We start from the raw sequence: 181,686 nt of genomic DNA on the forward strand, positions 1-181,686 counted from the left end.
TGACCACAGTTTGATTCACCTGTTGAATGGATTGCAAATATTTCAGTTCGATATTGGTTGCTGTTTGAAGCGCAAACAAATATTCTACATAAGAAATTTCTCCTGTTTTATAACCTAACTGAGCGGCTTTTACAATACTTTTTGCATTAGGAATCGCTTGATTCAGATAATACTCATACTGTTGAACATCTTGCTGATACTGGCTTAACGAATTTTTTAGTTGAGCATCCAGTTGCTGCTGTTGGAACTTTGCATTATTTTCCTCCATCTGCTTTTGATATTCCAAAGATTTTATTCTTGCTTTTGTAGCCCCGAAAGTCAACGGAATTGCTACGCCAATGCTTACAGAATTGAATCTATTTTCCGCCCCGTAATACTTTTCCTGTCCATTTAAGGTGTGAAAACCTATCAAAGACTGATTGGTATATCCAATGCTGAAATCTGGTAAGCCTTGCGCTTTTTCAACATTTTTATTCTTTTCCAGCACTTCCATATTTTGTTTAAAAATCTGGATCGACGGATGATTTTCTACCGTTTCGCTGTCTAGAAGATATTCTACTTTCAATGGTTCATATTTTTGAGAATCAGGAATGGAAATATCTTCATCTGTATTCAATAAAACCTTTAAATTTTTATAGGCATTATTTAAATAAACCTTATTCTGCTGAAACAAAAGATTGATCTCTCCTTTTTGGGTTTCGGCAGTATTAATTTCGATTTTCTTAATATCTCCTGCTTTAAATCTCACTGTTGCAATTCTAATAAAATCACCATACAAACTGTCGAGATATTGAAGTTTGGTTTGATTATATTGCAGATATTCAATTTGATAAAAATAAGATCTAACCTGTTTGATCAATTCATTTTCGGTGACTTGTTTTTCAATCTTTTTGGTTTTGATCTCTTCCTGAATCAATTCTTTTCTCGCTTTAAACAAAGTGGGAAAAGGAATCGTTTGTGAGATAGCAAAAGACTGATCAAATTTCGGACTGTTATATTGTCCGAGTTGTGCACTGAAATCCAGTTTCGGAAGTTCTTTTGCAGTTGGTTGTAAGGCTTCAGAAGATCGAATATTGAGATCTTTTGCTTTGATCGAAGTATTATTTTCCTGCAATAATTCTATCGCCTGATTCAACGAAATCTCTCTCGTATTCTGCGCTTTCAAATTTTGACCTAAAAATAAAGTTCCTATTAAAATGATTACTGTTAAAGGTTTTTTAAGAAGCTTACTTTTAATATTAATTTTAGAGTTAAAAATAATATACAACATCGGCAAGACGAATAAAGTAAGGAAAGTTGCAGAGAGTAATCCTCCAATAACAACTGTGGCTAATGGTTTCTGAACTTCTGCTCCCGCACTTGTGCTTATTGCCATCGGTAAAAATCCGAAAGAAGCTACCGTTGCCGTCATTAAGACGGGTCTTAATCTAGTTTTCGTTCCTTCAATTACTCTTTTAAACACATCCGAAACCCCATCTTTTTCTAATTGATTGAATGTTCCAATCAAAACAATTCCGTTAAGAACCGCCACTCCGAATAATGCGATAAAACCAATTCCTGCGCTGATACTGAAAGGCATTCCTCTTAACAAAAGCGCAAAAACACCTCCGATCGCACTCATCGGAATCGCCGTAAATATTAATGTTGCCTGTTTAAACGAGTGAAATGTAAAATACAGCAGCATAAAAATCAAAAGTAGCGACACCGGAACCGCAATCATCAATCGTTGACTGGCTTCTTTTAAATTTTCAAACTGTCCGCCATAGGTAAAATAATATCCAGATGGAAGTTTTACGTCTTTCTCTAATTTTTGCTGAATATCTTTCACAACACTTTCTACATCTCTTCCTTTTACATTAAAACCAACGACAATTCTTCGTTTTCCTGCTTCACGGCTAATTTGTGCAGGTCCAAGTTTATATTCAATATTAGCGACTTGCGACAACGGAACCTGAGTTCCGGTATTCGTTGGAACCATCAAATTACTGACATCCTCAATATCCGTTCGGTACAGACTGTCTAATCTTACTACCAAATCAAAACGTCTCTCATTTTCAAAAATTTGTCCAGCGGTTTTTCCTGCAAATGCGGTGCTTAAAACATTGTTGACATCTTCTACATTCAAACCATAATTCGCAATTCTCGTTCTGTCGTACGTCACATTGATCTGCGGAAGTCCTCCCACTCTTTCAACCTGCGGAGAAGTTGCGCCATCAACATTTTGAATAACTTTGCTTACTTTATCGGCATAAATAGAAAGCGTATCCATATTTTCACCGAAAATCTTTACCGCAACATCTTGTCGGATCCCTGTCATTAATTCATTAAAACGCATTTGGATCGGCTGATTGGCTTCAAAGAAAACACCGGGAATTACTTCCAGCTTTTCTGTAATCTCATCCGATAATTCAGTGTATGATTTTTTGGATTTCCATTCTTTTTGAGGCTTTAAAACAATGATTAAATCGGTTGCTTCAGGTGGCATCGGATCTGTAGGAACTTCGGCTGAACCCGTTTTTCCGACTACCATTTTCACCTCATCAAATTGTTTAATAACTCTTGAAGCCTGCATCGAAGTTTCGATACTCTGGCTTAATGAGCTTCCCTGAGGTAAAATACAGTGAAAAGCAAAATCTCCTTCCTGCAACTGTGGAATAAACTCCCCACCCATTCTGCTAAAAATCAATGCTGAGATTGAAAATAGAACAATGGTAAGTCCAACAATCACATATTTAATTTTAATGGCTTTCTGTAATAAAGGTTGATAAATCTTTTGCAGCCAATTCATCATTTTATCCGAAAAATTTTCTTTGTGAGACGTTTTCTTCGAAAGAAAAAGCGCGCACATCATCGGAATATAGGTCAATGAAAGAATCAATGCTCCCAAAATTGCAAAACCAACTGTTTTAGCCATGGGTGAGAACATTTTACCTTCAATTCCTACCAACGTAAGAATCGGAATGTATACAATCAGAATGATAATTTCTCCAAAAGCGGCACTTCCACGGATTTTTGAAGCGGATAGAAAAACTTCCTCATCCATTTCGCTTTGTGTTAATTTTTGTACAGATTTTCTTAACCCTAAATGATGTAAAGTGGCTTCAACGATAATTACAGCACCGTCTACAATCAATCCAAAATCAATCGCTCCCAAACTCATTAAATTAGCACTTACTCCAAACACATTCATCATTCCTAATGCGAATAATAGTGATAAAGGAATTGCTGACGCAACAATCAATCCTGCTCTGAAATTGCCGAGAAATACAACTAAAACGAAGATAACGATCAACGCTCCTTCAATCAAATTCTTTTCAACTGTACTGATAGCGCGATCTACTAAATCTGTTCTGTCTAAAAATGGCTCAATTATAATATCCGCTGGCAATGATTTTTGAATGGTCGGGATTTTTTCTTTAATTCTGTTGACAACATCATTGCTGTTGGCTCCTTTTAACATCATGACCACTCCACCAACGGCATCGGTTTGTCCATTGTACGTCATCGCGCCGTAACGAGTTGCATGTCCGAAACGAACATCTGCGACATCTTTGACAAAAACAGGAATGTTGCCCGTATTTTTGACGGCAATATTTTTAACATCATCAATAGAAGTTGCCAAGCCAATTCCACGTATGAAATAGGCATTTGGTTTTTTGTCAATATACGCTCCGCCTGTATTTTGATTATTCTTTTCAAGAGCTGTAAAAATATCTGCAACGCTTACTCCCATTGCTTTTAGGTGATTAGGATTTACCGCAACTTCATATTGTTTCAATTCCCCTCCGAAACTATTGACCTCAGCAACGCCTTCTGTTCCGTATAATTGTCGGGAAACAATCCAATCCTGCATGGTACGAAGATCTTTTGCATTGTATTTTTTCTCACTTCCTTTTTTAGGATGTAAAATATATTGATACACTTCGCCCAATCCTGTACTGACAGGCGCTAATTCAAGAGTTCCTATTCCTTTGGGGATATTTTCTTCGGCTTGTTTTAATCTTTCATTGATTAATTGCCGGGCAAAGTAGATGTCTATTTTATCTTTAAATACAACGGTAATCACCGATAATCCGAATCTTGAAATACTTCGTGTTTCTTCTATATCCGGAACCGTCGCAATACTTTGTTCAATTGGAAAGGTGACTAATTGTTCTACTTCCTGTCCCGCCAAAGTGGGACAAACGGTAATAATCTGCACCTGATTATTGGTAATATCAGGAACGGCATCTATGGGCAATCTGGTTGCACTCCAAACTCCCCAAATGATCAAAAGCAAGGTCATTATGCCAATAACGATCTTGTTTTTGATGCTAAATTTTATGATTTTATCTAACACAAATTGAGATTTAATTTGTGATTGTCTGCTTTGTTTTTTTAACGCAAAGTGAGCAAAGATTTTTCTTTAACTACTAACCTTTTTTAAGATCGCAAGGGCGTTTCACTCATAAAAGTTATCAAAGAGACAATCTGTTAATTTTAATTGAGAATATTTTACATTTCATCAAAAAAGAGATGCAAAAATATCATGAATAACTCTGCAACGATATTGCAAAGTTTCATGGAATATTTAAAATCAATAAATTAAATCTTAGGAGGTTGCCAGATATGGTCGTACACCTGATAGGCAAAATTGTTTTTCTGAAATAGAATTTTCTTGGAAAAATAGGTTTGAATCTGCTTAGGAATATTCATTGAAACATCCATTTTAAAAGCTGTAACCGTAATCTGACAGCAATTGCAAACACATAATGGTGAACAGATATCTCCTTTGTCTTTTGAATGAGATTCGTCGAGACTGAACGATAATTCTGTTTTGTTTGCCCCAGATTGTTTATGTATGTCTTCACATGGTATTACCGATAACACCACGAAATACATCGCTAAAATCAATCTGAATAGGTTCATTATGACAAAGGTAGAGTTTTTTTGTAAAATAGATTTGGAATATTCTCAATTTAATTTTAAAATAAAAACCACTGCATTACGCAATGGTTCTTAAAAAAAATATAAAATCAAAACTATAAATTTGGATTGTTCTCTATTTCCTTCTGTGGAATTGAAAACAAATAATATCTGCTGTTGGGCGCAAAAGCCGACTGATCAGGAAAAGCGAAAATAGAATGCCCTCTTCCATTCACCATCTTTACCGTTCCATTGGGAGTGGTTACCTGCACCTGAATCGGTTGCCCGCTTGTATTGACATAAGCTTTTCTTTCTACTTTACCTTGTGTTCTGATGATGTCTGAGAGAGAGAAACCTTCTCCAAAGAGTTCTTTCCTTCTTTCAATTAAAACTTCTTTAATCACATCATTCTGTGAAAGAGATCCATTATAAACATTGGCATTTCTAGCTGTTTTTAATTGGTTTAAGACTGTAACAGCATTTGCAACATTTCCGTTTCTGGCTTCGGCTTCAGCTTCAATTAAATACATTTCAGATGCTCTCATGAAAACAATGTCGGCAATTAAATTGGCTTTAAACTTAAATTTAGCATATCTCAAAAGCCCTTCTCTTCCTGGCAATCCGTCCCATGAAAATAGAGAATAACGGATATCATTGGTGTCAAATAAATCTTTAAAATAAGGATCAGCCATAAAACTGTAATAGTAGCTTCCCGAAGATGAGACATCCAAAAAGTGGAATGCATAGCTTTCACCCGACTGTTCCTGAGTTTGTGCATGACCCCAGATCCATTCTCCGTTGGTGATGTCGTTGAAACCTTCTTTATATTTTTCAGCATTCATTAGAGGAAATCCTGTTCTCGAAATTTTTGCAGAAGCGATGGCATTCGTCCATTCGCCAGTGTTTAAATAAACTCTAGCCAATAATCCATTGACTACAAAACGGTCAATTTTATCTTTGTTATTTCTGGAATAATTTTGAAGCAACTGATCAGCATCCTTCAAATCACTTTTAATTAAAGTATAAATTTCTTCGAGGCTTGCTTTTTTCTTCCCGACAGAATTGGTGGTTGCCGGTTCGGTATAAATCGGAGCAGTCGGGGCATTTTTATCTTTCAAATAACTGAACTGATAAAAGCTGGCAAGATTTAAATAACAGAATGCACGCAAAGCTTTTGCCTGACCTTTCACCTGATTTTTCTTTTCTTGAGTTCCTTCTGCAATATCAATTTTGGCAATTACATTGTTCATGTTATTAATCACAGAATATAAAGACGTCCAGATATAAAGCGATCTACCTCCAGTATTATTCACCAAATCAGTAAATGCATAAGCCGATGAAAACCCATATTTGTTAGTCAAAACTGCAACATCACTTCCCATGGCATCGCTGGTTCTTAAAACGGTCGAATACCCGATGTTGGCGTATGTTGAACCGTCGTCATTAAACTTCGCCCAAGTTCCGTTGATTACTGTTTCGGCACTTTCTGCAGTTTTGAAAATTTCAGCTTCATCTGCCTGATTGGTTGGTGCGGTTTCAAGATCGCTTTCACAACTTATGAATGAAAATGCCGCAATTAAAGAAAAAGATATATATTTTAATTTTTTCATTTTTTTAAATTTTAAAAGGATTAAAGCGTAGCCTGCAGCCCAAAAGTTACCGTTCTCATCGCAGGATATCTATAATAGGTTGTTCCGTCTAGAGTCTGCTCAGGATCCATTCCTTTATGTTTATAGAATGTCAAAAGATTTTCTGCCTGTACGTAGACTCTCAGTTTTTTCAGTCCAATTCTTTCAAAATAATTTGACGGAAGTGTATATCCCAGACTCACGTTTTTAATTCTTGCATACGTTCCTGAATATAAAAATCTCGACGAAGCAGAAGTCCAGTTATTGGTTGTCGTGCTTAAAGCCGGAACGTCGGTATTGGTGTTTTCGGGAGTCCATCGGTTTAACATTTCTGAGCTCCATGCTCTTCCTGCAGCACTTCCATTGTGCATCAACATTGTATAATCGGTATCGAGAATTTTCCCTCCCAAACTAAAAGTCAGCAATCCTGAAAAATCAAAATCTTTATATCTGATACTTGTGGTAAGACCTCCCATCACTTTTGGCAAAGAAGATCCTTGCAAAATTTTTGTGGCTTTTGCATACTCAGAAGTTGTTCCTTCCACTGTATTTCCGTTGGCATCGGTGGTGATTGTTTTCCAAAGCGGATTTCCGTTGCTTGGGTCGACTCCAATCCATTCAGGAATGAAGAAATCGTAAATAGAACCTCCGACTTGCAAAAGTTTTGTTCCGCTGACAATAGAACCTTTCGGCAGTTTGGTTATTTTATTGTTTAAAGTACTCAGATTCATATCAACATCCCATTGAAAGTCATCAGTTTTAACGGGCGTTGTAAATAGAGAAAATTCAAAACCTGTATTTTTTAATTCTCCGATATTTGCCTGATATCCGCTGAAACCCACTGACGGAGCCAAAGGCATATCAAACAAAAGATCTTGACTCTGACGCTGGAAATATTCTACATTTCCTTTGATTCTGTTTTTCAGAATGGCAAACTCCAAACCTACATTCAGATTGAGATTGGTTTCCCATTTCAGATCCGGAGTTGGAAGTCTGCTTGCCACCGTACCGCCTTCACCTAAATTGTTATAAAAGGTGTACAGACTTTGATATGCATAATATGTGCTCAATTTATCATTTCCCTGTCCTCCATAACTTGCACGAAGGGTTAGCTGATCGAATATATTTAAATCTTTAATGAAATCTTCATTTGAAGCCCTCCAGGATCCACCGACTGACCAGAACGTTCCCCATCTGTTTTCAGGAGAAAATCTTGAAGAACCATCTGCCCTTACCGATCCGGAAACGAAATATTTATTTTTAAAATCATATTCCACTTTTCCCAAGAAACTTAACAAGCCTAATTTATCACTGTTTCCACTGAATCCACCTAACAAAGCTGCCGCATCCGGCTCGTAATAATACGGAAGTGAAAACTGGCTTCTATTTCCTGAGATGGTCTGAAATTCATAATGGTAAAATTCCTGACCCGCCAAAATATTAAAGTGATGTTGGTCAAGTTTTTTATCATAGGTCAGAATATTACTCGTCGTATAAGACAAAGTTCGAGAGTTTGTTTTAGTCACCGAACCACCAATTTCGCTTCCCTGCCCTATCAAAGGATTTGAATAAAAGTGACCGTTGTAATTCACCAAGTCCACAGAAAAACTAGATTTAAATTTCAGTTCTGGCAAGAAGGTAAAGTCTAAAAATCCTTTTCCTGAAAAGTTATCTTCTCTGTTTTCATTTTTATCTAAAGGCAACGTCGCTGCTGCATTTTGATTCTGTAAAGCACTTGTTGGACGGTATTTTCCAAAATCGTAAATGTAATTTCCATTGGCATCTAATCTGTGGCTTCCATCTGCGTTTCTTTCATAATAAGGATAGAACGAAGGGATGACTCTTGCCGCATTAATGATATTATCCGTTCTGGAATCTGATGAAGGCGGCGCTTCCTGAAGACTGTTGGTATAACTTAAATTAGCTCCTACGTTCAACCATTTTTTGACTTCGGAATTAATTTTAAGCCTTGTGCTGTATTTTGTAAACCCTGAACCAATGGCAATTCCTTTATCATCGAGATAACCTAAAGAGAAATAATAATTGCTTTTTTCACTGCCACCACTGAAATCCAGATCAACCTGACTTCTTGCGGCTACTCTTTGAAGAATATCCCTCCAGTCGTCATTCCATAAAGCATTTGCACCAGACAAAAGCTTCCCGTCTGTTCCGACCGGTTTTGCAAAATTTGAACCATAAGGATTGATCCCTAAAGCAGATACCAGATTATCACTTGCCATCTGTGCCGCCTGCTGTGAAGAAACCTGACTTGATTTGTACCCATTTCTCAAAGCTTCCCAATACAGCTGAAAATACTGATCGGTATTCACCTGCTCATAATCTTTAACCGCTCTGGTAGAAAATCCCTGACTAATATTAAAGTTGACCTTTGCCTCACCTTTTTTACCGGATTTTGTGGTGACAATAATCACTCCGTTGGCCGCTCTAGATCCGTATAGTGAACTTGCCGTAGCGTCTTTCAAAACACTGATGGATTCAATATCATTCGGACTTATAGAGTTGATATTTCCGTCAAAAGGAAGTCCGTCAACCACAAACAAAGGATTGCTGGAAGCACTTACCGAGCCAATCCCACGAATACGGATAGAAGCTGTGGCTCCTGGTTGTCCCGAAGAACTCACCGCCTGAAGCCCGGGAACTTGGCCCTCCAAAGCTTTGGTAATATTCGTTACCGGTCTGTTATTTATTTTTTCGCTGGAAATTGTTGCCACAGAACCTGTGTAACTTGTTTTTTTCGCTTTACCGTAAGCGACCACTACGACTTCATCTATTTCCTGTTCGCGTAGTGAATCTTTTTTTGTTTCCTGCCCATGTAGATTGATAATTCCTAAGAAAAATACAGCAACGGGAGGAATCCAAATTTTAGAATTAATTAAATTTTTGTTAATCATAATCCATTTTATTTATCAATTATTAAAAAATAGCTCTTTGCAGAAAAGACGGCAAAAGGCATCGATAAATACGATTAACCAATTGCTTATTTTTCCTTTAAAGGCTGAATTTAACACCTTGCGCAGAGCAGGTTGTTAAGACTTCACAGGGTCAGTTCCCTCCGTCTTTCTTTATAAGCCGATCGAAATATGAGTGCAAATCTAAAAACAATTAGTCTACAAAACAAGTAGACTTTATGATTTCAGATTATTATTTAATGAAAATTAACTTAATATATTCTTAAAAAACACTAAAATAGAGCGTTACAAAAAATATTAAATTATAAAATATGATAAATATCATTAAAAATAATGTAATTCGAAAAAAATGATTTAAAATGGAAAAGCTTTCTACTTATTGAAAAAACTTTTTAAATTTATCCTATGAAAGTTTTAATCATCAACGGCCCGAATCTGAATCTTCTAGGCACAAGAGAACCTGAAATCTATGGAAACATTTCCATGGAAGATTATTTAGAAAAACTAAAGTCTGAGTTCACTTCTCACGAACTGTATTATTATCAGTCGAACATTGAAGGCGAACTGATTGACAGACTTCAGGAAGATGATTTTGATGCGGTTGTTATAAATCCCGGAGCTTTCACGCACTATTCTTATGCGATTGCGGATTGTTTAAAAAATATTCAGAAACCGAAAGTGGAAGTTCACATCAGTAATATTTACAAAAGAGAAGAATTTAGGCAGAAATCTGTAACGGCAGCTTGTACGGATGCAGTTTTGTCTGGTTTTGGGATGGATGGATATCGATTGGCGATTTTGAGTTTGAAATAGTTCCTCACGGATTGCACAGATTTTCACAGATAAATGTGTGAATTTTGCTCTCGCAGATCAAACTGATTATACCGATTTTTCTTTAAAATAAAAAAGCCTCATCAATCGATGAGGCTCTTCACTATTTCTAAATGGTCTGTTCCTGCAATTGAGGACCAGAGGCAATCAGCTTCTTGGCTTCGTCATTACCGCAGTATTGCTCGAAGTTTTTGATATATTTGGCAGCAAGATCTTTTGCTTTTTCTTCCCATTCTGCAACGTCATTATACGTGTCTCTCGGATCTAAAATTCCTTCAGAAACATTTGGTAATGAAGTTGGAATTTCTAAATTCATCACTGGAATTGTAGTTTTCTCAGCATTTTCAATTGATCCGTCGATAATTGCATCAATAATTGCTCTTGTATCTTTTAGAGAAATTCTTTTTCCTGTTCCGTTCCAACCTGTGTTCACTAAATAAGCTTTTGCTCCGTGCTCTTTCATTTTACCAATCAATGTTTTAGAATACATAGTTGGGTGCAATGTTAAGAATGCCTCACCAAATGCAGGAGAGAAAGATGGTTCCGGTTCTGTAATTCCTCTCTCTGTTCCAGCTAATTTAGAAGTATATCCGCAAAGGAAATGATATTGAGCCTGGTTTTCATCTAAAATAGAAACCGGAGGCAAAACTCCGAAAGCATCAGCCGAAAGATAAACAATCTTGCTTGCGTGACCTGCTTTAGAAGGTAAAACGATTTTATTAATATGATAAATCGGATAAGAAACTCTCGTATTTTCTGTGATTGAGCCGTCTTTGTAATCAGCGACTCCATCATTAACCACAACATTTTCTAGAAGCGCATCTCTTTTAATCGCTCTGAAAATATCCGGTTCTTTTTCTGCTGACAAATCGATCACTTTGGCATAACATCCGCCTTCATAGTTGAAAACTCCGTTGTTATCCCAACCGTGCTCATCATCACCAATTAAATATCTTTTAGGATCTGCAGACAAAGTCGTTTTTCCTGTTCCCGAAAGTCCGAAGAATAACGCTACATCTCCTTCTTCACCAACATTTGCAGAACAGTGCATCGAAGCCATACCTTTCAATGGAAGGTAATAATTCATCATCGCAAACATTCCTTTTTTCATTTCTCCACCGTACCAAGTTCCTCCAATAATCTGAAGCTTCTCTGTAAGGTTGAACATCACGAAGTTCTCAGAGTTCAATTCCTGCTCTTCCCAATTTGGGTTGGTAGTTTTTGAACCATTAATTACTGTGAAATCTGGTTCTCCGTAGTTTTCTAAATCGTAATGAGATGGACGGATGAACATATTTGTAACGAAATGCGCCTGCCACGCAACTTCAACGATAAATCTTACTTTTAGTCTTGTATCTTCATTAGTCCCGCAAAATGTATCGACAACATAGATTTTTTTGGCACCGGAAAGCTGATTTAATACTAAATCTTTACAAGATTCGAAAATTTCGGGTGTTGTAGGAAGGTTAACTTTACCGTCCCAGAAAATAGTATCTTTCGTAACGTCATCCTGAACAATGTATCTGTCCTTCGGCGAGCGGCCAGTGAAAATTCCTGTTTGTACAGATACCGCACCAGATTCTGTAAGCTCAGCTTTTTCAAACCCCTGATTTTCAGGTGCTATTTCCGCTTGATATAACTCTTCGTACGAAGGATTATAAGTTAATTCATACTCTCCTTTAATCCCTAATTTTTGTAAATCCTGGATGATTTTAGCGTTTTTCATTTTACTTATATTTTCTTTTTGCTTTTTGTTCGTTTAACAATTCATATTAACTAATTGTTAAACTTCGATAAATATAAACATATAAGCGAAAATGACAAATAAAAAACAAACCTTTTAATTAACTGATTATTAAATAATTAAATCACCCCATTCAAAAACAGTACTAAAACCTTTTCCCCAAAAATAGTCTTCGTAGCCCTCAAATTTTGCACTCATCACAAAATCACCGCCCCAAGCACCTAAACTTTTGACAAATTTTGCACAATCTGCAAAAAAAAATGATTTAACTGTCGGTATTTCAATAAAATCAGAAATTCGTTGTTCATGCAATACCATTAAGTCAGAAAATTTATCTAATTCATCACACAATAAAATATTTCTTGTGAGATTAGAAAATTCATCGACTAAATTTTGCGACTTTATTTTAGACTTATAAAGATTAATTCCTTCCCGGCTATCCTGCTTTTGATTTAAGTGAATGAAAATCAGCTCATTCTTAAATTTAGGATTGAAATCGACCTTTTCAAAATGGATTTCAGGTTTGTTCTGATACAATACTGCAGACTTCGCTTTTGCCACCGCAATATCATATCCGCTTCCGCCTAAACTCATGGTGTTAAGATGAAAAGGATCAATCTCAGACCATTCTGAAAGATTGTTCATTAAGGTAGAACTGCTTCCAAGACCATAATCTGCAGGAAACTGAAGGTTTGTTTTTAAATAATATGAATCTGTGCTTTTTAATTTAATTTTTGAAAGAGTCTGAACATTTTTGAGAGTTTTAAGAATAAACTCTGCGCTTGAAGTAATATTGGTTTCAAGAATCTGCCAATTTTTATAATCGATGACCGCTTTTAACCATAATTTGTTTTGATGATAGGCTTCCCAGAAAATAAGATATTTTCCGTCATGCTTTTCTTCAAAAAAAAACTCTTGTCCTAGCTTGGTGGGTACCGCTAAGACAAGAGCTCCGTCTACAGCGAAATATTCTGAAGTCAGCATCAGCTTTCCCGGTGAATAAATTTCGCCCATTTTTATTTAATTTAAATTGCGGAAGCCGATGTAACTTCGCTGTCAATTTTTTTAATTAATCCTTGTAAAGTCTTTCCAGGTCCTACTTCAATAAAATTGGTAGCACCATCTTTAATCATATTTTGTACAGACTGCGTCCATTTTACAGGACCTGTCAACTGAGCAATAAGATTTGCTTTAATATGATCGGGATCAGTAACTGCAGTTGTTGTAATATTCTGATAAACAGGAATCGTCGCTTTTCTGAATTTCGTATTTTCAATTGCAGCCGCCAATCTCTCTTGTGCAGGTTGCATCAGTGGTGAATGGAAAGCTCCGTTTACTGGCAATAATAATGCTCTTTTTGCTCCCGCTTCTTTTAATTTAGCACAAGCTTCTTCTACTGCAACTGTTTCTCCGGAAATTACTAGCTGCCCAGGACAGTTATAATTTGCAGGAACAACTATTCCACTGATTGCTGCACAGATTTCTTCAACTTTAGCATCATCTAAACCTAAAATCGCAGCCATAGAACTTGGATTAGCATCACAAGCCGCTTGCATAGCTTTTGCTCTTTCAGAAACCAGTTTCAAACCATCATCAAAAGATAAAACTCCGTTGGCAACCAATGCTGAAAATTCTCCTAAAGAATGTCCTGCAACCATTTCAGCTCCAAGACCGTTTACCGCTTTTAACGCAGCAACCGAATGAATAAAGATTGAAGGTTGGGTAACCTCCGTTTTTTTCAGATCTTCATCTGCTCCACTAAACATAATGGACAAAATGTCGAATCCTAAAATTTCATTAGCAGATTCCATTAGGTCTTTAATGTCTTTACGGGAATCGTATAACTCTTTTCCCATCCCTACAAACTGTGAACCCTGCCCAGGAAATACAAGTGCTTTCATTTATTGATTTAAAAAATTTAATACAAATATATACTTTTAAAAGTAGATTTTTTTTGACTCTTAAGGAGTAAGTGTAATGACACGGAATCCGGTGTTGACGTAAGCACCGTTGGTTTTGGACTTTACAAATTCAAATTTTGTCGCAAGCTGCGTCTGAACTTTATTCATTTGCTTGAAAATCTCACCTTTTTTGTTTTCTCTTGTCAACATATCATTGACAACATCAAAACCAATCACTGCATATTTACCAGGAACTTTACAATATTTAGCTTTGTAAGCAGCCAATATTTCTTTTTCAAAACTGCCTTCTGCGTTGATTTTTCTGTCCATTAAATAAACTAAACTCGCTTGGCTCAATTCATCAACCTTTTTCTCAAAACTTGGAACAGAATATAAACTGAATGCTTTCATGCCCTGAACTTCTTTAGAAAGAGCAATCATTCGGCTGGAGAAAGCTTCACCCACTGAATCATTATCACTTGCCAAAATTGCAATCACAGGTGCAGACTGCCCCGTCATCATATTTTGATCTAACTGAATTTCTGATGCAAAATTAACGAGGGTAACATTTGCATTTCTTAATACCTTCTCAAGATTTGCTTTGATGTAATTGGCATTATCTTTCTTAGCATCTGCCACTACATAAATTTTCTGATCTGAGTATACCGTTTTCACTTCCTCAACAATCTTATCTGCATATGCCTGATCATTGGTTTCTACAATAATTAAATTGCTGTAGTTATACAATTCCGGAGAGTTGGCAAATGGTGCAACCACCGGGATTTTCTGAGTTTTTGTAAAATCTAAAAGATCAATCACATTCGATTTGAAGAACGGACCAATAATTAAATCAGTATTATTTGGATTAATCTGTGTAAGAGAACTTTTAAATGAAGCTTCGTTTCCAGAATCTACAATTTTGATATCCAGTTTCTGACCGTTCGCTGCGTTTCTCTCAATCGCCAATTTTGCTCCGGTAAGGAAGTCTAAGGCCATTGCGCGATACTGTGTTTCGTTGGTACTGTAACCAAATGGCAACATCAAAACCACGCTCAACGCATCACCGTTTTTCTTAATGTACGCTGCGTCAAGTTTCTTTATTTTAAGAACCATGCCGGCTTTTAAACCTTTTGACAAATCTGGATTTAAAGCAACCAATTCGTCAATCGTTACTCCGAATTTATTGACGATAGAGAAAACTGTATCTCCCTGCTCAACGGTATACGTTGCATACTCATCCTGATTAGAAGATGACTGCACAGAAGATGACTGCACAGAAGATGACTGCACAGAAGATGACCTTTCGTTTCCTGAATCTATTTTTGTTTTGCTATTGCTTGGTGATACTGTTTCTGCTGATGAAACAACAGGTTTCGCTGTTTCAACTACCGCTTCACTTCCACCGTACTTCTTGATGCTCTCAAGAGGCAGAGTAATCTCATCCCCAATTTTCGTGTGCGAATCTAAGTCAGGATTTAATTTTCTTAAATCTGTCTCGGAAATTCTGTATTGTTTTGTAATACCGTAAATTGTCTGTTTTGGCTGAAGAATAATTCTTCCGGTTTGTGCAGAACTAGAGGCCGTTGTGTTTTTTACAACTGTAGCATTTCCAGCCTTTACATTAAGAATATCACCAATTGAAAACTTTCCGTCTTTAATTTTTGGATTCAGTTTCTCTAATTCAGCAATGGTGATGCCGTATTTTTTTGAAACATTATAAGGATTATCACCTTTTATAACCGTGTGTGTTTTCTGTGCAGATACACTCAGAAACATACATAAAGCAGATAGTAAAAAAAACCTCTTAATCATTTTCAATATTATAATGTACAAAAATACTTCTTTAAAATTAAATGGCAACAATTATTAGTTTTGATTGTTCCACTTCCATTTCTTCAACAATCGTTTCGAGCCAAGTATAGCCATAATCTGCAAAAAACACAGAGAAATTAAAGATTCTCTCCTGCCAGGTTTTTGCCGGATGAACATCTAAAAATAAAGTTTCTAAACGTTCTAACATCTCATTTTGTTTTATTTTTTCGGCGTGAAGCAATCTTTTTTTCAATCTTTTAAAAGACTTTAACTGACGTACTTCTTCGGCTTTCACCATGTTTCCAAAAGATTTTTCAGTTGTTTCTGCTAACGATTTTAGTTGAGAAAAATTATTTATAATTAAATTTTCCTGTGATTCTAAAGATTCCAGAACAGAATTGTTATCCAGAATTTTAGCATTGGTAATCTTCGTGAAATTTTGAAAAAAATCATCAATTTTCAGATCCAGTTTTTCAATTTTACCTAAAGTTTTCTCTTTGATAAACAACATAGAATTCCTCGGAATCAAAATCGGAAAAGGAATATTGATCTTGGTAAAATAATCTTTCAACTCCAGCCAGTACATGATTTCGGCATTTCCACCGATGTATGCTAAATTGGGCAACACTTTCTCCTGATAAACCGGACGCATCAAAGCATTCGGGCTAAATTTTTCAGAAAAGTTTTCTAGTTCATCTAATATTTCTTCCTTCGTAAATTTTCTATCAGTATCAACAATAAAATAATTTTCACCGTCAAAATCTATTCTGTCTCTGGTCTCAGAAAGATAAAATAAATTAATTTCTCTCGGATTGACCTGAACTTTTCCGTATTTATCGGTAAGGAAATCTACTTTTTCTTTTGATGATTTATTTAAACTGAAATTTAGTAACTCATCTTTAAAAATTTCTTTAATCTGATTTTTCAATTGTTTAGAATCTCCATCAAGAATCAATAACCCAAAATCTGAAAATAATCTGTTGACTAAAATTCTGATTGCTTCCGTTAAGGTATTTCCGACTTTATAAGCTTCTTTCAGCATCAAAATCAATTCGGTTCCAAAAATAGAATCTTTGAACTCTTTTTCAAATTCAGAAATGAAAAACGTATCGTTTATTTTGATTTTTCCAACTGCACCGCCGGACTTTTCATTGATTTCGTAATAATTATTTTCTGTTTTAAAATGATTGATCTCGGCAAAATCATGATCTTCAGAAGCCATCCAATACACCGGCACAAAATTATAATCAGGAAATTTTTCTTTCAGATTTGTACACGTTTTAATCGTTTGAAAAATTTTATACACAAAAAATACAGGACCTGAAAAAAGATTCAGTTGATGTCCTGTTGTAATTGTAAACGTATTGATTGATTTTAAACTTTGAATATTATCTTTCTGTTTTGTAGAAAGCTGAAGATTTGAAAGCTGATCTGTGAAAGCTTTTGAAATAACATCTCTTTGAGCTAGTTCGAAAGAGTTTTGTTTCAAATGAATCTGCTGTGCAAAATTTTCAAATGAAAAAGTAGCGTTTTCGAAGCCTTCAATCTGATGATTCAGAAAATCTTTTATCAACTGAGGAATACTTTCGATATCGTTGAATGAAATTTTATTAACTGTTTTCAACTTGATTAAATTTAGTTGAACAAATACCATACAATCCCAATATTCAATCTAAAATCATAGACTGGATAATGTGGAAATGCGTAGGCTTTATTATGAGAGAGCATGGTTCCGATTTGCTGTCCTTCGAGAAAGAAGAACATTTTTTTAACCTTGAAATTTAAGTATAGATCGGCAATCGGTTCGCCTCCGATAGAGAAAGAATCTGCTCTTGGAAGAATATATTCGCTGAGAATCGGGAAATATTCTCTTGAAGCAAATTTTGAGAAATAATATACTTTGATACCCGCCTGAATTTCTGCCGCATTTTTAAATGCTCTTGTCTGAAAGAAGAAATTAGCTCTCCCAATAAATGAAGGCATTGGCAAAAGATCTTTATTCGTTAAAGCATTTTGAAACTGCACTCTCGTATTTAAATGAAATTTTCTGTAGCTGAACGTTGCATCACCTCCAATCTGCGAAATATTGAGTGAATTTTCGCTTTGACGTGAAATTGCATTAGAATCAAAATACGTGTAATTATCTATTCTGAAATAGTTGGCAAACAATTCAGATTTGAACCATTTTAAATTGATACTTCCTCCGATTTCTGTGATTGCCTGATTTTTTGCATCTTGTAAATAATAATTAAATTTTCTGTAAACAGAAGAATTCGCAAGATAATTGAAAGACGGATAAACGCTTTGGAAGTTCACTTTTGCACTGACAAAGTAATCTTTTATCGGCTCGAACTTTACATTGTTGGTTGTTTTCAGATAATTCCCAAACTGACTTCCTTTTGAAAATTCTAAGAATGAGTTTAACTGAAACTTGTCGAATAATTTCACCTGTAAATTTCCGACAGCGCCCAATCTGTTTTCTTTCAATTCGCCAGGAACACTTACCGTGGGCAGATGGATTTCATTTAAACCAAATTTCAGCATCTGATATCGTACTCCGGCATCCAGTTTGAATTTTTCGTTATCAAAAACCAAGCTTAACGTGTTGCTCAGATTATTTGAATACTTTTTGGTAGAAGGACTAAATCCAGATATAATCTCTGAAGCTGTGTTGCTGTACCAATAATTTTCTAAAGCATCCTGAAAGTAGTAATATTTATTCCCTTGATTAAATATCGTATGCCTGATTCTAAAAGGAAATTTCTCAGAGTTGAAAGGAGTAAACTGATGGCTTAAATAGTAACGTCTGTAAGAATACTGCGAACTTGATTCTTCTAAATTAACCTGAGCATTATATTTGTTACTTATATTACTTGACCCTGCCTGAAAAAGATCATCATCGACAATTCCGCCGCTCTCCTGATTGTTGACATTCTGATGAAGGTAGTGAGCAAATAGCTCGTAGTTTCCACTTTTGGAAGTGAAATGTCCCGAAAATAGGGTTTTATTATTTGCCGCCAAAGAGTTTCTGTACATTCCTTCAGAGCGCAAACCATCGTACTCTACAGAAAAATTAAATCTCTTTCCTATATTCTGAGTGTACATCGACTGTAATGCAGCCCCGTTTCGCATTGCGGTATGGTAAACAAAAGTTGCCGTGGGGGTTTTTACATCATAATATTTTACATCATCAATTCCCAAAATCACATACGATTTATTGGAAGGCAATAAGGAAAGGTTTTGTTCAGCATTCACTTCATACGACAATGGATTAAATCCAGCACCAATGTTTGCAAACTGTGCACGCCCAAAATTATCCTGATTGTTATATTGCGAAAAGATATGGGTTTTGTCAAAAGTCAACACCGTATCAAAAACTTTCTTCTCAGAATACTGTGTCTGATATCTATAATCCTGAATGGTCGGCTTAAATATTTTCAGAGAATCTTTTTTCCCCGAATCTACGATGAGGGTATCCTGAGCAGTTACTCTGGCAGAATCTATTTTTTTTACTCTTTGAGCTGAAGCCAAAAAGGGAGCTATCAGTAGCATGAAAAGAAGATATTTCATTAGATAAATTGTAAAGGCAAAAGTATGAAATTTGTCGCAATAAAAAATCCCCGCTTTTACAAGCAGGGATTTTTTTATAAAGTAAACTAATTTATTAGTTCAATGCTGGCCAGTTACCATTACTTTTAGTAAGAGTAGTAGTAGCCGTCTCACCATATGAAGTAGTCCATTTGAAGGTTAATTTATTTCCGCTTACAACCACATTAGAAATTACAAATGTATCTCCATATTGATTAGGTGTAGTGAAAGAAAGCTTGTTACATAAATCTTGAATTCTTACTCCAGTTGAAGTGGGAGCATACCCAGGAAATTTAGCAAAAGCACCAAAGCTAGAATCAGAAATTTGATAAACACCATCACTCACTTGTGTGAAGACTACACTACCCGTCAATGGACCTGGTACAGTAGTAGAACTTCCGTCAGGAGTAAATGCATTTACAGTTGAGTATTGATAAGTACCTGCTAAAGCTGATGGACATGTAAACTTAACTAAAACTTCTTGATTAAAAACTGCATTTTGAAGAGTAGAAGATTTTAAGGTAAAAACTGCCTGTTTTTTAGCCGCAGCCGCAGACGGTTTTACATTGATTACGAAGTCTCCCAACACAGAACCGCTCTTTAAAACATCTGTCGATTCTACAAAGGTAAAATCCGTGCCTAATAATGCTGTAGATTTAGAAGGATTAAAAACCAACTCAACATTATGATCACCAGAAACTGCTTTGGTAACTCCGTATGTAATGTTACCATTACCATTTGCAAGAGTTTGATCTTTCTTATCAAAATGCAATAATTCAGCTCCATCATATACTAAATTTTCATGTTCTTCACAAGAGTTGAAAATGAACATCGAAAATGCTAATAAGAAAATTCCAAAAAATATTTTTTTCATTTTATTCTAATTTAATATTAATAATTAATAACCAGGATTTTGCTGAATCACCTTATTTACATTAATTTCAATTTGTGGGATAGGTAATGCCCATTTGAAACTATTTAATGGTAAATTAGCAGGATTAGCACCAGGGTAGTTTGCACTAGAAGCATTATAATCTGCAGGATGTCTATCAATTCCTTGCCCCGCTAAAGTTCCTAACCTTTTTAGGTCTATGAAACGATAACCTTCGTAAGAGAACTCAATTCTTCTTTCATTCAAAATACCTGCCCATGCTTGTGCTGCTGAAGAATATACTGGTGCAGTTTGTGCTGCTCCAAAACGCGCATCTCTAATAGATTTAATATTAGCAGCTGCCATAGAAAGGTTAAGATTTGCAGCATCAGCGTATGCTTCAGCTCTTATCAAATACATTTCTGAAAGTCGCATAATTTTAAAATCATTATTATTTGTATTAGCTGCTGTGGTTGCCCAAGTAGTAGTACCAGATGCTGTACCACCATGCTTATTAATAACAATTTTGTCTGTATTTCTAATATCAGTTGAGGTTAAATATCCAGCATCAATTACTGAAGAAGGTGCAATATTCACATTAGCTCTTACATCAGGCAAAGTTGTAACATTTGGATCAGTAGGATGTGTAGCTGGCAAGTTAGCCGGGTTCAAAACATTATGTAGGGATCTACTCATTTCGTAGAATGGAGAGCCTGCAAGATTTGGCTGCAAAGAAACCCATCCATTGTGAAGGTTACTTGCCTGAGCATTTTGCACAGGAGTTCTTCTCAACTTGAAGATAACTTCTGCATTTACCGGTTGGTTATCCGAGAAGAATACCTGTCTGTATTGTGCAGGAGTAGCAAGCACTAAACCAGAGCTAATAACATCATTAGCATATATTAAAGCATTAGTATAATCTCCTTTATAAGCATACGCTCTCGCTTTAAGACCTTTTGCAAACACTTCATTAGCTATAACATTACTAAATGCAGTTGGATTGGCTGTATACAAAGAAATAGCAGCATTTAAATCGCTATGAATTAACGAGTAAAAAGCACCATTTGTCGCTCTCAGATTCTGGCTTTCTGTAGTAGCAAAAACCCTATCAGAGATTATAGCAGCAAGAGCATTATTGTCTTTCATATCTGTTGTGAAATAAGCCAATAATCTTAAATGACAATACGCTCTCATTGTTAAAGCCTGAGCTTTTATCCTTGCAATTACCTGTGCATCAGCAGCATTAGAAGGAACAATAATATCTGCATATTTGATTACTCTATTTATTCTCGCTAATGCAGCGTAAGAATTTGCCCAAATATTCTGTGGAAGACTTGAACCCGGATTCATAAGGAATACATAATCATCACTGATTCCCTGTCCACCGTTACCAAACCCTATACTTACTTCATCAGTAAATACGGAAACATCTACCGCTTCTGACCTTGATGATATATTTGCATAAGCAGAATTCATCAAGTTCCCAAGATCTGTACTTGTTTTGAGTGCTACTTCCTCTGTATTTTGTCCTGGGGTATACGGTTCTAAAAGATCGTTATCACAAGAGACAAAAAGCGTTCCTGCACTCAGTAATACTAATTTAATATACTTTTTCATATTTTTTCTAATTTATTAAAATTTAACATCAAAACCTACTGTAAACATCTTAGCACTTGGATATTGAAGTTGATCACTTACTCTTGGGCTTTCCGCATCAAAACCTCTCCACTTAGACCAAGTTACCAAATTCTCTGCTTGTAAAGATATAGTCATATCATTCACAAACGTTCCTTCCAAGAGTTTTTTAGGAAGTCTATAACCTATTTGAACATTTCTTAATCTCAAATAAGACGCATCCGTAAGAAAACGGTCGGAACTTTGAGTAAGCCCTCTGTTCGATGCAGTAAATGAAGGAATATTAGAACCTGTATTAGTCGGAGTCCAAGCATTAAGCAAATCGCTAGATAGATTAAAAACTCCAATATCATTTGGATCATAAGCACCTTCTAAATCCCAATCCATTCTCATAATTCCTGCAACATAAGTAAATAGTGTAGTAGCAAAGAATCCTTTATAATCTAAATCGAATCCAAAACCTCCTTGATATTTAGGCAAATGATTGTATTTTGCCAATTTTCGATCTGCATCTACTGGAGTTTCTGTTGCGTTACCATTTGCATCTTCAAACAACAAGTTACCATTAGTAGGATTAACCCCCAAGTAATGATATTGATAATACAAGAAAGGTAACTCACCATTTCTAATTCTAGTTTGAGTTGTGGTACCTGATGCAATCTCACCCCCTGCTCTGGTAATCCCTGATACTTCTTGATTATTAATTGAACCATTACCATTAATAGTTAATCTAAAATTATCTTTTTTAATTAAATCATAAGCTAAAAGCAATTCAAAACCTCGATTTTGAAGTGAAATATCCGTATTACGATTAATACTCAATGTACCAACAACCGGAGCTATTTGATCATCATAGTACATATCGATGGTCTTTTTATTATAAAAATCAAAAGCCCCACGTAGTTTTCTATTAAACAATTCAAAATCTACACCAACATTGTACGTTTTAGTGGTTTCCCATCGCAAATCAGCATCTCCGAAAGCAATTCCTAACCCTAAACCACCATTGTATGTATTGTTAACTGGCGTATAGATATCCAAAAATCCTGGTGGCAAAATACCTGTGAAAGGAGTTGCCCCATCTACAACTCTTTGATTACCTACCGTTCCATAAGAACCTCTTATTTTGAACATGTTTACAAATTCTAAGTCTTTCATGAAAGCCTCCTGGTCTACATTCCAACGCCCACCAACAGACCAAAATGTACCCCATGTACTATTGGTTCCAAATCTAGAAGAGCCATCTCTTCTTATAGACGCAACTACACCATATTTTCTATCAAAATCATAATCAAATGATCCAATATAAGAGATTAAATTATACTTTACTTTTGTTGTAGAAATTGTAGGTACATAAAAATCATTGGTTCCGGTATCTACTATATAACCTGTTCCTACTCCTGGAACAAAAGTATTAGGATTAAGACCTCTTTGAACTTGGTTATTTGCCTCAAATTGAGAGAAATTATATTCCATAGCTCCTGCGATACCGAATGAATGTTTACCAAAAGATTTTTTATAATCTGCCTGAATAAGTTCGTTAAGGGTGAAAGTTTGGTTGTTGATAAATTGTTCTCTTCCATTAAATGCGCCACCGTTAAGTGAAGAAACACCCACATTTGGAGAGAATAATAAAGCATTTAAACTGTTAGGACCTTCAAGTAAAAAGTTCTGTCTCTGTAACTGAGTTTGAGCATTCAATCTATTTCGTACAGTAAGACCTTCCAATAGCTTGTATGATAATTCCGAAGTAGCATCGATTCGAGTTTCATTGAATTTATTGTATGAATTTTTTAACTTATCAATCAAAAACAACGGACTAAGTCTTAAAGTTCCATCTGCAACATAATCTGCATACAATTGTCCCGAAGTAGTATATTGATTAGGACTGATATAAGGTGCGGATTGTAAAGCTCCTAAAATTGGATTTTGGTTTACACCTGCAGTTCCTGTACTTGGTTGATCAGAATTTTTAGACAAACCCAAAGCCACACCTACGTAATAGTTGAATTTACCATTATCACTTTTCCCCGTAATATTCGATCTAAACGTGAATCTCTTTAAGTAAGTGTCAGCAAGAATACCGTCTTGATCTACATAACCTGCAGAAAAATAACTAGAAAAATTTTGACCTGATTTCTCAACATTAACATTATGTGATGTCATTAAACCTGGCCTGAAAAAGTAACCCAACCAGTCAGTATTTACAACATTGGCATCAATCATTGCTGGAGTCATAGAAGCACCTGGACCAGAACCTTTTTTATTCTCTAACGTTAATAATTGCTTCGCATCTGAATATCTATAACGATTTTTTTGCATAAAAGACAAACCTGTCTGAGTATTATATCTCACACTAAGTCTAGATCCCCCCATCTTTCCTCTTTTGGTTGTTATTATAATAACACCATTAGATCCTCTGTTTCCATATTCCGAAATTGAAGCCGCATCTTTTAAAACCTCAAAAGTCTCTATATCATAAGGATTGAGAGATCTAAAGTTATCAGCATTAGAAGGGAAACCATCAATTACATACAAAGGATCAGTGTTACCTGTAAGAGTACCAACCCCTCTAATGATAACTGTAGGCTTTGCTCCAGGTTGCCCAGTTCCTGTGGAAATGTTTACCCCTGCAAGTTGTCCCTGTACAGCATTTAGTACATTGGTTTGCCCTCGAGTTTCAATCAAATCATTGTCAATTTTTTGAGTAGCAGTAACCGCAGTTCTTTTAGTAACCGTTCGAATACCTTGCTGCACTACAACCTCCTCTATTTGAGTAGTTTTTATTGTGTCTCTTTCCTGTGCCTCAATAATTTGTCCTAAAAAAAACAAAGCCCCTACGCTTAATACTTTTAATTTCACATTCATATTAACAAATTTTAATATTATTTGGTGCAAATATGTTAAAAAATATTAACACCACCAAATTTAAATTCTATTTTTTAAAAACTAAAATTGGATTCCATAGAAAACTAGCAATAAATATGATACAATATTACATATACAACTGCTAATTTAAAATATCACATGATTATTAATAAAAGCAACTCATATATAACTTTTAAAAACATTTAACATATAGTTATAACAAAGCAGTTCAGTATTACTACTGAACCGCTTCTATATTGATCTATAAAACTTAATAACCTTCTAGTTTCTAATCTTTATGTAATAGATGATGCCACACACACTATTAAATTTTAATAAATTTAAAGCTTTGATTTCTATTCTTTTTATCAGAATAAATAAGCATATAATTACCTTTAACCAATTCTTTTACAGAAATTTTACCATTTTTTACGACTTCTTTTTTCAATAATTTACCAGAAACGTCCAAAACCACTATAGTTGCTTCTTGTCCATCGTTGTTCGTAAAATTGACCCAATCGTTGGCAGGATTCGGATATATTTCAACTTTACTTTCTTTTTCCACAATATCGTTTGTACTTAAAGTACCAATATTACCACCACTAGCAATTAGTGAAAAATTCTGTGGACCATTAGTTAAAGAACCCTTATGTGTCACTGAAATTGTATAGGTATCTGCCGCACCAGGTATATCCACCCTCTCAAAATTATCTGTGTTATTAGTAGAATTATTTGTTGCTGGGCTGGTGGTAGCTGTCATACCTTGTAATTTCCAAGGATAATAAACAGTTCCAGAAGAAGAAGTCACCTTGATATCCAAATCATTTACTAAGTATTTTGTTGATGGATCTATCTCAGAAGTATTCTCAATATCATATTTAGGATCTGTCCATGAAATAGATACTCTTAATGGTTGGGTACCATTTGTAGTTATTGATTTTGTGAATATAGCACCATTGGCGAGGCTATTTTCTTCAATAATAGTCCTTCCAGAGCTTAAGTTTTTGTCCCTTATCACTTTAGCAGCACTTTCAGCATTTATCAACCCCCATCCAAATGCATAATCTGGTCCAAGAGTACTTCCAGCTTCATCTGCTGTATGCATTACTAATCCTTTCACAGTTGCAGCTTTCATATAATTTGAATATAGCTGGTTATAGTATTGCTGTAATAAAAGTATCACACCAGTTACCCCCGGCGCTGCCATTGATGTTCCAGACTTAAAACCTGTACTAGTATCTGATGTAGACGTCGTTGAAAAAACATTAACGCCTTTCATTGAAATTTCCGGTTTGATTCTACCATCATCTGCTGGACCATAACTACTAAAGCTAGACATGATAACACTACCACTTCCAGTATAAACAGGTACCTCTTGAACAGCCGCAACAGTCAAGACATTTTTTCCTATAGCATCTCCAGAAATAATATCATAGCCTGATTTATTTGATGCCTGTGTTGAATATGGAGGAGTTATAATATTCCTGCTATTCCCAGCTGCAAAGACAGGGAGATAAAATGGATTATTGAAACATAATTCATCCACCAGTTTTGCATCAAGTGAGTAGGCACCCAAATACCACAACTGGCTATCCGTACTTAAATCTGGACCATATGAGTGATTAGAAACTAACATTCCGTTAGAAGCTTCACTTTGCATTTCACTTAAATCATTCGTCCAGTTATACGAAGTAAGCGAAGCATTAAATGCTACACCCCGTACTAACGAATTAACTCCTGTAGCTGCAATTGTACCTGCGACATGTGTGCCATGATCTGAAGTTGCACCGCCATCTACAACATTAACCTTTGAAAACAATCCTTGTAAAAATTCTTGATGTGAAGCACGTACAACACCCCCATCCCAAATTCCTGCTGTCATATTTTGACCTTGAATATTCAATCCTAAACTACCTCCATTATAAAGTCTATTTGCTCTAGCTGTAATTGATGCTCCTTCGTTATAGGTAGATACATAATAAAGATCGCCATTTGCCGATACATCCTTTAATTCTTTAATACCTGAAGTACCAAATTTTATGATTCTTTGAGTTTTAGGATTTTGATTTAAATAGTTTGTAACTCTAGCTAATCTTTCAGTTTCATACTTTTTCAATTCATCAAGGAGATTTACATTAGCAATATGATCTGATTGCGCGGCTATTTTTCTTCTCTCTTCAGCAGTTTGTGAAAAATATAATGCTGGTAACAGCATCATTAAAAAATATGTTTTTTTCATTTTAAATTAAATATATTGTTTCTATTAAAAATTGATTTTACACATAAAACAAGAATATCGTATTTTATTTATAAAATTATTGCAAAATTGTTAAAAAAAAACCACTTACACAAATGTTTAGAGTAAACTATATGATAAATAACAAAAAAATCTGTCTCAACGTATAATTGTGAGACAGATTTTTGTTAAACCATTGTCTTTTATTTAGTTGTTATTTATAAAAACAACTAGTTTTTTCAAATCCTCCTCCTTATCAAATTTAATTTTATTTTCTTTGAAGAAAGTACTTAATACATCTTTTTTATCAGGAAACTGTGCAATGACTTCTTTTTGGTTTCTTGGTTTTTTAATAAAGCCACCATCAGTTTTAATATAAAAAACAGGATCTAACAATTTAAATAGTGCAGGTTCATCACTAGAATAACTATTTGAAGCAGGTTTTGCATCAATGAATATAGTTTTCAACTTCGTATAAAGAGCAACTTTACCATTTACAATTTCATAGAAATATCCGCTTAGCTCATCATTTGTTTCAAGATTAACTAAAATTTGCTTGGGAGATTCTATTTCAATTCTAGAGAATTTAGAATCTTTAGGTAGAATCATTACTGTCCCATCTTTCTGAAATTCTATTTGATCAGCATAGCTGTTATATCTTGCAGCTATTTTTTCATAATTTTCTGCAATTTTTGCCTTTGAAAAATTCACATTAGCATATGGTGAGCCAGCAACCTCGCTATAAGTTAAAGATTTCCCAGTTTTTGCTGAGTTTACCATAGCTGAAAAAGCAGTTCCTTGAGAAAAATCAGCTCTAGACAGAATCACATTTTGTGCAAAAGCATAATTTGCAGCGGTCAATAAAATACTAAGGATTATATTTTTCATTTATTAAATTTTAAATAACAAAAGTACAAATAAAATTCATTTACGATAGGAATATTTATGATGATAGATAAAATAACTTTAATGTTTTATAAAACATTAAAATAAAAAACTGCCCGTATCAATAATGATACGGGCAGTTTTAATATATATAACTGAATATTATTTCAATTTCTTCTTCACAGCAACTTCTTCGTATACTTCAAGAATGTCGTACTGCTCGATGTCGTTGTAACCTTTAAGGTTTAATCCGCATTCGTAGCCTTTTGTAACTTCTCTTACATCGTCTTTGAAACGTTTTAAACTTTCAAGTTCACCGTCGAATTTCACAATACCGTCTCTTAGTAATCTTACTTTCGACTGTCTTGTTACTTTTCCGGTAAGAACCATACAACCTGCAATAGTACCGATCTTAGAAATTTTGAATACTTCTCTAATTTCAACATTACCGATTACCTGCTCCTGAATCTCCGGAGAAAGCATTCCCTCCATCGCTTCTTTTACCTCATCGATTGCTTTATAGATAATAGAATATGTTCTGATCTCGATTTCTTCACGATCTGCCAATTCTTTTGCGTTGGCACCGGCTCTTACGTTGAATCCGATGATAATTGCATCTGAAGCTGCAGCTAGGTTGATATCAGATTCAGTGATCTGTCCTACACCTGAGTGAAGAATATTGACACTAATCTCCTCTGTTGATAATCTCTGTAACTGATCAGAAAGTGCCTCCACTGAACCATCCACGTCACCTTTCAGGATAATATTCAATTCTTTGAATTCTCCTAGAGCAATACGTCTACCTAATTCTTCAAGTGTCGTATGTTTCTTGGTTCTGATAGAAAGTTCTCTTTGTAACTGCTCTCTCTTGTTAGCGATAGTTTTACCTTCACTTTCGTCAGCATATACTCTGAATTTATCACCTGCTGTTGGCGCTCCGTCAAGACCTAAGATCGTTGCCGGAATAGATGGACCTGCTTCTTCAAGGTTTTTCCCTCTTTCGTCAAGCAAAGCTTTTACTTTACCGTGGTTTTTACCTGCTACTACATAATCTCCAACTTTTAAAGTTCCGGTCTGTACCAACATTGTTGCTACATATCCTCTACCTTTATCTAAAGAAGCTTCAATCACAACTCCTTGTGCGGCACGATTAGGATTAGCTTTCAACTCAAGCATTTCTGCCTGAAGCAATACTTTCTCTAAAAGGACATCCATATTGTTACCCATTTTAGCAGAAATTTCCTGTGCCTGAACATTTCCACCCCACTCTTCTACCAAGATGTTCATTCCTGAAAGCTGTTGACGGATGTTGTCTGGGTTTGCATTCGGCTTATCTACCTTGTTGATTGCAATAATCATTGGTACACCTGCAGCCTGTGCGTGAGAGATTGCTTCTTTCGTTTGAGGCATTACATCATCATCGGCAGCGATTACGATAATTGCAATATCTGTAACCTGTGCACCTCTCGCTCTCATCGCGGTAAAGGCTTCGTGACCCGGTGTATCTAAGAATGTAATTCTCTGACCGTTTTCCAGTTTCACATTGTATGCACCGATGTGCTGAGTAATTCCTCCAGATTCACCTGCGATAACGTTGGTTTTTCTTACGTAATCCAATAATGAGGTTTTACCGTGGTCAACGTGACCCATTACCGTTACAATTGGAGCTCTTGAAACTAGGCTTTCTTCTGTATCGATATCTTCTTCAGAATCTGCTTCTTCAAGATCAGCATCTGAGAATTCAATTTTAAATCCGAATTCGTCAGCTACCAATAGTAAAGTATCAGCTTCTAATCTTTGGTTCATGGTAACCATTACTCCAAGAGAGAAACAAGCAGAAATTACTTCAGTTGCACTTACATCCATCAAACTTGCCAATTCTCCGACCGTGATAAATTCTGTAACTTTTAGTGATGTATCTCTTGCATCGGCTTCCTGCTGACGCTCATTCTCCTCTCTACGGTAAGATCTTTTATCTTTTCTGTGTTTAGCAGATTTAGATTTACCACCTTTATTGGTTAGTTTCTCAAGAGTTTCCTTGATTTGGTTTTTAACTTGCTCGTCGGTTAATTCGACAGGCATTGTTCTCTGACCAGGTCTGTTGTTGTTTCCAAAACGGTTTCCGCCACCTTGTCCTGCAGGACGGTTTTGTCCACCTTGTCCCGGAGGTCTGTTTCCACCCGGACCACCTGGACGGTTTTGACCGCCTTGTCCCGGAGGTCTGTTCCCTTGAGGACCACCTTGTCCCGGAGGACGGTTTCCACCTGGGCCGTTCTGACCTTGAGGACGGTTTTGTCCACCCTGATTATTTCCACCTTGTTGGTTGTTCCCAGTATTCTGGTTCGAACCGCCCGGTTTTTCAATTCTTTTTCTTTTCTTCTTGGCTGCATTTGGCTTAGGCGCAAACTGCGTTAAGTCAATCTTCTCACCAACAATTTTTGGCCCATCCAATTTTTGATAAACCGTTTCAATCTTCTGAGATTCCTGAGGCTCTTCTACTGCAGGAGCTGGTTTTTTCTCTTCCACTTTCTCAATTGGTTTTTCAACCGGTTTAGGTGTTTCTTTTACAGGTTCAGCAGCTTTTGGCTGTGCTTTCACCTCTTCCACTTTAGGTTTATCTTTTTTGGCAGGTCTGTTTCTATTTCCCTCAATCTGAGACAAATCAATTTTGTCCAACACTTTAAACTCCTGCTTTTCAGGTGTTGGTTTAGTTTCAGAAACCGCTTTTGGTTCTTCCTTTACTGGCTCTTTCACTTCTTCCACAACCTCTTTCTTCTCCTCAACAGGAGCTGGTGCAGGTGCAGGAGTAGGAGTTACTTCCACAGCTTCAGGTTTTTTAGGCTCTAAATCAATTTTACCTAAAATTCTGGTTTCTGGTTTATTAGCTTTAGCTCTTATTACTTCAGGGGTTTTGTATTCTTCGATTTCCAGTTTTTCTTCCGGAACTTTAGAAATAACCACCTCATGGGAAGCTTTACGCTGCTCGCCGTCTTTGGCAAACTCAGCTTCCAATGCAGAATATGCCGCCTCATCTAATTGAGCGTTAGGATTGCTTTCAACTACGATATCTTTAGACTGTAAAAATTCTACCATTCTCGACATCGATATATTGAATTCCTTAACCGCTTTATTTAATCTTATTTTTGGCATCTATATTATTTACTGTTTTTTTTAATTCTTAAAATTAAAGTATTCTTTTACTGCTATTAAAATTAATTCAAATTTTAATCTTCAAATTCTGCTTTCAAGATATTTTTAACGTCATTGATTGTTTCCTCTTCCAAGTCAACCATCTTCAATAGACTTTCTGTATCTTTATCCAAAACCGATTTTGCAGTCGTAAGACCTACTTTCTTAAACTCATCCAAAATCCACTGCTCGATATCGTCATTGAATTCTCTCAAATCAACGTCATCATCTTCGCTAGCTTCTCTGTACACGTCAATTTCGTAACCTGTCAACCATGAAGCCAATCTGATGTTTTGACCTTGCTTACCGATAACTTTAGAAATCTCTTCAACAGGAGTATAAACCATTGCGTAGTTTGTCTCTTCGTTGATGTCAATTTTATTGATGGTAACATTACCCAAAGCTCTCTTCACCAATATTTCAGGGTTGTTTGACCACTGAATTACATCTATATTTTCGTTTCTTAATTCTCTTACCACCCCGTGGATTCTTGATCCTTTTACTCCGACACAAGCTCCTACAGGATCTATTCTGTCATCGTATGCATCAACAGCGATTTTCGCTTTCTCTCCCGGTATTCTTACTGCTTTTTTAAGGATAATAGTTCCGTCCTGAATTTCAGGAATTTCTAATTCCAATAATTTTTCCAAGAATTTCGGAGCTGTTCTTGAAATGATAATTTGAGGTTTAGATCCTTTAAAATCAACAGATTCTACAATAGCTCTGATATTTTCACCTTTCTTGAAAAAGTCTGATGAAATTTGATTTTCTTTTGGTAAAATAAATTCGTTTTCTTCATCATCCAACAAAATTACGTGTTTGTGACGAATGTGGTGAATTTCTCCCGTTACAATTTCCCCTATTTTATCTTTAAACTGCTCATAAAGCATTGCATTGTTATGCTCCTGCAATTTCGTAGCCAAGATTTGCTTTAAGGTAAGAACATTTCTTCTTCCCAATTGAGCCACCGGAATTTCCATTGTAAAATCTTCACCTACTTCAAAAGTCGGGTCGATTTTCTTCGCTTCAGTGATTTCGATTTCTAAATCATCATCTTCAGACATTTCGTCTTCAACGATTGTTTTGTTCAAGAAAATCTGAAAGTCACCTTTGTCAGGGTTTACAATGACATCAAAATGATCATCAGAATCAAATCTTTTTCTCAAAAGAGTTTTCAGAGAATCTTCAATAATTGCCATCAGATCGATCTTACTGATCCCCTTTTCGTCTTTAAAATCACCAAAGGATTCAATCAACGCTATATTATCCATTTATCTTTTTTTCTTTAAATTAAAATTTAACTACTACCAACGCTTTTTTGATCTCAGAGTACAAAATTTCTTTTTCCTCTTCCACATCTACTTTACCTTTACCGATATCTTTCGGTTTTCGGTAACGAAGAATCAGTGTGATTTTTTCGTCGTCTACTTTAGCCAGCTCACCTTCTATTGTTGTAGAATCTGCCAGCATTACTTCGATTTCTCTTCCTAAGTTTTTGTTAAACTGTCTCGGCGTTGCCAAAGGCTCGCTCAACCCTGCTGACATTACCTGAAGGCTGAAATCATGCTCATCACGATCTGCATTAAACTCTATGGCGCGGCTTGCATCAAGACAATCTTGTAAAGTCACCCCATTATCACCGTCTAAAATCACAGTGACATCATCTGCTGCAGAAATCTTTAAATCAATAAGAAATAAATCCTCTCTAGTCTCAAGGAAAGTATTTAATAATGTTTCAATATTTTTTCTAAACTCCATATCTATATAATCATGGTCTATCTGTACGAAAAAAGGCTTTCTTGCGAAGCCTTCCCATTTTTCCCGTAAATCTTATGCAAATATAATACATTTTTATAAAATAAACAAATACTGTTCATAATCAATTAAATAAGAATTTAAAATTCAAGCAATTAAAAAATTAAATTTGATATAAAAACAGGTGTATTATTTACGAATTTGTCAATCATCAGCGATAACTTATTACCTAAATTAAAAGACCATGAAAGTATTTTTAGTATTTTTGTCGAGAATTTTTAAAAACATATATTTTGAATATAACGATAGTAGGAACAGGCTATGTAGGATTGGTGACAGGAACCACCCTTGCAGAACTTGGAAATTCTGTATACTGTGTTGATATCGATGAAAAGAAAGTAACGGACATGAAAAACGGGATTGTGCCTATCTATGAGCCGAATCTTGAAGAAATGTTCCTCAGAAACATACAGGCGGAAAGACTTTTTTTTACAACCAATTTAAAAGAAGCTTTAGATAAAAGTGAAGTTATTTACCTTGCATTACCGACGCCTCCGGGCGAAGACGGTTCTGCGGATCTATCTTACGTATTGAAAGTTGCCAATGATATTGGCGAAATGATGACCGAATACAAGGTTGTAGTTAATAAAAGCACTGTACCTGTAGGAACAGCAGACCGAGTATCTGAAGTTATTGCTTCAAAAACTCAAATCCCTTTCGACGTAGTTTCAAATCCTGAATTTCTGCGTGAAGGCTTTGCTGTGGAAGATTCTATGAATCCTGCGAGAGTGGTTGTAGGATCTAGTTCAGAGAAAGCGAAAGACATTATGGCTCAAATCTACCAGCCATTTACCAATACCGGAATTCCTATTATATTTATGGATGAGAAATCATCTGAATTGACGAAATATGCTTCCAACTCATTTTTAGCGGTTAAAATTACTTTTATGAACGAAATTGCCAACTATTGCGAAAAAGTAGGCGCTGACGTTGATAAAGTAAGACTTGGGATGGGAAGCGATGACAGAATCGGGAACAGATTTTTATTTCCGGGAATCGGATATGGCGGAAGCTGTTTTCCGAAAGATGTGAAAGCATTAATCAGATCGGGAAAAGATGAAGATTTTAATTTCCAGATTTTAGAAGCAACTGAAAACGTCAATATTTCTCAAAAAGTAATCCTAGTTTCAGAAATTGAAAAATATTTTAACGGAAACCTTCAAGGAAAAACAATTGCAGTTTGGGGGCTTGCCTTCAAAGCAAACACAGATGACATCAGAGAAGCCTCTTCTTTAGATAATATTGATTTATTATTAAAGAAAGGAGCGAAAGTTGTAGCTTACGATACCATTGCTGAGAAAAATGTTCAGAAAATTCTTGGTGACAAAATACAGTATGCAAAAAGCATGTACGAAGCTTTGGAAAATGCAGATGCTTTATTTATTGCCACGGAATGGCCGGAATTTAAAAATCCAAACTTTAAACTGATGGCTGAGAAAATGAACAATAAGGTTATTTTTGACGGAAGAAATATGTACCCGCTAGAAACACCTGAGCAGAATGGGTTTTTCTATAAATCGATCGGGAGAAAAACGATTGGTAAGTAGTCTTAAGCAAAAATACAATTTCATCAAAGTCATTAAGTTGGCAAAATATACACAATGAAAAACATCATCATCACAGGCGGAGCAGGATTTATAGGCTCGCACGTTGTAAGAGAGTTCGTTAAAAATAATCCTAATTCAACAATCATCAATCTTGATGCTTTAACGTACGCCGGAAATCTTGAAAATTTAAAAGATATTGAAAACGAACCTAATTATGTTTTCGAAAAAGCAGATATTACAAAACCCGAAGAATTAAGAAAGGTTTTTGAAAAATACAATCCAGACGCCATAGTTCACTTAGCAGCAGAAAGCCATGTTGACAGAAGCATTACAGACCCTAATGCTTTCATCAACACGAATGTAAACGGAACTGCAAATCTTTTGAATCTCTGCATCGAATTCTGGACATTAAACCCGGATCACACCCATGGAAGATTTCCAAATGAGCCGAGACAAAACTTATTTTACCATGTTTCGACAGATGAAGTTTACGGAAGTTTAGGCGAAACAGGATTTTTCCTTGAAACAACTCCTTACGATCCGCAATCTCCGTATTCTGCAAGTAAAGCAGCTTCTGACCACTTGGTAAGAGCTTACGGAAATACGTATGGAATGCCGTTTATTTTATCAAATTGCTCCAACAATTACGGCCCGAATCACTTCCCTGAGAAATTGATCCCGCTTTGTATTTCTAACATTATCAATGAAAAACCATTGCCAATTTATGGTGACGGAAAATATACAAGAGATTGGTTATTTGTCATCGATCACGCAAAAGCGATTCACCAAATTTTCAACGAATCTAAAACCGGAGAAACCTATAATATTGGAGGCTTCAATGAGTGGCAGAATATTGATTTGGTGAAAGAATTAATCAAGCAGATGGATGAAAAGCTTGGTAATCCAGCAGGTCATTCAGAAAAATTAATCACTTATGTTAAAGACAGACCAGGTCATGATAAGCGTTACGCAATTGATGCTACAAAACTCAATAAAGATCTTGGCTGGAAACCTTCTGTAACTTTTGAACAAGGTTTAGGAAAAACAATTGATTGGTTTCTGGAGAATAAAGAATGGCTTGAGAATGTGACGAGTGGAGATTACCAGAAATATTACAACGAACAGTATAATTAATACTAATCACAAAACAAATGAAAGGAATAATATTAGCCGGAGGATCCGGAACAAGACTCTACCCTCTTACAATCGCAGTAAGCAAGCAGCTCATGCCAGTTTACGACAAACCGATGATCTACTATCCGCTGTCTACATTACTTTTAGCTGGAATTAAAGATATTTTGATCATCACCACACCACACGATCAGGCTGGTTTTATCAAGCTTTTGGGTGACGGTTCTCAAATTGGGTGCAACATCGAATATATAGTTCAACCGAGCCCGGATGGTCTTGCGCAAGCGTTCATTTTAGGTGACCAATTTATCGGAGATGATTCTGCAGCTTTAGTTTTAGGAGACAATATTTTCTATGGCTCTGAGATGGGCACTTTGTTAAAAAACAAAACCAATCCTGACGGAGGTGTTGTCTTCGCTTATCACGTTGCAGATCCTGAAAGATATGGTGTTGTAGAATTTGACAAAAACTTAAAGGCCGTTTCTATTGAAGAAAAACCTACTCATCCAAAATCAAATTACGCTGTTCCCGGACTGTATTTTTACGATAATGAAGTGGTAGAAATCGCTAAAAACATACAACCTTCCCCAAGAGGCGAACTGGAAATCACCGACATCAACAATGTCTATTTACAGAAAGGCAAATTGGAAGTTGGAGTTCTTGACAGAGGAACTGCTTGGTTAGACACAGGAACTTTTGATTCTCTAAACGACGCTTCAGAATTTGTAAGGGTCATTGAAAAAAGACAAGATTTCAAAATAGGATGCATCGAAGAGATTGCTTTCAGAAACGGATTCATCAATGAAGAAAAACTGCTTGAAACTGCTCTAAAATATGGAAAAAGCGGGTACGGTGAATATTTGAAAAAACTTGTTCTTTAAATTTAATTTATATATTTGCTAACTTGTAGTTTTGATTGATAATATTCATTGTAAAGAATTTTGTAATTGATTACCTTCAGAATTGCAGCTATTTAAATTCGCAGCATATCAGCTATAATAAAATTTCAATCAAGATTTTAGCATTTTTATTTAGCGTATTCTGTTTTGGATGTTAAATAAAAGTTAATGAACAAACCCACCTATTTCAATTTAGATAAAATCGGAAGCTCTTCTTTAGGATTCATCACTGTTGCCGAGAGCCTTAAGAATGTTCCTTTCGAAGTGAAGCGTGTATATTGGACGTATTACACACCACAAGATGTTATACGAGGAGGCCATGCACACAAAAATCTGGAACAATTGATCTTTGCTGTAGCAGGAACTATTCGTTTCAATACAGAAGATCAGGATGGAAATAAAGAAGAATTTATTTTAGATTCCCCATCGGTAGGTCTTTACCTTCCGAAATTAATCTGGAGAGATATCAAATTTTCTCACAATGCAGTACTCCTATGTCTTGCTTCTGAGCTTTACGATGAAAATGATTATTTCAGAGATTTTCAAGATTATAAAAATTTCAAACCATGATTCATCCCTTAGCTGATATTCAATCAAAAAACATTGGCGAAGGAACATCCATCTGGCAGTTTTGCGTTATTTTAAAAAATGCAAAAATTGGCAGAAACTGTAACATTAACTGCCATGTACTTATTGAAAACGAAGCCATTATAGGCGACAACGTTACCATTAAGCCAGGAGTTCAGATATGGGACGGTGTTACTCTTGAGAACAATGTTTTCATTGGCCCGAACGTTACGTTCACCAACGACTTATTTCCAAAATCTAAAAACATCCACTTTGTTTTAAAAAATACTCTGGTAAAAAAAGGAGCATCAATTGGCGCAAATGCTACTCTTCTAGCGGGTATAACTATTGGTGAGAACTCACTCATAGGCGCCGGAAGTGTGGTCACTAAAGATGTTCCGGATAATGAAATATGGGTAGGAAATCCTGCCAAATTTTTAAAGAAAAATAACCATGATTAAATTTCTAGATCTTCAAAAAATCAATTTGCAGTACCAGCAGGAAATTGAAGAGCAACTGCTTGATGTTTTCCGATCAGGTTGGTATCTATTAGGCGAAAAAGTAAAAACATTTGAAGAAAATCTGTCAAAATATATCGGTAGCACTCATGCCATAGGTGTTGCTAACGGCTTAGATGCGTTACGCCTTATCCTTCGTGCATATATTGAAATGGGAACCATGTCGCCTGGCGACGAAGTGATTGTTCCTTCAAACACCTACATTGCTTCCATTCTCGCTATTTCAGATAACGGATTAATTCCTGTAATGGTAGAGCCTGAATTTGAAACATATAATATTGACATTTCAAAAATTGAAGAAAAAATCACTGCTAAAACCAAGGCGGTGATGATTGTGCATTTGCAGGGAAGAATTATATTTTCAGAAAAGCTAACTGATCTTGCAAAAAAACACAGTTTAAAAATTGTTGAGGATAATGCACAAGCCATAGGTGCAGAATTTAAAGGCAGAAAGTCAGGAAACTTGGGAGACGCAGCTGGATTTAGTTTTTATCCCGGTAAAAATCTTGGTGCCCTGGGTGATGCCGGTGCTGTAACAACGAACGATGCTGAGCTTGCTCAAACGATAAGAACATTGGCCAACTACGGATCCGGACAAAAATATGTCAACATCTACAAAGGACTTAACTCAAGATTAGACGAAATTCAGGCCGCTGTTTTAGATGTAAAATTAAAATACATCGATCAAGAAAATACGAGAAGACGAGAAATCGCAAAGAAATACAATACAGAAATAAATAACCCTCTGATTATTCTGCCTGAACATCCTGAAAATGAACAGGAACACGTGTGGCACGTATATGTCATCCGAACATCAAAAAGAGATTCACTTCAACAGTATCTTAATGAAAACGGTATACAAACCATTATTCATTATCCTATTCCCCCACACCATCAAGAGGCTTATAAAGAGTTTTCAAATCTTTCTTTTCCTATTTCAGAAAAGATTCACAACGAGGTATTAAGCTTGCCCATAAGCCCTGTCATGGAAATAGAGGAAGTTGAAAAAATTATTCAATGTATCAATCAATTTCAGTAAGAAAGTCTAAATACATACTTCTCCAAGCAACACAGTCTGCTCTCTTTACATTTGATTAGCAGTCTGATGATAATCATTTAATTATTAAAACTAAATATGATCAAGTTTAATAAAGATTATTTCGAATCGCGGGTTCGCATCGCAGAAAGACTTTTTGAAGAGAATCTTTACGAAGATTGTATCAATTACATGGAAAAAACTGCATTTTTTGGATGGCATAATTTTTCAGGTTATTATAAAAGTGAGAAACTGGAAATTCTTCTCTCAAAAATTCAAGAAAAAGTATTACCAGAAATCAGTATTAAAAAAAGCGAAAAAAAAAGCAATACAATACTCCACATCGCATCCGAATTATACACAGAGGGTGGTCATTCTAAACTTCTCTACACCTGGATTAAAAATGATCAGTCAAAAAAGCACAGCATTCTCTGTACAAGACAATCTGTGAAAGAAATTGAAGATGTAACTGCATATTATCTCAAAAATTCATCAGACTTAGATCATCTCAGCGTACATGCATCGTCTAAAATAGAATCTGCAAAACTTTTGCAAAACGAGGTTCAAAAAGATTATGACATCATCATGCTCCATGTTCATCCGGATGAGACCATACCAAGTATTGTTTTTTCTCAGAAATCAATAGCGACACCCGTTTGCCTGGTCAATCATGCAGACCATACCTTTTGGCTGGGTACATCTATTGCAGATCTTGTATTGCAGATCAGGGAATCGAATATTGTACTAGACTCCCAAAGACGCGGAATACCGGTAGAACGACAAGTTTTTCTTCCAATTCCTATAGAAAATCTGCTGACCGAAAATAATGATGCTACAAAAAAGAACGACCAGATTTTGCAGCTTTTAAGCACCGGCACACCTTATAAATACAACCCCAATTCCTCCTATAACTTCCTGAAAGAAGCCTACAGAATTGTTGAAGAAAATCCGAACGTTATTTTTAATGTTGTAGGAATAGATCAAGAGTCAGATTATGGTAAAGAATACCGACATGAAAGACTTGTGTTGCACGGAATTATCCCTGCACAAGCATTAGCAGAAATAGAAAAAAATACAGCTATTTATGTAGAAGGCTTTCCTATGGCATCCTTCACAGCGCTTTTGCAAGCAGCTCTGCAGAACATTCCATTTGCACTCCATTACAATCCGCTGCCTTTGTTCAAACTGTTTAGTGACCGTATTGATGATGGAATTGTATATCCTGACAATTTAGAAGAATGGCATCAGAATGTGAAAAATCTGATTAGAGATCAACAATACAGAAATAATATCGGTAAAAGACAGCATCAGTATATTCTCAACAATTTTAGCATTAAAGTATGGAAGTCTCGAGTGAAAGAAATTTACCTTCTCACAGAAAAAGTCAACCATTCTTTTCACCCACCCTCAAAAGACACCTATTATGACGGGGATAATGAAAAACTACTTGCTGCTTTAGACAACCGTACATTGCCTCATTTCAGTTTTACACAAAAGCTTTCTTTAGGCGGAAAATATTTTGTTTACCAGATGTCAAAACATAAAAACCCTTATGCACTTTATCTGAACCCAACTAAAGTATTTAAATATTTTATTTTTAAAAAATAGATTCAGACAGTTATTTGTTAATAAAGTAACTATCCCATTCCAAAACATTATTTTCTGAAATCTCATAACCTATCAGCAAAGATTATTTAAAAAACCTACCTTCGAATCTGTAATTAAATTCAGATTGTTCATATTAAAATTATTGTGATGTCTCAAAACACTCGAAAAAAACTAGCCATTGTAATTCCTTACTACAAAATTGATTTCTTTGAAGAAACCATTAAGTCAGTAGCAGCACAGAGCAACAGAGATTTCGCCCTTTACATCGGGAATGATAAGAGCCAGAACGACCCGCTTCCTATTATCGGCAAATATCTTCAAGAAGAAGATTATCATTATTTCAACTATACCGATAATCTGGGTGGTGAAAATCCCGCATTACAGTGGGAAAGAATTCTGAATGAAATCAATGAAGAATGGTTTCAGGTATTGGGTGATGACGATATCATTGCAGATAATTTTGTTCAGGAATTTTACAACAGTCTTCCTTTTCTTGAAGAAAAACAGATAAACTCCATCAAATTTGTTCACGAGTGGATTGACGAAAACAATGAAACTTTAGAAGTATGTGATTACCATACCGACATTCTGGATTCTATAGATTTCGTAGTGAGAAAGTATCGCGGCGAAATAAAAAGCAGTCTCTCTGAAAATATATTTAAGACCAAAATGTATCGCCAATACGGTTTCGAGAAAATACCATTAGCTTGGGGGTGTGATGAGATTGCGATCCTTACTTTTGCAGATTACAAAAAAATATTTTATAACCGCAACACAAAAGTAGGAGTCAGAATATCGGCTCAAAGTATCTCCGGAAATGAAGAACTAGATGGCAAGAAAGAGTACGCCAAAAACATTTTCCGTGAAAAACTGCTTATCAGGCATTCTGCTCACTTCCCGAAGGTTTTTGTCAAGCATCTGATCAGAGAATACCTTGCATACTGTAAAGAATTCAAAACAAAGGCAAATAATCAGGTTGTTTTTTCAACATTTACAAAAATGGGAATCTTCCGCTCCATGAAATTTCTTTTCACCATCTTTTCTATCAATAAGGCCTGAAAGTAAAATTCAGGCAATCCATTTATATTCTCTAATCGATTAAAACCTATTAACAAAGTTCCTCTCTACTTTATTTTTTAATATATTTGCTGCATAAAACACAACAAAAGGCATGAGCACTACAATTGCCTTGCCATATGATTATCAATAATTTATTTTAAATTTGTAAAAAATTCCCTTGAAAACCGTAGTATACACATCTGATAAGAAAACCCATTTTTTCCAAGAGCTGAAAGCCATATATCATGACACCAAGTCATCTAATTTTTTGGCTTACCAAATGGCTAAACGAGATTTACAATCTCAATACCGACAATCATTTTTAGGATTTTTTTGGGCATTTATGCCAATCATCACCAATTCTTTGGTGTGGATATTTCTAAGCAGCTCAGGAACGGTAAACGTCAATGCTGATCAAAGTATTCCGTACATTGCCTTCGTAGTGATAGGAACAACACTTTGGAGTATTTTTAATGAAACGCTTTTCATCCCCATTACATCTGTAAACGGTGCGAGAAGTTTGCTTTCAAAAATCAATTTCCCCAAAGAAGCACTTATCATGTCTGGCATTTACAAAATGATCTTCAATCTTATCCTGAAGCTTATTTTGATAGCCGGAATCCTTGTGATTTATGGCATTAATCCCGGAATAGGAATTCTTTACTTTCCCATAATTTTAGTAGTAATTATTGTATTCTCATTAAGCTTAGGCTTACTGTTTACACCAATCGGACTTATTTATACGGACATTAATAAGATTGTCTCTGCTGCCGTTTCATTTATGATGTACATTACACCTGTCGTTTATGCAGTACCTAAGCAAGGGCTTTTTAAAAAACTTTTTGAACTTAACCCTCTCACTTTTCTTTTTAATGATGCAAGAAGCAGTCTAACCAATATGAATCTTGAAAATATTACTTTTTCAGTGGTATTGGCAGGCCTTAGTTTTATCGTGATGCTCGTGGGAATGGTTATTTTCAGAAAATCAATGCCCATAATAATTGAAAAAATCGGAGGATAAGATGAAGAACGAAGAAAAAGAAATTTTAGTGTCGGTACAGAATGTTTCCAAGAAGTTTTCAATGGACTTGAGATCGTCGTTAAAATATGGAGCACTAGATATCATTAAAAGTACTTTAGGTATAAAAATTAATAAAGATTTAAGACCAAAAGAGTTTTGGGCGGTAAAAGATATAAGTTTTAAGCTTCGAAGAGGCGAATGCATAGGATTAATTGGCCATAACGGCGCCGGTAAAAGTACTTTGCTTAAAATATTAAACGGTCTTTATGCTCCTGATAAGGGTCAGATCGTTATGAAAGGAAAGATAGGTGCTCTTATTGAATTGGGAGCAGGTTTCAACCCTATTCTTACAGGAAGAGAAAATATTTACAACAATGCTTCTATTTTAGGTTTTACTAGGAAAGAAATTGAGGACAAATTAGATTCTATTGTGGAGTTTTCAGAGATTGGGGAATTCATAGATATGCCCATACAAAATTACTCTTCCGGTATGAAAGTGAGGCTTGGTTTTGCGATTGCAGCACATCTTGAACCCGATATATTGATTATTGATGAGGTTCTTGCAGTTGGTGATTTGGGATTTGTACTGAAATGCTTTAACAAAATAGATGAGCTTTTACCTAATACTGCAGTTATATTTGTATCGCACAGTATGCCAATGGTTTCAAGAATTTGTAATGAAATCATTTTGATGGATCATGGAAAGGTAGAATATTACGGAAATGAAATTGGTAAGGGTGTTCAATTATACTATAACAAGTTTTCAAACAATACAGAAAACACTGTTTTTGATGATGGAACATTTGAGCTAGTTTCAAAGGAAAGTAATCTGATAAATAATACAGTGCATCGAAATAGTGATTTCCAGTTAACCTTTGTATTCAAAATAAAAAAGGAAATAAAAACCATACCTACTCTTTATTTAGAGATTAAAGACAAGGAGCAAAGACCTATAGCAGGAGTTTATGTAAAGGAAGAAAAGAAGTTCACTACAGAAAAAAGCCTCCTAACATACATTGTAACAATCAAGAATCCATTATTTACTTTAGGTAAATATATTGCAGACCTTAGTATCTATGATGTTTCACCACTCCTTCGAATCAACAACATTTTAGAATTTGTTGTAAAAGGTGAAGAAGAACAATGGATTCCAATTGAATTGGAGTCTGAAAGTACAACAATTTTAAACTAAATCGAATGATTCCTGTAACACAACCCTTTCTTCCTCCCAAAGAAGAATACGAAAAATACTTAGATGGTATTTGGACAAGGAAATGGCTTACCAACATGGGGCCATTAGCAAGTCAACTTGAGATGGAACTAAAAGACCATCTGAAAGTTTCCCATTTACTTTTTGTATCAAATGGAACTGTTGCTTTGCAAATGGCCATCAAAGCTCTCGATTTAAAAGGAGAAATTATCACCACTCCATTTTCTTTCGTGGCTACAACCAGCTGTATTGTCTGGGAAAATTGTAAACCCATATTTGTAGATATTGATAAAAATTCTTTAAATATTGATGCTGCAAAAATTGAAGCAGCGATTACCGAAAAAACCTCAGCAATTTTAGCCACACACGTATACGGAAATCCTTGTGATGTAGAAACAATTGAAAAAATTGCAAAAAAGCATAATCTTAAAGTAATTTATGATGCTGCCCATGCTTTTGGAGTAGAAGTTAAAGGAAAATCAATTTTTGAATATGGGGACATTTCTACTTGTTCATTACATGCAACCAAGCTCTACCATTCTACAGAAGGTGGCTTGCTTATTACTAAGAATCCTGAATTACTAAAAAAATTAGCATATATACGGAACTTCGGAATTTCAAGTTATGATACTTTTGCTGAGTTGGGATTGAATGGTAAGAATTCAGAATTTCATGCTGCAATGGGGCTGGCAAACTTAAAATACATTGATAAAATTCATAAAAAAAGAAAAGAGCTTTCTGAACTATATGATAAGAGGCTTTCAACTCTCCGTGCTCTCAATCCTGTTTGGAGCACCATTTCAAATAAAAACTATGCATACTACACAATTGTAGTTGAAACAGAGGAATTACTTTTAAAACTAAAAACAGAACTAGACAAGCATCAAATATTTACCAGAAGATATTTTTATCCTAGTTTGGCCTCTTCTCTACCATACCTTCCTACGCAAGAGATGCCAATAACCGAAGACATTTCCAAAAGAGTATTATGTTTGCCACTCTATTTTGATTTGACATTTGAAGAAGTAGAGTATATTTCGAGGATAATTCTTAGAATTCAAAATAATTAGTAATATGAAAATCGCAATAATGCAACCCTATATATTCCCCTATATTGGCTATTTTCAACTAATAAAAGAAGTAGATTTATTTGTGGTTTTTGATGATGTAAACTTTATAAAAAAAGGCTGGATAAACAGAAATAATTTCCTTTCAAACGGAAACTTGCAGAGGTTTACTATACCACTAAAAAACGTGAGCCAAAACAAACTTATTTGTGAGACCTATATTGATGAAGAAAGTGGATGGAAAGAAAGTCTTCTTAAGACAATACTACATAACTATAAAAATGCTCCTTTTTACGAATCGATTTTTTCCCTTTTGCAAAAGATTTTAATCGACACCACGTCCAATATTGCTACATTTAATTACCACTCTATTATTGAAATATCTAAATATTTAAAACTTGATACTGAATTTATTCTGTCATCTGAGATCGAAAAAGATTTATCAAAGAAAGGCAGTGACAAGATTTTAGACATTTGCAAAAGATTAGGTGCTAAAGAATATATTAACGCAATTGGTGGTGTTGAACTATATTCAAAAGATCTTTTCACTGAAGAGAATATTGATTTGAAATTTTTAAAACCTCATTCTGTTCAGTATAAACAGTTCGAAAATGATTTTGTACCTTGGTTATCTATTATCGATATTCTGATGTTTAACTCGATAGAAGATTCCGTCAAATTATTAAATGAATATACATTAATATGAAAAAAAACTATAAAGAAATTGTTGACCACTACGAACAATGTCTCATCGCACATGGTGACAATCATTTAGGAGTTGACTGGCCTAATGAAGATGATGCTCTGAAAAGATATAAGATAATGCTGGAAATTGTTAAGGATAAAAAAGTTTCTAGCACACTTTTAGATTTCGGATGTGGCACAGGACATTTATTACAATATATTATTGATAATCAAATCGAAAACTTAAATTACTCTGGTCTTGACATTTCTCCTCTCTTCGTAGAAACTGCCAGCTCAAAATTTCCCGAAGCGACTTTCTATCAAACAGACATCCTTGAAGACAATAGTGCCCTTCCATCTTTCGACTATATTATTCTTAACGGCGTTTTCACAGAAAAAAGAGAACTTTCTCAAGATGAAATGTGGGACTATTTTTGCCTAATGATCAGCAAAGTGTTCGATAAATGCAATACAGGAATTGCATTTAACGTAATGTCGAAAAATGTAGATTGGGAACGTGATGATTTATTCCATTTATCTTTAGATACATTAACAAAATTTCTATGTGAAAAATTATCCAGAAATTTTATAATTAGAAATGATTATGGACTATACGAGTATACTGTTTATCTATTAAAATAATGATATGGCGAAAATTATAATATTTGGAATACAAGATTTTGCAGAACTTGCACATTATTATTTAGAAAAAGATTCAGATCATGAAGTTGTAGCATTCTGTGTAAACAAAGAATACATTCCTTCTGAAAACAATTTTAGAGGATTGCCAGTTGTTTCATTTGAAGATGTTGAAAAAAACTTTCCTCCCGCTGATTATCAGTTTTTTGCACCTATGTCACCGCAGAAAATGAACCGACTACGAGAAAAAATTTATAATGATGTAAAAAGTAAAGGTTATAAATTGATCTCTTACATCAGTTCTAAAGCTACTTTATTTGATAATGAGATCGGTGACAACTGTTTTATCTTAGAAAATAATACAATACAGCCATTTACCAAGATTGGCAATAATGTTATTCTTTGGAGCGGTAATCATATCGGACATCACAGTACTATTGAAGATCATGTTATGTTTACTTCTCAGGTTGTTTTATCAGGTCATTGCACCGTTAAAAGCTATAGTACTTTAGGAGTAAATGCCACCATAAGAGATGGAATTATTATTGGTGAAGGAACATTTGTTGCCATGGCGGCAAGTGTTATCAAAAACACAGATGAATGGGGCTTCTATAAAGGAAACCCTGCGACTAAAGCCGAGAAATCATCTAAAGATTTATAATATGTGGATTAAAAAAGGGCTTCTATTTGAGGTTAAAAATCATATCACTGATCAAATTAAAAGTCACGGAGCAATTCCTTTTGCATTGCATCTTGAAGAAGATTATTTCAGAGTTTATTTCAGTTCAAGAAACGAATATGGAAAATCATTGCCATACTATATCGATTGTATTGTGAAAGACGGTATCATTGAATTAAAGGGAAGGGTCATCGGTCCGATATTAGAACTCGGCAGTTTAGGGACTTTTGATGATTCCGGGATAATGCCGTCATCACTTATAAGAAAAGATGATAAAATTTTCATGTATTATATTGGATGGAATCCACAAATAACCGTTTCATATAGACTGTCCATAGGCTTAGCTGTCAGCAATGACAACGGAGAGACATTTCAACGAATCTCAGATGGCCCCATATGTGACAGAAGCAAAGAAGAACCATATTTTAACACTGCTCCATACGTAATTATTGATAATAATGTTTGGAAAATGTGGTATATATCCTGCACTGGATGGGAGATTATAAACGATTACCCTGAGCCATCATATCATGTAAAGTATGCCGATTCTCAAGACGGAATTACTTGGGACAGAAGAGGAATAATCTGTTTGGATTATGATGATATCGCAAAAGCTATCGGAAGACCCTGTGTTTATAAGGTGGATGATAAGTTTGAAATGTTTTTTTCATATCGTGATACAAACGATTACAGACAGATAAAAGGTAAAGGATACAAAATAGGATTTGCAAATTCTGATGAAGGACTCGTATGGACCAAACAGTATGAACACACTGGTATTTGTCTATCTAATGATGGATGGGACAGTAATATGATGGAGTATTGCCATGTTTTTGAGCACAAGGGGATTCAATATATGATTTACAACGGAAATGATTTTGGAAAAGATGGATTTGGATATGCAATTAGAGGATGAGAGTCTTGTCGTAGCTGTCTATATGATTACTTATAATCAAGATAAGTATATTGAAAAGGCTATTGAGTCTGTAATTAATCAGAAAACAAATTTCAAATTTAAATTATTTGTTGGGGAAGATTGCTCTACAGACAATACGAGAGAAATCTGTCTTAAATTGGCTGAAAAATATCCTGAAAAAATTCATCTTGTTATAATGCAGCGCAATATTGGTGCTTCATTAAATGCCAAAAACATTTTTCACCTTTGTTTTAACTCATTTGCAAAATATATTGCGCTTATCGAAGGTGATGATTATTGGACAGATCCTCTGAAACTTCAAAGGCAAGTTGATTTTTTAGAACAAAATGAAGATTATAGCATTTGTTTTCATAATGTTGATGAGGTAGATGAACATGGAGAAAAATTAGATGAGAGACTTGTTATTTCTGATCATATTGAAAAGACTTACTCCATTGAAGATTTAGCGGAAGGAAATTTCATTCATACAGCATCCGTCCTTTTTAGAAGAAATTTTAATGAGTTGCCTTCTTGGTTTTTCACTTCTCCCGCAGGAGATTACCCTTTACATATTATGAATGCGTCGTATGGTCTTATAAAATATTTTCCAGAAAAAATGGCAGCATATAGAATTGGACAAGGGGTTTGGAGCTCTCAAACAAGACAGGTACAATTTGTCAATACCATTTTTGTTATCAAACTGATGATAGCAAACCTCAAGTTAAGTAATCAAGTAATAAAGAACTTCGACAACCAAATTTCTAGACTGCTTTTACATATAAAAGATATAGTATCTCCATTAGATATTCCATCAAAAAGTCCCGAAAACGCTGCTTATAACCTTTCATTTAAAAAGCTAATCATTATCTTGTTAAAAAAAATAAGATATTCTTTTTAATTAGATTACTAAAGACTATAAATTTGAAAATGAATGTGAAAAAAATACTTTTCGTATTACACGAGGCTACAAGATCTGGCGCACCTATTCTTCTTCTTGAAGTGTTAAAAGATATTCAGAGTAAGCAAAAGTATGAAGTAGATTTACTAATTCTATTGAATGGTACAATGGCTAAAGATTTTATTGATGTTGTGCCTACAACTGTAAATATTAAATATTTTCACCCCCGAAAAAATCTAATAGAAAAAATAACAAGCCGCTTTTTTGTACAAACCCAAACCCTTACTCAAGAAGACTTGTACAATACCGCCGTTGAAAAATTATCTGCGAAAAAATACGATTGTGTTTTTGGTATGACAGTCGCTACGTTGAATATTTTAGAAAAATTCAAAGCCAGAGGTTTAAAAACAATTTTGTACACCCATGAACTTCAGTTTGCATTAGAAAGTTTTTATGAAGCTTCTGAATTGTCTGACAAAATTTTATCTGTGGATAATATCTTAGCAGGCTCTCAATCGGTAAAGGATTTTCTAATTCAAAATTATAAAATCTCTACAAGTAAAATCAATGTAGCATACTCGTTTATATCTAAAGATAACGAAATAAAAACTAAAGCATCAGAATTAAGACAACAGTACAATATTCCTGACGAAACATTCATTTTAGGAACCTTAAGTACTCAAGAATTAAGAAAAGGCAGCGAAATAATACCCCTAATAGCAAAAAAAATAAAGCAAAAATCTGCACACATTAAATTTAAGATTTTTAACATTGGGGGGAACAATCAAAACCCTTTTGTCAGATTTGCAAAAATAGATGCTCAAAAATTAAAGGTGGACGAGGATATTATTTTTATTGAAAATACGAAAATCCCGAATGACTATATGAACATGTTCGACTGCTTCTTACTTCCTTCAAGAGAAGATCCTTTTCCCCTAGTAATGCATTTAGCTGCAGAGTTTAACAAACCAATTATTGGCTTTAAACGCTCTGGTGGTGCAGAAGAATTTTTGAATGGTACTAACTTGCTTGCAGATTATTTAGATATTGATCAATTTGCAGATATAATAATAAAAACCCACGAAGATAAAATATTCCGTGAAAAATCGTTATTAAAAATTAAAGAAAATGTTCATAAATTTTCAAAAGAAAATTCTATGGCAGTAATCTATAAAGTAATCGACAATATATAATGATTTCCATTATTGTCTCATCATATCAGCCCCACTATTATACTGCACTTGAACAAAACATTGCAGCCACCTGCGGCGTGGAATATGAGCTGATCAAAATAGATAATCTCGGTTTGATGGGGCTCTGCCAAGCTTACAATAAAGGAGCAGAGAAAGCAAAATATGAATATCTATTGTTTTTGCATGAAGATGTGAATCTACTTACAGTAAATTGGGGAAAATTAATTATCTCACAACTTTCTGAATCTGACACAGGCCTGATAGGTGTTGCCGGAGGAACTTACGTTCCTGCAGTACCATATGGCTGGTTTACTACTCTTAAAAATGCAAGAATCAACATTCTTCAACATAAAAAAGACGGAACCAAAACGTTAGAAAAAACTTTTGATGCATCAAAAGAAAAAGTAATTCCTGTAGATGGTGTTTTTTTAGGTATGAGGAAATCAATATTCAATAAATTTAAATTTGATGAAAATCTTAAAGGATACCATGGCTACGACACAGAAATAAGCCTTCGTGTCTCAACACAATATCAAAACTATGTGACATCAGAAATTCTTTTAGAACATTATTCTAAAGGAAACCCTGACCAAAAATGGCTAGAAAGCAACATTTACATTAGAAAGAAGCTTGGTAGTAGTTTTAATGTTAAAATAAATAGAGATTTAGAATATCAGATGTACGAAAGATTCGTTCGTGATTATTTCAAATCCTATCCTAAAAATTTTTTAACGGTCATTAAAGTTTTAAAGTTTTTTCCATTTTTTAAAATAGGCCGCAGAAAATATTTACCACTTCTTAAATTTACTATTTCACAATAATGAATCGTCTCGCCATTGTCATCCCCTACTACAAAATAGATTTCTTTGAAGAAACACTACAATCTGTTGCTGCACAAAGTAACACAGATTTTGTGCTGTATATTGGCAATGATGCAAGCCCCGACAATCCGTTACCTCTTATCGAAAAATATTTGAGTGATTTTTCTTATTTATATTTTGATTACAATGATAATTTAGGTGGGAAAAACCTTGCTTTGCAGTGGGAAAGAATCTTAGCTCATGTAAAGGAAGACTGGTTTCAGATTTTAGGTGATGATGATATTATTTCTGAAAACTTCGTAGCTGAATTTTACAAAAATCTACCCAAAGTACAATCTGAAAACATCTCTGCCATTAAGTTTTCACACGAAATTGTAGATGAAAATAAAACCATTTTACATACCATTACAACTGACGAAACTATAATTCCTGCACCAGAATTATTTAAAAGAAAATATAAAGGTTTAATGCCAAGCAGCTTGTCTGAAAACATTTTTGCACTTTCGGCTTATAAAAAACATCATTTTCTAAAAATACCTTTTGCATGGGGAGCGGATGATTATGCTATTTTAAATTTTTCAGGATTAGATAGAGTCTTTTACATATCAGATGCAAAAGTTACGGTAAGGATATCAACATCAAGCATATCGGGTGACTTATCTTTACAAAGTAAAAAAGATTTAGGTTACCATATTATGCGTGAAACAGTTCTGAATAAGTATTCACAATATTTTGACAAAAGCTTCCTGATCAGAATGCTGAATGACCACCTTAGGTTCTGTGAGAAAAATCTGGTAAAACCTCATCTCAGACTTTTCAGCATCCTTCTGAAAAGAGGTTATCCGAAAAGATTTTTGGATATGACCAAAGTTGTTTGGTCGATCAACAAAAAAATAAAACATTCCAAAGGATGATTACAAAACGTAGACTCATGCTGCATTTAGATACGCTTTATCTCAAATTTCTGATGAAGTTTGATGGTACAGTACGTCACCAGATGCAGGATCACAAAAGTATTCCGGTTATCATCATCAATTTTAATCAGCTCTTCTATCTAAGACAACTTATTGATTTTCTGATTAAAAGAGAATTTAAAAACATCATCATTATCGATAACGCATCTACCTATCAACCGCTGTTAGATTATTATACAGAAATTCAGGACGCTGTAACCGTTGAAAAACTGAATACTAACTTTGGGCATGATGTGTTTTTTAAAAACAAAGACCTCCAGCGTAAATACGGAAAAGGATTTTATTTTCTTACCGACTCAGATATTGTTCCCAATGAGAATTTGCCGAAAGATTTCGAGACTATTATGCTCAATTATCTGTTTAAATATTATAAGAAAATCAATAAGATAGGATTTGCGATCGATACTCAGGATATTCCTGGTTATTATCCGTTAAAGGAAAAAGTGCAGGCTTGGGAAAAACGTTTTTGGGAGGACGAACTTGAAAAAAACATTTATTTTGCATTCATAGATACTACTTTCGCACTGTATAAACCCAAATATCCTAAAACTATTTTTAATTTATTTAAATTTATGACGGCAATCAGGATAGCGGGAGATTTCACTTGTAATCATGGCGGCTGGTATCTCAATCCCAATGCACTTACAGAAGAAAATCTTTTTTATATAAAAACGGCCAATCAATCTTCTTCATGGAAAATTGATGAAAAAGGCAATCACACATCTGAAGAATATGATCACTTGCTAAAATAACAGTATGCTCTCAATCATTATCTCATCATATCAACCCCACTACTACAATCAGTTGGTAAAAAACATCACCGAGACTATTGGTGATGGCTTTTTGTATGAGATCATCAAGATATGGAATCCTAATCTGATGAGCATCACAAAAGCTTATAATGATGGAGCAGAAAAATCGCAGTATGACCACCTTTTATTTTTGCATGAAGATTTAATTTTTCATACTCAAAACTGGGGGAATGTTTTAGCACAACATCTTTCTGACGATAAAACAGGAATCATCGGTGTGGCAGGATCATCGTATGTACCTCATGCACCGAGCAGCTGGACAGTATCTGAAAAATATAATTTCTTCCATCTTTTGCAGGGCAACAAAAACAATAATGAATATATAAGTCAGTTTAAAACTCCACAAAAAAGAAATCCTGTCTTTGCAGTCGACGGAGTTTTTTTGGCCATTAAAAAAGAAAATTATATCCCATTTAAATTTAATCAAAATCTCATAGGTTTTCATGGGTATGATTTAGATTTCAGTTTGAGAGTCTCAGAGAAATTTCAAAATTTTGTCGTTGATGATATTCTTATTCAACACTTCTCAAAAGGAAATCAAGATAAAAATTGGCTCAATGCTACCATTAAAGTAAGAGAAAACCTGAATATCAAATTTAATCAGACAATAAATTCTGAAACAGAAAGGAATGTGTTTGATGGGTTTTTGTATCGATATTTTAAATTTTATCCGATTAATTTAAAGAATATTTTATTTTCACTTCAATTTTATCCTTTCAAACATCTTAAATTTGCACAACACTTATTTTTGATGAAAAAATATTATCAATTGATAAGGTATTCAAAAGACATTAATAAAAAACACAGATGATCATAGGAAACGGACTTATCGCCAAAGCCCTCAAAAGCATCGATTCGGAAGACATTTTGTTTTTCGCATCGGGTGTTTCTAATTCTTTGGAAATAAGAGATTTTGAATTTGAAAGAGAGCTTAATCTCTTAAAAAATACTATTGCAAACCATCCCGAGAAAACCTTTGTCTATTTCTCCACTTGCAGTATCTATGATTCTTCCAAAAACAACAGTCATTATGTTCTGCACAAGCTTAAAATGGAACAGATCATCGCAGATTCATGTGATCAATATTATATTTTAAGGGTTAGTAATGCCGTGGGAAAAGGTGGAAACCCAAACCTTCTTGTGAACTATCTTGTCCGGGCTATAGAAAGTGAAACAAAAATTACGGTTCACGCTAAAGCAACAAGAAATCTGATCGACGTGAGTGACGTGAGTACCATTACCAAAGAGATTGTAGAGAATTTCAGTCCCAATCAGATCATCAATTTGGCTTATCTTCAGAATTTCTCTATCATAGAGATAACAGAGACCATTTCTGATGTTTTACAGATTGAACCTATTGTACATTTACAGAATGAAGGCTCTGGCTACGAGATAGAAGTATCTAAAATTGAGAGTTATTTTAAAAGAAACAATCTCAACGATAAAGAGGAGTACCTGAGAAATTTAATTTCAAAATATTACCAAAAATAAGATATGCCGAAAGCCACTGTCATTATCGTCACTTACAATGCCATGAAATGGGCTGAAAGATGTTTCAACAGTTTGAGACAGTCTTCTGTTCCGCTTGATTGTATAGTGATTGACAATGGCTCTACAGACGGCAGTCAGGGATTTATTAAAAACAGGTTCCCCGAAGTTGAGTTTATACAATCACCTAAAAACTTAGGTTTCGGGAAAGCAAACAATATCGGGATTGAAAAAGCTTATAAAAACGGAGCCGATTTTTTTTACCTGATGAATCAGGATGCATGGTTGTACGAAAATAGTATTCAGAAACTTTTAGAGGTATTTGAAAGCCATTCAAAACAAGAAGAAATTGGCATTCTGAGCCCGATGCATATTGACGGAAGCGAAAAACTGCTTGATATTTTTCTCGACAAATATATCGCCACTAATTTTGAGAAGACCCGGTTGATCTCTGATCTTTATTTTCAAAATATGAAGCCATTTTATGAACTCAGCTTCATTAATGCAGCACATTGGCTTTTGCCAAGAAATACCGTAGAAACCATTGGCGGATTCAACCCTTACTTTTTCCACTACGGTGAAGATGTAGAGTATGCCAACCGAGTACATTTCCATAAGAAAAAAATATTGCTGGTGCCTGAAAGTAAGGTCGTACATGATGGTAAACAAATATTAAGCAAAGTAGATTATGTAAAATATCCAGATCTTGGTGTAGAAACCAAAATGATGAACCCCAACCTTCCAAATGCCATACTTCTTGAGAAAAAATCTCTGCGACAAAGCATGCTTAAAAATATGTTTACGGGAAACCGGGGCAGATACAGAATACTTCAGGAAAAATACCGTAAGATTGTGAAAGATGAAAAAACACTGACCGAATTGCGAAATCAAGTAAAAGAAGTTGGATTAACCTTTCTGAATGTGTAAATTTGAAACTTCAGGACTAAAGAAAAACACAAATAAACATGTGCGGAATAGCAGGAATCATTACACCTAACGCCAAAAATTATAATCGTGAAATACAGAATATGACCGATGCTATTGCGCATCGTGGTCCCGATTCTGCTCATCATGAATATTATGAAAATGCCGCATTAGGCCATCGCCGCCTTTCCATCATCGATCTTTCAGAAAATGGAAAACAGCCGATGTTTTCGAATACCAAAAACGAATGCATTGTTCTGAATGGTGAAATCTATGGTTTCCAATCAATCAAAAAACAACATGCCGAATATCATTACCGCGGAGGTTCGGATACGGAAGTCATTCTGGCAATGTACCAACGCAAAAAGGAAAACCTGATTCACGATCTTCCCGGAATGTTTGCATTTGCCATCTGGGATGAAAATAAGCAACAGCTTTTTTGTGCCAGAGACCGTTTTGGTGAAAAACCATTTTACTACACCACCGGAAAAAACGGTGAATTTATTTTTGCTTCAGAAATCAAAGCCATATTAGCAAGCGGACTCGCCAATACAGAAATCAATCACGATGCACTTTCTCATTATCTGCAATATGGTTATGTGAGCACTTATCAGAGTATTTATAAAAACATTCATTCTCTCCCTCCCGCTCATCAGCTGATCTGGAAAGATGGTAAAATTGAAGTGTCAAGATATTATAGTCTTCCAAAAAAAGACCGCCAAATCAGTCTTTCTGATGCAAAAGAAGAATTTGTTTATCTCTTGAAAAACGCTGTTGAAAAACAGCTGATTGCCGATGTGGAAGTCGGAAGCTTTTTAAGTGGTGGCTTAGACTCCTCATCAATTGTTGCGATGGTCCACGAGTTTTTACCTCATCAGACTACCATCAGTTTTGGATATGATCATGAAGACAGTGAACTGAAATATGCCAGAGAAATAGCCGAAAAATACAAAACAAAACATATAGAAATCCATGAAAAAAAGGAAGATCTTGTTTCAGGAATTCTGAAAATCACCCCTTTTTTGGATGAGCCTTTTGCCGACACTTCTACTCTTCCTCAGTTTGAAATCTGTAAAGCAGCAAGAAAAAATTTAACCGTTGTGCTGTCAGGCGATGTGGGCGACGAGCTTTTTGGAGGTTACAATTTTTATAAAGTTGAAAATGAGCTTAAAAAACATTTCAGCTATCAGAATATAATCGCTCAGTTTGGGTTAAAACTTTATCAGAATCTAAAGCAGACTTCTTATATCTCACAGAAAAATGTTCAGTACAGTTCAATCTTAGATTTTCATCAAAATGACGTACGAAATTTCTTTAATGAAAATGAAAGAAGGCAATTAGGTATTAATGAAAACTATTCTCAACCTTATAGTTTTACTGCAGATGAAAATTCATTGAACGATATTATGCGTACAGATCTGGAGAAATATGTCCCGGGAAATATGCTTGTAAAATCTGATAGAATGGCAATGGCAAATTCTTTGGAAGTGCGAACGCCGTTTTTAGATATAGATTTTGCAGAATTCTGCATTCAACTTCCGGATCAGCTTAAGATCAATTCTGCGCAAGATAAAGTTATTCTCCGAGAATCGATGAATTCTTACTGGACAGAAACAATCAGGAACCGTCGTAAACAAGGCTTCGGATTAGGAATTGAAAATTGGTTTGAAGAAAAAAACCTAATGAATTTTTCTGACGATCACCTTAAAAATAAAGACCAAAGGATTTTTAAATATATTGATTTTAATGAAACCCAAAAGTTTTTAAATAAAGATCGAAAACATTGGAATCTTCTGCAACTTGCGTTGTGGGCTGAAAAAAATCATTCGTAAAACATGGAAAATATTAGTTTTCTAAACCAATCGATGATAAAGAAAATCTTTGCTTTTTTTGCATTGGTCTTAATTGGTTTTTATTTTTATTTCGGATTTCAGGAGTTTAATCTGATGAAAATCTGGAATTCATTTTACCAATCCGATTTTTACATCAATTACGAAGGAGGTTTTGTAAGAAGAGGGTTAGACGGACAAATTATCTACGAGTTCAGTAAAATCACTTCAGTGAATGCGGTGTGGATTCAGAAAACTTATAACCTTTTATTTTTCCTGATTTTTGCCGCATTGGTAGGTAATTTTATGTTGAGATACAGACCACCATTCTTCGTCGTATTTTCTACCAGCGTACTTTTGCTCTTTGTATTTTATCTGGGTCGTGGAATCAGAAAAGATCATATTTTGTTGGTTTTCTTCTTCTTATCGTGTTTTGAAATTGTAAAAAGAAAGAATAAAACAGTAGCCTTTATCACCGTCAACCTTTTATCTATCATCGCATCTCTTACTCACGAACTCTATTTTATTGTTTCGTTTTTTCCGATTGTACTGCTTCTAAAGAATTTTATATTTGAAAAGGATCAACTGTCGGAATATTTTAAGTCAGTTTTATTTCTACTTCCATCCATTTTGATTTTCCTGATTATTTTCTTCTTTGGATTAGGAAACAGTGATCAGCAAATAGCCATTCTTGCATCCTGGAAACAAATTGGTGTTGAAAATATTTTATTTAACTCAGGTATTTTTGACCGTAGTCTTTACATTTGGGAGCTTGGTTTTACCCGAAATCAATATATTTCTTTTCTAATAGCCATTATGCTTCATTTAGTTTTTATGATGATTATGATCAGTAATGATTTAAAAAACAGAAAATTAAAAATCAATTTCTACATACTTATCGGGTTGCAATATAGCGTTTTGCTTTTATTAAGCATTGTAGCCAAAGATTTTTCACGGTGGATTTTCTTGTGCAATTTTACCACTCTGATTCCTATTTACATTCTGAAAAAGAAAAGTACGTATCAGAGTTCAGAATCAGAAAGTTCATTTTTATTTTTCAAAAAAATGTATTGGATTTCCTATATTTTATTTTTCATCAATACAATGCCGCATAGCGGATGGAGTTTTAATGATTATGTGGTATATAATCCTGTGAATCTTGTGTACAAAATAATAACTGAAAAACCTATCTTTTAGTATGGCTTCAAATTCTTTACAATGGGTTCATATTTTACGGGCATTCGCTACATTTGCAGTTATCGTTTTGCACTGTACAATTGCTTCGGGTAATACATTTGATATTGAAAGTCGTTCATGGCTTACTGGAAGTTTCATCAACAGCAATGTAAGATTTTGTGTTCCGGTATTTTTGATGCTGAGTGGGGTTTTGCTGCTTGGGAAAAACTATACTTTAAAAGAATTTCTTCAGAAAAGAATGTCGAGAATTATACTGCCTTTCTTGTTTTGGAGTACTATCTATTTTTTCATGATTTTTCCGATACGCGGTACATTCACTCAAATTGGTTTCGACTATTTCAAGGCTATGAAAGGCGGAACCTGTTATCATCTTTGGTATGTCTACATGATTATTGGTGTCTATTTATTTTTGCCCATTATTAACAAATGGATTCAGAGAGCAAGTAAAAATGAAATTCTTTTTTACCTTATTATTTGGTTCGCAGTATTAATGATTGACCTCCCTGGAATTAACCGCCTTTTTACGAGAATCGACTGGCGTTATTTTTCAGGATTTTTGGGCTACCTTGTTTTAGGATATTATCTACATAAAAATATTACAGTGACAAAAAACAGATGGGTCTATGCTCTTATTTTTGTTATCGGGAATCTTTTGACTTTTGTTTTAACTTATATTACAAGCAAAGAGAGTGGTGAACTCAACAAAACATTTGTCAGCTATCTTACTCCCAATGTAATCTTGTCAAGTCTTGGTATATTTTTATTTTTTAAAGACCTTGTCTTTAAAGAGAATATCTTTATTAAAATCATCAATATCATCAGTCAGTACAGCTACGGAATTTATTTGTCTCATGTTTTTGCAATGATGATTCTCCCCAAAATAGGGATTGCTATAACTACAAATTTTACTTTTATTAATATTTTTGCTACCGCTCTACTATCTTTAGCTTTGGCATTAATAATAACATTTGTATTAAATAAATTACCTTTAGGAAAACATATTTCCGGTTAGAAAATTATGAGCATCAAGAAAAAAATTTCTTCACAATTTTATTATCTGCAATGGCTTTGGCAGACCAGAGAAGCACGCTTGGGTTTTCCTAAATATAAAATTTTGAGTCTTGATAAAACAATTGAGAAAATAATACAGGAAAAAATTTCTGTGAGTAGGTTCGGCGATGGAGAATTCAGGCTATGTCTTCCTCATTATACTCTAGAATTTCAAGAGCAAAGCGAGGAAATACGTAAGAGGCTTCATCAGACTTTAAATTCTGATCTCAAAAATCATTTGGTATGTCTTCCGGAACCTTTAGCTCAAACAAAGAATTTTGACATGCCTACGAAATATTGGTGGAAAAAGTTCATCAATAATTACGGGAAAAGAATTGAACCATTCATAAACAGTGATAAAACCTACGGAAACTCATTTATTACCCGTTTTTATCTTGGATATTCAGACAAATCTGAAAACAGAATTACTGAAATTGTTTCTCATCTGAAAAAAATCTGGGAACAGCAGGAAATTCTTATCATCGAAGGAAAATATTCCCGTCTGGGTGTCGGAAATGATCTTTTTGAAAATGCAAAATCGTTGCAAAGAATTGTTTGTCCTCCAAAAAATGCCTTTGATAACTATAATGAGATTTTAGAAGCAGCAAAAAATCATGGTAAAGACAAGCTCATTCTTCTTGCACTAGGCCCTACAGCCACCATTATGTCATATGATCTTGCGAAGGAAGGATTCTGGGCTTTGGATGTAGGCCATATCGATATAGAATACATGTGGTTCCTAATGAATGCGAAAGATAAAATGCCTGTGAAAGGACGTCACGTGAACGAGGCAAACGAGCAGGAATCACTAGAAATTCCTGAAGAGTTCAGAGAAAAATATTTAAAAGGTATTATTGTAGAAATTAGCAATTCATGAAAATCTCCGTAATTATTCCCGTTTACAATGCGGAGGCTTTTCTGAAAAAAGCTGTAGAATCTGCTTTACAATTTGAGGAAGTTACCGAAGTTGTTTTGGCTGAAGACGCTTCTACTGACGCTTCTTTAGTGCTTTGCAAACAACTTGCGCAGGAAAACAAGCGTGTGATATTATTTCAACATCAAGATAAAGGAAATCATGGAGCGGCAGAAACCCGAAATTTGGGAATTAAGAAATCAAATTCAGATTTCATTGCCTTTCTGGATGCAGATGATTATTACCTTCCCAATCGTTTTGATGCAGAAAAGACTCTATTTAATAATGAAAAGATTGAAGGCATTTTCGGAGCTTTACAAACAGAATTCATTACCGAAAAAGGGAAAGCTGAGTTTCAAGAAAAATTTAAAAACAATGAGTTAACGACGGTACAATATCAGGCTGAAGGAAACGATATTTTTGAAGGTCTTCTTGGGCTTTCAACGAAAACGTTCGGTTCTTTTTTTCATTTGAATACACTGACTGTAAGACGGTCTTCGCTTATCAAATACAATTTATTTTTCAATAAAGATCTTCGGGTGCATCAGGATTCTGATTTTATTATAAAACTCTCTTACCAGTGTCATCTGAAAACCGGAATTATTGATAAAGCCATTGCTATACGTGGCGTGCATGATGATAACAGAATTACGAAAATCAAACAATATTCTCCGAAATTTTATTCTAATCAATATCAGCTTCAAAACTCACTATATCAATGGGCAGCTACAACTCATTTGGAGAAAAAATATCTACACAAAATAAAACTGGATTATCTCAGCTTTAAAACTGCCAATAAAAAAGGGATGGAAAAATACTTTTTTTACATAATTTATGCAATCCAAAACCCTGAGTTATTGAAAACCAGATACAGATTTCATGCATTAAATCCGCAAATACAATGATCCTGAAGAAAACAAAACAACTAAAAACTTTATTTTCAGATTTCATAGCCTACCGAAATCACAAGAAGTATGTTCCGGAAAAAGTAGAAAAAGCGGTGCTGGTCAAGTTTCAGAACCCGCAATTATATCACCGTTTTTTTTATCTTCTTTTAAAATTCTACCATCTTGCAGGCTACACAGTTTATTATCCGATGAACTTGTCGCTGTTTAGAAATCTCAGGAATAAAGACCGTTACATGGCTTTGCTCCTGCAGGAAAAATACCTCTTGAGTATCACTACCCGAAATCTACCGAAAGAAATCGTCACCATAACAGATTCTATGTTTAGTGCAGATTATTTTAATGCTTATTTTGAAAATGAAAACAACACAAACGGAAGTTTTCATATTCCAATGAGTTTCCATCCTTATATGTATCATTACCAACTCTGGAACGAAGAAATAAAATTGTCAAATAATCGATATAACGCTTTATTCTGCTACGGAAATTTTAATAGAAATGCTTACTTAGATATTAAAAGAACGGATTTTAAAGTAACATCAAGAACAGAACTTTTAAATTTTCTGGAAATCGATCCTAATTTTATATCCATTAAATCATCAGAAGAATTAGAAAATAAAGGAGAAACTCTTAATCAAAAATTAGTTTTTGCTATGCGCGAAAATTATCAGATTGAGATGAAAGACATCAGATCTCATCTGGCACTTTTCAATTTTTATCTTTGCTGTCCGGGTGTTGTAATGCCTCTTTGTCATAACGTGGTCGAAGCCATGTCTGTAGGCACCATTCCTATTATTGAAAAAGAATACGCCGATGTGATGTACCCTAATCTTGAACATCTGAAAAACGCAATTATTTTTAATGATTTGAATGATTTAAAGATGCTGCTTAAAGAAAGATTATTCGTTCTTTTAAATGATGAGATTTTAGCAATAAGAAAGAATGTTTTTGATTATTACGAAGAATTTCTGAGTCCGACAGGAATGATTAAAAACCTAAATAAGAATATCGCCGACGGAAAAAAAATATATCTGCAGGCTGAGCACAGAAGTGTGAAATTTAAAAACTAACAAATGAATACTTTAGAAAAATTTAAAAACATTTTATTTCAAGAAGGAGCTTACAACTATTTAAAAAGAAAACTGAATGTTTCTTACTTAGACAGTAAAACAACATATAATATAAAATATCGTAATAATATTACAAAAATAGTCTTGAATAGGGCATTTGGGTACGTGGATATGAAAATTTTCACGGATGGAATTTATGAAAAAGAAATAGTTGATGATATCATCAATGAACTATCAGAAAGTAAAGTAATGTTGGATATAGGTTCAAATATTGGACAGCATAGCTTGTTATCCAGTCCTTATTGTAAAAAGATATATGCTTTTGAGCCAATGCCTCCGGTCTTTAATCAGTTTAATGAAAGCATAAGAAAAAATAAGATAAAAAATATCGAAACATTTAACATTGGAATTGGAGATAAAAAAGAAAACAAAGAATTTTACTTTGTTAAAGATCATGCGGGAGCTAGTTCTTTCATTGACAGAAAAAATTCCAATACAGAAAAGATTGTATTAAAAATAGATACATTAGAAAGTGTTTTAGGTGATACAAAATTTGATGTTGTCAAAATTGATGTTGAAGGATTCGAAGCAGTTGTGATTTTAGGAAATAAAGATATCTTTTTAAAAAATAGACCTGTGATTTTCATGGAATTTGACAGACCATCAATCGAAAATAGTTTGAGCTATAGTGCTAATGAATTATTTGATTTTTTTATTGAAAATAAATTTATAATCTACAGCCGCACATTATCTAAAGAAATTAACTCCATTGATTTTCAAGATATAAACCAAGATAACTGGATCATAAAACCTATCTAATGAAAATCTCCGTTATCACTCCCGTTTACAATGCCGAAAAATACATCAGGCAAGCTGTAGAATCTGCTCTTCAGTTTGAAGAAGTGCATGAAATAATCTTGGTTGAAGATCAATCCCCTGATAAAGCTCTCGAAGTCTGCAAAAAACTGGCAGAGCAATATGAAAGAGTAAAATTGTATCAGCATCCCGACAAAAAAAACCACGGCGCCGGAGCAAGCCGAAATTTGGGTATTAAAAAATCTACGGGAGATTTCATCGCTTTTCTGGATGCCGATGACTACTATCTTCCGAACCGTTTTGATGCTGAAAGAGAGTTGTTTAAAAATGATGAAGTTGATGCTGTTTACGGTGCTTTGGGTGTGCATTATTATTCAGAAAAGGCAAAGGAGCAATATTATTCTTTGTTTGGCGACAGATTGACGACCGTCTATAAAAAATATGCTCCCAAAGACGTTTTCCCGGGTCAGCTTAATATGCTCGGAAGTTTTGGACTTTTTAGCATTGACGCTCTAACATTTAGAAAAAAACCGTTACTTGAAAAGGTACAGCCATTGTTTAAAACACATTTAAGGTTGCATCAGGATACTGAGCTCCTATTTCGAAGTTCATTTTACCTCAACTTTTATCCCGGAATCTTGGACAATGCCGTTGCCATGAGAGGTGTGCATGAGAGCAACAGAATTACACAAGTTGATGCAAAAAAAGTAAAACCTTCAAACACCAGAGTACTATTGTGGAGAGCAGTAAATGAGTGGGCTCAAAGCGAGAAAACGATGTCTGAAGACATAAAACTTCACATCAAAAGAACCCATAGAAGCTGGGAAATTGCCCAAGCTCCTCTTTTGAAAAAGTGGGGAATGATTGCGAAGTATTTAATTACAGATTTCCAGAGTATAAAATCGGGATTATATAATATAAATTTCAGGAATGAGTTATTTTAACTTTTTCCCCATTAAGTATTTTTTTTCGAGAATATTATTGATTTCTCTTATAATTTTAAAATTCTTACTCGCGTAGAATTGCAGTGCAGAATTATTTTGCTCAACTTCAAGTTCGTAATAATCTTTTGTTTTCTTAAGTTCCTGCTCAAATCCTTCCAGTAGTTTTTTTCCGATTCCTAATCCTTTGCGTTTTTGATCAACTGCGATATAAACCAATTGTGTTTTTGAGTCTCCCTGCTGAAATCCTTTGGCAAAAAAACTCTGAAAAATATACAAGAGATATTTAGGATGCTTAATTAAAGCTAAAAGTGTCTGTTTAATAAAATATGTTTTGTTTTGAGATGTAAAGCTTCCGAACATATCTTCAACATCTAATGTTCCGAACACAAAACCATACAATTCCCCATCTTCTTTATAACCTACTAAAACCGTATCATCTTCTTTACGTAAATGATGTAAGTAAAATTTCTCTATAAAATCGTTGGTATAAAAATTTATAAGGCTTGGCAAATTATTCTTGTGAATATTGACCACCTCTGTTAAATCTTCTTTGGTAAGATTAAAAATCATTTTAATACTTTATAAATCAGTTTAGGACCCAGAAAATTAGCTATAGGCAAAGGTAGTTTCTTCCACATATTGATGAGAAACTTAACAAGCTTGCCATCTTCATCATTGGTATGAGAAGCTTTGTTGAAATAGTAGTAATACAGCTGCACAGGCTCGGCGCCCCAAGATAGCTTATACTTTACCGTACTTTGTCCGTTTCTGCTTCTGCCCATATCAAATGCTAAAATTTTTCGATCGACAGCAAATTTAATGATATTCCAATAGAGAATATTATTTACAGAAAGTTTATTAAACTCTTTTAAAGTCGCTGCATAAGGATGACAAATATAATCATCACTGAATATCATGCAGGCTGCAGAAATTGGTTTCTCATCAATATAAATTACCATAAACTGACCATGGAATTTTGAATCAGCACTAAAATATTTTACGATGTTACCATAAAAACTCTTTGAATGTGTAGGTGTTCCCAGATCACGCCATGCTTTGGTGATAACTTCGTAGAAATCATCTAATAATTCCTCTCCTCCTGTCTTTATCTGAAAATCATTTTTTTCTGCTTTACGAACCTGATTTCTTGTCTTAGATTTGATGTGTTTATTCCAAACCACATCGATTCCATCTGACAGATCAAGTACGAATGTTTTATAATCAGTGACTAAAATGAATTGTAATGAATCATGAAGGTTTAGCTCTTCTTTCGATTTTATCAGAATCGGCTTGTCTGTAATTTTAAGAAAATCTTTACTAACTTCTTTATTTTTAAAAAAATGCCCTCCGTAAGATAAATATGGAGCATTAGAATAATAACTCCCATTACCAAAAAGGTTGAATTTATTTTCCTGAAATTCTACAATCTTTGCTTCTAAAGGATATGTATCAAGAACAATACTTTTCCATTCATCTGATTCAGAAAAATTAGTCCACGAACTCATAATCTTTAAATTTTTTATTAAAACACAAATCAAATTCCTGCTTTCTGAAATCTGACCTTAAAAATTCTATAAAACGTGCATCCAGGTTGGGTGCCTCAACATCTAAATCTCTCAGAGAAGGGTGCAACATGACTTCTACAGTTTTTTCATTCACCGATTCCAAATACGTAAAAAGATTTTGAGAATTAATTTCGCAGGTATTTAAAATACTGTAAAATTCCACGCTTTTTTTATTACTGTTAAACGAACTCAAAAACTTAAGCACTGTAAGTTTCAAAACGTTTGCTATACTTGCAGTTCTTGAATTATATTTAAAAGAAGTAGAAAAATCTTCATTAATCTCTCTTATTCTTTCAATATTATATTTTTTTGCAAGCTTTTGTACAATTTTATTTATAGATGGAATAATGTGTATATGCTCATGCCCATCAATGTGGGAAATCTGAATATTATGGTCTAAAAGTTTTTGTAATTGAAGCTCAATTTCGGTTTCTATAGCTTTCAAATTGGTTTTTGACTTTTTCAGAAAAAGAATTTTCACAAAATTATTAGCCAAAAATCCATTCTTATCAGTGATACCGCTCTCACCAGAAAGTGCCTTACAGCATGTTAAATTGATATGCAAACCTACTTTCAGTTTTGACGCATTGGGAATCACGTTTGCGATGGCATCATCAAAATAGTCTGTATTTGCCATAAGGCTTGCGTGCGTAAGATAGCCTTCATTATGCGCTCGAAGTATTGCCTGATTTACACCTTTGGATAAACCTAAATCGTCTGCATTGATGATTAATATGTTGCTCATTTTATTTATGCGAAAGTGATTTCAAATCAAAATATTTTATAATATTTTTCTCTTCAGCCGTATTTTTATATGGATTTTTATCAATGTATTCCTTTCCGTTTTCAAAAAGAACTCGTCTGTTAAATTTAGAATAATTATTTTTAAAATAATTGAGTTGTTCATTTATTACAACCTCGTTATTGACCCTCCTTTTTTCTGAGATTTCGTTGGAAAGATTTGTGTATATCTTATCTGCTCCAAAGCAAATTAAGCTACTTACCATAAAGAATACCACAAGCCAAATAGCAGCAACACCTTTTATGAATGATGAGTTAAATTTAAAAACTTTAACAAATCGATTAGCTACAAAGGCAGTCACAATAATTATCAGCATTGTTGAAAAAAACATCAATCTCGTCCCTGTAAGTGGAGAATAAGAGATAATCAAAATAGCCAAAATAGCCATAGAAAGACAGCTTAACAAAAGATAAGACTCCCTTCGATTTAGTAATTTTCTTTTAGCAAGATAAACAAGTCCTAAAAAAGAGATCACAGCTATAAAAATCAATTCAAAATTAAAGTAATAATAAAACTTCAGTATTTTAGTAAATGTAGCAAAGTAATCCTCAAAACTAAAACCATACTGAGTCTTACCAACAGTTTTATATTTCACCGCATTCGCAGGTGCAAAAAACAGTGCCAAATAACCAGCTGCTACTGAGATATTAATCGCTATAATGTTAAAATCAGGAAGTTTTTTGTTTTTAAACATAAATATAACACCACAAACCCCTGAAAAAAGCAAAAGAATCGGTGGTACGTGTTCATTTCCCATTCCTGTTACAAATGCTACAAGACATAGTAAAATAATCTTTAAACCAGATTTTGGCAATATATTACTTTGAAAAATAAAGTATTCTGTCATCACAAACAAATACAGCAAATACAGTACATGTGTAAAAGTATAGTTGGTCGCAAACGGGCTGTAATAAAACAATTCCCCAAAATAATTAATTAAAAAAATAAAAGCTGCAGTTAGAATCAGAAATTTCCATGCATCTTCTTTTTGAGAAATTTTTGGAAATCGTCTGAAAACATTGGCAAATAAAGCCCATAAAAATCCGTTGAAAAGTAGAAATCCAAATACAACTTTCAATATTTTGCTCCGAGCGACAATATTTAAAAAAAACTGTCCGCTTCTAGGGTTTACATAATTGTAGCTGGTCCAATATTCAGAAAAAACATAAGGCAATTGAGACTTATCAAGATAATAAAACTCATCACGGGTAACAGGAAACCAATACAGACTTAGTAGAAATCCGATGTTGATGAAAATAATTAAAAATAAAGGTAAATATTTAGTCTTCATTTTTAATAATTTCGTTAAAATATAGTGGTCTGTTTTTTACTTCTATATGAATTCTTCCAATATACTCTCCTAAAATCCCTAAAAAAAGCATGATCAAAGAGCAGAAAAAAATCATCACTGAGAGCAATGTAAGAAAGCCCGTCTTCGGTTCATGATTAACATGGCTTATGTAAATAGAATATGCCAAAAATAGAACTGAACTGAAACACCCTAAAAAGCCAAGCAAAGTCGCAAGCCTCAAAGGTTTTACAGAAAACTGAATTACACTGTCAATAGCCAGTTTATACAATTTTAAAAAATTATATTTTGAAGTCCCGGCAAATCTTTTAGGAGCTGTAAATTCTAAGATTAAAGCATCCTGAAGCCCAACCAAAGAAAGCATCCCTCTGAACATTCTGTCTGTCTCATTCAGCTGATTGATCCAGATAACATACTTTTTGTCTAAAAGCCTGAAATCTGGCATATTGCGTGGAATTTTCACATCCGAAAGAAAATTGAGAATTTTATAATAGGTATTTCCGAGAATCCTGTATTTTAACCCTTTATCTTCATTATCCGTTCGCTGTGTAAGCACCAATTTATAACCTTCGAGCCATTTCTGAATCATTTCTGCGGCCATTGCAGGCGGATGTTGTAAATCTGCATCCATGAAGAGAACCGCAAATTCCTTCTCTTTATTGTGCTGAGCCACGTAGTTTAATCCTGCGGTCATCGCCATTTCGTGCCCAAAATTTTTAGACTGGTTGATTATAGTTATATGAGAATCTTTTTTTTGAAGATCTCTTAAAACCTGAAGGGTCTGATCTCTTGAGCCATCATTTACAAAAACAAGCTCATAATCTTCAAAAGAAATTTTGTTTAATTCTTCATGAAGACCTGCATGCAGTACTGCAAGACTCTCTTCTTCGTTGTAAGCAGATATAATCAGGTAAACTTTCTTCATATTAAACAATTCTTTTTTTAAGGTACTTTAAAACATTGGCAACCAGAAAATTTACTTCACAAAAACTCCCACAAATTTCCCTTCAAACTCCACCACGGTAGGAGTAATTTTTTCCTGCTCACAAAAATCTTGGAAAGCCGAGTTGTCATTAATATCATCAGAAATGAAGACTCCGCCTTTTCTTAATCGTGGATAAAGCGTTTCGTAAGCCCATCTCATTCCCTCGTAAGATTTGTCAGAATCATAATGTACAACATCGATTTCACCGCTTTCTTTTAAAATTTTAGGTAAAGATTCGCGGTCGGCATGACGGAAGAGTTTCCAGTTTATTTTTAAATTTTCCGGAACCACACAACCAACATATTGGTCACCATTTTGCCCTAAATACGGCATATCTGAACTGTATAAAGTTCCGTTTCTTTTTTGCAAAGATGTGAGTGTGGCAAACGAGCTCCAACCATAAGCAACACCGGTTTCTATCACGGTTTTTGCCTGAGTGAATTCGCAAGCACTGTATAAAAGTTCTAAAGCTCCTGCACCACCCATTTTTATCGGGCAGGCATTTTGTATATCTAAAGCTTTTTTAAATTCCTGAGGATATTTTTCCGAAAAAGACTGAAATTCAATGTTAAACAATTTCTTTATAGCATCTTTTTGGCTGACAGCAATTTGTGAAGCCCAAAGGTTCGTTTTTTCTTTCCCTTTGAAAGCACTGTTTCTATTAAAAGTATTTTTGATGATTTTTCTACCTAATTCAGGATAAAGATCCGGACGTTTCAGATAGCCTATAAAAGTTTTGAGAACTCTAGTTATTTCGCTCACAGTGTTTGTTTTAATGTTGCAAAAATAAAGATTTTTATCTTATTAATAATTTTTAAGAATAATTATCTTTGTGAAAATTTATTAATACAAAACCCTCTCCCACTGATGAAGTTCTCGATACTCATTGCCAACTACAATAATGGAAAATTTTTCAGGCGCTGCTACGATTCTATTATTGCTCAAAGTTATGACAATTGGGAAGCTGTAATCCTTGATGATGATTCTACAGACGACTCTTTAGAGGTGATTAAGTCAATTATAGGTGACGACAACCGTTTTAAAATTTTCAAAAACGAAAGTAACAGCGGCGTAGGCATTACCAAAAGCAAACTGATTGAATTGGCGACAGGAGAAATCTGTGGTTTCGTAGATCCGGATGATGCCATCACACCCAATGCCTTGAATTCGAGTATCGAAATTTTTAAAAATCAGAAAAAAGTTGTACTTACCTATTCCAAATATGTAAAATGCGATGAAAATCTAGAACAGATAGACATTCCCAAGAATCCGATGGCGGTTCCCAATAATGATCCGTATTTTTTTAACTGCCCGGTTCATATTGTCCATTTTGTGTGTTTCAGAAAAGACATCTATGAAACAACAGAAAAGATGAATACGGAAATGAAAATTGCAGAAGATCAGGATTTATACTTAAAAATGTATGAAAAAGGAAGAGTGAAATTCATTGACGAAGCCAATTATTTGTACAGAACACATTCAGGAGGCATTTCACAAAACGACAACAGACCTAAGTCACGGGAATATTTTTCTAAAGTCATTTTTAATGCCATGCAAAGGAGAAATTTAAAAATGATTAACGGAAAAGCCGTTCCTACTCAATTTAGTAATTCAAAACAGATTTACGATTTGCTTGAATATCAAAATTCTATCCCGTACAGAATTCAAAAGAAATTGAGAATATTGGTTCAACAATTATTTAGTTAATGATGAAAAAAGATAAAATAAAAGTTCTTTTCAGACACCGTTCTATGGAAATGGGTGGTGTTGAAAAAGTAATTCTAAGCATGCTCAATCATCTTGATAAAGAAAAATTTGAGATGACGGTTTGTTTAAATATCAATCAGGGTGAGCTTAGAGATGAATTCCCGAAACACGTCAGAAAAGTTTTTATCGCAAACGGAAAAGAAGATTTTTCTAAAAACTCTGTTATTCAAAAATTACAGTTGGCTAAAAGAAAACTGAAACTGCAAAAAGCTCAGAAGAACCCCAAAATAGCCGGAAAATTACTCAATGAAAATTTTGATGTGGAGATTGCACCTACTTATGCGGCATTTTCATCGGTTTTAAATTCTACCAATAAAAATTCAAAAAAAATAGGCTGGTTTCATTCAGACATTACGCTTCCCAAATTGCAACCGTTGGTTCCTGCCATTTTAAAGCAGATTCCACAGTTTGATTATTTCATTTTTGGATCTCAGCAGACTAAAGATATTTTAATTGAAACATATCCCAATTTAAACATCCCTGAAAATCAGGTTATTTTAAATGCAATTCCGATTGAAGAATTAAAAACCAAAGCCGAAGCTTTTAAACCCGAATTCCCAAACAAACCTATATTCGTTTCTGTAGCAAGACTTCACAGCAGAAAAGGCTTCCATAAACTGATCGACGCACACTCCCAATTATTGAAAGATGGTTTTGATCATCACGTTATCGTCATCGGCGACGGTGATGAAAGAGAAAATTTAAAAAAACAGGCAGAAAGTTTAGGTGTAACTCAAAGTTTTGAGTTTTTAGGATCATTGCTGAATCCCTACCCTTATGTGAAAAATGCAGATTTTTTCATTCTCCCTTCTGAATCTGAAAGCTGGCCACTGATCATTGCTGATTCTTTGATTCTTCAGAAACCGATTATCTCAACTAATGTAGGCGGAATTCCGGAAATGATCAGTCATGAAAAAACAGGTTACCTCATCAATTACGAAACCAGCGAAATGTACGATGCGATGAAGAAATTTCTTACTGAGCCAGAATTTGTTTTGAAAATTAAAGAAAATCTCACGGATATTGAAAAACAGTTTGATAATCAGAAAATTTTTGACGCCGTTGAAAATATCATCACTAAATTAGTTGAAAAATAATTCCTGTTTCAATTTAAAACATTAATTGATGAATTTATTTTACAGAATCATACTAAAAATCCATGCCACCTGGCAAAATATACATGACACCGCTTACATAGAAATATGTAAAGCAAGAGGCATGAAAGTGGGCAAAGATGTCATTTTTATAGAAGCTCCGGCCTTCGGTTCAGAACCCTACCTCATCGAAATCGGTGACCGCACCAAAATTACTGCAGGCTGTACTTTCATCAACCATGACGGCGCAATGTACGTCATCCGAACGATGGAAAAATATGAAGATGCAAGAAATTTTGGGAGAATAAAACTCGGAAGCAATTGTTTCGTGGGCAACAACTGTACATTTTTACCAGGCTCTCAAATGGGAAACAATTGTATTTTGGGGGCAGGTTCTGTCTTAAATTCTTCCATGCCCGACAACTCTGTCTATGCAGGAGTCCCGGCAAAATTCATTTGTACCATCGAAGAATACGGCGATAAGGCTTTAGCAAACAATGTAATGTATCCGAGAGAACTCGAACCGTTCCGACCTAAATTAGATGCTTACATCAAAGAGCATCTTCCCTACACCTATAAACACATAAAAAAATAAATGACTGAAAAGAAAAAAATCCTCATTCGTATTGGCTCTCTGCGACATGGCGGAGCTGAAAAAGTACTGGTGACCTTCCTCAAAAATCTTCCGGAAGACAAGTACGAAATTGATTTATTACTAAATTTATATTCTGGTAAATACCTACCCGAAGTTCCGAAATGGATTAACGTCATCTACCTAAACAAAGGCGAAATGATTACCACCAACCGTCTTCAGGATATTCCTGAAAAAGCGGCGAGGGTTATCTTCCAAAGGGTTCTGAAAGAATTTCCTGATCTTTTATACACGCTTATTTTAAAAGATAAAAAATACGATATAGAATTTGCGGCAATTCATGGAATGCGTGATGAAATTCTTCACTCAAGCCATCATTCTTCAAAAAAAATCATTTGGATCCATAATGATCTTTCGCAGGTGAAAGAATACACCAATGAGGAAATCAGAAAGTTTTTCGGGTTTGATTCGATTATGGTGATTTCAAAAAAAATCGAGCAATTATTCCATGATTTAGCCAAAAACGAAGCAGAAAAACAGAAAATTGTCAAGATTTATAATCCTTTAGATACCAAAGAGATTTTAACTAAAGCTGAACAACCTGTTATCAATTATCAATTTGACGAAACAATCCCGACATTTATTTCTGTGGGAACCGTTTTCCCTCAAAAAGGGTTCGACAGGCTTCTGAAGGTTCACAAAAAACTATTAGATGAAGGCTTAAAACATAAAGTTTTAATTGTCGGCGACGGCTATGATTTTGAAAACATCAGAAACTTAAAAACTGAACTAGGAGTCGATGAAACCGCTACAATGCTGGGGTTCACAGATAATCCCTATCCTTACTTTAAACATTCTGATTTTTATATTTTAAGTTCGCGATATGAAGGATTTCCGACAGTTTTGTTTGAAGCAATCACTTTAAATAAGAAAATTATCGCAACAGAAGTTTCGGGAGTAAACGAAATGCTGAACAACGGTGAATTGGGCTTAATTGTAGAAAACTCAGAAGAGGGAATTTATCAGGGAATGAAAAAAGCATTGACCGAGCCTGAATCTTTCTCAGAATTTACCGAGAAACTTCAGAATTATACGATGCCTTTCAATCTTGACCATTCTGTCGCGAGAATCGTTTCGGTTTTAGATGAACTTTAATTTAGTTGTTGGCATTTTACTATTGGTTTTCATATTGTCATTATTTATAAATCCGTATTGAAAAGAAATAAGTATATATACTAATCAAGGAAGTTAATTTTACATAAAATTGAAATCGGCTTTAAATAAAAACAAAAGAGAATCCTTAAATTTGCTGCATGCCTAAGAATTATTCAATCATCCAAAAAGATTTTTACCGAGAAAGCGGAGAGTGGCTTTCGTCTATCCAGATTTTGCTGAAATGCATCAATCCGAATCTTCATTTCATCTATCTTCTGAGAAAGGCGCAAAAATTTGACAAAACGCCTATTTTAGGACTGTATTGGAAGATTGTTTTGAGACATTTTCAAATTAAATATGGTTTCCAAATCTATCCGGAGACGCAGATTGGGGAAGGTTTGTATCTTGGACATTGGGGAAGCTTGGTGGTCAACCCAAAAGCGGTAATTGGTAAAAACTGTAATATTGCCCAAGGCGTAACCATCGGACAACAAAACAGAGGTAAAAATGAAGGCTTTCCTGTTATCGGAAATGATGTCTGGATTGGACCAAACGCTGTAATTGTAGGAAGCATCACCATTGGAAACAATGTTTTGATTGCACCCAATTCTTATGTTAACACTGATGTACCTGATAATTCTATTGTTGCGGGGAATAAGGCAAAAATATATCCTAAAAGTGATGCAACTGAAGGATACATTAATAATAGGGTAGAATAATTCATTTTATTGTAATTTAATCTATATTAAATTGTGTTAAAATTGATTGTAAATTCAGTAAAAATTATATTTTTGTACAATTATTGATTTAGTCTATTGAATTTGGAAATAATTTAAACGAAATAAATAACCATCATTTAAATCTTATTTATGTCACAATCGTACAAAGTTATTTTTGAAAACAACAGAAAATGGGTAGAGTCTAAAATCTCAAAAAACCCAACGTTCTTTGAAGACTTAGCCAAAACTCAGAATCCTGATTATCTATACATCGGATGTTCAGACAGCAGGGTAACTGCAGAAGAATTAATGGGCACAGAGCCGGGTGAAGTTTTTGTAACGAGAAACATTGCCAATGTTGTCAATACTTTGGATATGAGCTCCACTGCTGTTATTCAGTATGCGGTAGAACATTTGAAGGTAAAACACATTATTGTGTGCGGACATTACAATTGCGGTGGAGTAAAAGCTGCGATGACGCCTCAGGATTTAGGATTATTAAATCCTTGGTTGAGAAATATTCGTGATGTGTACAGATTGCATCAAGCTGAGCTGGATTCTATCGATGATGAAGGAAAACGCTATGACAGATTGGTAGAACTAAACGTTCAAGAGCAATGCATCAACGTTATCAAAATGGCTTGTGTGCAGGAAAGATATATCATTGATGAGTTTCCTGTGGTGCATGGCTGGGTATTTGACCTTAGAACGGGAAAAATTATTGACTTGGAGATTGACTTTGAGAAAATCTTAAAAGACATTCAAAAAATATATAATCTTACCAGTTCTGACTGGGTGATGAGCCGAAAGAAATAATCTTTCAAAAAAAATAAAAAGAGTAAATGAAATTCTGGAGTATTATTACATTAATGATCGTCCTCAACTTCACAGCATTGCCCAGCATTGCTGCGGTTGCTGATTGGGATATCATGACAACCAATGTAATAGTGAACGAAGAAGAAACCCATTCTCATTACTCATCTCTGTTTTCTGTTTACGAAAAGACACTTCCAAAAACTTTAGATGTTTACGATTATCTTAAGTTTTTTGAGCCTGATATTGAGGGCAGATCTTTCACATTAATAGATGACGATTTTCATCTATCTCCTTTATTGAGCATATTTTCTCCTCCTCCGGAAGCTTAGTTATTCTCCATTTTACTATTCAAATCACTTTTGATCTTGAATACTTCTACATTACATTAATCTCAATCGTTATTGATTGGCTTTAATCGATTAATTATTTTACATCAACGTATTTTTCAATTGTCATGAAAAAATCAAAATCTTTCTTTGGAGAAATCAAAGAGAACTTCCCTTCGGGTCTAGTAGTATTCTTAGTAGCTCTTCCTCTGTGTTTAGGAATTGCTTTAGCATCAGGAGCACCACCCTTATCCGGAATCATTTCCGGTATTGTAGGCGGCTTGGTCATCGGAGCCATTAGCAATTCAAATATATCTGTTTCCGGTCCTGCTGCAGGACTTACAGCTATAGTTTTAACAGCAATTACCGACCTTGGCGCATTTGAACTTTTCCTTTGTGCAGGTATTATTGCAGGACTTATTCAGTTGGTTTTAGGATTTATAAGAGCTGGTAGTATTTCCAATTATTTCCCTAATAATGTTATCGAGGGAATGCTTGCTGCGATCGGTATTATTATTATTTTAAAACAAATTCCGCACGCTCTGGGATTTGATAAAGACTACGAAGGGCATGAATCTATTTTTGATAAAGGATTGAATTTTGGTTATTTCGATGAATTATTCGGGGCAATTCATCCGGGTGCTATCATTGTGACGTTAGTATCCATCGGGCTTCTTTTAGCTTGGGACAAAATTCCTTTTTTAAAAAGGATGAAAATGCTTCCGGGTGCATTAGTTGCTGTGGTAGTTGGTATTTTGCTAAATGAGGTGTTCAAATTGACAGGAAGTTCTTTAGCAATTACTACCAATCACTTAGTTTCGCTTCCGGTTCCTCAAAGTCTTGCTGATTTTAAAAACCTTATCATAATGCCAGACTTCAACGGATTTACAAATTTAAAGGTATGGATTGCCGGTGCAACGATTGCCATTGTAGCTTCTATTGAAACGCTGCTTTGTATAGAAGCATCAGACCGACTAGATGTCCAGAGAAGAACAACAGATACTAATCTCGAACTGAAAGCTCAGGGAATAGGAAATTTAGTAAGTTCATTAATTGGAGGACTTCCCATGACATCAGTTGTTGTAAGAAGTTCTGCAAATGCTAATGCGGGTGCAACTTCTAAAGCTTCAGCAATGATTCATGGCTTTCTACTATTAGTCTGCGTACTTACAATTCCGTTTTTATTAAATTTAATTCCGTTGGCGACACTGGCTGCGGTATTACTTTTAGTAGGATATAAATTGGCAAAACCTGCGACATTTAAGCATTTTTGGGATCTTGGAAAATTCCAGTTTATTCCCTTTGTAGCAACTGTGGTTGCGATTGTTGCGACTGATCTTTTAAAAGGTGTAGGAATTGGTTTGGCAATATCAGTTTTCTATATCCTTCAGGGAAATATGAAGCGTGCCTATTATCTGAGCAGAGAAAAACTAAATGACGCAGACGGAATCACGATCAAATTGGCAGAGGAAGTTTCTTTCTTAAACAAGGCTGCGATTAAAAAAACGTTGAAAAATATTAAACCAAACTCCACCGTAATCATTGATGCAACAACGACTTCGTACATTGCAACCGATGTTTTGGAAATGATTCAGGATTTTGCCAATATCAGAGCAAAAGAAGAAGATATTACTGTAGAACTTATGGGTTTCAAAACTTCATACAGAGATTATGAGACTGATGAAGATTCTCACATTGTCATTACTCATAAGAGAGCAATGTAAAAAACAAATAGACAAATCAATTTTAAATTTAAATATAATTCAAAAAAATATATAGTTATATGAAAGCACATACATCTGAAACACAATCGACTATTACCCCTGAAAAAGCATTAGAATTTTTAAAGGAAGGTAATCAGAGATTTGTGGGGAACCTTAAAGCAAACAGAGATCTTTTAGAACAAGTAAACGCTACACGTGAAGGTCAGTGGCCGTTTGCGGTAGTTTTAAGCTGTATCGACAGCCGTACTTCTGCGGAACTAATTTTTGACCAAGGGCTTGGCGATGTTTTCAGCATCAGAATTGCAGGTAATTTTGTGAATCAGGATATTTTAGGCTCAATGGAATTTGGCTGTAATGTAGCCGGTTCTAAACTAGTAGTAGTTTTAGGACACACTAAATGTGGAGCACTGAAAGGAGGATTAGACGCTGCTAAAATCGAAGGCATGGGAATGGATAACCTCAACCACCTGATTGATCACTTTGACCCAATCATCAAAACGATTATCAACGATGGTGAAGAACGTTCTTCAGCAAACGCTGATCTTTTGGAAAGATTAAATCAACATAACGTTAAAAATGCGATTGACGACATCCGTAAACAAAGCTCGACATTGAAGAGACTTGAAGAAGAGGGAAAAATCAAAATCGTAGGAGCGAATTATGATGTAGAAACCGGTGTTGTAAGCTGGTTGTAATCTTCACAACGTAAATAATATGAACGCCGGGAGCTTTGCTCCCGGCGTTTTTTTTCGAATTATTTTATTTAAATAAAATTATTTCCCGTTAAATGCCGACATTGTATTTCCAATTCCTGCAAAAACGAATGACAGACAGGCTTTTGCGAACTTTTCAATTCTTTCTCCCAGTTTTGCAGATTCTTCTTCATTCCAGGTTCCAAGGACGTAATCTACCTGTCTTCCTTCAGAAAACTCGGCAGAAATTCCGAAACGAAGTCTTGCATAATTTTGTGTCTGTAAACTTTCATGAATACTTTTCAGCCCATTATGTCCGGCATCAGAACCTTTCATTTTCATTCTTAAAGTTCCGAATGGTAAAGCCAAATCATCAGTAACAATCATCACATTCTCTAGCGGAATATTTTCTTTCTGCATCCAGAATTTCACCGCATTTCCCGATAGATTCATGTAGGTATCAGGCTTTAATACAAAAACTTTTCTGCCTTTATATTTTCCTTCAGCCATCCATCCAAAATTTGTTGTATTAAAAGAGACATCAAGGGTTTCAGCAATTTTCTCAGCTACCTTAAAACCGATATTGTGACGTGTATTTTCATATTCCGAGCCTTTGTTGCCCAAACCGACAATTAAATATTTCATGAGAAATTTTTTGCAAAATTAAGAGATATTAAATAAAAAACTCAATCCAGTGAAGAATTGAGTTTAAATATTTTAAAAAAGATTTTCTTTATAAAGGCTTGTACATATAATTTACACTGAATCCTTGTGTCATATATGTTTGAGCATCATATCTGTAAGCTGTTGAGAAAATTACAGGAGTCGGAATTGGCATCATCAAATCTGTGATAGAAATTCTTTTCGGACTGTTCGGAGAAAGTATAAATGCTTCAACATCACCTGCTTCTTCTGAAATAATTCTAGATACTTTATAAGCAAAAGGAAGTAATGTGAAAGGACTGATTTGAGTATCGTAGTTTAAAAACTCATATCCGTACTTTTCAATAACCGGACCTTCTACTCCCGCATTAATTGCACCAATGCTCACTTCTGCTTTTGAAACATTATCTCCAAAATAAGTATAAGCTGTTTTACTGTATTTCTGATCTACGTAAGGAACTCCCGTCACATCTTCACCGCTCTTCATTGTAATTCCGGCAAATTTTCCAGTAGTAGAACTATACGTTAAATTATAAATTGATTTTATTCTTTTATCAACTAAATAAGGACCAGGCGTAGTTGACGGCGGAACAGGAGGTGTTCTTTTATAAAAGACTCTGTTTTCTGAGATAATAGTCAATCTTCCTAAATTTCCATATGTAAACAACTGAGTGTAGACAATACTGTCATCATCAATCGTCCCATCATTATCTAAATCTAAATGTCCGTTGAAAGTTATTTGGCTGATTTTATCACCACTCCACATCACATTGGTTATAGAGTTTTTTTCTGTAATCACATTAGATAAAAGGAGACCATTGTAACGGTATTCTGCCAATGTATCTGAGTCTGTAACTTCTCTGAACAAAGCTCTAGGGCCGTTAAAACCACTATTCTGATTCAAGTCAATTAAAGGGTTACCTTCTTCATCAGTCAGGTCTTTACAAGAATGAACAGACGAGATGCCAGCTACAAGTAAAATAAAATAGAAAAGTTGTTTCATTTCCGAAGGGATTATTTATTTTTCCACAAATATAATTTTTTTTTGAATAAAAATTGCGTTTTACTTTATATTATCGCAAAATAATAGTGAAAACTTAAAAAAATTGGTATTCAAATATTGATTCCGATATAATCCTGAAAAACACTCTATCATTTTTTTCAATGTACTATAGTAGAATATTGTTTTCTAATCCTTTATTACTAAAATTTATCTAGTTTAAACACCAATATTAGAAAATATCATGATGGTGATGTCCTCCACCACTACTTTTTCCGTCGCTTTCTTGAGCAGGATAAATGATTTCATTTAGACTTTGTGGAGAAACCTTTACACTGTTTTTGGGTAAATCAATTGATATTTGATTATTAGAACTTATATCATTTAAATGTATTTTTTTGTCTGTCTTCACAAGAACCTTATTCACTTTATCAAAAACTTTATCTAAAGTATTTTTTTCGCCAGAAGATTTTGGTGAGAAATATTCTACCTGAAGTGCCAAAGTTTTGATTGATTTCGGCTGATTATGCTCAATAATTTCTAAAATCTCAGGACGAATTTTTATCGCATCACTGTACCATACATTACAAGATTTATCGTCTGGAACTAAAAAAGTCTGGCATTTCACGGCAGAATAATTTTTGAGAGGCGAACTCGTAATTGTAGAAACTACATTTTTTCCGGAACTGTCAAAGTATTGAAATATAATCCCAAACGGGGGTTGCGCCGCAAGATTTGTACTCCCAATCTTTTTAGGATCAACAATTGGTTTTTCCAATTCCTGAACCCATTTCTGGAAATCTTTTTTTGCAATCGAAGCATGCCAGGATTTTTGATCTTTTGTATAGAAATATTCCACAGAATCTTGTCCTTTTCGGTAAATCATTCCGTAAGAAATATTTTTAAAAAGTTTTTCTGTCACTTCTCTTTTCACATCATTTCCGTTGAACGTTAAGACGATATCAGAATGCGTTCCAAGCACATCTTTCTCTTCCAGCTTAATGATTCCTTTGAAATATCCTTCAGAATCATTGAAGGGTTCTTTTAGATCTCCAACTGGACTCTGTTCTGTCTTTTTACAAGAAATCATCATTGCTGATACAAATACCAACAATGATAATTTTAAAAATTTAAATTGAATTATTTTTTGAATCAAAAGCTTATTTTTATTTAAAATTCATACAAAAGCATCATTCAAAACTAACTTATAAGGCTTTGTAAATATACTTTTGAGCCTGAGTCTGATCCGAAACCGGATAGTTCATAGAATCATAAAGATACGTGTAACCACCAGGAATAACAGGAGCCGGAGAAGGATATACAATACTGAAACTTGACACATTATTAGCTGATAATGTAGAAAAATTATAAGGATGTACTAAACTCCACATGACAAAAAATGTTTTTGGCAAAGTAGTGTAAGGATTTATCTTATTATCGTAGGCTGTGTAGTTATACGTTAAAGTCATTGCACTAGACATGTCCGGAACACCAGTGGCACTGGTAACTCCCGATTCAGATACCATCTTTGTGATATTATCTCCTGTGTTTGTAAAATTATAATTAGTAAAGTGAGTATAAGTAGTTCCAGATTTTTTCTTTTCAACGATTTTGGTCATTTTCCCGGAACCATCGTATGTATAGGTATACTCGCTGTCGAAAGTAGGCATAGTTCCTAAGCTTGTATTACAAGTCGTATAATTTATTTTCCCGCTCGAATCGTAAGTGATATTAAATTCATAGTTTAAAGTATTTGCAGGAGCGCCATTGACTTCCTGTCCGAATTTCACTTTTGTAATTTTTCCTGAAGTATAGGTAACATTTCCTACAAGAAATGAAGTAGGACCACTTGCTTCTTTGAAAATCGCTTTTTCTAAAACATTTCCGGTGGTAACAAACTCCTGGTTAGTCTCGTTATTGACAATAATTTTATGCAAAATTCTAGGCCCCGTGATTGTAGGAGCAGTGGTTCCACTTCCGCTACCACCTGCATTGTTGTTATTTTGATTAATAGGATCTGCGGTTGTATTGTCGCATGAGAACATAAAGAAAAGAAGTAGAGCTGCTACGACTTTAAAAAAGTTGTTTTTGATCATAAAGTTTAGTTTTTTTTAGTTCACAAATATAATTATTTTTCAACACGACTTGATTTAATTTAAATTTTTAACAAAAAAAATCTAAAAACTTTCGCTTTTAGATTTATATTTTGATTAAAATTTCAGAAAACCACAAATACGTTGATGATTTTAAACATTTAAAATAGATTTCAATAAAACGTTCACCTCATCTACATTTTGCACCCCATCTTTTCTCATCATTAATTGATTGCCTTCTTTCCCAATCTTCTCTTTCAACTGAGCCTGTGACGGATTTTGCGTTAGATAACTGATAATATGCCTGAATTTATCGGTCTGATAAAATTTATCTTGTGGATTATTCGGGAAATATCCTAAAAAAACCTCGTTTTTCATGACAATCTTTTCAAAACCAATATCTGCAGCAAGCCATTTCAAGGCAACAGTTTTTAATAAGTTAACAGCTTCAGAAGGTAATGTTCCGAAACGGTCTGTCAATTCCGATTCAAATTTCTGAAGGTCAATTTCATTATCAATTTCAGCTAATTTTTGGTAAAGCAACAATCTTTCTTCCGTGCTTGAGATGTAAAAATCTGGTAACATTAATTCCAAATCTGTATCAATATTAACTTCTTTTACAGACTTGAATAATTTCTGACGGTCTTCTTCGTTTTCAAACAGATTTTCAAAATCCTTATCGTCTTTTAATTCTTCAAGAGCTTCCTGCATCATCTTTTGATACGTTTCAAAGCCCATTTCGTTGATAAATCCGCTTTGCTCACCGCCTAACAAATCTCCCGCACCACGAATTTCCAAATCTTTCATCGCAATCTGAAAACCACTTCCCAAATCTGAAAACTGCTCAATTGCTTCGAGCCTTTTTCTAGCATCAGAAGTCACCATATCCAAAGGCGGCGTAATGAGGTAACAGAAAGCTTTTCGGTTGCTTCGCCCAACACGACCTCTCATTTGGTGAAGATCTGCCATCCCGAAACGTTGCGCATCATTAATAAACATGGTATTCGCATTCGGAACGTCTACTCCACTTTCTACAATGGTGGTTGCAACCAAAACGTCATATTTCCCTTCCATAAAGTCAAGAACGTTTCTTTCAAGCTGTTTGCCTTCCATTTGTCCGTGACCGGTAATTACTCTTGCGTCAGGAACCAATCTTTGAATCAATCCTGCAATATCTTTAAGATTTTCAACTCTGTTGTTAATAAAATAAACCTGTCCGTCACGCTGCAACTCATAAGAAACTGCATCACGAATAATTTCTTCACTAAAACCAACCATGTGCGTTTCCACAGGCTGTCTGTTGGGCGGTGGCGTTTTAATCACCGATAAATCTCTTGCAGCCATCAACGAAAACTGTAAAGTTCTCGGAATCGGCGTTGCAGTCAATGTCAGCGTATCAATATTTGATTTTAAAGTTTTTAATTTATCCTTTACAGAAACTCCGAATTTATGCTCTTCATCGATAATTAAAAGACCTAAATCTTTAAATTTAACTTTTTCAGAAGCTAACTGGTGCGTTCCAATGACGATGTCTATCTTTCCGTCTTTTAAACCCGCTATGGTTTCAGATTTTTGTTTTGCCGTTCTGAATCTGTTTAAATAAGAAACATTTACAGGAAAATCTTTCAATCTCTCTGTAAAACTTCTGTAATGCTGAAACGCTAAAATCGTAGTCGGAACTAAGATCGCAACTTGTTTTCCGTCCGTCGCTGCTTTGAATGCGGCACGAATCGCAACTTCCGTTTTCCCGAAACCTACGTCGCCACAAACCAAACGATCCATCACGGTGTCAGCTTCCATATCGTTTTTCACATCTATCGTTGCTTTTTCCTGATCGGGTGTATCTTCGTAGATGAAACTCGCTTCCAACTCATTCTGAAGATAAGAATCCGGTGTGTAGGCAAAACCTTTAGCTGTTTTTCTTTCTGCGTATAATTTAATTAAATCAAAAGCAATCTGCTTGACTCTGGCTTTTGTTTTCTGTTTTAATGATTTCCAGGCGGGCGAACCTAATTTACTCAAAACAACTTCTCTCCCATCGGGACCGTTGTATTTTGAGATTTTATGCAATGAATGAATACTTACATATAATAAGTCTCCATTTTTATAAGTTAATTTAAAACATTCCTGAATTTTCCCGTCGTTATTTACTTTTACCAATCCCATGAATTTTCCGATTCCATGGTCGATGTGAGCAATATAATCTCCAACTTTTAACGACATCAAATCTTTCAGAGTCAACTGTTCAGATTTGGCAAACGTGTTTTTCGCTTTATATCTTTGGTAACGATCAAAAATCTGATGATCCGTGTAGACCAAAAGTTTGTGATCGCTATCTACAAATCCTTCGTGAAGTTCAGATTTAAAACTTTTAAATGAGATTTTCGAAGCTCCTGAATCACCGAAATTGATATCCTCAAAAATAGATTCTAATCTTTCCTTTTGTTTATCCGTAGAAAAAGAAATCCAAGTCTCAAAACCCTGCTGCTGTTTTTCTTCCAAATCTTCAATTAATAATTCGAAATTTTTATGAAAAGAAGGTTGTTGTGTTTGTTTTATTTCGACCTGCTCTATATTGGGTATTTCAATTGATTGTGGACTGAAATCTATAGTTTTAAATTTCTTATAATCAAACAAAAATTCTTCGTCAGAAATAAACAATTCCTGCGGAGTTCTGTGCGAAATATCTTTGCTTAACGTTTCATATTTTTCCAGAGATTTTTCGTAAAAACTTCTGACTTTCTGTAAACCGATTACGGCATTTTTAGAAATCACAAAACTGTCTTTTGGCAAAAGTTCCAACAAAGAAACACGACTTCCAGACACTGAATAATTCATGTTCGAAACCAACTGAAAATCTTTTACTTTATCGACAGAAAGCTGAGTTTCTATGTCAAAAGTTTTAATGTTTTCCACTTCATTTCCAAAAAACGTGATTCTATAAGGTTTTTCGTTTGAATAAGAAAAAACGTCTACAATTCCTCCTCGCACAGAAAACTCTCCCGGCTCGGAAACAAAATCCGTCTGCTGAAACTGATAATGCGAAAGCAATTCATCCACAAAATCAAAATCAAGCTGGTCTCCTACTTTGATATGATGAGAAATAGCTTTAAAATCTTCTTTCTTCAAAACTTTTTCAGACAGAGCGCCCATATAGGCAACAATGATCTTTGGAGATTTTTCTGAATTTATTTTATTTAAAACATCAGTTCTTAGAACCAAATTGGCATTCTGAGTTTTCTCGACCTGATAAGGCTCCAAATGCGTTGCCGGAAAATATAAAACCTTTTCTTTACCCAGCAAATCTTCCATTTCGGTGTTTACATACAAGGCTTCTTCTTTATCATCAACGAGATAAAGAATTGTTTTTTTATGAGTAAGAAAAAGTTCGGCAGTGAAAATCGAAACCGAAGAGCCGGCACTTCCTCTCACAGAAAGATGCTGATGACTCTCTAGCTGAATAAAAATTTCTTTTCCAAATTCTTTTTTAAGTAAATCTGGCAAAAAGCTTTCTTTTATGGTTTTTAAATGCATAAAAATTATAATAGGTAAAACGACAAAAGCGATTTCGGGAGAATTCCGAAACCGTTTTAGCATTACAAAGATAATGCTATTTTCCTTAAACGTTCAGCGGATTGTCTTTATATAGAAATATCAATAATAAATGAATATAAATCACAATTTTTCATTAAAAATTTAAAAATACGTTAAAAATATTCACATAATTGATTACGGCACAGTGTTTGAAAAGTCTACTTCCGTAAACCAAAAAAATAATTTTATGAAAAATGCAATCAAAATTTTAGGAGTTTTTATGCTGGTGATGTTCACTGCAATTTCATTCACATCGTGTAGTAGCGATGACGATCCGGCAGACAATGATTTCTTTGCAGGAACTTACAAAGGGAAAATCTCCTATAACGACGGATCAACAACGAATACCACAGATAATGGTGAAGTTTTTGTAACTAAAATCGCAAGTGCTACAAAGTATAACTTCAGATTTTCAAACGGAATCCCTGATCTTAACGGTCTGGAATTTGAAAAACAAGGAGATAACACATTGGTAATGGTGGGTTCTAACGCTTTAGTGTATGTTAGAATTGACAATAACGAACTGAAAATGTATTATACCGCAGACGGTAAAACATGGACAGCTAATGCTACCAGATAACAACTATTCATACATATCTGGAACCTGCTTCTCTTTTGGGAAGCGGGTTTTTTTGTGTCTAAAATCTGTTTAATCTTTTTTTAATCTGTAATAAACTTTAGTTAAGTCTCTTAAAATTGATTTTCATATTGAGATTTTACATAAATTTACTTAAACAAAAACAATAAATTTCTACGCATGAAAAAATTTCTTACCGCAATGTCAATCGTATTAGGATTGGGATTTGCAACAGCTCAACAAGCTGTTCCTGCTACAAAAAGCACCGTACAAAAAACAACTAAAACAGTAAAAGCTGCTAAACCTGAAGCCGCAAAACCTGCAGTCAAACTAAAAAAGGACGGAACGCCTGACAAAAGATATAAAGAAAATCAAAAGTTAAAAAAAGACGGAACGCCAGATAAAAGGTACAAAACAAACAAATAATCAACATTAAAAAATGTTGTTTTTCATAATCAAATTTTTAAGAACCGAGGGATTTTTATTCGTCGGTTTTTTTGTGTTTAAATTTTAAAATATTTGACAGAATTCTCTACTTATTTATAAATTTGAACCATGTTAAACTTCTTCAAGAAAAATGTGGCACTGGTTTGGGCAAAAAAACATATTCAAAAGACAAATGATTTTAAGCAAAATGCAGAAAAAAATCAGGAGAAACTGCTTTTGTCATTGGTGAAAACTGCCGAGAAAACACTTTTCGGAAGAGAACATCAGTTTGAAAACATCAAATCAATTGCAGATTTTCAGAAAAATGTGCAGATTGCAGACTACGAAGACCTTAAACCTTATATCGAAAAAGTAAAAAAAGGGCAACGCAACATTCTCTGGACAGAAACTCCTGAATATTTTGCGAAAACGTCAGGAACAACCTCGGGTTCGAAATATATTCCGATTTCAAAAGAAGGAATGCCATATCAGGTTGCAGGAGCTCAAAGTGCGTTATTTCATTATATTTCAAAAAAAGGAAATGCCGATTTCGTCAACGGAAAAATGATTTTTTTGCAGGGAAGTCCGGAATTGGAAGAAGTTTTCGGGATTAAAACCGGCAGACTTTCCGGAATTGTTGCACATCACATTCCAAATTACCTTCAAAAAAACCGTCTTCCAAGTTGGGAAACCAATCTGATAGAAGATTGGGAAGCCAAAGTCGACAAAATCGTAGAAGAAACGGAAAAAGAAAACATGACTTTGATTTCCGGAATTCCACCGTGGTTGATCATGTATTTTGAAAAACTGATTGAGAAAAACGGCAAAAAAATAAAACAGCTTTTCCCAAATCTACAATTGATTGTTACGGGCGGCGTCAATTATGAACCATATCGTGAGAAAATGGAAGAACTTTTAGGTGGAAGAGTTGACATCGTTCAGACATTTCCTGCTTCGGAAGGCTTTTTCGCTTTTCAGGACGATTATACTAAAGAAGGACTTTTACTTTTAACAAATCATGGAATTTTCTACGAGTTTATTTCTTTGGAACAATATGGAAAACCGAATGCTCAACGATTGACTTTAAAAGAAATCGAACTTAATAAAGACTACGCTTTAATTTTAACGACAAACTCAGGATTATGGGCATATTCTATTGGTGATGTCGTAAGATTTATTGATAAAAAACCGCACCGAATACTGGTGAGTGGGAGAACCAAACACTTTACGTCAGCTTTTGGTGAGCATGTGATTGCTTTTGAAGTGGAAGAAGCGATGAAAGCTACAGTCGAAAAATTTCCTGCTCAAATTACAGAATTCCATCTCGCTCCGGAAGTGAACCCAGAAGAAGGGTTACCTTATCATGAGTGGTTTATTGAATTTGAAAAAGAGCCGGAAAATTTAGGTCTATTTAAAAATGAATTGGATGATCAGCTGAGAAAACGCAATACCTATTATGATGATTTGATTTCGGGAAATATTCTTCAGAAATTAAAAATCAGTAAGCTTTCTAAAAATGCATTTCAGGAATATGCAAAATCTGAAGGTAAACTTGGCGGTCAAAATAAAATCCCAAGATTGGCAAATGACAGAAAAATTGCGGATTTATTGAAAATTTATAAAATTTAATCACATTTTCTTGATTATGAAAACATATATTCAAAAAAAATGATAAATTTGGAAAACTAAAATTTAATAATGAAAGCATCTGTACTTTTAAAATCATCTTTACTAACGGGTTTATTTGTCATCTCATCTTGTGCTACCACAAAGTACAGCGAAAACGTTTCAACAAATAACTACTCTAATCTTGAAGCAGGAAAAATGTATGTTGTAACGCCAAGAGACGGTTCTAAAAAGCAGACCATTCTTTTCAGAAATATCAGTGGAGACAACATTATCGGAACTGCAGGTAAAAAAGACAGTACAGAAGTGGTAATTCCTAAATCTAATGTAGCATCTGTAAAAGACAGATCTCAAGGAAGAGTGGTAGCTGGTGCTGCCGTAATCGGAGCTGCAGGAGTTGCTGCAATTGTCATCAGTTCTTTGAGAGCCGACTAAAATAGACGTTATCTTTCAGAAGAAATAACCAAATTCTTTCGAAAACCCCATATACCAATAGCCCTGAATGAATTTTTAGGGCTATTTTTACGGAATGATTTCTCTTTCCCCGCTTAAAACCTTAGAAAATATAGAATTCAGAAATCTTCTTACCGGGAGATTTTTTATTGTTTTAGCATTCAGGATGCTTGCCACACTTTTGGGATGGTGGGTATATCAATTAACAAAAGACCCTTTTTCTATTGGGTTAATCGGACTTTCGGAAGTGATTCCGGCAGTGAGTTGTGCTTTGTACGCCGGCCACGTTATTGATATGAATGAAAAGAAGAAATTGCTATTAATCTGCACTTATCTTTATGTTTTTCTGATTGGATTATTATTAATTCCGGCGTTTTATAATGTTGAACTTCATTTTAGAGGACATGAAATCACCTATTATATTTACGGAGTAATATTTTTCACCGGCATTGTAAGAGCATTTATAGGCCCGATTGTGCCTTCTATGATTCCGAAAATTGTGCAGAAAGTAAATTTACCCAGTGCCATTACATTAAACCAAGGAACTTTTTTAATTTCTTCAGTTTGCGGACACGCTGCCGGAGGATTTTTGATTGGTTTAGTTGGTGTAAAGTGGACTTTAATTGTGATAATTTCTTTAATATTAATTGCCTCTATTTTTTTCTGGCAATTAAATAAACAGTTTTCTGAACATGAAAAGGATAAAATAAAAGTAATGGAAAGTATGCGTGAAGGTATTTCTTATATTTTTAAAACTAAAGAAATACTTGGAGCACTTTGTCTGGATATGTTTGCTGTACTTTTTGGTGGTGCCGTTGCGATGATTCCTGTTTTTGCGACAGATATTTTAAAATCGGGCGCCGAAGGTTTTGGATTATTAAATGCGGCTTCAGATATTGGTTCAATGATTATCATTACCACACTTTCTATAATTCCTTTGCGTAAAAATCAAGGCAAAGTATTGCTTGGTGTCGTTGCCGGGTTTGGACTTTGCATCATTGGTTTCGGGCTTTCACATTATTATTGGCTTTCATTCATGTTTCTGGTTTTGAGCGGAATGCTTGATGGAATTTCTGTTGTCATCCGTGGAACCATTGTGCAGTTGAAAACTCCGGATCATATCCGTGGACGTGTTTTGAGTGTAAACTCCATCTTCATTATGTCAAGTAACGAAATGGGACAATTTGAGAGCGGTTTGGCCGCAAAACTTTTAGGGGTTGTACGTTCCGTTGTGTTTGGAGGAAGCATGACTTTGCTGATTGCATTGATCGTTGCCGGCACGAATCCCAAATTAAGAAAAATGCAATATTAAGTGTGATTTATTATAATAATTCGTTTAGAAGAATCACTTTTTTAACAACTTTTAAAAAGTCTTCAAAAAAAACATTGCGCATTATCAACTATTTATATAAATTTGTTTTAGTTTTTATATCAATTTTTATGAAAAAAATTTACTTGATTTTATTACTTATCTTTATATCGAGCGGCGCTAACAGCCAAACATTTACAGATAAAGATCTACAAAAGAATGTATTAAAGATTAATACAGCTATCTCTTCTTCAGATTATGATGCCTTGTTTAAAAAATTTTCAACGGCAAATACTTCAGAAAAATGGCAGGCATACTATTATTCAGCAGTATCACTATACATGAAAGCTGAAACTGCAAAATCAGCATCTCTTGCAGAGTCGAACGGACTTGCATTAAAATATGCAATGAGCATCGTAAACTCTCAACCTGACAATATTGAAACATCAATACTTATAGGTCTTGCCAAACTTCAGAGAATCAGGATTAATGCATCTCCAGATGCTAAAAAAGATGCAGAAACAATTTTACAATTTATTTCTAAAGCAGAATCTGTTTCTCCCAACAACCCTAGACTTACTTTATTAAAAGCCGGGATGGCAAAACAGTTTCCTGATAAAAAATTTGATCAGATGAACGCCTCTCAATTGCAGCAAAAAGCCGTAAAAGATTTTGACACAAGCAATTCTACTGATGTCACCTGGGGCAAACAATTGCTTTCACTGAATAAATAATCCTAAGATTAACAAAACCCAAAGTTGATTAAAATGAAAAAATATTTACTCGCTTTTGCTTTAACGATAGTACAAATAATCTCCGCACAACAGGATTGTGCTACAGCAATACCTATATGTAGTGATTCTGACATCTCTTTGACCCCAGGTGGTTTTGGGAATGTTCACGAAGGTGAAGTAGGTTGTCTAACACCTACTCCAGGATCAACTATTCAAGGAGAAACGAATTCAATCTGGCTGACCTTTAGCATAGAAACTGCTGGTACATTAACATTCTTAATAACACCCACAGGACCAGGTGCAAACAATATCGATTATGACTGGGCACTTTACGGACCTAATCATAATTGCTCAAATTTAACTGCAGTTCCTTTAAGATGTTCTTATGCAGGTTTAGGATCTGTATTCGCACCTCTTACAGGGCTTAACATGACTGCCCCAGACACAACAGAAGATGGTACCGGAGACGGTTTCGTAAAATATATTGACGTTGTACCGGGACAAATTTATCATTTACTTTTAAACAACTTCTCACCTACAATTGCACCTTTTACACTATCATTCGGAGGAACGGCAACATTGCTGACACCTTTTGATAATAATTCCGGGCAAGTTTACCAGCCAAATCCATTTTTAGAACCGGGAATTAATCATGATGGAGAAATCATTATCTGTAGTAACCCCGCTTCTTTTGATTTTTCAACATTATCAGCTGAAATATTAAATTCAAACCCGAATTTTGTAGTTAAATATTACAAAAGTGCGGGAGATGCAGCGGATGGCATAGGTGAAATCACGCTTCCAATCATAGTAAATACAGCAAATACTTATCATTATACTGTTTCTTATGTAGATCCCACTAGACCTACGAGTTTCTTAAACCAATGTAGGCAATTTGGAACTATTACATTTGTTGATAAATCTTTTCAGCTGACTCCAGTGACATTAACTTCTTGTAGCAATAATAATACAGGAACAGCTTTGTATGATCTGACATCTGCAGCGATTGGCGCAACACCCAATTTAACGCTTCAATATTATCCGTCGATGACATCTCTTAATACAGGGACAAACGAAATCACAACACCATACGCATACACAGCTCCTGTAGGATCTGCTTTTGTAAAAGCAACCAATGAATTTGGATGTGTAACCATTGTTGAAATAAAATTAGCCTTCCACCCTATTGTTACTGTAATAGAGGCAACTCTAAGAGCATGTTTTATTGAGAGTAATCCTTCAACTGGCGAGTTTAATTTACCAAACGCACCAGTAACCTTAGATGCTGGAACTACCAAAAAGTTCTACCCATCAGAAACTGATGCTATTAATCAAACCAATGAGATTTTAAATGCTGCAAATTATATTGCTCCAAATGGTGTAGTTTATGTAAGAGTAATGAACGCCACTGGATGTTATACTGTTGCTAAGATTAACCTAGTAGTTATTCCGCCAGTATACTCGACGGTTCTGGTTGATAAAGTTATATGTATTGAAGATAAAACAACTTTAGATGCAGGTTCAGGATTTTCTGCATACGAATGGAGCACAGGTGCAACCACACAAATCTTATCTAACGTAGGCGTAGGAACTTATTGGGTAAAACTTACAACAGGAGATTGTACTGCAATTCAAAAAGTGAAAGTTTATGCAACAGAACAGCCTGTTATTTCAAATGTTGAAATTACCAACAATTCAATTGCTGTTAATGTTACAGGAGGAACTCCGGCATACAAATATTCTTTAGATAATGTAAATTGGCAGGATTCTAATGTATTCTCGGGTCTTACCAGAGGCGATTACACAGTATATGTGAAAGACTCTTATGATTGTGTACCTATGGAAATTGTAATTATAATTCCGAATATCATCAATGTGATTACTCCAAATGGTGATGGTGTGAATGATGTGATTAATTATTCTGCTCTTTCAGGAAAAGGCAATTTGATTTTAAACATCTTTGACAGATATGGTACAAAAATCCACCAGGCAGACAAGTCAAACAACTATACTTGGGACGGAAAAATTGGCGGCAAAAATGTACCAACAGGAAATTACTGGTATTCTGTAACCTGGAACGAAAACAATAAAAACAAAACCCCTATCAAATTCACAGGATGGGTAATGGTTAAAAACAGAGAATAATCATTTTTATAAAATCTGTAAATAAATCGCTTCTTGAGAGCGATTTATTTACTTTAAACATATTTGTATTATTTTGTTTAAATTTGCTTTAAATTCATTTCACATGAAAAAATTACTACTTTTTTTTATCTTAATAACATCACAGTTATTTCATTCACAATCTGATTGTAATTCAGCTATCCCTGTTTGTGGAAATTCAGGTTTTTCATACACACCAACAGGCTCCGGAACCATTGATGAGGAACTCGGAGGTTGTTTGTCTAGTGATGAAAATTTCTCAGTATGGTATACGTTCACTATTGCAACATCTGGAACACTTACATTTACTATTGATCCCGCAGTATTTGCAGATGATTATGATTTTGCAGTATATGGTCCCAACGTAACTTGTGGAGCTTTGGGAGCACCAATCAGGTGTAACTTTTCAGGAGCAGATGGTCCTACTGGCCTTAATTTAACATCAACCGATCCTGACGGAGGTACATTTGGACAGTGGAGTAGCCATATGAATGTCGTTGCTGGTGAAACTTATTACTTAATTGTTGATAATTATCTAAGCACCGCAAATGGTTTTTCATTAAATTGGGGAGGAACAGCTACTTTGACTTCTGCATTTAATGATCCTACACTTACTCCAAATCCTTTTATTACTCCAGGACTTCCGGGACCAACACCGACATCTCCTAACGAAATTTTAAAATGTGCATTACCGATGCAGTTTGATTTCACGACGCTTTCTACAGGTATCATAAACGGAAATACTAATTTTACAGTTACCTATCATGATACTGAAAACAATGCTATTACAGGAACTTCTCCACTTACAACCACAACGATAAACGGAACAACAATCTACTATTATAGATTAAAGTATACAGATCCTGCAAATCCTACAAATCCCATTAATGGATGTTTTCAGCTAGGTACTTTTAAATTCAAACAAGGAAATATTGTTGCAAATAATGCAACACTTACAGAATGTAACAACAATGGGGCTGGAACAGGAACTTTCAATCTTACATCAGCTGCTGTTTTCGGAGATCCTACTGCAACCAAAAAGTACTATCTTACATTAGCTGATCTTAATGCTGACACCAATGCCATTACAAACCCTACAGCATATGTCTCTGCACCAAAAACAATTTATGTAAAAGTTACTTCTGTAGAAGGCTGTACAGATGATTCAACAATCACGTTAAACTTCCATCCTGTAGTCGTTTTGACACCTGCCACTTTAGAGTCTTGTTTTATTGAAAACGCAATTACAACTGCAACTTTTGATTTGACAACCGCGACCGTTACTTCTCAGACTGGGATTACAAAAAGATTCTTTAAAACTCAGGCAACTGCTTTATCGGGTACTAATGAAATTCTAAACCCAACAACTTATATTGCAGAAAACAGTGAAGTATATGTGAGAGTCACCAATACAAATGGATGTTATGCAATAACAAAAATCACATTAAAAGTTCTTCCTCCAGTAAAATCTACAGTATTAAAAGACAAAACAATCTGTCTGGAAGATAGAACAACCTTAGATGCTGGTCCAGGGTTCACAGGTTACGAATGGAGTACGGGAGCTACCACCCAAAGTATTCAGGATGTAGGAATTGGAACTTATTGGGTAAAACTGAAAACAGGTAAATGCTTCACACTACAACAAGTCAAAGTATTACCTGCGTCGCAACCAGTAATCGCTAGTTTAGATATCAACAATAATACAATCACAGTAAATGCTACAGGAGGAACTGCCCCTTACCAATATTCTATTGACGGTACAAATTGGCAGAACTCTAATATATTTAATAATCTTCCAAGAGGTGAAAATAAAATCTATTTAAAAGATTCTTTTGATTGTACTCCGATTATAGTTCAGGTAACTGTTCCTAACTTAGTGAACGCAATCACTCCAAACGGAGATAATGTAAACGACGAATTAGATTATTCTGCATTAGCTTATAAGAAAAATCTTGTTTTCACAATCTACAACAGATACGGAAATAAAATCTACGAATCTGATAAACTAAGAAATTACAAGTGGGACGGCACATCAGGCGGTAAGAAAATCATAACAGGAACTTACTGGTACACCATCACTTGGGACGAAACCGACATCAACAATACCCATACAGTTTACAATGGATGGATATTGGTAAAAAATAGAGAATAAGTAAAATCTCATATCATTAGAATCACCTCAGCAATGGGGTGATTTTTTTATTAACATCATTCAATGCCTTTGGATATTGATATTTTAGAAGTTATCAACAATAAATATGAATTACTCAATTCAAATTATTTTCTAAATAAACTATCTTTGCAATATGGCGCAGAAAGAAACTTTATCTTCTCTTACTCAAGGAAACTTTGCTAGAGAATTATCGATTGCAGATGGAAAAATGCCTCCCAATGCTGTAGATTTTGAACGTTTGGTTGTTGGTACTTTTTTAATTGATAAAAAAGGACTCGATCATTCTATTGATCTTTTGACTCCCGAAGTTTTTTACGACCCAAGACATTCGGTGATTTTTGAAGTGATTCTAAAACTATACGAAGGAAACCAACCCGTCGATTTGATGACCGTTATTCAGGAGTTAAAAAAAACGGACAGACTAGCTTCAGCGGGTGGAGATCATTATATTATTGAATTAACGATGGGTGTAAGTTCATCTGCCCATATAGAATATCATGTACGTGTAATTCTTGAAAAATATATTCTGAGAAGTTTAATTAATGTTTCTGCCAATGTTATTGATACTTCTTACAAAGAATCAACAGATGTTTTTGAGCTGTTAGATAAAGCCGAACAGTCATTTTTTGAAATTACCAACGGAACAATCAAAAAAGGTTTCGATACCGCAAATACATTAGTAAAACAAGCAATTGATACCATCAAATCTCTTAAAGATAAAGAAGGAATTTCAGGAGTTCCTTCCGGATTTACAGGAGTTGACAAAGAAACCGGTGGCTGGCAAAATTCAGATTTAATTATTATAGCGGCACGTCCGGCGATGGGGAAAACGGCATTTCTTCTTTCTATGGCAAGAAACATTGCTGTGGGGCACAAAATTCCAATGGCACTTTTCTCTCTCGAGATGGCATCTGTACAGTTGATCACCAGAATGATTGCTTCTGAAACAAAAATTTCATCAGAAAAATTAAGAAAAGGACAAATGAGCGATGAAGAATGGCAAAGACTATTCTCCAACGTATCAGAACTTGAAAATGCTCCTTTATATATTGATGAGACTCCTTCCCTATCCATTTTCGACTTCCGTGCAAAATGTCGAAGATTGGTAATGCAGCATGGCGTGAGAATCATCATGGTCGATTATCTTCAGCTGATGACTGCAAGCAGCGGAGGAAAAGGAGGCGGAAACCGTGAACAGGAAATTGCAATGATCTCTCGTTCATTAAAAGCAATTGCTAAAGAATTAAATGTTCCCGTAATTGCACTTTCTCAGCTGTCAAGAACCGTAGAAACCCGTCCGGGAAAAAGACCTCAGCTTTCAGATTTGAGGGAATCGGGAGCGATTGAGCAAGATGCTGATATTGTATCATTTATCTTCAGACCAGAATATTATAAAATTGCCGTTTGGGATAATGATGAAGAAGGACAAGAATCTTCAACAGAAAACCAAGCTGAGCTAATTATTGCAAAACACAGAAACGGTGCAACTGCCGATGTAAGACTTTCTTTTATGAAGCATTTTGCGAAGTTTGGTGATATTGGTGAAACAGATAGCAGTTATCCATCAGGAGGTTCACAATCTCATGAACCTAGTGGTTTTGAAAAGATAAAAACAACCATTCAGCCAGGTGCTGCATTTGATTTACCTGATAATTCTAAAGTTTCAGGCTCTTCAATGAATGACCTGGATGATGAAGATGATTTTCCTTTTTAATTTTTAAAATTAAGGTTGAAGCTTATTTAACCTTGAAATAATTTAATTTTTATTGAACTAAACCTCAAACTTAATCTCAACCTAAAAATTTTGAGAATAGAAATCTATACAGACGGCGCATGCAGTGGAAATCCCGGAAAAGGCGGATTCGGGATTGTCATGAAAGTTCCGGAAAAAAATTATCAAAAAACATTTTCAAAAGGGTTTCGCAAAACCACCAACAACAGAATGGAATTGCTGGCGGTAATTACCGCTTTAGAAAAACTAAAATCTACAGAAAACGACATTCACGTTTTTACAGACAGCAAATATGTGTCTGACGCAATTAATCAAAACTGGCTTGCAGGCTGGATTAAAAGAGGCTGGAAAAACGTAAAAAACCCCGATTTGTGGAAACGTTTTGCTGTGCTTTTCAACGAACATCATCCAAAGATGCATTGGGTAAAAGGCCATGCCGGTCATTTTGAAAATGAGCTGTGTGATAAGCTCGCCGTGGCTGCAGCAAGCTCAGCAAATCTTGAGATAGATACTTATTTTGAAAATTTAGAAAGTAATTCTTTATTTTAGTACAAATAAATTTTGAATCATTCTAATCTCAGATTAATTATTTCCATTATTTCCTTACAAATCATAAGATATTTTACCATATAGTCATACTTTTTTACAAAATTAACATTAAATACATATTTATTACTTGGGATTTAATATCTTTACACGTCTAATTATAAAATCCTAATAGATGAATAAAAATTTACTGTTTTATTTTACCATATTTCTACTTTGCATTTCCGGAAAATACCATTCCCAAACTTACCAGCTCGCAGGAACTCCTTTCACTACTGCTGGCTGGACGATGGTTGCTCCCACAGTGGCAAGCACAGATTTTATTCAGCTTACTCCAGACACAAACAACCAATCGGGATCCGTAAGACTGAATGATCCTATCAACTTGAAATTTTGTGATAAATGGAGAGTGGAATTTGATTTCAGAATGGATTCTAACCAAACTGCCAATGGTGATGGTCTTGCATTTTGGTATCTGGCAAACCCGCCGGTAGCAAGTGTATTGGGATCAGGGCTTGGGGTTTCGCAAAATGCTGTAGGTCTTATTGCCGGTTTTGACACCTACAACAATACAACTACAGCAGTAATGAGTAAAGTGCATGTTGCATACGGCCAAGTAGTCAACACAACCGACACCAACAACGTAGAATTTTTTAATGTAGCCGGAAGTTCTTTTCATTCTCCGGATATGAATACCACTTTACCTTTTCAGGGAGCTACATATAAACATGTTGAAGTAACAGCTCAAGTAGATCCTGCAATACCAACCAATTGGATCATACAGATAAAAATTGACGGCACTGTGATATGTAATCAATCTTTTGCTCCTTCAGGGGCTGCAGCTGCGATGACCGTTGGGTATTTTGGATTCTCGGCTTCTACGGGAGGAAACAGATCAAGACATTCTATTAAAAACGTAAAAATATACACAGATAAAGTAAGCATCTTACAGCCATCTGTCACACAATCTTATTGCCCTAATCCCTCAACAGGATTCGCAACAGTAAACCTTACATCATTTAACTCTCAGTTTGTTGCAACCCCTGCAAATTATACATTTTCGTATTCTGTAGGAGGAACACCAATTACCAATCCTACAGCTTATCAGTTTAATGCAAATACAACTGTGAGTGTTTTTGTAAAAGACAACTCGGGAGTATTGTGCGACAACCCAGATGGTCAAATTAATCTCACCCTGTCACCATTTACTGCCAATAACAGGACAATTTCAGAATGTAACAATAACAATGATACCACAGCTACATTTAATCTTACCACAGCAAACGTAAGTGGTGTACCCGGAATCGTTAAAAAATACTACAGAACACTAGCTGATCTGAACGCAGGAACAAATGAAATTACAAATCCTACTGCATTTATTTCGGGACCTACTATTATTTATGTAAAAGTAACAACACCACAAGGATGTACAGGTACAGCTCAAATCACGTTAAACTTTCTTCCGTTACCAATAGTGACAGACGCAGCGTTACAATCTTGTTCTATTCCAACAAATATTACAACAGGACTTTTTGATTTAACTTCAGCAAACGTTACAGCGGAAACAGGTATAACGAAAACATTTTACACATCTTTAGCGAATGCTTTAGCAGGAACAAATTCAATCGTAAATCCTATAGCCTATGTTTCTTCCAATTCAGAAGTATTTGTAAAAGTAACATCTACTGTCAGCAATTGTTTTATCATTAAAAAAATTACACTGAAAGTAATTCCACCTGTAAAGTCAACGGTTTTAAAAGACAAGATAATTTGTATTGACGACAGAACAAATCTAGATGCAGGACCCGGTTTTGACGAATACCTATGGAATACAGGCGCAACGACATCATCAATTCAAGGTGTACCTGTAGGAACATATTGGGTAAGATTGAAAACCGGAAGCTGCTACACTACTCAGATTGTAGATGTAAAAGCAGCATCAAACCCTGTTATTGCAAGTATAGATATCAGCAACAACACAATTACAGTAAATGCTACCGGAGGAACAGCTCCTTATCAATATTCTTTAAACGGAACAACTTGGCAAGATTCTAATGTTCTCAAAGGGCTGCCAAGAGGTGAAAATAAAATTTTCTTAAAAGACTCTTACAATTGTGAGCCAGTGCAAATACAAATTACAGTTCCGAATTTGCTCAATGCAATCACACCAAACGGAGATAACGTAAACGATGTTATTGATTATACAGCTTTAGCGTACAAGAAAAACTTAGTATTTATCGTGTATGACAGATACGGAAACAAAAAATACGAAGCAGACAAGCTGAGAAATTTCAAATGGGACGGAACTTCCGGCGGAAAGAAAATCCCTACAGGAACTTATTGGTACACCATCTCTTGGAACGAAAATGACGCAAATAACACACGCACTCAATACAACGGCTGGGTACTTGTAAAAAATAGAGAATAAACTTCTCAAATAAAAATCACTCCTAATGGGAGTGATTTTTCGTAATAGTAAAATTGAATAAAAAAAATGAGCTAAATTGTGTTTTTTGATGAAATTTATACAAAAACAAATCAATAACTCAAAATAACATAAACTTTTATTCTATTTTTAAATTTATTCACACATATAAATAAATTTTCATAATTATTTTATAAAAATAATTTATAATACATTACATAACCATAATCAATTTAATAAAATGAAGAAAACACTACTATTTTATCTTTCAATAATTCTTTTATTCTTCTTTCAAAACACATTTGCCCAAACTTATCAGCTCACAGGAAACCCTGTCGTTACAACAGGATGGGATATTGTTCCATCAGCAACTGCCCCTAATGATTTTGTACAGCTTACTGCAGATCAAACGGGTCAGTTTGGAGCCATCAAACTTTCAAACGCAATCAACTTAAAGTATTGCGATAAATGGAAAGTTGAATTCGACTTCAGAATCGACGGAAACGGAACAACAGCTTATGGAAGAGGTGATGGTTTGACATTTTGGTATCTTTCTAACCCACCAACAACATTTACAACCGGTGGAGGATTAGGAATTCCAGCAAACGCAAACGGATTGATGGTTGCTTTTGACATCTTCAACAATTCTACGGAAGGGCAAATGAGCAAAGTGCATCTTCTATATGGAACCAACAATACCCCAGCAGGAAATCCAAATATCGAGTACAATGTGGCCGCAGGAAGTACATTTCACTCTCCAGATTTGCAGGCCACACAGCCTTTTGTAGGGGCAAATTACAAACACGTTGAAGTAAACGGTCAGGTTGATCCGGCCAATATCAACAATTGGATTATTCAAATCAAAATAGATGGCATTGTAATTACAAACCAATCTTTTGCTCCTTCCGGAGGAGCCATCGGGATGACAACCGGGTACTTCGGATTTTCAGCAGGAACGGGAGCGGCGAGCGCAAGACATTCTATTAAAAATGCCAAAATTTTCATCGACAAAGTTCCTATTTTACAGAGTACAGTCACCCCTTTCGTCTGTACTAATCCTTCAACAGGAAATGGTTTCGTTGACTTAACTTCTTATGCATCACAGTTTGTCAATGTTCCCAGCAACTATATTATTACCTATTATGTTTTAGGAAGTTCTACACCTATTGCTACTCCTAATAACTTTCAATACACAGGAAACACCACAATATCTGTAGTCATCAAAGATCCGTCTTCCACACTATGCGATAATGGTGATGCAAGAATTATTTTAAATCCAAGTCCGTTCGAAGCCGTTGATGCATCTATGACAGAATGTAATAATAATGGCTCTGGCGTTGGTATATTTAATTTAAATAATGCAGCGGTAACCACACTAGCCGGGGTTACTAAACAATTTTATCCAACTTTAGCAGATTTGATTGCCGGAACAAATCAAATTATGAACTTTTCAGCATTTCCAGCAGCTCAGGGAACTACAATTCATGTAAAAGCAACTACTGCTCAAGGCTGTGTAGACAATGCAATAATAACACTAAACACTTCTCCATTAGTCGTTGTAAACGATGCTACACTGAGAAGTTGCTTTGACCCAAATAATCCTTCACTCGGAGTATTTAATTTACCAAATGCTCCTGTAACTACAGAACCAGGAACCACAAAAAAATATTACCCATCTTTAACGGATGCAGTAAATGGAACTAATGAAATTACCACACCCGCAACTTACACTGCTCCAAACGGAGTTGTATATGTAAAAGTAAGCAATGGAACCGGATGTTATTCAGTGGCAAAAGTAACCTTGGTTGTAATTCCACCAGTATATTCTACCGTTTTGGTTGATAAAGTAATCTGTATTGAAGATAAAACTACTTTAGACGCCGGATCAGGATTTAGCGGATACGAGTGGAGCACTGGCGCAACTACACAAATAATCTCAAATGTCGGTGTAGGAACTTACTGGGTAAAACTGAAAAGCGGTGATTGTATTGCTACACAAACGGTAAAAGTTTACGCTTCAGAGCAACCCGTCGTAACTTCTATTGACATTTCAAACACCACAATTACCGTAAACGTTGATGGCGGAACTCCTGCTTATCAATATTCTTTAGATAATGTGAACTGGCAAGATTACAACGTGTTTACAGGGATTTCCAGAGGTATGCATAAAATTTACGTAAGAGATGTTTATGACTGTGAGCCAATTGAAGTTAATATCACTGTACCAAATTTAATCAATGTAATCACTCCAAACGGTGACGGACAAAATGATTATATCGATTACTCAGCTTTAGCAGGAAAAATAGATTTGACATTCAATGTTTTCGACAGATATGGCTCTAAACTTCACCAGGGAGACAAAACCAACAGATACATTTGGGACGGAACTGCGAATGGCAGAAAAGTTCCTACAGGAAGCTATTGGTATTCTGTAACATGGAATGAGAACAACAAAAACAAAACCCCAATCAAATTCTCAGGTTGGATCATGGTAAAAAACAGAGACTAATTTTTTTTCATATTTTAATTATATTGCGATCACTCCCCTCAAAAGGAGTGATTTTTTATTTAGAAAATTTAAAAATAGAATTTTGGCACAAAACCGTCTTTATTCATATTCAATTCTTAAATTTGTCTTTATGAATTATTTGGAAGCTTTAAGCAGAAGATATTCTGTGAAAAAATTTAATCCCGAAATGATCATTCCGCAGGAAACACTTCTCAATATTCTTGAGGCAGGAAAACTGGCGGCAAGCTCTCAAGGTCTTCAGCCTTATAAAATATTCGTAGTTGAAAGTACAGAAATGAAGGAGAAACTGATACCTTCGTTTTATAATCCTTCACAAATTTCTACCTGTTCACACCTCATCGTTTTAGTTTCCAAAAAAGATATGGAAGAAACGTATCTTGACGGATATTTCAATCACATCTCTGAAGTGCGTGAACATCCTGTTGAAAATTTAAACCTGTTTAGAAAAAGCATCACAAGTCATTTCAGCAGACAAGAGCATGATGACATTCTGAACTGGGCAGAAAAACAAGCTTATATAGTGTTAGCTAACTTAATGTATGCTGCAGCGATAGAAAATATCGACACATGCCCGATGGAAGGTTTCAGACAAGAATTGATCGAAGAAATTTTAGATATCAATCCTGAAAAAGAAAAAGTGACTGTAACATTGGCACTTGGCTACCGATCGGAAGAAGATCAGTTTCAGCACATGAAAAAAGTAAGGAAACCAAACGAAAAATTGTTTAAATTTATTTAATTATTTAGACGATTGTCTTAAAGCAAGAATATGATAAAAGCGGATGTATTAGTGATTGGTTCCGGAATTTCGGGGCTTTCTTATGCCATAAAAGTTTCAGAACAGATTCCCGATGCCAAAATAATCATTGTAACAAAATCTGACGAAGACGAAAGCAATACAAAATACGCCCAAGGCGGTTTGGCTGTGGTTACAGATTCTAAAAACGATAATTTTGAAAAACATATCGAAGACACCATGCGTGCCGGAGACGGCGAAAATAAACGTAAAGTGGTAGAAATGGTCGTAAGAGAAGCACCTGCAAGATTTAACGAAATCGTTGAATGGGGAGCCAATTTTGACATGAAAAATGGAGAATTTGCTTTAGGAAGAGAAGGCGGCCACACTGAAAATAGAATCGTACACCATAAAGATATCACTGGTTTTGAGATCGAAAGAGCTTTATTGCAAACCGCGAAAAGCAGTCCGAATATTGAAATTCTTGATCACCACTACGTCATTGACATCATCACTCAGCACCACGTTCCGGGAAAAGAATTAAATGAAGGTGAAATTAATTGTTACGGTGCCTATATTTTAGATGAAAAATCTAAATCAATCAAAAAAATCACGTCAAAAATTACTTTAGTTGCCACTGGCGGCGCAGGTCACGTTTATAAAAACACCACAAACCCAGTAATTGCAACTGGAGACGGAATTGCTTTCGTTGCCCGCGCAAAAGGTAAAGTGACCAATATGCAATATTATCAGTTTCATCCAACCGCTTTGTACAGCAAACTTGACGGAATGTTATTTTTAATTTCCGAAGCAGTGCGTGGCGATGGCGCAAAGCTGAGAACCAAAAAAGGTCAAAAATTCATGCACAAATATGATGAGCGTGAAGAATTAGCATCCAGAGACATCGTTGCAAGAGCCATTGATGCAGAAATGAAAGTTACTGGAGACGAATTTGTTGGTCTTGACTGCAGAGATATGAACCAAGAGAAATTTCTGGAGCATTTCCCTAATATTTATAAAAAATGCAAGGACGAAGGAATTGATCCTTTTACACAATTAATTCCTGTAGTTCCGGCTTGTCATTATCTGATGGGCGGAATTGAAGTTGATAAAGACGGACAGTCTTCTCTTAATAATTTATTCGCCGTCGGAGAATGTACCAACTCAGGATTACACGGCGCTAACAGACTAGCATCCAATTCTTTATTGGAAGGTTTAGTATTCGGACATAATGCCGCAATGAAGACGATGGAATTATTGAATCAAAATAATTTTAATTTTGATGATTTAAAAGCAGTTCCGGAATGGAACGAAGAAGGCATGAAAATCATTGATGAAATGGTCATTGTCTCTTACCTCAGAAAGCAGCTTCAGGAAATGATGAGCGACCTGGTAGGAATTGTGCGAAGCAACAGACGTCTAAAAATGGCTCTCCAAAAACATCAGGAAATCGCAGCCGCTGTTGACGAAATTTACCACTACTCTATTTTATCACCTCAACTTTCAGAATTAAGAAATCTCACAACCGTTGCACATCTTATAATAACCCAGTCGATGGAAATGACACAAAATAAAGGTGCATTTTACAATAAAGATTTGGCGCAAGCATAATTGATTATTAAAGAAAAGAATGAAAAGACCAAACTACGCAACCGATAAAGTTTTAAAGCAATTCATCAAAAACGCTTTGGAAGAAGACATTCAGGATGGAGACCACTCTACTCTATCTACAATTCCTAAAGATTTAGAGCAGAGTGCAAAACTTTTAGTGAAAGAAAACTGTATTCTAGCCGGAGTCGAATTAGCTGAAATTATTTTTAAGCAATTTGATAAAAACTTAAAAATAGAAAAATTCATCAAAGATGGTGAAACTGCAAAAATTGGTGACGTAGCTTTTATCGTAACCGGAAGTGCAAGATCTATTTTATCAACAGAAAGATTAGTTTTAAACTGCATGCAGCGAATGAGCGGTATCGCAACACTTACTCAGGATTGGGATTCGAGATTAATAGGTTCAAAAACCAAGCTTTTAGACACCAGAAAGACTACTCCAAACTTCAGAGTTTGTGAAAAATGGGCAGTTGCTATCGGTGGCGGAACCAATCACAGATATGGTTTATATGATATGATCATGCTAAAAGACAATCATATTGATTATAATGGAAGCATCACCAACGCAGTAAAAATGGCGAAAGATTATGTAAAAAAGTCAAAGAAAAAACTTAAAATAGAAGTTGAAACTCGTAATCTTGAAGAAGTACAAGAAGCTGTCAATGCCAAAGTCGACAGAATCATGCTCGACAATATGGATGTTGCAACTATGAAAAAGGCAGTAAAATTAATCAACGGATCTTGTGAAAGTGAAGCATCAGGCGGAATCTCAAGAGATCAATTAAAAGAAATTGCTACTACAGGAGTAACCTTTATTTCTGCCGGAGCCCTTACGCATTCAGCTAAAAATATCGATTTAAGCCTAAAAGCTGCCATGTAAAACATTGCATTTTTAATAAAAACACAGCCACTTTGTTAAAAATTAAATAATATGATTTTTTCACGTTAAAATTCGGTTTTTATTTAAAATACTGTAAATCAAACTCTTAGCCATTATTAAGACTGATTAAAAATTAACATTAAGTTAATAATAGTTAAAATTATTTTACCGAATTTTGCATAAAATTTAATTCTAACTATTACTTACGATTATGAAATTAATCAACAAATCGATGCTAACTGTGATGATCTCACTTTCTACAGCTAGCGTTTATTATGCACAACAGACCCAAGACACTGTAAACACAAGGTCAAAGGACATTGAGCAAGTTGTACTGACGGGTGTTGCCGATCTTGCAAAAGACAGAAAAACTCCTGTTGCTGTTTCTACAATAAAAGAAGCACAAATTGTTGAAAGATTAGGAAATCAAGAATTTCCTGAAATTTTGAAATCCACACCATCAATCTATTCAGCTAAAGGCGGTGGAGGGTTTGGTGATGGTCGTATGAACATCCGTGGTTTTGACACAAATAATACTGCTGTAATGATTAATGGGGTTCCCGTTAACGGTATGGAAGACGGAGCTGTTTATTGGAGTAACTGGTTAGGTCTCTCAGACGTAACTTCAGCAATGCAGGTTCAGAGAGGTTTAGGTTCTTCAAAATTAGCAATTGCTTCTGTAGGAGGAACAGTAAATATCGTAACAAGAGCTGCTGACAAAAAAAGAGAAGGTAACGTAATGCTTGGTGTAGGTAACGACGGTTACTTAAAAACTTTATTCTCATACAATACCGGTAAATCAGCTAAAGGATGGTCTACATCATTCTTAATGGCTAGAACTGCCGGATCAACTTATATCGACGGTTCAGAATTCGAAGCGTACAACTACTATTTTGCTTTAGGTTATCAACCGAACGAAAAGCATGACTTCCAATTTACTTTTACAGGATCTCCTCAGAAACATATGCAGAACTTCCAAAGTTCAATTGCAAACTTCATTAAATATGGAAATGGGGTAGATGAGCCAAACAGAAGATATAACTCTAACTGGGGTTATCTGAATGACGAAGTAATGTCTCAGTCTATCAACTTCTACAGCAAGCCTGTAGCATCAGTTAACTGGGACTGGAAAATCTCTGAAAGATCAAAATTATCTTCAGTTCTTTACGGATCTTGGGGTAGAGGTGGTGGCACCGGAGTTATCGGAAGTATTGTTGGAAATCGTACTAGTGGAACAGGTTCAGCTACCAACTCAAAAGGAATAAATGATGCGCTTTTCAAAGATCAAAATGGTTTGATCCGTTTTGACGATCTTGTAGCATTTAACCAAGGTACAAAAACATTTAATTGGACAGCTAATGGTTCTAATTATACTGCTGTTAATGCAACTCCAGGAACTGCAACTAGAAATAATGGTTTAGTAAGAAGAGCAAGTATCAATTCGCATGACTGGTACGGATTGCTATCTAATTTCCAACATAAAATCAACGACAATTGGAATTTTTCAGCGGGAGTTGATTTAAGATATTATTATGGTTATCATCCAGGTGTATTGACTGACCTTTGGGGAAATAAAAAATATATCGAGACAGATAATATGAATATCCCGGGAGGGTATGATGTAACTTTAGTTCAAAATGCAGCTCCATCAGCAAATCCATTTGTAAAATCTGTAAAAGATAAAAATCAAATTGTTTACAGAAACTATGATGGTGAAGTACTTTGGGGTGGGCTTTTCGGACAACTTGAATATTCAAATGATAAAATCTCTGCGTTTATTCAAGGTTCAGTTTCAGAACAAGGTTATAAAAGAATTGACAACTGGCTTATTGACGGAGTTACCGTACAGCAAGGTCAAAAGGTAAATATAAAAACTGATACAAAATTCCTTTTAGGATTCAATGCAAAAGCTGGTATCAACTATAATATCAACGAGCAGCACAACGTATTTGCAAACGTAGGTTATTATGAGAAACAGCCTTTATTTAATTCTGTTTATAATTCTCCTTTAGCAGATGGCAGAGCAAATGGTAACCAGCAGATTGTAAATCCATTATTAACCAATGAGAAAATTGCTTCAGCAGAATTAGGATATGGTTTCAGAAGCGGAATTTTCAATGCCAATGTAAATGCATATTACACTTCTTGGAAAGACAGATATCAAAGGTTCACAGGACTTGTAGTTCCTATTAACCCAAGTTTACCTGCAACAGGAGCAAACTTATACAACAGACCTTACGCAAACTTAACAGGTATTCACGAAATCCACATGGGAATTGAATTTGAAGGTACAATAAAAGCTACAGATTATTTATCTTTCAACGCAATGTTTTCTATCGGAGATTGGAAATACAAAGGTAATGCTACAGGAACCCTTTATGATGAAAACGGAACGCCTATCTCATTGAATGGTAAAAATGAAGTAGAATTCGCATTAGATAATGTTAAAATTTCAGATGCTGCTCAAACTACTGCTGCTTTAGGATTTACCCTAAAACCAGTAAAAGATTTAAGCATATTTGCTAGTTGGAATTATTATGATAACTATTACGGATTAATCAACTTCAGTGATATCTACGTTCAGACTAACGGATCTACTAATAATAATGGTAAAAAAGGAGCTTTAGAATATCCTAGCTACAATTTGTTTGATTTAGGTCTATCTTACTCATTCAAAGTAGGTAACGGACAAAGATTAGTATTGACAGGTAATGTGTATAACTTATTTGACACTACATATATCTCTGACGGTAAAACATCTAACCACGTAAAAGATGTTGCGGATTTCAAAACATCTAGTAATACAGATGCGCAAGCACAAGCATTGTACAACACTTATATCAACAACCCTCAGAATTTCTACAAAGGACTTGATACAACCAACTCCGTTTACTTCGGTTTCGGTAGAACTTGGGCAGCGTCTGTTGCATTCAAATTCTAATAAATTAAAACTTATTAAATACCAAATCCCGGCTTTATAGCTGGGATTTTTTTATATTTGTACACTTAATAAATAGAAAAAATAGAAGTATGGATCTTTACAAAATTTTACTGAGCGCCCACAAAGGTTTTGCCTATCTGGAGCTAGCTTTAACTGCTTTATTTATCATCGCACTCTTAACAGTAATGTTCGGATATAGCGGTAAAGTAAATAAATTCCTAAAAAAAATAACGCTCTTTACCATGATTTTCTTCCATGTACAGTTCTTGATCGGTATCATCATGCTGATCATGAATTTCACAAAAGGTTTAGACATGGGATCAGTAATGAAAAATGCTGATTTAAGATTTCAATATGTAGAGCACCCATTTTCTATGTTGATCGCTGCGGTTTTGATGACCATCATCAACAAAAAAGTAAAATCTAATGATACCATTTCTTTAGGAATTGTAATTATGGGATTAATCGCAGTAGGTTTATTTGCATTTGCATTTCCATGGACAAGAGTCTTTGGAGCTTAATTATATATTAACTTAATAATTTTATTTATTCAATGAAAGTAGCTGTAGTAGGTTCAACAGGAATGGTTGGACAAGTGATGCTTAAAGTTCTCGAAGAGAGAAACTTCCCTGTAACAGAATTAATTCCGGTAGCTTCGGAAAGATCTATTGGTAAACAGGTGAAGTATAAACAGGTAGATTACACTATCGTAAGCATCGATGACGCTATAGCTGCCAAACCTGACATCGCAATTTTTTCTGCAGGTGGTTCAACTTCTTTAGAATACGCACCAAAATTTGCAGAAGCAGGAATTACAGTAATCGATAATTCTTCAGCATGGAGAATGGATCCCACTAAAAAATTAGTTGTTCCGGAAATCAATGCAGATGTTTTGACAAAAGAAGACAAGATTATTGCGAATCCGAACTGTTCTACCATTCAGTTGGTTATGGTTTTAGGTCCGTTGAATAAAAAATATGATTTAAAAAGAGTCATTGTTTCTACGTATCAGTCTGTAACAGGAACCGGTAAAGCAGCCGTTGATCAGTTGAATGCTGAAATCGCTGGTGATGATTCTGTTGCTAAAGTATATCCTTATCAGATCTTCAAAAATGCACTGCCACACTGCGATGTATTTTCAGATGATGATTACACAAAAGAAGAAATTAAATTAATGAAAGAGCCTAAAAAGATTTTAGGCGACGACACATTCAATTTAACCGCAACAGCAGTAAGAGTTCCAGTACAAGGAGGTCATTCTGAAAGCGTCAACATCGAATTTGAAAACGAATTTGAATTAGAAGAAGTAAGAAAAATCTTATCAGAAACTCCTGGAGTAATCGTAATGGATAACGTAAAAAACAACGAATATCCAATGCCACTCTACTCAGAAGGAAAAGACGAAGTTTTCGTAGGAAGAATCCGAAGAGATCTCTCACAGCCGAAAACACTCAACCTCTGGATTGTAGCAGACAATCTGCGAAAAGGCGCTGCAACCAACGCAGTACAGATTGCAGAATACTTAGTAGCAAACAACTTAGTATAACCTAACAAAAAAGAAAAGAGTCTCCAAAAGAGATTCTTTTTTTTATCGAAGAAAGAAGCTTTTAGGAATTGGCTTATTGCTTATAATTATAGTATACCGAAATTTTGTTTACCCCAACCCCTAAAGGGAGCAAAATTTCTTTGAAAAACTCTTCAAAATTACACCCTTTAGGGTCGGGGGCAATTAATTTTGAAGAGTTTTGAATAATATCCATAAGATAAAAAAAATGACAACAAAAAACACCAATCAAGATAAAATAGGTTTCCAAAGGTTAATAGCCGTTTTTGGGATCATTTTATTCGTCGGAAAAATCATCGCATGGAAACTTACAAATTCCGATGCCGTATTTTCTGATGCCATGGAAAGTATCGTCAATGTCATCAGCGCTTTTATGGGATTGTACTCCTTACATTTAGCCTCGAAACCCAAAGACGAAGACCATCCTTACGGTCATGGTAAAGTAGAATTTGTCACCGCCGGAATAGAAGGCGCATTGATCGCTATTGCCGGAATCATGATCATCTACGAAGGTATCAACAGCTTGGTGACTGGAAGAGTTTTAAAAGGGCTCGATTGGGGAATTGCCATCATTGCCGTTACCGCAATTATTAATTATTTATTAGGCTACATATCTATTAAAAAAGGTGAAAAACAAAATTCTCTTGTTCTTATCGCTTCCGGAAAACATTTACAATCCGACACATTTACCACTTTAGGCGTTGTGGTCAGTTTGATCATTGTTTACTTCACCAAAATATATTGGATTGATTCTATCGTTGCCTTGATTTTTGGTTTCTACATTATATTTGTAGGCTACAAAATCGTCCGCAAATCATTAAGCGGAATTATGGATGAGCAAAATCCAGAACTTCTCAACAGCATTATCGATCTATTAGAAAAAAACAGACATACAGAATGGATCGACATTCACAACATGAAAATCCAGCAATTTGGCGCCTCTCTCCACATCGATGCCCACATCACATTACCTTGGTATTACAGCCTTCGTGATGCTCATAACGAAATGGAAAAAGTCATTCTCCTTTTAGCCAAAAACACAAAAAGAACGGTTGAATTTAATTTCCACATGGATGACTGCAGACCGATTTCCTGCCCTGTTTGTCAGATTATGGACTGCCCTGTTCGCGAGCAGCCTTTTACCAAAAAAGTAAAATGGACTGCAGATAACGTGACCAGAGTAGAAAAGCACACTATTAACTAGTCACCTCAATACAAGTTACAGCATTTTTTAGGAGCCATTTCCGGCTCTCCGCTCATACTCCTCACACAGCCGCTTATCTATAGCTACTCCAATTTTGCCAAAGCTTGTGTGGGGTAACCGCTACGATCCGGGCTATCAGAACGTTTCCTCAATATAATTAGAGGACGGTTTACAATTTGAAAATCTTCGATGCAACGTTATTTAAACATCCTATAATTTAAACTTAGGAATTTAGTTTTTATAAACTTTGGTTGCTCCTTAGTAAAATCTGTTTTCTGTAGTAAAACAGCGGAACTATCAAAAGCAAGATCAAAGGTTGAATCACAAACCTTCTCATATAGAAAGAAAAAAGATACCCTACATCAAATCGGTCATAAATGCAGTACAGATATATCGGGAAAGTAATCGCAAAAACAATAGACATTAATAACGCTCCTTGTATCGTCCATTCTTTATTTTTAAACAAAAAATGAATGATTATACACGAGAAAAAAAGATTTAAAACAAATCTCAATACATGGCTGAGAATTAACTTCCCCCATTCAAATTCAGAGAAATTAATATTCTTATTTGCTGCGTGGAAATAATCCAGAAAAGGATCATAGAAAATCTGATCTTCCAGCATTCTCACACCAAAAAGCCCGCAAACTCCTAAGAAAACTAAAAACCAATTAAGAATTTTCATTTTTTAAAGCAAAAAATTTAATCCATATCAGCCAAAGAATCACTACACTTCCATAAATTATAGCTGGAAAAACATAATCATGAGCGATTTTATTATATTGTGAATAGTCACGGGTTACAATATTTAACCCTGCAATTCTTAAAATATTCATGATGTATAACGCCACGAGACCGGCAACAATAAAAACGAAAGTTTTAGTTCCTTTATAAAAAGCAAATACAAAAGCTACAAAAAGAATAATCACAGAAACCGCATTACATCCCTCTACCATTCTTGTTACCGTCTTATCTTTAACATAAAAATACATCTGCTCGTTAGGAACATCATCATACAGTCGAGAAGGGTAATTTAATGCATTCTGCACAAGTACAACATGATCAGCAATCAATCGGGAAAAAGGATCAAGACCTTGCGCTTTGAAGCTGTTCAGATAAAACTGATACCCAAAAAGCAACACCAAATAAATGATGATGAAGCGCAACAGAATCCCCAAAACAGGCTTAAAGTCCTTTAGCATAATGCAAAGATAAAAATTCGACTGTAAATTAGTATATTTGTTTCCATATTATGACTTCTGAAAACGCAAAAAGATTTTTTGAGAACCATTTTGGCGAAAAATCAACTGAATTTGTCACATTAGCTCAAAGCGGATCTGCAAGAGTCAATTTTCTGGCTCAAAATCAAACCGGAAAGTATATCATTACATACAACGAAAATATTCCCGAAAATGAAAGTTTTCTTTACTTTTCAGAAATATTTTCAGATTTAAATCTTAACACTCCGAAAATATTTACGGCATCTGATGACAAAAAAATGTACATCCAAGAATTCTTGGGAAGTCAAACTTTTTCAGACATCATTGCGAAAGAAGGTTTGTCAGAAAATGTAAAATCTTTGGTAAAGCAGGCTTTAGAAAAACTTTTTAATCTGCAAATTCTCACACAGAATACAATAGATTTCACCCAGACTTTTGAATACGAAAGTTATGATGAATTACCTGTGATGCACGATTTATACTATTTCAAAAATTTCATTGCTGATGTTATGGAGTTGGAATATCATAAGTCAACTTTATTAAAAGAATTTAAAAAACTCGTTAACCTCATCGAAAATCTTGAACCGAAAGGTTTAATGATTAGAGATTTTCAGGCAAGGAATATTATGGTGAATGACAAGAATGAAGTTTCATTTATCGATTATCAATCAGCGATGAAAGGTCCTTTAATGTACGATGTGATTTCATTTCTGTTTCAGGCGAAAGCCAATTTTCCTGAAGATTTAAAAAACGAAATGCTTGAATTTTACATCCAACAATTTGAAAATAAGAAAATTCAAATTCAACTAAGAAATTCGGTTAAACCTATTCAGTTGATGAGATTCTTACAAGTTTTGGGAGCTTACGGCTTCCGTGGTTTGATTCAAAAAAAGCAACATTTCATCGCCAGTATCGACAAAGGAATAGAAAATGTTACAGCATTTTCAAACAATTGGGAAGAAATAAAAAATTATCCTGAGTTAAAAAAAGTAATCGAACAGTTGAGTTTGGATAAAACTAAATTTAAAATTAAAGAAATATTGAACCATTAAGAGAATGAAAGTCTTAAGAATTATTAAGTAAAATCTAAAGATTTTTTAAGCAAGAACTTTTAAATTTGTTTAAAACAAATTTTACAAATGACGAAAAAACAGATCACTCAATTATCATATGAAATTACAGGATTAGCCATTAAAGTGCATAGAACATTAGGAGCCGGACTTTTAGAAAGCATCTACGAAAAGTGTTTAGTACATGAACTTATTAAAAATGGATATGAAGTAATACAACAAGTAAAAATTCCTATAAACTATGACGAAATTACAATCGATGCTGACTTGAAAATCGACTTGCTTGTAAATGATTGTATTATTGTAGAATTAAAAGCCATAGAACAATTACTTCCTATACATGAAGCTCAGTTACTGACGTACATGAAAATTTTAAAGAAACCACAAGGTTTATTGATTAATTTTTTCACTGATAACATCACAAAATCTTTAAAACCATTTGTTAATGAATATTTTAGATCATTACCAGACTAATCAGCATATCGCTTAATTTAGATTTATCTAATCCTTAAAATATCTTATAAACTAAAACATCTTAATGGTTCAAAAAATTTAAAGAAATTAAATGATTTAAATCAATCATCATTTATCAACCATCAATTATAAAAATTTAAATATGCTACACATAGACATCCACAGTTTTTCATACAAAAAAGGAGGCATTCCCAAAGACGATTCAGGTAACGGAGGTGGTTTTACTTTCGACTGTCGCGGGATTTTAAACCCCGGAAGAGTGGAAGAATATAAAATACAGACCGGAAACGACATCGGCGTTCAGGAATATCTTGAAACAAAAACAGACATGCCTAAATTTTTAGAGTTGATAAAAAGTATGGTTTCCATCAATATCGACAACTATTTGGGCAGAGGTTTTGAAAACTTACAAATCAACTTCGGATGCACTGGCGGACAACACAGATCGGTTTATTCTGCCATCAAAATTGCTCATTTTATTGAAGAAAAATATGGTCATCAGGTAGAAGTAAGTCTGCACCACGATGAACAGCACCAGCTAAATAATAAATGATGATTGATAATTTATAAATGATTATTTAAAAACTATTTATTTCTATCAATTATTATTCATCTATTATCAATAACAAAAATGAAGGCATTAATTTTTGCAGCAGGAAAAGGAACTCGACTGAAACCCTTTACAGATCATCATCCGAAAGCTTTGGCTAAAGTAAACGGCATTCCGCTTTTGGAAAGAAATATTACCTACCTAAAAGGTTTTGGCATTAATGATTTTGTGATTAATGTGCATCATTTTGGTGAGCAGATTGTAGATTTCCTGAAGAAAAATAATAATTTTAATTGTAAAATTGAAGTTTCAGATGAGTCTGAAGAACTTTTGGAAACTGGTGGTGGTTTGGTTTTTGCTAAAAAATTTCTTGATCATGGCGAAGATTTTATCATCATGAACGCTGATATTCTTACAGACATCAACATAAATAATTTAGTAGAATACCACAAGAAGATTAAAGATTTTGCTACTTTAGCAGTATCGGACAGAGAAAGTTCGCGTAAGTTATTATTCAACGACGATTTGGTTTTAAGGGGTTGGCTTAATGTGCAAACAGGCGAACAACGATTGGCAGAGTTTAACAAGGGATTTAAGCCTTACGCATTCAGTGGTGTGCACTGCATTAACCCTGTTATTTTTGATAAAATAAAACGAACAGGGAAATTTTCTGTGATGGAAGAATATCTGGATCTGATGCAGACCGAAAAAATTCATGGTTTTCTGCACGACAGTATTCTGATCGATGTAGGAAGACCGGCATCTGTGATAGAAGCCGAAAAATATTTTAAATAAAAGACAATGGGAATTGAAGGAAGCAGGGATGAAAGTTTACAAAATCCTGAATTAGATATCAACGAATCAATATTACACAATAGTTTCAGACAAAAAACATGGGACGAAATCGTAACCAAAGACAGCTGGATGGTTTTCAAAATCATGGCAGAATTTGTGGATGGTTATGAAAGAATGGCAAAAATTGGACCCTGTGTTTCAATTTTCGGATCAGCAAGATTGAAGCCTGACACGAAATATTACGAAATGGCGGTAGAAATTGCCGAGAAAATCACCAAAATAGGTTTTGGAATCATCACCGGTGGCGGTCCCGGGATAATGGAAGCCGGTAACAAAGGCGCTTTCAACGCACAGGGAAAATCTATAGGACTCAATATTGATTTACCCTTTGAACAGCATTTCAATCCTTACATCAACAAAATGTACTCGCTTAATTTCGATTATTTCTTCGTAAGAAAAGTGATGTTTGTAAAATATTCTCAGGGATTCATTGTGATGCCGGGAGGTTTTGGAACTTTGGATGAACTGACGGAGGCGATTACTTTAATCCAAACCAATAAAATCGGAAAGTTCCCTATCGTTTTGGTAGGATCAGAGTTTTGGGGAGGCTTGCTTGATTGGTTTAAAGATACTTTGCTAAAAGAAGGAATGATTTCGGCGGATGACCTTGAGCTATATCGTGTGGTAGATACAGCAGACGAAGCTGTGGAGCACATCAAATCTTTTTATGAAAAGTATGCGGTGAATGTTAACTTTTAATTGGCATTATATTTGAGCAAATTTTATTTACTAAGATGATTAACAATCAATAAATTAAGATGAAAAAATTTTTATACATATCAGGTATTCTATCACTATTTGCACTCATGAGTTTCATGGCGGCAGATTTCTTCTCATCAATGACGAAAGTCGATTATATTGATGGAAGCAAAACGCTGAAGTTTACAACAAAGATGAATACCAGTCATATTTCGGATGCTATCAAAATCAACCGCAGCACGGCAGGTTTTGAAGCCGAAGTGAAGAAATATGTAAACAACAATTTTGATGTTTATGTAAATGGATCTCCCAAAACCCTAACTTTCACAGGAAGTCAGGTAAGCGGAGAAACTGTATGGGTCTATTTTGAAACGAGCGGTGTTTCGGAGGTGAGCAATTTAAAGATTAAAAACACGATTCTTTTAAGTGCTTTCCCAAAACAAATTAACCTTGTGAATATTGCCTATAAAGGAGCTCAAAAAACCATGAATTTCCAACGAGGAAAAGAGGTGAATGAGGTTTCTTTTTAATAAGAATTTTTAGTTTAAACTATATGACCACTGCTTTTGCGGTGGTTTTTTTGTTTTTCAGACCTCATCATTCTGATTTAATTAAATTATTTTAAAATCAATTTACTTACTTCAATTATCTGAATTATATTTAAATCTGATTGTTCATCATCATTCAGTTTTCTTTATCTTAAAAACCACCCATTAGTTTTCATCATCAGAATTAGATATGATTGAAGTAATTAAAAACTCGAAACTTTAAAACAAAAAAAGGCGAACTAATTAATAGTCCGCCTTTAATTATCATATTAAGCTAATTATTGAGCTTTGATTTTAAAATCATCTATCTCCCACGTTGCCGCAGCAGAAGTTGTAGAGGTATACTTGAATGCTATTCTTACGTTTTTGCCTAAGAATGCACTTAAGTTTACATTTCCAGAACTTACCCAGTCTCCAAATGCTGCAGTATTGGTATCTAAAGTTGCAGGTAACTGTACCCAAGTAGTAGTTGATGGGTTTCCTGTATAATTTTCAGTGGCATAAACCTGTAAAGCATTACCTGCGTAACGAACATCTGTTGTAAAGTTGACTGTAGCAGCAGTTTTACCAACCAAACTAACAGCCTTTGAAATCAACCAATCTTCGTTTGCAGGATTTCCTAATGGAGCACTCATCACTGCATAGTAATTAGTTCCATTACCTTGGTTAGAAGTATTCCAAACTTGAGCTCCGGTTACGCTCACGGTTGTCCAGTCTGAGCTGAAACCACCTGCTGCAAATCCATCATTGTAGATAGTTGGCATTGGAGTATAAATACTTCCGTCACATCTTGGATTATCTAAATCTACATTTGAAAGTTTAGTAATCCAAAGCTGATAAGTTCCGTTAAAATAACTAGCAATAGCATAAACATCACCTTTACCTCCTTCTACTTCTATAATACCCGGTTTTAAAGGCGTAGTATTTGTTCCGAAATCTGCTTGTCCGCTTGTTCTCAATGTAATTTTGTTACCAGAACAGTCTTCTAAAGTTCTGTTTGATGTCGATGTACCGTCGGAATAAGTCTTCCCTAAATCTGCATTGATAAACTGCAAATCTTTAATTTTAATCCATCTTCCTACATCGGCAGTTGTAAGCTGAGAGATGGTTCTTTCGGTAGGAACTACGGCTCTTGAAGGAGTATTGGTATCAAAGAAATATTTATAAATATTTACTTCTTCAATTTGTCCAAACTGGGTATTGTTACTGAACAATGCACCCAATTGAATTTCTCCGCTTACATTTCTTACATAGAGGTCTTTAAGCTTAATGTAAACATCTTTACCTAATCTGAAACGATTATCTAAGAATAAATCTAATTTGTTTAAATTAACCCTTAATCCTCCTGAAGCATCTTCTACGTAAATGTATTTATATAAATTTCCTGTCTCATCATTAGCAACGACTTGCGCTTTAACATAAAAGTCACCAGTGATTTGAGTCCAGTTTCCTCCTGTATACATTTGTTTGACTTCTGCAATAGTTTTTAGAGTCAACCCATTTGCGCTAAATTCACATGGATTTGAAGTGATTCCATCTAAACGAGGGAATTTAGTCATCTTAAGGTCAGTAACCTTATTGATATACATTTGGTAAGTAGAATTAAATTTACTGTAAATACCTACAAACTCTCCGTTTCCTGACGGTAAAATCTGGTTTGCAAATGATGCATAACCACTGTTTCTTACTACTCTGGTAGTGGTTGTACTCGCATCTCTAATCACTCGATCAATCGTAACTCCGTTTGGAGCATAATTTGTACACAATACTCTACTGTCAAATTCTGCATTTTCCATTTTGATCAGACATCCGATATACTTGTCATTTGTAGCAATCATCTGTGCAGAAGTCATTATTTTAGGAATAATGTTCTCTCTGATAGAGCATGATCTGAAAATTTTTGAAGGAACCAATTTTTCAGGAATTCTTAAAACAGATGTTGTGCTTGCCGGATCTTTAACTCCCAATTGCACCACTCCACCATAAGTTCCTAAAGCAAGACCAGCAAGTTTGATATATACTTTAGAACCCTGAGGATATTGTGTATATGTACTTACCATGTCTACACTGATTACGAAACCTTGCGTAGGATTTTCAGCTTTATCCTGAATGTAAATTGTCTTATAAATATTCCCTGTTTCATCTGTTGAAGAAACATAACCTTCTACGATATCATTAGAATCATCAGGAAAAGCATATACCGTATTTACATACTTTGCTCTTAGATCAGTCAATGTCATTGTCTTGGTAAGATCAGCACACTGAAAGTTAGCAAGATCTGGCTCGTCATATTTATCATCGTGTACACATCCTGTAATAAACAGCGTAGCACAGACAATGAAAATATATTTTAAAATTGAATTATATTTTTTCATAGTAGTAAAGTTTAGAATCTTAGATAAACATTTGTGAAGAAAGTAGTACCTCTGTCATACCAAAGTTTTGGCCCAAAGTATGGTGTTGCTCTCTGAGCGTCTAGAAGCGCTTCATTGAAATTCACATTTCTACCCTGCTCAAATCCGCCAGTAACGTAGTTTCTGTTATTCAGGATATTATTTACCGAAACACTGATTCCCATTCTGTATTTGCCTAAAAGGAAAGATTTACCAGCATTGGCATTCAACATGAACTGATCATCAAATTTTTTCTGTGCAGTAATCTGCTGAATAAGTTCCGGCGTAACTCCCGGGTAAGGATCATTAGTCAATGGATCCGTGTACATGTAAGGTGTTTTATTTAAAGCTGAAAGATCAAGATATTGATCCATTAAATAATTCGCAGAAGCACCTACCCACCAATATTTAGGTGAATTGTATTTTAAACCGAAAGAAAATGCTTTTTGCGGAGTTCCTGCAACTTTATAATCTTTGATATTTGCTTTGCCCCAAGTATCTTTTGAACCTCTAAACCCGTTAAGATCATCAAAGGTTGATACTTCAGGATTGTTTGTGTATTTATATTCTCCTACACTTGCTACACCAACCGCATTTAAAGTAGGCGTTATTTTTACATCAAAACCTAATTCTGCACCAATGTATCTTTTGTTTACACCACTCATCGCTTCATTCACTAATGTACTGAATGAATTTCCTAAACTTCCGTCATTTACATCTGCATAATATCTTGAAATCTCAGTTGCATTACTGATTGTAGTGTAATATCCTGACAATCTTAATTTCAGAATCTGCCCTCTCATGATATAACTTAAATCATTTGAGTTGATGATCTGATTTTTAACTCCCGGCGTTAAATAATCAACGGCTCTAGGATTGATGTAAATTTCATTAAGAGTCGGCGCTAAGCTGAAAAAAGCTCCGTTGTAAACGATAAAGTTTTTACCATTGATCTTATAGGTAACCTTTCCTTTTATACCGGCATCTACAGCATCATAGATACTGCTTTTCCCTTTAGAATTATCTTTAAATCTCAAAAGACCGCTTCTGTAATCTCCGTCTCTTTGTGATTCTGAATATGAACTAAAAATGGACGCAACGATGTTAAATTTATTAAAATCAACTTCAGATGAGATATTTAATGAGTACTGATCTCTTAATAATTCATAAGAATATTGAGTTCTGTCTCCTACTTTTACCTCAGAACTAGCATCATCTGTATTATATTTCACATCATTATTAAATGCATTGAGATTATATGCAAAATTAGCTCCTAATAAATCTTTAACTCTTCTAAAGTTATCTGATCTTAAATTCTGATAATTAAAATTAATATTCAATTTCCAATTATCTGTCATTCTGGTATCAAAGTGAGAAGCAAAATTGAAAGTTTTATCTCTGTTTACATCTTCCACAACTGTATAAACCGCTCCTCTTGGAGAACCATCCATATTGGTAAGGTTTAGGCGGTTGGCATTATACAAAGCATTCCAATTGATTTGCGATTGAGCTCTGAACTCGTCGGCATTTAAAATTCCGAAACCAGGTAATTTTCTGTAGTAGGTAGGATTGGGATCTGAAGCATGGAACCAGTCTAATCTGCTTCGTGCATCGCTACCAATTTGGTAAGAAACCGTATTAACCCAGTTTGAGCTTTTTCCTATTTTTAAATAATCGGTAAGCATAAACATAGGTTCAAAAACCTTTCTTATTCTTGAATTTCTCTCTTCACCATCCTGCATTCCCCAATATGAGTTATAATTTTTACCCATAATGTCATAAACTTCCTGTGTATTTGGAGAGTTCGATGCTCTGTATGTTGGTGATCCGAAACCTGTAAAGTTGATTGAATGTCTTTCACTAAATTTCTTCTCTACCGCCGCAAAATAAGCATAAGCATCCTGATAAACTCCGTCAATCACTGCATTGTCTCCCCATCTTCGGCTTCCTGATACTGTAAACGCCCAACCACTTTTGCTTAACCCTGTAGAATAAGTCGCCATCGCTCTGTGAAGGTAACTTCTATTGGTAAATGAATATGCTAAAGAAGTCTGTTTTCTGTAATTAGAAGCTCTTGTATTGTAATACACAACTCCTCCTAAATTACCAAAGGCATATTCTGAGGGTGTAATATTATCTACATTTTCCTGAGGATATCTCGTAACATCGTTTAGACCTCCCCAGTTACTGAAATCTATTCTTCCGTCATCATTTTTAGACATCGAAACACCATTAAACATAACGTCTTCAAATCTATTATCTACCCCTCTTGGTCTGAACCAATATGCACCCAATTCAAAAGCAGATACATTCTGAAAGGCATCTCTTCCTGAGCTCAAAAGCCCTACTGTAGGCTGCATTGCAGAACCTCCATCTTCGGTATCATTAGCCGAATCGTCAATTACAACAACACCTGCATCTGTTGCCTGGCTGTTGTTAAGAACAATTACACCTAAGTCTTTTCTCTTCTCATCAGCAGAAATATCAAATTCCAAAATTTTTGACTCAAAATTTGGTTTTGTGATAGTGATAAGATAATGTCCTGGCTTTAAATCTACAAACTGGAAGTAACCTATTTTGTCTGCAGTTACATCATCAACAGAATTGTCAAGATCTACTTCGGCTCTCTCTACAGGCTTACCATCCTGACCCTTAACGTATGCATATGCAGTAGTTTGCGCATAGTAATACGATGCCGGAAGTAATGTAAACAAAGAGATTAGGGATAGTTTTTTAATCATAATAAACTTTTTTTTAACACCTACTTTATTTAAGGGGCAACAAATTTAGGATTATTTTCATAAACACAAGCACAATTAAATCCGTATACTATTAATTTTCCTTAACAAGCCTTAATTATCATAAAAAAACCGTGTGTTTATCATTAATACTGAAAATTTACCTTATTAAAATAATTTAATGTTGAATATTATATAAAATTAGTAATTTTACCCCCTTAATTTTTTGAATATAACAATAAGATGAAGAAATATTTAATCCTTTTCACAGTACTTTGTTTTAGCTTTTCTTTCTCACAGCAAAAGCAGGTAAAGAGAGCAGCAGTAGCATTTTTAAATGTAGAAAACCTTTGGGATACTATTCCATCTGCAGATTATATCGATGGAACATTACCTTTTTCAAATCCTAAATTCCACCGAAGCGTACCCTTAGACTCTTTGAAATTCTTGGAAACTACCGAAGATTATAAAGGAGAATGGAATAATGAACTTTTAGTAGGAAAAAAGGTTATCAGAAGACAAATATTAGCAGAAGATTTTACAGCAAACAGCCCTAAAAGATGGGGTACAAAATACTACAATCAGAAATTAGCAAACGAAGCTAAAGTAATTTCTGAATTGGGAAGACAATATACAAATGACAACCCGGCAATTTGCGGTCTTATAGAAGTTGAAAACAGACAAGTAATTGAAGACCTTATAAAACAGCCAGTTTTGGCAAAAAGCAACTACGGAATTGTACATTACAACTCGTATGATGCAAGAGGAATTGATATTGCTATCATCTATCAGAAAAACAGGTTTGTGGTACAAGATTCTTACACCAAAGAAATTAAAATCTACAATGAAGACGGAAAAAGACAGTATACAAGAGATGTTTTAGTTGTAATAGGACTATTAGATGGTGAAAAAATGGCCGTATTTATGAATCACTGGCCTTCGCGAAGTGGTGGTGAAGCCGTTTCTCAACCAAAAAGAAATGCCGCCGCAGCCGTTCTAAAAAATGAAATGGATAAATTATCGTCAGAACATCCAGGCATTAAATTAATATCAATGGGAGATTACAATGATGATCCTGTAAGTCCGAGTTTAAAAAAACACTTAGGATCGGTTGGCGACCCAAGCGAATTATCAGATAAATCGCCTTATTACAATCTTATGTACAAATTATATAGAGCTGGTGTAGCATCTTTAGCCTACAGAGACGCTCCGAATTTATTTGATCAGATTATTATTTCAAAAAATTTATATTCATCAGAAAAATTAACTCCTACCTACAGCTTGTTTAAGGCGGAAATATATGCTCCTTCTTATTTAGTTAACAAAGATGGACAATGGAAAGGCTATCCTTTCCGTTCTTGGGATGGTGACAGATTCACAGGCGGATATAGTGATCACTTTCCGGCAGTATCAGTGATTCAAAAAGAATACATCAAAAAATAAAATCTAAAAGCACTCTTAATTGAGTGCTTTTTTTGTGTAACTTTATGATTATGAAAAATTTAATCTTAATTATAATCTTCACAATTATTCCGTTGAATTTTACTGCACAATCTTCACCAAAAAATGACAAAGAAGAATCCGCAATGAAACCTGAGAAAAATGATGATGGCGAATGGGAACTTACCGTAATTGATACTCAGTTTGATTATTTTCTGAATGCGGTTGCAAAACCAATAAGTCAATATTCTGAAAGTTTTTTGAAAAGCAGAAATTCTTCACTGGTTAATATATGGAATTCTTATTACCGCACTGGAAAGTATCGTAATATAATTGAATCCCTGATTGATTACGATCCCAAAAAAAACTACGGAACTAAATTCGAATATAAATTATATCAGGTTTTTGTTTTTATTCATTGGAAGTATAATTTGAGACTGAATGGAATTGAATCAAGTGATATATAAGATAACAAAAAAGGTTCAGAAATTCTGAACCTTTTTTGTTAATTAAAGATGATGATTATTTGTTAAATAACTCTTCAACTTTATCCCAATTTACTACATCAAAGAATGCAGCTACATAATCAGGTCTTCTGTTTTGGTAATTTAAATAATAAGCATGCTCCCAAACGTCTAATCCTAAAACTGGAGTTCCTTTAGCATCAGCAGTTGGCATTAGTGGGTTATCTTGATTTGGAGTAGAAGTTACAGATACAGATCCGTCTTCGTTTTTCACTAACCAAGCCCATCCAGAACCGAATCTTGTTTTTGCAGCATCAGAAAAATCAGTTTTGAATTTCTCAAGACCACCATAATTTTCAATAGCAGCTTTTACGCTTCCTACCGGCTCTTTGCTTCCGCCAGGAGTTAAAATTTCCCAGAACAATGAGTGATTGAAGTGACCTCCACCGTTATTTCTAACAGCCGGCTTTTCAACACCATTTCTACAGATATCTTCAATAGACAATTCTGCAAGATCAGTACCTTCAATCGCTTTATTTAAATTATCGATGTAAGCCTGGTGGTGCTTTGTATGGTGAATCTCCATAGTTTTTGCATCAATTGTAGGCTCAAGAGCATCGTACGAATATCCTAATTTTGGTAATTCAAATGACATAAGTTTAATTTTTAATGTTAATATGTAAATTTAGCCAATATTTAAGCCAATATCAACAATTGCAGATTATTTTAATAAATCTTTAACATTGATACTTTAATTTACAATTTTGAACTGTATTCAAATAAAAAAGCACAGACCTCAATCTGTGCTTCGTATAAACAATATTAACTTATGTCTATCTATTCATAGACATTAAAAATTCTTCGTTGTTCAGAGTTCCTCTGATGTTTTTGTTGACAAATTCCATTGCTTCGATAGGATTCATTTCTGAAAGATACTTTCTGAAAATCCACATTCTCTGTGAAGTTACCTCATCCAGCAATAAATCATCTCTTCTTGTGCTTGAAGAAACCAAATCAATAGCAGGATAAATTCTTCTGTTGGCAATTTTTCTGTCCAATTGAAGTTCCATGTTTCCGGTACCTTTGAATTCTTCAAAGATCACTTCATCCATTTTAGAACCCGTATCAATCAATGCAGTTGCAATGATTGTCAAAGATCCACCGTTTTCAATTTTTCTTGCAGCTCCGAAGAATCTTTTCGGCTTATGTAAAGCATTTGCATCTACACCACCCGAAAGTACTTTTCCAGAAGCCGGAGTTACTGTATTGTAAGCTCTTGCTAATCTTGTAATTGAATCTAATAAAATAACCACATCATGACCACATTCTACCATTCTCTGAGCTTTCGCAAGAACAAGATTAGCCACTTTAACGTGTTTATCTGCAGCTTCGTCAAATGTAGAAGCAATAACTTCTGCATTTACACTTCTTTCCATGTCGGTAACTTCTTCAGGACGTTCGTCGATCAAAAGAACCATCATATACACTTCAGGGTGATTGGCTGCGATAGAATTAGCAATATCTTTCAGCAACATCGTTTTACCGGTTTTTGGCTGAGCAACAATCATCGCTCTTTGTCCTTTTCCGATGGGTGCAAATAAATCAACGATTCTTGTAGACATCGTAGAATTATCTCCTGAAAGGTTAAATTTCTCTTCCGGGAAAAGTGGCGTTAAATATTCAAAAGCAACACGATCCTTGATAAATGCCAAATCACGCCCGTTAACTTCTATTGGTTTTAATAATGAAAAATATTTTTCACCTTCTTTTGGTAAACGTACAATACCTCTTACGGTATCTCCTGTTTTTAAACCAAAATTTCTGATTTGTGCAGTTGAAACATACACGTCATCCGGTGAAGAGATATAACTGAAATCCGAAGAACGCAAAAATCCGTAGTTATCTGGTAGAATTTCTAAAACACCTTCAATACTAACCATTCCGTCGAAATTGAATTCTTTTCTGGATTCAGTTTCTTCTCTTTCAGAATTTCTGTTCTGATTTTGATTAGGATTCTGGTTTTGATTAGGGTTGTTTGGGTTAGAATTCTGATTTTGGTTATTGTTCTGATTTCTGTTTTGTTGTGGATTTCCACCGTTTTGTTGTGGATGGTTTGAACCTTTTTGATTCGGATTCTGACCTTGTTGTTGCTGTTGTTGCGGTCTTTTAGGTCTTTCTTCTCTCGCTTGTACTTGTGCAGGAGTTGCTACAGCTACTTGAGGATCTGTATTTATCGGAGTTTCCTCTTTTTCCTGAGTTTGTTCTTCAGAAGTATTGGTAGGAGCTACTCTTTTTCTTTTCTGTTTTGAAGCATTGTTTGCAGGTCTTTCTTCTACAGCACCTTTTGCGGGTTCTTTTACGATTGCCTCTGCAATAACTTCTTTCTCTTCTGTTACTTCCTCGGTTTTGGCAAGTTCAGCTTCTGTGGGAGTTTCTGTGGCAACTTTTGGTCTTGCCGGTTTTTTGGGTGCTGCTTTTTTAGGAGCAGCTTTCACCACTTTTTCTGCTGCAGCAGGTTTTTCTTCAGTTTCAGTGCTGCTTTCTGTAGTATTGAAGTAATCTTTTGTAACTTTAGGGTTGGAAGCCTGAAAATCAAGAACTGCGAAGATTTTATCATTATCTGTGCTGTTTCTTGCAACCTTAACGCCCAAATCTTTTAGGATTTTAGTCAATTCCGTTACGGATTTTGACCTTAACGTTTCTATGTTAAACATATATAAAGTAAAAATGTAATTAGTTGTGAGTAAGAAAAGTAAGTCCGGTGACTTTTGTTTTCAAGTACATTGTATAATGCAAATCTACACTTATTTTTGAATTGTGCAAAATTTATGTTATTTTTGCTCCTGAATTTAAAATTCTATGTTACAAAGAATACAAACTATTTGGATTTTGCTATCCGTTTTAGCGGCGGCATTCCTATATATTACAGGACAAGATGTAGAAGTTTTCGGAAATGTTCCGATTATCAGCATTTCATCGATTGTTTTGGTTTTGATAGGTGCATTCAGTTTGTTTAGTTTTAAAAACAGAAAAAGACAAATCATGCTGAATAACATCAGCATCATTATAAACGCTTTGTTGATTGGTATATTGGTGTACTGGGTACAAAACTTATCCGGAGGAATTGATTTTCCTGAGAAGGGTATTGAGCCGGTTTTCCCATTGATTGCGGTAATTTGTTTGTTTATAGCAAATATTTTTATCAAAAAAGATGAGAGGCTCGTAAAATCTGTAGACAGACTCCGATAACCTTACAATGATTTTTTTTGAGTAAGAACAGCTTCTTTTTAGGAGCTGTTTTTTTTATTTCTTATTTAAAGTGAAGACTCATAAATTCTCTGAGATGTATCAGTTTTATTTTAAATTTGTTAGATATTTACTTTTAAACATAAATTACATTAAGCTTAATGCAACATTTTACACAAAATTGCGACAGATTCAATTAAAATAAATATTCAATATGAAAAAACTAACCTACCTCGTTCTATCTTTATTCTCTGCAACAGCTTTTGCACAGGAAGTATCTACAGAAAGAATTAAAACGGTGATCTCTACTTTAGCTTCAGATGAAATGAAAGGCCGTGAAATAGGAACACCTGAAAATGACAATGCAGCGAATTATATTGCAACACTTTTTAAAGAAAACAATTTAGAATACTGCACCGGAAATTCTTATCTCGTACCGTTTGATTACAAAGGAAAAACAGCGTACAATGTTTGCGGAATCAAAAAAGGAAAATCTGAGAAAACGTTAGGCTTTTCAGGACACTTTGATCATATCGGAGTGAGCAAAAAAGGAGGTGAGGACACTATCTATAATGGCGCAGATGACGATGCGAGTGGAATTACAACTTTGGTAGGAATTGCAGATTATTTTAAAAATAAAAAACCTGAATTCTCAATGGTTTTCATGGCATTTAATGGTGAAGAAAAAGGAATGCTCGGTTCAACGGCAATTGCTGAAGATAAAGGTTTAGATAAAATTTATAAAAATCTTGATGCGCTTTTTAATTTTGAAATGGTTGCCACAGAATCTGAATTTGGAAAAAATGCTGTTTTCATCACAGGCGACGAATTTTCTGACCTTGATGAATTGTTTAATCAAAATGCTGTAAATGGTTTAAAAATACATCCTGACCCTTATGCGTCAGAGCAATTATTCTACAGATCAGACAATGTAAGTTTTGTGAAGAAAAAAATTATTGCCCATTCTATTTCTACGGCAGACATGAGTAAAATCAAACATTATCATCAACTGAATGACGAAATCAATGTTGTTGATTTTGATAATCTTACCCAATTAATCAACAATTTCGGGAAGACTTTGGAAAAATTAAACACAAAAAACTTCAATCCGAAGTATAATGATAAAGTAAAATTCAATTAAAAACGTCTTATCATTATATTTTAATTAATTTTGCTATCCAATTTTATTGAATGAACGAATATAAAAAAATACTAAAATTCGCAAGACCTCATCAGAAATATATTTACGGGAGTTTAGCCTTCAACTTGCTGTATTCTTTTTTTCAGATAGCTTCATTAGGAGCCATCCTACCAGTATTAGGAATGCTTTTCGGTACTATCAAGCCTGAAAAATATGAGTCGGCTCCGGTTTATTCAGGCGAAATTGTAGATGCATTATCTTATTTGAAAGAGTATTTAAATTATACGGTACAAAATTTAGTTACAGAATACGGCACGCTCAATGTATTAGCTTGGCTTTGTATTATCACGGCATTCATGTTTTTATTAAGAAACATATTTAGATACCTCGGATCTTATCTTTTGATCAATTATCGTGTTGGTGTTACCAAAGATCTTCGTGGAGCGATGTACAGAAAAATTCTTTCATTGCCTGTTTCTTTCTTTACAGAAAGTCGAAAAGGAGATATGATGTCTCGTATGTCAAACGACGTAGGTGAAGTAGAAGGCAATATCTTGGGAAGCTTAGTAGATTTGATCAACTCTCCATTTATGTTGATCAGTACTTTGGTGACTTTGTTTTTCTTAAGCCCCGAAATGACACTTTTCTCGTTATTGGTACTACCAGTAATGGGAACATTAATCGCATTAATAGGAAAAAGCCTTAAAAAAGATTCTCACGAAGCTCAGAACGAAATGGGAACTATTTTTTCAATCGTAGACGAAACATTAAAATCATCAAAAGTAATTAAGATTTTTAATGCTGAAAAAATAATGAACAGCCGTTTTATGGGTTCGATGCAAAAGTGGATCAACAGCTCTATAAGATTAGGAAGAAAAAAAGAACTGGCATCACCAATGAGCGAATTCTTGGGATCTATAACATTTTTAATAATTGCATGGTACGGTGGAAAACAAATTATTGTAGAAAAAAGCATTTCACCAGAAGATTTTCTTGTGTTTTTGGGAATGTTTTTTCAAATTTTACCGCCAATGAAAAGTTTGTCAACATCTATTTCAAATATCCAGAAAGGGGAAGCTTCTCTTACCAGAGTTTTGGAAATTCTTGAAGCCGATGTGAAAATTGAGGAAGTTGCCGAGCCAGTTTCTATATCAAATCTTGATGCTCACATAGAATTTAAAGACATTGGTTTTTATTATGATAAATCTAATTTAATCCTAAAAAATTTCAATTTAAAAATACCTAAAGGAAAAACAGTTGCTTTGGTAGGACAAAGTGGAAGCGGAAAGACAACTATCGCAAATCTTTTAGCGAGGTTCTATGATGTTTCCGAAGGTCAGATTTTAATTGACGAAACTGACATTAAACATTTAAAACTCGAAGAATACAGAAAGCTATTGGGTATGGTAACTCAGGAATCTGTTCTTTTCAACGATACGGTTTACAATAACATTTTAATGGGTAAACCTGAAGCTTCCAGAGATGAAGTGATTGCTGCAGCTAAAATTGCCAATGCAGATCTATTTATCACTCAACTTCCGAATGGTTACGACACCAATATCGGAGACGACGGAGGAAAACTTTCAGGCGGACAGAAACAAAGAGTTTCTATCGCAAGAGCAGTTCTGAAAAACCCACCAATTATGATTTTGGATGAAGCAACTTCCGCTTTGGATACAGAATCTGAAAAATTTGTACAGGATGCCCTTGAAAAAATGATGGAAAACAGAACATCTTTAGTCATTGCCCACCGACTTTCAACCATCCAAAAAGCAGATTGGATTGTCGTAATGGAAAAAGGCGATATTATGGAACAAGGAACCCATCAGGAACTTATGGCAAAACGAGGAACCTATCACAAACTCGTAGAGCTACAAAATTTTGATTAAATCTTTTTAAATTTATTTAAAATGAACCCTATACAAGAGTACTTCTTCAGAATCAATGAACCTGAGCGAAGTACTCTTTTGTTTTTAAGAAAGAAGATTTTAGAATCGGATCCTGAAAACATTACTGAAACTTTAAGCTTCGGACTTCCGTTTTTTAAGTTTAAAAAGAAAATGCTGTGTTATCTGTATTACAGCAAAAAGCATCAGAAACATTACATCAGCTTTTATCATGGCGACCGATTAGATTACCCCGAATTGATTTCAGAAGGCAGAAAGAAGTTTAAAATCCTTTTGATTGACATGGATGAGGATTTGCCTCTGGAATTAATATTGACGCTAATCAATGAGGTAAAAAAGCATATAAAATAACAATTACAATATCAATCCTGATAAAACTAAAAGACCGCCTCTTTCGAAACGGTCTTTATTTATTTTTTGTAATTGCTAAATACTAATCTTTCATTCTTGCGATCACATCAATTCCTCCTTTGGTTTTATCACCAATTTTGCAGATAATCTCAGTGTCTAACGGTAAGAATATATCCATTCTTGAACCGAATTTAATGAAACCAAATTCATGTCCGGCTTTTGCTGCATCGCCTTCATTACAATAGAAAACAATTCTTCTCGCTACATATCCTGCAATCTGTCTGAAAACCACTTTATGATTGGTCATACTTTCTACAGCAACTGTTGTTCTTTCGTTTTCTGTAGAAGATTTTTCGTGCCACGCTACCAGATATTTCCCTGGATGATATTTTTTATAAATAACGTTTCCTGAAACCGGATATCTACAAATGTGAACATTGAGCGGAGACATGAAAATCGAAACCTGAATGGCTTTTTCCTTTAAAAATTCAGTTTCTTCAACTTCCTTAATCATTACAACCTTACCATCAACAGGCGCAATGACATTCTCCGTATGATCCAAAATATCACGATTCGGAACCCTGAAAAACCAAAACACCAAAGCATAAATAACTAATATGGGTATGATGATTAAAAGCGACCACATTTCCAGGAAATAGATAGCTACCGACGCAATTATTGCAAACAATACACTGGCAACTACGATGGTGCCTTTTGATTCTTTATGTAACTTCATGAGTTTATATAAATTTTTCTAAAATAAAGTACAAATATACGACAGGAACACAGATTAAAAAACTATCCAGCCTATCTAATACTCCGCCATGCCCAGGGATAATGTTTCCGCTGTCTTTTACCCCGAAAGTTCTTTTCAGCTGGCTTTCTACCAAATCTCCCAAGGGCGCAAAAGCTGCAATCAGAAAACCAACAACCATCCAATTCCCACGAAGCTGTGGCTGATACATTTCAACAAAATAAGAAAGAACTAATGTAAGTACTACTCCACCAGCATAACCTTCCCAGGTTTTTTTAGGCGAAATCTTAGGCGCCATTTTATGTTTTCCAAAAAACTTTCCAACCAAATAAGCAAACGTATCACTGCTCCAAATTAAAATAAAAAGGAAAATAACTTCTAACGAAAAATTGCTGTCGTAAGAAGAGTATTTAGGTAAACCCAATGCAAATGAGAATGGTAAAGCGACGTATATTACTGTGAAAATTAGTTTCCCGCTATCAAAGTATAGCTCACTTGTAAATTTAAATAAAGTAACTACCGCAATCACAACAAGTGCCAATGCAAGGATTTCCGTTAACCTGAAATTAAAATAAAAATCGTGATAAAAATACCGTTTAGAGAACATATAGAAAATAAGCAGTACGATGGGTAAAACCACCCATTTTTCGTATCCATTGCCAAATTTCATGATTTTTATGCACTCCCACGTTCCTACCAGCAAAAGAAAAGTGATTAACCCGTAATACAAATATTGCTGCTTTACAAGACCCGGCGAAATTTGATACAGAAGCTGAGCTCCCAATGGCGTAGTACAGAGAATAATGACTGCAATGTAAACAACCCCCGAAATGGTTCTCTGAATAAGATTTTTGTCCAAAATTTAAAATTTAGATTGTTTCTAGTCTTCTAACAACAGCAGAAACAGCTTGGTATTATTGTTTGTTGCGGTATCTAGTTTAGAATGATTTCCGCTTATTGAGGTAAGATTTTTTATATTCCCGCTGCGCTTTATTTTCCCCATTGCATCGTTCAGATTATTAACAATCTGAGAAACGTTTGCCATCACAACAATTTTTGATGGTAGCCTTGAAGAATGGTAGTGCAGAATATTATTGTGGGAAAGCATTATTCTACCGTCATATGCAATTAGATATTCGCAAGTGATAAATGCAGCATCGTTGACTGTTTCAAGTTGTGGCGTATGAGAAATCTTTACAACATTCAAAAAATTTTGTAAATCTTTGTCACAACAAAACACAGAATTTACACCCTCAATCTTTAAGATCTGGTTTAATGTCTGCAAAGCTTCAGCTTCATCAGCACAATAATTAAAAAAACCTCCGGAATGGGTAAACAATTGGGCGAACTTATAATCAAGATCAGCGTTTTTCAGCGAATCCCCTAGCTTCTCCAGACTTTGTTTGTCATCTTCCTCAGGCTGATTAGTTAGTTTGCTTACAATTCTCTTAAATAAACTCAACTTAATGTATTTTTAGTCAACTTACTACAAAAATAGAAAATTAATTAGAATTGCTTCTAATAATATTGCTTTAAAATGAAAAAACCCGGCAATTTTACAATCACCGGGCTGTATTCAATTGAATATAAATATTTTAAAGCTGAGCAGGACTTTCTGGAGCCTGAATCTCACTTTCTTCTACTTTTTCATGGATTGGAATGGTATTCGTCACCGGTCTCTCTGTCAATTCAGGATCCCAAGCTCTTTTACCGAATATATCCTCAAGATCTTCACGGAAAATAACTTCTTTTTCTAAAAGTTTATTTGCCAAAGCATCTAATTTATCTTTATTCTCAGTAAGAATTCTTACCGCTCTTTCGTATTGATTTTCAATAATCATTTTGATTTCTGCATCAATCTTAGAAGCAGTTGCCTCAGAATAAGGTTTCCCAAAACTATATTCTGATTGACCTGAACTGTCATAATAAGAAATATTACCAATATTAGGACTCAATCCGTAAATCGTAACCATTGCCTGAGCTCTCTTAGTCACTGTTTCCAAATCTGAAAGTGCACCTGTAGAAATATTATTAAATATAACTTGCTCAGCCGCTCTACCTCCTAATGTAGCACACATTTCGTCTAACATTTGTTCAGTAGTTGTCAACTGTCTTTCTTCAGGAAGATACCAAGCCGCCCCTAATGAACGTCCTCTTGGAACAATTGTCACTTTCAATAATGGAGAAGCGTGTTCTACCAACCAAGAAATTGTTGCGTGACCAGCCTCATGGAATGCCACTCTTTTTTTCTCAGATGGCTTAATCGCCATATTTTTCTTCTCAAGACCACCGATGATCCTATCTACAGCATCTAAGAAATCTTGCTTATTGACAGATTCATGACTGTTTCTTGCTGCAATTAAAGCTGCCTCGTTACAAACATTCGCAATATCTGCCCCACTGAAACCTGGAGTTTGCTTTGCCAAGAACTCTCTGTCTATAGTCTCGTCTAGTTTGATTTTCTGTAAATGAACATCAAAAATCTCTCTTCTTTCGTGTAATTCAGGAAGGTCAACATAAACCGAACGGTCAAAACGACCAGCTCTCATTAATGCTTTATCCAGAATATCAGCTCTGTTGGTTGCTGCCATTACAATTACGTTCACGTCGGTTCCGAAACCGTCCATTTCAGTAAGCAATTGGTTCAATGTATTTTCTCTTTCGTCGTTTCCGCCAGAGAAATTATTTTTTCCTCTTGCACGTCCGATCGCATCAATCTCATCAATAAAGATAATCGCAGGAGATTTTGCCTTTGCCTGAGCAAACAAATCTCTTACTCTTGAAGCTCCTACCCCAACAAACATTTCAACAAAATCTGAACCTGAAAGTGAGAAGAAAGGAACTTTAGCTTCACCTGCAACAGCTTTCGCCAATAAGGTTTTACCTGTTCCCGGAGGGCCTACCAAAAGTACTCCTTTAGGAATTTTACCTCCCAATTTTGTGTATTTTTCAGAGTTTTTCAAGAAGTCTACAACTTCCTGCACCTCTTCTTTAGCTCCTTCTAATCCTGCAACATCCTTAAATGTTGTCTGAATCTTTTCTTTTTCGTCAAATAATTTGGCTTTAGATTTACCGATAGAGAAGATCTGTCCTCCGGGACCTCCGCCACTTCCCATTTTTCTGAAAAGGATAAAGTAGAACAATCCTAAAATCGTAATCCAGATAAGAGCTTGAACAAGAGCACCCATCAATGCACTCTCTCCTTCTGCATAATCTTTAGACGTTTTGATTGCCGGATTCTGGCTCTTTATAGATTCAAATTTCTCTAAGAAAAGCTGTAAATCTCCGTACTTAAGGCTATAATCAGCCTTTGCAGAAGACATACCTAAATTTGAAAAAGGATTTGCCTTGTCATCTTTCGTCACGGTAGCTGTTTTCGCAGCTTTTGTTAAAAATACTTCAGCTTTCTGAGCTTGTTTATCAATCAACACATTCTGAACTTTCCCCGACTGCATTTCTCTAAAGAAAGCATCTTCGTCAATAGATTTTGAATTGTTGCCACCCAAAAAGTTCGAGGCAAAAAATAACAAAAGGGCTATTATAGCGATTGGGAAAAACCAGTTAAATCCTTTATTATTCATTTAATACTTTTAAAATTTATACTTCACTTTCTATTTTGGTGATTTTTGCATCACCCCAAAGTTCTTCAATATCGTAATACTGACGAGTCTCTTTCTGGAAGATATGCACCACCACGGTTACATAATCTACCAAGACCCACATTGAGTTTTCTGTACCCTCTACATGCCAAGGTCTGTCCTGAAGATCGTTTCTTACCTTTTTTTCTACACTTCCGGCTAATGCCGAAACTTGTGTATTTGAGTTACCACTACAAATTATAAATGTTTCTGCTACCGAGTTTTCAATTTTTGAAAGGTCGAAAATCATAATATCTTCCCCCTTTACATCCTGGATAGCTTCTACAATTTTATCTATTAGCGCTTGCTTTTCTACTGTTTTGTTCATTAAAATATACTATAATCTGCAAATTTATTGTTTTTCTTTTACTTTAACCTTACTTTTAGGGCTTTAATGTCTTAAAGTTTTCATAAATGACCGATCTGTTTTACCAAAAAGAGTGTTCTTCTACTAATGACGAAATATCTCAGGTTTTACTTTATCCACATTCAAATTTTGTTGGTCTCTATACTTTTAATCAAACAAAAGGAAGAGGGCAGTACGGAAATATTTGGGCTTCCCACCCTGAGCAGAATCTTGCATACACCATTGCTGTAAAAACTCAGGACATCAAACTCAGTGATTTCTTGTTCAATTATTATACCGCAACAGCAATACGCGAGTTTCTTGCCAAACTGACCGAAAAAACAGTGACGATAAAATGGCCAAATGATATTATTTTAGCCAACAAAAAACTAGTCGGAATTCTGATCGAAAAGAAAAAATTCAATGGAGAAAATTATTTTATTATTGGAGCAGGAATTAATGTTCTTCAGGAAAAGTTTGACGAAATTTCTAATGCAGGCTCAATCTTAACCCAAACCGGAAAAAAAATAGAATTACAAAGTTTCACTAAAGATTTACATGAATTTTTAGTTGAAAAATTTAAAAATATAGATTCTGAAGAAAATGTTTTAGAAGAATTTAATTTAAATCTATTCAGAAAAGATGAAATTTCAGTTTTCGAAATTGACGGAAAGCGACAAAATGGCATCATCAGAAAAGCTGACGAAAAAGGTAAAATCTGGATTGAATTTGAAGATGAAACAAAATCGTTTTACCACAAAGAAATAAAACTTCTTTACTGATTCGCTCTTCTGATATACAAGATTAAAGTCAGTGGAAAAAAGATAATATTCGGCATCCACATTGCCAATGACGGAGTCAGAATTTTATTCTCTGAAACCACTTTTAAGGCCTCAAAAGAGAACACAAACACGAAAGCCAAGGAAATCCCGATTGCCAGGTTGATTCCTAAACCTCCTCTTTTCTTTTGAGAAGAAAGTGAAAGTGCTAAAAATGTCAGTAAGATGATTGATACAGGCATTGAGGTTCTTTGATGAAACTCATTCAAGTGTGCATTCAGGTTGCTGTTTCCTTTTTCTCTTTCTCGATCGATGAATTTTATAAGCTCAGGAGTCGTTTTATTTTGACCCAAAAGTTCGTTTGGAAACAACTCTTCTGGTGCCTGTCCATAACTTTTCCTCAACTCAAAACCCTGACCTAATTTTTCTGAATCATCTTTATTAATGGTCTTTTCGAGAAAACTATTCAGTACAAATTGCTTTTTCGCAGGATCCCAATACGCATCATTTGCTTTCAGTTCGTAAGTCAGTTTACGGTTTTTATCAAATTTTTGGTAGACAAAACCGTAGCCACGATATTCTTTTTTATTCCACGAATTGATAAAGATATATTCCGTTTTGCTCAATTGCGCCGAAACCGGAGCTGTACCCAGAATTTTATCTTTATTCGTTTGATTATAAGTATACGCTTCGAGCGCATTTTTCTTAATATTCGCCCATGGCAACACAAAATGATTGACAACCAGAGAAAGTAAAGCAATGAAAAGTGAAGTCAGCAAATAAGGTTTTGCAAATCTGTGAAAACTCGCACCACTACTGATAATCGCAACAATCTCAGTATTATTTGCCATTCTGGAGGTAAAATAAATCACAGAAATAAACACCAAAATTGCCAAAAATGTAACGACAAGATTGATAATCCAGAACGGATAAAAATGGATAAGGAAATAGGTTAAATTTAATTTTGGATCAAGAGCGGTGGCATTTTCAATTCTAGGAATTTTCTGCTGAACATCGATCACCAAAACAACCGTAGACAGCAATATCAACATGAAACCAAAGGTTCCAAGGTATTTTCTTACGATATATCTGTCTACAATTTTAAACATGAAATAATTTTAAAGTCTTTGTCTTAAAACAGGAACTACAGAATTTTTCCATTCATAGAAATCCCCTGCCAATATATGCTCTCTAGCAACTTTTACCAAATCTAAGTAAAAAGCCAGATTATGAATCGAGGCAATCTGCTTTCCTAAATATTCTTTCGAAACGAATAAATGACGCACATACGCTTTAGAATACTCTCTATCAACAAAACTTGTCCCAAACTCATCCAGCGGCGAAAAATCTTTCTTCCATCTTTCATTTTTAAGATTCATGACACCTTGCCAAGTGAAAAGCATTCCGTTTCTGGCATTTCTTGTCGGCATCACACAATCCATCATGTCAATTCCCAAACCAATAGATTCCAAAATATTCCAAGGGGTTCCTACTCCCATCAAGTATCTTGGTTTGTCTTTAGGTAAAATATCAGTTACCTCATCGGTGATTCTGTATAATTCATCTTCCGGCTCGCCAACAGAAAGTCCGCCGATGGCATTTCCTTCCGCACCAGCTTCTGCAATAACTTCTGCCGAAATTTTTCTTAGATCTGAATAGGTAGAACCTTGAACGATTGGGAAAAATCTTTGTTTGTATCCGTATAATTCAGGATTTTTTTCATTCCAATCCATGCATCTTTTTAACCAACGATGGGTCATATCCATAGATTTTTTCACCTGATTGTAGTGTGCCGGATAGGCAACACATTCGTCAAAAGCCATGAAAATATCAGCTCCAATCTGTCTCTGGATTTCCATAGATTTTTCCGGAGTAAACAAATGAACACTTCCGTCAATATGAGATTTGAATTTCACCCCTTCTTCAGACATTTTTCTCGTACCCGAAAGTGAAAAAACCTGAAAACCACCAGAATCGGTAAGAATAGGAAGATCCCAATTCATAAATTTATGCAAACCACCAGCTTCCTCCATCACTTCCATACCCGGACGAAGGTATAAATGATAAGTATTCCCCAAAATAATCTGGGCTTTGATATCATCTCTTAGTTCTCTCTGATGTACGGTTTTCACACTTGCAACAGTTCCTACAGGCATAAAAATCGGAGTCTGTACGACACCGTGGTCGGTAACCAATTCTCCTGCTCTTGCCTTTCCCTGCGAAGTTTTTTCTATCTTAAAAAATTGCTGCATATTTTATCTTACTAATTTGGGAAGATTTGTGTCGGGTTTAGATTTTTTCTCCACAAAACCTTTTGCTTTCGGGTCCTTCTCTAAAAGAATGACTTGTGCATTATCCACAATTTTATTCATTTTTCCTGTTGCGACATAATATTTATAGCTTTCAACAAAATCGTCAGCCTTTACATTATGCGTTTTAAGGATATATCTCGTTCCGCTTTCTAAATTTTTGCCTTGAAATGTATTGGTCACCTGATCATTGATTGCCAAATCTGCCATAATCTCAGACATTGTACTTTTATCAAGAAGATTTTTAGGCTTGTCAACATATTCACTGCAAGAAATCAAAAACAGAAAAATAAAAAGCGTGCTTAGTCTTTTCATAATTTATTGATTATTGATTTCCATTTTAAATTTAAAACACCAAATACCGCTTCATGAATGATCCCACCGTTCATTTTACTTTCGCCCAATTCTCTGTTGGTAAAAATAATTGGGACTTCTACGATTTTAAAACCTTTCTTGAAAGTTCTGAATTTCATTTCAATCTGAAAACCGTATCCTTTTAATTTCACATTATCTAAGCCTATTTCTTCTAAAACTTTTCTAGAAAAGCAAACAAAACCAGCTGTAGTGTCATGAATGGAAAGTCCGAGAATAAACCTCACATACTTTGAAGCAAAATAGGATAACAAAACTCTTCCCATCGGCCAATTGACCACATTTACACCTTTCGAGTAACGAGAACCCACTGCCATATCGGCATTTAAGCAAGCATCAAAAAGTTTAGGTAAATCATTGGGATTGTGAGAAAAATCGGCATCCATCTCAAAAATGTAGTCGTAATTGTTTTGCAATGCCCATTTAAAACCATGAATGTAGGCTTTTCCTAATCCATCTTTAATATGTCTTATAGACAAATGAAGGGTGTGCGGGAATTTTTTCTGTAATTCTTTAACGATGTCTGCCGTTTTGTCGGGTGAAGAATCGTCTACAACCAAAACATGAAACCCTTGTTCCAATGCAAAAACAGCAGAAATTATCTTTTCGATATTCTCCTTTTCGTTGTATGTTGGAATGATGACGAGTTTTTTCATTTCAATTGGCAAAGATAAGTTATTTAAGCTTTTTATTTTATACAAAATAATCTATAATTTTGCAAAAAATTATCCGTTGCCACAATCTCAAGATTTTACCAACCAAATAAGAATACCCGAAAATAACGATTGGGTAGTTTTTATACTCATAGGATGCCTTTTCCTGTATATTTTTATGATGAATGTCATAGAACGGGAAGCGAATCTAAAAGATTTTCTTCTTCAGAAATATTTTGACTCGAGCAATAACCTGCCAAGCTGGATTATCACTTCGTGTGTAATTACATTAGGTTTAGCCGTTTTAATATCTCAATATGTTCCGGTAGTCCCGGAATATGCAGCAAAACTGAAAGTTTTTGGATATCAAATGAATAAATTTGGATATTGTCTGGCTGCAGTTTCATTATTTTATTTTCTTCGAACGGCACTTGGGTTTTTATTTTACCAAAGCATAGGTGACGGAAAAAAATGGACTATTTTTTATTTTACCTCCACTAAATTTCACTTCATTCTTTCAATTTTGGTAATAATCTTGTGTATAACCCACTATTATTTCCCAATTGATAGAAATGAAGCGTTTTTATACTATTTTTTCTTTTTTATGTTTGTCTTTGTGTTTAAGGTATTTTTCTATTTATTTCACAGGAACAACATCTTACCTCAAAAATGGTATTATAAATTTTTGTATATTTGCACGCTCCAAATAACACCTTTATTGTTGCTTTGGAAGTTATTATTTATTTAATAGATACATGATGAGAATAAAGTCTATATTGGTTTCTCAACCATCACCTAGTGAGTCTTCTCCATATTTGGAAATTGCAAAGAAGGAAAAAATAAAGATTGATTTCCGTCCTTTCATCCATGTTGCAGGGGTTGACAACAAAGAACTTAGAACACAGAAAATAGATTTAACGCAGTATACCGGTATTATTTTTACCAGTAAAAATGCGATTGATCATTATTTTAGGCTAGCAGAAGAATTGAGATTTTCTGTTCCTGATACCATGAGATATATCTGTCAATCTGAGGCGATTGCCAATTATCTTCAGAAACACATCGTTTACAGAAAGAGAAAAATCAGCTTTGGCGAGAAAAATTTCACAGATCTTTTGCCTTTGTTTAAAAAGTTTCCATCCGAAAAATATTTATTACCATCATCTGATGTTTTGAGTGCGGATATTCCTAAAACTTTGGATTCAGCAAATATTCAATGGACAAGAGCGATTATGTACAGAACGGTTTGCAGCGATTTGACAGACATCAACATTAATGACTACGATATGTTGATTTTCTTCAGTCCGCAAGGAATTAAATCTTTACAACAAAACTTCCCGGATTTCAAGCAGGAAGACACCAAAATCGGAGTTTTCGGGCCTACCACCTCAGCAGCAGCAGAAGAAGCAGGCTTAAAAATAGATTTGATGGCTCCTACAAAGGAAACACCGTCGATGACCATGGCACTTGAAAAATACATCAAAAGCTTACATAAATAGTTTTTAAAACTTTATATCATACAGCCGTCTTTTCGATTAAAGGAAAGATGGCTTTTTTTTAATTAAATTTGAACAAAAATTAATATTGAACAAAATTTCGTTTTTAAAGCACATTTTACCCTAAAAATTTAACGAAAACAGATTCAATTAAAATAGGAAATATTCGAATGAAAGCTCCACAAGCAAAAAAAATAGAAAATATACTCGAAATTCACGGAGATAAAAGAATTGACAATTATTTCTGGATGAACGACCGAGAAAACCCCGAAGTCATTAAATATCTCGAAGAAGAAAATGCTTACGAAGAGGTGATGATGAAAGAAACGGAAGCTTTTCAAGAAGACCTTTACGAGGAAATGAAAGCCCGTTACAAAAAAGATGATGAGTCTTTACCCTACTTCTTCAATGAATACTGGTACATCGTGCGTTACGAAGAAGGAAAAGAATATCCTATTTTCTGCAGAAGATTCCAGACCATGGAAAGTCCTGAAGAAATCATTCTGGATGTCAACATTTTAGCAGAAGGTCAGGAGTTTTTTGAAGTTGCCAATGTTGCGGTAAGTCCGAATAACGAATTGGTTTCTTTCTCAGAAGATAATGTAGGAAGAAGAATCTACAGTTTAAATTTTAAAAATTTAAAGACCGGTGAAATCCTTTCAGACAAAATAGAAAACACAACAGGAAAAGCGGTTTGGGCAAATGACAACAAGCACATTTTTTACATAAGAAAAGACGAAAGCCTTCGTGCTTATAAAGTGTACCGACATGAGCTAGGAACAAATCCTTCCGAAGACGGTTTAATTTTCCATGAAGAAGACGAAACTTTTGACGTGAATGTTTTTAAAACGAAATCTTTAGAATATATTTTTCTGGCGAGTTCGAGTACAATTTCTGATGAGCATCATTTCATTCCTTCAGACAACGTCTTTGCAGAATGGAAAGTGATTCAGCCGAGGATTGATGATCTGGAATATTCTGTAGAACATTACGAAGATGAATTTTACATCATCACCAATGCAGACGAAGCAACCAATTTCAAAATCGTAAAAACCAAAATCGACAATTGTGGAATGGAAAACTGGGTAGATGTAATCCCGCATCGTCCCGAAGTTTTGCTTGAAGGTTTTGAGATTTTCAAAGATTATCTGGTTTTGGAAGAAAGAGAAGAAGGGCTTTTACAGATAAAAATTATCAATGAGAAAAATGGAGAGACGTATGACTTACCTTTTTCAGACCCAACTTATACCGCTTATATTGGTTTAAATTTAGAATTTAATACCGAAATCCTGCGTTATGGCTACACATCGCTTACGGTTCCAAGTTCTACTTTCGAATATAATATGAAAGATAAAACCACTAAACTTCTGAAACAACAGGAAGTTTTGGGCGGAAAATTTATCGCGAAAAATTATATTTCTGAAAGAATCTGGGCTGAATCGAGAGATGGCGAAGTGAAAATCCCTATTTCTTTGGTCTATCATAAAGATACCAAAAAGACTGCAGACACTCCGGTTCTTTTATACGGATACGGAAGTTATGGACACACGGTTGATGCAAGTTTTTCCAATGTAAGGCTTTCAATTCTTGACAGAGGTTTTATTTATGCAATTGCACATATTCGTGGCGGAGAATATTTGGGAAGAGAATGGTACGAAGATGGAAAAATGCTCTTTAAAAAGAATACTTTTTTCGATTTCATCGATGCCGGAAAATATTTAATTAAAGAAAATTATACCTCATCAAAACATTTGTATGCAATGGGAGGAAGCGCCGGAGGTTTATTGGTGGGAGCTGTCGTTAATTACGAACCTCAATTATTCAACGGGATTGTTGCGCAGGTACCTTTTGTAGATGTTGTAACCACGATGTTGGATGAAACCATTCCTTTGACAACGGGAGAATATGATGAATGGGGAAATCCGAATGATGAAGAATATTATCATTATATGAAAGATTATTCGCCATACGATAATGTGGAAGCAAAAGACTATCCACACATGTTGATTACTACGGGTTTTCACGATTCTCAAGTACAATATTGGGAACCTGCAAAATGGGTTGCCAAATTACGTGAATTGAAAACTGACGACAATCTTTTATTGTTTAAAACCGATATGAGTTCTGGTCACGGCGGCGCAAGCGGAAGATTTGAATCATTAAAAGAAGACGCTTTGGAATATGCGTTTTTGATGAAACTTGAAAATAAAATTTAATTAAAAATCAGGTTTAAGTTTTACTTGATTTAAATAGATAAAACAAATTCTTAAAATATGACAGAAGCAGAATTATGGGCTAAGGTTGAAGAATTTTTTCAAATAAATTTCGACACAGAAAAACATCCGCAGATTGACACCATTTTATTTTTAATCGGTGTACAAGAATTGGGAAGCGGACAACAAAAATACACGAAAGACGACAAGCTAAATATCCTGCACATTGCAGTTTGCAGATTGCTGGAACCTTTCGGTTATTTCAAATTCACCCATTACGATAAAGACGGATATCCTCATTTTGAAGAAGTGGAAAAACTTCCTGAACTGAAACCAAATGAGCAACAGCTTTTGATGAAAAAAGCGATTATTCATTACTTTCAGGAAGAGGAATTAATTTGAAAATGACACAATTTGAAAATTTTCAATTACATAACAAGAAAAATGGAACGTAAATTTATGTTCCATTTTTCTTGTTATAAACGTTTTTTAACCGAGTTTAAGATTTAAAATTTAAAATTTTCAAATTATTAAGAATTTCTTCTAACTGATTCAAACCCATTTTAAAACCTTCTTCAAAACCCATTTCCAATTGCTTTTTCATGTCTTCTTCAGTTTGAAAATGCATGTTAACAGATAGTTTGGTCCCTTCTTCAACTCCGGTAAAACCTAGAAGCCATTTGGTTTGCGGGAAATTCTCATCAATTTTTCCGTTTTCATCACAGAATGCGTCGATTCCGTCAAAACTCCTTCCATTATTAATCTCACCGTACTTCACTTGTGAATAAATTTTCTCACCCTCCGGGCCATTCATGGAGTAGAACCAGACACCACCCTCTTCAAAGTTGAGATTTTCAGTTTCGCATTTCCATGGTTTCGGAGCCCACCATTGGTCAAGTAGTTCAGCCTGAGTAAAATAATCCCAAACTTTAGAGACTTCAGCATCATACACTTTCATGACATAGATACTTTTCGAATCAAAATCTTTATTAAAAACAATTTCAGTATTCATTTGTAATATTTTTATTTAAAATTAAAAATTTAAACTTACTAAGCACTAAATATTTCCCAATAAAAAAGGATGTATTCGTAAAAAAATGTTAAAAAACACGATTTTAAGAAATTGGACACAATTTTTTGGCGCATTTTTTGTTTATCTCGTGATAAAATATTTAATTTTAACATTTGTAACTACAAATTATTATATTCAATGAATAATAAGTTCATCCCGATAATCTCAGTCTTCATGACAATTTCTTTAATTGTCTTTGTGACACTGCAGTTTTATTGGCTTAAAGGATATTATGGAGCGCTGGAACAAGAGTTTTCCAACAAAGTCTATACCGCTCTGGAAAATACCACAAAAACGGTTTCTGAATTGGAAGCAGAAAAATTATTTAATGAAAATTATGAAAACTTCAGAGACAATATTAAGGCAAACAGTAAACAACCTTCGTTGACGACAATCCAGCAAACGATTGATTCTGGAACTCAAAGATCAATAATCTATTCTAAAAATCTTATTGAACAAAAGCAACTTCCTCTAAACAAAAGTGGAGATTCACTACGTTTAACTACATTGTACACAGATGGTGCTGCTTACACGATTAAAAAAGACACAACCAAAAGAGAAATATTAACTAGTGAAATTAATCAGGATATTGGAAATGGGGATTACACTTTAAAGGAATTTCTAGATGTAAGAGGTAATAATCTACCAATCACAAAACGTGTTGACAAAAAGGTTTTAGACTCAATCATTACCAAAGAATTGAGCATGAAAGGAATCTCTGCTAACTTCGGATATGGAGTTATGGATAAAAACAACAAATTGACCAATGTAGTCAACAAGATTTTTAAAGACAAAAAAGAAGGCAATACCTATTCTTATCCTCTATTTACAGATACAAAAGACAGAACGTTGTATACCTTAGCTTTAGTGTTCCCGAAAAAGGAGTATTCTTTAGCGATGAATAACTGGCCAATGCTTTTAGGAACATTTCTCTCTTTGCTGACGATTTTGGGGATTTATATCATTTCCATTAATTATATGATGAAACAGAAAAAAATCGCTGAGATTAAAACTGACTTTATCAACAATATGTCTCATGAGTTTAAAACTCCATTAGCGACAATTTCAGTAGCGACAGATTCTTTAGCGAACGATAAAATCGCGACCAATCCTGAAAAAGTAAGATATTACTCAAGTCTGATTAAGCAGGAAAATCTGAGAATGAAAAAACAGGTAGAGAACGTCCTCAACATGTCTAAGCTGGAAAGAAATGAGGTGAAACTATTCCTGAAAGAAACCAACGTAAGAGAATTAATCAAGAGAACAACGGAGTCATTTGGCCTTATAGTTTCTCAGAGAAACGGTACGTTGAGACAGGAATTTAATGCCGATAAGTATACTTTTAAAATTGATGAATTCCACATCTCAAATATGTTGGTCAACCTTTTGGATAATGCAAATAAATATTCTCCAGAAGCTCCAGAAATCGACGTAAAAACCAAAAACGAAGGCAATTGGTATGTCATTGAAATTTCAGATAAAGGAATGGGTATGGAAACAGAAAACAAAACCCGAATCTTTGAGAAATTCTTCCGTGAGGAAACAGGAAACATTCACAATGTAAAAGGACAAGGGCTTGGACTTTCTTACGTTAAGAAAATCGTTGAACTTCATAAAGGTCAGGTAATCGTGGATTCAGAAAAAGACAAAGGAAGTAAGTTTATCATTAAACTTCCAATGGCTTAAACTAAAAATAATAATTGATAAGTAATAATTAAACAAATAAACAAGATATGAGCAACAGAATATTATTAGTAGAAGACGACCAGAGTTTCGGAGCAGTTTTGAAAGATTACCTTTCTATCAACAATTTTGAAGTAACTTTAGCAGTCGATGGCGAACAAGGTCTGAAAGAATTTACAGAAAACGAATTTGACATCTGTATTTTTGACGTAATGATGCCTAAAAAAGACGGTTTTTCTTTAGCGGAAGACGTTAAGAAAATCGATAAAAACACTCCTATTATCTTCCTTACTGCAAGAAATATGAGAGAAGATATTTTGAAAGGTTATCAACTGGGAGCTGATGATTACATCACAAAACCTTTTGATACTGAATTACTTTTATATAAAATCAAAGCGATTCTTCAGAGAAGCTCTACTTTAGAAAATGAAGAGCAGGAGCAGTTTAAAATCAGCAATATCTTCTTTGATTCTATGTTGAGACAATTGAGAGTTGGAGATAATGAATATAAACTTTCACCCAAAGAAAATGAGCTTTTAAAGTTGCTTTGCCTTCACAGAAACGACTTTATGCCAAGAGATCTTGCATTAAGAAAAATCTGGAAAAAAGAAAATTACTTTACCGCCAGAAGTATGGATGTTTACATTGCAAAATTGAGAAAACTCCTGAAAGAAGATGATGGGCTAGAAATCATCAACGTTCACGGTGAAGGTTTCAGACTTTTGGTAAAGAACTAAACGAACGTTAAAATACCAATATAATATAGAAATTAGCAAAGCATTTAGAAATGTTTTGCTAATTTTGTTTTTTACGCTTATTTATTATGAAATCGCCTTGATTGACTTAGGAAAATAACCTCAAATATACATTAAGCGATAACATAAGACTTAAAAAAAACAATAAAAACTACTTATGAAAAATATATTTTTAGGAGTTTTAACGGCAGGAATTTTAGTTATTTCTTGCAAGAAAGACGAAAAACCTACTTACATAAAAGACGAATCAGGAGTTCAACAACCAATCGCAGCGGTCAACAACACCCCACAACCTTCATTATTGAATCAGGCAGGAATTACAACTGCTGCACCCAATTCTCCAGCTGGAGCAACCGCTCCGGGGATGAATCCTCCTCACGGGCAACCGGGTCACAGATGCGAAATTCCTGTTGGACAACCTTTAAATGGTGGCGGAACACCTGCACCAACGGCTAATCCTTCCACACAAAATATTACAGTAAACGGAAATAGCCAAGTTCAGATTGATCCCAATGCAGTAAGCCCAGGAAAAATAATGATGGATCAAAATGGGAAACAAGCGAAAACTGCTCCGGGAATGAATCCTCCACACGGTCAGCCAGGCCACAGATGTGATATTCCGGTTGGTCAGCCCTTAAACAGCAAACCCGCACCTGCATCTCAACCGACTGCACAGACAACTCAAGTACAAGCTCCGCAACCAATGCCGGCACCCAAAGCTGTAGCAAATAATACAGGTCCAAAGCCAAAAATGAATCCTGCCCATGGTGAGCCTTGGCATGATTGTGCTAAAAAAGTGGGAGAGGCACTTTAAAATTTTTCCGTAAGTTTGCATTGTGAAATACACACAGTTTTTATTAATTATTTTTTGTTTGGGAATTTTCTTGATTCCTAAAGATAATTTTTATACTCTGACTTCACAGGAAAACTGTTGCAACACAGAATCAAACACTCATAGCTGTTGCGAAAAAGATGATGACAGTCACGATAAAAAAGACGGGGAATCTTCATGCAACGACGATTGTTGTTCTCTTTGTATGACATGCCATAATTTCGTAGAAAATCTTTCTGCAAAAACCTTATTTTTCAATCACACCCCTTTTAAAACAGATAAAAGTTTAGAATTTCAATATTCTGATCCTCATATTTCAGATAGTTTAAAAGACATTTGGCAACCGCCTAAACTAGGTTAATTACATCCAAATTATTCATTAAAATCTTAATGAATCGTTTTTTAATTAATCTAAATTTTAAACAATGAAATTATATACTACCAAGGTAATCCTTGGCCTATTCCTCTTATTTACACAATTTATCTTTGCTCAAAACCTTCATAAAAGCAAGTTTCAGGTAAAAGGGAACTGCGAGATGTGTAAAGAAAGAATTGAATCTATATCTCTGAAAGCAGGAGCAACTGCAGCCCGATATTCAATTGATTCACAAACGCTCACATTAGAAACATCTGACAATATTTCATCTGAAGATATTCTTAAAAAAGTAGCAGAAGCCGGACATGACAACGAGAAGTTCAAAGCCTCTGACGAAACTTATCAGAAACTTCCAGGATGTTGTCATTACGAAAGAGAAACTCAAACAGAAAAAAATTCAACAGCAGAAAACCATAATCATTCAAAAGATGAAAATGAGTTTTTCGTAAAGGGAAACTGCGAATCTTGTAAAGCCCGAATTGAAAAAGCAGCAAAATCAGCAGGAGCAAAATCAGCGGACTGGAATGCAGAAAAACAAACTGTAACTTTAGATTTTGATTCCTCAAAAACCTCAGCAGACCAGATTTTAAAAAAAATTGCTGAAGTAGGTCATGATAACGAAAAATACAAAACGACTGAGGACGTTTACAAAAAACTTCCGGGATGTTGTTTATATGACCGTGAAACAGCATTTGGAGAAGCGAATGCAAATGTACATTCTGACCAGCCTAATAAAGCCGAGAATTCAGAAAAGCAAGACCAGTCTGATCCTACACATCAACACGAAACAAATGCAAAAAACATTGAAGAAGTAAAGGTATCAGCATCGAAAGCTGCAACTTCTATCAATAAAAAAGAAGCAGGCTTGGTTTTTAATATTAATTCTAAAGAACTACTAAAAGCAGCGTGTTGTAATTTATCAGAAAGTTTTGAAACCAATGCAACTGTTGATGTTTCGTTCAGCAATGCTGTGACAGGAACAAAGCAGTTAAAAATGCTAGGTTTAGATCAAAAATACACAAGCTTAACGAAAGAGCTTTTACCTGAAATCAGAGGTTTGGCATCTGCTTATGGATTAAATTTCATTCCCGGAAGATGGATTGAAAGTATTCAACTTACTAAAGGCGGAAGTACCGTAACGAGCGGTTACGAAAGTATCACAGGACAAATTAATACCGAACTCATCAAGCATTCTGAAAAATCTGAGACTTCTTTAAATTTATTTTCTGATTTTAACGGAAGAGCTGAAGCGAATATTACCCATGTGGAACCAATTGATGATCATTGGACGCAAACTTTTCTACTTCACGGAAACGGTACGTTTGGAGATACAGATATGAATGATGACGGCTTCCTTGACCGACCAAAAGGAACACAGTTGAATGCAGCTTATTTATTGAATTTTAATGATTTAGAACACTCAGGTTTTGGTTCGCATTTCGGAATTAATTTCGTGAAAGATGAAAGAACTGCAGGACAAATCGGTTTCGATAAAAAACTTCCGCAAGACAAACAAAGTGCCTACGGAGTTGGGATTGATATTTCAAGATTTCAGGTTTGGAATAAGACAGGGTATGTTTTTAAAGGAAAACCTTACCAAAGTTTGGGCTGGATGAATCAGTATGTTTATCATCAGCAGGACAGCTTTTTTGGACTGAGAAATTATTCCGGACAGCAGCATACGTATTATTCAAATTTAATTTTTGAAAGCATCATTGGAAATACCAACCATAAGTACAAAACCGGAGCGAGTTTCATGTACGATACATACAATGAAGACTATCTGATAAACAATTTTAAAAGAAACGAAGTCGTTCCCGGAATTTTTGCAGAATATACTTTAACAGGTTTAAAATATACTTTGGTTGCCGGTGCAAGAGCAGACTTTCATAATTTGGCAGGAACTCAGTTTACGCCGAGATTAAATTTTAAATATGATTTCACTCCGCAAACTATTTTAAGATTATCTGCCGGACGAGGTTTCAGAACTGCTTCAGTTTTTGCGGAAAATCAACAGTATTTTGCATCCAACAGAAACATTCAGATTCTTCAAAATGGTGGAGACATTTATGGTTTGAAACCGGAAATTGCCTGGAATTTTGGGGCAAGTCTGCAACAAGAATTCAAGCTATTGGGAAGAAAATCTACTTTGATGGTTGATTTTTTCAGAACAGATTTCCAAGATCAAGTTTTGGTTGACTTAGACCGTTCGCCTCAACAGTTGACTTTCTATAATTTAGAAGGAAAATCTTTTGCAAACTCATTTCAAACGCAATGGGATTTTACTCCTTTCAAAAATTTTGAAGTGAGGCTGGCTTACAAATACTATGATGTGCAGGCTGATTACATCGATGGACGAAGAGATATTCCTTTTATGGCGAAGCACAGAGGTTTTGTGAATTTAGCATACGCCACCAATAAAACCACAAAAGGTGGATTCTGGAGTTTTGATACTACTTTAAATGTTGTCGGAAAACAAAGACTTCCAAATACAGCAAGCAATCCGGCTGAATTTCAAATTCCGACTTACTCAGAATCTTATGCAGTTGTGAATGCACAGGTTTCAAGAAATTTCAACCAGAAAATCAGAGCATATGTAGGCAGTGAAAACCTGACTTCTTACTACCAAAAAAATGCGATTGTAGATTTCAGAAACCCTTTCGGAAATTATTTTGATGGCGGAATGGTGTATGCTCCGATTATGAAAGCAAATTTTTACGTCGGATTGGATGTGAGTTTTTAAGATAAATTAGATTCCCTAATGATATTTTTGTAAAGTGAAGTCCATCAATCATTATAAAATAAAAAAACCGGATTTTATCCGGTTTTTTTATTTTGATACTAAAGCTTTTCTATTTTTTAATAAGCTTAGTATTGTATGTTGTAACTGTATCAGTAATTGTAATTACATACATCCCTTTTAATAATGAAGCAACATTAATTCTATTTCCTTCAAGATTACCTTGTAATACTAATCTACCTTCTGCACTATAAATTTTATAATCAGCTTTACCTTTTAGATTTTTTACTTCTACAAAAGTATCGGCTGGGTTTGGATAAATCTGGATTTCTGATTTATTACCAGCATTATTTTCATTAGTTGATAAAGCTTCTGATATTTTCACAGTAAAATCTCTGAATCCACCAGTGGAAATTACACCACCTCCCTGCACAGGGACAGAAGAAACTCCACAAGGACCTGTTGCAGCATTAAAGAATGTGCTTGCAACCCTCATTCTCAAGGTTTTACCCCCTGAATATGATGTAGTAGGAACTGTAAAAGTTATAGTTCCATCATGGAAGCTCAGCTGATTCGGTACATTAAAAATCGGCACAGCGCTATGTGATCCTACTTTTTCTGAAGTTTCAAAAACTCCGTTTCTGTTGTAATCGATCCAGATTTCCAAAAAGTCACTATACGTTCCTAAATCATGTCCTAGGTTTCTGAATGTTGCCGTATACTGAGTTCCTTTCGTTAGATTAACAATCTTCGTCGCATCTTCACTAAAGTCCAAGTATGTTTTTGCAGCATTTAGCAGATTACCTGAAAAATAAGCAAGGTTAGACAAATTAAGCTGTATCAATCCACTATAATATGCTGCGTTCAGATTATTTCCCCCTGTACTCATCAAACAATAGTCTACTCCTGTTGTTAAACCCTTCGTTTTAAAAGTATAATTTGACGAAAATGCTCCGGGTACAGAGTTTACAACAGCCGCAACCTGTGCTTCATAATTTGATTCATCTTCAAGACCACTAAGTAAAACAGAGCTCGTTGTACTTGTAGAATTAGCCCAATTTGTTTGTCCTACTTTTCTATAATTGATTGAGTATGTTGCACCAGGTATACTATTCCATGATAATCTGGCAGTAGTTTTTAAGATTTCAGAATTTAAAGCTGAGACCCCCGTAGGTGCTGCCGTAGTAGAAGTAGGCGCAGTTCCTACATTGATTTGTGGAGATACTGAATAAAATACATTCCCAATTGCAGTAATTCTAAGCTTAATTGCCCCCATTAAACTTGAAGGCATTTGTGCAGTATAGCTACCATTATTTGGAGTTGAAGCTACTAATTCTGTCCAAGTTGCTCCATTTACAAGATCTGTTGTATATTCGATTTTTACATTAGATACATTATAAGGAGCAGTATTTGTATTAGCCACATCCCATGTTATGGTATTGGATGCATTATTATATAGTACTGAAGAAGAGGTAAGGCCACTAAGTTTAAATGGCCCGTCATTACCCACCGTAACTGTAGTTTCTAGTGATGAAAGCATCGGTCTTAACATATTTTCATCTCTTACAGTAACTGCATAGTTTAAAACTCTAGGAACATATGAAACAGTTTCCCATGTTGATTTGTTGGTAAGCGTACCAGCCATTACGAGGGGCAAACTCGGAAAGTATCTTCTTCCACTTGTTGTTCCAAAGAAAGATCTTGCGATAGATCCTTCTGTATTGTACCCCCAGCCACTGTCACCAGAAATAGAGGCAAGATTACCTACACTATTGTATTGCTCCCAATTATATTTTATAACATCGCCCTGAGCATCAGTTGCAGATGCATCTAAAAAATATGCCGTTCCTTTAGGAATGGTGTATGCAGTAAGTGGTGAAATAGCAGGTGCTGTATTGGTTGTGATTGTTTCTGATGTACCACAATTTGGTTTTGCATCTAAACTATTAAGAATCTGATTGATTGATGAATAATGAAAATATGCGTCAGAATTTAGTTGAACGTTATCTTGAGTGATTCCTGCATACCCCATGATTGTGGTACCTCCCCCGGGTTCAACATTTACTCCGGAACCTTCTGTAGCATGTGAGAACGTATGATTTCCTCCTAGTTGGTGCCCCATTTCATGAGCTACATAGTCGATATCAAAAAGATCTCCTGTTGGATTTGTACTTTGAGTAAATCCAGATCCTTTAGCCAACGAATTATTATTCGCAGGATTTACACAAGTAGAGCCGATTGATCCTGCGTTACCATTACCTCCCGCAGCGTTGAATACGTGCCCCATATCATAATTGCCATTTCCAACTTGAGATGTTAATGTCTGCTGAAGATTTAAGTTTAAATTTCCCGTGTAAGGATCTGCCGCCGGATCCGTGTATATAAGGTTAGGAAGATCCTGAATTATTGCTCTAATCCCGAATTCTTTCTCAAAAACACCATTTACACGTGTCATGGTAGCATTCATCTGAATTACCGTATTCACAATTCCTCCAGAAGGATCAAATTTTTTCGTATATTCTCCTGTAGTTGATAATGCCAACCTATATGTTCTGTATTTTGTGATAGGAGCCCTACTGGTAATTGCTACGTTAGAAAGATTTTTTTTTCCGTTGTTTTCTAGAAACTTAATATCTTTAATGTTTTTTTCTTCCGTAGTACATTCAAATCCGTTATCGCTAGCCGTTCTTTTGGTTTTATAAAACACACCGTAAGTCTGTTTATCTGTCGTGATCGGCTCTAAAAACTGAAATATACCATCTTTAATAATCATTGATTGTATTTCTGTAGGAGCTGTACTAAATCTTACATACTTAGAAGGATCATCAACACCCACACCCACATATGAGCCCAGATGGTACCTTTCTGCCATCGATTTTTCAACAACTGGATCACTGTAAACAGCAAACTTTTCTATTTTGCCTTCGACAGTAGGTAAAGAAACAATAACTGGCTTTGCTCCATTTCCTGTTTCTACAGCATCTTTTAATATATTTCTCAATGAAGACAAATCTACTTTGTAGGAGTATTTGACTTCTACTTCTTTACGTATTTCAGAAATTTTCTGCGAAGCAGGCACCCATCTTTGTGCATTAACAGATGCAAAACCTGCAGCCAAAGCACAAACTAATAAAATTCTTTTTTTCATAAAAATTTATTTGAATCTTTAATAATAATATCGCACATATGCAATATTACAAAAGTAAAAATAAATTACTAAATATAATATATATTTAGATTTAATTAAATTTAAAGGGTACAAAATATAAATTTGCAGTATCAAATAAATCAAAACTCTCATAAAAACAAACAAATCTGATATCAATAATTTAATCTTATCACATCATGCTTTTTTTGTACCTTTCAGTTAAAGAAAATGTATGGTTTTGAAGAACTTATTTTTTGAGGACGATTATAAAAAATTGGGTTTTGAACATTTCTCTCAAAATAATTTTGAAAGCGTAGAACGTCTAAAATCACAACCTTACATCAAAGTTTTGTATTTGCCCGCAGGATATGAGCTTACCGTAGATTTTAATCATTACAAAACAGAATCTCCAAGTCTTTTTTTCATTACTTATCAGCTTCTAGATATCAAAAAAGGAAATGCAGACGAGGCATCTCTTATTTATTATAACAGAGATTTTTATTGTATTCAAATTCATGATAAAGAAGTTGCGTGTGACGGATTGCTTTTTCACAATGTATTCGAAAATCCAAAAGTTGAACTGAGTGATTCTGAAAACCACATCATCAAGAATTTATTTGAAAACATTAAAGATGAGCTTGAGTCTAAAGATTCTTCCTCTGAAGAAATGATAAGAACGTATCTGAAACAAATTATTATTCGTGCCACCAGAAAATGGAAAGTTCAAAATATAGAAACCGAAAATCTAAAGATCAACCACCAGGAACTTGAAGTTTTCAGGGACTTCAGCCGTTACCTGGAAATTCATTACAGAGAAAAGCATAACGTCTCAGATTATGCAGAAATGCTTCATGTTGCACCCAAAACACTGAGCCACAAGTTTAAAAATCTTAATCTGGATTCTCCCAATCAATATATCATCAACAGAATTCTGTTGGAAGCAAAAAGGCTTCTTTTCTATACAGACAAAACAGTGAAAGAAATCGGCTATGATTTAGGTTACGAAGATCCCGCCTATTTCAACAGGCTTTTCACCCAAAAAGTAGGAAGCACTCCAATCAATTTCAAGAAAAATTATTCGTCGGGAAAAAAGTACAATATTTAATGCTTTAAATCTATTTATTGAAGAACTTATACTCCATATCTTTGTATCATCAAAAAGCAATTAATATTTAACATTAAAAAATTCAAAACATTATGAAACGTAACGCAACAGCCGTTTGGAACGGAACCGTAAAAGAAGGAAAAGGTCATTTAACTACTCAAAGCACAACGCTTAACCAAACTCAATATTCTTTCAGCAGCCGTTTTGAAGATGGTGTAGGAACAAATCCTGAAGAATTATTAGCAGCAGCACACGCAGGATGCTTTACCATGAAATTGAGCGCAGAACTTTCTCAAGCCGGTTTCACACCCGAAGAACTGACGACAAAATCAGTAATCACATTAGACCCAAGCATCGGAAAAATCACAAAGTCTGAATTGACTTTAACTGCAAAAGTTCCTGGAATTTCTGAAGAAGACTTTCAAAAATATGCAAAAATTGCAGAAGAAGGTTGCCCGGTAAGCGCAGCTTTCAATTTTGAAATTACTTTGAATGCAACTTTGGCTTAAGTTTTAGATAAACTAACCCGATTACAATATGAAGTCTGAAGATAATTGAATCTCAGACTTTATTTTTAGAATCGAATATACCGATTGGTATATTTTTATTATATTTGCACATCATTTTGTATAAATGTCTAAAGCAGAAAAGACAAAACAGTTCATCATCGAGAAAACGGCAGCCCTGTTCAACAGCAAGGGTTACACAAGAACGTCGTTATCTGACATTTCTGAGGCAACAGGTTTGACTAAAGGCAGCATTTACGGAAATTTCGAGAACAGAGATGAATTGGCAATAGAGGTTTATAAATTTAACTCTGGGCTTCTTGGGAAAAATTTATTGAGGTCTTTTGGCGACGAATTTCCTACTTTACTTGATAAACTCTATGCATTTGTTGCTTTTTACCGAAAAAATTGGCATTTTGTTTTCGCGAATGGAGGTTGCCCAATTATGAATGCGGCAACAGAATCTGATGATACTTTCCCAAATCTTAAAAAACAAGTTGCCATTTCTTTTGAAAACTGGAAGAAAACCGTATCTAAAATCATTTTAAAAGGACAAGAAAGCGGGGAATTTAGTAAAAAAATTAATTCTGAAGAATATGCATCACTCTTCATCATGCTGATTGAAGGCGGAATTCTGCTATCAAAAACTACAGATGATGAAAAATACCTCAATCTTGCGTTAGATAGAGTAATATCAATCATCGATCGGGAAATAAAACAAACTCCATTATAAAATACTGTTATGGATAAACTTGCAAAACTACAGGCATTCATCGGGAAAGAATTTACAGAATCCCCTTCTCCGTTTATGCGTTGGCTAAATCCTATAGTGCTTTCTGCAGAAGAAGGAAAGATAGAATTTCAATATACGGTAAGACCAGAATGGCTGAATCCTATGGGAAATCTTCATGGTGGAGTAACTGCAGCAATTATGGATGATATTATTGGCGCAACCATGTTTTCTTTAAATGAAAAATCATTTATCACTACCATAAATAATGCGATAGATTATTTCTCGACAGCAAAAGAAAACGACCGTATCATTGCGGAAACTAAAGTCATCAAAAGAGGAAAACAATTTGTAAATGCACAATGTGAAATCTGGAACGAAGATAAAACACGCTTAATTGCAAGGGGAACTTCTAATTTATTTAAAATCAATAATTAAACATAAAATCGGCAAAATATTTAGGCACAGTTTTGATGCTATTATTTGACCTTTAAAAAAATATATTTATTTATGAAATCGGCAAGAGTTTTAAGAACAAAAATGACGTCATAAATATTAAAAAACAACAGTAAAATCTATATATGAAAAGAGTTGTCATTACAGGATTGGGTGCAGTAACACCTTTGGGAAACAATGTCGAAGATTTTTGGCAAAACAGCATCAACGGAAAAAGCGGTGCAGATTTGATCAAACATTTCGACACAGAAAAATTCAAGGTACATTTTGCCTGCGAAGTGAAAAATTTTGACCCGAAAGTACATCTTACTCATAATGAAATAAAAAGAAGTGACCTTTTTACTCAATATGCCATGTATTCATCTGCGGAAGCAATTCAGGATTCAGGTTTAGATTTTGAAAAGATGGATCCATTCGATACCGGAGTTATCTGGGGAACCGGACAAGGCGGAATGTGGACCTTCGAACACGAAGTAATGGAATTCGCAAAAGGAGACGGAACTCCACGCTTTAATCCTTTTTTTGTTCCTAAATTCATTGCAAACATGGCATCGGGAATGATTTCTATGAAGTTTGGTCTTCAGGGAATCAATTATACCACAGTTTCTGCATGTGCCACCGGAAATACCGCAATTATGGATGCTTTCAACTATATCAGATTAGGAAAAGCAAAGGTAATCATCAGTGGAGGTTCTGAAGCAGCAATCACACCTGCCTCTGTTGGAGGATTTTCTATCATGAAAGCCATGTCTACAAGAAATGACGATTTTGCAACTGCAAGCCGACCATATGATGCTGATAGAGACGGTTTTGTAATGGGCGAAGGTGCAGGTTCTTTGGTTCTTGAAGAGTACGAACACGCAAAAGCAAGAGGTGCAAAAATATACGCCGAATTAGTTGGTGCCGCAATGACTGCCGACGCATATCATATGACAGCACCTCATCCTGAAGGAGCAGGAGCCATAAAAGCGATGCAATTAGCATTAGAAGAAGCAGGAGTGAATGCCGAAGACATCAATTATATCAATCCGCATGCAACTTCTACTCCACTTGGAGATTTGATTGAGCTAAATGCAATTACTAAAGTTTTTAAAGGGAGTACTAATTTAGATATCAGTGCAACCAAATCGATGACCGGGCATTTATTGGGAGCAGCGGGCGCCGCAGAAGCTATTCTTTCTATTAAAGCAATTCAAAACGGAATCATCCCGCCAACGATTAATATGCACAATATTGATGAGAGAATTCCGAGAGATATCAATATCGTCTTTAATGAAGCTAAAGAAAAAGAAATCAATTATGCTTTGAGTAACGCCTTTGGTTTTGGCGGACATAATGCAACTTTGATTTTTAAGAAGTTTTCTTAAATAAAATAAATAAAAAGCCGTTTCCAGTTGATTGAAACGGCTTTTCTAATTTTCTTGTTTAAAAGTATTTATTTTACTTTAAATGAAATCTGTTAATTTCTGGCGATAATCCACCATGTACCGTCACCGGCAGATTGTACGTTAATACATCTTTGCCCCACCGATGTATCAAGATTGATTGTTGGGTATGCCGCTCCCGAATCTCGCATACTACCTGTGATTGTTCTTAAAGAACCATCACTACAAAGATTTACGATTCTTCCCTTACTGGCAGCATTTGAGACTGGTAAAGTTACGTTACCATTTAAAACCACGGTGTAATCATCTGCAACTATAGTGTTCCCAATTTTAAAATTTGCAACAAAACCCTGCGTTTTTGTATTTCCATTAACCTGGAGCACTGCATCACTGGTTTGAGAAACTACATCAAAAGCGGAAATATTGACTCCTACTTTTCCATTTCTAAGAACCGCAAAAGCATCAGAACGTGTTGTGGCATTACCATTTCCTACTGCAAAAAGCTTTTTGTATCTTAATAGTGAAGAACCCGCTTCTGGAGAAGGATCATCAGTATTATACTCTCCAATTGCCGTCACACCTTGATTTCTCGCAACAGTTCCTAATCCTATTGCAGTGCTGTACTCACCCTAAGCATTGGTTTGAAAACCTATAGATAATGCTGATAAACCTGTAGCATCACTGTCGTTCCCCATCGCAAATGAGTAAGCCCCGCTAGCATTGGTATCTGCTCCCATTGCGAATGAATTTAATCCCGAAGAATTGGCTGCAGCACCAATTGCAACAGAGCCCTGGCCCGAAGAATTGGCACCCTGACCGATTGCCACGGAGTTTATATTTGTAGCACTCGACGAAACCCCTAGTACAAGACTTGAGTTTCCCGACGCAGTATTCGAAGTACCAATGGAAATAGAGGATGTGTTGGTAGAAGAACTTTGTGAACCGATGCTTACCGATCCTAAACCAGTTACTGTATTTAATCCACCAATACCTACAGAGAAATGAGCGGATGATGATGACTGGTTAGAAGCTCCTAGAAGTGTCGAAAATCCCCCTTTTGCAGAATTATATGCGCCTGTAACAAAAGATCCCTGCCCCAAGGCTCCCATTTCTGTAACCGGCAATGATGTAGAAGCCAAGGCAGTTGAATACGTTCCTAGATAAGGAAATGACTCTGTTAAATCGGTTGGATTCCAAGATAAGTCGGCTGCATACTTTCCTAAACTTCCGTAATTTGAAGGGGTTGCTCCAATAAATCGCCATCCAAAATTCACCGGAGACGTTGTAATTCTTTCTAAACCTGTGGGTTTTGTATTGGTATCCACAAATTTCAGCCAAACATTGCCTGGTGCACTGTAATAATAGTGAGCAGGAGAATCCATGTTGATAAAAGCGCCGGTTCTACTTGCTAGGGGTACTGCTGAAGTAAGATAAACCATCATACTGTTTTGATCAGCACTCATTGGCATTCCGGTAACTTCCGTATCCGTAAGTCGGGGAATAAGCAACCCATTGATGGTTGAGGTTGCAACTTTAGAGATGTCGAGGGTAGATTTAGGCGTGGTTGTGTTAATCCCTACCTGTGCATACAAATTAGTTGTACTGATAATCGCTGTTACAAAAATTGTTTTTCTAATCATTTTTTATTGGTTTATAACAAAACTAGCAAAAATAATTATAAATCAACACATCGTGTATAAAAAAACCTTACACTAAGGTAAGGTTTTGATAATTATTTGTTTAAGAAATTCTCAGCCACTCCGAAGACGAAAGGTAGTTTTCATCAGGATAATAAATGAAAAGACAATTTTTCCCTTTGATGGTATTGATGATTGGCTCTGTTAAGCTTCTTGGAATTGCCGGGCAGCCCCAACTTCTTCCGATTCTTTTGTGAGCTGCAGCAAATTCATCACTTACATAATCAGCTCCATGCATCACAACAGCCCTTTTATATGCTGCATCGTTGAAACCTCTGTCCATTCCTAAAAGCTTTAAAGAATATCCGTTATCGCCATTGTAGGTAGATTCTGTGATATAAAATCCCATGCTGCTTTGTAATGAACTCTCTGTATTTGAAAAATTAGTTGCAAACTCTTCACCTGTATTCTTTCCGTGGGCAACCAATGAATTGAAAAGAACTTTTCTTTGTTCAGTATCAATTACCCAAAGTCTTTTGACATTTGAAGATAATGAGAAATCACAAATAGTTAAAAGATGAGCTTCTTCACTCAGTTTTCCGGCTTTTTTAAGATTTTCAAAACCTAGTAGTGCTTTTGCAAAAACATCAAACTGAAGTTTATTGGTATTTTCGAATGAGATAGATTGATAAAGTTCTTCAGAAGAACTCACTTTGTTTGTATTTTTTAGAGATTTTGACTCAATTATAGTTTCTATTTTGTTTGTGCTTTTAGTATTTCTGTCATTATCTGCCTTTTTTGGGGCTAAATAAAAAGAGGTAGAAATCAAATACACAATGCCTAATACGCTATAAAATCCTTTCATTAAATATTATGTTAATTAAAAATTGGTCGAGCAAAATTATAAAAACATAACCGAGTAACAGTTAAAAACTCAAAAGTTTAACTGAATTTAAGAAAGTTTAACTTAATGATTATCTGATACTAAACTCTTATTTTTGAGAATCTGGAACAAATTCTAAGCTTACAGAATTCATGCAATAACGTGTTCCCGTAGGAGCTGGACCGTCATTGAAAACGTGACCTAGATGAGAATCGCAACGTTTACAAACCACCTCAATTCTTTCCATCCCATGAGTTGAATCTCTATTGTAAGCTGTTCCTTCTTTATCAGCTTCAAAAAAACTTGGCCAACCACAAGTTGACGAAAATTTGGAATCTGAACGGAATAAGTGATTTCCACAAACTGCACAATAATATTCTCCTAACTCATCAAATTCATTATATTTTCCGGTAAAAGGTCTTTCTGTAGCAGCTTCCCTTGCGATAGCATATAAATCTGGTGAAAGAATTTTCTTCCATTCGTCGTTTGAAACATGCAGTTTTGTACGGTCAGTTCTTGAATAATATGGATTGTTTTTTGCTTCAGTATTTTCCATAGGAGTAATTTTGACGGGTTTTTGAGTCTGCGAACACATTTGCAGAAAGGTTAATAACAATATGGGAATCAAAAATTTCATGATTGATTTTAAAAACTTCAAGATGAATGCAAATTTTAATCCGCAATGATCTTCAATCTGAATTTATTCTGTTTTCCAATTCCAAATTTACTAAATTTGAGACTATGAATGATGAACTTAAAAGAAAACAACTCAATAAATACAAGGCTTTTGCCACAGGACTTTTTGTTTTGATGGCCATCATCTTTGTGGTGACCACCATTCTTCAAAAAACTCACGACTCTCATTGGATTGGCTATGTTCGTGCTTTTTCAGAAGCAGCTATGGTCGGAGCTTTGGCAGATTGGTTTGCCGTAACCGCCTTATTCCGCCATCCCCTTGGGATTCCGATTCCGCATACAAATTTGATTGAAAATAGTAAAGAAAAGCTGGGTGATAATCTGGGGAGTTTTGTGGTTTCTAATTTCCTTTCCCCAAAAACAATTCGTCCTTATATTCAGAAAATAAAAATATCTAATTTTGTCGGAGAATGGCTCACAAAAGAAAGAAATCAGGAAGCTTTGATTAAAAATCTTTCAGACATTATTTTAGATATCCTCAATAAACTCGATGATTCTGAAGTCAGCCATTTTATCAGCAAGAAAGTCAGCGAAATGACCGATGATATTCAGCTAAACAAAATTTTAGGCAACGGAATTATCTACCTTCTAGATAAAAATGACCATCAGAAAATCGTGACCAATCTTTCAAAGCAAATCAAAGAATATCTGATAGAGAATGATGCAATGATTCAGGAAAGGGTAAAAAAAGGAAGTTATTCTTTTATCCCATCGTTTGTTGATAACAAAATTGCAGAGAAAATTGCGAGCGGGCTTTCGGATTTCTTCCGTGAAGTAGAAGAAGATACGAATCACGAAATCAGAACTTTAATCACAAAAAAGATTTACGATTTTTCTATCGATTTAAAAGAAGACCCGAAATGGAATGATGAATTTAAGTCTATTAAAAATGACTTTCTAAAAACTGACAAGCTAGATGAATATTCCAACGATATCTGGCTTTCGATTAAAAAAACGTTGAGTACTGAATTGCAGGAAGAAGAATCTTCATTAAAGAAATACATCACAAAAAACCTGAATGAGTTTTCTCAAAATTTAAAAACTGATGAAAATCTTCAGAATAAAATCGATCATTGGGTAAGAGTAACCGCTTATAAATATATCCTGAAAAATACCCATCAAGCTGGAAACCTCATCAGTTCGACTGTCGGAAACTGGCAAGGAAAAGAGTTGAGCGAAAAACTGGAACTGGAAGTTGGAAAAGATCTTCAATTTATTCGTGTGAACGGAACTTTAGTTGGAGGATTGGTTGGTTTGATTATTTACACGATTTCGCATTTTTTTATCTAATTTAATCAAACCACAAATACAATCTTTTGTTTTCTCTTAAATAATCCTCAAAATCATTCACAGAATAGTTATATTTATCTGCAATATCGGGACATAATTCAAAGAATTGTTTGATGACACTGCTCATGTTGTCAGGTTTCTGGGTAATTTCAAATTCGCACCAATCATTTCCGGCACCTAAAATCTTAAGTCCTAAATCTTGATTTAATATTCTTAATTCATTGATAAGTTTTTGATTTGTAACTCCATAATTTATTCCATTTGTCTGCATATAAATTAGTGGTTCAAACTCATTGCTACACGACAAAACTGACAAATCAATAATCTCGTTAATATCATCACTCCAATAAATGTCAAGAAATATTCTGTAATTCTTGTCATCTAATTCATTCCTCAGCTTAGAAATAATTTCATATCCATTTTCCCTTGAAGGGAGTTTAAAACTTATTCCGGGAAGTTCAACAATTTTCCCCTGCGGAATCATATTAAAATCAAAACTTTCATGGCTTAAAATAGTAGGAATGAATTCTCGTTTTAGTCTTTTAGGATCAGAATGCGTTTCAGATTGAAGTTTTTTAATAATTTCAATCTCGATTCCTGTTTTTAAGGAAATTGAATAAATATGATTGTATTTGTCAGAATTTTCCATTCAGAAAAGAGTAAAAATGAATCAATAAAATTTATTTCGAAATTCTACTTGCTCTTTTTAAAAGTTCCTGATTAATATCGTTGATCAATTGTGGACCTTCATAGATAAATCCTGTATACAGTTGAACCAAAGTCGCTCCCGCATACAGTTTCTCCATGGCATCTTTTGCAGAATGAATTCCGCCAACTCCAATGATTGGAAATGCTCTATTGCTTTTATCTGAAAGATATTTGATCATTTTCGTACTTCTTTCACGAATTGGTTTTCCGCTTAAACCACCGTTTCCGATTTCTGCTAAAACTTCGGGTGAAGTTTTCAAACCTTCTCTGTTCACGGATGTATTTGAAACCACAATTCCATCGATTTTTGTATCTGCAATCAGTTCGATAATTTCATCAAGCTGTTGGTTATTTAAATCCGGAGCTATTTTTAAAAGTATTGGCTTTTGAGTGGTTTTGGTTTGATTGATTTTCTTTACTTCCGTAATCAATTCTCTAAGATATTCAACATCTTCCAGTTTTGCGTGGCTACCAACGTTGGGACAGCTTACATTCAAAACAAAATAATCTACATAAGGATGAAGACCTTCGAAACAGTCGAGATAATCCTGTGTATAGTTTTCCGGCGTCGTGTTGGTGTTTTTTCCGATGTTTCCGCCGATCATGATTTTGCCTTTGTTGCCTTTTAGTTTTTCAATCGCAGCTTCCAATCCATCATTGTTGAAACCCATTCTGTTGATGATTCCGCCATCTTCGATAAGACGAAATAATCTTTTCTTAGGATTTCCAGTCTGTGCTTTTGGAGTTACAGTTCCGATTTCTACAAATCCGAATCCTAAATCTCCTAATTCGTTGAATAAAACTGCATTCTTATCGAAACCTGCCGCTAAACCAACCGGATTTTTGAATTTCAGTCCGAAAACTTCTCTTTCAAGACGTTTGTCTTCAATAGGTTTTGGGAGGAATAATTTGGTGAGGAATCCGAAATTTTTGAGCATCGAAAAAGTAAAGTGGTGAACTTCTTCGGGGTCAAATTTGAAAAGAATGGGGCGAATGAGCGATTTGTACATTGAAAAAAAGTTTTACAAAAATAATCATTTTCAAATTAATGAATTCTTGATATGTGATAATTTATTTAAATGAAGATTATTGTCGCTCTTAATTTTTTTTAAAACACAAATTGCACAAATTTTTCTCACGAATAAGCACAACGAATAAAATTTAAAATCTACTTAATTTCCAAAATTTACGAGATATTTTTTGACGCAAAGATTTCTATTCTTGATGCAGAATTTTAAGGAGCAAAGTGTAATCGACAAGTCGATTTGATGAAGCTTGCGCATAGCTTAGCGAAGCAAATTTATTTGCCTTTGCTCTCTAAAAATAAAACGTTTGCTTAATAAATTTAAGAATAGGAATTCCATTCAATAATTAACTATACAAACTCAAATCAAGTTTCAAAATATCCCCTACTCTTTTGAACTCATCATCTATCGTTGCATTTACGGTAATTCTTTCGTTAGAAACAGGATGATTAAAAATTAATTGATGGGCATGAAGCGTCATTTTGTTGACACCAAACGTTTGAAGCCATAATTTATTTTGTTTATTGCAACCGTGTTTTCGACAACCCAAAATCGGATGCAAAATATGTTTAAAATGTTTTCTTAACTGATGAAATCTTCCCGTTTCAGGAATCGCTTCAACTAGGCAATATCTCGAAGTCTGATGCTTTAAAAAAGGTAAATCTATTTCCGAAGTCTGCAAACGTTGATAATAAGTGACTGCATTTTGTTTCACTTCATTTTCATTCACTAAATCATAATCAATTGTTTCTTCGTCTTTTGTCCAGCCTCTTAGAATGGCAATGTATTTCTTTTCGACTTCCCGTGAGGCAAACTGGTCACTCATGATTCTCAAAGTCTCTTTATCTAAAGTAAACAACAAGACACCAGAAGTCTTTCTATCTAAACGATGTACAGGAAAAACTCTTTGCCCAATTTGATTTCTCAATTCCTGAATCGCATACGTGTCTGCTTCTCCCGAATAGAAAGATTTGTGAACCAGTAATCCGCTAGGTTTATTGATGGCAATAAGATGTTCGTCGCGATAAAGAATTTCTAACATGAGGCAAAACTAAAGATAATTAGTTTTATAACTCTCTTTTAAAAGTGTAAATAACTCCATAAGAACTTCCTCCATAATCTCTACTTTCTGAAGTCACTAATTCCCAACCTTCGCTTCCGTGCTGATTCAACACTTTATCAATTTCAGCAGGGTCGTATTTTGTTCCCCAAAAACCTTTAGGCTCAATAATAACCGTTTTATATTCAAATTTTTTTCTCATAATAAATTTTTATTTTAAATCTACAATAAATTTTATGAATTTAAATCTGACGGGGACTTGAAATCAATCAGGTTTGTTTTCTATGAACATACTTTCGTTAATAGCCCTGATGGTAACGGCATCCTTTTTTGTGGCGGACGGATTGAAGAGGAGACCGTCACAAAAAAGATATAGTGGACAGCAGGTTCCCGGCTTCTAATAATTTCAGAATTAAAAACTTGCGTTATCTCGTTTCCAACTTGCCACATTTTCACTATTTTTGCACTTCAGACGTAAAAAAATTATGGCAAAGCAAGAAGATGTTTTCAAGAAAGTGATTTCTCACGCTAAAGAATATGGTTTTATTTTCCCTTCTAGTGAGATCTATGACGGTTTATCCGCTGTTTATGACTATGGACAGAATGGTGCAGAACTGAAAAACAATATCAAACAATACTGGTGGAAAGCGATGGTACAGCTGAACGAAAATATTGTGGGTATTGATTCGGCGATTCTGATGCACCCTACAACTTGGAAAGCTTCGGGCCACGTTGATGCATTCAATGATCCTTTGATTGACAATAAAGATTCTAAAAAACGTTTCAGAGCAGATGTTTTGATAGAAGATTACTGTGCAAAAATCGAAGATAAAGAAAATAAAGAAATTGAAAAAGCTGCCAAAAGATTTGGTGAATCGTTCGATAAAGCTCAGTTTGAAGCGACAAACCCAAAAATTTTGGAATATCGTGCGAAAAGAGAGCAAATTCTTTCGAGACTGGCAAAATCTTTAGAAAATGAAGATTTGGCTGATGTTAAAGCATTAATTGAAGAATTGGAAATTGCTGATCCTGATACAGGTTCTAGAAACTGGACGGAAGTAAGACAATTTAACCTGATGTTCGGAACCAAATTGGGTGCGTCTGCAGATTCTGCAATGGATCTTTATTTGAGACCGGAAACTGCTCAGGGAATTTTCGTTAATTTCTTAAACGTGCAGAAAACTTCTCGTCACAGACTTCCTTTTGGTATTGCACAAATTGGAAAAGCATTTAGAAATGAGATTGTTGCAAGACAGTTTATTTTCAGAATGCGTGAATTTGAACAGATGGAAATGCAGTTTTTCGTTGCTCCGGGAACAGAACTTGAATTCTACGAACAATGGAAGCAAAAACGTCTGAACTGGCATTTAGCTCTTGGTTTAGGAAATGAGAATTACAGATTCCACGATCATGAGAAACTAGCGCATTATGCGAATGCGGCGGCGGATATTGAGTTTAATTTCCCGTTTGGATTTAAAGAATTGGAAGGTATTCACTCAAGAACGGATTTCGATTTAAAAGCTCACGAAGAATTCTCCGGAAGAAAACTTCAGTTCTTCGATCCGGAAAGAAATGAAAACTACGTTCCTTATGTTGTGGAAACTTCTGTAGGCTTAGACAGATTATTCCTATCCATTTTCTCTCATTGTTTAAGAGACGAAGTTTTGGAAGACGGTTCGGAAAGAACGGTTTTATCTTTACCTCCGGCTTTAGCACCAATTAAAGCAGCAATTCTTCCATTAATGAAGAAAGACGGCTTAGCAGAATATGCGGAAAATATCTTCAACGATTTAAAATACGACTTCAACTTATTCTACGAAGAAAAAGATGCCATCGGAAAACGTTACAGAAGACAAGATGCGATTGGTACACCTTATTGTATCACAATCGATCACGATTCGTTAACAGATCACAAGGTGACCATCAGAGACAGAGACACGATGCAGCAGGAAAGAGTTCCGGTTTCTGAGTTGAGACGAATAATTGATGAGAAAACGAACTTCAGAAATTTACTTTCTAAAATATAATTACAAAGCCCTGATTTTTTCAGGGCTTTTTTTGATGCTTGGTTTTAAAATTATTCTAAATTTGTTTAAGACCAAATTCTTATGATTATTCTTTTTTATATTGCTCTATTTCTGGTAATGATAGTGATTTTATTCTATATTTTCGGCTACGCTTACCTCTTCAACGGAATTTCTAAAACCTATCTTCGTGGAAAATCGAGTGCGAACATTGATGATGGGAAATTTTTCACCAAAAATATCATTCAAACAACAAATCCTATTCTTTGGGATGAACATCCTGATTATAATAAAAAAGAATTACCTAAAAATATAGTTGGCGATTTAATCCATTCAAATACTGCATCATTTTTGGTCATAAAAGACGGAAAATTATTGCACGAACAATATTGGAACGTCTATAATGAACTTTCGAAAACCAATTCCTTTTCTATGGCAAAAGCCGTTACCGTAATGCTTTATGGTAAGGCTTTGGAAGAAGGAAAAATTAAAAATATAGATCAGAATTTCTCTGAGTTTTATGATGAATTTAAATTGAAACCTTTCGGTAAAGATTTAAATTTAAAACATCTTGCCCAAATGGAATCTGGCTTAATTTGGGATGAAAATTATAAAAATCCTTTTCTGCCGAATGCCAGAGCGTATTATGGAAGAAGTCTCATCAAAGCTACATTTTCAAGAAAATTTAAAGAAAAACCAGGCGAAAGATTTGAATATCAAAGCGGTTCTACACAACTTCTAGGGTTTGCAATAAAAAAAGCAATCAATCAGTCTCTGTCAAGTTATTTATCTGAAAAATTCTGGATTCCTTTGGGAATGGAACAGAATGCCGACTGGAGTGTTGATGAAAGTGGAATGGAAAAAACATACTGCTGTATTCATTCCAATTCAAGGGATTTTGCAAAACTCGGACAGCTGTTTATCAATGACGGAAAGGTGGGTGATGAACAGATTTTAAATTTAGATTTCATTGAACAAATGAGAAAGCCAACCGAAAAATCTGATGAAATTTACGGAATGGGCTTTTGGATTAATAACGACAATCCTATCAAGCATTATTATTTCCTTGGACTTCAGGGACAATACATTATTATGATTCCGGAACACAAAATGGTCATCGTGAGAACGGGAAGTTATAATAATTTGCCCAAAACTGACAGAGGAAGACCCGATCAAGTGAAGTTTTTGGTGAATGAAACGGTAAAGCATTTTGCTTAAAGGTTGAGAACTAAGATTGAGGTTGAAAATATTTTTTTAACCATTAAGATCAATTAAGTTGTTAAGATAAAATTAAGGAAATGTCTAAAGATTTTATTTATTTCAATACTAACTCAGATTTCTTAAAACTAAATCTTTAAAATGTCAATTTTTAAATTGAATTATGGAAAAATATAATCCTTTAGTAGATGAATATATTGAGAAATCGCAGGATTTTGCAAAACCGATTCTACATTATATTCGTGAGATTGTGCATGAGTTTTGTCCTGATGCAGAAGAAACTATCAAATGGAAATTTCCGACATTTATGTATAAAGAAAAAATTCTTTGTTCGATGGTTTCATTTAAGCAATATTGCAGCATGGGATTTTGGCTGCATGATGAAATGCAAACGATAAAAAATCTGGAAACTGACGTTGAAAAAACGAATATGTTCAGTCTCGGCAAGATTACCAAACTCGAAGATCTTCCTTCAAAACCTCAGCTTAAGAAGATTATTCTCGAAGCGATGGAACTCACCGACATGGGCGTGAAACTGAAAAAAGCACCACCTTCAAGCACAGCAATTGAAGTTCCCGAATATTTTAAAAATGCTTTAACCCAAAATAAAAAAGCTCTGGAAGTTTTTGAAAAAGCTTCTCCATCATTTAGAAAAGAATATATTAACTGGATTGTTGACGCCAAAACAGAAACTACAAGAAATAAAAGAATGGAACAAGCTTTGGAGTGGATTGTCGAAGGAAAAGGGCGGAATTGGAAATATGAGAAAAAGAAGTGATTTGGCTAGAAGTTAGATGATGGAAGCTGGATGTTTACAAGATTGAAGACAATTTTAATTGTAAACTAAATTTTTAGTGGAATCTGAAATTTGCTTCAGGAAGCGTATTGTTTTTTAAAAACTCCTCATATTCCGGTGATATTTGTGCACGTCCCCAAGTATTTTTTCCGCTCATGCTTCCCAAACGTACTTTATCTTTTCCGTATTTTTTATTCATCGCATCCATCGCTTTCATCACAGGCAAATGCTGATTTTGCGTGTCTTCTTCAAACAAATTAATCAATCTTTGATCTTCGGGCACAAAATCATTGACGATAACTCCTGCTTTTTTATAATGAAATCCTTCCTCAAAAATAGATTCAAATAATTCATTCACTACTCTACCAATAATGATTGATGAGTTTGTCGGATTGGGCAGAATTTGAGTTCTTGCATTTCTATATTCCGGCAAATCTTTTCTAAAACGATTGGTCTGTACAAAAACCGTAATGATTTTGCAACAGGTATTTTGTTTTCTCAGCCTTTCTGAGCAATACATTCCGAAGGTTTCCACACGCTCTTTTACCTCATCTTTCTTTGTTAACATTTGCATGAAACTTCTTGTAACGGCAATCGATTTTTTAGGGGAAGGAACATCTAATTCCAGCTGACGGATTCCTTTCAGTTCATTAATCATTCTTACGCCATGAATTCCCATAACTTTTCGAACCCACATTTCTGGTTTTTGAAGTAAATCCCAAGCTTTATAAACGCCATTGTCATTCATTTTAGCGCTAAGTCTTCGACCTATTCCCCAAACATCGCCGATGTCGAGCCATTTTAAAGCTTTTTCAATTTTTTCGGGGGTATCTAAAATATAAACACCTTCATTAAATTTCTCTGGAAAATCTTTTACAATTCTGTTTGCAACTTTACATAAGGTTTTCGTGGGAGCAATGCCGATGCTTACAGGAATATTGACTTCATTTTTAATTCTCTCACGAATTTCAAGACAATAATCGTAAACACTGATATATTTAAAACCTGTGAGGTTTAAAAATAACTCATCAATGCTGTAAGTTTCGTATTCTAAAACGTAAGAACTCGCAAGTTGAATCACTTGCTGGCTTTTAAAATTATACAATTCAAATTTTGCAGAGAAGCTTTTTACATCATGTTTTTTAAAAAGTTCTTTATACTTAAATGCAGGAGCCGCCATCGGAATTCCCAAATCTTTCGCTTCTTTACTTCGAGACACAACACATCCGTCGTTGTTGGAAAGTACAACAACAGGCTTGTTTTCAAGTTCCGGATCGAGCGTTCTCTCACAGGAAACAAAAAAATTATTGCAATCTACTAAAGCGTACATGATGTTAAAAATGACTGTTTGAAAGTACAAAGCTATAACTTTTAAAACAGAATATTATGTTTAATTAAACTTTTAACATCACAATTATTTAACTAAAAATCAATCAGTTAAATAATTTAAAACACGTCAGGTTTTGTCGCATCAATGTATTAATCAGTGTTTACAGAAGTTATTCTTTTATTTAAAAAACAAACTTTTTCCATTTTCAATACGTCAAGTTTTGGCGTATCATCCATCTACATTTGCTTTACAAAGAAATTAAAAACATGGATAAAGTAACGCTACAAAGAATTGAAAAGCTACACCCTTTTTTGAGAGAGGAAGTAAAACAGATTATTAAAGAATGCGATGAAGCTCTCACAGGAAAAGCAAAGATCAGAATCACTCAAGGATTGCGAAGTTTTGAAGAACAGGAAAGATTATATGCCATTGGAAGAATTACTTCAGGGAAAAAAGTGACCAACGCTAAAGCCGGACAAAGTATTCACAATTATGGTTTGGCGGTGGATATGTGTTTAATCATCGACGGAAAAATGGCAAGTTGGGACACCGCAAAAGATTGGGACAATGATCAAGTTGCCGATTGGTACGAATGTGTGAAAATTTTCGCAAAACATGGCTGGGATTGGGGTGGAAACTGGAAAACATTTAAAGACCTTCCCCATTTTGAAAAGAAAAATTTTCCGACTAAAAAAGGTTTGATAAAAACGAGTTGGAGAGCACTTTCTAAGCTTAAAAGAGATCAGGATGAATATGTAATATTTGAAAAATAATTGAACATCATTAATATAATACGTCAAGTTCTGTCGCTTCCCGCTCCTACCTTTACTCTACCAAAACAACGGTAGAAAAATGAAGAAAACAACCCTACTTTCTTTAGACGGAGGCGGAATAAGAGGCATCATTACTTGTATTATTTTACGCTACATAGAAGAGCAACTTCAGATTCATGATAAACCTAGTGCAAAGCTTGGAGACTATTTTGATCTGGTTGCAGGAAGCAGCACGGGAGCATTGATTGCAGCGATTATTTTGTGTCCCGACGAACACCGAAGAGCTAAATATTCTATTCAGAAAGGTTTGGAATTGTACTCTGAAAAAGGAGGCGATATTTTTCAGGTTTCCTTTTGGGAAAAATTGGTTAATCCTTTTGGATTGCTGAATGAAAAAATTTCTCAGGAAGCTTTAGAAAAAAACCTGAATGACTTTTTTGGAAATTTAGAATTAAAAGAATTGATAAAACCATGTTTAATAACAAGTTATGACATAGAAAACCGAAGAGCAAAATTATTTAATTCGTGGAAAGCTAATTTAAGCACAGATAATTTTTATGTAAAAGATGTTTGCAGAGCGACTTCAGCGGCACCGACTTATTTCACTCCGGTTCAGATTAAATCGATGTACGGACAGATTTTTAGCCTTATTGATGGTGGAATGTTTGCCAATAATCCGGCACTTTGCGCTTATGCGGAAGCCAGAAAAATCCCTTTTGCAGAAGTCTTGAAAAATCATCAGAAAGCCAATCATCCGACAGTAAATGATATGATTATTATTTCTATCGGAACCGGGTTAGAATTTAAAAGCTATTCATTTAAAAAAATGGAAAAAGCCGGAAAAATCGGTTGGGTAACTCCGATTATCGATATTCTGATGTCTGCCAATGCAGAAACGGTGGATTATCAGCTTTGCCAGATGTTTCAGACTTTAGGACAGAGAAATCAGAAGAATTATTACCGCATCAATCCGTCTTTGAAAAATGCTTCTCCGGCGATGGATAATGTGAGAAGATCGAATATTGAAAACCTTATACAAGCCGGATTAAGTTACATTGACTATAACAGAGAAAATTTGAATCAAATTGTGCAGAAATTAATCAGAAACAGAATATAAGCCATTTACCTTATAAACTGCTAATATAAGTTTTTTAGGTTATATTTTAAATATTTAGATTAATAAAAAAAACACGTCAAGTTCTGTCGCCTTCCACTCATACTTTTGTAGTACAAATCAAGACACAAAAATAAAATTATAAAAACTTTAAACGCTTTTGACTTCATCATTCTTACATGCTGAACAGCCAAAAAAATTTTTGAAAAACACTTTAATTTTTAAAACACAAAACATGGAAACACCAAATCACAATTCTGATATAATTTTTAATGAAGACGTCTACACCATCAACTGGAGTGATATCGAAAGCACAGATATCGACTACGAAAATTATCTAAGTGACATGGAAAATTTCTTTAGAGAAGATTTTGAAAATGATATTCTGGAAGAAGCTGTTATTGATGAAAATTTCAAAATTTAATCAATAATACGTCAAGTTTTGTCGCTTCTCAATATTACTTTTGAGGTATAAATAAAACACAAAAAACAATCAATTCAAGCTTTCTGACAAACCTTTGAATTCACCATTCACAAATGTTGAACAGCTAAAAATACGCCCAAAAACAATCAATTAACTATCGAATGACTTTTAATTAAAAATTAAGGTGGATATCCTTTGCCGGAAACCACCCTAAAAAACAAGGCTGAAAAACCTGAAGTGAGCTCTAATAAAAAGAGGCTTCAAAATTTTAATCTTAAAAACCTTAACAAAATAATAAAATATGGAAAAAAAAGAAAAATTTAATCCTGATTTTAATAAAGATATTGCCAAATCTGATTGGTTTTGGAATTACATGGAAGATTACTGGCATAAGAACCGAGAATTTCCGGAAAGTGTAGAAAACCACCTCAATAGGAAAGCTGATTTGATTGATGGAAAAGTACCTTCATCACAACTTCCAAGCTATGTAGACGATGTTTTAGAATTTAATGCCTTTGAAAATTTACCAGCCTCCGGCGAGAAGGGAAAAATCTATTTAGTAACGAGTAACAACACCCAATTCAGATGGAGCGGCTCAGAATATATTCAGATTAATTCTGATGAAAATCTGATGACCGTTGATACTGTACAAGATATAACAGGTCATAAACAGTTCAACGGCGGGATGTCCCTTGGTTCAAATCAAAGAATGTATATTAAAACAGCTAATGATGTTGCACATTATGTTGCAAACTTTGCTGATGATTTAGATGGTTTCGCTGTAAGTACAGGATTTGCTATTAAACCTTATAATGATACAGCAAGAAATTGGTTTTTTGTAAATGGAGCAGGTGCTTATTCGAATGGGCAACTGTTATCAACTCAGGAATGGGTAAACTCAGCATTCCATAAAAAAGATCAAACAGGCTTAATCTATAATGGTTCTGATGGCAGAACAAATGTTTCATGGTTCGATTATAATTGGGCAGGTAAAAATGTTGCAGGTTCAGTAATTAATTTCAGTGGTTTTGAAGGATATTCAACTGAATTATTTTCAAGTTATAACATACCTGACTCTATTGGCATTAGAAGTCGTCAAGGAGATATAGGTGTCTGGAATGAGCCAAGATGGATATGGCATGATAAAAACTTCAATCCTGCAAATTATTATAAAATTAATTTAGGTCATGGTATTTCAAACCAATCGGAATTAAAACCAAATGGCTTACAATGGACTTCTACGGGTAATTCTAAAAGTAATTTTGATGGTGATTTAGCCAATAAAACCATTGAAGGTACTTTTGCAAACTTCAACGGGTACTCTAATGAACATAAGCAATTAGGTTTTACATTAGCTGGTGCAACATCAACAAATCACGGAATTTATTATAAAACTTGGTACGGTGGTGCTGAAACACCATTTAGAAAACTTTGGGATTCTAGTGATTTCAATCCTGCTACTTTTGTATTACCATCTTCGGATAATTGGACAGGAAACCCAACAATAACAGGTAGAAAAGTAATTGGCGAATTGGCTTGGAAAAATTACGGGAACGGTCACACTATTTTCGATATTTCAAGTGGTATCACACCTTGGGGTGCATCGGTGTCAAACCAAGATGCTCAAAATCCGTGGTCACCATCTTATCCAACTTTGGTTGGTGGAAATGGTCTAGGAACTTATGGTGTAAGAGTTGATAGCGCAAGGGTTGCCGACAATGCAAATGCATTGGGTGGTATTGGTTCGGCAGGATATGCAAGAAACTTAGAAAATGTTCAAGGAGTTGGTTTTACTTCAGGAAATTCAAATCTTGCACCATATTTTCGTCATATTGATGACACTTATGTATTTTTGGCAACTCAGAATTGGATTACTGCAAACTTCCCGAACCAATCATTATCTGTTGGTGTAGAAAGTAACGGCGGTCAAGCAATAACATTATCAAACGGCAATTCTGTACAAATAACCAATAATTTTGTTGCTTGTAGAGACAATGGCTCAAGAAATCCGGATGATACTAAACCCAACGAAAATGGACAAAGGGTAAGATTTGATTTTGCAAATGCAAGTCAGATTGGTGGTGCTGGTAATTATGCAGGGGTAATGACATATTCACCTTATGATGGAACTACTGCATCAACTGGTGACTCTTCCTACCAATTAGCTTTTGCAAACCAAACAGGCATTAACGGCTCTGGCTTACCAATGCTCAAAATAAGAAAGGGCATTGATGATAATTGGTCAAACTCGTGGTATAAACTTTGGAGTGAAGGTGATTTTTCAAAAACCGACATTGATAATTGGAACAATTTAGCAAACACTGCTACAACCCAATCATGGGTAGAGTCACAGGATTACGCAACTCATTCATTTGTCGAAGAAAGCCTGAACAAATTAGCGTCAGAGCATATAGATCCCGATTATTCGATATCTGCTAGAAGTAATCTAAACACAATTATTATTACAGATCAATATCCTGTACAATTTCTAAAGCTTGAAAGTGATTTAGCTCCCGGAAAGCAAATGACAATAATCAATACAGCTCCTTTTGATATAGAAGTTCATAAAGATGGCAATATTGTAGACATAGTACGCTCCGAAGAAACAAATGAGTATTATATTACTCGCCAGCAGAGATTGGTCAAAAAAGGCTTTTATGGAAATGCTAAGATTTTAAGCTAATCTTATTCTAAGTTTACCCAGCAAGTCCTGCCGCAACTTAATTCTAATATTTTAATTCATAAAATTTTCATCAATACTTCACTGATTAACAATCAGAGTGGATGTTCTGTAGACTGAAACCACTTAAATAATATTACATACAAATATTCCTAAAAAGAATTTATCAAATTTTAATCTTAAAAACCAAAACAATTTTAAAATGTCAACAAATTTAAACACAAACAACTCTTCGCAAACACTATTCAGATTTGCAGCAATGAGAAACCCGGAACTATCAGATCCGAAAAATAAAAACAGAAGATTTATCTTCAGAAGCCAACAGGCAAAAAGTACAAGTGCAATTGATTCTTTGGTAAACTCTACAACTACTTTACAATCAGTATTTAGAAATCCAGCATCTATTACTGGTTTTACAGTACATTCCGAAGATTCTTTAAAAGCCCTTTACCCTAATTTTTATGATTTTGCGGTTTGGGTTGCAAGAAATAAATCTACTGCCACAAAAGAAGAATTTGACAAACAGATTGCGCTTTGTAAAACATTGGGAGCTTTCAACGTTGATCATGTTCTATGGGATAATCTCGTTTATCAGGTAGTAACCCAAAAAGACTTTTACGCAAAAGAACTGATTATGCAATATCTGCATTTAGCCCATATTCTTAAAGAGTATGATCAATCTGAAGAGGCTTTTGAAGATATGAAAAAGGCTAAAGTCGTTTTGCCTAAAGAATTATTTAAAGTTTCTCAAACCGATTTCAACACTACAGGTTCTTCGATAGCCCAGAGGACTACTTACGATAATAAATCGATGAAATTTGCGGAAGCAACTCTTAACCTGAAAGAAAATCAGGATTTAAAAGACTCTCTTTCTAAATTAGAAAAAACTTTTAAAAAGCAATACGATGTAGCCTACCAAGAAGCTTATAACGAATATCAGCAAACTGTAAAACCACTTTTAAAGAGCTCACAAAGAGAAGCTTCTGAAGCTGACAGAAAAAAACAAATTTTAGAAAACAGAATCAATTATCTCACTCAGCTTAGCATAGCTGACCCTGAAAAGTTCTATGCAAATAGTGAACTGGATATGGAGCTTCACCGCATCAAGGAAGAAATCATGCAGATTACCACTCCTGAAGTAGAAATTCCTGAATTTGATTTCAAATTTGAAACGCCGGAAATCAGCGCTGAGGCAATGAGCAAAACAATGAGTGCGAATGATCAAAGCACATTGCTCAAACTATTCGGGGCACCAAGCCTTAAGGAAGCATTATCAGGTATTTCTTCATTTGATGAGCTGAGCCAAAATATCAATCAGAATAATCAATCTTTACAGCAAACAGTTTTAAACAATACGGTTCTTAATCAACAGGTTTCTACAAATGTTGGAGGTGTTGTAATTCCTGTGAATAATAATTCTTCTACTTCAAGCTATATTCCTTATAGCATAAAAACCTATGCTCGTAGTGCAACCGAATGGAGTTTACTTTTATCTTTAAATAGCAATCTGCAAATAGTATCTGCAAACTATAAGATAGAATTAAATGGCGTAAATCTCTCATCAACAAGCTTATCTACGCTAGGTGGAGGGTCTTATTTATTGTTTGACTCGCCTAAAATTCCTACATCCGAAACTTACAGAGTGGAACTATTTATTTTAAAAGGAGAAATAAAACTAAGTGATGGCAATATTTATAATATAAATGTCACATTAGAGATAGACCCGAATGATTTGGATAGAATGACTAAACAATATCATTTCAGAGGTGCCGATGGATGTATGCCTGTAGACCCACCAAAACCAGGAACACCGGAGAATCCGGGAACACCCGAAACGCCAATACAAAACCCTGAAACATCTTCTTTCATCCCTTCAGGATTTGGTATGAAAAACATCGGGATTGCAGATTATCTAAAAGTAGAGCAAAGTACCTATTGCTATGTAGAAGGAGATGTTGCCCACATCGAAAACATCATGGCCCGCGAATATAAAGAGCGTTCTACAAGACGATTAAAAAGAAGCGAGTCTCAAACTACAAAATCTTCAGAATCTGAAAAAGAAAAACTGACCGATACAACTTCTACCGAAAGACATGAGATGCAAAGTGAGATTTCTAAAATCTTACAGGAATCTAAAGATTTCGCAGCACAAGCTGGAGTTACGGCAAGTTGGGGAATAGGAAAAGCCTCTTTTGGGGCAAGTGCCAATGCTAGTTATGCCACTCATAATTCTAAAGAAGAAAGCACACGACAAGCCGTTACAGAAGCAAAAGACATTACAGCAAGAGCTTTAGACAGAATTGTAACCAAAGTAAAAGAAGAACGTATTGACAAAGTTTTAGAAGAATACGAAGAAAACAACAAGCATGGTTTCGATAATACCAAAGGAAGCAATCATGTAGTAGGAGTTTACAGATGGGTAGATAAGGTGGTAAAAAACCAAATCTACAATTACGGTAAACGCATGATGTTTGAGTTTATGATTCCTGAGCCTGCTAAGCTTCATACTCTGGGAGTGAAAATGATTGATGCTTCTGAAAAATTAGTGAAACCTGTTGACCCAAGAGAGTCTGCTACTCACAAATTAGATAATTTTTCTTCTTTAAATGATGATACTAAGCTAAAGTTTTGGTTAAGCAAATATAATGTTGAAATAGATGAATTTCCTATGTCAACATTTAACATAAATAAATCTTTCCACGAAAGAGACTCTTCTCATGCAGGCCATGATGACGGTAAAATACAGGTGGCTAATGGTTCTGGAGAAGTAGAAATTCCTGAAGGTTATATAGCTAATCAGGTAACTTATACTTTTAATACGTACCCACATGGTTTTCAAGGCTCTCATCAAGCATTCATAACGATAGCTGGAAGACCCTTACCTTGGATTACATCCATTAATTCAACACAACAAAATGGAATCTTAAACGGTTTAAATGTTAAAAATAAATTAGCATTCTCATTTGCTACGGGTGAAAGTCCAATCATAGAAGGAAGTTTAGACATTTTATGTAATCTAACCCTTGAAGCTAAAAATGCTTGGTTACAATCAACCTTCAACAAAATCATCGAAGCATACAACGCTGAAATGGACAGATACAACCAAGCTCTATCAGAAGCAAAAGCATTAGGCGTACAAATCAAAGGATCAAACCCAGGTTTCTACAGAAAAATTGAAAATACAGTATTAAGAAAAAACTGTATTTCATACATGATTGATCAGAATCCTGGAGCTGCCTTGACGTTTGGTAAAAACAAATATTATCAAACCGATAATGCAACCGAAAGCTTTACTAATACCGAAATTAAATTAGATTCAGGTTTAGATCAATATGCCGCTTTTGTGAAATTCATGGAACAGGCTTTTGAGTGGGATATTATGAGCTACTATTTCTATCCTTATTACTGGGGTAAAAGAGACAGATGGTCAGACATGTATCAATTTGATGACAACGATCCTACTTTCAGAGCATTTATGCAATCTGGTATGGCAAGAGTAATTGTTACCGTAAGACCGGGATTTGAAGAAGCCGTAAGACACTTCCTTGCAACCGGACAAATCTGGAACGGCGGTGAAGTTCCTGTAATCGACGACCCAATGTTCCTATCTATCGTAGACGAAATGCGTTCTGCATTAGGCAAAAAACAAGGCGAACCGTGGAGAGAGAAAATCCCAACAGCTTTAACCATTCTTCAGGCAGATTCTATCGGTCTAAGAGTTGAAAAAGCTTTGCCTTGCAACTGCGAACCGGGAGTGAAATTTGACGATCAGTTGGGTGAAATGTGCGAGAGTAACTTTGCACTCAATAACAACCAGATTGGTCAGTCTTCAGATAAATGGATTGAAATCAGCTATAATGAGATGGATGATATTTCATTTACCCGAATTCAGGATTTTAGTGATGCTGGTGTTTATCCTAAAACATACAAATGTTTAGGGAATACAATAGAAGTCGGAGATGAGCTTGACAAAATGGATGCTTCAATAAAACTCTACAAACGTATTGCCGAAGAAGTATCACAGATTGAAGGTGTGGAAGCTTACCCTACAGGAGAAAATGGCATTACCTTTAAAGTAAATGTAAGGCTGATTAAAAACTTTGATTTTGCTGATGTAAAAGCAGAACCTGAAAAGCATTTTGTCTTCACTACGGATGCAGAAACTTATCTTAAAGTTACATTACCTAAAAAAAGTTTTGGAGAAGAGAAAATTTTAGACAAAAATTTGCAGCCTTTACCACCTGACGAGTATGAAAATCAGGCTCCGATTTCTAAATTTTTAGTGTAATCCTTTAAAAATTTAATCATGAATCGGGCAAAACCCGAGGTTATTGGGCAGCACTTTATTGTGTTGCCTTATAACCATCATGAAATTAATAAATTGTTTAACAACTAAAAACGAAGAAACATGAGTGATTTTAAAAATATTGTTGAATTTTTCAGGCTGAATCGAAGATATGAAGAAGCAGAAAAACTATATTCTGAAAGTAATAAGATAACTTTAACAATATTAGAAACAAAAGAAAATTATGAAGTAAATACTCAAGAGTATAATGGATTAAAACTTCTGAGAGATATTTTTCAGCTCTTTTCAACAACCGAGATTTTCATATTAAATAATCCTTCAGGAAAAGAATTTTATGTAAAAACAAATGCTGGAACTTATTTTAATATAGACACAGAACAAGTTAATACAAACGTTATCTCTACAGACCTTTATACTGTTTCTTTAGAAGATTTTCCTCCCGAAGCTTATTTTTATGACATTGTAAAGAATTGTGTTGCTATTGATATAATTTCGATAAAAAATGTACAGATTTTTCCTGAAAGTATTCGATATGACCCACATTCTGATTTTTTTGAAGATTTCAGTCATCAAGAAACTTTGAGTTACAGTTATAATACTCACAAAACTTGGGTATATGATTTTGTAAGTTTTTTTATTCCTAATAATGATCCTGAAGGAGATCCTTTTGCAAAGCATGTCTCAGATACCGATGTTACGGTTACACAAATAAGAATAACGCAAATTATTGATATCATTCCTATCATAAAGGAATCAATGGGGAAATACTTTGCTCACTATAATTTATACAAAAAAGATGACAGAAAGTTTGTTCCTTTTTATCTCAATAGAAATAACTTTTCTGATGAAAATATTCCTGTAGTCACATTAACGTTCAACAGTTTGGGGGCTTTCATGTCTTATCTTAATGACACCATTTTTAGCCAGACAGATAATTTTACTAAGGGAAAAAGATCGATTTTTCTTAAGCAATATTATGAAATTATTGTCCTTCCTCTAATAAGAAATTTAGAAAGCAAATCTACATTTTCATATTATGATGCATTGCAGGCTTTATATTATTTGCCAGAAAGTCTATTCTATATGCTTCCGGAAGGATTCTTATGGACATTTTTCGAGAAAGCAATTGCTAATGACAGTTTTACAAATAAGCCTTATTCTAAAGAAGAAGATATTTTCCTTAAAATATTGCAAGTATTAGCATCCACAGAAAACAATGCTGTAAAACTCATCGAGAGGCTAATTAAAAAGGTTGGTACAGAAAATTCGCAAATGCTTTTGGAATTCTTTTATGAAAGAATACATGGGAATAATTTCATAGAATTTGCAAAAATAGTCAATAATGCATGGCGAAAAACACGTTTTGTAGATTACAGTTCAGAAACCAATCCTGAATTTGCTTCTATTAATGGACCTAAACTTTTGCCTTATCACTCTGAAAAAATAGCCGGTTTCTTTTTTAGTAATGTTTCGGCAAGTTTTGAGAACAGTCCCCATGATAAAAAAGAAAGATTCTTGCGATTTAAATTTGAAACAGGAAAAACTAAAAAAGTCACGAAAGCGCACCCAAAAGCTGTAATTTATCAGGACGATGAAGAAATTATTGAATATTACTATTATCATCCCTTCTATCCTGTAAAAATAAAAAATGCAGATGAAGACAATCAGAATCAGGAAACGGCGATAAAACTAGATGCAATTGTTCCAGCGTTTATGCTGTTTGCCAATTCTAATCAACAGTTTTGGAATAATGTGATAAAATCTGGAGAATATGCACTTGACATCGGAGTAATTGCATTAAGCTATGGTACGCTTTCGGGTTTAGCAGCCGCAGAAGTCATCACTACTTTAGCAGTAGCACGTGGAATAGGTGCTGCTTCAGCAATCACAAGCTCTGTAGCCAATATTATTTTAAAATTAGCCAACGCAGAAGATTCTGCTCTCGGACAAGCTTTTTGTGAGTATTTATTTTGGATAGAAATGTTATCTTTGAGTGGAGAACTTACGATTGCTATTAGAAATGGATTGAAACGTTCCGCTGTTAAACTTGTTGGAACTGAAGAGAATCTTACTAAGCTGGAAAAGCAGTTGGATGAAGTTATAGTTGAAGAAAATGGAGTAAGACGTAAGCTTAAAAAAGAAGAGAAGGATGGAATCGTAGATGAATTAGAAGGGCATATAGAAAAAGAAAAAATTAAAAGGAAGGTTGATAAAAAGTATAAAGAATTTTGTAAAAAATGGGAAAATATTTCCTTATTAAAACTAACAAAAAATGAACTTATTGATGCTTTACAAGGATATACAAAGCATGGTGATGATGTTGCAGAACTTTTAAGAACGAATAAGATGCAGTATGAATTTTTAGATGATGCAGATTTTGAAGATTTATTACGTGATTATGATTATGACAACGTATTGACCGATGAGCAAATTTTTAATTCTAAAGCAGCCACATTGGGAGGAAAAACTTTTTATCGATCATCAGCTTCTGTTGATGACTTTTTGACAGAAATAGTTCACGAAGGCTCTCATGTTATTGACAATATACTTAAGAAAAAAATGTTGAAAGATGGTAAAGCAAAGAAAGAAATTGACGGAATTATTGGAAATAATTGGGAGCAAGAAATTAGAGCTTATTCACACGAGAGGGATTGGCAACTAAAAATAAGAATTAAGCCTGAATATGAATCTATACAAGATATAGAAAAGCATGTTAAAATTGAGTATCCTAAACATTTATAATAAAATAATTTATGAAAAATTTCGCAATAATATCAGAACTTATCAATTATGATAATAATGAAAAACCAATTAAATTCTTAAAAAAATCATTAGAAATTCTGGGAAAAGAAAAATTGAACATTTTAGTTGAGGATCTTTTGTTTTGGCAGAAGATAATTTACACATCTCCTACAATGGCAAATAAGGGAAAAATAACTAATAAAGATTTCTATTTATTAAAAGACTATGAAATGATTGAAGGATATAAAAAACTTTTTAAAAATTGTCTTGAATTAAATCATTTTTTTTTATTGGAAGATGATAGAATTTTACATAATACAGATTTATCATTAGAGGAAGTTAACAAAATGAGAAAATTAATAAATGAAGGATATGAATTAACAATGAAAATAAACATAGGCAATCCTAAGAAATAAATGAATTTGTTCAAACTTTATACCCCCGCTGCCGCACGAATCCTTTCGTGTGGCTTTTATTTTAAAAAATTTCTCAAAAAATTTCTATCTTTAGTTAAAACATACATTGATGAGTAGAAATTACAAATACCACAATCCCGAAGGATTATACTTCATAAGTTTTGCAGTTGTAGGCTGGCTGGACGTTTTTATCCGAAATGAATACAAAGATGCACCGCTCCCGCATTCTATGATAAAAACCAAATAAAATCAGTTAAAATTATGATGCAAATTTGTAAGTATTTACAAAAGCTTCATTTCTTGCAATAACAGCAAATGCACGGCTTATAATTTTACACTTT

General features: G+C 34.7%; 154 protein-coding genes and 1 riboswitch (1 of these 155 only partly in view). Of the genes, 99 read left to right on the forward strand and 55 right to left on the reverse strand.

The annotated features are described in order from the left end of the window. The 4 genes from MQX03_RS12220 to MQX03_RS12235 all read right to left on the reverse strand — a co-directional run. A protein-coding gene (locus MQX03_RS12220; RefSeq protein ID WP_242803420.1) for a CusA/CzcA family heavy metal efflux RND transporter crosses the window boundary here: on the reverse strand, positions 1-4,339 show its 5' portion. Its footprint begins 26 nt before the window's first position; only the first 4,339 of its 4,365 coding nucleotides appear in the window; the start codon lies at positions 4,337-4,339; its stop codon lies off the left edge, out of view. 245 nt (positions 4,340-4,584) lie between these two features. Then, entirely contained in the window at positions 4,585-4,908 is a 324-nt protein-coding gene (locus tag MQX03_RS12225; RefSeq protein ID WP_242803421.1) for a DUF6660 family protein, read from the reverse strand. A gap of 113 nt (positions 4,909-5,021) precedes the next feature. After that, positions 5,022-6,515, reverse strand: a complete 1,494-nt coding sequence (locus tag MQX03_RS12230; RefSeq protein ID WP_242803422.1) for a RagB/SusD family nutrient uptake outer membrane protein — start codon at positions 6,513-6,515, stop codon at positions 5,022-5,024. 20 nt (positions 6,516-6,535) lie between these two features. Then, positions 6,536-9,445 carry a SusC/RagA family TonB-linked outer membrane protein gene (locus MQX03_RS12235; protein ID WP_242803423.1) on the reverse strand — a complete coding sequence of 970 codons (2,910 nt, stop codon included), beginning with the start codon at positions 9,443-9,445 and terminating at the stop codon, positions 6,536-6,538. A gap of 83 nt (positions 9,446-9,528) precedes the next feature. After that, positions 9,529-9,625, reverse strand: a riboswitch (SAM riboswitch). Between the two features lie 243 nt (positions 9,626-9,868). On the opposite strand from MQX03_RS12235, the gene MQX03_RS12240 reads away from it, so the two are divergent. Beyond that, a complete protein-coding gene (locus MQX03_RS12240; RefSeq protein WP_242803425.1) occupies positions 9,869-10,276 on the forward strand; it encodes a type II 3-dehydroquinate dehydratase in 408 nt (135 codons plus the stop codon). 127 nt (positions 10,277-10,403) lie between these two features. On the opposite strand, the gene pckA is transcribed toward MQX03_RS12240, so the two are convergent. The 14 genes from pckA to rimP form a co-directional block, all read right to left on the reverse strand. Further along, positions 10,404-12,020 carry a phosphoenolpyruvate carboxykinase (ATP) gene (gene pckA, locus MQX03_RS12245; RefSeq protein ID WP_242803427.1) on the reverse strand — a complete coding sequence of 539 codons (1,617 nt, stop codon included), beginning with the start codon at positions 12,018-12,020 and terminating at the stop codon, positions 10,404-10,406. Between the two features lie 129 nt (positions 12,021-12,149). Beyond that, positions 12,150-13,052: a GYDIA family GHMP kinase gene (locus MQX03_RS12250; protein ID WP_242803428.1), complete on the reverse strand. Its 903-nt coding sequence runs from the start codon at positions 13,050-13,052 to the stop codon at positions 12,150-12,152. An 11-nt stretch (positions 13,053-13,063) separates the two neighbouring features. Next, entirely contained in the window at positions 13,064-13,939 is an 876-nt protein-coding gene (fabD, locus tag MQX03_RS12255; RefSeq protein ID WP_242803429.1) for an ACP S-malonyltransferase, read from the reverse strand. Positions 13,940-13,999: 60 nt separating this feature from the next. Beyond that, a complete protein-coding gene (locus MQX03_RS12260) occupies positions 14,000-15,751 on the reverse strand; it encodes an amino acid ABC transporter substrate-binding protein (RefSeq protein WP_242803430.1) in 1,752 nt (583 codons plus the stop codon). A gap of 37 nt (positions 15,752-15,788) precedes the next feature. Then, entirely contained in the window at positions 15,789-17,375 is a 1,587-nt protein-coding gene (gene bshC, locus MQX03_RS12265) for a bacillithiol biosynthesis cysteine-adding enzyme BshC (protein WP_242803431.1), read from the reverse strand. 11 nt (positions 17,376-17,386) lie between these two features. Continuing rightward, complete coding sequence (locus tag MQX03_RS12270; RefSeq protein WP_242803432.1) at positions 17,387-19,321, reverse strand: putative porin; 1,935 nt, start codon at positions 19,319-19,321, stop codon at positions 17,387-17,389. Between the two features lie 94 nt (positions 19,322-19,415). Beyond that, entirely contained in the window at positions 19,416-20,213 is a 798-nt protein-coding gene (locus tag MQX03_RS12275) for a hypothetical protein (RefSeq protein WP_242803433.1), read from the reverse strand. Between the two features lie 24 nt (positions 20,214-20,237). After that, positions 20,238-21,827: a RagB/SusD family nutrient uptake outer membrane protein gene (locus tag MQX03_RS12280; protein WP_242803435.1), complete on the reverse strand. Its 1,590-nt coding sequence runs from the start codon at positions 21,825-21,827 to the stop codon at positions 20,238-20,240. Positions 21,828-21,842: 15 nt separating this feature from the next. Beyond that, positions 21,843-24,713: a SusC/RagA family TonB-linked outer membrane protein gene (locus MQX03_RS12285; protein ID WP_242803436.1), complete on the reverse strand. Its 2,871-nt coding sequence runs from the start codon at positions 24,711-24,713 to the stop codon at positions 21,843-21,845. Positions 24,714-25,038: 325 nt separating this feature from the next. After that, on the reverse strand, positions 25,039-26,952 hold the full coding sequence (locus MQX03_RS12290; RefSeq protein WP_242803438.1) for a S8 family serine peptidase: 1,914 nt from the start codon (positions 26,950-26,952) through the stop codon (positions 25,039-25,041). A gap of 204 nt (positions 26,953-27,156) precedes the next feature. Next, complete coding sequence (locus tag MQX03_RS12295) at positions 27,157-27,837, reverse strand: hypothetical protein (protein ID WP_242803439.1); 681 nt, start codon at positions 27,835-27,837, stop codon at positions 27,157-27,159. A 159-nt stretch (positions 27,838-27,996) separates the two neighbouring features. Further along, positions 27,997-30,984 carry a translation initiation factor IF-2 gene (infB, locus tag MQX03_RS12300; protein ID WP_242803440.1) on the reverse strand — a complete coding sequence of 996 codons (2,988 nt, stop codon included), beginning with the start codon at positions 30,982-30,984 and terminating at the stop codon, positions 27,997-27,999. Positions 30,985-31,058: 74 nt separating this feature from the next. Beyond that, positions 31,059-32,294, reverse strand: coding sequence for a transcription termination factor NusA (gene nusA, locus MQX03_RS12305; RefSeq protein WP_129535170.1), 1,236 nt, complete (start codon positions 32,292-32,294; stop codon positions 31,059-31,061). 19 nt (positions 32,295-32,313) lie between these two features. Beyond that, on the reverse strand, positions 32,314-32,781 hold the full coding sequence (rimP, locus tag MQX03_RS12310) for a ribosome assembly cofactor RimP (protein WP_242803441.1): 468 nt from the start codon (positions 32,779-32,781) through the stop codon (positions 32,314-32,316). Between the two features lie 290 nt (positions 32,782-33,071). Here rimP and MQX03_RS12315 point away from each other — a divergent pair, with 290 nt between their 5' ends. The 31 genes from MQX03_RS12315 to MQX03_RS12465 all read left to right on the forward strand — a co-directional run bounded on the left by MQX03_RS12315 (position 33,072) and on the right by MQX03_RS12465 (position 63,253). After that, entirely contained in the window at positions 33,072-34,385 is a 1,314-nt protein-coding gene (locus MQX03_RS12315) for a UDP-glucose dehydrogenase family protein (protein ID WP_242803442.1), read from the forward strand. A 54-nt stretch (positions 34,386-34,439) separates the two neighbouring features. Then, positions 34,440-35,519, forward strand: a complete 1,080-nt coding sequence (gene rfbB, locus MQX03_RS12320; RefSeq protein ID WP_242803443.1) for a dTDP-glucose 4,6-dehydratase — start codon at positions 34,440-34,442, stop codon at positions 35,517-35,519. A gap of 17 nt (positions 35,520-35,536) precedes the next feature. Continuing rightward, complete coding sequence (rfbA, locus tag MQX03_RS12325; RefSeq protein ID WP_129535174.1) at positions 35,537-36,397, forward strand: glucose-1-phosphate thymidylyltransferase RfbA; 861 nt, start codon at positions 35,537-35,539, stop codon at positions 36,395-36,397. A gap of 186 nt (positions 36,398-36,583) precedes the next feature. Continuing rightward, a complete protein-coding gene (locus MQX03_RS12330) occupies positions 36,584-36,985 on the forward strand; it encodes a sugar 3,4-ketoisomerase (RefSeq protein WP_129535175.1) in 402 nt (133 codons plus the stop codon). Beyond that, a complete protein-coding gene (locus MQX03_RS12335; protein ID WP_129535176.1) occupies positions 36,982-37,443 on the forward strand; it encodes an acyltransferase in 462 nt (153 codons plus the stop codon). Before MQX03_RS12330 ends, MQX03_RS12335 begins: the two co-directional genes overlap by 4 nt. Next, positions 37,436-38,539 (forward strand): DegT/DnrJ/EryC1/StrS family aminotransferase, encoded by a 1,104-nt coding sequence (locus MQX03_RS12340; RefSeq protein ID WP_242803444.1) that lies wholly within the window; start codon positions 37,436-37,438, stop codon positions 38,537-38,539. Before MQX03_RS12335 ends, MQX03_RS12340 begins: the two co-directional genes overlap by 8 nt. A gap of 96 nt (positions 38,540-38,635) precedes the next feature. Further along, positions 38,636-40,144: a glycosyltransferase family protein gene (locus MQX03_RS12345; protein ID WP_242803445.1), complete on the forward strand. Its 1,509-nt coding sequence runs from the start codon at positions 38,636-38,638 to the stop codon at positions 40,142-40,144. Positions 40,145-40,291: 147 nt separating this feature from the next. After that, the gene (locus MQX03_RS12350; protein WP_242803446.1) at positions 40,292-41,203 is read left to right on the forward strand and encodes a glycosyltransferase family A protein; all 912 of its coding nucleotides are present in this window, start codon (positions 40,292-40,294) and stop codon (positions 41,201-41,203) included. Between the two features lie 178 nt (positions 41,204-41,381). Beyond that, a complete protein-coding gene (locus MQX03_RS12355) occupies positions 41,382-42,224 on the forward strand; it encodes an ABC transporter permease (RefSeq protein ID WP_242803448.1) in 843 nt (280 codons plus the stop codon). A gap of 1 nt (position 42,225) precedes the next feature. Further along, positions 42,226-43,416, forward strand: a complete 1,191-nt coding sequence (locus tag MQX03_RS12360; protein WP_242803450.1) for an ABC transporter ATP-binding protein — start codon at positions 42,226-42,228, stop codon at positions 43,414-43,416. Positions 43,417-43,421: 5 nt separating this feature from the next. Beyond that, positions 43,422-44,504 carry a DegT/DnrJ/EryC1/StrS family aminotransferase gene (locus MQX03_RS12365; protein ID WP_242803452.1) on the forward strand — a complete coding sequence of 361 codons (1,083 nt, stop codon included), beginning with the start codon at positions 43,422-43,424 and terminating at the stop codon, positions 44,502-44,504. A gap of 4 nt (positions 44,505-44,508) precedes the next feature. Continuing rightward, on the forward strand, positions 44,509-45,207 hold the full coding sequence (locus MQX03_RS12370) for a WbqC family protein (RefSeq protein ID WP_242803454.1): 699 nt from the start codon (positions 44,509-44,511) through the stop codon (positions 45,205-45,207). Continuing rightward, the gene (locus tag MQX03_RS12375) at positions 45,204-45,827 is read left to right on the forward strand and encodes a class I SAM-dependent methyltransferase (protein ID WP_242803455.1); all 624 of its coding nucleotides are present in this window, start codon (positions 45,204-45,206) and stop codon (positions 45,825-45,827) included. Before MQX03_RS12370 ends, MQX03_RS12375 begins: the two co-directional genes overlap by 4 nt. Positions 45,828-45,831: 4 nt before the next feature. Continuing rightward, the gene (locus MQX03_RS12380) at positions 45,832-46,485 is read left to right on the forward strand and encodes an acetyltransferase (protein WP_242803456.1); all 654 of its coding nucleotides are present in this window, start codon (positions 45,832-45,834) and stop codon (positions 46,483-46,485) included. 1 nt (position 46,486) lies between these two features. Continuing rightward, positions 46,487-47,419 carry a glycoside hydrolase family protein gene (locus MQX03_RS12385; protein WP_242803457.1) on the forward strand — a complete coding sequence of 311 codons (933 nt, stop codon included), beginning with the start codon at positions 46,487-46,489 and terminating at the stop codon, positions 47,417-47,419. Continuing rightward, positions 47,391-48,317: a glycosyltransferase gene (locus MQX03_RS12390; protein ID WP_242803592.1), complete on the forward strand. Its 927-nt coding sequence runs from the start codon at positions 47,391-47,393 to the stop codon at positions 48,315-48,317. Before MQX03_RS12385 ends, MQX03_RS12390 begins: the two co-directional genes overlap by 29 nt. A 29-nt stretch (positions 48,318-48,346) precedes the next feature. Continuing rightward, entirely contained in the window at positions 48,347-49,510 is a 1,164-nt protein-coding gene (locus MQX03_RS12395) for a glycosyltransferase (protein WP_242803458.1), read from the forward strand. Next, entirely contained in the window at positions 49,510-50,331 is an 822-nt protein-coding gene (locus MQX03_RS12400; protein ID WP_242803459.1) for a glycosyltransferase, read from the forward strand. Before MQX03_RS12395 ends, MQX03_RS12400 begins: the two co-directional genes overlap by 1 nt. Beyond that, positions 50,331-51,245: a glycosyltransferase family 2 protein gene (locus tag MQX03_RS12405; protein ID WP_242803460.1), complete on the forward strand. Its 915-nt coding sequence runs from the start codon at positions 50,331-50,333 to the stop codon at positions 51,243-51,245. The genes MQX03_RS12400 and MQX03_RS12405 overlap by 1 nt, the downstream gene beginning before the upstream one ends. Positions 51,246-51,262: 17 nt before the next feature. Next, entirely contained in the window at positions 51,263-52,057 is a 795-nt protein-coding gene (locus tag MQX03_RS12410; RefSeq protein ID WP_242803461.1) for a glycosyltransferase family 2 protein, read from the forward strand. A gap of 4 nt (positions 52,058-52,061) precedes the next feature. Further along, positions 52,062-52,928: a glycosyltransferase gene (locus MQX03_RS12415; RefSeq protein ID WP_242803462.1), complete on the forward strand. Its 867-nt coding sequence runs from the start codon at positions 52,062-52,064 to the stop codon at positions 52,926-52,928. Then, positions 52,925-53,608 carry an NAD-dependent epimerase/dehydratase family protein gene (locus tag MQX03_RS12420; RefSeq protein WP_242803463.1) on the forward strand — a complete coding sequence of 228 codons (684 nt, stop codon included), beginning with the start codon at positions 52,925-52,927 and terminating at the stop codon, positions 53,606-53,608. Before MQX03_RS12415 ends, MQX03_RS12420 begins: the two co-directional genes overlap by 4 nt. A gap of 3 nt (positions 53,609-53,611) precedes the next feature. Further along, positions 53,612-54,532: a glycosyltransferase family 2 protein gene (locus MQX03_RS12425; protein WP_242803464.1), complete on the forward strand. Its 921-nt coding sequence runs from the start codon at positions 53,612-53,614 to the stop codon at positions 54,530-54,532. Positions 54,533-54,570: 38 nt separating this feature from the next. Continuing rightward, positions 54,571-56,361 (forward strand): asparagine synthase (glutamine-hydrolyzing), encoded by a 1,791-nt coding sequence (gene asnB / locus MQX03_RS12430; RefSeq protein ID WP_242803465.1) that lies wholly within the window; start codon positions 54,571-54,573, stop codon positions 56,359-56,361. A gap of 3 nt (positions 56,362-56,364) precedes the next feature. After that, a complete protein-coding gene (locus MQX03_RS12435) occupies positions 56,365-57,555 on the forward strand; it encodes a hypothetical protein (protein WP_242803466.1) in 1,191 nt (396 codons plus the stop codon). Position 57,556: 1 nt separating this feature from the next. Next, entirely contained in the window at positions 57,557-58,567 is a 1,011-nt protein-coding gene (locus MQX03_RS12440; protein WP_242803468.1) for an acyltransferase, read from the forward strand. Positions 58,568-58,573: 6 nt separating this feature from the next. Then, complete coding sequence (locus tag MQX03_RS12445; protein ID WP_242803469.1) at positions 58,574-59,482, forward strand: SP_1767 family glycosyltransferase; 909 nt, start codon at positions 58,574-58,576, stop codon at positions 59,480-59,482. Continuing rightward, entirely contained in the window at positions 59,479-60,423 is a 945-nt protein-coding gene (locus MQX03_RS12450; RefSeq protein ID WP_242803470.1) for a glycosyltransferase family 2 protein, read from the forward strand. The genes MQX03_RS12445 and MQX03_RS12450 overlap by 4 nt, the downstream gene beginning before the upstream one ends. Next, complete coding sequence (locus MQX03_RS12455; RefSeq protein ID WP_242803471.1) at positions 60,420-61,493, forward strand: glycosyltransferase family 47 protein; 1,074 nt, start codon at positions 60,420-60,422, stop codon at positions 61,491-61,493. Before MQX03_RS12450 ends, MQX03_RS12455 begins: the two co-directional genes overlap by 4 nt. Before the next feature lie 3 nt (positions 61,494-61,496). Then, positions 61,497-62,312: an FkbM family methyltransferase gene (locus tag MQX03_RS12460; RefSeq protein WP_242803472.1), complete on the forward strand. Its 816-nt coding sequence runs from the start codon at positions 61,497-61,499 to the stop codon at positions 62,310-62,312. Then, on the forward strand, positions 62,312-63,253 hold the full coding sequence (locus tag MQX03_RS12465; protein ID WP_242803473.1) for a glycosyltransferase family 2 protein: 942 nt from the start codon (positions 62,312-62,314) through the stop codon (positions 63,251-63,253). Before MQX03_RS12460 ends, MQX03_RS12465 begins: the two co-directional genes overlap by 1 nt. Here the strand turns inward: MQX03_RS12465 and MQX03_RS12470 are convergent. The 6 genes from MQX03_RS12470 to MQX03_RS12495 are packed head-to-tail and all read right to left on the reverse strand — an operon-like array spanning position 63,245 to position 68,676. Then, positions 63,245-63,823: a GNAT family N-acetyltransferase gene (locus tag MQX03_RS12470; RefSeq protein ID WP_242803474.1), complete on the reverse strand. Its 579-nt coding sequence runs from the start codon at positions 63,821-63,823 to the stop codon at positions 63,245-63,247. The genes MQX03_RS12465 and MQX03_RS12470 overlap by 9 nt on opposite strands. Then, positions 63,820-64,758, reverse strand: a complete 939-nt coding sequence (locus tag MQX03_RS12475; RefSeq protein ID WP_242803475.1) for a GNAT family N-acetyltransferase — start codon at positions 64,756-64,758, stop codon at positions 63,820-63,822. Before MQX03_RS12475 ends, MQX03_RS12470 begins: the two co-directional genes overlap by 4 nt. Beyond that, entirely contained in the window at positions 64,742-65,563 is an 822-nt protein-coding gene (locus MQX03_RS12480) for a carbohydrate deacetylase (RefSeq protein ID WP_242803476.1), read from the reverse strand. The genes MQX03_RS12475 and MQX03_RS12480 overlap by 17 nt, the downstream gene beginning before the upstream one ends. A gap of 1 nt (position 65,564) precedes the next feature. After that, positions 65,565-66,911 carry a DUF6056 family protein gene (locus tag MQX03_RS12485; protein ID WP_242803477.1) on the reverse strand — a complete coding sequence of 449 codons (1,347 nt, stop codon included), beginning with the start codon at positions 66,909-66,911 and terminating at the stop codon, positions 65,565-65,567. After that, entirely contained in the window at positions 66,901-67,854 is a 954-nt protein-coding gene (locus MQX03_RS12490; protein WP_242803478.1) for a glycosyltransferase family 2 protein, read from the reverse strand. The genes MQX03_RS12485 and MQX03_RS12490 overlap by 11 nt, the downstream gene beginning before the upstream one ends. 51 nt (positions 67,855-67,905) lie before the next feature. Beyond that, positions 67,906-68,676: an O-methyltransferase gene (locus MQX03_RS12495; protein ID WP_242803479.1), complete on the reverse strand. Its 771-nt coding sequence runs from the start codon at positions 68,674-68,676 to the stop codon at positions 67,906-67,908. A 105-nt stretch (positions 68,677-68,781) separates the two neighbouring features. Between MQX03_RS12495 and MQX03_RS12500 the strand changes: the two genes are divergently transcribed. The 9 genes from MQX03_RS12500 (at position 68,782) to MQX03_RS12540 (ending at position 76,802) form a co-directional block, all read left to right on the forward strand. Beyond that, positions 68,782-69,621 (forward strand): glycosyltransferase, encoded by an 840-nt coding sequence (locus tag MQX03_RS12500; RefSeq protein WP_242803480.1) that lies wholly within the window; start codon positions 68,782-68,784, stop codon positions 69,619-69,621. Then, a complete protein-coding gene (locus MQX03_RS12505) occupies positions 69,621-70,778 on the forward strand; it encodes a glycosyltransferase (RefSeq protein WP_242803481.1) in 1,158 nt (385 codons plus the stop codon). The genes MQX03_RS12500 and MQX03_RS12505 overlap by 1 nt, the downstream gene beginning before the upstream one ends. A gap of 28 nt (positions 70,779-70,806) precedes the next feature. Further along, on the forward strand, positions 70,807-71,370 hold the full coding sequence (locus MQX03_RS12510; protein WP_242803482.1) for an acyltransferase: 564 nt from the start codon (positions 70,807-70,809) through the stop codon (positions 71,368-71,370). Beyond that, complete coding sequence (locus MQX03_RS12515; protein ID WP_242803483.1) at positions 71,371-72,522, forward strand: glycosyltransferase; 1,152 nt, start codon at positions 71,371-71,373, stop codon at positions 72,520-72,522. It begins immediately after the preceding gene. Between the two features lie 158 nt (positions 72,523-72,680). Next, entirely contained in the window at positions 72,681-73,241 is a 561-nt protein-coding gene (locus MQX03_RS12520; protein WP_129535211.1) for a serine O-acetyltransferase, read from the forward strand. 150 nt (positions 73,242-73,391) lie between these two features. Further along, positions 73,392-74,057 (forward strand): carbonic anhydrase, encoded by a 666-nt coding sequence (locus tag MQX03_RS12525; protein ID WP_242803484.1) that lies wholly within the window; start codon positions 73,392-73,394, stop codon positions 74,055-74,057. 26 nt (positions 74,058-74,083) lie between these two features. Further along, positions 74,084-74,386: a hypothetical protein gene (locus MQX03_RS12530; protein WP_242803485.1), complete on the forward strand. Its 303-nt coding sequence runs from the start codon at positions 74,084-74,086 to the stop codon at positions 74,384-74,386. A 125-nt stretch (positions 74,387-74,511) separates the two neighbouring features. Continuing rightward, positions 74,512-76,107 (forward strand): SulP family inorganic anion transporter, encoded by a 1,596-nt coding sequence (locus MQX03_RS12535; RefSeq protein ID WP_242803486.1) that lies wholly within the window; start codon positions 74,512-74,514, stop codon positions 76,105-76,107. A 59-nt stretch (positions 76,108-76,166) separates the two neighbouring features. Further along, positions 76,167-76,802 (forward strand): carbonic anhydrase family protein, encoded by a 636-nt coding sequence (locus tag MQX03_RS12540; RefSeq protein ID WP_242803487.1) that lies wholly within the window; start codon positions 76,167-76,169, stop codon positions 76,800-76,802. A gap of 78 nt (positions 76,803-76,880) precedes the next feature. Here MQX03_RS12540 and pth read toward each other — a convergent pair whose 3' ends face one another. From pth to mfd, 5 genes are all read right to left on the reverse strand, one after another. Then, positions 76,881-77,444 (reverse strand): aminoacyl-tRNA hydrolase, encoded by a 564-nt coding sequence (gene pth, locus MQX03_RS12545; RefSeq protein WP_242803488.1) that lies wholly within the window; start codon positions 77,442-77,444, stop codon positions 76,881-76,883. Positions 77,445-77,532: 88 nt separating this feature from the next. After that, on the reverse strand, positions 77,533-78,465 hold the full coding sequence (locus MQX03_RS12550; protein WP_242803489.1) for a hypothetical protein: 933 nt from the start codon (positions 78,463-78,465) through the stop codon (positions 77,533-77,535). Positions 78,466-78,694: 229 nt separating this feature from the next. Then, on the reverse strand, positions 78,695-79,576 hold the full coding sequence (locus MQX03_RS12555) for a hypothetical protein (protein ID WP_242803490.1): 882 nt from the start codon (positions 79,574-79,576) through the stop codon (positions 78,695-78,697). Positions 79,577-79,667: 91 nt separating this feature from the next. Beyond that, positions 79,668-80,558, reverse strand: a complete 891-nt coding sequence (locus MQX03_RS12560) for a hypothetical protein (protein ID WP_242803491.1) — start codon at positions 80,556-80,558, stop codon at positions 79,668-79,670. Between the two features lie 150 nt (positions 80,559-80,708). Continuing rightward, positions 80,709-84,089: a transcription-repair coupling factor gene (mfd, locus tag MQX03_RS12565; protein WP_242803492.1), complete on the reverse strand. Its 3,381-nt coding sequence runs from the start codon at positions 84,087-84,089 to the stop codon at positions 80,709-80,711. A 247-nt stretch (positions 84,090-84,336) separates the two neighbouring features. Here mfd and MQX03_RS12570 point away from each other — a divergent pair, with 247 nt between their 5' ends. From MQX03_RS12570 to MQX03_RS12660, 19 genes are all read left to right on the forward strand, one after another. Further along, a complete protein-coding gene (locus MQX03_RS12570; protein ID WP_242803493.1) occupies positions 84,337-84,729 on the forward strand; it encodes a hypothetical protein in 393 nt (130 codons plus the stop codon). A gap of 177 nt (positions 84,730-84,906) precedes the next feature. After that, a complete protein-coding gene (locus MQX03_RS12575) occupies positions 84,907-85,152 on the forward strand; it encodes a hypothetical protein (RefSeq protein ID WP_242803494.1) in 246 nt (81 codons plus the stop codon). 129 nt (positions 85,153-85,281) lie between these two features. After that, positions 85,282-86,781 carry a GH3 auxin-responsive promoter family protein gene (locus tag MQX03_RS12580; protein ID WP_242803495.1) on the forward strand — a complete coding sequence of 500 codons (1,500 nt, stop codon included), beginning with the start codon at positions 85,282-85,284 and terminating at the stop codon, positions 86,779-86,781. A 69-nt stretch (positions 86,782-86,850) separates the two neighbouring features. After that, a complete protein-coding gene (locus MQX03_RS12585; RefSeq protein WP_242803496.1) occupies positions 86,851-87,213 on the forward strand; it encodes a hypothetical protein in 363 nt (120 codons plus the stop codon). 94 nt (positions 87,214-87,307) lie between these two features. Next, complete coding sequence (locus tag MQX03_RS12590; protein WP_242803498.1) at positions 87,308-88,543, forward strand: MFS transporter; 1,236 nt, start codon at positions 87,308-87,310, stop codon at positions 88,541-88,543. A 128-nt stretch (positions 88,544-88,671) separates the two neighbouring features. After that, a complete protein-coding gene (locus MQX03_RS12595) occupies positions 88,672-89,274 on the forward strand; it encodes a hypothetical protein (RefSeq protein WP_242803499.1) in 603 nt (200 codons plus the stop codon). A gap of 33 nt (positions 89,275-89,307) precedes the next feature. Next, the gene (locus MQX03_RS12600; protein ID WP_242803500.1) at positions 89,308-91,419 is read left to right on the forward strand and encodes a T9SS type B sorting domain-containing protein; all 2,112 of its coding nucleotides are present in this window, start codon (positions 89,308-89,310) and stop codon (positions 91,417-91,419) included. 103 nt (positions 91,420-91,522) lie between these two features. After that, on the forward strand, positions 91,523-93,589 hold the full coding sequence (locus MQX03_RS12605) for a T9SS type B sorting domain-containing protein (protein ID WP_242803501.1): 2,067 nt from the start codon (positions 91,523-91,525) through the stop codon (positions 93,587-93,589). A gap of 154 nt (positions 93,590-93,743) precedes the next feature. Then, the gene (dnaB, locus tag MQX03_RS12610) at positions 93,744-95,324 is read left to right on the forward strand and encodes a replicative DNA helicase (protein ID WP_129535227.1); all 1,581 of its coding nucleotides are present in this window, start codon (positions 93,744-93,746) and stop codon (positions 95,322-95,324) included. A gap of 90 nt (positions 95,325-95,414) precedes the next feature. Then, the gene (gene rnhA, locus MQX03_RS12615) at positions 95,415-95,891 is read left to right on the forward strand and encodes a ribonuclease HI (RefSeq protein ID WP_242803502.1); all 477 of its coding nucleotides are present in this window, start codon (positions 95,415-95,417) and stop codon (positions 95,889-95,891) included. Positions 95,892-96,063: 172 nt separating this feature from the next. Beyond that, positions 96,064-98,316: a T9SS type B sorting domain-containing protein gene (locus tag MQX03_RS12620; RefSeq protein WP_242803503.1), complete on the forward strand. Its 2,253-nt coding sequence runs from the start codon at positions 96,064-96,066 to the stop codon at positions 98,314-98,316. A gap of 238 nt (positions 98,317-98,554) precedes the next feature. Then, positions 98,555-100,822 (forward strand): T9SS type B sorting domain-containing protein, encoded by a 2,268-nt coding sequence (locus tag MQX03_RS12625; protein ID WP_242803504.1) that lies wholly within the window; start codon positions 98,555-98,557, stop codon positions 100,820-100,822. A gap of 130 nt (positions 100,823-100,952) precedes the next feature. After that, complete coding sequence (locus MQX03_RS12630; protein WP_129535231.1) at positions 100,953-101,582, forward strand: NAD(P)H-dependent oxidoreductase; 630 nt, start codon at positions 100,953-100,955, stop codon at positions 101,580-101,582. Positions 101,583-101,612: 30 nt separating this feature from the next. Further along, complete coding sequence (gene nadB / locus MQX03_RS12635) at positions 101,613-103,190, forward strand: L-aspartate oxidase (protein WP_242803506.1); 1,578 nt, start codon at positions 101,613-101,615, stop codon at positions 103,188-103,190. A gap of 19 nt (positions 103,191-103,209) precedes the next feature. Next, entirely contained in the window at positions 103,210-104,070 is an 861-nt protein-coding gene (nadC, locus tag MQX03_RS12640; RefSeq protein ID WP_242803508.1) for a carboxylating nicotinate-nucleotide diphosphorylase, read from the forward strand. 211 nt (positions 104,071-104,281) lie between these two features. Next, entirely contained in the window at positions 104,282-107,011 is a 2,730-nt protein-coding gene (locus tag MQX03_RS12645) for a TonB-dependent receptor (RefSeq protein WP_242803509.1), read from the forward strand. Between the two features lie 89 nt (positions 107,012-107,100). Then, complete coding sequence (locus tag MQX03_RS12650; RefSeq protein WP_242803510.1) at positions 107,101-107,532, forward strand: hypothetical protein; 432 nt, start codon at positions 107,101-107,103, stop codon at positions 107,530-107,532. 32 nt (positions 107,533-107,564) lie between these two features. Next, a complete protein-coding gene (locus tag MQX03_RS12655) occupies positions 107,565-108,557 on the forward strand; it encodes an aspartate-semialdehyde dehydrogenase (RefSeq protein WP_242803511.1) in 993 nt (330 codons plus the stop codon). A 226-nt stretch (positions 108,558-108,783) separates the two neighbouring features. Beyond that, complete coding sequence (locus MQX03_RS12660) at positions 108,784-109,779, forward strand: cation diffusion facilitator family transporter (protein WP_242803512.1); 996 nt, start codon at positions 108,784-108,786, stop codon at positions 109,777-109,779. Between the two features lie 238 nt (positions 109,780-110,017). Here MQX03_RS12660 and MQX03_RS12665 read toward each other — a convergent pair whose 3' ends face one another. Next, a complete protein-coding gene (locus tag MQX03_RS12665; protein ID WP_242803513.1) occupies positions 110,018-110,464 on the reverse strand; it encodes an exosortase F system-associated membrane protein in 447 nt (148 codons plus the stop codon). Next, positions 110,451-110,981, reverse strand: coding sequence for an exosortase family protein XrtF (xrtF, locus tag MQX03_RS12670; RefSeq protein ID WP_242803515.1), 531 nt, complete (start codon positions 110,979-110,981; stop codon positions 110,451-110,453). The genes MQX03_RS12665 and xrtF overlap by 14 nt, the downstream gene beginning before the upstream one ends. Before the next feature lie 50 nt (positions 110,982-111,031). Here xrtF and MQX03_RS12675 point away from each other — a divergent pair, with 50 nt between their 5' ends. The 6 genes from MQX03_RS12675 (at position 111,032) to MQX03_RS12700 (ending at position 115,177) form a co-directional block, all read left to right on the forward strand. Then, the gene (locus tag MQX03_RS12675) at positions 111,032-112,051 is read left to right on the forward strand and encodes an aminoglycoside phosphotransferase family protein (protein WP_242803517.1); all 1,020 of its coding nucleotides are present in this window, start codon (positions 111,032-111,034) and stop codon (positions 112,049-112,051) included. Between the two features lie 87 nt (positions 112,052-112,138). Then, a complete protein-coding gene (locus MQX03_RS12680) occupies positions 112,139-112,543 on the forward strand; it encodes a GxxExxY protein (RefSeq protein ID WP_242803519.1) in 405 nt (134 codons plus the stop codon). A gap of 142 nt (positions 112,544-112,685) precedes the next feature. Beyond that, complete coding sequence (locus tag MQX03_RS12685) at positions 112,686-113,096, forward strand: RapZ C-terminal domain-containing protein (protein ID WP_242803520.1); 411 nt, start codon at positions 112,686-112,688, stop codon at positions 113,094-113,096. Between the two features lie 78 nt (positions 113,097-113,174). After that, a complete protein-coding gene (locus MQX03_RS12690; RefSeq protein WP_129535242.1) occupies positions 113,175-113,888 on the forward strand; it encodes a nucleotidyltransferase family protein in 714 nt (237 codons plus the stop codon). A gap of 6 nt (positions 113,889-113,894) precedes the next feature. Further along, positions 113,895-114,647: an LOG family protein gene (locus MQX03_RS12695; RefSeq protein ID WP_242803521.1), complete on the forward strand. Its 753-nt coding sequence runs from the start codon at positions 113,895-113,897 to the stop codon at positions 114,645-114,647. Positions 114,648-114,706: 59 nt separating this feature from the next. After that, positions 114,707-115,177 (forward strand): DUF6702 family protein, encoded by a 471-nt coding sequence (locus tag MQX03_RS12700; RefSeq protein ID WP_242803522.1) that lies wholly within the window; start codon positions 114,707-114,709, stop codon positions 115,175-115,177. 296 nt (positions 115,178-115,473) lie between these two features. Here the strand turns inward: MQX03_RS12700 and MQX03_RS12705 are convergent, their stop codons facing one another. Continuing rightward, on the reverse strand, positions 115,474-117,570 hold the full coding sequence (locus tag MQX03_RS12705; RefSeq protein WP_242803523.1) for a DUF5689 domain-containing protein: 2,097 nt from the start codon (positions 117,568-117,570) through the stop codon (positions 115,474-115,476). An 11-nt stretch (positions 117,571-117,581) separates the two neighbouring features. Then, the gene (locus tag MQX03_RS12710; RefSeq protein ID WP_242803524.1) at positions 117,582-120,329 is read right to left on the reverse strand and encodes a carboxypeptidase-like regulatory domain-containing protein; all 2,748 of its coding nucleotides are present in this window, start codon (positions 120,327-120,329) and stop codon (positions 117,582-117,584) included. 240 nt (positions 120,330-120,569) lie between these two features. Here MQX03_RS12710 and MQX03_RS12715 point away from each other — a divergent pair, with 240 nt between their 5' ends. Next, the gene (locus tag MQX03_RS12715; RefSeq protein ID WP_242803525.1) at positions 120,570-121,769 is read left to right on the forward strand and encodes an endonuclease/exonuclease/phosphatase family protein; all 1,200 of its coding nucleotides are present in this window, start codon (positions 120,570-120,572) and stop codon (positions 121,767-121,769) included. Between the two features lie 50 nt (positions 121,770-121,819). Then, on the forward strand, positions 121,820-122,233 hold the full coding sequence (locus tag MQX03_RS12720; RefSeq protein ID WP_242803526.1) for a DUF6146 family protein: 414 nt from the start codon (positions 121,820-121,822) through the stop codon (positions 122,231-122,233). Positions 122,234-122,288: 55 nt separating this feature from the next. Here the strand turns inward: MQX03_RS12720 and MQX03_RS12725 are convergent, their stop codons facing one another. Together MQX03_RS12725 and rho are read right to left on the reverse strand one after the other, a co-directional pair. Continuing rightward, entirely contained in the window at positions 122,289-122,885 is a 597-nt protein-coding gene (locus MQX03_RS12725) for a superoxide dismutase (RefSeq protein ID WP_129535249.1), read from the reverse strand. 178 nt (positions 122,886-123,063) lie between these two features. After that, positions 123,064-124,944 (reverse strand): transcription termination factor Rho, encoded by a 1,881-nt coding sequence (rho, locus tag MQX03_RS12730; protein WP_242803528.1) that lies wholly within the window; start codon positions 124,942-124,944, stop codon positions 123,064-123,066. 145 nt (positions 124,945-125,089) lie between these two features. Between rho and MQX03_RS12735 the strand changes: the two genes are divergently transcribed. The 4 genes from MQX03_RS12735 (at position 125,090) to MQX03_RS12750 (ending at position 128,875) form a co-directional block, all read left to right on the forward strand. Continuing rightward, positions 125,090-125,479: a DUF4293 domain-containing protein gene (locus MQX03_RS12735; RefSeq protein ID WP_242803530.1), complete on the forward strand. Its 390-nt coding sequence runs from the start codon at positions 125,090-125,092 to the stop codon at positions 125,477-125,479. A gap of 211 nt (positions 125,480-125,690) precedes the next feature. Next, the gene (locus MQX03_RS12740) at positions 125,691-126,617 is read left to right on the forward strand and encodes a M28 family peptidase (RefSeq protein ID WP_242803531.1); all 927 of its coding nucleotides are present in this window, start codon (positions 125,691-125,693) and stop codon (positions 126,615-126,617) included. 50 nt (positions 126,618-126,667) lie between these two features. Next, positions 126,668-128,506, forward strand: coding sequence for an ABC transporter ATP-binding protein (locus MQX03_RS12745; RefSeq protein WP_242803532.1), 1,839 nt, complete (start codon positions 126,668-126,670; stop codon positions 128,504-128,506). A 21-nt stretch (positions 128,507-128,527) separates the two neighbouring features. After that, positions 128,528-128,875, forward strand: coding sequence for a DUF1801 domain-containing protein (locus MQX03_RS12750; protein WP_242803533.1), 348 nt, complete (start codon positions 128,528-128,530; stop codon positions 128,873-128,875). A gap of 82 nt (positions 128,876-128,957) precedes the next feature. On the opposite strand, the gene MQX03_RS12755 is transcribed toward MQX03_RS12750, so the two are convergent. The 5 genes from MQX03_RS12755 to rsfS form a co-directional block, all read right to left on the reverse strand. Further along, positions 128,958-129,611, reverse strand: coding sequence for a phosphatidylserine decarboxylase family protein (locus MQX03_RS12755; RefSeq protein ID WP_242803534.1), 654 nt, complete (start codon positions 129,609-129,611; stop codon positions 128,958-128,960). A 4-nt stretch (positions 129,612-129,615) separates the two neighbouring features. Continuing rightward, the gene (locus MQX03_RS12760) at positions 129,616-130,488 is read right to left on the reverse strand and encodes a phosphatidate cytidylyltransferase (protein ID WP_242803535.1); all 873 of its coding nucleotides are present in this window, start codon (positions 130,486-130,488) and stop codon (positions 129,616-129,618) included. A gap of 21 nt (positions 130,489-130,509) precedes the next feature. After that, positions 130,510-131,091 (reverse strand): LUD domain-containing protein, encoded by a 582-nt coding sequence (locus MQX03_RS12765; RefSeq protein ID WP_242803536.1) that lies wholly within the window; start codon positions 131,089-131,091, stop codon positions 130,510-130,512. A 133-nt stretch (positions 131,092-131,224) separates the two neighbouring features. Further along, positions 131,225-133,210 carry an ATP-dependent zinc metalloprotease FtsH gene (gene ftsH / locus MQX03_RS12770; RefSeq protein ID WP_242803537.1) on the reverse strand — a complete coding sequence of 662 codons (1,986 nt, stop codon included), beginning with the start codon at positions 133,208-133,210 and terminating at the stop codon, positions 131,225-131,227. Between the two features lie 16 nt (positions 133,211-133,226). Then, positions 133,227-133,595: a ribosome silencing factor gene (rsfS, locus tag MQX03_RS12775; protein ID WP_129535260.1), complete on the reverse strand. Its 369-nt coding sequence runs from the start codon at positions 133,593-133,595 to the stop codon at positions 133,227-133,229. Between the two features lie 86 nt (positions 133,596-133,681). Between rsfS and MQX03_RS12780 the strand changes: the two genes are divergently transcribed. Next, positions 133,682-134,395 (forward strand): biotin--[acetyl-CoA-carboxylase] ligase, encoded by a 714-nt coding sequence (locus tag MQX03_RS12780; RefSeq protein ID WP_242803538.1) that lies wholly within the window; start codon positions 133,682-133,684, stop codon positions 134,393-134,395. Here MQX03_RS12780 and MQX03_RS12785 read toward each other — a convergent pair. Genes MQX03_RS12785 through MQX03_RS12800 form a run of 4 tightly spaced genes read right to left on the reverse strand, consistent with a single transcriptional unit; the run spans position 134,389 to position 137,729 of the window. Further along, positions 134,389-135,501, reverse strand: coding sequence for an LptF/LptG family permease (locus MQX03_RS12785; RefSeq protein WP_129535262.1), 1,113 nt, complete (start codon positions 135,499-135,501; stop codon positions 134,389-134,391). The genes MQX03_RS12780 and MQX03_RS12785 overlap by 7 nt on opposite strands. 9 nt (positions 135,502-135,510) lie before the next feature. Continuing rightward, complete coding sequence (gene tgt / locus MQX03_RS12790; protein ID WP_129535263.1) at positions 135,511-136,644, reverse strand: tRNA guanosine(34) transglycosylase Tgt; 1,134 nt, start codon at positions 136,642-136,644, stop codon at positions 135,511-135,513. 3 nt (positions 136,645-136,647) lie between these two features. Continuing rightward, positions 136,648-137,016 carry a DUF4296 domain-containing protein gene (locus tag MQX03_RS12795; protein ID WP_242803539.1) on the reverse strand — a complete coding sequence of 123 codons (369 nt, stop codon included), beginning with the start codon at positions 137,014-137,016 and terminating at the stop codon, positions 136,648-136,650. Further along, the gene (locus MQX03_RS12800) at positions 137,013-137,729 is read right to left on the reverse strand and encodes a polyprenol monophosphomannose synthase (RefSeq protein ID WP_129535265.1); all 717 of its coding nucleotides are present in this window, start codon (positions 137,727-137,729) and stop codon (positions 137,013-137,015) included. The genes MQX03_RS12795 and MQX03_RS12800 overlap by 4 nt, the downstream gene beginning before the upstream one ends. A gap of 178 nt (positions 137,730-137,907) precedes the next feature. Between MQX03_RS12800 and MQX03_RS12805 the strand changes: the two genes are divergently transcribed. From MQX03_RS12805 to MQX03_RS12820, 4 genes are all read left to right on the forward strand, one after another. Beyond that, positions 137,908-138,474 (forward strand): DUF4271 domain-containing protein, encoded by a 567-nt coding sequence (locus MQX03_RS12805; protein WP_242803594.1) that lies wholly within the window; start codon positions 137,908-137,910, stop codon positions 138,472-138,474. Positions 138,475-138,484: 10 nt separating this feature from the next. Continuing rightward, positions 138,485-139,225: a uroporphyrinogen-III synthase gene (locus MQX03_RS12810; protein WP_242803595.1), complete on the forward strand. Its 741-nt coding sequence runs from the start codon at positions 138,485-138,487 to the stop codon at positions 139,223-139,225. Positions 139,226-139,392: 167 nt separating this feature from the next. Continuing rightward, positions 139,393-141,438 carry a S9 family peptidase gene (locus MQX03_RS12815; RefSeq protein WP_242803540.1) on the forward strand — a complete coding sequence of 682 codons (2,046 nt, stop codon included), beginning with the start codon at positions 139,393-139,395 and terminating at the stop codon, positions 141,436-141,438. Positions 141,439-141,495: 57 nt separating this feature from the next. After that, the gene (locus MQX03_RS12820; RefSeq protein ID WP_242803541.1) at positions 141,496-141,837 is read left to right on the forward strand and encodes a hypothetical protein; all 342 of its coding nucleotides are present in this window, start codon (positions 141,496-141,498) and stop codon (positions 141,835-141,837) included. Positions 141,838-141,934: 97 nt separating this feature from the next. On the opposite strand, the gene MQX03_RS12825 is transcribed toward MQX03_RS12820, so the two are convergent. Beyond that, positions 141,935-142,447: an SRPBCC family protein gene (locus tag MQX03_RS12825; protein ID WP_242803542.1), complete on the reverse strand. Its 513-nt coding sequence runs from the start codon at positions 142,445-142,447 to the stop codon at positions 141,935-141,937. Between the two features lie 198 nt (positions 142,448-142,645). Between MQX03_RS12825 and MQX03_RS12830 the strand changes: the two genes are divergently transcribed. The 5 genes from MQX03_RS12830 to MQX03_RS12850 all read left to right on the forward strand — a co-directional run bounded on the left by MQX03_RS12830 (position 142,646) and on the right by MQX03_RS12850 (position 148,896). Continuing rightward, positions 142,646-144,193, forward strand: coding sequence for a sensor histidine kinase (locus tag MQX03_RS12830; RefSeq protein ID WP_242803543.1), 1,548 nt, complete (start codon positions 142,646-142,648; stop codon positions 144,191-144,193). A 47-nt stretch (positions 144,194-144,240) separates the two neighbouring features. Continuing rightward, positions 144,241-144,927 (forward strand): response regulator transcription factor, encoded by a 687-nt coding sequence (locus tag MQX03_RS12835; RefSeq protein WP_129535267.1) that lies wholly within the window; start codon positions 144,241-144,243, stop codon positions 144,925-144,927. Positions 144,928-145,102: 175 nt separating this feature from the next. Then, positions 145,103-145,759 carry a hypothetical protein gene (locus tag MQX03_RS12840; protein WP_242803545.1) on the forward strand — a complete coding sequence of 219 codons (657 nt, stop codon included), beginning with the start codon at positions 145,103-145,105 and terminating at the stop codon, positions 145,757-145,759. A 58-nt stretch (positions 145,760-145,817) separates the two neighbouring features. Next, a complete protein-coding gene (locus tag MQX03_RS12845; protein WP_242803546.1) occupies positions 145,818-146,138 on the forward strand; it encodes a hypothetical protein in 321 nt (106 codons plus the stop codon). A gap of 64 nt (positions 146,139-146,202) precedes the next feature. Beyond that, positions 146,203-148,896, forward strand: coding sequence for a TonB-dependent receptor domain-containing protein (locus MQX03_RS12850; RefSeq protein ID WP_242803548.1), 2,694 nt, complete (start codon positions 146,203-146,205; stop codon positions 148,894-148,896). A 109-nt stretch (positions 148,897-149,005) separates the two neighbouring features. Here the strand turns inward: MQX03_RS12850 and MQX03_RS12855 are convergent, their stop codons facing one another. Further along, positions 149,006-152,041: a reprolysin-like metallopeptidase gene (locus MQX03_RS12855; protein ID WP_242803550.1), complete on the reverse strand. Its 3,036-nt coding sequence runs from the start codon at positions 152,039-152,041 to the stop codon at positions 149,006-149,008. A 238-nt stretch (positions 152,042-152,279) separates the two neighbouring features. Between MQX03_RS12855 and MQX03_RS12860 the strand changes: the two genes are divergently transcribed. From MQX03_RS12860 to fabF, 5 genes are all read left to right on the forward strand, one after another. Further along, the gene (locus tag MQX03_RS12860; RefSeq protein WP_394801749.1) at positions 152,280-153,146 is read left to right on the forward strand and encodes a helix-turn-helix domain-containing protein; all 867 of its coding nucleotides are present in this window, start codon (positions 152,280-152,282) and stop codon (positions 153,144-153,146) included. 92 nt (positions 153,147-153,238) lie between these two features. Then, positions 153,239-153,655, forward strand: coding sequence for an OsmC family protein (locus MQX03_RS12865; RefSeq protein WP_047443176.1), 417 nt, complete (start codon positions 153,239-153,241; stop codon positions 153,653-153,655). Between the two features lie 124 nt (positions 153,656-153,779). Further along, positions 153,780-154,385, forward strand: a complete 606-nt coding sequence (locus MQX03_RS12870; RefSeq protein WP_129535271.1) for a TetR/AcrR family transcriptional regulator — start codon at positions 153,780-153,782, stop codon at positions 154,383-154,385. A 9-nt stretch (positions 154,386-154,394) separates the two neighbouring features. Further along, the gene (locus tag MQX03_RS12875) at positions 154,395-154,820 is read left to right on the forward strand and encodes a PaaI family thioesterase (protein ID WP_242803553.1); all 426 of its coding nucleotides are present in this window, start codon (positions 154,395-154,397) and stop codon (positions 154,818-154,820) included. 143 nt (positions 154,821-154,963) lie between these two features. Further along, positions 154,964-156,205 carry a beta-ketoacyl-ACP synthase II gene (gene fabF, locus MQX03_RS12880; RefSeq protein WP_242803554.1) on the forward strand — a complete coding sequence of 414 codons (1,242 nt, stop codon included), beginning with the start codon at positions 154,964-154,966 and terminating at the stop codon, positions 156,203-156,205. A gap of 92 nt (positions 156,206-156,297) precedes the next feature. Here the strand turns inward: fabF and MQX03_RS12885 are convergent, their stop codons facing one another. From MQX03_RS12885 to msrB, 4 genes are all read right to left on the reverse strand, one after another. Further along, on the reverse strand, positions 156,298-156,801 hold the full coding sequence (locus MQX03_RS12885) for a hypothetical protein (protein WP_242803555.1): 504 nt from the start codon (positions 156,799-156,801) through the stop codon (positions 156,298-156,300). A 51-nt stretch (positions 156,802-156,852) separates the two neighbouring features. Continuing rightward, entirely contained in the window at positions 156,853-157,863 is a 1,011-nt protein-coding gene (locus tag MQX03_RS12890; RefSeq protein ID WP_242803556.1) for a hypothetical protein, read from the reverse strand. Between the two features lie 100 nt (positions 157,864-157,963). After that, positions 157,964-158,725: a murein L,D-transpeptidase catalytic domain family protein gene (locus tag MQX03_RS12895; RefSeq protein ID WP_242803557.1), complete on the reverse strand. Its 762-nt coding sequence runs from the start codon at positions 158,723-158,725 to the stop codon at positions 157,964-157,966. A 127-nt stretch (positions 158,726-158,852) separates the two neighbouring features. Beyond that, the gene (gene msrB, locus MQX03_RS12900) at positions 158,853-159,338 is read right to left on the reverse strand and encodes a peptide-methionine (R)-S-oxide reductase MsrB (protein WP_228446867.1); all 486 of its coding nucleotides are present in this window, start codon (positions 159,336-159,338) and stop codon (positions 158,853-158,855) included. Positions 159,339-159,484: 146 nt separating this feature from the next. On the opposite strand from msrB, the gene MQX03_RS12905 reads away from it, so the two are divergent. Then, positions 159,485-160,729: a DUF445 domain-containing protein gene (locus tag MQX03_RS12905; protein ID WP_242803558.1), complete on the forward strand. Its 1,245-nt coding sequence runs from the start codon at positions 159,485-159,487 to the stop codon at positions 160,727-160,729. A 1-nt stretch (position 160,730) separates the two neighbouring features. Here the strand turns inward: MQX03_RS12905 and MQX03_RS12910 are convergent, their stop codons facing one another. From MQX03_RS12910 to MQX03_RS12925, 4 genes are all read right to left on the reverse strand, one after another. After that, positions 160,731-161,378 carry a DUF4253 domain-containing protein gene (locus tag MQX03_RS12910; protein ID WP_242803559.1) on the reverse strand — a complete coding sequence of 216 codons (648 nt, stop codon included), beginning with the start codon at positions 161,376-161,378 and terminating at the stop codon, positions 160,731-160,733. A gap of 31 nt (positions 161,379-161,409) precedes the next feature. Next, positions 161,410-162,447, reverse strand: coding sequence for a quinone-dependent dihydroorotate dehydrogenase (locus MQX03_RS12915; RefSeq protein WP_242803561.1), 1,038 nt, complete (start codon positions 162,445-162,447; stop codon positions 161,410-161,412). 361 nt (positions 162,448-162,808) lie between these two features. Then, on the reverse strand, positions 162,809-163,504 hold the full coding sequence (locus MQX03_RS12920; RefSeq protein ID WP_242803563.1) for a pseudouridine synthase: 696 nt from the start codon (positions 163,502-163,504) through the stop codon (positions 162,809-162,811). Positions 163,505-163,529: 25 nt separating this feature from the next. Continuing rightward, complete coding sequence (locus MQX03_RS12925) at positions 163,530-163,724, reverse strand: DUF4177 domain-containing protein (RefSeq protein WP_242803565.1); 195 nt, start codon at positions 163,722-163,724, stop codon at positions 163,530-163,532. A 283-nt stretch (positions 163,725-164,007) separates the two neighbouring features. Between MQX03_RS12925 and MQX03_RS12930 the strand changes: the two genes are divergently transcribed. From MQX03_RS12930 to MQX03_RS12940, 3 genes are all read left to right on the forward strand, one after another. Next, entirely contained in the window at positions 164,008-165,549 is a 1,542-nt protein-coding gene (locus tag MQX03_RS12930; protein ID WP_242803567.1) for a glycine--tRNA ligase, read from the forward strand. Positions 165,550-165,630: 81 nt separating this feature from the next. After that, positions 165,631-166,764, forward strand: coding sequence for a serine hydrolase domain-containing protein (locus MQX03_RS12935; protein WP_242803569.1), 1,134 nt, complete (start codon positions 165,631-165,633; stop codon positions 166,762-166,764). A gap of 163 nt (positions 166,765-166,927) precedes the next feature. After that, positions 166,928-167,542, forward strand: coding sequence for a YdeI/OmpD-associated family protein (locus MQX03_RS12940; protein WP_242803570.1), 615 nt, complete (start codon positions 166,928-166,930; stop codon positions 167,540-167,542). A gap of 73 nt (positions 167,543-167,615) precedes the next feature. Here MQX03_RS12940 and MQX03_RS12945 read toward each other — a convergent pair whose 3' ends face one another. Then, the gene (locus MQX03_RS12945) at positions 167,616-168,890 is read right to left on the reverse strand and encodes a Y-family DNA polymerase (protein ID WP_242803571.1); all 1,275 of its coding nucleotides are present in this window, start codon (positions 168,888-168,890) and stop codon (positions 167,616-167,618) included. 266 nt (positions 168,891-169,156) lie between these two features. On the opposite strand from MQX03_RS12945, the gene MQX03_RS12950 reads away from it, so the two are divergent. The 8 genes from MQX03_RS12950 (at position 169,157) to MQX03_RS12985 (ending at position 181,592) form a co-directional block, all read left to right on the forward strand. Continuing rightward, on the forward strand, positions 169,157-169,663 hold the full coding sequence (locus tag MQX03_RS12950) for a M15 family metallopeptidase (RefSeq protein ID WP_242803574.1): 507 nt from the start codon (positions 169,157-169,159) through the stop codon (positions 169,661-169,663). 79 nt (positions 169,664-169,742) lie between these two features. Next, entirely contained in the window at positions 169,743-170,780 is a 1,038-nt protein-coding gene (locus MQX03_RS12955) for a patatin-like phospholipase family protein (protein ID WP_242803579.1), read from the forward strand. 232 nt (positions 170,781-171,012) lie between these two features. Continuing rightward, entirely contained in the window at positions 171,013-171,201 is a 189-nt protein-coding gene (locus MQX03_RS12960; RefSeq protein WP_242803581.1) for a hypothetical protein, read from the forward strand. A gap of 301 nt (positions 171,202-171,502) precedes the next feature. Further along, the gene (locus tag MQX03_RS12965; protein ID WP_242803582.1) at positions 171,503-173,884 is read left to right on the forward strand and encodes a hypothetical protein; all 2,382 of its coding nucleotides are present in this window, start codon (positions 171,503-171,505) and stop codon (positions 173,882-173,884) included. Positions 173,885-174,083: 199 nt separating this feature from the next. Then, the gene (locus tag MQX03_RS12970; protein ID WP_242803583.1) at positions 174,084-178,169 is read left to right on the forward strand and encodes a hypothetical protein; all 4,086 of its coding nucleotides are present in this window, start codon (positions 174,084-174,086) and stop codon (positions 178,167-178,169) included. Between the two features lie 120 nt (positions 178,170-178,289). Next, positions 178,290-180,929 carry a hypothetical protein gene (locus MQX03_RS12975; RefSeq protein WP_242803586.1) on the forward strand — a complete coding sequence of 880 codons (2,640 nt, stop codon included), beginning with the start codon at positions 178,290-178,292 and terminating at the stop codon, positions 180,927-180,929. Between the two features lie 11 nt (positions 180,930-180,940). Then, positions 180,941-181,345 (forward strand): hypothetical protein, encoded by a 405-nt coding sequence (locus tag MQX03_RS12980; RefSeq protein WP_242803588.1) that lies wholly within the window; start codon positions 180,941-180,943, stop codon positions 181,343-181,345. A 109-nt stretch (positions 181,346-181,454) separates the two neighbouring features. Continuing rightward, positions 181,455-181,592, forward strand: a complete 138-nt coding sequence (locus MQX03_RS12985) for a hypothetical protein (RefSeq protein ID WP_317224584.1) — start codon at positions 181,455-181,457, stop codon at positions 181,590-181,592. Positions 181,593-181,686 lie beyond the last annotated feature (94 nt).

The organism is Chryseobacterium aahli (assembly GCF_022699665.1).
Taxonomy (GTDB): domain Bacteria; phylum Bacteroidota; class Bacteroidia; order Flavobacteriales; family Weeksellaceae; genus Chryseobacterium; species Chryseobacterium aahli.

Excerpts from the sequence above, each read along its gene's own strand:
- MQX03_RS12475 (WP_242803475.1), bottom strand. The coding sequence starts at position 64,758 with ATGAGTTCGTGGACTAATTTTTCTGAATCAGATGAATGGAAAAGTATT.
- MQX03_RS12485 (WP_242803477.1), bottom strand. The coding sequence starts at position 66,911 with ATGAAGACTAAATATTTACCTTTATTTTTAATTATTTTCATCAACATC.
- MQX03_RS12450 (WP_242803470.1), top strand. The coding sequence starts at position 59,479 with ATGAAAATCTCCGTAATTATTCCCGTTTACAATGCGGAGGCTTTTCTG.
- MQX03_RS12805 (WP_242803594.1), top strand. The coding sequence starts at position 137,908 with ATGAATGTCATAGAACGGGAAGCGAATCTAAAAGATTTTCTTCTTCAG.
- MQX03_RS12740 (WP_242803531.1), top strand. The coding sequence starts at position 125,691 with ATGAAAAAACTAACCTACCTCGTTCTATCTTTATTCTCTGCAACAGCT.
- MQX03_RS12470 (WP_242803474.1), bottom strand. The coding sequence starts at position 63,823 with ATGATTTTTAATCTTACCAAAGAAGATTTAACAGAGGTGGTCAATATT.
- MQX03_RS12895 (WP_242803557.1), bottom strand. The coding sequence starts at position 158,725 with ATGAAAGGATTTTATAGCGTATTAGGCATTGTGTATTTGATTTCTACC.
- MQX03_RS12720 (WP_242803526.1), top strand. The coding sequence starts at position 121,820 with ATGAAAAATTTAATCTTAATTATAATCTTCACAATTATTCCGTTGAAT.
- MQX03_RS12705 (WP_242803523.1), bottom strand. The coding sequence starts at position 117,570 with ATGAAAAAATATAATTCAATTTTAAAATATATTTTCATTGTCTGTGCT.
- MQX03_RS12270 (WP_242803432.1), bottom strand. The coding sequence starts at position 19,321 with ATGAAATATCTTCTTTTCATGCTACTGATAGCTCCCTTTTTGGCTTCA.
- MQX03_RS12280 (WP_242803435.1), bottom strand. The coding sequence starts at position 21,827 with ATGAAAAAGTATATTAAATTAGTATTACTGAGTGCAGGAACGCTTTTT.
- MQX03_RS12715 (WP_242803525.1), top strand. The coding sequence starts at position 120,570 with ATGAAGAAATATTTAATCCTTTTCACAGTACTTTGTTTTAGCTTTTCT.
- MQX03_RS12500 (WP_242803480.1), top strand. The coding sequence starts at position 68,782 with ATGAAGTTCTCGATACTCATTGCCAACTACAATAATGGAAAATTTTTC.
- MQX03_RS12905 (WP_242803558.1), top strand. The coding sequence starts at position 159,485 with ATGAATGATGAACTTAAAAGAAAACAACTCAATAAATACAAGGCTTTT.
- fabD (WP_242803429.1), bottom strand. The coding sequence starts at position 13,939 with ATGAAAGCACTTGTATTTCCTGGGCAGGGTTCACAGTTTGTAGGGATG.
- MQX03_RS12465 (WP_242803473.1), top strand. The coding sequence starts at position 62,312 with ATGAAAATCTCCGTTATCACTCCCGTTTACAATGCCGAAAAATACATC.
- MQX03_RS12520 (WP_129535211.1), top strand. The coding sequence starts at position 72,681 with ATGCCTAAGAATTATTCAATCATCCAAAAAGATTTTTACCGAGAAAGC.
- rsfS (WP_129535260.1), bottom strand. The coding sequence starts at position 133,595 with ATGAACAAAACAGTAGAAAAGCAAGCGCTAATAGATAAAATTGTAGAA.
- MQX03_RS12650 (WP_242803510.1), top strand. The coding sequence starts at position 107,101 with ATGGATCTTTACAAAATTTTACTGAGCGCCCACAAAGGTTTTGCCTAT.
- msrB (WP_228446867.1), bottom strand. The coding sequence starts at position 159,338 with ATGTGTTCGCAGACTCAAAAACCCGTCAAAATTACTCCTATGGAAAAT.
- MQX03_RS12815 (WP_242803540.1), top strand. The coding sequence starts at position 139,393 with ATGAAAGCTCCACAAGCAAAAAAAATAGAAAATATACTCGAAATTCAC.
- MQX03_RS12275 (WP_242803433.1), bottom strand. The coding sequence starts at position 20,213 with ATGAAAAAAATATTTTTTGGAATTTTCTTATTAGCATTTTCGATGTTC.
- MQX03_RS12515 (WP_242803483.1), top strand. The coding sequence starts at position 71,371 with ATGACTGAAAAGAAAAAAATCCTCATTCGTATTGGCTCTCTGCGACAT.
- MQX03_RS12690 (WP_129535242.1), top strand. The coding sequence starts at position 113,175 with ATGAAGGCATTAATTTTTGCAGCAGGAAAAGGAACTCGACTGAAACCC.
- MQX03_RS12395 (WP_242803458.1), top strand. The coding sequence starts at position 48,347 with ATGAATGTGAAAAAAATACTTTTCGTATTACACGAGGCTACAAGATCT.
- MQX03_RS12525 (WP_242803484.1), top strand. The coding sequence starts at position 73,392 with ATGTCACAATCGTACAAAGTTATTTTTGAAAACAACAGAAAATGGGTA.
- rimP (WP_242803441.1), bottom strand. The coding sequence starts at position 32,781 with ATGGAGTTTAGAAAAAATATTGAAACATTATTAAATACTTTCCTTGAG.
- MQX03_RS12440 (WP_242803468.1), top strand. The coding sequence starts at position 57,557 with ATGGCTTCAAATTCTTTACAATGGGTTCATATTTTACGGGCATTCGCT.
- MQX03_RS12745 (WP_242803532.1), top strand. The coding sequence starts at position 126,668 with ATGAACGAATATAAAAAAATACTAAAATTCGCAAGACCTCATCAGAAA.
- MQX03_RS12925 (WP_242803565.1), bottom strand. The coding sequence starts at position 163,724 with ATGAGAAAAAAATTTGAATATAAAACGGTTATTATTGAGCCTAAAGGT.
- MQX03_RS12290 (WP_242803438.1), bottom strand. The coding sequence starts at position 26,952 with ATGAAAAAAACATATTTTTTAATGATGCTGTTACCAGCATTATATTTT.
- MQX03_RS12810 (WP_242803595.1), top strand. The coding sequence starts at position 138,485 with ATGAGAATAAAGTCTATATTGGTTTCTCAACCATCACCTAGTGAGTCT.
- MQX03_RS12360 (WP_242803450.1), top strand. The coding sequence starts at position 42,226 with ATGAAGAACGAAGAAAAAGAAATTTTAGTGTCGGTACAGAATGTTTCC.
- infB (WP_242803440.1), bottom strand. The coding sequence starts at position 30,984 with ATGCCAAAAATAAGATTAAATAAAGCGGTTAAGGAATTCAATATATCG.
- MQX03_RS12370 (WP_242803454.1), top strand. The coding sequence starts at position 44,509 with ATGAAAATCGCAATAATGCAACCCTATATATTCCCCTATATTGGCTAT.
- MQX03_RS12350 (WP_242803446.1), top strand. The coding sequence starts at position 40,292 with ATGTCTCAAAACACTCGAAAAAAACTAGCCATTGTAATTCCTTACTAC.
- MQX03_RS12940 (WP_242803570.1), top strand. The coding sequence starts at position 166,928 with ATGGAAAAATATAATCCTTTAGTAGATGAATATATTGAGAAATCGCAG.
- nadB (WP_242803506.1), top strand. The coding sequence starts at position 101,613 with ATGATAAAAGCGGATGTATTAGTGATTGGTTCCGGAATTTCGGGGCTT.
- MQX03_RS12785 (WP_129535262.1), bottom strand. The coding sequence starts at position 135,501 with ATGTTTAAAATTGTAGACAGATATATCGTAAGAAAATACCTTGGAACC.
- MQX03_RS12655 (WP_242803511.1), top strand. The coding sequence starts at position 107,565 with ATGAAAGTAGCTGTAGTAGGTTCAACAGGAATGGTTGGACAAGTGATG.
- MQX03_RS12595 (WP_242803499.1), top strand. The coding sequence starts at position 88,672 with ATGAAAAAAATTTACTTGATTTTATTACTTATCTTTATATCGAGCGGC.
- MQX03_RS12755 (WP_242803534.1), bottom strand. The coding sequence starts at position 129,611 with ATGAAGTTACATAAAGAATCAAAAGGCACCATCGTAGTTGCCAGTGTA.
- MQX03_RS12575 (WP_242803494.1), top strand. The coding sequence starts at position 84,907 with ATGAAAAAATTTCTTACCGCAATGTCAATCGTATTAGGATTGGGATTT.
- MQX03_RS12980 (WP_242803588.1), top strand. The coding sequence starts at position 180,941 with ATGAAAAATTTCGCAATAATATCAGAACTTATCAATTATGATAATAAT.
- MQX03_RS12890 (WP_242803556.1), bottom strand. The coding sequence starts at position 157,863 with ATGATTAGAAAAACAATTTTTGTAACAGCGATTATCAGTACAACTAAT.
- MQX03_RS12455 (WP_242803471.1), top strand. The coding sequence starts at position 60,420 with ATGATCCTGAAGAAAACAAAACAACTAAAAACTTTATTTTCAGATTTC.
- nadC (WP_242803508.1), top strand. The coding sequence starts at position 103,210 with ATGAAAAGACCAAACTACGCAACCGATAAAGTTTTAAAGCAATTCATC.
- MQX03_RS12735 (WP_242803530.1), top strand. The coding sequence starts at position 125,090 with ATGTTACAAAGAATACAAACTATTTGGATTTTGCTATCCGTTTTAGCG.
- MQX03_RS12560 (WP_242803491.1), bottom strand. The coding sequence starts at position 80,558 with ATGATCAAAAACAACTTTTTTAAAGTCGTAGCAGCTCTACTTCTTTTC.
- MQX03_RS12970 (WP_242803583.1), top strand. The coding sequence starts at position 174,084 with ATGTCAACAAATTTAAACACAAACAACTCTTCGCAAACACTATTCAGA.
- MQX03_RS12335 (WP_129535176.1), top strand. The coding sequence starts at position 36,982 with ATGATTCATCCCTTAGCTGATATTCAATCAAAAAACATTGGCGAAGGA.
- MQX03_RS12620 (WP_242803503.1), top strand. The coding sequence starts at position 96,064 with ATGAATAAAAATTTACTGTTTTATTTTACCATATTTCTACTTTGCATT.
- MQX03_RS12535 (WP_242803486.1), top strand. The coding sequence starts at position 74,512 with ATGAAAAAATCAAAATCTTTCTTTGGAGAAATCAAAGAGAACTTCCCT.
- xrtF (WP_242803515.1), bottom strand. The coding sequence starts at position 110,981 with ATGCTAAAGGACTTTAAGCCTGTTTTGGGGATTCTGTTGCGCTTCATC.
- MQX03_RS12490 (WP_242803478.1), bottom strand. The coding sequence starts at position 67,854 with ATGAAGAAAGTTTACCTGATTATATCTGCTTACAACGAAGAAGAGAGT.
- MQX03_RS12460 (WP_242803472.1), top strand. The coding sequence starts at position 61,497 with ATGAATACTTTAGAAAAATTTAAAAACATTTTATTTCAAGAAGGAGCT.
- MQX03_RS12400 (WP_242803459.1), top strand. The coding sequence starts at position 49,510 with ATGATTTCCATTATTGTCTCATCATATCAGCCCCACTATTATACTGCA.
- MQX03_RS12295 (WP_242803439.1), bottom strand. The coding sequence starts at position 27,837 with ATGAAAAATATAATCCTTAGTATTTTATTGACCGCTGCAAATTATGCT.
- MQX03_RS12570 (WP_242803493.1), top strand. The coding sequence starts at position 84,337 with ATGAAAAATGCAATCAAAATTTTAGGAGTTTTTATGCTGGTGATGTTC.
- MQX03_RS12910 (WP_242803559.1), bottom strand. The coding sequence starts at position 161,378 with ATGGAAAATTCTGACAAATACAATCATATTTATTCAATTTCCTTAAAA.
- MQX03_RS12225 (WP_242803421.1), bottom strand. The coding sequence starts at position 4,908 with ATGAACCTATTCAGATTGATTTTAGCGATGTATTTCGTGGTGTTATCG.
- MQX03_RS12915 (WP_242803561.1), bottom strand. The coding sequence starts at position 162,447 with ATGTACAAATCGCTCATTCGCCCCATTCTTTTCAAATTTGACCCCGAA.
- MQX03_RS12630 (WP_129535231.1), top strand. The coding sequence starts at position 100,953 with ATGAATTATTTGGAAGCTTTAAGCAGAAGATATTCTGTGAAAAAATTT.
- MQX03_RS12330 (WP_129535175.1), top strand. The coding sequence starts at position 36,584 with ATGAACAAACCCACCTATTTCAATTTAGATAAAATCGGAAGCTCTTCT.
- rho (WP_242803528.1), bottom strand. The coding sequence starts at position 124,944 with ATGTTTAACATAGAAACGTTAAGGTCAAAATCCGTAACGGAATTGACT.
- MQX03_RS12445 (WP_242803469.1), top strand. The coding sequence starts at position 58,574 with ATGAGCATCAAGAAAAAAATTTCTTCACAATTTTATTATCTGCAATGG.
- dnaB (WP_129535227.1), top strand. The coding sequence starts at position 93,744 with ATGGCGCAGAAAGAAACTTTATCTTCTCTTACTCAAGGAAACTTTGCT.
- asnB (WP_242803465.1), top strand. The coding sequence starts at position 54,571 with ATGTGCGGAATAGCAGGAATCATTACACCTAACGCCAAAAATTATAAT.
- MQX03_RS12345 (WP_242803445.1), top strand. The coding sequence starts at position 38,636 with ATGATCAAGTTTAATAAAGATTATTTCGAATCGCGGGTTCGCATCGCA.
- MQX03_RS12380 (WP_242803456.1), top strand. The coding sequence starts at position 45,832 with ATGGCGAAAATTATAATATTTGGAATACAAGATTTTGCAGAACTTGCA.
- MQX03_RS12695 (WP_242803521.1), top strand. The coding sequence starts at position 113,895 with ATGGGAATTGAAGGAAGCAGGGATGAAAGTTTACAAAATCCTGAATTA.
- MQX03_RS12540 (WP_242803487.1), top strand. The coding sequence starts at position 76,167 with ATGAAAGCACATACATCTGAAACACAATCGACTATTACCCCTGAAAAA.
- MQX03_RS12390 (WP_242803592.1), top strand. The coding sequence starts at position 47,391 with ATGGATTTGGATATGCAATTAGAGGATGAGAGTCTTGTCGTAGCTGTC.
- MQX03_RS12875 (WP_242803553.1), top strand. The coding sequence starts at position 154,395 with ATGGATAAACTTGCAAAACTACAGGCATTCATCGGGAAAGAATTTACA.
- MQX03_RS12750 (WP_242803533.1), top strand. The coding sequence starts at position 128,528 with ATGAACCCTATACAAGAGTACTTCTTCAGAATCAATGAACCTGAGCGA.
- MQX03_RS12480 (WP_242803476.1), bottom strand. The coding sequence starts at position 65,563 with ATGAGCAACATATTAATCATCAATGCAGACGATTTAGGTTTATCCAAA.
- MQX03_RS12550 (WP_242803489.1), bottom strand. The coding sequence starts at position 78,465 with ATGAAACAACTTTTCTATTTTATTTTACTTGTAGCTGGCATCTCGTCT.
- MQX03_RS12680 (WP_242803519.1), top strand. The coding sequence starts at position 112,139 with ATGACGAAAAAACAGATCACTCAATTATCATATGAAATTACAGGATTA.
- MQX03_RS12505 (WP_242803481.1), top strand. The coding sequence starts at position 69,621 with ATGATGAAAAAAGATAAAATAAAAGTTCTTTTCAGACACCGTTCTATG.
- MQX03_RS12955 (WP_242803579.1), top strand. The coding sequence starts at position 169,743 with ATGAAGAAAACAACCCTACTTTCTTTAGACGGAGGCGGAATAAGAGGC.
- MQX03_RS12985 (WP_317224584.1), top strand. The coding sequence starts at position 181,455 with ATGAGTAGAAATTACAAATACCACAATCCCGAAGGATTATACTTCATA.
- MQX03_RS12530 (WP_242803485.1), top strand. The coding sequence starts at position 74,084 with ATGAAATTCTGGAGTATTATTACATTAATGATCGTCCTCAACTTCACA.
- pth (WP_242803488.1), bottom strand. The coding sequence starts at position 77,444 with ATGAAATATTTAATTGTCGGTTTGGGCAACAAAGGCTCGGAATATGAA.
- tgt (WP_129535263.1), bottom strand. The coding sequence starts at position 136,644 with ATGCAGCAATTTTTTAAGATAGAAAAAACTTCGCAGGGAAAGGCAAGA.
- MQX03_RS12710 (WP_242803524.1), bottom strand. The coding sequence starts at position 120,329 with ATGATTAAAAAACTATCCCTAATCTCTTTGTTTACATTACTTCCGGCA.
- MQX03_RS12645 (WP_242803509.1), top strand. The coding sequence starts at position 104,282 with ATGAAATTAATCAACAAATCGATGCTAACTGTGATGATCTCACTTTCT.
- MQX03_RS12700 (WP_242803522.1), top strand. The coding sequence starts at position 114,707 with ATGAAAAAATTTTTATACATATCAGGTATTCTATCACTATTTGCACTC.
- MQX03_RS12865 (WP_047443176.1), top strand. The coding sequence starts at position 153,239 with ATGAAACGTAACGCAACAGCCGTTTGGAACGGAACCGTAAAAGAAGGA.
- MQX03_RS12930 (WP_242803567.1), top strand. The coding sequence starts at position 164,008 with ATGGCAAAGCAAGAAGATGTTTTCAAGAAAGTGATTTCTCACGCTAAA.
- MQX03_RS12435 (WP_242803466.1), top strand. The coding sequence starts at position 56,365 with ATGGAAAATATTAGTTTTCTAAACCAATCGATGATAAAGAAAATCTTT.
- MQX03_RS12385 (WP_242803457.1), top strand. The coding sequence starts at position 46,487 with ATGTGGATTAAAAAAGGGCTTCTATTTGAGGTTAAAAATCATATCACT.
- MQX03_RS12840 (WP_242803545.1), top strand. The coding sequence starts at position 145,103 with ATGAAAAATATATTTTTAGGAGTTTTAACGGCAGGAATTTTAGTTATT.
- MQX03_RS12675 (WP_242803517.1), top strand. The coding sequence starts at position 111,032 with ATGACTTCTGAAAACGCAAAAAGATTTTTTGAGAACCATTTTGGCGAA.
- MQX03_RS12340 (WP_242803444.1), top strand. The coding sequence starts at position 37,436 with ATGATTAAATTTCTAGATCTTCAAAAAATCAATTTGCAGTACCAGCAG.
- MQX03_RS12960 (WP_242803581.1), top strand. The coding sequence starts at position 171,013 with ATGGAAACACCAAATCACAATTCTGATATAATTTTTAATGAAGACGTC.
- MQX03_RS12660 (WP_242803512.1), top strand. The coding sequence starts at position 108,784 with ATGACAACAAAAAACACCAATCAAGATAAAATAGGTTTCCAAAGGTTA.
- MQX03_RS12510 (WP_242803482.1), top strand. The coding sequence starts at position 70,807 with ATGAATTTATTTTACAGAATCATACTAAAAATCCATGCCACCTGGCAA.
- nusA (WP_129535170.1), bottom strand. The coding sequence starts at position 32,294 with ATGGATAATATAGCGTTGATTGAATCCTTTGGTGATTTTAAAGACGAA.
- pckA (WP_242803427.1), bottom strand. The coding sequence starts at position 12,020 with ATGAAAAACGCTAAAATCATCCAGGATTTACAAAAATTAGGGATTAAA.
- MQX03_RS12425 (WP_242803464.1), top strand. The coding sequence starts at position 53,612 with ATGCCGAAAGCCACTGTCATTATCGTCACTTACAATGCCATGAAATGG.
- MQX03_RS12365 (WP_242803452.1), top strand. The coding sequence starts at position 43,422 with ATGATTCCTGTAACACAACCCTTTCTTCCTCCCAAAGAAGAATACGAA.
- mfd (WP_242803492.1), bottom strand. The coding sequence starts at position 84,089 with ATGCATTTAAAAACCATAAAAGAAAGCTTTTTGCCAGATTTACTTAAA.
- ftsH (WP_242803537.1), bottom strand. The coding sequence starts at position 133,210 with ATGAATAATAAAGGATTTAACTGGTTTTTCCCAATCGCTATAATAGCC.
- MQX03_RS12685 (WP_242803520.1), top strand. The coding sequence starts at position 112,686 with ATGCTACACATAGACATCCACAGTTTTTCATACAAAAAAGGAGGCATT.
- MQX03_RS12600 (WP_242803500.1), top strand. The coding sequence starts at position 89,308 with ATGAAAAAATATTTACTCGCTTTTGCTTTAACGATAGTACAAATAATC.
- MQX03_RS12965 (WP_242803582.1), top strand. The coding sequence starts at position 171,503 with ATGGAAAAAAAAGAAAAATTTAATCCTGATTTTAATAAAGATATTGCC.
- MQX03_RS12410 (WP_242803461.1), top strand. The coding sequence starts at position 51,263 with ATGCTGCATTTAGATACGCTTTATCTCAAATTTCTGATGAAGTTTGAT.
- MQX03_RS12935 (WP_242803569.1), top strand. The coding sequence starts at position 165,631 with ATGATTATTCTTTTTTATATTGCTCTATTTCTGGTAATGATAGTGATT.
- MQX03_RS12260 (WP_242803430.1), bottom strand. The coding sequence starts at position 15,751 with ATGATTAAGAGGTTTTTTTTACTATCTGCTTTATGTATGTTTCTGAGT.
- MQX03_RS12855 (WP_242803550.1), bottom strand. The coding sequence starts at position 152,041 with ATGAAAAAAAGAATTTTATTAGTTTGTGCTTTGGCTGCAGGTTTTGCA.
- MQX03_RS12795 (WP_242803539.1), bottom strand. The coding sequence starts at position 137,016 with ATGAAAAGACTAAGCACGCTTTTTATTTTTCTGTTTTTGATTTCTTGC.
- MQX03_RS12230 (WP_242803422.1), bottom strand. The coding sequence starts at position 6,515 with ATGAAAAAATTAAAATATATATCTTTTTCTTTAATTGCGGCATTTTCA.
- MQX03_RS12835 (WP_129535267.1), top strand. The coding sequence starts at position 144,241 with ATGAGCAACAGAATATTATTAGTAGAAGACGACCAGAGTTTCGGAGCA.
- MQX03_RS12665 (WP_242803513.1), bottom strand. The coding sequence starts at position 110,464 with ATGAAAATTCTTAATTGGTTTTTAGTTTTCTTAGGAGTTTGCGGGCTT.
- MQX03_RS12950 (WP_242803574.1), top strand. The coding sequence starts at position 169,157 with ATGGATAAAGTAACGCTACAAAGAATTGAAAAGCTACACCCTTTTTTG.
- MQX03_RS12920 (WP_242803563.1), bottom strand. The coding sequence starts at position 163,504 with ATGTTAGAAATTCTTTATCGCGACGAACATCTTATTGCCATCAATAAA.
- MQX03_RS12250 (WP_242803428.1), bottom strand. The coding sequence starts at position 13,052 with ATGGGCGAAATTTATTCACCGGGAAAGCTGATGCTGACTTCAGAATAT.
- MQX03_RS12850 (WP_242803548.1), top strand. The coding sequence starts at position 146,203 with ATGAAATTATATACTACCAAGGTAATCCTTGGCCTATTCCTCTTATTT.
- fabF (WP_242803554.1), top strand. The coding sequence starts at position 154,964 with ATGAAAAGAGTTGTCATTACAGGATTGGGTGCAGTAACACCTTTGGGA.
- MQX03_RS12240 (WP_242803425.1), top strand. The coding sequence starts at position 9,869 with ATGAAAGTTTTAATCATCAACGGCCCGAATCTGAATCTTCTAGGCACA.
- MQX03_RS12800 (WP_129535265.1), bottom strand. The coding sequence starts at position 137,729 with ATGAAAAAACTCGTCATCATTCCAACATACAACGAAAAGGAGAATATC.
- MQX03_RS12825 (WP_242803542.1), bottom strand. The coding sequence starts at position 142,447 with ATGAATACTGAAATTGTTTTTAATAAAGATTTTGATTCGAAAAGTATC.
- MQX03_RS12585 (WP_242803496.1), top strand. The coding sequence starts at position 86,851 with ATGAAAGCATCTGTACTTTTAAAATCATCTTTACTAACGGGTTTATTT.
- MQX03_RS12820 (WP_242803541.1), top strand. The coding sequence starts at position 141,496 with ATGACAGAAGCAGAATTATGGGCTAAGGTTGAAGAATTTTTTCAAATA.
- MQX03_RS12415 (WP_242803462.1), top strand. The coding sequence starts at position 52,062 with ATGCTCTCAATCATTATCTCATCATATCAACCCCACTACTACAATCAG.
- MQX03_RS12830 (WP_242803543.1), top strand. The coding sequence starts at position 142,646 with ATGAATAATAAGTTCATCCCGATAATCTCAGTCTTCATGACAATTTCT.
- rfbB (WP_242803443.1), top strand. The coding sequence starts at position 34,440 with ATGAAAAACATCATCATCACAGGCGGAGCAGGATTTATAGGCTCGCAC.
- MQX03_RS12945 (WP_242803571.1), bottom strand. The coding sequence starts at position 168,890 with ATGTACGCTTTAGTAGATTGCAATAATTTTTTTGTTTCCTGTGAGAGA.
- MQX03_RS12725 (WP_129535249.1), bottom strand. The coding sequence starts at position 122,885 with ATGTCATTTGAATTACCAAAATTAGGATATTCGTACGATGCTCTTGAG.
- MQX03_RS12870 (WP_129535271.1), top strand. The coding sequence starts at position 153,780 with ATGTCTAAAGCAGAAAAGACAAAACAGTTCATCATCGAGAAAACGGCA.
- MQX03_RS12780 (WP_242803538.1), top strand. The coding sequence starts at position 133,682 with ATGACCGATCTGTTTTACCAAAAAGAGTGTTCTTCTACTAATGACGAA.
- MQX03_RS12605 (WP_242803501.1), top strand. The coding sequence starts at position 91,523 with ATGAAAAAATTACTACTTTTTTTTATCTTAATAACATCACAGTTATTT.
- MQX03_RS12590 (WP_242803498.1), top strand. The coding sequence starts at position 87,308 with ATGATTTCTCTTTCCCCGCTTAAAACCTTAGAAAATATAGAATTCAGA.
- MQX03_RS12420 (WP_242803463.1), top strand. The coding sequence starts at position 52,925 with ATGATCATAGGAAACGGACTTATCGCCAAAGCCCTCAAAAGCATCGAT.
- MQX03_RS12405 (WP_242803460.1), top strand. The coding sequence starts at position 50,331 with ATGAATCGTCTCGCCATTGTCATCCCCTACTACAAAATAGATTTCTTT.
- MQX03_RS12625 (WP_242803504.1), top strand. The coding sequence starts at position 98,555 with ATGAAGAAAACACTACTATTTTATCTTTCAATAATTCTTTTATTCTTC.
- MQX03_RS12235 (WP_242803423.1), bottom strand. The coding sequence starts at position 9,445 with ATGATTAACAAAAATTTAATTAATTCTAAAATTTGGATTCCTCCCGTT.
- rfbA (WP_129535174.1), top strand. The coding sequence starts at position 35,537 with ATGAAAGGAATAATATTAGCCGGAGGATCCGGAACAAGACTCTACCCT.
- MQX03_RS12975 (WP_242803586.1), top strand. The coding sequence starts at position 178,290 with ATGAGTGATTTTAAAAATATTGTTGAATTTTTCAGGCTGAATCGAAGA.
- MQX03_RS12375 (WP_242803455.1), top strand. The coding sequence starts at position 45,204 with ATGAAAAAAAACTATAAAGAAATTGTTGACCACTACGAACAATGTCTC.
- MQX03_RS12285 (WP_242803436.1), bottom strand. The coding sequence starts at position 24,713 with ATGAATGTGAAATTAAAAGTATTAAGCGTAGGGGCTTTGTTTTTTTTA.
- MQX03_RS12580 (WP_242803495.1), top strand. The coding sequence starts at position 85,282 with ATGTTAAACTTCTTCAAGAAAAATGTGGCACTGGTTTGGGCAAAAAAA.